Origin of the sequence: Sinorhizobium sp. NG07B (assembly GCF_002532005.1) — a bacterium.
Lineage (GTDB): Bacteria > Pseudomonadota > Alphaproteobacteria > Rhizobiales > Rhizobiaceae > Sinorhizobium > Sinorhizobium fredii_C.
Window position 1 is genome coordinate 223377 of record NZ_NWTD01000004.1, and the last position, 223377, is coordinate 446753.

Here is a 223377-nt window from a genome sequence, read left to right on the forward strand (position 1 = left end):
CTTGGCGGCGGGAAGCGGCGTCTCGATCGCATAGAGGCGGGAAATCACCCGCTCGACATTGCCGTCGAGCACGGCGCTCCTGCGGTTGAAGGCGATCGCCGCAACCGCGGCCGCTGTATAGTCGCCGATGCCGGGAAGGGCTTTCAGTCCTTCCTCCGTCTCCGGGAAGCGGCCGCCATGGTCGCGCGCCACCGCCTCGGCGCATTTCTTCAGATTGCGCGCCCTGGCATAGTAGCCGAGGCCGGCCCAGGCCTTCATCACCTCTTCGGTTTCGGCGGCGGCCAGGTCTTCAACCGTCGGCCAGTGCCTTAGAAACTTGTCGAAATAGGCCTTGACCGCCTGCACGGTGGTCTGTTGCAGCATGACTTCGGACAGCCAGACATGGTAGGGATCGGCGACGGCGCCGCGCGCTGCCATCGGCGGCGAGACACGCCACGGCAGATCGCGATGGTGGCGATCGTACCAGTTGAGCAGCACGGTGGCGGCTTCGGCCGCCTTTAGCGTGTCGAGCGTCATTTGCCGGAGAGTCCCTTTCCGGCCTATACTTGGCCGACGCCCGCTTGGGCTTCAAGGCTCGATCGAAGTTGCGAACAGAAAGTCGTTCCGGTGAGTGAAGCGAAGTCCCGGAAGGGGGTTGTGCAGATCAGCGAGGTTGCGAACGGGCTGATCGATCCGGTGCTGGCCAAGCGCGCCGGCATCAACACGATGCTGCTCGGCTCCTGGGACGAGATCGCCGGCGCGGAGTTCGCCGACTGCACGCGGCCGGAAAAGATCGCCTGGCCGCGGCGCGCCTCGGAGATCGGCAGCGATGGCGGCTACCAGCCCGGCATGCTGACGGTTGCCTGTGAAGGCGCAAGGGCGCTTTTCCTGACCCACGCCCAGGGCGAACTGATCCAGCGCATCAACGGCTTTTTCGGCTTCCATGCGATCGGTCAGCTTCGAATCGTCCAGAAGCCTGTCGCACCGCCGCCCAAGCCCTACCGGCGGCCGCGGCCGCTGACCGGCGAACCGGCACGCCGGCTCGACACCATGGTTGAAGGCATCGAGAGCGAGGCGCTGAAGGCCGCACTGAAGCGGCTCGGCACGGCGGTCCTGTCTCAGCGCCGCAAGTAGTTCACCATCAAGGGGTCACAATTCTTTGAATTCAGTTGAAACAGTGCCCCTTGTCGCCTTGCACTGAGCAAGTTATCGAAATCACAACTCAATTTTCCCCTCCTAGAACACGGGTCCTTCCATGTCCGCTTCCGAAACGAGCCTTCCGAAACGCCTGCTGAGCGGTGTCGCCGTCGCGGCGATTGCCCTGGTGCTTGCAGCCTGCAGCGAAGAAAAGAAGGAGGCGGCTTCCAAGGCGCCGGCTGAAACAACGGCCAGCGCGGACGCGACGACCACCGGCTCCACCGCCGCGACGCCGGCCGCTTCCGGCCAGGCGAAGCCCGCCGCCACCGAGGTCGCGCAGTCTTCCGCCCCGACCGCCAAGGCCGAGTTGCCGCAGTCGGAAGGCAGCGTCGACGTGCAGAAGCTGATGGAGCCCGGCGCGCTTCCGGAAATGGCGCTCGGCGAGGCCAATGCGCCGGTAACGATCGTCGAATACATGTCGATGACCTGCCCGCACTGCGCCAACTTTCACAACAAGACCTTCGACGCCATCAAGACGAAATATGTCGACAGCGGCAAGGTGCGCTTTGTCATCCGCGAATTCCCCTTCGACCCGCGCGCCGCGGCCGCCTTCATGCTGGCGCGCTGCGCTCCGGAGGGACAGTATTTCCCGATGATCTCCATGCTGTTCAAGCAGCAGGAACAATGGGCCGCCGCGGAAAACGGCCGCGATGCACTGCTGCAGATGTCGAAACTCGCCGGTTTTACACAGGAGAGCTTCGAGGCCTGCTTGACGAACCAAAAACTTCTGGATGATGTGAACGCAGTCATGCAGCGCGGCGCCAAGGAGTTCGGAGTGAAATCGACGCCGACCTTTTTCGTGAATGGCGAGCACTATTCGGGGGACATGTCGGTTGACGTTATGTCGGCCCTCATCGACAGCAAGCTCTGATCCTTCGCTCTTCCTGACAACGGGCGACGGCTGCGGCCGTGCGCCCGTTTCTTATGTTCGGGAACCCGTGAGGTTTGGCCGTGCCTCACACTGACGTTCCGCCGAAAACTCGCTCCAATGCGCGCCGCATGCGGAGTGTGATGACCGACGCCGAGGTCAAGCTGTGGAACGAGTTGCGCGCACATCGACTGATGGGCCTCGGCTTTCGCCGACAGGTTCCGGTCGCGGGTTATATCGTCGATTTCGCTTGCCCCGCACATCGACTGATCATCGAAGTCGATGGTGCGCAGCATGCGAAACCGGGTGATGCCGACTACGATCGGCAGCGTACGCTCCGACTGGAGACCGCTGGCTGGACTGTCTTGCGTTTCTGGAATGACGACGTGCTGCGCGACATTGACAAATGTGTGCGAGCATATCGTTCGGGTTATCGGGAAGGGGACATTCGAGTGATGCGCTCGTGGCTCACCCCCCTCTGCCCTGCCGGGCATCTCCCCCACAAGGGGGGCGATCGGCAAGTGGCGATGTCCCGCTCGACCAAATACCTCTCGCTTGGGTCATTTTTAGTGGGGCTTTCGGCACATTCGGCTTTGATGTCGCGGAAGCCCATGCGTCTAGCCGACCTCCCCCCTTGCGGGGGAGATGCCCGGCAGGGCAGAGGGGGGTGCAGCGCGGTCGCCGCACATCGCAAAGGGGGGTATCGCGCCCCATGAAATTCAACAAGCTGCGCCTGCTCGGCTTCAAATCCTTCGTCGAACCGACCGAATTCATCATCGAACGGGGCTTGACCGGCGTCGTCGGGCCGAATGGCTGCGGCAAGTCCAACCTCGTCGAGGCGCTGCGCTGGGTGATGGGAGAGAACTCCTACAAGAACATGCGCGCCTCCGGCATGGACGACGTGATCTTTTCCGGTTCGGGCAACCGGCCGGCGCGCAATACCGCCGAGGTCGGTCTTTACCTCGACAATGGCGACCGCACGGCGCCCGCCGCGTTCAACGACAGCGACGAGATCCAGGTGACGCGCCGGATCGAGCGCGAGCAGGGATCGGTCTACCGGATCAACGGCAAGGAGGCGCGGGCAAAGGACGTCCAGCTGCTCTTCGCCGACGCCTCGACTGGCGCCCGCTCGCCGTCGATGGTCGGGCAGGGCAGGATCGGCGAGCTGATCGCCGCAAAGCCGCAAGCCCGCCGGCAATTGCTCGAAGAGGCAGCCGGCATTTCCGGCCTGCACTCGCGCCGTCACGAGGCCGAGCTGCGGCTGAAGGCGGCGGAGACCAATCTCGAACGGCTCGATGACGTCACCTCGCAGCTCGAAAGCCAGATCGAGAGCCTGAAGCGCCAGTCGCGTCAAGCCAACCGCTTCAAGATGCTGTCGGCGGAAGTCCGCCGTCACGAGGCGATCCTGCTCCACATCCGCTGGGTACAGGCGAAGGAGGCCGAAGCCGAGGCGACCAGCCAGTTGAACCAGATCACCGCGCTCGTCGCCGAAAAGGCACAGGCGCAGATGGAAGCGGCCAAGCATCAGGCGATCTCGAGCCTCAAGCTGCCGGAGCTGCGCGAGAACGAGGCGAAGCTTGCAGCAGCGCTGCAGCGCCTGCAGATCGCCCGCGCGCAGCTCGAAGAAGATGCCGGGCGCATTCTGCGCCGGCGCGACGAATTGCAGCGGCGGCTCTCGCAGCTTGCCGAGGATATCGCCCGCGAGGATCGGCTCATCGCCGACAATGCCGGCATCCTTGCCCGCCTCGACCTGGAGGAGGAAGAGCTGCGCGACGCGCTCGCCGAGGCGGACGAGCGTGCCGCGGAGGCGCGAGAAAGGCTGGAGGACGCCAACGAAAGGCTTTCCGGCAGCGAAGCCGATCTCGCCGGGCTTACCGCCGAGCGCGCCGAAGCGCAAGCGGCGCGCAACCAGCTCGACAGGACGCTGCGCGACCTCGCCGAGCGGCAGGCGCGCCTTGCCCGTCAGCTCGCCGATCAGGGGCGCGACCTCGAAAGCCTCGACCGGCAGATGGCGGCCCTCCCGGACCCGCACGAGAAGCAGGGGCAGGTGGAGGCCGCGGAAGCGGCGCTGGAAGAGGCCGAGGCGGTGGTCGTCGCCGTGGAGGAAAACCTTGCCGAAGCGCGGGCGGAAGAAGCGGCGGCCCGCCAGCCCGTCGACCAGGCGCGGGCGCGGCTGAACGGCATTGAAACCGAGGCGCGCACGATCCGCCGGATGCTGGAAGCGGCCGGCGCCAGCGCCTATCCGGCGGTCGTCGAGGATATGAAGGTGGAGCGCGGCTTCGAGACGGCGCTCGGCGCAGCATTGGGCGACGACCTCGATTCGCCGCTGGAGCAGGCGGCTGCCGCCCATTGGCGCATGCCCGGCGACCACGCCGACGACCCCGCCTTGCCCGGCGGTGCCTTGCCGCTCAGCGACTATGTCAGCGCCCCGGAGGCGCTGGGCCGCACGCTCCGCCAGATCGGCATCGTCGGAAACGAATCCGAGGCTGAGCGCCTGTTGCCGCTCCTGAAGTCCGGCCAGCGGCTGGTGACGAAGGAAGGCGCTGTCTGGCGTTGGGATGGGCACGTCACCGGCTCGGAAGCGCCGAGTGCTGCCGCCTTGAGGCTCGCGCAGAAGAACCGCCTTTCCGAGCTCGAGGCGGAGGCCGAGGATGCGGCTGAGGTGCTGCGCCGGGCGGAGGCGGATCTCGCCGCCGCCGGCGCGCGCATTCGTGCCGAGGACGAGCGGCTGCGGCTGTCGCGCGATGCCCAGCGGATGATCTCCAGGCAGCTCGCCGAGGCGCGCGACGCTCTAGCTGCGGCCGAACGTGCCTCCGGTGATCTCGTTCGCCGCCGGGCGGTGCTTGCCGAGACGAAGCTTCAGCTCGAGGCTCAGGTCGAAGAGGCGGCCGAGCAGATCGAGGCGGCGAACGACGCACTGGCCGAGGCGTCCGACCCCTCGGAACTCGAGCTGCGGCTGCGCACCCGGACGGCGGAGGTTGCGACGGACCGCGCCGCGGTCGCCGAAGCGCGCGCCGCGCATGACGGACTTGCCCGCGAAAACGAGGCGCGCCTGCGCCGGCTGACGGCGATCGCTGCGGAACGCGAGACCTGGCGGGCGAGGGCGGCGAGCGCCGAGGAGCACATCGCGACACTGCGCGACCGCGAGGCGGAAGCGCGCGAGGAGGTCGAGGAGCTCGTCGACGCACCCGACGAGTTCGACGACAAGCGCCGCGCCCTGGCAAACGAGTTGCAGAAGGCGGAGACGGCGCGCCGCCAGTCGGCCGACATCCTCGCCGAGGCGGAGACCCGCCAGCGTGAAGCCGATCGCCTTGCCGCGGCGGCGCTCTCGGAACTCGCGGAAGCGCGCGAAAAGCGCGGCCGAGCCGAGGAACGGCTCGTCTCGGCCCGCGAGCGGCGCGTCGAGGTCGAGGCGCGCATACTGGAGGCGCTTTCCTGCGCACCGCACGAGGCGATGCGCCTCACGGGACTGGCCGCCGATGCGGCGTTGCCCGACATGCGAGCCGTCGAGCGTGAGCTTGAGCGGCTGAAGATCGAGCGGGAGCGCCTCGGCGCCGTCAACCTGCGTGCCGACGAGGAGCAGAAGGAGCTTTCTGAACGGTTGGCGGCACTTCTTAAGGAGCGCGATGACGTCATCGAGGCGATCCGCAAGCTCCGGAGCGCCATCCAGAACCTCAATCGCGAGGGACGCGAACGGCTGATTGCCGCCTTCGACGTGGTCAATGTCCAGTTCCAGCGGCTCTTCACCCATCTCTTCGGCGGCGGCACCGCGGAACTGCAACTGATCGAGAGCGACGATCCGCTGGAGGCCGGCCTCGAAATCCTCGCCCGGCCGCCGGGCAAGAAACCGCAGACCATGACCTTGCTTTCCGGCGGCGAGCAGGCGCTGACGGCGATGGCGCTGATCTTCGCCGTCTTCCTCACCAATCCCGCGCCGATCTGCGTGCTCGACGAAGTCGACGCACCGCTCGACGACCACAATGTCGAGCGCTACTGTAACCTGATGGATGAAATGGCCGCCTCGACCGAGACGCGCTTCATCATCATCACCCATAACCCGATCACCATGGCCCGCATGAACCGCCTGTTCGGCGTCACCATGGCCGAGCAGGGTGTTTCGCAGCTTGTCTCCGTCGACCTGCAGACGGCCGAGCGCATGCGCGAAGCGGTCTGAACCGGCGGGCCATCCGCAGACGAGAGAGGCGACAGGCGCTGCTGCATTTTTGATGCACTGCAGCAAAAATCTTCGCCGGGTGCATTTTCAGGCCGAACCATATACTGTAGATCGTCCATCGAACTGTTTCTGGGTGGAGAACAGGCATGACGAAATGGGTCTACACCTTCGGCGGAGGCAAGGCCGAAGGGAGTGCGGGGGATCGCAACAGGCTGGGCGGCAAGGGCGCGAACCTTGCCGAAATGTGCAATCTCGGCCTGCCGGTGCCCCCCGGCCTGACCATCGTCACGGATGCCTGCAACAGCTATTTCGACAACGGCCGGGAAATGCCCGAAGGCCTGCGCGAGCAGGTCCGCGAGGGCATTGCCCGGATGGAAGAGATCACCGGGCGCGTTTTCGGCGATACGGACCATCCGCTGCTTCTCTCGGTCCGTTCCGGCGCCCGCGCCTCGATGCCCGGCATGATGGATACAGTCCTCAATCTCGGTCTCAACGATCAGTCGGTGCACGCGCTCGGACACGATGCCGGCGACGCGCGCTTCGCCTGGGACAGCTACCGCCGCTTCATCCAGATGTATGGCGACGTCGTGATGGGCGTGGATCACGAGATCTTCGAAGAAATCCTCGAGGAAGAGAAGGCGCGGCTCGGCCACGAGCAGGATCCGGAGCTTTCGGCCGTCGAGTGGCAGCATGTCATCTCCCGCTACAAGGAAGCGATCGAGGAGGTGCTCGGCGAGCCCTTTCCGCAGGATCCGGAAGTCCAGCTCTGGGGTGCGATCGGCGCGGTCTTCTCGAGCTGGATGAACCCGCGTGCCATCACCTACCGGCATCTGCACGCCATTCCGGCCGCCTGGGGCACCGCCGTCAACGTTCAGGCGATGGTGTTCGGCAATCTCGGCAATTCGTCGGCAACCGGCGTCGCCTTCACCCGCAACCCGTCGACCGGCGCAAAGGAACTCTACGGCGAATTCCTGGTCAATGCGCAAGGGGAGGACGTGGTCGCCGGCATCCGCACGCCCCAGAACATCACCGAGGCCGCCCGGATCGCGTCCGGCTCCGATAAGCCGTCGCTGGAAAAGCTGATGCCGGAGGGCTTCGCCGAGTTCGAGGCGATCTGTCAGACGCTTGAGCGCCACTACCGCGACATGCAGGACCTCGAATTCACCATCGAGCGCGGCAAGCTCTGGATGCTGCAGACCCGCTCCGGCAAGCGCACCGCCAAGGCGGCGCTGAAGATCGCCGTCGACATGGCCGAGGAGGGCCTGATTTCCAAGGAAGAGGCCGTGGCGCGCATCGATCCGGCTTCGCTCGACCAGCTCCTGCATCCGACCATCGATCCGCATGCCCGCCGCGACATCATCGGCTCGGGGCTGCCGGCCTCGCCGGGGGCGGCGACGGGCGAGATCGTCTTCACCTCCGAGGAGGCGGTGCAGGCCGTCAAGGAAGGCCGCAAGGTCATCCTGGTCCGAGTCGAGACGAGCCCGGAGGACATCCACGGCATGCATGCGGCTCAGGGCATCCTGACGACACGCGGCGGCATGACGAGCCACGCCGCCGTCGTCGCCCGCGGCATGGGCACGCCTTGCGTCTCCGGCGCCGGCAGCATCCGCGTCGATCAGCGGGGCGAGCTGCTGATCACCGCGAGCGTCACCCTGAAGAAGGGTGAGGTGATCACTATCGACGGATCGTCGGGCCAAGTGCTGAAGGGCGAGATCGCCATGCTGCAGCCGGAGCTTTCGGGTGATTTCGGCAAGATCATGCAATGGGCCGACCAGAGCCGCCGGATGACGGTGCGCACCAATGCCGAGACGCCCGCCGATGCGCGTGCCGCCCGCTCCTTCGGCGCCGAAGGCATTGGCCTCTGCCGCACAGAGCACATGTTCTTCGAGGACGACCGCATCAATGTGATGCGCGAGATGATCCTCGCCGAGGACGAGGAGGGCCGGCGTGCGGCACTTGCGAAGCTCTTGCCGATGCAGCGCTCCGACTTCGTCGAGCTCTTCTCGATCATGCACGGCCTGCCGGTGACGATCCGCCTTCTCGATCCGCCGCTGCACGAATTCCTGCCGAAGACCGATGAGGAAATTGCCGAAGTCGCCGGCGTTCTGGCGCTCGACCCGGCGCATCTGCGTCAGCGGGTCGATGCGCTGCACGAGTTCAATCCGATGCTCGGCCATCGCGGCTGCCGGCTCGCGATCTCCCATCCGGAAATCGCCGAAATGCAGGCCCGCGCCATTTTTGAGGCGGCGGTCGAGGCGGCGCGCAGCACAGGTGCGCCGGTGGTTCCCGAGATCATGGTCCCGCTCGTCGGGCTGCGCGCGGAACTCGACTATGTCAAGGAACGGATCGATGCGGTCGCCAAGGAAGTGATCGGCGAGGCAGGCATCGGCATCGATTATCTGGTCGGCACGATGATCGAACTGCCGCGCGCCGCCTTGCGCGCCGACGTGATTGCCGAAGCGGCCGATTTCTTCTCCTTCGGCACCAATGACCTGACGCAGACGACCTTCGGTATTTCGCGCGACGATGCGGCCCAGTTTCTGGCCACCTATCAGCAGAAGGGCATCATCGAGCAGGATCCGTTCGTCTCGCTCGACTTCGACGGCGTAGGCGAACTGATCCAGCTTGCCGCCGAGCGCGGCCGCCGCACCAAGAACGGCCTGAAGCTCGGCATTTGCGGCGAGCATGGCGGCGATCCGGCGTCAATCCGCTTCTGCGAGGAGGCCGGGCTCGACTATGTTTCCTGCTCGCCCTTCCGCGTGCCGATCGCCCGGCTGGCGGCCGCACAGGCGGCGATCAAGGGCAACGGCAAGACCGAGGCGCTGGCGGCAAGTTGACGGCTGGCCTGCGTCCGCCTTAATACCAATACGGTCTTCGCAACAGTATGTCGCTTTCGTAGCGGAAGGCGCGCGCTTCGGCGCGGCGGTCGAGTTCTATGCGTTGCAGGCAGGTGGCGAACGCATCCGTGCCGCGGCGAAAGCCATAGGAGGCGCAGGTCGTTTCGTCCCTTGCGCGCCGCTCCTGCGGGGACACCGTCTGGCAGCCGGCAAGCACTATTCCTGTTGCAGCGAGTGTCAGCAGTCTGATTGTCGTCGTATTCATTCCTGCCTCCTGATCGGCGCTCGCTCGCGCAACTGAGATCGGCGGCATGTCGGCTCGTCCTCCGCGCGATGAAATTGCTAGTGCATGTCTTTCTCCTTAAATCGTCCTCGATTTAAGGACAAAGGCATGCAGCAATTCAAAGTGCTACAGCGGCCTTTGCGCGTCTGACAAGACGCCCGACGCTGTAGGCAGGAAGGACGCATGGTTGCGGGTCTGCGGGCGCGATTCAACGGCAACAAGAATATCATGCGCCGCTGGATAGTGGCGATTAATCTCGGCTGCTTCAGATCCGCTCGAGCACGCCGACGAAAGCCTCGGCGAAACTGGTGAGACCGGCGGTGCGCTCGCTCGGCTGCTCGACGCGGATCGAACTTCCATCCTCATTCAGGCAGACGAAGAGGATCGTTTCCGCCTGATCGCCGGCCGTGCCGTGGCGGAGGACGGCAATGGTCAGGCAATTGTCGACAAGGCCGGAGGCAGGCAGGACGAAGAGGAACTCGCCGCCGATCTCGGCGGCAACCGTGCGGACAAAGGACGAGAAATCATCCTTGTTGCCGGAGAAGCGGTCGAGGGAGAGCTCGAGTTCGAGCAGCGCCATTGGAAGGGCAGCGTCTCCGCCGGGCGGCGGAGGGGCGGCAACGGCGATTTCCGAACGTGTCTCCGATGCGGTCATGATCTCTCTCCGTTGTCACGGCGCCTCTATGCCGCCGTGTGTCTTTTCAGGCAGGCGGAGGCCGTTGGCCTACTTTGATCTGCTGCCAGTTTCCCTGGGCGCTGGTCGGCGCGGCAACCGGCAAGGCTGCCGAATGTTCAACTGAAATAACTGGTTAACGAGAATGGCGAATTTGCGGCAGAAATACAACCGATGCGCTCATACTCTTTTCGGGCGAATTCAAGGCGTGCAAAAGCGCGTGGTTCCCACGGAAAGCGCCATGGTCTACAGCGCCGCGCGCCTAATGAGACGCGCAAACGTAGCACTTTGAATTGCTGCATGATTCTGTCCCTAAATCGATTCCGATTTGGGGGATCTTGCATTAAGAAGGGCAAAGACTTTTCCGCGGGGATTGATTCCGTTTCATGATGGTCCGCTACGAGCGTCCCTATTCCCATGCCGCCCACTGGGCGCGACGGTTCGCCCGCATAGGCTTCGTCATTTTCGTGCTGTCGCTTGCCGCGCACCGCTTCGGCCCCTTGACCACCCCGCATTTTCTGGCGCTGGCAGGCTTTGCCGTGGCTTTCGCCCTAGTGGCCGTCCTGCTTGCGGCAATCGGTCTGACGCGCCTTTGGCGGGTTGCGGCAATCGGCGGGACCGCTTCGGTCTCGGCGCTCTTCTATGCGGCGCTCCCGCTCGGCTTTTTCTTCTATGGGGCGGCGCAATATCTGACGCGCCCGGCGATCTACGATGTGAGTACCGATACGGCGACGCCGCCGCCCTGGATCAAGGCGCCCGTCGTCGAGGAGAGCTGGATCAAACGCCGGCCGATCGTGACGCCCGGGGATCGCGAAGCGCAGATCGCGGCCTATCCGGGGCTCACGGGACGGCGTTACGACGGCGCGCTTGACCGCGTTTTCCAGGGCGTCCGCAAGGTCGTCGAGGCAGCGCGGGTCGGCATCACCGCGGAACTCGGCGTCGAAAACGCACGTGCCGATCTCGAGGATCTTGCCGTTGGCCCCAGCGAGGGGGCGGACACGAGCCGGGGACCGGAGGCCATTCCGGTTCCGGCTACGCGCCCGGCGCCCGATATCGATGTCGGCATACCGGGGCGCCAAGCCAGCGATATCGTTCTACAGGGGGAATGGCGCACGCTGATCGTCGGCTTCCGTTTCGACGTGCTGATCCGGCTGCGTGAAGAGGCGGAAACCACGCTCGTCGACCTGCGCGTCGCCTCGCGCTACGGCCAGCACGATCTCGGCATGGGCGCCAGTTTCGCGGAAGAGTTCTTGCGCGCGCTCGATGCCGAGCTTCTTGGGATTGCTGGCGATTAATCTCGCTCAGGCGACCAGCCGGTATTCGCCAAGAAGCGATGGCGGGCCGTTGGTCTCGATGCGGCCCTGTTCGATCAGGTCCTCGATATGGGCGAGCACCGAAAGCGCCGCTGCGCCGTGCAGACGCGGATCGGTCGAGGCGTAGATCACCTTCACCATGTCGGGAATATTCCGGTCGCCGGCGCGCAGCCGCTCCAGCACGGCGCGTTCGCGCATCTTACGGTGCGCCTTGAGGGCCCGCAGGAAGGAGGCGGGCTCGCTCACCGGGCCGCCATGGCCGGGCAAATAGAGCCGGTCGTCGCGCAAGAGCAGCTTGTCGAGCGAGGCCATATAGTCGGCCATGGCGCCGTCCGGCGGTGCGACGATGGTCGTTGCCCAGGCCATCACGTGATCGGCGGAAAACAGAATGCCGGTGCCGTCGAGCCCGAAGGCCATGTGGTTGGCGGTGTGTCCCGGCGTGGCGATCGCCGTCAGGCTCCAGCCGTCGCCCTCGATCCGTACGCCGTCTTGAAGTGCAATGTCGGGGGCGAAATCCATGTCCGAGCTTTCGGCGAAGGGGTTGGTCTCGCCGGCGTGCAAGGGGCGGGCGGCCCGGTGCGGCCCCTCGCCGACGACAATGGCCCCGGTCGCTTGGCTGAGCCGGCGGACGAGGGGCGAGTGGTCGCGATGCGTATGGCTGACGGCGATATGCGTTACCTCGCGCCCTTCGAGTGCCGCCATCAGCGCCTGAAAATGCGCCTCATCTTCCGGGCCCGGATCGATCACCGCGACCGAGAGGCGGCCGACGATGTAGGTGTTGGTGCCATGAAAGGTAAAGGGCCCGGGATTGTTGACGGTGATGCGCTGAACGCCGTCTGCCACCGTCACTGCCTCGCCATGGGCTGGCTTGAAATCGAGGTCGAATTCCGGTCCCTGCATGCGTCTGTTCCTGCGCTCCATCTTCGACCAACGACCTCATGCCCTCTCCTCGGCCCCGAGGGCTAGCCCCCGCTCACGGGAAGAGGAGACTGAGGGCGCGCCGCGGTCGCCTTCGCCCCGCTCGCGGGGAGAAGGTGCCGGCAGGTGGATGAGGGGCGAGTCGATCGCGATGAGCAACATTGGTTCGAGTTTCACTCGCGAGTGACAATAGGCCAAAGCGTGGAAGGAAGAAACGGTACACCGGTTCGGATTGTCGCGAGCAGCGACCGCTGGATTGAACGGTCGGGGTTAGCGGAAATGGGCCAACAAAATGCAGGCAAAGCGAAGTTAAGCATTGTGAGCACGCACGAGCTTTGCTAATCAGGCGCTCGATTTGGCGAGCGCACTGCCGCCAATCCGTTGGGGCGTAGCCAAGCGGTAAGGCAGCGGTTTTTGGTACCGCCATTCCCTGGTTCGAATCCAGGCGCCCCAGCCACCGCCGAACCCTCTCCAGATGTCACAAACAAAACCCGCCGACTTTCGTCAGCGGGTCACGCGGATGAACGGTGTGCGCGTCTTCACTCCGCCTTGGCGCCGCCCAAAAACTCCTCGCACCAGCTCGGGCCGTTCGCGCGCTTGCGGTCGCCGGCGATGCGGATCGAGCGGATGACGTAGTCGGAGGAGACGGTGAGCTGGACGGCGCAGCTCAGATATTCGGTGCGGGCGGCCGCGATGCGCTTGCCGCGCTTGCCGTCGGCGGTCTTTTCGTATTCGGCCGGGATCCTGCGGGTCTTGTAGCCGCCCTTCCAGCTATAGACGGTGTCGCTACCGGCTTCGACATCGGAAATTGGCGGGCCGAACTGGGCGAAGAAGGCGCCGGCCGGCTGGCCGAGCCAGCGTTTCTCGACCTCGTTGCGCGCCACTCCGGTCGTCGTCGTGCAGCCGGCGAGCACCAGCGCAAGGCCGGCCGCCGTCATCATGCGGAAATTCATGTCTCTGTCCCTTTGTCTGTGCTTAAATTCTGCGGCGCGGAAAGGCCGGACGCCCGGATTTCCTTGCGTTCCGGCGAGGCTCTAGCGCCAAACGCGACGAAAGAAAATCGGTGCGCGACCCTGCGCTCGAGGAAAATCCGAAGCGTTGCAGAAACGCCCTATTGCCACGCATGGGTGAGGACTTGACGGGCATATCGTCGCCCGGAATTTTTTGGAGAAGCCCACGTTCTTTTTTGAGTTTGGCGCTTGTGAAAACGAAAATGCTGTTCTATAGAGGCGCCGCTGGTCACGGAGTGTAGCGCAGTCTGGTAGCGCACCACGTTCGGGACGTGGGGGTCGTGTGTTCGAATCACACCACTCCGACCAGCCAAATCAATCACTTAGCGCGTAGTGTTTTTTCGATCCCGGCATATCGGGGCGCGATGGCGTTTGACGCGTTCACTCTTCCGAAGGCCTATGCGCCTCGCGGCCCGCAGCATCCGGTTCGGGCGCGCTTCCGGCGAACACCTCTATTTGCACCAGACGGCCTGGAAGACCATAAGGCAAGGGCCATCAAAATTCTGCCGGCAGGAACGCCGCATGAAAAAAGGGGCCACGCAGGCCCCTTTTCACGTCTTGGGATATTCCGCTCACTCGTCGATTACGTCGATGATCTCGATCGCTCTGGCGGCGGTGACGCGGCGGATTTCGGCGTCCTCGCGGCGGCCAGCGAAGATTTCGGTGGCTATCAGCTGGTCGGCAAGGTCCGCCGGCAGCGACAGGATCACGCGGCTGTCCTCGGTGTGGATGCCGCCGATGGCCGCCCGCTTGGCGGAGATCATCCCGCCGGCAACCGTGTTGTTGGTGTCCGGATCGATCAGGATGAAGGCGCCGGTCGTGCGGTTCTGCTCATAGGCGTCGAAGATCGCCTGCTCGTCGAAGGCGAGGTGCACCTTGCCGATGGCGTTCATCGGCAGCTCGTCGGCATGGTTCCATTTGCCGGACTTCAGGTCAAGCTGGCTGATCGGCTGCACCTGCACGCGCTGACGGCGGCTGCCGGACTTCAGCCAGTAACGCTTGCCCGGCTGGATGCCTTCGGCTTGAAGCGCCACGAGCTGGGCGTCGAAGGCGAGCCCGGTCATCGGCTGGCTGTCGATCGTCGCGATCACGTCGCCGCGCGAGACGTCCACCTGGCGGTCGAGCACCAGCGTGATCGCGTCGCCGGCAACGGCGGCGTTGCGCACCAGGTCGAAGGTAACGATCTTGGTGACGTTGGCGACCATGCCGGAGGGCAGGATGACGACGGAATCGCCGGGCTTCACCGAACCGCCGGCCACCGTGCCCTGATAACCCCGGAAACTTTCGCCCGGGCGCGAGACGCGCTGCACCGGCAGGCGGAAGCCGACGGTCTGTGCCGAGCGGGTGGTTGCGAGTTCCAGCACCTCGATCAGCGTCGGCCCCTCGTACCAGGGCATCGAGGCGCGGCCGTCATAGACGACGTTCTCGCCCTTCAGCGCCGAGACCGGGATAGCGGTCACCTGGCGGACGCCGAGCGACAGCGCCAGTTCCTTGAACTCGTGCGAGATCTGCTCGAAGCGGCTGCGGTCGTAGTTGGTCAGGTCGATCTTGTTGACGGCCAGCACGAACTGCTTGATGCCCATCAGCGTCGCGATCGTCGCGTGCCGGCGGGTCTGCTCCAGAAGGCCGACGCGCGCATCGACCAGCAGCACGGCAAGATCGGCGGTCGAGGCGCCGGTCGCCATGTTGCGGGTATACTGCTCGTGGCCGGGCGTGTCGGCGACGATGAAGGAGCGCTTGTCGGTCGAGAAGTAGCGATAGGCGACATCGATGGTGATGCCCTGTTCGCGCTCAGCCTGCAGCCCATCGAGCAGCAGCGCGAAATCGGGCAGGCCGAGATCGTTTTGCTTGCCCTTGGAATCGCGCTGAAGGCTCGCGGCCTGGTCTTCCTTGACCGCCTTGGTGTCCCAGAGCAGCCGGCCGATCAGTGTCGACTTGCCGTCATCGACGCTGCCGCAGGTGATGAGGCGAAGCGGGCGGGAATCGCGCGCGACCCGCGCCGGTTCCTGCGAGGGAAGGGCGACGGCCGTTTCGTCCAGGGCTGCGTTCGCTAGTGCCGGTGCGGTCATCAGAAGTATCCTTCGCGTTTTTTCTTTTCCATCGAGCCGGCCTGGTCGCGGTCGATGGCGCGGCCCTGGCGTTCGGAGACGGTCGCGGTTTCAAGTTCGGAAATGATGTCGTCGAGCGTCGTCGCATTGGAGCGGATCGCGCCTGTCAGCGGGAAGCAGCCGAGCGTGCGGAAGCGGATGACTTCCTCGCGCTTCGTCTCGCCCGGAAGCAGTTCGAGGCGCGGGTCCTCCGCAAGGATCATCATGCCGTCGCGCTCGACGATCGGACGCTTCTTGGCGAAATAGAGCGGCACGATCGGGATCTCTTCCGCCTGGATGTAGCGCCAGATGTCGACCTCGGTCCAGTTGGAGAGCGGGAAGGCGCGCACGCTCTCGCCCTTGCGGATCATGCCGTTATAGACATTCCAGAGTTCGGGCCGCTGGTTGCGCGGGTCCCAGCGATGGTCCGGCGTGCGGAAGGAATAGATGCGCTCCTTGGCGCGGCTCGCTTCCTCGTCGCGACGCGCGCCGCCGAAGGCGGCATCGTATTGGCCGGCGTCGAGCGCCTGGCGCAGCGCTTCCGTCTTCATGATGTCGGTATAGAGCGCCGAGCCGTGCGTGAACGGCGTGACGTTCTCGGCTGCACCGCGCGGATTGGTATGGGCGACGAGATCAAGATCGTATTTTTCGACCATCTCGTCGCGGAAGGCGATCATCTCGCGGAACTTCCAGCCGGTATCGACGTGCAGGAGCGGGAAGGGGATGCGGCCGGGATAGAAGGCCTTGCGCGCCAGGTGCAGCAGGACAGACGAATCCTTGCCGATCGAATAGAGCATCACCGGGCGCTCGAATTCGGCAGCGACCTCACGGAAGATGTGGATCGCTTCGTTTTCGAGGGCCTTCAGATGCGGATCAAGCGGCGGTTTCGTGCTCTGCGGGTTATGCAATTCCGTTTCCGGATGGGTGTGGGGCATTTCGAACTCCGGGGAGGATACTTGTCTCTTGGCGGCGGCGCTGCCCTCAGGCGGCGCTGCTGGCATTGGGGATGATGGAGGAGGCCGCTTCCGCAACGTGCAGGCCGCACTCGCGCTTCTCGTCGTTCTCCCACCACCAGCGGCCGGCCCGCTCGGGCTCGCCCGGCTTGATGGCGCGCGTGCAGGGCTCGCAGCCGATCGACGGATAGCCGCGGCCGTGCAGCGGGTTGACGGGGATGGCCTCTGCGGCGACATGCGCACGGATCGCCTCGATATCCCAATCCGCCAGCGCATTGATCTTGATGAGGCCGCGCTCGAGGTCGGCTTCGGCAAAGGGCGTGGTGGCACGGTTGCCCGACTGGCCGCGGCGCAGCCCGGTGATCCAGTAGCTTGCCCCTTCGAGCGCGCGCGCAAGCGGCTTCAGCTTGCGCACGCCGCAACAGGCATGCCTTGCTTCGACGCTCTCGTAGAAGCCATTCATGCCGTATTGTGTCACATAGGCTTCGATATCGGCCTTTTCGGGATGGTAGCGCTTGATCAGAATGTCGTAGGTTTCCTCGGTCTCTTCGATCAGGGCGACGGTTTCGTTGAAAAGCCGGCCGGTCTTCAGCGTGGCGACCTCGATGTCGAGCCGGTTGGTGCCGATCGCGGCGGTGATGACCTGATCCTCGATGCCGAGCGACGTGGTGAAGACCGCCCGGCCTTCAAGGCCGGCGACGAGCGCCAGGCGCCCGGCAAGATCGAGGCTTTCGAGCTTGTCGTTCAGGGCCTTGGCTTCGGCTTCGAGGGATTGCGTCGTCATGGCTGCATCCTGTTGCAATTTGGACGGAATATCGCAGCCGTTTGTGACAAAGGACAGAAAAACGGATTTCTATTGCTTAAGGATCAGAGCAAATATCTCTCTGATCTAGAAAGTTCTAAGAAAACCTAGTAATTTAGTAGATTATCTTTGGCTGGAGGGAAGGGGCGAAGATGAATTCCTCTGCCAGCGCCGAGGGAGCGGCTGTTCAAGAATTGTTGAAGGCCCTATCCTTTCGCGTTGTCTGCGCCAGCTTGTGCATTGATCAATGCGGAGAATGAAGGGAGATGGAGATGATCCAGTCCTTATCCAGTCGCGTCGTCCTTGGAAGCGTCCTCGGTTTGCTTCTGGTTACGGGCGCCTTTGCTCATCACGGCTGGTCCTGGGCGGAGGCAGACCAGATCGAGCTCACCGGGACGATCCGCGAGATTTCGATGGCGCCGCCGCATCCGACGCTGAACGTCGAAACGAAGAATGACGGCATCTGGCTGGTCGAACTCGGCAATCCCCGGCTGACCGAGCGCTCCGGCTTCGTCGAGGGCGTTGCGAAAGTCGGCGACCCCATCGTCGCACTCGGCAATCGCTCGCTCGATCGCAGCGAGAAGAGGATGAAGGCGGTTCGGATCACCGTAGCCGGAAAGGTCTATGACATCTATCCAGAGCGCATACAGACGAATTGATTGATGGATGAGGTGTTGGCCTGGATCGGAACCCTGCCCTTCGCCCTGGCGATACGGCGCTCCGCGACCCTATATATCTTCGTCAACGCCGCCCATATCCTGTCGTTCGGGATCATCATCGGCGCGATCCTGCCGCTGGACCTGCGGCTTCTCGGCCTCGCCCGGGCGGTCCCGGTCGCGGTGGTCGGGCCGTACCTCTCGCACGCGGCTGCCGTCGGCGTTGCGCTGACGATCGCCACCGGCTTCTGTCTCTTCAGCGTCAACCCGCTCGAATACGCAAGTAATCCCGCGTTTCTCACCAAGATGACGCTGCTCGCCGTCGGCGTCTTCAACGCGGGCCTGTTGCATCTCACGCCGCAATGGCGCGCCGCCGTCAAGGGCGGCCCGCTTACCTTGAGGGTCCGCCTTTCGGCAGTGCTTTCGCTGATGATCTGGACCGGCGCCGTCGTCGCCGGCCGGTGGATCGGATTTCTCCTGGAGTAGGGTTACCGATCGCTGATCGCCCAACGCGGGTTGAGCCAAGGCTCCTGGTTGGAGCGGGCGAGCGGCTGCTTGCCGAGGATATGGTCGGCGGCCTTCTCTCCGGTCATGATCGAGGGACCGTTGAGGTTGCCATAGGTGACATGCGGGAAGATCGAGGAGTCGGCAACCCGCAGGCCGTCGACGCCGATCACCCGCGTCTCCGGGTCAACCACGGCCATAGGATCGTCCTTCGAACCCATCTTGCAGGTGCCGCAGGGGTGGTAGGCGCTCTCCAAGTGCTCGCGCAGGAAGGCGTCGATCTCCTCGTCCGTCTGGACCTTTTCGCCGGGTTGTATTTCCGGCCCGCGATATTGGTCGAAGGCCTTCTGGCCGAAGATCTCGCGCGTCAGGCGCACGCAGTGGCGGAACTTCTCCCAATCCTCGGGATGGCTCATATAGTTGAAGCGGATCACCGGATCGGCTTTTGGGTCGGAGGCGCGCAGCGTGACGCTGCCGCGCGACTTCGACAGGTTGTAGCCGACATGCACCTGGAAGCCGTGCGTGTTCGCCGCCGCCTTGCCGTCATAGCGGATCGCGACCGGCAGGAAGTGGTACTGGATGTCGGGCTGCTTGACGCCGGCCGCCGAACGCAGGAAGGCGCAGGCCTCGAACTGGTTGGAAATGCCGAGGCCGGACTTGAAGAACAGCCATTGGGCCCCGGCGACGCCCTGCCAGAACCAGGGCAGCCAGGAATAGAGCGAGACGGGCTTGGTGCTGACCTGCTGGAAATAGAACTCCATGTGGTCCTGCAGGTTCTGGCCGACGCCGGGGCGGTCGACCTTGACCTCGACGCCCATGTCCTTCAGATGCGCGGCCGGGCCGATGCCGGAGAGCATCAGGAGTTTCGGCGAGTTGAACGAGGAGGCCGAGACGATCACTTCGCGGTTGGCCTTGACCATCTCGATGCGGCCGCCGCGTTCGATCTCGACGCCGGTGGCACGGCCGTTCTCGATGACGACCTTGCGGGCGAAGCAGCGGATCAGCTCGACATTTGGGCGCTTCAGCGCCGGCTTCAGATAGGCGGAAGCGGCCGACCAGCGCCGGCCGCGCCAGGTCGTCTGCTCCATCAGCCCGAAGCCTTCCTGCTTGGAGCCGTTGTAGTCGTCGGTCATCTCGAAACCGGCCTGTTTCCCGGCTTCGACGAAAGCGTGGAACAGCGGGTTCCTGACCGGGCCGCGCTGTACGTGCAGGGGTCCATCGGTGCCGCGCCAGCCGTCCTCGCCGCCGTGCGAATGCTCCATCCGCTTGAAATAGGGAAGCACGTCGGCATAGGCCCAGCCCTGCGCGCCGAGTTCTTCCCAGCGGTTGAAGTCCTCCGCGTGGCCGCGCACATAGACCATGCCGTTGATCGAGGAGGAGCCGCCGATCACCTTGCCTCGCGGCGCGGTGATGCGCCGGTTGTTGAGGTGCGGCTCCGGTTCGGAGAGATAGCCCCAATTGTAGCGGTTCATGCTCATCGGCCAGGCGAGCGCGGCCGGCATCTGGATGAACGGACCGAAGTCCGATCCGCCGAATTCCAGCACGATGACCGAATTCTTGCCGTCCTCCGACAGGCGATAGGCGAGCGCCGAGCCTGCCGAACCGGAACCGATGATGACGAAATCTGCCTGCATTCTAGTGTCTTTCTTGTGTGTCGAGGACGCCCCTCATCCGGCTGCCGCCACCTTCTCCCCGCTTGCGGGGAGAAGGGACTTGCGGTTGCCGACTTCGCTCCCCCTCTGACCCCGCCCAAAACCCTGTCTCCTCCACGAGGCGAGCGTATGCGGCGCGGTATTCCCTCTCCCCGCGAGCGGGGAGAGGGCTAGGGTGAGGGGCTATTGCAAACTCTCAGTACGGCGCCTCTACCTTCCCCATGCCGACATAGACGGTCTTGAGCTCGGTATAGTGATCGAGCGCCGCGATCGAGTTCTCCCGCCCAAAGCCGGACTGCTTCGAGCCGCCGAAGGGTATTTCCACCGGTGCGAGATTGTAGGCGTTGATCCACAGCGTGCCGGCTTCGAGCTGGTCGATCACCCGGTGGGCGCGGGTGAGGTCGGCGGTGAAGATGCCGGCGGAGAGACCAAACTCGGTCGCGTTCGCCCGGGCGACGACCTCGGCCTCGTCGTCGAAGTCGAGCACGCACATCACCGGCCCGAAGATTTCTTCGCGGGCGATCGTCATCTCATCGGTGACGTCGGCAAAGACGGTCGGCTGGATATAGGTGCCTTCGCTGTTCACATCGTTCGGGATGCCGCCGCCGGTGAGGAGCCGCGCACCTTCCTCCTTGCCTTTGTCGATATAGGAGAGCACCTTGTCGCGCTGCGCCCTCGACACCATCGGCCCGAGTTGCGTCCCCTCGTCCATGGGGTCGCCGATGACGATCGCCTCGGTGCGCTCCTTGAGTCGCGTCAGGAACGCTTCCTTGATCTTCCGCTGCACGAAGACGCGGGTGCCGTTGGAGCAGACCTGGCCGGTCGAATAGAAATTGCCGAGCATGGCGCCGCCGATGGCGCTTTCGAGGTCGGCGTCGTCGAAGACGATCAGCGGCGACTTGCCGCCGAGCTCCATGGTGACGCGCTTCAGTTCGGCCGCTGCCGCCGCTGCCACCTTCTTTCCGGTCGGCACCGAGCCGGTCAGCGACACCTTGGCGACGTCGGGATGGTTGACGAGCAGCGGGCCGGTCGAGCGGTCGCCCTGGATGACATTGTAGAGCCCTTTCGGCAGCCCCGCCTCTGTGAGGATCTCGGCGATCTTCAGCGCCCCGAGCGGCGTGTTCTCCGACGGCTTGAACACCATCGCATTGCCGGCAGCGAGCGCCGGCGCACCCTTCCAGCAGGCGATCTGCTGTGGGTAATTCCAGGCGCCGATGCCGACGCAGACGCCGAGCGGCACCCGCTTGGTATAGGCGAAGTCCTGCCCAAGCGGGATATAGTCGCCGTTGAGCGCGGCGGCCGCGACGCCGCCGAAGAACTCGAAGCTGTCGGCGCCCGAGGTCGGGTCGGCGACAATCGTCTCCTGGATCGGCTTGCCGGTGTCGAGCGTCTCAAGCTCGGAGAGCTCGCGATTGCGCTCGCGCATGATCTCGGCGGCGCGCTTGAGGATGCGGCCGCGCGCCGTCGGGCTCATCGCCGCCCATTCCGGCTGGGCCCGCTTCGCCGCCGCTATTGCCTTCTCGACGATTGCCGGCGTTGCCGCATGCAGCCGGGCGATCACCTCGCCGGTCGCCGGATAGATGCTCTCGATCGTCGTGCCGGCCGCATCCTCGACATATTCGCCATCGATGAAGTGCGAGGCTTTCGGTTGGGCTTTCATCTCATTCTCCCCGCGGATAGCGTTTGGATTCCTCGAGATTGTCGAGGTTCATGTGGTTGCGCATGTAGCGCTCGGATGCCTTCTGCAGCGGCTGGTGATCCCAGGGGTAATAGGCGCCGTTGCGGAGCGCCTCGTAGACCACCCAGCGACGCGCCTGGCTTTCGCGCACGGCGGCGTCGAAAGCCTCCATGTCCCAATGGGCGGCGCGCATGTCGCGAAATGCGGCGAGCGTCGCCTGATCGACGGGGCCGCGCGGCTTTTCCGCAAGATTGGTGAGTTCCAGCGGGTCGGCATCGACGTCGTAGAGCTGGTCCGGATCGAGCGTGCAGTGGACGTATTTCCACTTGCCCTCGCGAATCGCGACGAGCGGCGCGTGGGAAGCCTCTGCCGCATATTCCATAAGCACCGGCTCGGTGCGCTCCGCGCCGTTGATCATCGGCACGAGGCTGACCCCATCGGTCCAGGGCTGTATTTCATCCATCGAAATGCCGGCCAGATCGGCCAGCGTCGGCGTCACGTCGAGATTCGATGTCGGCGTCAGATGCAGACCCGGCGTGACGCCCGGTCCGGTCACCATCAGCGGCACGCGCGCCGAGCCTTCGAAGAAGTTCATCTTGAACCACAGGCCGCGCTCGCCGAGCATGTCGCCGTGATCGGAGCAGAAGAGGATCAGCGTGTTGTCGAGCATCCTCGTCCGCGCCAGCGTATCGACGAGCTCCCCGACTTTCTCGTCGAGATAGGAGATATTGGCGAAATAGGCACGGCGCGACTGGCGGATGTTTTCCTCGGTCAGCTCAAAGTTCTCGTAGTCGCAGGACAGCATGATGCGCTGCGAATGAGGATCCTGCTCCTCGAAGGGGATGGCGTCCACTTTCGGCCGAAGGTGCTCGCAATCTTCGTAGCGGTCCCAGAATTTTCGGCGCGCGACATAGGGGTCGTGCGGGTGGGTGAAGGAGACGGTGAGGCACCAGGGTCGGCGGTCCTTGTCGTCGTTCTCCCGCGAAAGCTGGTAGAGCTTCTGGTTCGCCAGAAACGCCACCTCGTCGTCGTACTCCATCTGGTTGGTGATCTCGGCGACGCCGGCGCCGGTGACCGAGCCGAGATTGTGATACCACCAGTCGATGCGCTCGCCGGGCTTGCGATAGTCCGGCGTCCAGCCGAAATCGGCCGGATAGATATCGGTCGTCAGCCGTTCCTCGAAGCCGTGCAGCTGGTCCGGACCGACGAAGTGCATTTTGCCGGAAAGCGCGGTGTAGTATCCCGCCCGCCGCAGATGGTGCGCATAGGTCGGGATCGACGACTGATACTCCGCGGCATTATCGTAGACGCGCGTGCGGCTCGGCAACTGCCCGGCCATGAAAGACGCACGCGCCGGGGCACAGAGCGGCGAGGACGTGTAGTTGTTGCGGAAGCGCGCCGAGCGGTCGGCGAGCGCCTTCAGATTGGGCGCATGCAGGAAGTCGGCGGGACCGTCCGGGAAGAACGTCCCATTCAGCTGGTCCACCATGATGATCAGGATATTCGGCTTCCTGGCGGTCACGTTGTCGGTTCCTTGATGGTTCAGTTCCACATCTTGCTCTGAGTTTTGCCCCTCTGCTCGGGTTAAACCCGAGGACTAGCCCTCTCCCCGCAGGCGGGGAGAGGGGACAGGGCGGTGCGGCATATCCCTTCTCCCTGCGAGCGGGGAGAAGGTGGCGGCAGCCGGATGAGGGGCGACCAATTCGCGAGAACGGAGTTGAGGGGCCACAAGCTCACCCACCACGCGCCCGCAAATGCGCATTCACATAATCTTCCGTCAGCGCGATCGAAGCCTCGATGCTGATCGGCGCCGATTTCAGACTTTGCCGAATGTAAAGTCCGTCGATCATCGCAGCCGCGCCCTCGGCAATACGCTCCGCGTCATCAGCCGGGCAGAGCGCCTTGAGGCTGGCGAGCAGATTGGAGCGCAGCCGCCGCGCATAGATGACGAGAAGGCGCCGCACGTCCTCGGAGCGCTGCGCCTCGGAATAGAAGGCGAGCCAGGCGGCGACCGTCTCGGGGGCGAACTGGTCGGCCCGGAAGCTGACACGGATCAGCGCGCTCAGCTTTTCCCGCGGTGTCCGTGCTGCCCGGATCGCGGCTACGGCGTCGCGGCGCAACTGCCCGAGCAGGCTGCGAATGGTGGCGATCAGCAACTGATCCTTGCTGCCGAAATAGTGATGCGCCAGCGCCGGCGAGACGCCGGCCGTGCGGGCGATGTCGGACATGGTGACGGCAAGCGTTCCCTGATCGCCGATCACGCGCAGCGCCGCGTCCACCAGCGCCTTGCGGCGCACCGGCTCCATTCCGATTTTCGGCATCTCCCGAGCTCCTTCGTGAGGCAGTCTATTTTTGATTGATGCATCAATCAATAAAAATCCACATGCTTTTTCCCTTTCTTTTTGCTTGGAAATCCGGCTCAATCACGAGGTAGCGCTCGTGCTCGTCGCCTGGACTGAGGTTGAAAATGACCAACACGTTCGATCCCAGCGGAAGACAGACCGTGGCGGGAAAGTGGGGATGGTTCGTCGCGCTCGGCGTGCTGCTGATCATGGCCGGCGGCATTGCCTTCGGCAATCTGCTGATGGCGACCGTCGCCTCCGTCTATTACGTCGGTCTCATCATGCTGATCGGCGGTCTGCTCAACCTCGCTCAGGCCTATCAGGTCAAGGATTGGGGAGGCTTTCTCTTCTGGGTGCTGAGCGGTGGTCTCTATGCGGCAGCGGGCCTTTTCGCTTTCGTCAATCCGCTGCTCGCTTCGTCGATCCTGACCATCCTCATGGCGATGGCCCTGATCGTCGCCGGCGCCTTCCGGATCTGGGTCGGCTTCAGGCTCAGTCCGCTAGGCGGCTGGGGCTGGATCGTCATTGGCGGCCTTGTGACGCTGATTGCCGGTCTCGTCATCGCTGCCGGCTGGCCGGTCGACAGCCTCTGGATCCTCGGCCTGTTTCTGGCGGTAGACCTCGTCATGCAGGGTTTGGCGCTGATCGCCTTCGGTGTTCTCGTGAAGAGTTAGTCGGCTGCGCGCGTGAAGGAAGACCCGTCCGCAAGCGGCCTTCACAAAACTTTCACATTGGCGAAAGCTTTCATTGACGCTTGCCGCCGATGCTGGCGGCCGGTCCGTCCGTCATATCCTGGAGTCCGGCATGCCCGCCGCCGCAGAACTTCTGTCGTTTCGCCGCTTCGGCGACGATCAGATCGTAACGCTCGCCAAGCTCGTGATTGAAAACGCCTTCCAGCCGATCGTCGAAGCGACCACCGGCGCCGTATTCGGCTACGAGTCGCTCCTACGCGGTTTCGATCGGCTGGGCTTCGCCTCGCCGCTCGAACTGCTCGACAGGGCGGAGGGCGCCGGGCAATTGCTGGCCCTCGAACATCTGATCAACAGCCGCGCCGTCGCCGCCTTCGCGACGCTGCCGGATTTTGCGTCGCGTACGCTCTTCCTGAATTTCGACTCGCGGCTGGTCGGCGGCGAGGGCGACATCATCGAGCGCCTCGTTAATCACCTGAAGCGCGCCAATATCGCCCCGTCGTCGCTCTGCTTCGAGATCTCGGAGCGCTTCGACAGCGGCAAGATCCCGGACTTCTCGGCCCTCGTCCGGCAATTGCGGCTTGGCGGCTTCAAGCTGGCGATCGACGATTTCGGTGCCGGCTTCAACGGGCTGAAACTGCTCTGCGACCAGCCCGTCGACTATGTGAAGATCGACCGGCACTTCGTCTCCGGCATAGAAAGGGGCCCGCGCAAGCGGCACCTCCTGCGCCACACCGTCAACATGGCGCATGTGCTCGGTACCCGGGTGGTTGCCGAAGGGGTCGAGACGGAAGACGAGTTTCTGGTCTGCCGCGATCTCGGCTGCGACCTGATACAGGGCTATTTCGTCGCGCGCCCGACGACACACTTGAATGAGCTTCAGCCCGTCTATCCGCATCTCGAGCCGGGCGTCCGCCGGCTTTCGTCGACGCTGGACAGCATCCTGATCCGCAAGGAGATCGAGCAACTGCCGACCGTCAGGGAAAGCGATGACCTCGATTCCGTCTTCGATCTTTTCCGGCGCAACCCGCGCCAGGCGTTCTTCCCGGTGCTGAACGCCAACGGCGAGCCGCGCGGCATCCTGCACGAGTACCACGTGAAGGAGATGATTTATCATCCCTTCGGCCGCGATCTTCTGAAAAACCGCATCTATCAGCGGCGCATTTCGCACTTCGTCACGCCGGCGCCAATCGCCGATCTCGATACGCCGGCCGACGAGATGCTGAAGATCTTTGCCGGCATGGACGGCAGCGACTGCGTCATCCTGACGGAGAACATGCGGTATGCCGGCATTCTGTCAGCCTCGTCACTCCTGAAGATCATCAACGAGAAACAGTTGAAACTGGCGCAGGAGCAGAACCCGCTGACCGGCCTGCCCGGCAACCGTGCAATCCGCGACCACGTCCAGCAGGCCATTCTCGACGGCGATGAGACGCGCTATTTCTGCTATTGCGATTTCGACGACTTCAAGCCCTTCAACGACAGCTACGGCTTCCAGAAGGGTGACCTGGCGATTACCCTGTTTGCCGCGCTTTTGCGGCGCCATTTCATCGGCGAGGAAAAGTTCCTCGGCCATGTCGGCGGCGACGACTTCTTCGTCGGTGTGAGCGGGCTCGCCGAAGCGGAGCTTCGCGCCCAGCTGATGCGCCTCATCGACGATTTTCGTTCGGATGTCCGCCAGCTCTATTCGCCGGAGCATCAGGCGGCGGGTTGCATCAGTGGATATGGCCGTGACGGCGGAGCGAAGGACTTCCCGCTGATGCGCTGTTCGATCGCGGTGCTCGTCCTGCCGGCCGGTTTCATACTCTCCGACAGCCAGACGGTGAGCACGAGGATCGCCGAGATCAAGGCGCGGGCCAAGGCAAGTGAGACAGGCCTGGTGCTGGAACTGATCACCCGCGAATGAACCTTGGCGAGGCATGGCCTTTCCTGAGCCGCGGGCCGGCTATAGGTATAGGCGCTTCGAGCGCTTCGCGAGGATACTGCCATGACTATCCCGACCGAAATGACCTATGTCGATTTGCCGAGCCCGGGTGGCGCGGAAAACATGGTTCTTACGCGCGGACCGCTGCCGGAGCTTAGGTCCGGCGAGATTTTGATCCGCGTCGAGGCCTTCGGCGTCAACCGGCCGGACGTGCTGCAGCGCAAGGGCGACTATCCGCCGCCGCCCGGCGCGAGCCCCGTTCTCGGCCTCGAGATCGCCGGCGAGGTCGTCGAGCTTGGCGAGGGGGCGGCCGGTTTTTCGGTCGGCGACAAGGTCTGCGCGCTCGCCAATGGCGGCGGCTATGCCGAATTTTGCGCGGTGCCGGCGACGCAGGCGCTTGCCTGGCCGAAGGACTTTGATGCGGTCAAGGCCGCGGCCCTGCCGGAGACCTTCTTCACGGTCTGGGCCAATGTCTTCGACATGGCGGGCCTGAAGCCTGGCGAGACCATCCTCGTGCACGGCGGTTCGAGCGGCATCGGCACGACGGCGATCCAGCTTGCCAACGCCTTGGGCGCCCAGGTCTTCGCGACGGCCGGCAGTGCGGCGAAGTGTACCGCCTGCGAGACGCTCGGCGCGAAGCGGGCGATCAACTACCGCGAGGAGGATTTCAAGGCCGCCGTGCTCGAGGGGACGGGCGGCCGCGGCGTCGATGTCATCCTCGATATGGTCGGCGGCCGCTATTTCGGCCGCAACCTCGCCTCGCTGGCCAAGGACGGACGCCTGTCGATCATCGGCTTTCTCGGCGGGGCGCGCGTCGAGGACGCCAATATCGCCGCGATCCTGACCAAACGGCTGCATGTGATGGGGTCCGCATTGAGACCGCGTACGGCGGAGGAGAAACGAGCGATCCGCGACGGACTTGCGGGCCGGGTCTGGCCGCTCTTGGAAGCAGGCGACGTCGCGCCGGTCATACACGCGGTCTTGCCCTTTGAAGAGATTGCGGACGCCCACCGCCTGATGGAAGAGGGCGACCATATCGGCAAGATCATGATGACGATTACCAGGGATTAGACGATGGTTGCCCTTGTATTGCCGCGGACATGAACTACCTTGGCTATATCGGCAACAACAGAAAGGAAGGTGATCCAATGTCTAATGAGATTTCGGACCTCGTGACAGGCATCGGAGAGGTGAAGGAGTCGAGGCAGCCCTCGGCTTGATCCCCGCCTTCCTCGGGCCCGCCAGGCCCAGCCATTCACAAGGCCAAAACTCATGGAAGGGTCGCTAGCGCGGCCCTTTTCCATTTTCAGGTCAAATCCCGACCCGGCCGATCGCCGGTATCTTGATGCCTGGCCGGGCAAGATCGATGCCGGCCACCAGCCCCATGAAATGCAGTTCCAGGCCGCTGCGCCAGCCGGCCGAAATCCCGGCGATGCCATAGAGCGTCGCATGCAGGTCGCGGCCGTCCGCGTCGATGTGGAACAGTTTGCCTTCCGGCAGATAGTCGCGGCCGACCGCATCGGGCGGCAGCACGGTGTCGAGTTCGGGCACCGAGCGCAGCACATGGGCGACGAAGGTGTTGGAGTTCGGCCCCGGCCAGAGGCGGTAGGTGCCGGGCGAGGAGTAGGGATAGGCGGCAATCGCCTGTTCGACCTTCGGGATCAGCCGCTTCGCTTCCTCGCCGGTCACGGCGGCAACGATGCGCGGCTCGTTCGAATACCAGCGGCCGTCGGCCCGATAGGCGTTCTTGCGGATCGGCCGCCCCCAGCCGACCTTTTCATAGCGGTTGTATGTGGAAGCGCCTTCGTCCTTCGTGACGATCCAGGCGTGGCTGGCCACGGCGCCCTTCATGCCTCCGGTCGTTGCCGAGAAGACATAGATCGCTGCCTGCGGACTGATGGATGCCTCGGGGAGGATGCCTGCCGATGACCAGTCCGCGTCACGCCAGCTCTGCGGCCTTTCCTTGAAGTACCACAGCCCTGCCGACGCCAGCGCCGGCAGCAGGTAGATGATGGCGAAGACGATCAGCAGCCGGCGGAGGATTTTCATCGACGATGTCTTTTCTGCGGATGGATTCCTGATAGATGCATAGCCCAAACTTGGAAAATTGAGGGCAAGACATGTCGAATCCGGTCCTGGTCGAAGTGACGCGCGGAAATCTGGTCGAAAGCCGCCACCGCGGGGCGGTCATCGCCGTCGACGGCGACGGCAAGACGCTGTTCGCGCTCGGCGACACGGAAGCGGCCGTGTTCCCCCGTTCGGCCTGCAAGGCGATGCAGGCCCTCCCGCTCATAGAAAGCGGCGCCGCGGATGCCTACGGCTTCGACGACAAGGCACTGGCGCTTGCCTGCTCATCGCATTCCGGCGAGCCGGAACATGTGGCGCTGGCCGCCAAGATGCTTTCCGCCGCCGGCCGCGATGTCGGCGCGCTTGAATGCGGCGCCCATTGGTCCTTCTACCAGAAGAACCTGATTGCGCAGGCGCGCACCCTCGAAAGGCCGAGCGCACTGCACAACAATTGCTCCGGCAAGCACGCCGGCTTTATCTGCGCCTGCTGCCACTCCGGCACCGAGGTCGAGGGCTATGCCGGCTACGGCCATCCGATCCAGCAGGAAATCCGCGGGATCATGGAAAGCCTGACAGGCGCGCTTCTCACCCAGGATAACTGCGGCGTCGATGGCTGCTCGATTCCGACCTATGCGGTGCCGATGAAGGGCCTCGCCCATGGCTTCGCCCGCATGGCGACGGGCGCGGGCTTGGACGCGGTGCGGGCACGCGCCTCCAAGCGCCTGATCGGGGCCTGCATGGCCGAGCCCTTCTATGTTGCCGGCACCGATCGCACCTGCACGCGGCTGATGAAGGCGGCACCCGGGCGCATCTTCGCCAAGACCGGTGCCGAAGGGGTGTTCTGCGCCGCGATCCCGGAAAAAGGCATCGGCATCGCAGTCAAGTGCGAGGACGGCACGACGCGCGCCGCCGAGTCTATGGTCGCGGCGACGCTCGCACGCTTCTTCGCGGACGAGCCGCAGGTTCACGCAGCGCTGATGGCTCAGGCCAACCACTCGATGCACAATTGGAATCGTATCCATGTCGGCAACGTGCGCGTGACCGAGGCCTTTATCGCGTGACCTACTACGCCGCGCGTCTTAAGGAAGCCTGCGGCAGCGTTCGGAAGTCTCTCTATGCCGTGATCAGCGCGGTGGTGCCGTGCTGATAGGGCGATAGAAGGTCGGCTTCCATGTCCGCGGGCACGACGAGGCCGGCAAGGTCGCTGACGCTCATGATGCTGTGCGGAGAGGCGGAGCCGAATTTCTCCGGCGTGGCGAGCACGTAGGTTTCAGCCGCGCGCCGGGCGATCGCCCGCTTTATCGCCGCCTCCTCGTAGTCTCCGGTCGAGAGCCCATGGGCCGGATGAATGGCGGTGACCCCGAGAAAGAAAATGTCGGCCCGGATTTGCTCGATCGCCGCGAGCGTGGCGGAGCCGGTTGTCACCATCGAGTGCTTGTAGAGCCTGCCGCCGACCAGGACCACTTCCGCGTCGTGACGCTCGAGCTCTGCGGCGATCGTCGGGCTATGCGTGACGATGGTCACGCGGAGGTCGTACGGCAGAGCTCGGGCGATCTCTGCATTGGTTGTGCCGCCGTCGAGAAAGACGACCTGGCCGGCCTTAACGAGGCCTGTCGCGCGGCGGCCGAGTCGGCGCTTGACGTTGCTGGCGATAGCCCCGCGGGCGGCAAAATCCGGAAGCGGTGGCGTCAGCGGCAGGGCTCCTCCATGAACCCGCTTCAACAGGCCCTCGGCCGCCATTTCCCTGAGGTCGCGGCGGATCGTGTCTTCCGAAAGCCCGAGCTCGTCGGCAATCGCCTTTGCAACAATCTGCCCGTCGCGCGCAAGTCTTGCCGAGATCATCGCTCGTCTCTGTGTCGTCAGCATCGATTCCTCCTTGACTATCCACGAAATTGCATGAAGTCTCCTGAAATTTCCAGAAATATCTGGAATTTTCGTGCAAAAACCGTGGAGAAAGTTGATGCTTATTCTGATTGCTGGACCCTATCGCTCGGGTACGGGCGACGATGCGGCCAAAATGGCGGCCAACTTGAAGCGTCTGGAGGAGCCGTCCTACGCGATCTTCAAGGCTGGGCACGTACCGATGATCGGCGAATGGGTGGCCTTGCCGGTATGGCATGCAGCGGACGGTCGCCACGTGGGCGATGATCTCTATGAGGAGATCTTTCACCCGGTGGCCGGCCGCTTGCTAGCCCTTTGCGACGCCGTACTGCGGTTGCCCGGCGACTCGAAGGGAGCGGACAATGACGTGCGCATAGCGCGCGAGCGCGGCATTCCGGTCTACTATCGTCTTGAAGACGTGCCGGGCTGCGCCGGTACGCTGGTCGCCTGAGCACCGGGTCCGGCGGATCGCCGCCGGACCTTCCGCCCTTGTCAATCGCCGCGTTTTCATCTCTTCTGCAAAGGCAATTCGCGCTTCCGCGCCGCCACCTTGAGAGGCAGAACGATGCTGAAACTGTTTTATACGCCCGGGACCTGTTCGCTTGCCTCGCATATCGCGCTCGAGGAGACCGGAGCTGCCTATGAAGCGCATCGTATCAATTTTTCCAAGGCCGAGCAGACGAAGCCCGAATATCTCGTCATCAATCCGAAGGGAAGGGTACCTGCGCTCGTGACCGATCGTGGCATCTTGACCGAGACGCCAGCCATCCTCGCCTATATAGCCCAGAGCTTTCCCGCGGCGCGGCTTGCACCGATCGAGGACGCATTCGAGTTTGCGCGGCTGCAGTCGTTCCTGAGCTATCTCTGCTCGACGGTGCATGTCGCTCACGCTCATGCGCGGCGAGCGGCACGCTGGGCCGACGACCCGGCTGCGCACGAGGCGATGATGGCGAAGGTGCCGCAGAATATGGCCAATTGCTTCGCCTTGATAGAAAGCTCCATGTTCGCCGGCCCCTTCGTGATGGGCCGGAACTACACGATCGCCGATCCCTATCTCTTCACAATTGCCAGTTGGCTTGAAGCGGACGGCGTCGATCCGGCGCGCTTCCCGAAGGTTCTCGATCATCGCAACCGAATGGCCGCACGGCCCGCCGTCGCCAAGGTGCAGGCAGTCGTGCAGTCATGATACCGCGGGTCACGTCGGGTTGCAGGTGGCGAAGCGATCTGCCAGCCGTTTCGGCGCTTTTTCGCGCCAGGCGGCGATCAGCCGTTGCGTCAGCACATCGTCGTCGATGACCGAGAGCCTTACCAACATCGCCGGCCATCCCTTGTAGTGGTCGGTCTCGAAAAAAAGCGACGGATCGAGTTCCATCAGCATCTCCTTTTCTTCGAGCGCACACATCACCACCAGCGTTTCGGCGTCCTTCATCCGTACGAAGCTCTTGCCTTTGACGAGTAGCGCCGGCGTCCCATAGGACGTGCCGACGGTCATTTCCGGCAACGCCGCGGCTTCTGCCAGCCGCCACACGCGCTCGAAGGAACGCTTCATCTCGTCCGTCATGGATTTCCTCGGCAAACGGAAGGACGTTGCGGATCATAGCTCAGCCGCCGTCGCCGATCACTGTGGTCGCAAGCCCCGCTCGCCGCAGCGCGCGGCCATGGCCATCCGGGAAACGGCAGGTCCGCCAGCGCGCGTTCATCCATGCGGGCGAGATCGGGATGCTGGAGAGGATCTCGCGACCAGGCGGGAGCCGCTTCGGTAAGATCGTCAGAGGCGATCCCGATACGTTTCAGTATAGAGAAAACCTTCAGCATGGCGCTATCCTTCTTCGAGGCCGCCGTAGTCCCGCATCTGCGGTCGAATGCGGTTAAAACCTTTGCAGCCATTCGCTCTCCTTCCGGGGAGCCTTGCAGCAGAATCGGCCGGTTCGGCGAAATTTACAATTGAGATTGCCAGATCTTATGTTTAGAAAAACTATATGAAGGAACTGAACACGATCCATTTGAATGGGCTACGTGCGGCGGAGGCAGTGGGTCGCCTGGGTTCGCTCGCCGCCGCGGCCGACGAACTCGGCGTGACCCCCGGCGCCGTCAGTCAGCAGATTGCCAAGATTGAGGCGCAGCTTGGGCGTACGCTCTTCGAGCGCTCGCCGCGCGGACTTGTGGTAACGGATAGCGCCCGCCCGCTCATGATGCGGCTCTCGAATGCTTTTGCGGAACTCGCCGAAGCCGTGGCGCAGGTGCGTCGTCGCGACGAGTCGGTATTGACGGTGTCTGTGGCGCCGGTCTTTGCGGCCCGCTGGCTGGTCTATCGGCTGAACCGCTTCGCCGAGCGCCATCCGGAGATCCGGCTGAGAATCGACGCGACCACGAGACTCGCCAATCTAGAAACGTCCGACGTCGATCTCGCCATCCGCGTCGGTGCGGGCGGCTGGCCGGGTGTGCGGGCCGAGCTGCTGTTGGAGCAGGAGGTCTTTCCCGTCTGCTCGCCGGCCCTGGCCGCGGGACTGCGCGAACCCGTGGATATCCTGAATCTGCCGGCCGTCATCGACGAGCACGCCATGTTCTCCTGGGAGGTGTGGCTGAAGGCGGCCTGTCTTTCCGGCGCCCAGATGACCGTGCGCCACACCTTCAACGATGCGTCGCTGGCGCTCGACGCGGCCATTGCCGGCCAGGGCGTGATGATTGCCTGGCAGACGCTCGCCGGCTATGCGGTGATGAAGGGCAGTCTGGTGGCGCCGTTCGGCATCCGCGCCAAGACCGGCTTCGGGCACTATTTCGTCACCTCGGCCTCGAGGCGTGAAAGCAAGGCCGTCACTGCATTCAAGCGCTGGGTGCGCGAGGAAGTGGAGGAGGGGATGCGGCAGCTCTCCGCTATTCCTTCTCCTTCAGCCGTTCTTCCATCATCGCCTTGAAGGCCGGGCGCGACTGGCAGCGCGCCAGCCATGCCTTGACGCCCGGGTGCTGCTCGAAAAGCGCCGCCTGGCTCATCGTATAACGGAACACCTCGGCGAGGTTGAGATCGGCGACCGTAAAGCGGCCCCCGACCAGGTAATCGCCGCCGTCGAGATGCGCCTCGAGCCTGGCGAAGGATTTCTCGAGCGACCGCACGCAGGCGGCGATCACGGCCTGCCCGTCCGGTGTGTTCTCGATGCCGGCGTCATAGGCGAGGACGATCTTGACCGCGTGCGGCTCGACTTCGGTCGCCGCCCACATGGTCCAATTGCCGATCTGTCCTTCCTCGGCAAGGTCGGCCGGCGCCAGCGGCCCGCCATGCTTGCGGGCGAGATAGAGATTGTTGGCAAGCGATTCCGTCAGCACCAGCCCGTCGTCGTCGATCGCCGGAATAAGCCCCGTCGGGTTGACGGCGAGAAAGCTCGGCGAGCGCGTGTTGATCGGCGCGTCCGCTGCCAGCGGATCGGCAAGGCGACGCGCCTGGATAACCGGCACCGATTGGAACGGAACGCCGAGTTCGCGGGCCATCCAGTAGTTGCGCGATGCGCGCGAGCGGTAAACACCATAAATCGTCAGCATCTCGGCCTCCTTGGTTGGCAATGCCGCGATTGCATACGCAATTGCCGATGCCTGGCGAAGCCGTCCATGTTGATGTGCGCATGAAATCTTTTGATGCGAACCGCTCTGCGGCCCGGTCGCACCGAGGCAGCGCCTGTTAACGGTTGCAAAGTGCGGTACCACAATCGTGATCGGGTATTTACTGGCGCAAGTTCGGCTCCAGCCGTAAATGCAAGCTTGGAGTGAGGGGGCAAGAATGTTTTTGGCTTGCGTCCTCCTCCGACTTGTCGATATCGATCACCCGGATGGCTTTCGTCGACAAGGCCATCGCGATTTCGCTGCAGGAGCGGGACGATGCACGTTGCGCGTCGCGCCGCTCTCCTTTCTCGCCGCACTCAAACCCGTCAGAGTTCGATGTCATCACTGCCTGTCTTTTCCCGCCGCCAGTTTCTTCGCACGTCCGCGGTTGCGATCGCCTCTGCCGGTCTTGCGGGCTGTACATCGTCGATGAACACCGACCGCTTTCGCCAGGAAACGATGCCGGTCTATCGCAATCCGGCGCTCGAAAACCGTTGGGTCGATCCGGCTATGCTCGAAGAGCCGCTGACCGGCCTGCCGCCGCAGGACGCCTACTACGCCGATATTTACGCGCAGCGGGAGGATGGCGGCTTTCTCATTCCGGCGGTGCCCTACCACCAGATCGACCCGCGCTTCTATCGTCAGGAGGTCAGTGACCCGTTCGGCGAGGCGCCGGGGACGATCGTTGTCGATACGGCGGACCGCTATCTCTACCTGATCGGATCCGGCGGCAGCGCCACGCGCTATGGCGTTGGCCTCGGCCGCGAAGGCTTCGCCTGGTCGGGCCGCGGCGTCATTCAGTGGAAGCAGAAATGGCCGAAATGGACGCCGCCGGATTCGATGATCGTCCGCCAGCCGGTGCTCGCCAAATATTCGGCGGACAATGGCGGCATGCCGCCGGGCCTCGACAATCCGCTCGGCTCGCGCGCCCTCTATATTTTCCAGAACGGCCAGGACACGCTCTATCGCGTCCACGGAACGCCGGAATGGCAGTCGATCGGCAAGGCCGTTTCTTCTGGTTGCGTCCGCATGATCAACCAGGACGTGATCGACCTCTATGATCGCGTGCGCGGAAAGGCGCCGATTCTCGTCGTCTGACGACGGCGAGCCGCGCGTCTGCACGGATCAAGCGGTCTGCGTTCCCTCGTCCTGGCTGTCGGCCAGGCGTTGCGTCAGCCGATGCAGCGCCTCGCGCAGTTCGCCGACCTCCTCAAGGCTGCAACCCGTCGCCTTGCCGATCTCCGCAAGAATCTTGAAGGCCTCGGTCTTCAGGCGCCGGCCGCTTTCCGTGAGGCTGACGATGACCTGCCTTTCGTCGGCCGGGTCGCGCATTCGCCCGACATAGCCGGCTGCCTCCAGCCGCTTGAGCAGGGGCGAGAGAGTGCCGGAATCGAGACCCAGTTCCTCGCCGATCCGTTTCACCGTCATGCCGTCCCGTTGCCACAACGCCAGCAGCACGAGATACTGCGGATAGGTGAGCCCGAAGCGGTCGAGGAGCGGCTTGTAGGCCCGGTTGAAGGCGTGCGTCGCGGAATAGACGGCAAAGCAAAGTTGCTGGCCGAGCGCCAGCGCCTCGTCGGGGAATGGGTTTCCAGTCTTCACCGCTTTGGTCGTCATTCCCGGATTGTCGCAAATTCACGCCCCAAATGCAATTTGCAAAATTAATTTGCGTCCAATTTAATATTGCGCTATTGAAAGGCGATCCACAACGAAGCCAGCAAGGAGAACTGCCATGCCCATTCTTTATCGCACCACCGCATCTGCCTCCGGGGGCCGCGCCGGCGAGGCCAAGAGCGCCGACGGCGTTCTCGACGTCACCCTCACCGTGCCGAAGGAACTGGGCGGCGATGGGGCACGCGGCACGAATCCGGAGCAGCTTTTTGCCGCCGGTTATTCCGCCTGCTTCCTCGGCGCGCTCAAGTTCGTGGCCGGCAAGGAGAAGGTAAAGCTTGCCGAAGACACGAAAGTGACAGGAACGGTCGGCATCGGTCCGCGCGACGACGGCACCGGCTTCTACATCGATGCGGCGCTTGAGATCTCTTCACCCGGCGTCGACAAGGCCGTGCTCGAGGACCTGGTCCAGAAGGCGCATATCGTTTGCCCCTACAGCCATGCGACGCGGGGCAATGTCGACGTGAAACTGTCGGTGGCCCGATAGGAAACGTCATTGTGAACTGAAGTCCGCGGCTGCGGGCTTCAGTTCAGGCTACGGCCTTTTGCCGCTCACCTATCGCTTCAGGCTGCCGAGAATGCCGCGGACCAGTGCCCGTCCCACCTGGGTTGCGACCGTACGGGCGACAGACTTCATCGCCGCCTCCATGATCGTTTCGCGCTGATAGCCTGTGGAGCGCGGCCGGGCCTGGCGGCCGGACGCTGCCTCCTTCTCGTCGTCCCCGAAGCCGGGGAGGGTCCAGCGGCTGCGGCCGGCCTCGTCTTCGGCGGCCTGCGCTTCGGCCCGTTCGGCGGCCTCAGCGGCCTTTTCAGCCCGTTTGGCGAGGAGCTCATAGGCGGATTCCCGATCGAAGTCCTCGTCATAGAGCCCACGCACCGGGCTGACATTCATGACATTCTGGCGCTCGGCCTCCGTCAGCGGACCGAGCCGCGAGGCCGGCGGCCGGATCAAGGTCCGCTCGACCATGGACGGCGACCCCTTGCCCTCGAGCGTCGAGACCAGCGCCTCGCCGGTGCCGAGATTGGTGATCACCTCGGCGCAGTCGAAATTCGGATTGGGGCGGAACGTGTCGGCCGCGGTCTTCACCGCCTTCTGCTCGCGCGGCGAATAGGCGCGCAGCGCATGCTGGACGCGATTGCCGAGCTGAGCGAGCACGGTTTCGGGCACGTCGAGCGGGTTCTGGGTGACGAAATAGACGCCGACGCCCTTCGAACGGATCAGCCGGACCACCTGTTCGACGCGCTCGACGAGGACCTTCGGCGCGTCGTTGAAGAGCAGGTGCGCCTCGTCGAAAAAGAACACCAGTTTCGGCTTGTCCGGATCGCCGACCTCAGGCAGCTCCTCGAAAAGCTCCGACAGAAGCCAGAGCAGGAAGGTGGCATAGAGCCGCGGGTTCATCATCAGCTTGTCGGCGGCAAGCACCGAGATTGCGCCGCGCCCGTCATTCGTCGTGCGCATGATGTCGGTGATCTTCAGCGCCGGCTCGCCGAAGAAGTGCTCGGCACCCTGTTGTTCGAGGATCAGGAGTTCGCGCTGGATGGAGCCGACGGAGGATTTCGAGATGAAGCCGAACTGATTGGAGAGTTCGCTCGCATTCTCGCCCATGTAATTCAGCAGCGACTGCAGGTCCTTGAGGTCGAGGAGCGGCAGGCCGCCCTCGTCGGCGATCTTGAAGGCGATGTTCAAGACTCCTTCCTGGGCATCGCTGGCGTTCATCAGCCGCGACAGGAGAAGCGGCCCCATTTCCGACAGCGTCGTGCGGACGCGATGGCCCTTCTCTCCGTAGAGATCCCAGAAGATCACCGGAAATTCCTGGAAGTCATAGGGCGAGAGGCCGATCTGCTCGGCGCGCTTGAGGAGGAAGTCCTTGGCCTCACCGATGGCGCCGATGCCGGAAAGATCGCCCTTGACGTCGGCGCAGAAGACCGGAACGCCGGCGTTCGAGAAACCCTCCGCCAGGATTTGCAGCGTTACGGTCTTGCCGGTACCGGTGGCGCCGGTGATCAGGCCATGGCGGTTGCCGAACTTCAGTTCGAGATATTCGGGCTTGTTGATCGCATCGTCCGGCTTGCGGCTGGTCCCGATATAGAGCTTGCCTTCCTGTTGCATGGCATTCTTCTCCGAATCGATTTTGTCAATGGAACCGGGCATTTGCCGGATGTCGTACGAAGTCCGTCATCGAAATATTGCTCGGTTCTGTTATAGGCTGTGCACTGCGGCCCGGCAACACGGGTTGTAGGCGAGGCAAGGCCTCGCCGGGCTGCAACGCCGCATATGTTGACGCAGGACGGATATGTGTTCCGGTGCTATTGTCATTTCGGAAGCGATATTTTACCTTGACGTCAACGTCAAAATTGCACGAGGAGATTTCCATGAGTGAACTGGTTACGCGGGTGGCGGAAAATGTCGGTCTCGAGCCCGCGACGGCCGAGAAGGCAGTGGGCATGATCCTCGGCTTTCTCCAGCGCGAAGCGGCCGAAGGCCCGGTCGCCCGGATGATCGAGGCTATCCCCGGTGCGCCGGAATTGGTCGCTCAGTACAATGGCGAGGGCGGCAATGGCGGCGGCCTGCTCGGCGGCCTCCTGTCGGCCATCGGCGGCGGCGGCGTCATGGCGCTCGGCCAGCAGCTGATGAGCCAGGGATTGGGCATGGGCGAAATCACCGCGCTCGCCAGGGAAACCATTGCCTATGCCAAGGAAAAGGCCGGCGACGAGGTCGTGGACGAGGTCGTCGCCTCCGTTCCGGGTCTCAGCCAGTTCGTCTGATTCTGCGATCAATCCCCTCTGACCGGCAGGCCAGAGGGGCAGCAATCCCTCTCATCCGTCCCACTCGGGCGCAAGGTCCGCCGGGTTGACGATTCGCCCGTCCGGGCGGGCGAGGCCGCGGATCGCCGCCATTTCTTCTCGTGTCAGCGCAAAATCGAAGATCGCGAAATTTTCTTCAAGCCGCGCCTCCGTGGCGGTTTTCGACAGTGCGATCACATCCTGCTGCTGCACCAGCCATCTGAGCACCACTTGCGCGGCTGTCTTGCCGTGGCGATCGCCGATGTCGTTCAGCAGTTGGTCGGAAGGCACCTTGCCATTCGCCATGGCATAATAGGCGGTGAGCGACATGCCGTGTTGCCGCGCCGCCTGCAGCACCTTCGTCTGGTCGAGATAGGGGTGGTACTCGACCTGGTTGGTCGCAATCGGCGCGTCGCTGAGGCGGACCGTCTCCTCCATCTGCGCCGTGTTGAAATTGCTGACGCCGATATGGCGGACCTTGCCCGCCTTCCGGACCTCGTTCAACGCCCCAATGCGCTCGGCCATCGGCACCTCGCTGCCGCCCGGCCAGTGCAGGAGCAGCAGATCGACGTGGTCCGTCTTCAGCTTTCTGAGGCTCTCGTCGACTGAGGCGAGGAAGTCGTCATGGCGGTACCGATCGACCCAGACCTTGGTCGTCAGGAAGATGTCGGCGCGCGGAATGCCTGAACGGTGGATCGCTTCCCCCACCTCCGCCTCGTTGCCATAGGCCTGCGCGGTGTCCACGTGGCGGAAGCCGATCTTCAGGGCTTTCGGCAAGATCCGAAACACCTCGGCGCCCGACATGCGGAAAGTGCCGAAGCCGAGGGCGGGGATGTTGGCGCCGTTCGAAATGACTGCATGCATGGGTGGCTCCTTGGTCGCGGCGGAGAAATAACGGACATGCCCCTATACTTGTCGCTGCCGGTCGCGGCTTCAAGCCGGCCAGCACGTCCTTCGCCGTCGATTCAGGGCGCCTTTACGGCGACGAGGAACAGGCGGGGAAAGCGCAGGAGCACCCGCCCGTCGGCCATGGCCGGATATTCCCTGCGGATCTTCTCAGCATAGGCGGCGAGGTAGTCCTTACGCCGGTTGGCAGGCAGTGCATCGAGATAGGGGCGCAAGCCCGTGCCCTTCACCCACTCGACGATGGCATTCGCGTTGGCCAGCGGGTGATAATAGACCGTGTGCCAGACCTCGACCCGCGCCGCCTTCGGGGCCAGCCTTTCGACATAGGTCCTCGGGGAGGGAAGCGGCATTCGCCGGATCGTCCGGCCGGCAAAAGCCGCTGCGAAAGTCCGTTCCTCGGCCGTCTCCTGCATCAGGAGATGCGAAGGCTCGTCGAGGTTGTCGGGCATCTGCACCGCAAGCGTTCCGCCCGGCAGCAGCGCCTCGACGAGACGCTCGAGGATATCGATGTGCTTCGGCAGCCATTGGAAGACGGCGTTGGCGAAGAAAAGCGCGGCCCCTTGCGGCGGCGTCCAGCCGGCAAGATCGACCCTCTCGAAGCGCAGGCCGAGCAGCCGTTTGCGAGCGGCCTCCAGCATGTCCTCGTCGCTGTCGATGCCGACGAGCGGATTGTTGGGGAAGCGTTCGAGGATAAGTTGCGTCGAATTGCCCGGTCCGCAGCCGAGGTCGAAGGCGGGGCCGGGCGGCAGATCGGGGACCTGCGCCAGGAGATCGCGCGCCGGCCGGGTTCGCTCATCCTCGAACTTTACATATTGTGCTGCCGACCAGGCCATCGGGCCGCTCCTTCATATGCCGACTTGCAGGCTTTCCAGCGAAGGGAGAATGAGTGCCGGGCCATAGTCCTGGTATTCGTCCGGCATGTCGGCGCGGTTGATCCACACCGTGCGGAAGCCGAACTTGGTGGCGCCGGCAATGTCGAAGCGGTTGGACGACTGGAACGAAACCGCATGCGGATAGAGCCGGTATTGCGTCGTCACCAGGTCGTAGACGGCTGGTACCGTCTTGAAGGCCTTGACCGCATCGACCGAGAAGACGTCATCGATGATGATGTCGAGCGCGGCATTCTTGACGGCCGATGCAAGCATCGCCGGCGAGCCGTTCGAGAGAATGGCGATACGAGCGCCGCGCTCCTTCAGCCCCTTGAGCACGGCCGGAACCTCGGGGTAGCAATCGAGCGCCCAATAGGCGTCGAGCAACTGCTTCCTGAGCTTGGGATCGGCGGAGGGAAAGCGGGCAAAGGCGTAGTCCAGCGATTGCTCGGTCAGTTGCCAGAAATCGACATAGGCGCCCATCAGCGAGCGCACCCAGGAATATTCGAGCTGCTTGGCGCGCCAGAGTTCGGAGAAGGCCTGGCCGTCCGGACCGATCGCCTCGGCATGCCGGCGCACGGCCGCATGGACATCGAAAAGAGTGCCATAGGCATCGAAGACATAGGCCGCATGAGACATCGAACTCTCCCGTCTTTACCTCGTCTGCGGCGCTTTCCGATTGGTGCCCGCAGCGAAGGCTTCTTGCGACGAAGAACGCGCCGCTTCTCCATTTGTTTTTAGGGGATCATGTCAAATTTTTGTGCGCCGCACAATGCGTCTCATCCTCGCCGTGATTGTTCAGCCTTTCCAGAGCTTTGCAGGAAACCGCAGTGCCTGCTTGGCAAGCTTCCCCTTGAGCCCCAGCGTCGCGTCGCAGAGGCCGACCACATGACGGTTCGGCTTGGCCTCGGGGCGAAGCGCGTGCAGGGCTGCCGCCGCCCTTTCTGGTTCCATGTAGCGCGCCAATATGCCGAGCGTCAGCGCCGTCGAGCGGCCGATGCCCCTCAGACAGTGGACCAGCAGATGCGCGTCCTTTGGCAGCCCGTCGATGAAGGCGAAGGTCGCCTGGATCGCCTCGGCGCGCGCCGCATCCGGCGCATCCGGGTCGGTCGTATCGCCGAAATAGAGCTCCAGATGCCGCTCCGGCGGCAGCTCGATCATCGAAAGCAGGCGGGTTGCGGGCGCCCGGATCGAGACGAGATGCGTCGGCGCCCAGTGCTGGCGGTTGTGCCGCGCCTCCGTCTGCGAGCTCACGATCACCCGCACCGGCCAGCCGCTCGGATGGGCCGGGTTCGTGTTAAGAACCGGCCGATAGAGTTCGTCTTCCGTAGCCCGAGCCGCAAGCGCCATGACGACACCTCCCTGATTCGTCTTGCTAGGCTGAGAATAACAGCGCGCCGTAACGATCGGAATCCCCGATCAGAACCCCGTGATCACGCTGATGCCGAGGTCCGTCGCCCGGTCCATCGTCGTAAGCGCCGGCACCGCCTCCTCCAGCGATATCTCGCGGCCGATCAGCCGCTTTGGAACGAGCTTGCCGCTGGTGATGATCGACAGCATTGCGTCGTAGCGCCAGGCCTGCATGCCGTGGCTGCCGTAGATTTCGAGCTCGTGGCCGATCACCTGCGCCATCGGGATCTGCGGTGTTGCCTGTTCCGCCAGCATCAGCCCGACCTGGACATGGCGGCCGCGGCGGCGGAGGTTCCTGATCGAGTTGAAGCAGGTGACGGGCGAGCCGAGCGCGTCGATCGAGACATGCGCGCCGCCTCCGGTGATCTCCTTGACCGCGTCGGCGACATTCTCCGTCCCCCGCGCATTGATCGCGGCGACGGCGCCGAGCGTCCGCGCGAATGCGAGCTTCTCCTCGGAAATGTCGATGGCGATGGGATTGGCGCCGAGCGCCGCGGCGATCATGATCGCCGAAAGACCGACGCCGCCGCAGCCGTGCACCGCCACCCATTCACCGCCTCGGACGCGGGCCTGGTCGGCGATCGCCCGGAAGGATGTGGCGAAGCGGCAGCCGAGGCTGGCGGCGGTCGCAAAATCCATGCTCTCCGGCAGGTGCACGAGGTTCTGGTCGGCGAAGTCGAGTGCGACATATTCGGCGAAGGAACCCCAATGGGTGAAGCCCGGCTGGAACTGCGCCTCGCAGACCTGCTGGTTGCCGGAGCGGCATTCGCCGCAGCGGCCGCAGCCGGAAACGAAGGGCACGGTCACCCGGTCGCCGATCTTGTAGTTGAGGACGCCGCGCCCGGCGGCGGCGATCGTTCCGGCCAGTTCGTGGCCGGGCACATGCGGCAGGCGGATGTCCGGGTCGTGCCCCATCCAGCCGTGCCAGTCGCTGCGGCAGAGCCCGGTCGCCTCGACCTTGACGACGACGCCGTATTCGCTGGGCGTCGGATCGGGCAGCGTCCGGATTTCCGGCGTCTTCTCGAAGGCATCGTAATACATCGCTTTCATCGGCGATCGGTCTCCATTTTTGTTCCGCTATTCTCGCACGCGGTGCGGGGAGGCTCCACAATGGACGCCATGACATTTTTTGATGTACCCATTCACCCTGATGCTGCTTTTTCGGGCTAGATGGGACAGCAGCGAAGGACAAGAGGAGAGTCCGATGGCCGTCGATACATCCCCCCGATCCACCGCCTGGACCTATGTCGACGGCGAATGGCTGTCCGGTAACCCGCCGCTGATCGGCCCGACGTCGCACGCCATGTGGCTTGGCTCGACGGTGTTCGACGGCGCCCGCTGGTTCGACGGCATCGCCCCGGACCTCGACCTCCATTGCCAGCGCGTCAATCGTTCCGCGGAAGCGCTCGGCCTGAAGCCCACCATGGCCGCCGAGGAGATCGAGGCTTTGACCTTCGAGGGCGTGAAGAAATTCGACGGCAAGACGGCTATCTACGTGAAGCCGATGTATTGGGGCGAGCATGGGTCCTGGAGCGTCGTGGCGGTCGATCCGGAATCGACCCGCTTTGCGCTGTGCCTGTTCGAGGCGCCGATGGGCAACGCCCATGCCGGTTCGGCGCTGACGCTCTCGCCCTTCCGCCGCCCGACGCTCGAATGCATGCCGACGGACGCCAAGGCCGGCTGTCTCTATCCCAACAACGCCCGCATCCTCCAGGAAGCGCGCTCGCGCGGTTTCGACAATGCGCTGGTGCGCGACATGCTCGGCAACATCGCCGAGACCGGCTCTTCCAATATCTTCATGGTCCGGGACGGCGTCGTCTTCACCCCGGCCGCCAACCGCACCTTCCTCGCCGGCATCACCCGCTCGCGCGTCATAAGCCTGTTGCGCGAAGCTGGCTTCGAGGTGATCGAAACGACGCTGACGATGACCGATTTCGAGGCTGCCGACGAGATTTTCACCACCGGCAACTATTCGAAGGTGCTGCCGGTGACCCGCCTTGACGACCGCGATCTGCAGGCCGGCCCGATCACCGCCAAGGCGCGCGATCTCTATATGGATTGGGCGCATTCGAGCGGCGACGTCTAGGAGGGTTCAAGACGGGATATTCCGGCTGACAAAGGCGGTGTGAACCGGATAGGTTGATGCTCGGCCGGAGGCGGCCGGCAGCCCGCGTCCGACAAGGGCATGGCGAACGCCTCCACTGATCCTTGCTCACCCGTTCGACAGTCGGGCGAAGGCGTTGGTAATGCGGGCGCTGACGAAGGCTTCGCCGTGACGAGGAACGGAAATGCGCGACTATCGCGATGCCAAGGCCATGGCGAAGGCCCTGCGTGAGGCCCTTGCCGACCATCAAATGACGATCGCCCACAGCGAGGCGCTTGAGGTCGTCGCCCGCCAGTTCGGGCTTGCCACCTGGAACATCCTGTCGGCGAAACTCGAAGCCGCGGCAGCCGCTCGAGAGAGCGCCGAGATCGCGTTCGAGCAGGCCGTGCCGATCGTTCGGATCTTCGACGTGGCAAAGGCCCACGAATTCTATCTTGGCTTCCTGGGCTTCACGGTCGACTGGGAACACCGCTATGGCGACGATTTCCCGCTTTACACGCAGATTTCGCGAGGCGGACTGAAGCTGCATCTATCCGAGCATGCGGGAGACGCGACGCCCGGCGGCAACATGTGCGTCTACATGACGGGCATCCGCGCGTTCCACAAGGAACTCATCGCCAAGAACTACCGCTACATGTGGCCGGGTCTCGAGGATGAAGGAACGCGGCTCGAGGTGACAGTCATCGACCCGTTCAACAACCGCATCCGCTTCATGGAGCTGAAGGAGGGATAGGTCGGCCGCCTATCTGATCGGGAGGCCGCAGCGATGCCCGGCGCTAGCCGGATCGAACGGTCTCCCGACTATGAACCGCACTCCGACCTCAAGTCTCGACCGGCCGGACGACGACATCGGCGGCCGATCGTGTCGTCGGCCCATGATGAACCGCCTCGATATTGTTGCCGTCGGGATCCAGCAGAAAGGCGGCGAAGTAGCCCGGGTGATAGGGACGCTCGCCGGGTGCGCCATTGTCCGTGCCGCCATTGGCGAGACCGACATCGTAAAAGCGCTGCACCGCGTCCGGCCCGGAGGCCTGGAAGGCGATATGGACGCGGGTACGATAGTCGTCCGCCTGGTCGACGAAGAACTCGTCGAAGGCGAAAAACGCGTCGGTCTCGTGGGTTGGTCGATGGCCGAGGGCGCCAAGCACTGCCTGATAGAAGCGCTTGCTGACGGCGAGATCCTCGACGCGCAGATGTACGTGGTCAATGAGACGGCCCTGATGGAACTCCATTCTTTCCTCCTGTGCCGAGGGCGAAGTCAGTTGGCTCGTCTCCGTAAGGTAGGACAGGAATCCTCAGCGTCGACATTCGCGTCAAACGCGCACCCAGCGCCGAATGAAAGTATTTTGCGCGGCTCAGGGAATTTTTGGCACCGCATCGGTTGCCTCCCGCCAAGGCGGTGCCTATGTTCCCGCTCACTGATTTCCGTCACGAAATCTAATGCCAAGAGGAGATGCCACAATGGCTTTCGAATTGCCGAACCTTCCCTATGACTACGATGCGCTCGCGCCCTACATGTCGCGCGAGACGCTCGAATACCACCACGACAAGCATCACCTCGCCTATGTGACGAACGGCAACAAGCTCGCCGAGGAAGCCGGTCTGTCGAACCTTTCGGTGGAGGAAATCGTCAAGAAGTCCTACGGCACCAACCAGCCGCTGTTCAACAATGCCGGCCAGCACTACAACCACGTCCACTTCTGGAAGTGGATGAAGAAGGGCGGCGGCGGCACCAGCCTGCCGGGCAAGCTCGACGCGGCCATCAAGTCCGATCTCGGCGGCTACGACAAGTTCCGCGCCGACTTCATCGCCGCCGGCACCGCCCAATTCGGTTCCGGTTGGGCCTGGCTCTCGGTCAAGAACGGCAAGCTCGAAATCTCCAAGACCCCGAACGGCGAAAACCCGCTCGTGCACGGCGCCTCGCCAATCCTCGGCGTCGACGTCTGGGAGCATTCCTATTACATCGATTACCGCAATGCCCGTCCGAAATACCTCGAGGCTTTCGTCGACAATCTCATCAACTGGGATTACGTCCTCGAAATGTACGAGGCAGCGGCGAAGTAACCATTTGGTTCTTATGCACGAAATTAGGCCCGGCGCTTGCGTCGGGCCTTTTCGTTGTCGGTCCGCCGGCGAGACTGATATTTGCTTCGCGATCATTTACACTGTGCCCGAAGCGAAAGATCGAACGGCATTTATCTTCCAGCCGGCGATCCACGCTTGCCGAAGCTTCTCGCCTTCACCGCGGAAGAAGGCGCCGATCGGCTCGCAATGCTCCACCCGGTCGGCGCGGAAGTTGCGGATGTCCTGGCGCAATTCGCACCAGGCGACCATCATCGCATGCTCCGAATAGTAGATCAGCGCCAGCGGCCGCACCGTGCGTTCCGTTGTCCGCCCGAGTTCGTCGCGGTAGTCGAGCGCGAGTTTTTGCTCGTCGCGGATCGCGCGGCGGATCATGGCGAGGTCGACCGCAGGCGGCGGGGCGGCGATCGTGCCCCAGGCATGTAGCGCTTGCGAGTGGAACGCCTGGCGCAGCGGTTGGGGCACGGCGCCGGTGATCTTGCGGTTGACGCGCTGGGCTGCGGTCTTCAATTCCTCGTCGCCGGTACGCGCCAGCAGCGCCAGCGCCAGGACGATCGCTTCCGTCTCCTCGATCGAAAACATCAGCGGCGGCAGATCGAAGCCGGGCCTCAAGATATAGCCGAGACCGCGCTCCCCTTCGATCGGCACGCGCATCGCCTGCAGGGCGACGATATCGCGATAGATCGAGCGCGGCGTGACCTCGAGTTTCTCGGCAATCTCGGCGGCCGTGATCGGCTTACGGGCAAGCCGCAATATCTGGATGATCTCGAAAAGACGCGCCGCCTTGCGCATGGCGAAAACTCCGGAAGTCCGAACGCTCCTGACAGAACCCTGTCAGTTACGCGGCGCTATAGCAAGCGTCAACGGATTGATAAATCGGCAATTCGGACCTGAACTCCCATACAACGACAATGAGCAACTGACATGACCTACGCTGAAAATCTCTGGCTTTTCTTCACCCTTCTGTTCGGCATCATCATCGTCCCGGGCATGGACATGGTCTTCGTGCTGGCCAATGCGATAACCGGCGGGCGGACGTCCGGGCTGGCCGCGACGGCGGGCATCATGGCGGGCGGCGTGCTGCATACGCTCTATGCCGCGCTCGGCGTCAGCGTCGTGCTGCATCTCGTCCCGGAGCTCTTCAATGTGCTCCTTGTCGCCGGCGCCGCCTATATCGCCTGGATCGGCGTCGCGCTGTTGCGCAGTTCGATCACCATCGGCGGTGTCGAGGAGGGCAGGCGGCTGTCGCGCTGGGCAAGCTTCCGGCAGGGGGCACTGACGAGCCTGATGAATCCCAAGGCCTATCTCTTCATGCTCGCCGTCTATCCGCAGTTCCTGAAGCCGCAATTCGGTCCAGTCTGGTCGCAGGCCGCGGTCATGGCGCTGATGATCGCCGTGACGCAGCTTGCCGTCTATGGCGGGCTGGCGCTCGCCGCCGGCCGCGGCCGCGACCTGCTGGTCGGCAGTCCGGTAGCGACAGTTGCCATCGGCCGCGGTGCCGGCCTGCTGCTTGTCGCAATCGCCGTCTTCACCGTATGGCAGGGTTGGAGCGCCGCCCGGTGATTTGCTGTGCTCCCTTCAAGTATTAAACATGAACAAGGAATTCATGTTATTGTTCGCACAAGTTCTGCCGCGCCTTCAGGTATAGCGCGGCGAATTGTGCTGAAATGACAAGCACATCAAGAAAATGTTACTTCCGTCGAAAAGCCAAGATGCCATCATGCCGGCGCCTTCAACAGGAAGCCGCGCGAGCGGGTTCGAACGACCGGAGAACATGATGAAGATACGAGCTCTTATGCTTGCAGCCGTCCTCGCAGGCTTGGGTGTGACCGCCGTCACCGCCGCCGGTGAACCTCAGGCGGTCCGCCAGCAACTGATGAAGAAGGTGGGCCAGGCTGCCGGCGCGCTGAGCGGGATCGCCAAGGGCGAAAAGCCTTATGATGCCGAAATCGTCAAAGCGTCGCTGTCGACGATCAGCGAGACGGTGAAAGTCTTCCCGAATCATTTCCCGGCCGGCTCCGAGACCGGTATGGAAACGGAGGCGAGCCCGAAGATCTGGCAGAACATGGATGACTTCAAGGCGAAGGCCGCCAAGCTCGGTGGCGATGCGGAGAAGATTCTTGCCGAGCTGCCCGCCGACCAGGCCGGCGTCGGCGCCGCACTCGGCGTCCTCGGCAAGGATTGCGCCAGCTGTCATGAGAGCTATCGTCTGAAGAAAGAGTAGCGGACGCCACTACTTGGTCAGTTCAATGCGCCGGTCTACCCGGCGCATTTATTTCTGTGTTGAAGACGAAGGAGAGATGATGAGGGGGCGCGCGGGGCGGCTTTTGTCCGGTCTGGTTCTACTTGCAGCGGTCGGCGCCGGCGCCTTCTGGTGGCTGACGAAGCCCGCCCCCTGGGATGCCGCCCATTGGGAGGGCCTGGGCGAGCCGGATCTCGCCAATGGCGAGCGGGTCTTCTGGGCGGGCGGCTGCACCAGCTGCCATGCAGCACCCCGTGCCGAGGATGATGCCCGACTGGTGCTGTCGGGTGGCCGGCCGCTGAAGAGCCCCTTCGGCACCTTCTTCCCCCCGAATATCTCGCCGGACGAGACAGCCGGCATCGGGGGCTGGACGCTCGCCGAGTTCGGCAACGCCATGACGCGCGGGGTGGGGAGGAATGGCGAGCATCTCTACCCGTCCTTTCCCTTCGGTTCCTATGCGCGGATGACCGCCAAGGACATCAACGACCTTTATGGCTATATGCGGACCTTGCCGAAGAGCGCCAATGTGGTGCCGCCGCATGATCTGCCTTTTCCCTATAATGTCCGTCTGGCGCTCGGCGGTTGGAAATTGATGTATCTCACTGACGAGCCGCGGGTTCAGGTCGACAGCGCCGACCCGAAGCTCGCCCGCGGACAGTATCTCGTGGAAGGCCCGGGCCATTGCGGCGAGTGTCACACGCCGCGCGACGCACTCGGCGGCTTCGAAGCGGGCCGCTGGCTAGCCGGCGCCCCGAACCCGGAAGGCGAGGGTCGGATTCCCGACATCACCCCGGGCTCCAGGAGCATCGGCAGCTGGAGCGCATCGGACATCGCCTCCTATCTGGAGACGGGTTTCACGCCCGAATTCGATTCAGTCGGCGGTTCTATGGTCGAGGTGCAGAAGAACATGGCAAAGCTTCCGGCCTCCGAGCGCGAGGCGATTGCCGCCTACCTGAAGGCGCTGCCCCCGTCATAGGCTATCGCCTCCTTCGCTCAGCCTAGCTTCTGCATATAGCGCATGCCGGTCACCGGCCGCGGCACGAAGCGCTCCGACTCGTAGAAACGATGCGCCTGGAAATTGCCGGTTGCAGCGCTGACGGCAAGGTAATCGCAGCCGGCCATCTTCGCCTGTTCCCGCGCCTTGGCGACGAGATGGCGGCCGATGCCGGTGCCGCGATGGCCGGGGCGCACGAAGAGGTGATGCAGCTCCATGCCACGCGCGCCTTCGGCTGCCCGGTATTGGGGAACGAGAATTGCGTAGCCGATCAGCTGGCCGCCGGCCTCGGCGACAAGGGCGGTGATCCAGGGGGTGCGGCCGAAGAGGTCGCGTTCGAGCTGCTCCGAGGTAAGCGGGGCGGCATCGCCGTGATGGGCGGAAAGCTCCGCGATCATCTCACGCAGTTCGGCGAGGTCGCGCAACTTGGCGCAGCGGATCGTCACCATCGGAGCGCGGACCGACGGAATAGGATGAAGGGAGGGGGTGGCAGTCTGCAGCATTCTCGGCTCCTATGGGTTTCCCGCCATCAGGTGCCGTGAAAAACAAAAGCCGCCTGATGGCGGCCTTGTTGAAAATGATCAGCAGGCCGCTCCTATCGGAACAGCCAAAAATACGCGCGGCAGATGGGTGCGTTCTTGATCATGCGCGTAGATTGTTCATTTCCGCGAATTTGTCAACGGGGATACTTGGTACAAACATGCCTCAGTGCTCGCTGTCGCACAGCGAATGGTCGGCAAGGGCCCGGATGACATAGCAGTCGCCGATCGTGTGATCGCCGTGGCAGGCGACGATCCGCTCCAGTTCCTGCTCGAGCTTAGTGAGGCGGGCGATCTTCTCCCGCACCGAAGCGAGATGTTCGCGGGCAATGCGGTCCGCCTCGCCGCAGGGCCGTTCCGGATGTTCGCTGAGCGCCAGCAATTCCCGGATCGCTTCGATCGAAAGCCCGAGATCGCGCGCGTGACGGATGAAGGCAAGCCGCTCGAGCTGGCGCCGCTCGTAGCGCCGCTGGTTGCCCTCCGAACGTTCCGGCGCCGCGATGAGACCCATTTGCTCGTAATAGCGGATCGTCGGAATTTTCACGCCGGTCCGCCGGGAGAGGTCTCCGATCGAGTACATAGGCGCGCTCCATAGCTATAGTCTCTGGAGCTATATAGATACCGCTCCCTCAGGGCACAAGGCCGCCACATTCCCTGCCTAGCGAGTCAGAGCGTCGCATGGACGAAGTTAATATTCGAGATCAGTAATTTAACCTCAGCGGCTGCTCGCTCGCCAAAAGGAGGAAAGACATGTCCCTGCTCATCAATCGCCGCAACATGCTGATCGGCACCGCAATGCTTTATCCGGCACTGGCGCTTGCCGGTGCGGCGCGTGCCGCCACTGCGACCGGTGACGATGTGACGAAACTGCTCGCCGAGCTCGAAAAGCGGACCGGCGGGCGCCTCGGCGTGGCCGTGCTCGATACCGAAACCAACATCTCCTTCGGTCACCGTGAGACCGAGCGCTTCGCCATGTGCTCGACCTTCAAGGCGCTCGCCGCCGCATGCGTGCTCGCGCGCGTCGATCGGGGCGAAGAAAAACTCGACCGGCGGATCACCTTCGGCAAGGATGTCCTGCTGCCCCATTCGCCGGTCGCCGAAAAGCATGTCGGCGGCAATGGCATGACGGTCGCCGAACTCTGCGACGCCGCGGTCACCATCAGCGATAATGCGGCCGCCAACCTGATGCTCGAAAGCTTCGGCGGCCCGGCCGGGCTGACCTCCTGGCTGCGGTCGATCGGCGACGGGACGACGCGCCTCGACCGAACCGAGCCGGATCTCAACGAAGCCAAATTCGGCGATCCGTGCGATACAACGACGCCGGTCGCGATGCTCGAGACCATCGGAAAGCTTGCCTTCGGATCGGTCCTGGCGGAGAGCTCGCGTCGACAACTCGTCGAATGGATGGTCGCCAACACGACCGGCGACGCGCGGCTTCGTGCCGGACTGCCGAAGGATTGGCGGATCGGTGACAAGACCGGCACGAGTTCGACCGGCGCAGTCTCCGATATCGGCTTTGCGGTGCCCAAGGGGCGCGGCCCGATCCTCATCACCGTCTATACCGGCGAAGCGAAGGTGGAGCCGGCAGAGCTCAATCCGTTGTTCGCCGAAGTCGGCAAAATTGTCGCCGGCATGGTCTGAGCGCTTCAGCAGGCGGGCCGCCGATGACCATCAGGGCAGCGTATAGGCGATCACATAGTCGCCCGGCTTGGTCCCGACCGAGCCGTGCCCGCCTGCGACCATCAGCAGATACTGCTTGTCGCCGACCATATAGGTCATCGGCGTCGCCTGGCCGCCGGCCGGCAGCCGCGCCTCCCAGAGCTGGTCGCCGGTGGTGACGTCATAGGCTCTCAGGAAATTGTCGACCGTGGCGCCGAGAAAGGCGACGCCGCCCTTGGTGATGATCGGTCCGCCGATGCCCGGCACGCCGAGCCTGAAGGGAAGCGGCAGCGGCGTCATGTCGTAGACCGTGCCGTTCTTGTGCTTGTAGGCGATCTTGCCGGTCCGGAGGTCGGCACCCGCGACATAGCCCCAGGGCGGCGCCTGGCAGGGAATCCGCAAGGGACCGAGGAACGGACCCATATAGACGCCGTAGGGTGCTCCCTCGTTGCGGTTCAGCCCTTGCTCGCTGCCCTTTTCGCCTTCGCCCTTCGGCGGGATTTCCTCGCGCGGCACGAGCCGCGAGGTGAAGGCGAGATAGGTTGGCATTCCGAACATCACCTGGCGCTCCGGGTCGACGGCGACCGAGCCCCAGTTGAAGGTGCCGAAATTGCCCGGATAGACGAGCGTTCCTTCGAGCGAGGGGGGCGTGTAGCGGCCCTCGTATTTCAACGAGAGGAACTCGATCCGGCAGGCGAGCTGGTCGAACATGGTAATTCCCCACATGTCGCGCTCCTGAAGCGGCGGCGGCATAAAGGTGAGTCCGGAGACCGGCTGGGTTGGCGCGGTGAAATCCTCCGCGATCGCGCCGCCGGGGGCGGGCACCTCCTCCACCGGAATGATCGGTTCTCCGCTGCGCCGGTCGAGCACATAGATGTCGCCCTGCTTGGTCGGCCCGACAAGCGCCGGCACGACGCCCCCGTCTTCCCTGGTGATGTCGAGGAGGGCCGGTTGCGCCGGCACGTCCATGTCCCAGAGGTCGTGACGCACCGTCTGCCTGACCCAGCGCACCGCGCCCGTGTTGATGTCCAGCGCGACGATCGAGGAGGAGTATTTCTCCACATGCTCGCTCCGCCCCATGCCGAGTTGATCGGGAACCTGATTGCCGAGCGGGACATAGATCAGCCCGAGAGCCTCGTCGACGGAGGAGACCGACCAGCTGTTCGGCGAATTGGTCGTGTAGAACTGGCCGGGCGGCAGCGGCGCCGTCTGATCGGGGTTGCCGCTGTCCCAGTTCCAGATAAGCGCCCCGGTCTTGATGTCGAAGGCGCGGATGACGCCGGACTGTTCCTGGGTCGAGTAATTGTCGTTGACGGCGCCGCCGACGATAAGCTTGCCGGCGACGGCGACCGGGGGCGATGTCGAATAGTAATAGCCGGCGGGATTGTAGCGCATGCCCTGTTCGAGGTGCAGAACGCCCTGGTCGGCAAAACCGGTGCAGACCGTGCCGTTCGCGGCATCGAGCGCGATCAGGCGGGCGTCCGATGTCGGCAGATAGACGCGTTCGGCACAGGCGCTGCCGGCGGCCGCCGCCGGATCGGCCCAATAGGTGACGCCGCGGCAGGTCTGGTGCTGGCGGTCCGGGTTCAGACCCGAGTTCGAATCATATTTCCATTTCTGCCGGCCGGTCGCAGCATCGACCGCGATCGCCCAATTATGCGGCGTGCAGAGATAGAGCGTGTCCTTCACCTTCAGCGGCGTCACCTGATAGGTGGTCTCGCCGATATCCTCCGGCAGCTTGACGTCTCCTGTCTGGTACTGCCACGCGACCTTCAGAGTCGCGACGTTCTCCCGGTGGATCTGGGCGAGCGGCGAATAGCGCTGGCCGAACAGCGTGCGGCCGTAGTGATGCCACTCGCCGGCCGGCACATTGCCGCCGAGGTTGGGGTTGCCCGCCGCGACGTCAGCCGGCAGGTCGCCGCGAATGTCATGGACGTCCTGCGTCATCGAATAGAGCGCGACGCCGATCGCGACGAGGCTGGCGAGCGCAAGTGGCCAGGCGGCTGCGCTGTAGTGTTCGCCCGACGGGCTGATGAAACCGAGCGGCCGCCGGATCCATGGCGTAAGCAGCCAGAGGCCCAGCAGGATGATCACACCGCCGCGCGGACCAAGCTGCCACCAGTCAAGCCCGACCTCCCAGACGGCCCAGGTAAGCGAGCCGAGGACCATCAGCGTATAGACCCAGATCGCCGCCGCGCTCTTGCGGTAGAGCAGCAATGCGGTGAGCAGGAACGCCAAGCCGGTGATGATGTAGTATGGACTGCCGCCGAGCAGGACGAGCCTTGTCCCTCCCGCACCGAGCACGAGACCTATCAGTGCGAAGAAAAGGGCGGTCAGGACAATCGGCATGAATTCGAACTCCCAAATTGAAGAACGATACGGCGGCACCTTCGGCCCGCCGAGCCGCACGGAACGGCAGACGAAGAACGAGCGCGGATTTCGCGACAATTCTCCCTCGCAAATTGTGCGCCTCATCCACAGCATCATTTGCGAAGGTAACGCGACGCAGGTGCCTTTCAATGTTGCCGCCTCGGCGCAAGCGCCTTTTGCATACGCCAGGCGTCGCGGCAGGACTTTGATTCCCCGGGATTATTTCAAATTGGCGGCCCATTGGGCCGCGGAGGCCGAGGCGGGGCTGCGGCTTGTCAGGTGCCGCAGAAGGTTTGCAGCACTTCTTCGCCAGGTTGCGGCGGCTCGGCAAAGGCGGCATGTGCCGGCTGATCATCGTAAGGTTTGGAGGTCACCTCGAGAATCGCTTCGAAAAGCGAGAAATCCGCATGTTCGGTCGCCGCTTCGATCGCCTGCTCGATGCGGTGGTTGCGCGGAATGAAGGCCGGATTGACGGCGCGCATCGCTGCCGCTCTTTCGACCGGCCCGGGAGCTTCGCGCTCGAGACGGCGGCGCCAGTCCCCAAGCCATGGCGACAGTGCCTCGGGCGCCTGGAAGAGCTGGGCAAGCTCGGCATCGGCGCCTGCGTCTTCCGCCGACGCAGCGAGCCTTCTAAAGGTGAGGGTGAAATCCGCGCCCCCTTTGTGCATCAGCGCCAGCAAAGCCCGCACCAGCTCCAGGTCACCCTCTTCCGCCGTCGAGAGCCCGATCTTGCGGCGCATGCCGTCGAGCCATTGGTTCTGGAAGATAGCGCCATACTCGCCGAGGGCGTCATTGGCGAGGTTCACCGCCACGTCTGCCGTCGGATCGAAGAGCGTCACGAGTGTTTCGGCGAGCCGGGCGAGATTCCACTGGCCGATGGCCGGCTGGTTGGCATAGGCGTAGCGGCCGAACTGGTCGATTGAACTGAAGACCTTTTTCGGATCGTAGGCATCCATGAAGGCGCAGGGACCGAAGTCGATCGTTTCGCCGGAAATCGTCATGTTGTCGGTGTTCATCACGCCGTGAATGAAGCCGATGTGCAGCCAGCGCGCGATCAACGCTGCCTGCCGCTCCGAGACTGCCCTGAGAAGGCCCAGATAAGGGTTCTCGTCTGCCTTCAGTTCGGGGTAGTGGCGGTCGATCACGTAGTCGGCCAGTGCCTTGACCGAGTCCATGTCGCCGCGTGCGGCGAAGAACTGGAACGTACCGACCCGGATATGGCTCGCCGCCACCCGGGTAAAGACGGCGCCGGGGAGGATCTGCTCGCGATAGACCGGCTGGCCGGTCACCGTCGCGGCAAGCGCGCGGGTGGTCGGCACGCCGAGCGCATGCATCGCCTCGCTGACGATATATTCGCGCAGCACAGGCCCGAGCGCTGCCCGGCCGTCGCCGCGGCGCGAATATGGGGTCTGGCCGGGTCCCTTGAGCTGGATGTCGCGGCGTTTTCCATCACGGTCGACGACTTCGCCCAGCAGGATGGCGCGGCCGTCGCCGAGTTGCGGGACGAAGGTGCCGAACTGGTGCCCGGCATAGGCCATGGCGAGCGGCTCCGCGCCCGCCGGGACCATGCTGCCGGAGAAGATCGCGGCGCCGTCGCGCTCGAGCGCTTCGAGATCGAGACACAGCTCTTCCGCGAGCGGCCGATTGAACTTGATCAGCCAGGGCTCGGCAACAGGTGTCGGCTCGACCCGGGCGTAGAAATTCCCAGGCAGTCGCGCATAGCTGTTGTCGAAGGGAAACGGGGCTGTCGCCGAGCCCGGTTGCGGCGGTATGGAATTCATCACACTCCAGCGGCCCTGCCTAGAAAATACCGGCCGCCCTTTCCCGACAAGTCTACACGAGCGATCCGGTTTTCGCGAGCGTCGGGAATACTGGGAGCTCCTGCTGCCACTACGGCGGAAGGAGCTCTTCCGGTGGTCAAGCGCTCAGTGCGGTCGCGGGCAGGCAGACCTCGCAGATCGCCGCGATGTGGCGATGGTCGGTGCCGCAGCAGCCGCCCAGCACACGCAAATGCGGCATGCGGCCTGTGAGCGAACGATAGCGCCGGGCGAGATCGCCGATGTCTCCTATGTCCAAGGTCTCGCTTTCGTCGAGTTCGGCATGGCTCTTGGTCGAGGCGTTGGCGCGAATGCCGCCGATCCGCCGCACCCATGGCTGGCGCTGATCGAGGCTGCTTTCGAAATGGCTCGGATGGGCGCAATTGACCATGTAGTAATGCGGATAGCCTTCCGTCTCTGCGTCCACCGTTTCGACGGCTTCCTGGAGAGAGCCGCCCGTTACCAGCCGACCGTCGGTCTCGACGGTGAAGGAGATGGCGCAGGGCATGCCGTGTTTCCTGGCCGCTCTTGCGACGCCGATCGCCTCGTCGACATTCGTCATGGTCACCGCCGATACTATGTCGGCTTCGCTGCCGGCAAAGGCCGCGACCTGGGCGCTGTGATATTCCTCAGCTTCCTTCGCATTCATCAGGCCGGCCTTGTAGCCGTCGCCGCGCGGACCGATAACGCCGTTGAACACGATCGGGACCTGCGGCCGCTCGTACTGCGCCCGCAGTTCGGCAAGCAGGTGGGCGGCGTCCTGGTTGACCTGCCTGAGCGCCTCGGCGTCGTAGCCAAGTTTCGCGCCCCAGTCGGCATTGGCGCGCCACGTAGCCGTGTCGAGCACGAAACCGGTGTCGTGGAGCCGCGCGATCTCGAGATAGCGCGTGTAATAGCGCAACAGCTGCCGGCGGCCCTCCGGGGTCGACAGCAGGACGAAAGAGGCGAAGTGCGGCAGCTCGGCTCCTTCATGAAAGATCAGCGCCGTCTCCATGCCGCCGTCGCTGAGGAATGTGCCACCCCGTAAAAGCGGCAGGTCATGTCGATACTTGGCGATTTCGTATTGCATCGTTCCCTCCCTTTTGCGGACGCTCCGGCGCGAGGTCTGAGGAATTTCTGCCGTTTTATCATCTGCTAAACTAGCCGGCTTGCGGTACACTATGACCCAATAAGCCGCATAGCGATGTTACATCAGGAACTTGCCGTAAGACTCGAAGCGACAGGCGAATGGCTCGCCGTCCTTTCCAGAGAGAAAACTTTACCGGCGGTACAGGAGTGCACCATGCGAAAGGGCGAGGAAACGCGTGCCAAGATCCTGGATGCTGCCGAAGCCGCAGTGCTGGCAAAGGGTTTCGGTGGCACCTCGATCGACGAACTGATCGTCGAGACAGGAATCACCAAGAGCGGGTTCTTCTATCATTTTCGCGACAAGAACGAGCTCGCCAAGGCGCTGCTCGAGCGCTACATCGACAATGACGAGCGCATCTACGACGAGATTTTCGGCCGGGCGCGCGAACTTGCCGACGACCCGCTGCAGGCGTTCCTGATCGGATTGAAGCTGCTTGCAGAATTGCTCTCCGACTTGCCGAACGGCCATCCGGGCTGCCTGGTCGCCACGATGTGCACCCAGGAGCGCGCCTTCGACCGCGAAATCCAGGAGATGAACCGCCTGGCGGCGCTGATGTGGCGCCGGCGCTTCGCCGCCATGTTCCGGGACATCATGCAGGTCTATCGGCCGCGGGAAGCGCTGGATGCGGATCAGCTCGCCGACATGGTCTCGACCGTCCTCGAAGGCGGTATCGTACTCTCAAAAGCCTTGAAGGAGCCGAAAAGCCTGCCCGACCAGCTCCTTGTCTTCCGCAGTTTCGTGCGCTTGCTGTTCCAGCCCGCCGCGTAAGGCCGCGGGGCGGGTCACGCGCCTTCATCCTCGAGAACCGCGGCGAGTTCCGCCAGCTTGCATACGGTGTTGAGGTTGCGTGCCGTACCCGATTTTAGCGCCGGCAGTTTGAGCTTCGACCGACCCGATCCATTCGGATAGTGGATATAGATCTCCCGCCCGTCGATCTTCACTTCTTCTCCGTCCGGTGCGACGAGCTTGTCGAACGCGTCCGCGGCGGGTGCTTCCGGCAGGAATGTGACGAGCAGGAAATTCGGCTTCGCGTCTGGAAACGGCGCCTTTGCGACAATCGCCTCCAGGTCACGGCGGCTGCGCAGAATGACGCCCGGCGTCTTGCCCATCTTTACCGTCAGCGCTTCCTCGAGTCTCGTTTGAACCTCGCCTTCGGCAAGCTCGGAGCGGAAGAGCACGTTGCCGCTCTGGATGTAGGTCTTGACATCGGCAAAGCCGAGGCCCTCGCAGAGGGCCTTCAGCTCCGCCATGGGAAGCGTAGCGGTGCCGCCGACATTGACCGCCCTCAGCAGTGCGACATAGACCGGCACAGGCGGTCCTCCTACATCCTGCCGGCGACCTTGATGGCGAAAGCGTATTCGAACGCGATTTCCTCCAGCCGCTGAAAACGGCCCGAGGCGCCGCCATGCCCGGCATCCATGTTGGTCTTCAACAGGATCGGCTCGCTGCCGGTCGTCTTCTCGCGGAGCCTGGCGACCCATTTCGCCGGCTCCCAATAGGTGACGCGCGGATCGGTCAGGCCGCCGAGCGCCAGGATTGCCGGGTAAGGCTTAGCTTCCACATTGTCGTAGGGCGAGTAGCCGGCAATGATGTTGTAGAACTCGGCGCTCTCGATCGGATTGCCCCATTCCGGCCATTCCGGCGGCGTCAGCGGCAGCGTGTCGTCCAGCATGGTATTCAGGACGTCGACGAAGGGGACTGCCGCGATGATGCCCCGGAATTTCACCGGTGCCATATTGGCGATTGCGCCCATCAGCATGCCGCCCGCCGAGCCGCCCTCGGCGACGATGTTTGCGTAGGATGTGAACTTCTGCTGATTCAGATGGTCAGCCGCGGCGATGAAGTCCTTGAAAGTGTTGGACTTCTTCGCCATTTTTCCGTCTTCGTACCATTGAAAGCCCTTGTCCTTGCCGCCGCGGATATGGGCAATGGCATAGACGAAGCCGCGGTCGACGAGCGACAGGCAATTGGTGTTGAAGCCGGCCGGGATGGTGATGCCGTAAGCACCATAACCGTAGAGCAGGCACGGCGCCGAACCGTCGAGCGGTGTGTCCTTGCGATAGAGGAGCGTCACCGGAACCGACGCACCATCCTCAGCCGGGGCGAAGACGCGGCGCGTGACGTAATCGTCCGGATCGTGGCCGGAGGGCACTTCCTGGGTCTTCAGGAGCGTGCGCTCGCGCGTCGCCATGTTGTAGTCGAAGAGCTGCGAGGGCGTCGTCATCGACGAATAGGAGAAGCGGATGACGTCGGTGTCGTATTCGGCCGCCCCCGAGAGCCCCAATGAATAGGCTTCCTCGGCAAAGGCGATCGCATGTTCTTCACCTGTCTTCCGGTCGCGGATGACGATCTCCGGCAGCCCCTCGCGGCGCTGCAGCCAAACGAGGTGACGGGCATAGGCCATGTGGCTGAGGATCAGCGTACCCGGGCGGTGCGCCACCACCTCACGCCAGTTTTCCTTCTGCGGCGCTTCCACCGGCGCTTCCATGATCTTGAAATCCTTGGCGCCGTCGGCATTGGTGAGGATGTAGAAGACCTCGCCGCCCTCGGTCATGGAATATTCGAGACCGATGACGCGTTTCGCCACGATCTGCGGCTCGGCCGTCAGGTTCTTGGTCGAAAGCAGCCGGTATTCGCTCGTCTCATGATCATGGATGTCGATATAGATGAAGTCGTCGAGCAGCGATCCTCCGACAGACATGAAGAAGCCGGGGTCCGTTTCCTCGTAGACGAGCCGATCCTCGGACTGCGGCGTGCCGACGACGTGGTGGTAGATTCGCGACGGCCGGTGGTTCTCGTCAAGCACGGTGTAGAAGAAGCTCTGGCCGTCCGGTGCCCAGGCACCGCCGCCGCCGGTATTCTCGACTACGTCGGCCAGGTCCTCGCCGCTCGAAAGATCGCGCACCTTCAGCGTGAAATATTCCGATCCCTTGTCGTCGTAACCCCAGATGCCGCGGGCATGATCGCTCGAATGGTCGAGGCCGGCGATGCGGAAGTAAGCCTTGCCCTCAGCTTCCTTGTCGCCGTCGAGCAGCACCTGGCGGATCGTCTCGTCGCCCGCCGCTCCGTCGCGCGGGATGCGAAAATAGCGCGGATGCTCGCCGCCCTTCACATAGAACGTGCCATAGGCAAAGGCGCCGTCCTTCATCGGTACGGAGGAATCGTCCTCCTTGATGCGGCCGCGCATTTCGGCAAACAGCGCCTTCTGCAGATCCTTGGTGTCCGCCATCGCGGCGTTCATGTAGTCATTTTCCGCCTCGAGGTGCCGGCGAATTTCCGGATCGAGGGTCGACGGGTTCTTGAACATAGCCTGCCAGTTGTCGGCCCTCAGCCAGGCGTAGTCATCGGTCCGGCTGATGCCGTGGCGCGTATCCGTGAGCGGCTTCTTACGAGCGACGGGCGCGGCGGGCAGGTTTCTGAAAACGGACAAGGGTCTCTCCGGGATCTCTTCGGTGGGAGATCATGAGATAGAGAGCGTCCGGGCGGCGATCAAGCGGAAAGCGCCACCGGGCGCCGGCGGACAGAGCGACGGATTGCCAGCTAAGCTCAGGCTGCCGAAGCCGCGAGATTGAGGCCGATGCCCCACGGATCGGTGAGATGATGGATGCCGCCTTCCTCGCGCACGGGGATCTGGAGCTCGTCGAGCTTGCGAATTGCCGTCGCGAGCCTGTCGGTGTCCCGAAAGCGGATCGTGTAGTCTGAGAGACCGGTCATCTTGGCCTGGCGTTTCGCCGCTCCTCGCGAATTCCAGATATTCGCGGCCACGTGATGATGATATTTGCCAGTAGCGAAAAAGCTTGCTCCCGGATAGCGCGCCATCAGATCGAGGCCGAGGACGTCGCGGAAGAAGGCATCCGCCTGCGGAATGTCGGAGACCTGCAGATGAATGTGGCCGATCACGGTGCCGTCGGCAAGGCCGCTCCAAGCTTCCTCCGGCGTCTCGTCATAGAGCGACTGCAGGTCGAGCGGCAAGGTGTTCATCGCCACCGTACCGTCCACCTCGTAGCGCCATTCGCTGCGCGCCCGATCGCGATAAACCTCGATGCCGTTGCCCTCCGGGTCGGCGAGATAGATCGCTTCGCTGACGAGGTGGTCGGAGGCGCCCTGGAGGCGAACGCCGTTGTTCGCCGCGTGGGCAAGCCAGCGTCCCAGCTCCCGGCGATCGGGCACCAGGAACGCCGTGTGGAACAGACCGGGCGCGCTGCGCGGTGCCCTTGTCGCTTGCGCATCGGTTGTCAGCGTCAACAGAGGCCTTCCGGCGACCCCGAGCGTCTCGCCGCTGGCGCTCGCTTCGATCGAAGCGAGACCGAGCACTTTTTGATACCAGCTCGACACCATTGGCAGGTCCTGAACGACGAGATGCGCCCGGTCGACATAGGCGGGCATCGCCACCGCGTGGTCGGCGGGAAGGTTGGTCACGAGCTGCGATTTCATCGTCTTTTCCTTGAGCTACGCCTTTCGGGAGCGCTCCGGGCTGCCGGGGCGCCGGAACCGTAGCCCAATATGAGCACGTGAAGGCGTTCGGGAAAGCCATTATATTACTTGATGTTGTGTTCGACGAACGTTGACGGTCGCGGCTGTCGCGCTACCTGATCATAGATGGTGCGAGCGCGGGAGCGGTGGCCGATTGATCTCGATCATGGTCGGAGTCGCCGCCTCCGCTCAATTTCGATCTGCAGGGCGGGAAAAGGCGGAAGAAAGTTACGCCGGAGTGCCGCCCTCGGATCCGAAGAATCGCCCGATTTCCAGCCGGCGACCGGAACGCAACAGAAGGAGCGTATCTGTATGTACAGGAAGATTATCGTCCCGATCGCGATGGATCAGCTCGAACACGGTGAATCCGTTCTCGGCATCGCCGAAAAGCTGATCGATGAGGGTGGAGAGATCATCCTCCTCAACGTCGTCGAGGACCTCAACGCCTACGCTCAAGGCTACATGATCGTCGATTTCCCGCTCGAGATGATCGAGGAATCGCGCAAGCATGCGGTCAAGACGCTTGAGGCGCTGAAGACCAAGCATGGCATCAAGGGACGGATCGAGATCCGCACCGGCGGGGCGGCCGGCACCATCAATGCGCTCGCCAAGGAAGAGAACGCGGACCTGGTGATCATTGCATCGCACCGCCCGGGGCTGATCGACTATTTCATCGGATCGACCGCCAGCCGCGTCGTCAGCCACTGCCCCTGCGCCGTTCTCGTCGACCGCTAATCAACAAGAAGAATGCGGTGCGGCCATGCCGCGCCGCGACCCAAGGGAGCCCCATGATGGACAAATACGCGCTTGATGATTTCCGCGACAAGCTTCTGCGCCGCAAGGACGAGCTCTACGGCCGTCTGGTGAAGATCGAGGAAGATCTGGACCAGCCGATGAATGCCGACGTGCCGGATCGCGTCACAGAACGGGAAAACGATGAAGTGCTCGAAGGGCTGGGGCTCGCCGGCCAGGGCGAGATCCGCGCCATCGATGCGGCGCTCGACCGGATCGCGGCCGGAACCTACGGAATCTGCACCCGCTGCGGAGACCCGATTTCTCAGGAGAGATTGCATGCGGTGCCCCACGCTCCGCTCTGCCAGACTTGCGCCGCCGAAGTCGCCTCGCGCACGCGATGAGGGCGGCGCATTGCCGCCGCCCGAGCGGGCTTTGATACTCCCGCGCCCCCGGACCTACCCGACGAACAGGGCGCGCCGTGGCCTCGGCGCGGATCCAATCCACCATGCAGTGTCGCGATCAGCCTTGCCACGCGACGCGGTCGCGGGGCGCCTTTCGACTGTTGTAATGCGTTGCGGAATTTGATCCTTTCGCCCCAAACAGGCGCTTTGCCGTCAAAGAACTCTGTGGCACGATAAATCGATCCGTCGGAAGGGGCCACGGTGTTGGGGCGAGTCTGTTCGACCAGATCACTGCGGTTCGGGGACACGGTGCCGATGTCGGAATCGATGCGGGATCTGGAGGGGCCGCGTGGATATCAGCGAGTTTAAATGGACCTATGACCGGTCGGAGCTGATTGCCGACGGAATTGTTCACGGCATCGGCCTTTGTGCCGCGCTCGTCGGCGTCACAGCCCTCATATTCTATGCGACGGTTTGGAGCACCTCAGGACAGCTTGCCGCTGCGTGGATCTACGGTGCGGGCCTGATCCTCACCCTGTCGGTGTCGTTTCTTTACAATCTCTATCCCATTTGCCGGACGAAGTGGTTGCTGCGCCGCCTGGACCATTCGGCCATTTTCGTGCTGATCGCCGCAACCTATACGCCCTTTCTCCAGCGCGGTTGGGATGATCCGTTCCTGTTTTGGATGCTCATCGGCATATGGGCCGTCGCACTTCTCGGCATCTCGATCAAATGCCTGCTGCCGGGACGGTTCGATCGGCTGGCGATCTTTCTCTATCTCGCCATGGGCTGGGGCGGCGTTCTTGCCGCCAAGTCGCTTTTCGCAGCCCTCACTGCGACGACGCTGGTTCTGGTCCTAATTGGCGGCATCATCTATTCGATCGGTATCATCTTCCATGTCTGGGAGCGGCTTCGCTTTCAAAACGCCATCTGGCACGGCTTCGTGGTCGCCGGATCGGCCGTTCACTATTCCGCCGTCCTCAACTGCATCAGCGCTTCAGCCGTCGCCTGACGCGGCAGGACTCACTCCGGAGGCCGGCAATCGTCCGAGGGACGCAATGCCGACGCCATCCGCGAGATGACGCCATCGAAGCTTGTCAGCTTCGATTTGCGATATTGCAGCCGGAAATAGGCGGCGCTGCCGTCGCAGAGCGCGATCGCCCGTGTGTAAAAGACCTCTCGGCCTCGAGCGCCGGAGAAGCTCGCCCAGGCGGGCGTGACGCGCGAGTAGAGGATTCTCCAATCGTCGTCTTTCTCGTAGCCGATCCGGTCGGTGACGTCGGTCTCGAAATCGCCGGCCGGCGGGTGCGTGCCGAACACGATCAGCGTCGCGCCATTGTCGTCGGCATGAAAACTCGCGCCGTCGTTGTTGTCGGCCTGCTGGTGCATCTCGAAACCCGGCGGAATCTCCACCGTGTAGCCAAAACGGGGGTTGGAATAGGGATGCCAATCGTCCTGCGCGGCAGCGGGCAGGGCGGGCCCAAAGAGGAGAGCGAATGCATATATGACGCGGCGCATGCGCAGAGCATTCCTTCGGTTATTTACCTGCCGCTTTGCCTTCTGCACGTGTCGTTAAACCGTAGCCGATTTAGGACAAAACATGCGGCATTTCAAAATCCTATAGCGACATTGCGCGTCTGATAAGACGCGCGGCGCTGTAGGAGAGTGGCGCTTTTCGCTGGACGCGTAAAGGGCTCTTGCGGGTCGGAGGCAGCCGCATTGGCCTTCCCCGGCCGCTCCGGATTACCACGTATTCGATAGTCCCGCCGCCACTCCTTATCTGTTCCCCGCGGAACATGACCACGCAGCCCCTGTGGGAACAGTGAACCGCAGCCGCGTGCTGTCGGGCGGCGTAGATGCGCGGTGCTTGGCAGAGGCTTTGCTGCCTTTGCACAGTATAACCGTCCACTTGACTGAGCTTCCAACCGATTTCTCTTGAGACGAGCCAGCCCTTCTTCTATGTCCGGTATCAATTGACCAGATGATCAACGGCGAAGGAGCACGCCAAGCGATGGAAGTCACGGCACTGACATTTCTGGCGCTCGGCCTTCCCTTCGCTGCGGCCCTTGTCGCACCCGGCCTGACCAGGCTCCTCGGGCACAATGCCGCCTGGGTCCTGGCCCTTGCTCCCGCGGCAATCTTTTTGCATTTCCTGCGCTTCCTTCCGGACGTCGCGAGCGGCGAAATCGTGACAGGCGGCTATGCGTGGATACCGTCTTTCAATGTCAGCTTTTCCTGGCTGATCGACGGTTTGTCGCTGACCTTCATGCTGCTGATTTCCGGTATCGGAGCGCTCATCGTTCTTTATTCGGGCGGCTATTTGAAAGGGCACCCGCAACAGGGCCGTTTCTTCGCCTTCATCCTCCTGTTCATGGGATCGATGCAGGGACTCGTCGTCTCCGACAGTTTCCTGATGCTGTTCGTCTTCTGGGAATTGACGTCGATTACCTCCTTCCTGCTGATCGGCTTCGACCACGCCCGCGAGGCCACGCGCCGCGCCGCGCTGCAGGCGCTGGTCGTCACCGGCGGAGGCGGTCTTCTGCTGCTCGCCGGGCTGCTGATCCTTTGGAACGTCAGCGGCGTTACGCAGCTTTCGCTGCTGCTTTCCTTCGGCTCCGAGGTGAAGGAGAGCCCCTTTTATCTCGCTGCACTGCTGTTGGTCCTCGGCGGTGCCTTCACCAAATCGGCCCAGTTTCCATTTCACTTCTGGCTGCCGAATGCGATGGAGGCGCCGACACCGGTTTCCGCCTATTTGCATTCGGCGACGATGGTGAAGGCAGGCGTCTATCTGTTGATGCGTCTCAATCCAGTCCTCGGCGGAACACCGGAATGGCAGCTCCTTCTGCCGCTCTTCGGTGTGACGACGCTGGTGATCGGCGCGGCGCTCGCGGTGCGCCAGACCGATATGAAGCTGATGCTGGCCTATACCACGGTGGCCTCGCTCGGTCTGCTGGTGATGTCGATCGGGCTCGGCTCGCCCCGCGCGATCGAGGCGGCCGCGCTCTATCTCGTGGCACACGCGCTCTTCAAGGGCGCCCTGTTCATGGTGGCCGGCATCCTCGATCACGAAACCGGATTGCGCGACTTCACGAAGCTCGGCGGCCTGCGTTCGGTCATGCCGCTCACCTTTGCCATTGCCCTTGCCGCTGCGCTCTCCATGGGTGGCCTGCCGCCCTTTTTCGGATTCCTCGCCAAGGAGGAGCTCTATTCCGCCTTCTCCGCGCCGAATTTGCGCTCCGCGCTCTTTGCGATACTGGCTGTCCTCGGCAACGCCCTGATGTTTGCCGTCGCCTTCGCTGTCGTCCTGAAGCCTTTCCTGGGACCGCGCGTGAACACGCCGAAGCATGCCCATGAGGCGCCGCCGCTACTATGGATAGGCCCGGCCGTTCTCGCACTCAAGGGGCTCTCCATCGCGCTCCTGTCGGGTCTCGCCCATCGGTTCGTCTCATCGCCCACCGCCTCGGCGATCGCCGGCGAGCCAAGGACGGTCGACATATCGCTCGTGCCGCATCTTGGTCTGCCGCTCGTGCTTTCGGCCTTGACGGTGGCGCTCGGCGTCGCCTTCTACCTCAATCTCGCCCGCTTGCGCGCCGCGATGGCGGCGATCCTCGTCGACATCGGCTGGGGGCCCGATCGGGGCTTCGACCAATTCATGCGTGGTCTCGTGCGCCTTGCCGTCGCCGTCACTCGGCGCCTGCAGGGCGGCCGCCTCGACGTCTATATGACCGCCACCTTCTCGCTGGTTGCGGTCATTCTCTTGGCAATGCCGCTGCGATACGGTGAGTTCCCGCGCGCCCCGTTCTTCTCCGCGGACGTTCCGCTGCACGAGCTTGCGATCATCGCGATCGCCGTCGGCGGTCTCTTCGCCGTCGTGGTTGCTTCCGACCGCCTCACCGCGATCGTCTCGCTGGGCATTCAAGGCTTCGCAGTCGCCGTCATCTACCTGCTCTATGGGGCGCCGGACCTGTCTTTCACCCAATTCATGGTCGAAACGCTGTCGGTCGTCGTGTTGGCGCTGGTGATGACCCGGCTGCGGCTCTCGCCCGCCGACCATCGGCCACTCCCCGAGAAAGCGCGCGACGCGACGATCGCGCTTGCCTGCGGCCTCGGCTTCGCCCTGTTTCTGCTGCGGGCCACGGCCGTACCCTTCGACCGGTCGCTCACGGACTTCTTCAACCTCTATTCGAAGTCGGTTGCGCACGGGGCGAATGTCGTCAACGTCATTATCGTCGATTTCCGCGGCACCGACACACTCGGGGAAATTGCCGTGGTGATGATTACCGGCCTTGCGATCCTGGCGCTCGTGCGGCTGAGGGCCGGTTCGCTGAAGCGCGCCGTCGTCGCGGAGGCCGATGAGACGGCGGTGGAGGAACGGGCATGAAGTCGGTGATCTTCCGCACGCTCGGCCCGGTCCTGACGAGCTTGATGATGCTCTTTTCCATCTTCGTGCTGCTGCGCGGCCACAACGAGCCGGGCGGCGGTTTCATCGGCGGTTTAATCGCCGTTTCGGCCTTGGCGATCTATGGCATGGCGCACGGTGTCGAGACGGTCAGGCGGGCCATCTTCTTCCACCCGATGGCAATCGCCGGGGCCGGGCTCCTCGCTGCCACCTCTGCCGGCCTGATCGCGATCTTCGCAGGCGTCCCGTTCATGACCGGACTTTGGATCTATCCGGCCGTTTTCGGCCTCGAGGTCCCGCTTTCGACCGTGCTGCTCTTCGACAGCGGCGTTTACCTGGTCGTCGTGGGCGCCATCAGTTCGATCGCGCTGTCGCTCGAAGAGCGGGGAGGGGAGTGATGGAGGCTTGGTTTGCCTTACTGGTCGGCGTCTTCTTCACTGTTGCCGTCTACCTGATGCTCTCGAAATTCATCATCCGCGTGCTCTTGGGTGTCGCAGTGCTCGGCAATGCGGTGAATTTGCTGATCTTCACCGGAGGTCGGCTGACGCGGGAGGTGCCGCCGATCATACCCGAAGGGGCCAAGTCGCTGGCTGCTCCGGCGGCCAACGCGCTTCCCCAGGCGTTGATCCTGACGGCGATCGTCATTTCCTTTTCCTTCTTCGCCTTCCTGCTCGTCCTCTCCTGGCGCGCCTATAGCGACCTTGCGACCGACAACACGGACGAAATGCGCGTTGCCGAACCGGCGGACGAGCCGCTCCCTCCGCTTGGATACTGACCCGCATGGCCGCTACGATCTCCCCTTCCGTCGATCTTTCCGCTGCGCTCGTTGCCGCGCCGCCCACGCTTGCCGAATGGTTGGTGATCCTGCCGGTCGCCTGGTGCCTCGCGATCGGTGCGCTGCTGGTCATGCTGCGCCGCCCGATCGGCCTCCATCCGACCATTGCCATGAGCGGTCTCGCCGGGCTCGTGCTGATCGATGGGCTGCTGCTCAGGGAGATCGCCGAGAACGGTCCGCTGACCATGGTTATGGGGCGCTGGCTGCCTCCCTTCGGCATCGCCTTCACTGCTGACCTGACCGGGGCCTTGTTCGCCTTTGCCGCGGCGCTTGTAGCGCTGGTCGCCGGCGTCTTCTCGCTTGCCGATATCAACGACAGCGGCCGCCGCTACGGCTTTTATCCGTTTCTGATGTTGCTGATGGCCGGCGTCTCGGGCGCCTTTCTGACCGGCGACATCTTCAATCTTTACGTCTGGTTCGAGGTGCTGCTGATCTCGTCCTTCGGCCTTCTCGTCCTGGGCTCCGAGCCTGAGCAGATAGACGGCACGGTGAAATACGGCTTCCTCAATCTCGTCGCCACGACGCTGTTCCTGATAGCGACCGGCTATCTCTACGCCGTTTTCGGCACGCTCAACATGGCTGACGTCGCTACGAAGGCCGAGGCATTGCGCGACCGCGCGCCGCTGATGACGCTCACCGGCCTGTTCATGCTCGCCTTTGCCATGAAAGCGGCCGCCTTCCCGGTGAATTTCTGGCTGCCGGCTTCCTACCATACCCCCCGCGTCGCCGTCTCCGCGCTCTTTGCAGGCCTGCTGACGAAGGTCGGGATCTATGCGCTGGTGCGGGTGATGGTCATGCTTTTCCCGGTCGAAAGGGAGGAGCTGAGCTTCATCCTCGCGGTCGCCGGGGCGCTGACGATGATCGTCGGCGTGCTCGGCGCTTTGGCGCAGACGGATTTCCGCCGCATTCTCGGCTACCTCATTGTCTCCGGCATCGGCTCGATGCTCGCCGGTATCGCCGTCGGCGGACCGGGCGGCATTGGGGGTGCCATCTTTTATGCGCTGCATTCCATGCTCGTGATGACCGGCCTTTACTTCGCCTCGGGGATCGCCATGCGCCTCGGCGCGAGTTCCTCGATTGCGGCGCTCGCCGGCCTCTACCGCCGGCATGTCGGATTTGCCGCTCTTACCCTAATGCTGTGTTTCGCCGTCTCTGGCCTGCCTCCCTTTTCCGGTTTTTGGCCGAAGGTCATGCTCGTAAAGGCAGCTCTCGATATCGGCGCCTGGTGGCTCGCCGCCGCGCTTCTCCTTGCCGGGTTCCTGACAATGATCGTCACCGGCCGCCTTTTCCTTCTGGCGTTTTGGCGCGAGGCTCCACCTGCGGACGGCGAGGCGGTATCGCTGTCGCCCGCGGCGTTCGGCCCGCTAGCCGTGCTCACCGGGCTCACTTTGTTGATCGGCCTTTATCCCGAGCCGCTGCTGGCGGTAATCCAGGACGCGGCGGCGGGGCTCGCAGAGCCGTCGGCCTATGTGAACTCGGTCTTCCCGGAAGGTGGGCCGCAATGAAATTCCTGCAGATCAACCTGATTTTCACCGTTATTTGGGGTGCCATCAGCGCCAGTTTCACGCCAGCGAACCTCGCGCTCGGCTTTGCTGTCGGCGCTGTGTCCCTGTGGCTGATCCGCCGCGAGCTGCAGCCCGTCACCTATCCGCTGAGACCATTGCGGCTGACGCTGTTGGCGGCTCTGTTCTTCAAGGAGCTGGCCGTATCGGCGGTCAAGGTCGCCATTCTCGTCCTGCGCTCCCGGATGGGCCTGAAGCCCGGGATCTTCGCCTATCCGCTGACCGCCAAGAGCGATTTCGAGATTACTCTGCTTGCCAATCTCATCACGCTGACGCCCGGCACGCTTTCCGTCGACATATCCGAGGACCGCAAGACCCTTTATGTGCACGCGCTCGATTGTGCCGATCCGGGTGCGTTGCGCCAGGATATTGCACGCGGCTTCGAGCGGCGCATTCGGGAGGCTTTCGAACGATGATTTCCGCGATCCTGGCGGGGGCGACCAGCCTTGCGCTTCTGCTCCTCTCGCTCGCGCTGCTGATGACCATGCTGCGCATCATCCGCGGTCCGACATTGCCGGATCGGGTGCTCGGCCTCGACATGCTGGTCGCGATCGCGATCGGGTTCATTGCGGTCCTAGCAATCAAGACCCGCTTCAATCTCTATATCGACATAGGGATCGCCCTCGGCCTGGTCGGCTTCCTGGCAACCGTCGCCTTCGCGCGCTTCATCCTGACACGTGGCCTCGCGCCGGAAGCGGAACAAGGCGCCGCCTTCGCGAAACCAGTCTTGAAGAGGGGCCGGGCTCCCGAGACGGCCCGTCGCAAACGCCGGGGAGGGCGCTGATGGACACGTTTTTCGTCGCTGGGATCACAATTCTGGTCGCCATCCTCATCGTCGCAGGCGCAGGCTTTTCGCTGCTCGCGGCGCTTGGCCTCCTGCGCTTCCCGGATCTCTACACGCGCATGCACGCAGCTTCCAAAGCGGGTACCGTCGGTTCCGGCCTGCTGCTCGTCGCCGCCGGGTTGCACTCGCTCGATCCCGCCATTTTCGTTCGCGCGCTTGCCGGTTTCGTATTCCTGGTGCTGACGGCGCCGATCTCGGCCCATTTGCTGGCGAAAGCCGCTCATCAGGCGGGTTACAGGATGACGAAACAATCGGTTATAGATCAGCTCCCACAAAAGGAAGAGCCACGGCGGCATTGATGGCGTCATTTCTGACTCTCTATTTCGGGACAATTCCGCCACTCCGGACAGTTTTAGTGACCTGAAATAGATATGCTGCTCTTTGCCAAAAATTATGTTTTGACATTTTGCGGATCAGTGTTAAGCCAGTATCCGCAAAGTGTCGTTGTGATCAATACTTTGAACTGGAATTCCAGCTTGAGTTGTGATTCTTATCCGTTGCTTTGAGGTGCCAAACGGTGCGGCACCTTGGTGACGGATTTCGCTGTCGCGAATCGAGCCTTGATGTTGCGGCGGGGCGATGCCCCCGTTGCGCGGTTATCGCTCAGTTCCAAGGCGGAAAGCGCTGTTCGGCGGCATTTTGGCATTTCCTCCCTCCTGAAACACCGTTTCAGGACTTGTTGCTGGATTCCCATAGGAGAAAAAAATGAGTGAAAATACGCTCGGTGCGAGCAACGAACTCCTGGTTGAACTGACGGCGGAAATCGTTGCCGCCTATGTGAGCAACCACGTCGTTCCGGTTGCCGAGCTGCCGACGCTGATAGCCGACGTTCATTCGGCGCTCAACAATACGACCGCTCCCGCGCCGGTCATCGTGCCGGTCGAGAAGCCGAAGCCGGCGGTCTCCGTGCGCAAGTCCGTGCAGGATGACCAGATCACCTGCCTCGAATGCGGCGGCACGTTCAAGTCGCTGAAGCGCCATTTGATGACCCACCACAATCTCTCTCCGGAAGAGTATCGCGAGAAGTGGGATTTGCCTGCGGATTATCCGATGGTGGCGCCGGCTTATGCGGAAGCCCGATCGCGTCTTGCCAAGGAGATGGGGCTGGGTCAGCGTCGCAAGCGCCGCGGCAAATAAGCGGGTTCGCCCGGCAACCGTCCGGGCAAGTCTCAGGTACGGAAGTCCGATGCCTGAACGGCAGCAGAATATCTGGTGTTTGGTGGAAGCCGGGCTGTCTCAGTCCGGCTTTTTGGTGCCGCCGCCTCTCCGACCGACGGGCGCCGCTGCAGAGCGGTCTTACGCGGGCAGGCGCGTCTCGGCCTCGCCCTTGATTCTCCGGATCATCGACCGCAGACCGTTGGCACGCTGCGACGAGAGGTGCTCGATAAGGCCGATCTTGCCGAAGATATCGAGAGCATCGGTTCTGGCGATCTCCGAGGCGCGCTTGCCCGAAAAGATAGCAAGCGCGATTGCCACCAAGCCGCGGACGATGTGCGCGTCCGACTCGCCATCGAAGGTCAGGACCGGATCATCGGGATCGCCGGACGTATGCGTTACCAGCCACACCTGACTGGCACAGCCCTGAACCTTGTTCTCGCTGGTCCTCCAGGCTTCCGGCATCTCCGGCAGGCTCTTGCCCAATTCGATGACATAGCGGTAGCGATCTTCCCACTCGTCGAGAAAGGCGAAGTCGTCGATGATCTGGTCAAGTGAAACCATGGCTGATCCGAATGTGGCGCCTTGCGATCGACTGCCGCTCGCCTGCGCTCTGCTTCCGTCCCGTGCCCAAGGGCGGGGTCCCGTACACCCATTCATATAGGGGACGGGCTGCAAAGAGAACAGCCCTATGGCTTCCGGGACGATTTCGTTCCTTGGGACCGACTTTACTTGGCGGACGTCGCCTTGGGGTCGAGGCGCTTTTCCGGGACGGGCGTGCGCTTGAAAACCGGCATGGCTTCGTTCGCCGGCTCCACGGCCAAGAGGCTTTCGGCAGGCGCCACAGTGCCGGTCATGACCTTGGCGTCGGGCGCCTCGGCCTCCGCGAACTGGCTGTCGAGGAATTCATAGGCGATGCGCGCACCCTCACGGGCGCGATGGCCGAGAGCGACAAAGGTTTCGGCACCTTTCGTGCAGACGTCCGGCTTCTGGATGCAGATCGCACTGATGTACTGGAAGGCCTCATTGGCGGCGGAGAAGGTGTCGCCGATCTCCACCTTCGGTCCGTTTTCCAGCTTGGCGCCGCTCGACGGATCAAGGAAGGGCAGCAGCACGAGCACGAGCGAGAACCAGAACGCCGCCTTTACGAGAAACCACATGGTCTGCCATCCTCTGTCAGGCCGCCGCCCCGGTTTTCGCCGGATGGATCTTCGGCCCTCTACTGCCTACGCCTTTAGTTACGCTTTGCCCAGTGGCCGAATTGTTGCGCCTCGGGGCATTTGACGTGAGCAACGCTAGAGCGGGAATCACAAGACTGCTTTTCCAGAAATGCGGGGATTTGCTTCAAATCTTAGCGAACTGGCCGATTGTGGCATTGCCGGAGGGCGACTATCCGGCATTTTAACGATCGGCGTTAAGGATCGTGGCAGCCCTGCCGCCGCCACGCCCGAGCGGCTCGACACCGCCGCCGGCGGGCGCTGCCCAAATCGTTAATGGAAAGCAGAAAATCCACAAAAATCCGTTGCTTACGCCCCGTTAACCACAAGAGACGAAGCCCGCCGGATTTGCTTCGAAATGGGAATTTTCGCCCGTTTCGCCAGCCCGCGGAGGGACCGCGCTTATTCTTTCATTAAGTCGGGAATGCGAGATTCGAACCACTACGAGGTGGCTCGGTTTACGCCGGCAGGAGGGCTGCGCCCGCCTCGCAAAAACAATAATGGTGGCAGGGCAAGGCGTGAGTGTATTGCGTAACATGGCTGGCAAATGGGCATCCCGTGTGGATGAAGCCGCCGCAGCATGGTTGCCGCGCCGTCCGGATGGGCCCGTTGCAGGACGCCATGATTTCAAACGACTGCGCGCCGTGGCTGCCGTTTCGCTGGCGGTGCTGCCGATCGTGCCGCTCGCCCTGTCGACGGTCCTGCCCATTTCCGTGGCCCTGCCGGCGGGGACGGCGCTCTGGGCGTCGGCCTCTTTGCTGGCCGCCGCCGCATGTCTCGCAGCGCGCCGCCTAGTGCCGGCGGTGCAGCCGCCCGGCGTGACCGACCTGCCCGATCTCGCTGCCGCCTACGATCTCTTTGCCGGTCTCGTCACCGTTCACGATCCGCGTGGGCAGGTGCTGTCCGTTCACGGCCGCGATGCCGCCGACTATTTGAAGTCGATGCGCGATCCGCACGGACGCGGCTTCATCGAGCAGATCCACGTATCCGACCGCATCAGCTTCCTGAAGGCGGTCGATGCTCTGCGCCAGGACGGCGAATGCTCGGCGGTCGATATCCGCCTCGAGCGTCCGTCGGCCCCTGCCGATGGAGCGCAATTCGTGCATATGCGCTGCGAGTTGACGCCCCTTCGCGATGCCGAAGGGCATCTGATGGCGATCATCGCGCAATCCCGAGACGTTTCGAACGAGGCCCGCCTGCGGGCGGAAGTTGCCGCCAAGGCGGCGCATGCCGAATCGGCCAACGATGCCAAGACGCGTTTCCTTGCGGCCGTCAGTCATGAATTGCGCACCCCGCTCAATGCCATTCTCGGCTTTTCGGACGTTCTTTCCGGGGAATATTTCGGCAGGCTGGAGAACGACCGTCAGCGCGAATATGTTTCCCTGATTCACCGGTCCGGCACGCATCTGCTTTCCGTCGTCAATACCATGCTCGACGTGAGCAAGATCGAGGCCGGCCGCTACGAACTGGTGCCGGAGCCTTTCCGGGTCGCCGACGCGATTGACGCCTGTGAAGCGATGCTGTCGCATCAGGCGCGCGAAAAGGGTGTGAGGCTGACAAGCCGCGTGATGCGGTCGGTGGGCGAAATCAACGCGGATCAGCGCGCCGTCCAGCAGATCCTCATCAATCTCGTCGGCAACGCCGTGAAGTTCACGGAGAAGGGCGGGCTCGTCACCGTCGATGCGGAGGTCGAAGGCGTGATGCTGAAGCTGACTGTCAGCGATACCGGCATCGGTATTGCTGAAGATAAGCTGGACATGCTCGGCCAACCTTTCGTCCAGATTCAGAATGACTATACCCGCCGCTACGAGGGCACCGGTCTCGGCCTGTCGCTGGTCAGGGGGCTCGTCGAATTGCATGGCGGCAGGATTTCGATCCGCAGTTCGGAAGGCGAGGGGACAGTGGTCGTGGTCACCATACCGCGGGACGGTACCGGAATTTGCGAGCGTCAGCAGGTGAGCATAGGCGGGACTGTGGAGTTTCCGCCGCGACTGAAACTGCGCGACGAAAAGGCGAGCGAGTTGCGATTGCAGGCAGAGGCTTCCGAAGGAACAGTCAAGGAAAGGCGACATGGCGCCGCGCAAGCGAAAACAGCCTGAGCGGAAACGTGGCGGACGGCCGCGGCAGGGCATCGCGTTGCGCGGACTGGCGCTGGCGGGCCTGGGCGTCGGACGCTGTGCCGTCCTTGCCGGGCGAGTGATCGCGCACCATCCGGTGGGAGCCGGCGGGTTGGCGACCTTCGCCGTTGTATTCAGCTTCGTGGCGGCGAACGCCATGTGGTATCAGCACGGCAGCCATCCTTCGCCGCTGTTGCGCACCCGAGTTCCGCTGGTCGGGTCCGAGGTTGCCGAGCGTTTGGCGGCCGCCAACGGCGAGCCCGTCGAGGCGCGCAAGGTAACGACCTTCGTCATCGAGCGCGAAGGTGAAGCGGCTCCGGTAAAGGCCGACGACGACGCGGTCGCCGCGCAAGACGATTCCTCCACGCAACGCTTGCCGCGGCCGGCGGAATCCGTGCTGGAACCGGACAACGCCTTGCCGTCGGCCCTTGTCGCCGATGTCCAGAAGGAACTTGCCCGGCTCGGCCTTTACGACGGCACGCCGGACGGCCGCAGCGGTCCAAAGACCGTATCGGCCATCCTTCGCTTCGAAAAAGGAGCCGGGCGCGCGGAATCGGGTGTGGCGAGCCCCGATCTCCTTCAGGCGCTCCTGGCAACCCAGCGTTCCGAAGTGGCCGTTGCAGCGCCTGGCAACCGCCCCTACGCCGATTCCAAATCGACTGCCGCCGAAGTCGATCCCGTCGCCGCTGCGATCCGCACCGCGGAAGGGGACGCGACGCTTATGCCGCCCGCCGAAATACCGGTATCGAACGAACTGGTCATGAATATCCAGAAGGGGCTGAGCAATCTCGCTTACGCCGATATCGTCGTCGACGGCGTCGCCGGCGATCAGACGCGGGCGGCGATCCGCCATTTCGAGAAGCACTACCGGCTCCCGCAGACCGGCGAACCGAACGGCAAGGTTCTTGAGAAGCTCAAGGAAATCGGCGCGCTCTGAACTGCGGACCGAAAAGCGGCGCCGCGGAAGGTCATTGCATATACACCATCACGCGTGTATCTGCCGCAAATGCGCGTGAAAACCCATATCTTCGTCACGTCGCTCCTGCGCCGCGTGTTCGCGAGCGGCGGCTATGCGGCGGTGCTACGCAAGGGAGCGGAAGAGGCCGGCGCGATTTTCATCCGCCACCGCACCCGCCTCGGCACCGAAACGCTCTATGCGCCGGCGCCGCAGAGCTTTTTCGAAGACGAAGGCGATGATCTCCGCAAGTTCGAAGTCCGCCTGCGGGACATGGATGGGGAAAATATCGACGGCGCGCTGTCGTCTGAAGTCCGCTTCGACCCAGATTGCTGGATCGTCGAGATCGAACTCGACGACGTTGGCGATCTTTTACAGGTTGTCGAGGCCGGCCGCTGAGCCCGCGAAGATTAGGCGGTGCCCTATTTTCGCCCGACGGTGCGCTTCGGCTGTGCCGCGGCCGGCGGGGCGGACGCCGTCCGGCTCTCCTGCCGACGCGGATCGGCGGCGCGATTCTCGGCGAGGTGGCTTTCGTGGCGCGCCGGCTTGGCAGCTCCATCGCGGTCGGCGCGCAGCCAAGATTCGACCCGTTCGAGGCCGGCCTTCCGGTCGATGCTCCTGATCAGAGCCTCCGCACGGTTGCATGAGCCGAGCCTTTCGGAGAGATGTGGATAGAGCGCCAGAAGCAGGGGGGGCAGTTCCCCGTCCGGGAAGTCGAGCGCCATGAGCGTGACGGCAAGCTGTTGACCGGAAACATCCAGCAGGATTCTCTCGGCGAGCGCGCGGCTCGCGGAAAGGGTGGCGGCAAGCGCCGTCGCGAAAAGGACTGCCTCGCCGCTGCGGGCAAACCGCATGAGCAGCGCCTGATGCAGCTCGTCGATGGGCTGAAGACGGCCTACTTCTTGGAGAGACCTGGATCCGGCGCGCGCCAGCGCCCGGATTTCGTCGCGCAGCTCTTCTTCGCGGGTTACGCGGTCGGAGGAAAGGCGATCCTCTCCTGCAGCTGCAGGCGGCGCAGCCGTTGCGGCTGGAGGCATATCGGCGGCGCGGGGTGCGGCGGCGCTGAACTGATGGTGTTCGACCAGCGCGTCGACGATCGACGGCGAGATATCCTCCCGGTGCGCGATCGCGTTCGCATGGGCTGGGCCCTGCTGGCGGATGATCGAGATCAGCGTCCGGTCGGGGATCGCTTTCGAGCGGGTGAGAAAGATCGCGGCGATCGAGATCGGCATGCTGCCGATGAGCAGTGCGACCGATTCGGGCACGTGCGGGCACTGCGACAACGCCGCTGCCGCCTGCCGGCGCGCTTCGTTGCTGGAACCGAGGAAGAGCGGTTCGAAGAGTTCGGCAAACTGCTTCAGGTCGGACTTGCGCGGGATGCGAAGGCTTTCGAAGCCGGTGACGGTCGCCATCAGCACGACGTCCTTCAGCCGGCCCGTCTGCGGCCTTTCCAACTCACGAAACCGGTTCGTCACGACAAATCCCAGATGCAAAAGCATGACACCATTGCCGATGGCTCGGAACGGCACACGTCTCAAAAAATAGATCGAAATCGTTAGCGTAGAATTAACTATGGACCTTGAGGCTTTATTCAGGCTTGCGGCATCCGCGTGTCGGGCGGCCGCCGGGGGCGGCCACCGCCGAAGCGTCGAGCTCAGCCATAAAAACTCCACATGCAGGCCTATTTCCTTGCCTGGACGGTGAAGGGCGGTTTTCGCCCGCTGAAGCAGAAGGCCATATGGCCTCCTTATGGGAGTAGTATCTGTGAAGAGTACGTTCTTGGGGGCGGCGGCACTCTGTGCGCTTTCGCTCATGCCGGTCCTAGCCGAGGCCGCAGAAGGCTTTGCCACCGCCAATGTCAACATGCGATCGGGTCCGAGTACCCGCTATCCCGCCGTCACCGTTATTCCCTCGGGCGAATCCGTGGAAATCCATGGCTGTCTGGCCGATCGCCCCTGGTGCGACGTTTCCTTCTATGGCGGCCGCGGATGGGTGGCCGGCCTATACGTCCAGGCGCTCTATCGCAGCAATCGGGTCTATGTGGAGCCGGAATACTATCGGCCGCTCGGGATCCCAACGGTCGTCTTCGAATTCGATCGCTACTGGGATCGCAACTATCGAGGACGCGATTTCTATCGCGACCGGGATCGCTGGCGCCGCGGGCCCGACTGGGTCGAAGAAGGCGACTGGCAGTGGCGGCGCGAAGAGGAGCGCCGGGATCGGCAGCGCCGGCAGCAGGCGGAAAGGCGCGAATGGGAGCGCCAACGGACCTGGGAGCGTGAGCAGGCGAGAGATCGGCAGGAGGCGAGAGAGCGCCAACAGTGGCAGCGCGAGCGGGAACGCGAGCGTCGCGAGTGGCGGGACCGTGGCCGCGACGAAGAGCGACGGGAAAACGGTTCCGCCGAAAACTACCAAGGAGCTCGCAAGGAAGAGCGGGCGCGTCAGCTCCGCGAACTGCGCCGGGATGGCGAAGTCAGAACGGTTCCGAAGTGCGTGTTCAACGATTTCGCCTGTGAGAACGACTGACGGAGCCGCACGTTCCGCTCCGATCATGGTGGCGAAGGCGGGCGGCGACCATCCGCTCGCTTTTTTCTTGTCCGCATTTGGCGGCGCTTTGCGGGAACCAATCCCTATTCGACGCGTTGATTTCGCGCGAAAGGTAAGGAGCGGAGACAATGGCGGAAAAGAAGCTGGCAGCGGTGGGCGCCGATATGGAAACGGAAAAGACCGCGGCCGACACACAGCTGGAATTGCAGGCCCAGGTCGCTGAGTTGAGAGCGGAGATCGTGCGCCTGACGGAAACGGTTTCGGCCATCGGCAGCGGTGCCAAGGCGGTCGTGCAGGGGGAAGCGGAACTGATGACGGAACGGCTCAGGGAGCGTGTCCGCGACGATCCGATCTCGACGCTGCTGACCGTTGCGGGAGTAGCCTTCCTGGTCGGCCTCTTCGCGAGACGCTGAAGGCATTTCGGCGCGAACTAAAATACCACCAGAAATGGCAATTGCACTTGGTTAAGGCGACGTGGTCTGGATTAAGATATGGTTAACCGGGCTATGGCTCAATCCGAGGAGGCGGGCTATTATTGGTTCGCATCTGATTTGCATTGAAACGGACGAGATCCGGGTGACCGGAAGAAGGAGTGAGTTGAGAACGGCGCGTCTGCCCGGGGATGTCGGGAATGCGCCAGCCCGCCATCGGGCAGGGTGAAATCTGTGTTCATCCGTCTCATGCAAGTATGGAGACGAGCATGGCAGACGTAATCAGATTGCAGGACCGCAAGGTAAAGATGCCGCGGAGGCGTCCCGTCACCGCGGGCAGTGCCAAAGTGCTGTTCTTCACGGGCATCCGTTACGAGCGGCTCGACGGGCGCGGCCCGCAGCCAAGCGCTCCGACAGGACGGCAGGTCAAGAAGCAGTAGCCGGTCCGGCGTGATCGGCTCTGATGCCGCGGGTCCGCTGACATCGCTGCGTGGCTCGTTCGCCTCTCTAATTCCCCCTATACACTCGTCACTGGCGTCGGAACGGCGCGCAACTCGAATCGGTGAGGAATTCGCGGACCTGCTCCTCGAAACTGTCGAGCGGCGCCAGGGCGCGCAGGACCGCGTAGCCCTCCTCATCCTTCATCTCGATCATGATCGACTGGGCGAGCGCCTCCGGGGGCGTCTTGCGAAGCTCCACCAGCTGGATCGGTGTGGCGACGACGAGATCGAGATCCCCATTGACGGCGGTCTGGTCGTTCATGCTGAAGACTTCGTTCGAGCCGCTGTCGAAGATCGACAGCGACCAGAACGGCACGGCACCGCGCGCAATGAAACGCGCCGGCGCGTCCGCGATCGAGAAGCTGCAGACGGCGGTGCGCAGAAACGGGTCGCTATTGTCCAGTCCGGTCGGGCCCGGCTCGGCGGTGAGCGGAAAGAAACTGTCCATCTCGAGAAGACCGAGGACGCGCGTATAGGCGTCGCGGCCGGTGAACCGCGGCAGGGCGAGGACGAGGACGATATGCAGGAGCGCGGCACCGACCAGCCCGACGAGAAACGCGAACAGGGCCCTACGCATTTCCGCACCCCGTCTTGACGATCTTCGGCATTGCGAGGTCGATCAGTCCGGAGGAGCCGGCCGTCGGTGTATCGAGCAACGTCAGCACGAGCTGAAAATTTCCCGTGTGGCGGATGGCGAGCCAATTGTCCGGCTGGGCGACCGGCGAGACGTGAATGACGAAACTGCTGTCCTTGGCGCGCCGCACCGTCCACGAATTGATCGCCGAAGGTAGATCGGAGCCCGGTCGCAGCGTCGCACCGTCGGTGTTCGCCGTGTGGAGCGTCCAGAACCGGGCGGGCGGTGTGATCCCGGAAATGTCATAGGAGCACGCGGCCGATAGGCGCGCACCGCTATCGTCGGTGGCAGCCGTGAACTTCAAGCCTTCCGCACCGCCATAGAGCAGTTCCCCGACCCGGGCGCGGTGCGCCTTTGCATAAGGGTCGGCCGCGACGGTCTGCGCCTCGGGGAAGGCCACCCAAGGGCCGATTGCGATCGATCCGAAGCCGACGGTCGCCTTCAGCGCCCATATGGCTGAGGTAATGCCGCCGCCGAAGGCGACGAGCAGTGCAAGGGCGACGAGGAGGGGAACGCGGAACAAGGGGGGCTCTATCGAATGATGTCTTGTTTATCCTGCCGGCAGTGAGTCGATTGTGCGGCGCTGCAGGCCGTCAGAAAACGGACTTGTCGTGGCGAAGTCAATTCTTCGCGGCATTTGTCACCCGAGGCGTGGCTGGCGTTCCCTCAGGCCCCTCGAGCGCTGCAACCCGGCCGCCGTCTTTTTCCTTGGGCTTAAGCGGTGGCGCCTGCTCGAACGTATTGCCGATCGACTTCAAGAGCCGGGTCACGTCGGCAGACAGGGAGCGCGGCCGGACAAGCGGCGGCAAGGCGTTCTCATCCGGCTCAGCGGCGGCCTCCGGCTCCTTCGGCGTTTCGGCCGGCGGAGCATCGATGCCCGGGATTGCGCGATGTTCGATGCCCTGTTCGGCGTAATCCATCAGCCGCTTGAAGGTCATCGCCGGCAGGGAGCCGCCGGTCATTTCCTCGGTGGAGGTGTAGTCGTCATTGCCGAACCAGACCGCCGTCGTGTAATCGCCGGTGAAGCCTACGAACCAGGCATCGCGATAGGCTTGCGTCGTTCCCGTCTTGCCGCCTGTCACGAGCCCGTTGCTCAACGCGGCCCTTCGGCCGGTGCCGATGACCGGGATCTGGGTGAGTATTCTGTTCATCGACAAGGTGGCCTGCTCGCTCAGGACCCGTCGAGCCGGCGGCGCGTCGCGGCCGAAGTCGTAGAGGATATCGCCGTCGTAATTCAGAATCTGGCTGATGCCGTGGCGGCGGGATTCCAATCCGCCGGCGGGAAACACGGCATAGGCGGTTGCCTGGTCGAGCACGGTCACCTCCGACGTCCCAAGCGGCATGGTCTTGTCTGTGCGGATCGGCGTTTCGACGCCCATTCTCTTGGCTGTTTGGGCGATGATCTCCGTGCCGAGCTTGTCCTTGGCGAGGCGCACCGGAACGGTATTGATCGATCTCGCCAGCGCATTCATCAGCGTGACCCGGCCCGCATATTTTCGGGCGTAGTTCTGCGGCGACCAGCCGCGCCAGGTGATCGGCGCGTCGACGACCACCGTCTCGGGCGTCATGCCCTTCTCCATCGCTGCCGCATAGGTATAGACCTTGAAGGACGAGCCGGGCTGGCGAAGCGCCCGGGTGGCGCGATTGAACTGGCTCTCGCCGTAGTCGCGGCCGCCGACCATGGCGCGCAACGCACCGCCGTTTTCGATCATGACCAGGGCGCCCTGCTTCACCTTGTAGCTCTCGCCATATTGCCGGAGGCTCGATTCGACCGAATCTTCGGCCGCCTGCTGCAGCCCCATGTCGATCGTCGTCCTGACGATCAGCGAATGCTGTGCGAAGGGGGCGGCGATGCGCTGGACCTCCTCGAAGGCCCAGTCGAGGAAGAAGTCCGGTGCCTTGACCTGGGCGCGATCGATGACGGTCGCCGGATTGAGGCGGGCGGCGAGCACCTGGCCCTCCGTCATCAGCCCGCCCTGGACGAGGTTGGACAGCACCTCGTTGGCGCGGGCGCGTGCCGCCGGCAGGTTGACATGCGGCGCGTATCGCGCCGGCGCCTTGAACAGCCCGGCCAGCATGGCGGACTCGGCGAGATCGATGTCGGTGATCGACTTGCCGAAATAGAACTGAGCCGCCGCCGCAGCGCCGAAGGTGCCGCCGCCCATATAGGCGCGGTCGAGGTAGAGGCGGAGGATTTCCTTCTTCGACAGATTGGACTCGAGCCAGACGGCGAGGAATGCTTCCTTGATCTTGCGCTCGATCGTCCGCTCGTTGGTGAGGAACAGGTTCTTGGCAAGCTGCTGCGTCAGCGTCGAGCCGCCCTGGACCACGCCGCCGGCGCGGGCGTTCTCCGTCATGGCCCGCGAGAGGCCGAGGAAGTCGATCCCCCAGTGGTCGAAGAAACGACGGTCCTCCGTCGCCAGGACCGCCTTGATCAGGTGATCCGGCAGCTCGTCGATCGGAACCGAATCCTCATGGATGATGCCGCGATGGCCGATTTCGTTGCCATAGCGGTCGAGAAAGGTCACGGCGAAATCGCTTTGCGCCCGCCAGTTGCCCTTGGTCTCCTCGAAGGCCGGGAGCGCCAGCGCAAGCATCAGCACGGAGCCGGCCGTGCCCCAGGTCATCCCTTCGCCGAGGACTTCGAAAACCGCTCTTTTCCAGCCGCGCATACGAAAGCGGCGAAAGAAGATGGTGGTGTCCTCCCACCACTCCGCCAGGCGAAACCCGGCATTCCACACGGTGGAATCGATCCAGGAATCGATCCGCAGAAAGATGTGTCGCTTCTTCGGCCGGTTTTCGTCTTTTAGCGGGTCCTGCACGGTTTTCCTATCCCGAAGCTTTCTGCCACCTTATGATATTTGCACGGCGCGACGTTCCAATCTACTTGCATATCGCGCCGTCGGCCTTAAAAAACCGGCAATTTTCTGCAAACTTCCGATGTTGGCGTGGAAGTGACGAAAGTGTCACGCAATGGGCGAAATGCCTTTCTGGACAACGAAAACCCTGGACGAGATGACCAACGCCGAATGGGAAAGCCTCTGCGACGGCTGCGGACTCTGTTGTCTCAACAAGCTGGAGGATTGGGACACGGGCGAGATCGCCTGGACCTCGATCCGCTGCACGCTGCTCGATGGCGAGAACTGCCGCTGCAAGGACTACGACAATCGGCAGGCGACGGTTCCCGACTGTGTCCAACTGACGCCGAAGGCGGTGCGGGAGATCAGCTGGCTGCCGCCGACCTGCGGCTATCGGCTGGTTGCCGAGGGAAGGGATTTGTACTGGTGGCACCCGCTCGTCTCGGGCGATCCGGAAACGGTCCACGCGGCCGGCATCTCGGTGCGCGGGCGCACCATCGCCGAGGACGGCATCGACATCGAAGATTACGAAGACTATCTGGTTACTTGGCCCCTGGAAGTCGGACTGGAACCGGCCGAGTAGTTGTCGTCAGTGGCCGCCGTTTCTCCGGACAAGGCTCTTCGGGGCGGCATTTCTCCAGGCGGTCTCCAGCGATTGGCGAATGAGCTCCTCGTCGGCCTCGACGAAATAGAGCGACGTCCAGCCGCGGGCGCCCCATCCGCCGGGCACGGCGGCACAGACGCCGGGTTCCATTTCGAGCAGCATGCGCTGTTGATCGGGGGTCAGCTTGAAGACGGCACGCCCCGCTTCCGGCAGGGTCATGAATATGCGCTTGCCCACGCGGAAGTCGCGCGTGCCGAAATGGGCGTTTTCCTGCGTCCCGGGGAGGCTGAGCGCCAGCTTTTCGATCTCTTCGGTTAGCATCCGAAAAGAGTAGCACGAAATCGCCAATTGACAAAAACCCGCGCCCGCCGTTGGGGCGGGCGCGAGACGATGCTGTGATGGGGTGGGGACTGCTATATCGAGGCGAATGATCGCCGAGCGCGAGCGCTATTCTGCAGGCGGAACGGGCTTCTGAGCAGTTTCGCTGGCCACACGCATTTCGCGCCATTCGCTTTCGAAACGATCGAGCAGCGATTGCGGAATCCTGGATTGCGGCGCTACGAGCGGCTTCTTCGCGAGTGTCTGCATCCGGTCCTCCTGTGCAAGACGGTTGGGTCAGGCGGACCATTTCATATGGCAAATACTTTGTAAATCAGGGCCTTAAACTATTTAAACGATTGAAAAATCTTTAAATCGATTAACTTCGCGCTCGTCCACAGCCGCTCGTGTCCTCCCGGCGCGGATGCCTTCACAATCGCGTTGGCTTTTGAAACTATCGGCCGAAGAACCATTTGAGAGCCAAAAAGGCAGGCTGCTCCAAAGATTTGCGAGCTTGTCCGCATTCGCCTTCCGAGCTCTCTCACGAGGCGTCCGAAGAACCGGAATCGAATTCTGAAGAAAACGCCGCAAGGGATTCGGGCCGACTCGCGAAACGGCGCTGCCGAGCCGGAGTTCGGCGCACGTCTTCAGTACGGCCTGCCGTCCTCCCAAGAGTGTGACGCAAAGGTCTTAACGGATCGCTGATGGGGGCGCCGCGGCTGCGCGGGCATTGCAATTTCCGGTGGATTTTAGGGTCTGTAGTGCCGATGCCTGCTGCGCGATGCCGCGGGACCCGGCGGCCGACATTCATTTGCCATTCAGCCTCCATCGGCTAATGATTTTGCCATGATCTTCCCAAGTCGCCATGATCTTCCCAAGTCGAAAGTGCGTTCATGTCTTCATCAGTGACCATAGTCGCGCTCGCCGCAGGCCTCGCAGGTTTTTCGCTGCCTGCCGTTGACGTGCCTAGGGTTGTTGTTCGCGTGGCGGGTGACTGCAGCGCCGCGGCGGCGCAAGTCGTGGCGGAGACAGGCGGCGAATTGCTCTCCGCCCAGCCGACAGCCGATGGCAAGTGCGTCGTGACCGTGCTAATCCCGGGCAATGGCGGGCGGCCGAAGAAGGTGACGGTCAAGGTGCCGATGTAGGCATCGGCAGCGCCCGTCAGCGAAGGGAAGTAAGAGCAAGATGCGCATCCTGATAGTCGAGGACGACGTCAATCTGAACAGGCAGCTCGCCGAAGCGCTGAAGGAAGCCGGTTACGTCGTCGACCAGGCCTATGACGGCGAGGAGGGCCACTATCTCGGCGATGCGGAGCCCTATGACGCGATCATTCTGGACATCGGCCTTCCGGAAATGGACGGCATCACGGTGCTGGAAAAGTGGCGGGCGGACGGCAAGACGATGCCGGTGCTGATCTTGACCGCTCGCGATCGCTGGAGCGACAAGGTGGCGGGGATCGATGCCGGCGCCGACGATTATGTTGCGAAGCCCTTCCACGTCCAGGAGGTGCTCGCCCGCATCCGGGCGCTGATCCGCCGCGCCGCCGGGCATGCGAGTTCCGAAATCGTCTGCGGCCCGGTCCGCCTCGACACGAAAGGCTCGAAGGCGACGGTCGGCGGTGTTGCGCTGAAGCTGACCTCGCACGAATTCCGGCTGCTCTCCTACCTCATGCATCACATGGGGCAGGTAGTTTCTCGCACGGAACTTGTCGAGCACATGTATGATCAGGACTTCGACCGCGATTCCAATACGATCGAGGTCTTCATCGGCCGGCTCCGCAAGAAGATCGGCAACGACCTGATCGAGACGGTGCGTGGTCTCGGATATCGGATGCAAGCACCCGGCAATGGCCATTAGATCCCTTACGGCGCGCGTTCTGGCGGTTTCGACCGTCTGGGCCGTCGTCGCCCTCGTCGTGATCGGAGTGGTGATCTCGGCGCTCTACCGGCAGGGCTCCGAACGCGGCTTCCAGGACCTCTTACGCGCCCAGCTTTATAACGTCATCAACTCCATCTCGGTCGACGAGAAGGCAGCCCTGACCGGCAGCCCGCAACTCGGCGACCTCCGCTTTTCCCAGCCGCAGACCGGTTGGTACTGGATCGTCGAGCCGATCGGCGAATTCGACACGCCGCCCTTGCTGTCGACGTCTCTCGGATCCGCCAAATTGCCGATCGTCAGCGTCGACGAGGTTCCCTTCGACATCCGCTACGAGCGCTTCTACACCACCGAGGATCCGTTCGGAAACGAGGTCGAGGTGGCCGAGACGGAAGTCGTGCTCGACATCCAGGGGCATACGGCGCGTTTCCGGGTTGCCGGAAACCGCGACGTCCTGGAGGCGGACATCGACCGCTTCACCCGCAACCTGACGATCGCGCTCTCCATATTCGGTCTCGGCGGGCTCGGGGTGAACGCCTTGACCATTCTCTTCGGCCTCAGGCCGCTGGACCAGGTGCGCCGCTCGCTCGAAAAAATCCGTACGGGCCAGAGCGAGCGCCTGGACGGTGCCTTTCCGCGCGAGATTCAGCCGCTTGCCAACGAGGTGAATGCGTTGATCGACAGCAACCGCCGCATCATCGAACGCGCGCGCATGCAGGTCGGCAATCTCGCCCACTCTCTGAAGACCCCCATCGCCGTGCTGCTCAACGAAGCGCGGGTTCTCGAGGTCCCCCACGGCGAACTGATCAGGACCCAGGCCGACGCGATGCAGACGCAGGTCCAGTCCTATCTCAGCCGTGCCCGCATAGCGGCGCAGCGCGGTTCCATTCTGGCGAGGACCGAGGCTCAGCCGGCTCTGGAAAGGATCGTCCGGGTGATGCGGCGGCTCAATCCGGAAAAACAGTTCAGCCTGTCGATCATTCCGCCGGGGCTGGTGCTGGCCATGGAACAGCAGGATGTCGAGGAAACCGTCGGCAACCTGCTCGAAAATGCCGCGCGCTACGCACGGGATCACGTCGTCCTCAGCGTCGAGCCCGCCACCGACCAGGAGCGCAGCAAGGAGTCCGGCCGCGAATGGATCGTGCTCAAGATCGACGATGACGGCCCCGGGCTTGATCCGGATCAGATCGCTTTGGCGATGAAGCGCGGCAAGCGGCTCGACGAAAGCAAGCCCGGCACCGGCCTGGGACTGTCGATCGTCAGCGAAATCGTCGGCGAATATCAGGGCAGCGTCGAACTCAGCCGACGCGAGGAGGGAGGCTTGAGGGCCAAACTCGTTCTGCCGGCGGCCGTCTAGCGGGAGTGGGGTGCCTCCGTTCAAGCCGTGATCCGACGGTCACACCGGCAGTCGAAAATACCCCGTCGTCCACGGCGCCCGGTTGCCTAGCGAGGCTGGGGGTGCAAAAAGAAAATCGAAAGCGCCGCCGCTTTGACGCGATCGATCGGATCGCGGGGCGGCAACCGGTCAACGAGGGTTAAGTTGTCGCGTATCATGAGGATTAACGCAGATATGGGGCGAGCCGTCGCCTTGAGCGGCAGAATCGTGGTCGTCGCGTCGACCGTCGCTCTTGCCGGCTGCGGGACTTCGGGCGGTCAGCGCGGGGGCGTGGCCGTTGCGAGTCTGGGTGCGGGTGGAGCGTCATCGGCCGCCTATATCGAGGCCCTGCAAGGCGGCGTCATCGCGCGCCTCGGCACGATCGACCTCGGCAAATCCGACCGGCAGCGCGCACTCGAGGCGGAGTATCGTGCGCTCGAGGCGGCTCCCGGCGGCCAGCCCGTGGCATGGGAAGGCCGCGGCGTCAGCGGCTCGGTTGTTGCTGCCGCCCCCTATCAGGTCGGCTCACAGAATTGCCGTCAGTACAGCCACACGGTGGTCGTGAAGGGTCAGTCCTCGACGGCCCGTGGTGCTGCATGCCGCAACAGCAATGGCACCTGGTCGCCGCTGACCTGAGCCGGACGCGGCGCGTTGCCCGTAGGCGGACTGCCTTGCAGGACCGGCACGGCTTGCGGCGAAACGCCTCAAATCTCCGTCATTCTCGGTTTTCGAGTTGGAAAGCCGGGAGCCCCATAGTATTTCGCATCCATGTTGTTCTGGATCCTCGTCGCCATCTTGACGGCGGCTGTCGCTGTCGCACTTGTCCTCCCGCTGATGCGGGCGGCGCCGCCCCTCCCGTCTCCTCACAGCCATGACATCGAGGTCTACCGCGACCAGCTCGAGGAACTGACGCGGGACCGTGAGGCCGGGCTGATCAGCGACGAAGACGCGGAACTCGCCAAGGCCGAAATCGGCCGCCGCCTGATCGCCGCCCACGCCGCCGACACCTCCACTGCGGCGTCCAGGCGGCTTGGCTCGAAACGCCTGGCGCAGGTGTTCATCCTCCTCTGTCTGCCGACCGTCGGGCTCTGTCTTTACTTAACGACGGGCAATCCCGGCGTGCCGGCGCAGCCGCTTGCGGCGCGGCTCGCCAATCCCGGTGAAGACGTCAACATCCTGATCGCCAAGGCGGAAAATCACCTGGCCCTCAACCCGGACGACGGGGCAGGGTGGGACCTGCTTGCGCCGATCTACATGCGCAACGGCCGCGTCGACGACGCGGTTGCCGCCTATGACCGCGCCCTCCGCCTGCTCGGGCCGACGGCAGCCAGGTTTGGCGGCTATGCAGAGGCCCTCATCGTGCAGTCCGGCGGCCTTGTGACGGCAGCGGCGCAGGATGCCCTGAAGAAGGCGCTGGCTCTCGATGCCAATGATCCGCGCTCGGAGTTCTATCTCGCCCTCGGCCTCAAGCAGGAGGGAAGGCGCGGCGACGCGCTCGCGGCCTTCCGCAAGCTTGCCGACACGTCGCCCGCGGGGGCGCCGTGGTTGCCGCTCGTCAACCAGCATATCGCCGAGCTCTCCGCCGACACGCCCGTTGCCGGCGGTGCAGCGCCGGGAAACCCGACCTCCGAGGATATCGCCGCCGCCGAGGGAATGAGCGCCGGCGATCGTCAGGAGATGATCCGCGGCATGGTCGACGGTCTCGCCGGCCGGCTGAAGGAAGACCCCGACAACTTCGAGGGCTGGATGCGGCTGATCCGGGCCTATGTTGTCCTCGATCAAAGAGATAAGGCCGAGAATGCTCTACGCGACGGCTTGCAGGCCTTTCCGGCCAGCGGCGATGAGGGCCAGCAATTGCTGGCTCTCGGGCGCGAACTCGGCATCGATGGCGGCGGAGCGAAAGAATGACGCGTAAGCAGAAACGCCTGGCGATCATCGGCGGCGGGGTCGGCTTCCTGACGGCCGCCGTCCTTCTGGTCATGTTCGCCTTCAGCCAGGCCGTGGCTTATTTCTATGTCCCCGGCGACCTTGCCAAGGCGGATCTCGAGCCGGGCACGCGCATCCGCCTCGGCGGGCTGGTGGAAGCGGGCTCGGTCAAGCGCGGCGACGGCAAGACCGTCACCTTCAGCGTCACCGACACGCTCGCGACGGTGCCGGTGACCTACACAGGCATACTTCCGGACCTCTTTCGCGAGGGCCAGGGTGTCGTGGCGGAGGGGAGCTTCGCCGCTGGAAGTTCAGTTTTCGTTGCCGATACGGTGCTTGCCAAGCATGACGAGACCTACATGCCGAAGGACGTGGCCGACCGCCTGAAGGCTCAGGGCGTCACGCTCGGCGGGAAGGAAAACATTCAATGATCATCGAGCTCGGACATTATGCGCTGGTGCTGGCGCTCGCGACCGCGCTCATCCAGTCGGTGCTGCCGCTCCTCGCCGTGAGGCGCGGCGATCGGGCCCTGGTCGACCTCGCGGGCAGTGCCGCGATCGTCTCCTTCCTGCTCGTCGCCTTCTCCTTTGCGGTGCTGACCTTCGCCTATGTGACCTCCGACTTCTCCGTCAGGAACGTCTGGGAAAACTCGCATTCGATGAAGCCCCTGATCTACAAGATCTCCGGCGTCTGGGGCAATCACGAGGGCTCCATGCTCCTCTGGCTGCTGATCCTCGTCTTCTTTTCCGCCCTGGTGGCAAGCTTCGGCCGCAACCTGCCCGAAAGTCTGAAGGCGAACGTGTTGGCGGTCCAGGCCTGGATCGCCGCCGCCTTCACGCTCTTCATCCTGCTGACGTCCAATCCCTTCGCCCGCCTCGTCCCGGCTCTGGGGGAAGGCCGGGACTTGAATCCGGTGCTGCAGGACATCGGCCTCGCCATTCATCCGCCCTTGCTCTATCTCGGCTATGTCGGCTTTTCCGTCTGCTTTTCCTTCGCGATCGCAGCGCTGATCGAGGGGAGGATCGATGCCGCCTGGGCGCGCTGGGTCAGGCCTTGGGCGCTGACCGCCTGGACGTTCCTGACCGCGGGCATCGCCATGGGCTCCTACTGGGCCTATTACGAACTCGGCTGGGGCGGCTGGTGGTTCTGGGATCCGGTCGAGAACGCTTCCTTCATGCCTTGGCTGGCCGGAACGGCGCTCCTGCACTCGGCGCTGGTCATGGAAAAGCGTGAGGCGCTGAAGATCTGGACCGTGCTCCTAGCGATCCTCACCTTCTCGCTGTCGCTGCTCGGCACGTTCCTGGTGCGCTCGGGCGTGCTGACCTCGGTTCACGCCTTCGCTACCGATCCGACGCGCGGCGTCTTCATCCTGGTGATCCTCATCGTCTTCATCGGTGGCGCCCTGTCGCTCTTCGCCTTCCGGGCCTCCCACCTCAAGTCCGGCGGACTGTTTGCGCCGATCTCGCGCGAAGGCGCGCTCGTCCTCAACAATCTGATCTTGACGACGGCGACGGCAACGGTTCTCACCGGCACGCTCTATCCGCTGGTGCTCGAGGCGCTCACCGGCGACAAGATTTCGGTCGGCGCGCCGTTCTTTAACATGACCTTCGGCCTGTTGATGCTCCCCTTGCTGTTTGCGGTTCCCTTCGGGCCGCTGCTTGCCTGGAAACGCGGCGACCTCTTGGCCGCCGCCCAGCGGCTCTTCGCCGCCGTCGGCGCCGGCCTGCTCTTCGCCGCCGCGGTCTACTATGCCAGGAATGGCGGTCCCGTTCTCGCCGTCCTCGGCATCGGGCTTGGGGTCTACCTGATTGTCGGTTCGATCACCGATGTCGCGCTTCGCTCGGGCCTGGGCAAGGTGGCGGGCCGCGTGGCCTTGCGGCGGTTCCTTGGCCTGCCGCGCTCGGCCTATGGCACGGCGCTTGCCCATATCGGCCTCGGCGTCACGCTGATCGGCATCGTCGCCGTGACGGCCTATGAGACGGAGACCGTCATCGAGATGAAGCCCGGAATGCTCGTCGATGCCGGCGGCTATAGCATACGCTTCGATGGCATGCGCGAGGGTCGCGGGCCGAACTATACCGAGGACACCGGCCACTTCACCGTCAGCCGCGGCGGTGTGAAGGTAACCGAGATCTGGTCGTCCAAGCGCCTCTATTCGGCGCGCCGCATGCCGACGACGGAGGCCGGCATCAGGACCTTCGGCCTCAGCCAGCTCTATGTTTCTCTGGGCGACGAGATGACCGGCGGCGGCATCGTCGTGCGCATCTGGTGGAAGCCGCTGATCCTCTGCATCTGGGGCGGCGCTCTCGTCATGATGGCGGGCGGAATCGTTTCCTTGAGCGACCGTCGCCTGAGGGTGGGTGCTCCGTCGCGCGCCAGGACGGCGAGGCTTGCCGCAGGAGCCGTCGAATGATCCGCGTCCTCGCCGCGCTCTTCCTCTGTATTGTTTCGGTTGCGCCGGCCTTCGCCGTCAATCCGGACGAGGTGCTTGCCGATCCGGCGCTCGAAGCGCGCGCCCGGGAAATCTCCGCCAAGCTTCGCTGCATGGTCTGCCAGAACCAGTCGATCGACGATTCCAATGCCGAACTCGCCAAGGATCTGCGAGTGCTCGTGCGCGAGCGGCTCGAGAACGGGGACAGTGACGAGGCGGTGATCGCCTATGTGGTCTCGCGCTACGGGGAGTTCGTGTTGCTGAAACCCCGCTTCGAGGCGAAGACACTGGTCCTCTGGGGCATGCCGGTCGTGCTGCTCGTCCTTGGTGCGGTCACGCTGGTCGTCGCCGCGCACCGGCGCGGCACGCGCCCAGCTGGTGCGCCGCTTTCCAAGGATGAAAAGGAAGAGCTCGACAAGCTGCTTGGCCCGTAGGGAGCCGCCGACTGCCGGTGGCAGTTCCAACGGCAATATCATACGCGTTAAGGGCATGCTTCGCCGTTCCTTGAGAGGACCCGCGGATCGGGTACCGGCCTCTCATTTCTGCTCTGTCGCAACATTACCAAAAATTCATCTTCCGGACAGAACCCAGTAAGGTCCCATCCGTTACACCTTGCGTCATCGGCTGTTCCTCCAGTCACAGCCATACGAGCGGGTTCCGGGCGGTTGGTCCGGATACCTTGCTCGTGATCAAAGTTTCGAAGCCGTCCGTCGGTCGGCGGCGGCTTCACGCAAGAGAGAAGGCAAAACGAATGTCCACGTTCAAAACTCCGCGTCCCTCGCTGAAGACCGCACTGAAGACCTCCACGGTTGCAGGTCTTGCCGCAGTCATGCTGACGACCGGTCTGCCGGCGCAGATCACCCAGTCCTTCGCCGAGGCGGTCAGGGTGCAGGCTCCGTCGGTTCCGAGCTTCGCCAATGTTGTCGACGCCGTTTCCCCGGCCGTCGTTTCCGTCCGCGTCCAGGCCCGTGAACAGGCATCCAACGACGAGAGCAACTTCACCTTCGACTTCGGCGGCCGCGGTTTCGAAGACTTGCCCGACGACCACCCGCTGAAGCGCTTCTTCCGCGAATTCGGCAGTCCCGATTCCCGCGATGGCGATCGGGCCGATCGCTGGCGTGATCGCCACGGTCCGCGTGGCGAAGGTCGCCTGCGCCCGCGAGCCCAGGGCTCCGGCTTCTTCATCACCGAGGATGGTTATCTCGTCACCAACAACCACGTCGTCTCCGATGGCTCCGCCTTCACTGTCATTTTGAACGACGGGACGGAACTCGACGCCAAGCTCGTCGGCAAGGACAGCCGCACCGATCTCGCCGTGCTCAAGGTCGACGCAGCCAACCGCAAGTTCACCTATGTAAGCTTCGCCGATGACAACCGGGTGCGGGTCGGCGACTGGGTGGTCGCGGTCGGCAACCCCTTCGGCCTCGGCGGCACCGTGACGGCCGGTATCATCTCGGCACGCGGCCGCGACATCGGCTCCGGCCCCTATGACGACTATCTGCAGGTCGATGCGGCGGTGAACCGCGGCAATTCCGGCGGCCCGACGTTCAATCTCTCCGGCGAAGTCGTCGGTATCAACACGGCGATCTTCTCGCCGTCGGGCGGCAATGTCGGCATCGCCTTCGCGATTCCCGCTTCCGTCGCCAAGGACGTCGTCGATGCCTTGATCAAGGACGGCTCCGTTTCGCGCGGCTGGCTCGGCGTTCAAATCCAGCCGGTGACGAAGGATATCGCCGAATCGCTCGGCCTCTCTGAGGCGAGCGGTGCGTTGGTGGTCGAGCCGCAGGCGGGTTCGCCGGGCGAGAAGGCGGGCATCAAGAAGGGTGATATCGTGACCGCCCTCAACGGTGAGCCGGTCAAGGATCCACGCGACCTGGCCCGCCGGGTGGCAACGCTGCGCCCCGGTTCGACCGCCGAGGTCACACTCTGGCGTAACGGCAAGTCTGAGAGCGTCAAATTCGAGATCGGCACGCTGCCGGAGGAGGCCAAGGCTACGCCGCCGGATACCCGCGACGAACAGACGGACCAGGGTCAGGCTGGCGAAGAGGCACTGGCCGACCTCGGTCTGGCGGTCACCCCTTCGGAAGACGGCACGGGCGTCACCATCGCCTCCGTCGATCCGGACTCGGATGCTGCCGATCGTGGCCTGAAGGAAGGCGAGAAGATCGTCTCCGTCAACAATCAGCAAGTGAAGACGGCGGACGACATCCTGAAGGTGATCAACAACGCCAAGAAGGATGGCCGCAGCAAGGCGCTCTTCCAGATCGAGGCCGACGAGGGAAGCCGCTTCGTGGCGTTGCCGATCGCGCAGAGCTGAGGCGCGGCAAGAGCAAGCCACCATCCTGGCTGATGATGAGGCGCCGCGACATCTGCCGATATCGCGGCGTCTTCTGTTTCGGCCGAACGCTGTATTCGGCCAAGGCAAACCCCGAAACCGGTTGAGACGAACAGAGGTCCGGGACTATGGTCACCCGTATGAAGATTCTGATAGTTGAAGATGACCTCGAGGCGGCCGCCTATCTGGCGAAGGCGTTCCGCGAAGCGGGCATCGTTTCCGACCACGCCAGCGACGGCGAAAGCGGCCTGTTCATGGCGAGCGAGAACGCCTACGACGTGCTCGTCGTCGACCGCATGCTGCCGCGTCGGGACGGCCTGTCGTTGATCACCGAGTTGAGGCGCCGGGGCATCCATACGCCGGTGCTCATTCTCTCCGCCCTCGGCCAGGTGGACGACCGGGTGACGGGACTACGCGCCGGTGGCGACGATTACCTCCCCAAACCCTATGCCTTCAGCGAGCTCCTGGCGCGTGTCGAGGTGCTCGGCCGGCGCAAGGGAGCGCCGGACCAGGACATGGTCTACCGCGTCGGCGACCTGGAACTGGACCGGCTCTCCCATTCGGTCCGCCGCCAGGGCAAGGAAATCCCGCTGCAGCCGCGCGAGTTCCGGCTGCTTGAATATCTGATGAAGAATGCCGGGCAGGTGGTGACGCGAACCATGCTGCTCGAGAATGTCTGGGACTATCACTTCGATCCGCAGACCAATGTGATCGATGTGCACGTCTCCCGCTTGCGCTCCAAGATCGAGAAGGATTTCGATCCACCGTTGCTTAGAACCGTTCGCGGCGCCGGCTACATGATCAAGGACGATCGGACCGCTGACGCATGAGCAAAGTCGGCGTTCTGTTCAGGACGACCGCGGTCCGGCTCTCCGCGCTCTATCTCGTCCTCTTCTCCCTTTGCGCCGTCTTCCTCGTCTTCTACGTCACCGGCATGTCCGAGCGTCTCCTGCAGCAGCAGACGCGTGAAGGGATTGCCGTCGAGGCGGCCCAGATCGAAGACATCTACGAGCGTGCCGGCGTCAACGGCCTGCTCCGCTCGCTGGAGCGTCGGGCCCGTCAACCGGGCGCCAACCTCTATGTCATTGCGGGGCCGAGCGGGGAGATCCTTGCCGGCAATGTCGCCGGCCTCGAGCCGGGCCTGCTCGACAACGAGGGCTGGACATCGGAGCCCTTTCACTACCGGCGTTTCACCGACGAAAGCCGCACCGGCAACCACGTCGCGCTCGCCCATGTCCTCATGCTCGACAACGGCCTGCGCATCCTCGTCGGCCGCGATTTGCAGGAACCGGAAAAGTTTCGCGTTCTCGTCCGCCAGGCCCTGGTGGTGGCGCTCGGCATCATGGGGCTCGGCGCACTGATCATCTGGTTCGGCATTGGTCGCAACGCCTTGAGGCGCATCGACCGGATGTCGGAGGCAAGCACCAAGATCATGGCCGGAGACCTTTCACAACGGCTGCCGACGAGCGGATCGGGCGATGAATTCGACCGTCTGTCGGAATCGCTGAACGCGATGCTGGGGCGGATCGAGAAGCTCAACGAGGGCCTGAAACAGGTTTCCGACAATATCGCCCACGACCTCAAGACGCCTCTGACGCGGCTGCGCAACAAGGCCGAAGCGGCGCTTGCCAGCAAGGAAGGTGGCAACCAGAACGGCGCGCTCGAGGAAATCATCGGCGAATCCGACCAACTGATCCGAACCTTCAATGCATTGCTGATGATTTCGCGCGTGGAGGCGGGCTCCGCCATCGCTGAGATGAGCGATGTCGCCTTGTCCGGCATCGTCGAGGATTGCGTAGAGCTTTACGAGCCGGTCGCCGAGGAAGCTGCCCTGCGCCTGGAAGCGGACATCGAGCCGGGCGTCGTTGTTACAGGCAACCGCGAACTGATCGGCCAGGCGCTCGGGAACCTGATCGACAACGCGATCAAATATGCGGAAGGGGCGGAAAATCCGCTCATCCGGGTCGAGATGAAGAAGAGCGGCGCCAATGTCGCCCTGACGGTCGCCGATCAGGGTCCCGGCGTTCCGGAAAATATGCGCGGCGAAGTGGTCAAGCGCTTCGTGCGGCTGGACGAGAGCCGCACCAAACCCGGCACCGGTCTCGGCCTTTCGCTTGTCGAGGCGGTGATGGAGATGCACCATGGCGCATTGGATCTCTCGGCGACGGAGCCAGATGGAAGGGGCCTGACGGTTCGCATGGTTTTCCCCGCCGGCACGACCTGATACACCGGTCACGGCAATTGCCGGTTGGAGCGATGGACTTCCGACGATCCGAAGGGGAGGAGAAGACCGATGGTGGACGCGACCGAAAAGCGGTTGTCCGATATCGAGGTGGTGCCGATCCGCCCGGCGAGCCAGGCCGACGCGAAGGTCGCTCTTTCGGTGCTGAAGGACATAGCGAAGGGAAGCGAGGCCATCGCCAAGCTGGTGGCGTCCGATACGCCGCTCAAGCACTTGATCCTCGCCGCTTTCGCACTCTCGCCTTTCCTTCGCGATACCGGCGCAAGCAGCCCTGCCATTGTCGAGGCGCTGCTGAGCGAGAGCTTGCCTGGATTTCTGCGAAGCCGCATCGATGCGGCGCGGCTGGCATGGCAAAGCGGGGCGGCAGGCAAGGCCCTGCCGGACGCGGAAATCATGGCGCGGCTGCGGCGGGCAAGGCGGGAGGTTGCCTTCGCCGTCGCACTTGCCGATCTCTCGCGGCTGTTTGATGGCCGCGAAACGACGCGCTGGCTGAGCGAGTTCGCCGGCGCCGCGGTATCGGCGACGATCGATCACCTGCTGCTCGGCGCGCATGAGAGCGGCAAGTTCGTCCTCCCGGATGCCTCGGCGCCGAGCGTCGGCTCGGGCGTCGTCGTGCTCGGCATGGGCAAGCTCGGGGCGTGCGAGCTCAACTATTCCTCCGACATCGACCTCGTGGTCTTCTATGATCCGCAGTCCGGCATCCTCGTCAGCCGCGATGAGGCGACGGAGGTCTTCGCGCGGCTCTTGCGAAGGCTGATCCGCATCCTGCAGGAGCGGACCGGCGACGGCTACGTGTTCCGCACGGACCTCCGGCTTCGGCCCGATCCCGGCTCGACGCCGCTCGCAATCCCCGTCGAGGCGGCGATGCTTTACTATGAGAGCAGGGGGCAGAACTGGGAGCGGGCTGCTTTTATCAAGGCGCGCCCGATCGCCGGCGACCTTCCGGCCGGCGAGCGTTTCCTCAAGGAACTGACGCCCTTCGTCTTCCGGAAGTACCTGGATTATGCGGCGATCGCCGACATTCACTCGATCAAGCGTCAGATCCACGCGCACAAGGGCCACGGCGAGATCGCCGTGAAGGGCCACAACGTCAAGCTTGGCCGCGGCGGCATCCGCGAGATCGAGTTTTTCGTGCAGACCCAGCAACTGATTGCCGGCGGCCGGACGCCTGCGCTGCGGCTGCGCGAAACCGAGGCGATGCTGCATGTGCTGGCCGAGGCCGGCTGGATCGATCGCGCCACGGCGCATGAACTGATCGATGCCTATTGGTTCCTTCGTGACGTCGAGCACCGGATCCAGATGGTGCATGACGAGCAGACCCATCTGGTGCCCGAGAGCGAGGCGGAACTGAGGCGCATCGCGTCGATGCTCGGCTTCGAAGATACGGCGTCCTTCTCCAGGGAGTTTTCCCGGGTGCTGCGGACGGTCGAGCGACGCTACGCCCAGCTTTTCGAACAGGAAGCGAGACTCTCTGCAGAGACCGGCAATCTGGTCTTCACCGGTCAGCAGGATGACCCAGACACGCTCAAAACGCTGAAACGGCTGGGTTTCCAGCGTCCTTCCGACATCGCCCGTATTATTCGCACCTGGCACTACGGGCGCTATCGGGCGACCCAATCGGTCGAGGCACGCGAACGCCTGACGGAATTGACGCCGGAGCTTCTGCGCGTCTTCGGCGAGAGCCGGCGCGCCGATGAGGCATTGCTGCGCTTCGACCAGTTCCTCTCCGGCCTCCCTGCCGGCATCCAGCTTTTCTCGCTGCTGGGCAGTAATCCGGGCCTGTTGTCGCTGATCGTCAATATCATGTCCTCGGCGCCGCGCCTGGCGGATATCATCGCCGCCAGGCCCCATGTCTTCGACGGCATGCTGGACCCGGGCCTGCTCGCCGAACTGCCGACGCGAGATTATCTGGCACCGCGGATCGCCAGCTTCGTCGCCGGCGCCCACCACTACGAAGAGGTGCTGGACCGCCTGCGCATCATCGCCGCCGAGCAGCGCTTTCTGATCGGCATCCGGTTGCTGACCGGCACGATCTCCGGCCTGCAGGCGGGCAGGGCCTTCACCGATCTTGCCGACCTGATCATCGCCGCTGCGCTGGAGGCGGTTCTGGCAGAGGTTCGCTCCGCCCACGGCGATTTCCCGGGTGGCCGGGTCGCCGTCGTCGGCATGGGAAAGCTCGGCAGCCACGAGTTGACTGCCGGTTCCGACGTCGACCTCATCCTGCTCTATGACTATGACGCCAACGCCCACCAATCCGAGGGCGCCAAGCCGCTCGACCCGGCACGCTATTTCACGCGCCTGACGCAGCGGCTGATCGCGGCTCTTTCAGCCCCGACCGCCGAGGGCGTCCTCTACAATGTCGACATGCGGCTGAGGCCCTCGGGCAACAAGGGCCCGGTTGCGACCCGCATTACCGCCTTTGCCAAATATCAGCGTGAGGAGGCCTGGACCTGGGAACATCTGGCGCTGACCCGCGCCCGATGCATCTGCGGCGACAAAAGCCTGATCGGCGAAGCGGAGGCGATCTTCGCCGAGGTCCTGTCGCAGAAGCGAGATATCGCCAAGATCCGCAAGGACGTCGAGGAGATGCGCGATCTCATCGACAAGGAAAAGCCGCCGAACGACATCTGGGACTTCAAGCTCATCCCCGGCGGCCTCGTCGATATCGAATTCATTGCGCAATATTTGGCGCTTGTGGCGCCGGCAAAGGGCGAGCTACCGCCGCTTGCCGGAACGCAGACGATGGAGGCGCTGAAGGGGCTCGGCGCCGCCCTGATGGATGCAAACGATCTCGACATGGCCGTCGAGGCGCTGGCGCTCTTTACCGAGGTCTCGCAGATCGTGCGGCTCTGTATCGACGGCGATTTCGACCCCAAGGACGCCCCCGCCGGCCTTGTCGATCTCGTTTGCCGGGCAGGCGATTACCCGGACCTCAAGCATCTCGAGGCTGACATACGCCGCTTTTCCAAGGCGGTGCGCGGCATCTTCCAGTCGGTCCTTGCGGGCTGAGCCGGCGGCCCCGGCTGGGTTCAGGCGAGGTCCGGGATCCGCACGGATATGATCGTGCCGACGTTTTCGGCGGAATGGATCTTCATCCGTCCCCCGTGCAGGCGCGTGAGCGACCGGGAGATGGCCAGCCCCAAGCCGGAGCCGCCCTTGCTCTTGGCATACTGGCTCTGCACCTGTTCGAAGGGATGGCCGATCTTTTCCAGCGCGTGCCTCGGAATGCCGATGCCGGAATCGGCGATCGTCAGCGTCACCGCGCCGCGAACCTTGCGGGCCCTGAGTGAAATGCGGCCACCCTCATTGGTGAACTTGACCGCATTTGATAAAAGGTTGAGGAGCACCTGTTTCATCGCGCGACGATCGGCGAACATCGTCAGGCCCGAGGACACCTCCTGGACGACGCGGATGTTCTTCTGCTGCGCCGGTATGGTGGTGAAGCGAAGCGTTTCCTCGATCAGCGGCGCAAGATCGATCCTTTCGCGCGTGATACGCATGTGACCCGCCTCGATCTTCGACATGTCGAGTATGTCGTTGATGACGTTGAGCAGATGTCTGCCGCTTTCATAGATATCGCGGGAATATTCGTGGTACTTCTCCGAGCCGAGCGGCCCGAACATCTGGTTCTGCAGGATCTCGGAAAAGCCGAGAATGGCGTTGAGCGGCGTGCGCAGCTCATGCGACATGTTGGCGAGGAACTCGGATTTTGCCCGGTTTGCCGCCTCGGCCCGTTCCTTTTCCGCCTGGTAATTGGCGTTGGCGACGGAAAGCTCCTCCTTCTGCCGTTCGAGCGTGATGCGCGAGGCCGAAAGATCGCCGATCGTCGCCATCAGCCGCCGCTCGGATTCGCGCAGCCGCACCTGATGCCGCTTGAGCAGCGTGATATCGGTGCCGACCGAGACGAGGCCGCCGTCGCGCGTGCGTCGATCGTTGATCTGCAGCCAGCGCTCGTCGGCGAGCTGCACTTCGCTCGTCTGCGAATGATTGCTGCGGTCCGGATCGGCGACGCGCCGCTCGATCACCGGTCTCGCCGCGGCCGCGTGCACCACTGCCCGTTCGGTGCCGGGCACGAGGACATGATCCGGCAGCTGATAGGCCTGCTGATAGTGGGTGTTGCACATGACCAGCCGGTCGTGCTTGTCCCACAGCACGAAGGCTTCCGACGTGCACTCGATGGCATCCGTCAGGCGCTGGTCGGCTTCCGCATAGCGCTGGGCGAGCCGGTGCTGCTCGGTCACGTCCATGGCGATGCCGATGAGGTGGGTGCGCCCGGAAACCGTGCGGATGATTTGGGCGCGCGCCCGAAGCCAAACGTAATGGCCATCCGCGTGGCGCATGCGGAACACCTGGTCGATCTGGCGCTCGCTGCCCTTGGCGATCGCCCGCGCCACCCGGTAGACGCCGCGATCCTCCGGGTGCATCAGCCGGGCCGCGTCGCCGAACGACAAGACGCTGCTGTCGCCGGGCATGCCGAGCATCTCGTACATGGAGCGAGACCAGAACAGGCGACGGTTGGCGAGGTCGAAATCCCAAAGTCCGCAGCGGCCGCGCGACAGTGCGGTTTCGACGCGCAGGTTCGATTCGGCGAATACGGAATCGGCGTCGCGGGCGCGCTTGGCCTGAATATAGTAGGCGTAAAGCACGACGAGCAGGATTGCCGAAATGCCGGCAAACAGCGTGACGTTCAGCGAGACATCGTCGCGCCAGGCCGCTTCGAACTGGGCGACCGGCGTTGCCGCCAGCACGACACCCGCGGAAGCCGGCACCTGCATCAGGGCGACCAGATGTTCGACGCCGTCGATGGTCGCCTTCACAGCGCCTTCGCCTTCGCCGAAATATTGCAGCGACGCCACGTCCGGGGCGATCGAGGTAAGCGTGCGGCCGATGAAATGTGCCCCCGCCTGCGTGCTCGCGAAGATGCGGCCGTCCCGGCGAACCGTCAGTAGGAACATGCCGCTGTCGAGGAGTTCGGCGGGCAGATATTCGGCGAGCCGCCGTTCGGCCTCCCATCGCTGCCCCTCGCCGAAGAGCTCCGATCCATCCGCCTGGAACGCCGCCGTCGCCGCGGTCGCCGCCAGGCTGACGCTCCGGCGCGAACTGGCCTCCATCCGGGCATGCTCATCCATGATGCCCGACATGCGCGAAATGGCCACAATCAGCAGGAAAGCGATAATGAGGACGGGAATTGACCGCTTCAGAATGGGCTCGGCCCGGGCGAGCCGACGTGACGCCGGTTCGACAAAGAGCCTCGCCTTGTCGATGAGCTCCCGTTCCAGGCCGAAAAAGCCCGGAAACTTGAGTCGCAACCGCCCGTCGGCTGCGCCTCCCCGTCGCGCGTCCGCAATCTTTCCCAATTTCTGCCGTCCTCGAGAGCGTCCCGCATGTGGATGCGAAGGGACGCTGTGATCCTCTTAAACCGAAGCGTCATCGGAAATCGCGACGCTTTGGTGATTCGGTACGCCGCCCGCCCGAATCTGACTCAATGAATCACAGGGCGATTCGCCTTGTCTAGAGGCGCAGGTAAAGATTTGTTAACCAATTTTCATCGTTGGAAAGTCATAGCGCCTGCGACGCCGAATGTCTTATCCGACGCTCAGAAGTCGCCGTAGCCCTTTGAATTGAGGCTCTTTCCTCGAATCGGCCCCGCTTAGGAGAGGTGCAGTAGGCCCGAGGCCGCGGCGATATCACGCCGCGCTGCCGTCGCTCAGCATCCGGTCGACGATGTCGCTGACATCGACGGAAAGATTGGAGGCGCCGGCGATTTCCTTGAGCGCCTCCTCGGCATGCTTGGCGCGCACCTGCTCCAGCGACCGCCAGGAGCGCATCGATGTCAGGATCCGTGCCGCAAGTTGCGGATTGCGGGGATCGATGTCGAGGATCTGGCGTGCGAGGAAGCGGTAGCCTTCGCCATCCGCACGGTTGAAGCCCGTCGGGTTGGAGAAGGCGAAGGTGCCTATGAGCGAGCGTACGCGGTTCGGGTTGCTCGGGGTGAAGTGCGGATCGGACATCAGCGCCTTGACCCGCTCGAGCGTCGAGGCGCCGGGGATCGTCGCCTGGATGGCGAACCATTTGTCGATCACCAGCGCATTGTCCGCGAAGCGGTTCTTGAACGTGGTGAGCGCATCGAGCGTTTCTTGCGCATCCGGAAAACGGTGGGCGAGCAGCGTCAGCGCCTGGCTGAGATCGGTCATGTTGTTGGCGGAACGGAACGCGCTCACGGCCTTCTCCGGCTGATCGTCCCCATAGACGAGATAGGAGAGGGCGGCGTTGCGCAGCGCCCGCCGGCCGGCGCTCGCTGCGTCGGGCCGGAACGGGCCGGAAAGTGCCATCTCGCCGAGCAATCGCGTGAAAATCTCCTTGCCGGATGCGGCGACGGCGGAAAGGATCGCCTGGCGACCCTCCTGGATAGCGTCCGGATCGTTGTCGCGGCCGATCTCCCGGGCGATGTCGGCTTCGCTCGGCAGCGACAGGACCTGTGCGCGGAATGCCGGCTCCAGCCCTTCGTCACCCGCCGCGGCCAGCAGCCCGCCGATGAGGGCGGTATCGGAGGCGATCGGCTGGCCGTTTCGCGCCTGTGCCGCTGCTTTGGCCAGATTGTCGAGCGCCATGGCATTCAGCGCCTGCCACCGGGCGAAGAGGTCGACCTCGTGGCGTGCGATGAGGGCGCGGTCCTTCGCGCTCTGCTCGATGTGCAGGTTTACCGGTGCAGAGAAGCCGCGATTGAAGGACGGCACGGGCCGGGTCGGAATGCCGGCGAAGACGACGGTCTGCTTGCGCTCCGTCAGATGCAAGACGTCGCCAGTGACATCGGCGCCGGAGACGGCTGCAGGCTTAGCCTCGCTGCCGTCTTCAAGCAGGAGCCCAACGCGAAGTGGGATATGCATCGGCTTCTTGGCGCTTTGACCCGGTGTCGCAGGCACCGCCTGTTCGAGCGACAGGGTGTAGATCTGCTTCGCCGCGTCATAGGAACCGGAGGCGGTGATCAGCGGCGTTCCCGCCTGATGATACCAGAGCGAAAACTGGGTGAGATCGCGCCCGCCCGCGGCCTCGAAGCAGGCGATGAAGTCCTCGATCGTCACCGCCTGGCCGTCATGGCGGTCGAAATAGAGGTCCATGCCCTTCGTGAAGAGGTCGCGTCCGAGAAGGGTCGCAATCATGCGCGTGACCTCGGAGCCCTTCTCATAGACGGTCGTCGTGTAGAAATTGTTGATCTCGCGATATTGCGTCGGGCGCACCGGATGGGCGAGCGGGCCGGCATCCTCGGGAAACTGTTCGGACTTCAGGTGCCGCACCTCGGCGATGCGCTTGACGGCGCGCGAGCGCATGTCGGCCGAAAACTCGTGATCGCGATAGACCGTCAACCCTTCCTTCAGGCAGAGCTGGAACCAGTCGCGGCAGGTAATGCGGTTGCCGGTCCAGTTGTGGAAATATTCGTGGGCGATGATCGCCTCGATATTGGCGTAGTCCGTGTCTGTCGCCGTTTCCGGATCGGCGAGGACGTATTTGTCGTTGAAGACGTTGAGCCCCTTGTTCTCCATGGCGCCCATGTTGAAGTCGGAGACGGCGACGATCATGAAGATGTCGAGGTCGTATTCGCGGCCGAAGACCTCCTCGTCCCATTTCATCGAGCGCTTGAGGGCGTCCATCGCGTAAGCCGCGCGCGGCTCCTTGCCGTGCTCGACATAGATCCTCAAGGCCACTTCGCGGCCGGATGCGGTCGTGAACGTGTCCTCGACCACGCCGAGATCGCCGGCAACCAGCGCGAAGAGATAGCTCGGCTTCGGATGCGGGTCGAACCAGGCGGCGAAGTGACGTCCGTCGCCCAGGTCGGCGCCGCCGAGATAGTTGCCGTTCGAAAGGAGAAGGGGGGCGGTCGCCTTGTCGGCAATGATGTTGACCGTATAGACGGCGAGCACGTCGGGCCGGTCGGGGAAATAGGTGATGCGGCGGAAGCCTTCCGCCTCGCACTGCGTGCAGTAGACGTTGTTGGTGCGGTAGAGGCCCATCAGCTTCGTGTTCGTCTCCGGCGACAGGAGCGTCGTCACGGTGATTTCGAAGGGGGCGGTCTCGGGCAGGCCGCGGATCGTCAGCGTGTCGCCGGCCACATCGTAGAGCGTCGCCGGGACTTCTTCCTGGTCGAGCAACAGGGCGGTCATGGCCAGCTCGTCGCCGTCGAGGACCAGCGGGGCGGAAGCGTCCACGCCTTCGCGTCGGTGGAAGATGAGCCGCGCCTCTACCTTCGTCTCCTTGGGGTCGAGTTCGAAGGTCAGATCCACTCTTTCGAGAACGAAATCGGTCGGCCGGTAGTCTTCCAGATGAATGATCTGGCCAGTATTTGTCCGCATGGTCAGTCCCGCTTGCGCCTACCGTTCCTAAGTTAGAGGGCGCCTGTGATGGTGAAAAGGCCAAGAGGCGAGATTTTGTGCTTGCAATGCCGTCGACCGCACTTCGGAAGCAAACACGTTTGATTTCCCCGCCCCGATCGAAGGTTTAACGAAACGGCACTAACAAGAACTAAATCCCACAGGATTTTTTCGCGTTCGCTAAAGCATAGGACGAAGCAGTGCGGGAGCGCGAAAGCCATCACGAAAATGCCGCGCCCATCAAGAAAATTGATCCAACATGCCGCGCCGTGCAGCTAGAGTGGTGCCATCCCCCGCGGTCTGCGCCGTGTCCGTCCTTCCCGCCCGGTCCGCCGGATGACATCTCGAACGCCCTCATGGATGCCGATATTCACAACCCCATGAAGGGGATTCTGCTCAAGGTCCTGTCCGTCATCGTCTTCGTTTGCATGGCGACCTGCATCAAGGCGGCCGGCAGCGGGATCGCCACCGGCCAGATCACCTTCTATAGATCCGCCTTCGCCATGGTGCCGATTCTCGGCTTTCTGGCCTGCCGCGGCCAGTTGCGCGACGCCTTCCGGACCAACAATGTCGCGGGGCATGTGGTGCGCGGCTTCGTCGGCATTCTGTCGATGAGTTGCGGTTTCTACGGCCTCGTGCACCTGCCGCTCCCCGAGGCGATCGCGATCGGCTACGCGATGCCGCTCTTGGCGGTTGCCTTCGCCGCTCTCTTTCTCGGCGAAATCGTCCGGCTCTATCGCTGGTCCGCGGTGGTTATCGGCCTCGTCGGCGTGCTGATCATCACTTGGCCGAGCGTGACTTTGTTCGACGAAGGAGGATTCGGTTCGTCCAAGGCGCTGGGCGCCGTCGCCGTGCTGCTTTCGGCGACACTCGGCGCGGTCGCGATGGTGCTTGTGCGCCGGCTCGTGCAGACGGAGCGCACCCATACGATCGTGCTCTACTTCTCGCTTTCCGCCGCGGTGTTTTCCCTGGCAACGCTTCCCTTCGGCTGGTCGGCGATATCCTGGACATCCTTCCTGCTCCTGATGCTCGCCGGTTTCTGCGGCGGCGTCGCCCAGATTCTGTTGACGGAGAGCTACCGCCACGCCGACATGTCGACGATCGCCCCCTTCGAATATACCTCGATCGTGCTCGGCATCGTCATCGGCTATTTCCTCTTCGGCGACGTACCGACGGCAACCATGCTGCTCGGCACCGCGATCGTCGTCGGCGCCGGCATCTTCATCATCTTCCGCGAGCACCGGCTGGGGCTCGAGCGAAAGGGGGCGCGCAAACACGTTACGCCGCAGGGCTGAACGGGGCCATTGCTCCTGCCGCTACGATAGGAGGCGCCGACGGTCGTCGCTGGAAGGCGATCTTGGAAAGGTTTGGAGGTCACCGCTCTGTCGATTGTTACCGAGACGGCGCGGTCTCAGTTGGGCAGCAACGGGCTCACCGCCACACGGTGCGCGCGGCGGCTGTCCCTGATCGTGCTCATCCTGCTGAACTCGCGCGAGGTGCGCACGGCGGTGCCGATGTCGGAAATCGTATCGAGCAGGCTGCTGATAGACATGGTAGTGATCTTCGTTCGGGCGAGCGCCGGACGCGATGGTCGGCGCTGCAGCGATTGGTCAGCGCTGAATGAAATCGGCGTAGATCTGGGCCGGGTGGCGCGTCGTGCGCGCGAGGCCGATTGCCGTCATCTGTTCGTTGGCAACCTTGCCGAAGCTGTTATACGGCGACCGCACAGCGACGCGGGCCTGACGGAGCGTCTCAAAGCTGCTGTGGATCGGGCGAAAACGGGCACTCATGGTTCAGTTCCTTAATCCATACCTCCCGTGCTTTCATATTGCGATGCAACATCGATTTTGCAACGCATTAAAACGCGGCGCTGACATGCGCAAATTGCATGGCTTTGTTCATATTTCCTTCACCTGTCGGGCGCGGCCGGTCAGCCCATGATCCGCGCCTTGAAGGAGAGCAGGTCAAGCCAAGCGAAACGCTTGTTGACGGGCGCGGTGATAAGATCCTGCGGATGCAGTGTAGCCAGCGCCGGAACGAGGTGGCCGCCGGCGGAAAGCTCGCGCCATTGCCCCCTCGTCTGATGGATCGTCTCGTTGGTGCCGAAGAAGAAGCGGGCCGTGAAATTGCCGAGGAGAAGCAAGTGCCTCGGCTCGGCGAGCGCAATCTGCCGTTCGATGAAGGGGCGGCAGATGTCGGCCTCCCGACCGCTTGGCACGCGGTTTCCGGGCGGCCGCCAGGGAACCACGTTGCTGAGCAGAACGCCGGTCCGTGAAAGACCGATGCCGGAAAGCATCCGCTCGAGCATATCACCGTGCTTGCCGGAAAACGGCTGGGCGTCCCGGTCGTCTTCCGCATAGGGCATCGGCCCGATCACCATGATGCCCGAGGCGGGGTCACCGTCCGCGAAAACGAGGTTTCGGGCGCTGTTCTTGAGGTTGCAGCCGGTGAAGGACTCCATCGCCGTGCGAAGTTCGGCAAGCGATCGCGCGCTCTCGGCGGCGAATCGCGCCTCGCTGACCGCCTGCTCGTCAGGGATCGCGACCGTCGGCGGAACGCTTGCCGGGCCGCTCGGAAGAGTACTCAGGGCGCTGCCGGGCGTCGCCGGCTGTCCCCGGCCCCTCTGCGCTTCTGACGCTTCCGGCTGCCGGCTTTGCGGCGCAGCTCGCGCGCCGGCGCGCTTGGCTTTCAGCGCCTCGAACTCCGCCAGCCGGTCGACGGGCGCGTCTTCAAGCAGCCACTCGACACCCGCCTCCGCATGGAAAGCAAGAAGCGCGGCGAGTTCCGAAGGGGAAAGGTCGTTGGCCGAAATCATCGGCGGAACTTATCAGATCGGCGACTGTGGTCCAGCATCCGGAGGATATTTACGCGGCGATCGTCCAAGCTGTGATGTCCTCCCGCTCGCCGATCAGCGCAAGCCCGTGGGCGATCGACAGGAGCTCGCCGCCGCTTTCGATTCGCTCGGGGCCGAAGCGATCGTCGAAAAGCCGCCGGACGGCCGGCACGAAGGAGGTGCCACCGGTCAGAAAAATCCTGTCGATGTCGGCCGGCGCAGTCGCCGTCGTTGCCAGTACCTCGTCGAGGGCCGCATCGATGCGGGCGAGGTCGGGGGCAATCCAGGCCTCGAAATCCTTGCGCCGAACGATTCTTCGCGAGCGCTCGCCCAGCGGCGCGAAGAAGAACTCGGTTTCCTCTTCTTGCGACAGTCGCATTTTGGTTGCCGAGACCGCCTGATAGAGCGGGTAGCCTTCGTCATGCTCGATCAGATCGACGAATGCCGCCAGTTTCTCCGGCTCGAGGCTCGTGCGGACGAGCTTCTTCAGCTCCGCAAAGTCCCTGAGCGTCTTGAAGATCGACAACTGGTTCCAGCGGCCGAAATTGGCGTAATAGCTCGACGGGACTTCAAGCAGCTTGTCGAAGCTCTTGAACAGACTCCCCTTTCCGATCAGCGGCGCGACGATGTTGTCAATGATGCGGAAATCGAAGTGATCGCCGGCAACGCCGACGCCGGAATGTCCGACCGGCGTGGCGCTCAGCCGTCCGCCGCGGCTTGCGAAACGGATGATCGAATAGTCCGTCGTGCCGCCGCCGAAGTCGGCGACGAGCACCGTCGCATCGCGCTCCAGCTTGCGAGCGAAGTAGAAGGCGGCCGCCACCGGTTCATAGACGTAGTGGATTTCCGGAAAATCGAAGCGCGCGAGGGCGCGGCCATACCGTTCGATCGCCAGCTTTTCGTCCGGACTTGCGCCGGCAAACTGCACCGGACGCCCGACGACGAGGCGCTGCAACGCCCCATTCCAGTCGTCGCCGGCATAGTCCCTGAGCCGGGCCAGGAAGCTGTACATCAGGTCCTCGAACTCCTGGCGCTTGGCGAAGACGAGTGTGCCTTGAAAGAGTGCGCTGGCGGCAAAGGTCTTGATCGACTGCAGAAAACGGCATTCGCCGGGATTGTCGATGAATTCGCGGATCGCCGCCTGGCCCGCTTCGACCTTCAAGGATGCATGGCCCTGCTTCAGAAAGGAGAGAGCCGTTCGCGTGGTGTCGAACCGTCCGGCGGGGCTGTCGACGAAAAGAGAGCGCGTCGAGGCACCCTGCGCCAGGGCCAGGACGGAGTTGGTCGTTCCGAAATCGAGGCCGAGCGCCGTGGCCATGGCTGTCTCCTTGCGACGTAAAGGGGCGCGCCTCGTTGCACGCGGGAGCTACAAAATCAAGCTGACGGCGGTTATTCATCGGTGGTTGATTTACGTTTACGTCAAAGTAATATAAGGGACTGTGCTAAACTCATGAACTCATGCGCAAATGCAGAGACAGTCTGTCGCATCCCGGCTCGACAAGGTTTGCGGCATTTGTCATGACGGGATGATTTGACTGGGACGGAGCCGGCGGAGAACGGCAAGACTGGAGAACGCGACAATGAACGAGCCACAAGACCTCCCCGAGCGCGAGAGCATGGAATTCGACGTGGTGGTCGTCGGCGCCGGTCCGGCCGGGCTTGCCGCGGCGATCCGGCTGAAGCAGGTCGATCCGGAGCTGTCGGTCGTGGTGCTCGAAAAGGGCGCGGAAGTCGGCGCCCATATCCTTTCCGGCGCCGTCGTCGACCCGATCGGCATCGACCGGCTGTTGCCCGGCTGGCGCGACGAGCCGGACCATCCGTTCAAGACGGAGGTCACGGACGACCAGTTCCTCTTCCTGGGCCCGGCCGGGTCGATCCGCCTGCCCAATTTCCTGATGCCGCCGCTGATGAACAATCACGGCAACTATGTCGTCTCGCTGGGCAATGTCTGTCGCTGGCTGGCGGCGCATGCCGAGGCGCTCGGCGTCGAGATCTATCCGGGCTTTGCCGCAACCGAAGTGCTCTACAACGAAGAGGGCGCGGTGATCGGAGTTGCCACTGGCGACATGGGCATCGGACGCTCCGGCGAGCCGGGGCCGAACTTTGCTCGCGGCATGGCGCTTCTCGGCAAATACACGCTGATCGGCGAGGGGGTGCGGGGCTCGCTCGCCAAGCAGCTGATCGCCAAGTACCGGCTCGACGAGGGCCGCGACGTGCCGAAATTCGGCATTGGCCTGAAGGAGCTCTGGGAGGTGAAGCCGGAGAACCATAAGCCGGGCCTCGTGCAGCACTCCTTCGGCTGGCCGCTCGGCATGAAGACCGGCGGCGGCTCCTTCCTCTATCACCTCGAGGACAACCTCGTCGCCGTCGGCTTCGTCGTGCACCTCAACTACAAGAACCCGTATCTCTACCCCTTCGAGGAGTTCCAGCGCTTCAAGACGCATCCGGCGATCCGCGGCACTTTCGAGGGCGGCAAACGTCTGTCCTACGGCGCCCGTGCGATCACCGAGGGCGGCTACCAGTCGGTGCCGAAGCTCTCCTTCCCCGGCGGCGCGCTGATCGGCTGTTCGGCCGGCTTCGTCAACGTGCCGCGCATCAAGGGCAGCCACAATGCCGTCTTGTCGGGTATCCTCGCGGCCGAGAAGCTGGCGGCGGCGATCGCCGCCGGCCGCGCCAATGACGAGCCGATCGAGATCGAGCGCGGCTGGCGCGACAGCGCCATCGGCCAGGACCTGAAGAAGGTGCGGAACGTCAAGCCGCTGTGGTCGAAATTCGGCACGGCGATCGGCGTCGCGCTCGGCGGTCTCGATATGTGGACGAACACGCTGTTCGGCGTCTCCTTCTTCGGCACCCTGAAGCACGGCAAGACGGACGCACAGAGCCTCGAGCCGGCCGCCAAGCATCAGAAGATCGACTATCCGAAGCCGGATGGGGTCTTGACCTTCGACCGGCTCTCCTCGGTGTTCCTGTCGAACACCAATCACGAGGAGGACCAGCCGATCCACCTGCAGGTCAAGGACCTGGAGCTGCAGAAGCGTTCCGAATACGACGTCTATGCCGGCCCGTCGAGCCGCTACTGTCCGGCCGGCGTCTACGAATGGGTGGAAAAGGACGGCAACCCGACCTTCGTCATCAACGCCCAGAACTGCGTGCACTGCAAGACCTGCGACATCAAGGACCCGAACCAGAACATCAACTGGGTGCCGCCGCAAGGGGGCGAAGGCCCCGTCTACCCCAACATGTAAATGTTGGGAGCCGGGGCCGCACGGAGCCCCGCCCAGTAAAGAGCGGCGAAGGCCCCGTCTACCCCAACATGTAAATGTTGGGAGCCGGGGCCGCACGGGCCTCCGCCTGAAAAATAGCGGCCAAGCCGCATCCGAGAAGCGTTTCTTGGCGTGCCTGGCCGCGCCTTGTGCCTCGGCTCACAGTTGAAATGTCGCCGCTAAGGCCTTCAATTGTATAACTTCATGAAAAAATACCATGAGCGTGATTGCTGACGCAAATGGGCAAGCGTTTCCCCTAGAGACTCGATAGCAATGACATGTACCGTCGATCGGGAGTATTGGATTGATGGCAACGAGACTGGACTGGACGAAGGTCCGATCCACATGCTGTCCGCTGCCGCGGTGAGGCTGGCAGTTCGTCACGGGTGCACCGTCAGAACAGAGGGAAACGAGATGAAGAAACTACTTGCAACGACGTGTCTGGCCGTTGGCCTCCTCGGACTTGGCAGCGCCGCATCGGCGCAGGAATGCGGCGATGTGACGATCGCCAACATGAACTGGCAGAGCGCCGAAGTACTGGCGAACGTGGACAAGTTCATTCTGACGGAAGGTTATGGCTGCAACGCCGAACTGGTTGTTGGCGATACCGTGCCGACGATCACGTCGATGATCGAGAAGGGCGAGCCGGACATCGCTCCGGAAGGCTGGGTCGACCTGCTGCCGGACGTGGTCAACCGCGGTCTGCAGGAAGGCAAGCTCGTCGGTGCGGCGCTCGCGCTTTCTGACGGCGGCGTACAGGGCTGGTGGGTTCCGAAATACATCGTCGACGCCAATCCGGACATCAAGACGATCGATGACGTGCTGAAGCACAAGGAGCTTTTCCCGGATCCGGAAGATCCGAGCAAGGGCGCCGTCTTCAACGGCCCGCAGGGCTGGGGCGGCACTGTCGTGACGACGCAACTCTACAAGGCCTATGGTGCGGAGGCCGCCGGCTTCACGCTCGTCGATCCCGGCTCTGCCGCCGGCCTCGACGGCTCGATCGCCAAGGCCTACGAGCGCAAGCAGGGCTGGGTCGGCTACTACTGGGCCCCGACGGCGCTGCTCGGCAAATACGAGATGGTCAAGCTCGACCATGGCGTGCCGGCTGATCCGGCCGAATGGAAGCGCTGCAACACGGTTGCCGACTGCCCGGACCCGAAGAAGAACGACTGGCCGAAGGACAAGGTCCAGACGCTCGTCACCAAATCCTTCGCTGACCGTGCCGGTCCGGTGATGGATTATCTCAAGACCCGCGCCTGGCAGAACGACACCGTCAACAAGCTGATGGCCTGGATGACGGACAATCAGGCGAGCGGCGAGGAGGGCGCCAAGCATTTCCTCGAAGAAAATCCGGATGTCTGGACCAAGTGGGTCTCGCCGGAAGTCGCCGAGAAGGTCAAGGCGGCCCTCTGATCGACACTCTGGCCAACGAACGGCGCGCATAAAAGGCGCGCCGTTTTTCTTTCCCGCATGCAGGAATTCGTTCACGGCATGTCGGTTTGAGAATAAGATTGCGCAGCGTCAGTGGTTACAGCGCAGTGTGGTTTGAAGGTCGGCGGCTGCCAAGAAAAATAACGACATGCCGCCTGAACGATTGCAAAGGGGAATCGCCATGGAATGGCTGACCAAATTTCCGCATATGAATGACGATAGCCTTCGAGAACTCAAGAAGGTGATCGACGAAGGCTTCCGCACGTTTACGCGTACCTATGGCGAGGCCATCGAGACGTTCTTCGAGCCGTTGCAGTTCTTCCTGATCCAGTCCGAGCGCTTCATGACGCGCACACCCTGGCCGATCATCCTGCTGCTGATTGCGGTGATCGCCTGGTTCGCCAGCCGCAACTGGAAGGTCGTTGCCGGCTGCGTCGGCACCCTGCTGCTGATCGGCTACTTCGACATGTGGGACGACACAATGAAGACGATCTCGATGATCTTCGTCTGTACGGTGCTGTCCATCGCAATCGGCATTCCGCTCGGCATTCTCATGTCGCGCTCCGATCGGGTGCAGAACGTCGTCAATCCGGTGCTCGACGTGATGCAGACGATGCCGAGTTTCGTTTACCTGATCCCCGTGGTGATGCTGCTGGGGATCGGCAAGGTCCCCGGCCTGATCGCCGTCGTCATCTACGCCATTCCGCCGATGATCCGGTTGACCAATCTCGGCATCCGGCTGGTCGACAAGGACGTCCTGGAAGCGGCCGACGCCTTCGGCTCGTCGAGCTGGCAGAAGCTCAAGAACGTGCAGATGCCTCTGGCGCTGCCGACCATCATGGCCGGCATCAACCAGACGATCATGATGGCGCTCGCCATGGTCGTCATCGCGTCCATGATCGGCGTCCAAGGCCTCGGCCAGCCGGTGCTGAAGGCGATCGCGAATCAGTACTTCACCCTCGGCATCTTCAATGGCCTTGCCATCGTCGGCATCGCCATCATCTTCGACCGCGTCAGCCAGGCCTATGGCCGCCGCCTGCAGCGGCACCGTGAAATCGTCCACGGCTGACACTGGACTGTTATTGCGGAAAAGAACAGCGGCCCGGGACTCATCGTCCCGGGCCGCTTGCTTGTTCCGGCTATTCGTGCCTGGCGGAGAGGATACCGGTCGAGAGCGCGACGCCCGTGGCGGTGACGACCGCGGCGGCAATCTCGAAGGGACCGATCGCCTCCTGAAGCAGCAAGCCGCCGCCGATCATTGCGAGCACCGGCGTCAGGGCCGTGAAGGCCGCCGCCTGCGTGCCGCCGAGGCGCCGCACGGCGAGGCCGTAGGCAAGCGTGGCGATGAGACCTGAAAGAACCCCTTGGCTGATCACCTGCAGGCCGATCTCCTGCGCCGGCACGGTCGCGAGCGTGCTGCCAAAGACGAGCGCCAGAGCGAGATGGATGAGGAACGACCAGACGGCGATCAGCGCGCCGCCTTGGAGGGGACTCAGACCCGACCGCCGGAAGGCGTGCGTATAGGTCGCCCAGAGCGCCGCGGCGGCAGGCAGCAGCAGGCACCCGGTCCAGCTGTCTGAGGCGCCGAGGCTGCGGGTTAGCAGGATCGCCATGCCGAGGATGATCGCCGCAAAGCCGAGGATGCGCATGCGATCCGGCCGCTCCCGAAACAGCGTCACGCCGATGATTGCCGTCGCGAGCGGCATCGAACCGCCGAGCAGCACGCCGACCGAGGCCGCCGGCGTCGCGTGGATGGCGAAGGCCGCCACTTGGAAGAACAGGGCCCCCGATCCGGCGACCATCAGCGCCAGAAGCGCCGGCGACAGGCCTTTCGGCACGAGACCCGTCTTCAGCCAGACCGGTGCCAGGACGAGCGCCGGTATCCCATAACGGATGAGGCCGAGGTCGATGGTACCGAGGCTGGTTGCGGCGGTGTGCCGCGTGGCGAGGATCCAGCCCGCCCAGATCAACACCGTGACGAAGGCACCGGCATAGCCGGATACGGGCGAGTCGGAACCGCGATCGAGTGTCAGCGCAACCATGGTCTTGTTCCTCCAGGGGCGAGGTGTTTTGGATGTGTGAACCCTAGCGCCGACACGTGGGGCATGTCCTTGCTATCTCTGCCTGTTTGGTGGTAAGTTCAGCAATATTCTGCCAATATGATGATTGAAACAGTCTTGCTATGCCAAAAATCGATAAATTCGACATCGCCATCCTCAAGGTCCTGCAGGAGGATGCTCGTGCCACCAATGTCGAGATCGCCGAGCGCATCAACCTTTCGCCGTCCCCCTGCCTGCGGCGCATCCGCAATCTGGAGAAATCGGGCGTGCTGCGCGGCTATCGTGCCGATATCGACCGCAAGGAGGTGGGCCTGGGGCTGACGGTCTTTGTCGAGATCAAAGTCGGCCAGCACAGCCAGGAAAATGCGCGGCGGCAGCAGGAGGCGCTGCTCGCCATACCGGAGGTGGTTTCCTGCTTCCTGATCTCGGGCAACGCGGATTTCCTCGCCGAGGTGGTGGTGGAGGACCTGTCGGCCTATGAGAGGCTTCTCACCGAAACCTTGCTGACCCTGCCTGGGGTGACGGACATCCGTTCGAACTTCGCCATCCGGACGATCAAGACCGGCGGTCCCCTGAAGCTGCCGGCCTTGTGAGGGCGGCCGCACCGAACGCTGTCGCTCGCGGCGACCTTCCGCGAAACTCTTTGTCGGCCGGCTCTGGAATCCCCCGCTGCCGCCCTTATCTCAGAAGCAGAAGGGCGCGCATGGATGAAAGAGAGGCCAGTCGTTGAAAGTTAAAGCCATCTTCAATCGAGATGGGGGGACTTTCCGCACCACGGATATGGAGAGCTATGGCAAGCGCGTCGAGGAGATCTTTCGCGCCGCCGGGCATGACATGGAAATTGCCGTGGTGGCCGCAAGCGGTATCCTGCAGGCGTTGGAGACGGCCTGCCGCCGCGATGACTTGGACGCGATCGTCGCGGGCGGCGGCGACGGCACGATTTCGGCTGCAGCCGGGGTGGCCTGGCGCTCCGGCATGCCGCTCGGTGTCATCCCGGCGGGAACGATGAACCTGTTTGCCCGCTCCCTGAAGCTGCCGCTCGATATCTGGAAGGTTCCCGAGGTCCTCGCCAATGGAAGGATCATCGATGGCGACATCGGTAGCGCCGACGGCCGGGCTTTCGTGCATCAATTTTCGATGGGACTGCACGCCCGCATGGTGCGCTATCGGGAGTCCTACAAGTTTGCCTCGCGCCTCGGCAAGATCGGCGCCAGCGTGCGCGCTGCCATAGGCGTGATCTTCAATCCGCCGGATTTCGAGATCGAATTCGATGCCGACGGCCACCGCGAGCTTCGGCACGTGTCGGCCATTTCGGTCTCGAACAACCATTTCGGACACGCGACGCTGATGTATGCGGACGATGTGACGGCAGGGCACCTCGGCTTCTACACGGCTCCGCCGCTGAGTCCTGCGGGCGTCGCAAAGCTCGCCTTCGACATCCTGCGCGGGCGATTCCGGGCAAGTCCGTTGATCACCGAAATGAGCGCATTGGCGGTCGATCTGCATTTTCCGAAGGTTGATCGCAAGATCAACTGCGTCATCGACGGCGAGCTCCTGCCGATCCGGCGGCGCGATGTCGCCCTGCGCGTCCACCCCGGCGAATTGAAGCTCCTCGTGGGCGCGTAAAAGGGCACCGGTGACCTACTCGCCCACCCAGATATAGCTAAACCGATAGCGATCCGGTCCGGTGGCGTAGATGTAAGGCAATTCGAGTTTGCGCGGCGTTTGAGCCGATACGGCCACTTCCGATGCCTCGAGAGCCGCGCTCAGCGTGGCGGGAAGCGGCGCCTGATTCTTCTCGTCGCGCCACACCACCAGCAGCGGTCGCCTCGTCCCGTCCGGCGGCGGGAAGTCCGAAAGATGGGGGATCGCCACCGTCACGTCGGTAAGCCGCGTGCGGATATTGCCGGCCACCTGCTTGTCGTTGGTCAGCACCAGCGCTGGCGGCCGCCCTTCTGCCTCGACGACCCCGTCCACCAAAGCGGCATAGGGGATGTTCAATTTCGAGTAGTCGCCGAACCATGGGCGTACCACGGCCCGCGCCGACACAATCAAGAGTGTCACCAGCGCGATGCAGGCAACCAACGGCACGAAGCGCCGGAAGCCCGGCGCCGGATCGATCTCTGCCGCCTCGATCTTGAGGCAGAGATAGAGCGGCAGCAGGACCAGAAAGAGCACTAGCCATTTTTCGCGGACATGGGTCGCAGCGACACCGAGAACGACAAGCAGGACGGCAAGGAGACAGAGCGCGATCATGCGCCCGACGAGGCGGGTCCATTGGCTTTCCGCCTGCCAGATGGCCCGGATTTTTCGCCGGAAGGCGAGGCCAAAGACCAGCAAGGGCACCAGGCCGCCGCCAATTATTGCCGAGGCAAGGGCAAAGACGCCATGGAACGCCTGCATAAGGCGGCCCTCCGCCTCGCGCTCCTTCATTTCATTCAACGTGCCCGACGAGGCGGCATCGAGATTTTGCAGCACCCACACGCCGTGGGGCAGCGCGATGACGCCGGCAATGGCGATCGCCCCGAGGATACGCCAATCGAAAATGCGCTTGCGCAATTCCGGTTCGGGCAGCGCGGCAAGGATTGCCGCGACCGGCACGATGACGAAGTTGTACTTGGAAATCACGCCGATGCCGACGGCAATGCCGGTCAGCAGATAGGAAAAAAGGCTCGGACGCGTCAGCGTCCGCAGGAAGCCGTAGAGGAACAGCGATACGGCAAAAAGCGCGGCGACCGTATGGGAGAGGTCCCGCTGTGCGAGCAGGAAGACCGGCGGCAGGCTCAGGACGCCGAGCATGGCGATCGCCGAGAGGCGCCGGTCCTTGAGGACAAGCTGCGCCGCGAGGCCGTAGAAAAGGCAGCAGAGGAACAGAAGCCCGTTCTTGAGAATGGTCATCGTCGCGAGCGACGTGCCGATCAGTTGCGCCAGCCCGTATTGCAGCCAGTTGTAGAAGGGTGGTTGCGGCCCATATCCGAGCTGCAGGAATTGCGACAAAAAGGCCTGTTCGGCCTCATCGATCTCGAGCGAGGGCGAGGCGGCAAGGCGCAGCACGACGCACAGCAGGAAATAGCCGGCCAGTGTAATTAAGACCAGGTTCGGCCGCCGGTCGAGGATGTCATGCATGCGGCTGTTCCTGCCCGAAGACCTGACGGACGATATAGCTCGCCGTATCGTCGTCGCGGAAATAGGCGCGCGCCATCATTTCCGCGAGAATGCCGGTGGTGATCAGCTGCACCGAGGACAGGAACAGCATGACGCCGACGATCAGCATCGGGCGTGTGCCGATATCGTTGCCGAAGATGAACTTGTCAATCGCGAGATAGAGCAGGATGAGGGCGCTCAGGCTGCCGGTCGCAAGTCCGATCGAGCCGAAGAAGTGGCCGGGACGCGCCTTGTAGCGCATGAAGAACAGCACCGCGAGCAGGTCGAGGATCACACGGAAGGTGCGCGAGATACCGTATTTCGACGAACCGAAGTGACGGGCGTGGTGCGTCACTGGCATCTCGCCGATCCGGCTGCTCGGCACGACGCCCGCGACCCAGGCCGGAATGAAGCGGTGCATTTCGCCCATGAGCTTCACCTGCTTGATGATCGCGCTGCGATAGACCTTGAGGCTGCAGCCGTAATCGTGAAGCTTCACGCCGGTGATCTTGCCGATCAGGAAGTTGGCGCACCAGGAGGGGATCTTTCTGAGCAGGAGGCCGTCCCGACGGTTTTGCCGCCATCCGACCAGGAGATCGAGTTCGCGCTCCTCGATGGCGGCGACCATCTGAGGAATATCCTTCGGGTCGTTCTGAAGGTCGCCGTCGAGCGTCGCGATCAGCCGCCCGGCCGCGGCATCGATCCCGGCCTGCATGGCGGCCGTCTGGCCGAAATTCCTCTGGAGCTCGATGATCTTCAGTTTCAGGTCCGGACGCAGCAGCTCCTTGCGGGCATTCGGCAGGGTCCGGTCCGTGCTGCCGTCGTCGACCAGGATCAATTCCCAGGATCGGTCGAAACCGGCCATGACCTCGTGGATACGGTTGACGAGCGGCGCGACGCTGTCCTCCTCATTGAACACCGGCACCACTATGGAAAGCTCGATCGGCTCCATCGCGCCCGTCATTGCCGTCAGCGGTTCTTGCATGTGGGTCAAGGCAGGTCTCTCCGGTGTGCCGTCGCAGGTTTTCTTGCACAGTTAACGATGATAACCAACGCTGAATTGCGTGGCTTTCTACAGGAAAACGGTACCTCATGAATTCGGACTGGCAGTTGAGCCGGCGCTCGTGGCTCGCGCGCAACCGCATGGCACTGATTTCCGTGGCGGCCATAGCGGCTTATGCCGTCTTCGTCGAGTGGGTCTGGGGGTGGTTGGTCCTGCTGCGGCAATGGGCCGAGATCGGTTTGTCGTCCGTGCTCGCCGCGCTCGGTCTTCTCATCGCGACCTATTTCGTTCGCTGCTACCGCATCTACGACTATTTTCCGGAGCAGACCGCCGGCCGTTTCCTGCTGCTCTTTCGCGTGACGCAGGTCCACAATCTGCTCAATATCATGCTGCCCTTCAGAGCCGGCGAGACGAGCTTTCCGCTACTCATGCGCGCCGAATTCGGCGTTCCGCTGCTGCGCGGAACATCGGCGCTGGTCGTCATGCGCCTCTTGGATCTGCACGCGCTGCTCACAGTCGCTGCGGTGGGCCTGGTCATCGGCCGCAGCAATCAGATGGTCGCATGGCTGCTTTGGACGATGGCCTTGCTCTCGCCGCTCGCGGTCTTCCTGCTCAAGGCCCGGATTTTTCGCTGGGTGCGCCGCGTGTCGCCGGCGCGGTTCTTGCACCATGTCGATGAGATAGAGGCGGGGCTGCCGGGGCATTTCCCGGCATTTCTCCGCGCCTCGGCAATGACCATGCTGAACTGGGGGATAAAAGTCGCGGTGCTCGCCTGGGTGCTGGCGATCATGGGCGTGGCACCGCTTGCCGCCTCTTTCGGCGGGGCGCTTGGGGGAGAACTCTCTTCCGTTCTTCCCGTGCACGCGCCCGCCGGCGTCGGCACCTATGCGGCGGCGATCGTGGCCGGCGCCGTCTCCTTCGGCGCGGCCGGCGGCAAGGCCGCGCTCGAGCTTTTAGGGCGCGCCAGCATCAATGCGCACCTGCTCATCATCGTCTCGGCCGTCGCCGGCACGCTGCTGTCGCTCGTGCTGCGGCCGAAAAGTTGACGCCTTCTACTGGAAGGACGTCTCGTAGAAGCTTCTGAGCTTGCGCGAATGGAGTTTCTCCGGCGGCATGGCGGCGAGCTTCTGCAGCGCCAGGATGCCGATCTTCAGGTGCTGGCTCACCTGCGTGCGGTAGAAGGCCGTCGCCATGCCGGGCAGCTTCAATTCGCCGTGCAGCGGCTTGTCGGAGACGCAGAGCAGCGTTCCATAGGGCACGCGGAAGCGGAAGCCGTTGGCGGCGATCGTCGCCGATTCCATGTCGAGGGCGATGGCGCGGGCCTGCGACAGGCGTTTGACCGGGCCGCGCTGGTCGCGCAGTTCCCAGTTGCGGTTGTCGATCGTCGCGACCGTACCGGTACGCATGATCCGCTTGAGATCGTAGCCCTGGTAACCGGTGACTTCCGCCACCGCGTCCTGCAAGGCGACCTGCACCTCGGCCAGTGCCGGGAGCGGGATCCACACCGGCAGATCGTCGTCGAGCACGTGATCCTCGCGCATATAGGCATGCGCCAGAACGTAGTCGCCGAGCCGCTGACTGTTGCGAAGCCCGGCGCAATGGCCGAGCATCAGCCAGACATGCGGCCGCAAGACCGCGATGTGGTCGGTGATCGTCTTGGCATTCGAGGGGCCGACGCCGATATTGACCATGGTGATGCCGCCATGGCCCTTTTTCTTCAGGTGATAGGCCGGCATCTGCGGCAGCCGGGCGAGCGTGTAGTCGGTCTCAGGTTTGTCGGCGCCCGCGGGCGTGATGATGTTGCCTGGCTCTACGAAGGCCGTGTAGCCGTTGCCGCCTTCGGCCATCTGCTGGCGTGCCCAGGCACAGAACTCGTCGACATAGAACTGGTAGTTGGTGAAGAGCACGAAGTTCTGGAAGTGCGTGGCGCTGGTTGCCGTGTAGTGGCTGAGGCGGGCGAGCGAATAATCGATGCGCTGCGCCGTGAATGGCGCAAGCGGCGAGGGTTCTCCTGGCCCGGGCTCATAAGAGCCGTTGGCGATCTCGTCGTCCGTCGTCGTCAGGTCGGGCGCATCGAAGAGGTCGCGCAACGGAATGTCGATCGTGTCGGCCGCCGACGCCTCGACATGGGCATTCTCGCCGAAGGCGAAGTGGAGGGGAATCGGTGTCGACGACTCCGACACGGTGACGCCGACACCGTGATTGCGCATGAGGTGACCGAACTGCTCCTTCAGATAGTGGCGGAAGAGCCGCGGCCGCGTAATCGTCGTGGTGTAGACGCCGGGCGCGCTGACATAGCCGAAGGAGAGCCGGGAATCGACGTGGCCGAAGCTGCTCGTCTCGATGCTCACCTGTGGATAGCAGGCGCGGAAGCGCGTAAGCGGCCGGCCGTTCTTGCCCAGCCCCTCGAAGGCTTCGCACAGGAACCGGGTATTGCGCTCGTAGAGGGCCTGCAGGCAATCGACGGCCGCGGCCGGATCATCGAAGGTCTGCGGCTCGAAGGCTTCTGGGGTGGCGACGGAGAGAATGGGGGTTGAAGAGATTCGTGTATCCATGGCGCATTATAGGCTGGGGTATCTAACAAGCAAACGACAAGATACGCGGGCCGGCGCGTGGCCGTCTCGTTCAAACGTATTCACGCGGCGCGTTTTAGGTCTTTGTTTTTGTGCATGTCGCCATCGCAAAAGCGCTGCACACTTTTGGGCCACATGCATTAGCGCGGGCCGACGAGAGTGATCGTCGCCCCGACAAGCGCCACGGCCATGCCGGTCAAGTCCCAGCGGTCGGGCCGCACGCCCTCCGCGAGCCAGAGCCAGACCAGCGAAGCGGCAATGTAGACGCCGCCATAGGCGGCATAGGCGCGCCCGGCCGCCGGCACGTCGATCATCGTCAGGAGCCAGGCAAAGAGCGCCAGAGACCCCATCCCTGGAACGAGCCACCAAAAGGACTTGTCAAGCCGGAGCCATGCCCAGAAGGCAAAGCAGCCGGCGATTTCGGCGAGCGCGGCGAGCGAATAGAGGGCGAATGCGGGCATCGGATCTGGCCTTTCAGCCGCGAAAGGAGCGAAAAGTCAGAGCATGTGCAAGAGGGAAATTCGTTCCGCGCCACTACCTTGGGAGCAGGGTAGATTGCGCCACCTCCGCGATGGAGGATCAGCTCATTGCCTGGCGTTGCAGCGTAACGAAGAGGACGAGACCGGCGCCGTGCTTGCCGATGCCGGCGCCGGTGGCCTTGCTGTAGGCGACCGCTCCGATCGGCGCCATCAGCAGGCCCGTGAGCAGCAGGAGCCGGAGCGAGAGGATGGCGGAGGAGACGAGGGCGGCCATTTGAGCATTCCTCTACAGCTTGGCTTGGCAATACTGCGCCGTATGCGCGGTGCAATCGGTCAGCGAGCCGATATAGGTGTTTTGGCGGCGACGCTCCGTGTCGGCGCCGACAGCGGCGGCGAGCGACATGGCGAAGACGACCATCAGCAGGCTGATGATGGTGAGGCGGCGAGCGAGAATATCCATTGTTCCGTCCGTGGGCTGGAGCGCGTTCAAATCGATTGAGCGTTTTTTCGCACAACCAAACTGAATTCTTGCTGAGGTAGCCGTTCATCTGCCGTTCATCTTGGACGGTGCGCCTCTTGCCAGCGCCGGAGTGCGTTCCTACGTCTGTGTGCCCACAACCTGAGGAGACCGCCTATGACCGCTCCCATCGAGCTCTATTACTGGCCGACGCCGAACGGCTGGAAAATCACCATCATGCTGGAGGAGCTCGGCGTTCCCTACGTGGTCAAGTACATCAATATCGGGCAGGGTGATCAGTTCGCGCCGGATTTCCTGAGGATCTCGCCAAACAACCGCATGCCGGCCATCATCGACCCGGACGGACCGGGCGGCGAGCCCATCTCCCTCTTTGAATCGGGTGCGATCCTGCAATATCTCGGCCGAAAATTCGGGAAGTTCTACCCGACAGACGAGCGCGCCCGTGCCGAGGTCGAGCAATGGCTCTTCTGGCAGGTCGGCGGCCTGGGCCCCATGGCAGGCCAGGCGCATCATTTCCGGCAATATGCGCCGGAAAGAATCCAATACGGCATCGATCGCTACACCAATGAGGTGAACCGCCTCTATGGCGTCATGAACAAGCGGCTGGCCGATCGGCCGTTCCTCGCCGGCGACTATTCGATCGCCGACATGGCCGCGGCCGGCTGGGTGATCCCGCACGAGAACCAGGGCCAGGATCTCAACGATTTTCCGCATCTGAAGCGTTGGTTCGACGCGCTGCTGGCACGGCCCGCTGTTCGCAAAGCGATCGAGGTCGGCAAGGAGGAGCGGGCCCGTCAGAAGAGCCTTGCCGAGGACAAGGAAGCGCAGAAGATCCTGTTCGGGCAGCGCGCCCGCTGATTCGAGGCGAGGGCGGCCATAGTGGGTCGCCCTCGCGGAATTCGGAAAGAGCTAAAGCCGCGTCCAGGTCTGCGACTTGCACAGCACCTTCAGCACGCAGCCCTTCATCTTCAGCGAATTGCCGTCGACCGAGCCCGAGCCGCTATAGGTCTTGTCGCTTTCCGGATCGGTGATCTCGCCGCTGTAGCTGCCGCCCGTCCCGGCGAGATTGCCGATGCGCTTGCCGGCGTGCTTGCCCGTCTTCAGCGTGACGCAGAAGGCGCCGCCGCAGGGGGCTATCTCCGCCGTGGCTCCGCTCGCCGTCTTCCAGTTGCCGACGATCGGCTCGGCGGCATGAGCCGCTCCCATCGCTCCGAAGACGAGTGCCGCGCTGACGAGCAAAGTACGAATCATTCAATGTCCTCCCTTGGAGACGGTCGGTTGCCGGCCGCGATCTGGATGCCTCGCATCGGCGGCCTCCTCGCCGTCCGAGCGCTGCACGATAGCTTACGCGTACGTAAAGGTAAATACGGGCCGCGACGCGAAAAAGTAGGCGCGGCAGGACCCTCACGTGAGTCGCGGAATTTCGGCCCCCGATGGTCCGGCAGGTGCTTTGTTGGTTAGCGATCGGTTGAAATCGGAGTTTGAATTTTCCGTTAGTTTTGAACCGGATTGCCGGCGCTGCAGGCGCTGCGATGTTTAACGAAAAGCCAAGTTTACCAAGTATTTGAACTTTGTTTCCGTCAAATTAAGCATGCATTTTAAGCGCCCATTGAAGGCTGCGGGGCATACTCCAGCCCATAGGACGAGCGGTGAAGACGCACCGCCAAATCAGCCGGAGCCGACGCCGCACAAGACGGCGCGACATCGGAAAGCCCGCCAAGAGGCAAGACTGAAACAGGGACAAAAAGAACAGCAACTGAAGCCCGGCGCGCCCGAAGGGGCGTGCCGCTTCGGCTGAACCAACAAGAACGACAGGGACAAGCAAATGGCACGCTTTGACTTCGAGATCACGTCGGATGCGGCAATGGGCGGCGAAAACCGGGCCGACATTCTTTGCGAAATGGGTCTTGCCTACGCGACCGGCCGCGGCCGGCCGGTGGACCTCGTGGCCGCCCATAAGTGGCTGAACATCGCCGCCATCAAGGGCTCGGACCGCGCCGCCGACCTTCGCGCCGATCTCGCCGCGACGATGAGCAAGACCGATCTTGCCGCGGCCCTGCGCGCCGCCCGCGAATGGATGACGGTGCATTGACAGCTCCAGTCTAGCCCTCGGCCAGGCTCTTGAGCACGAGCGGCAGGGCGGCCTCGAGAAAGTCCATCTCGGCATCGGGGCCGGTGCTGATCCGGACGCAGCGATTGAGCGGCGCGACGCCCGGCATGCGGATGAAAATGCCGTGATCGCCCATCAGCCGGTCGACGATCGCCCGGGCATAGGTTGCATCCCGTCCGCAATCGATGGCGACGAAATTCGTCGCCGACGCCAACGGCCGCAGCCCGTTGTCACACGCAATGCCGGCGATCCGGTCGCGCGATGCTGCGATCCGCTGCGTCACTTCATTGAGATATTGCTGGTCGGCGAGGGCGGCGAGCGCCGCAGCCACGCCGATTCGATTCATCCCGAAATGGTTGCGGATCTTGTCGAAGGCCTGAGCGCTGCCCGGCGTCGTCAGCGAATAGCCGACCCGCGCGCCGGCGAGGCCATAGGCCTTGGAGAAGGTGCGGGTGCGGATGACGTTCGGCCGCTCGATCAGGCTCTCGATCGACGGCAGAGCTTCGGCCGGCGCCGTTTCGCAATAGGCTTCGTCTAGGATCAGCAGCGTCGTTTCGGGCAGGGCGGTCGCAAACTCGACGACGCGCTCGGCCGGCCACCAACTCCCCATCGGATTGTCGGGATTGGCAAGATAGACGAGCGGTGCCGCCTCGCGCTTGACCGCGGAGAGCAGGCCGCCGAGGTCTTCGCGATTATCGACGTAAGGCACGGTGACGAGCCGGCCGCCATGCCCTGCCACATGGTAGTTGAAGGTCGGATAGCCGCCGAACGAAGTGACCACCGGCGTTCCCTGCTCGACGACGAGGCGGACGATCTGCCCGAGCAGGCCGTCGATCCCCTCTCCGACGGCGATATGGGCAGGCGAGATGCCGAGATGCGCCGCGAGTGCGTGCCTCAGCTCGTAATTTTCGGGGTCTGCGTATTTCCAGGTTTCGCCGGCGGCCCGCTGGATCGCGAGCAAGACGGAATCGGCCGGCCCGAAGCCGCTCTCGTTTGCGCCGATGCGGGCGGCAATCCCGCGGCCGCGCTGCCGCTCGATCGCTTCCGGACCGACGAAGGGAACCGTGGCCGGCAGGGATTGGATGAGCGGCGTGAAACGCGAGAATGCAGACATCTTGACAACTGAGCTCCGTTCGAAAAGCGCCGCGGAACTTATCGCATTGGAACGGCAAGCGGAATGCGCAAAAGAGAAGGCGTCAGGTTTCGTTATTTCCCCGGCACCGCCATCTATCGTCCCCCAACCGCGAAATATCCGACTGCGGGCGCGGGAGGTGCGGATTTAACCTTGCCGGTCTGGCCGGTGAAAAATTCGTGGCGCACGATTTGGTGGAGGAATGCTTCGTCGATGGGCTTGATGAACTGCACCCCGATGCGGTTGTCCCGCCGGTGAACCTCGGCGCAGCCGATCCGGACATTCGTTCCCACGATGTGGAGATAGTAGTGCGCAGGCAGGCCGATGGTCGTGCTGACGGAGAAACTCGCTCCACCGCGCGAGATGTCGGTCATCTTGCAGGCGCGGATCGACACGCCGCCAAGCGCCGGCCGCACCGACATCAGCGTTGCGGCATGTCCGATCGCGAAGCGTTCGTAACGCCGCTCGTAAAGCAGCGATGGAACAAGCGAATACATGGTCGACTGCAGCATGCGTCGTGCTCCGATGATCGCGCCGCTCGCGATGCCGTCGTGCGGGTGTTCGCCGATCGGTCAACGGAGCTTTGCCAGATCCCGGCAAGTCATTTGCCGGCGCCCTTGAGGCGGCGGACGCCTGCAGGGTCGACGGTCATTTTCCGCCAGCAATCTTGCAATCGATTGAAGATATTCAATAGAAATCTAATGATAGCACGGGGACAAGCGGGGGGAGTGCCGCCCGCACTCACAATCCGCTTGAGAACTGGAGACGAATCAGCGTGCTCAGGAACTCCTGTGCGAGCAGCATGTTGAAGCGTACGCCGAGTTCCGTCCCGCTGCGATGCACCTCGGCACAGCCGATCTCCTCCTTGAAGCCGTCGATCTCCAGAAAGAAGTGTTTTGGTAGTGGAATAGCGGCGTTGAAGTCGAGCATGGCGCCGCCGATCGAAATGTGCCGCAGCAGCGCCTGATATTTGGTCTTCGCCTTCAACTGACTGCCGATGACGAGAATGCGGCAGGGGCGCTCGATATGATAATGCGGATAGGCAACGGCCGATTGGCCGGGCTTTCCGTGAGCGAGATGGATGATCATCGACATGGCGTGATCCGGGGAATAGCTGTCTTGTCCGGTGCAGAACCCGATAGCACGGACCATTCTGTCGCGGCGACGTCACACTCACTGATCCGACTTGCTTCAGCCTTGCCGCCACGCGATCAACAGCGCCCGCTCGACCACGACGAAAATGGCGGGAATTCCTGAAATTCGACAAAAAAATCTTGCATTGAAGCCGCGCTGCCACTAGTCAGGCGCTAACGGAGAGGTGGCCGAGTGGTCGAAGGCGCTCCCCTGCTAAGGGAGTATACCGGAAACGGTATCGAGGGTTCGAATCCCTTCTTCTCCGCCATAATCCAACAAAGCCCTTCACTTAGCTGCTGATCGTGTCCCGGCAGAGCTCACATCAACACTTCGGTCGGCGCCCGTCGAAGCGCCACTTCATGGTGCCATTGCCGGACGACTTCTCGCGTAAGGGTGGGCCAGCCTAACTTCCCCTGGGGTCTCTGTGCGAGTCGTCGGACATGCGCGAATCTCCAGCCGCTGATTCTCCGGGAATCGCTCGAAAAAGGCCTCGGCTCCAGCTCCCCGGATGCCCGTCCTGGCGAGTCGAGACTTGTGCGAAGGCGGCGCGCCGTAGCTTCGCTGCCCGGTTTTGCCCCTGTTTTCGGCCTCATTCTGCCTCTTTCTGAAACAAAATCGGTCCCGTGGGTCTCCGCTAACTCCCCATGGCTAAAGGATTTTCTTAAGGCTTTGTTAACAACCCCGGGCCGTCTTGGGCGATTTTGTGTCGTTTCAGCAACAGGGATCAGGGAAGGGCGGCGCAAAGGAGTTGATCTGACAAGTTGGACATTGCGCGCCCCTCTCCGTTTTGTATTTTCAACTCCGGAAGCAAGGGCGGTTGATCGTCCGACTTCTTGAACGTTGGGGATGGGGCAGGGAACGCTGTCCTTCAGCAAAGAAACCCAGACCCGTTTGAAACTTTTGACTGGAGGTCAGAAATGAACATCAAGAGCCTTCTTCTCGGCTCCGCTGCTGCTCTCGCAGCAGTATCCGGCGCCCAGGCTGCCGACGCTATCGTCGCTGCCGAGCCGGAGCCCATGGAATATGTCCGCGTCTGCGACGCTTTCGGCACGGGCTACTTCTACATCCCGGGCACGGAAACCTGCCTCAAGATCGGCGGCTTCATCCGCGTACAGGGCGACTTCGGCCGTGACGCTGCTGACAACCGTTGGAATGCTGAAGATTTCGGTCTGCAGTCCACGTCGGACTGGGATGTCTTCTCCCGCGCTTACATCTCGTTCGACGCCAAGAGCGACACCGAGTACGGCACGCTCACCGGCTTCTTCGCTGCTGAGTTCAATGCCGACAACGACACCGACGAAGGCGACAGCCTGATCGACGTCGATGAAGCCTACATCCAGCTCGGCGGCCTCAAGGCCGGCTTCTTCTACAGCTGGTGGGATAAGGGTCTGAACGGTGAAACCGACTCGATCGGCGAAAACACTGAGTTCAACTCGATCGCTTACCTCTATGATGGCGGCACCTTCCAGGCCGGTATCGCTGTAGACGAACTCGAAGGCGCTACCACCAAGGCTAACGGCGTTGGCGTCGAAGGTATCGTTTCCGCGACGCTCGGCGGCGTAGCCTTCGACCTGCTCGGCGCCTTCGACACCGAACAGGAAGAAGGCGCGATCCGCGCTCTGCTCTCTGCAGACGTTGGTCCGGGCACCTTCCAGGCCGCTGCGATCTGGGCATCCGACCCGAACGCTTACTGGTCTGACTCCGAGTGGAGCGTTGCTGCTTCGTACCGCTTCAATGCAACGGAAAAGTTCGCAATCACCCCCGGCGCTCAGTACTGGGGTGACCTGAACGACGGCGCCGGCGGCTTCGACTCCGGTGACGATCAGTGGCGCGTTGGTATCACGGCTGATTACCAGATCACCGAAGGCCTCGCTTCGCGCTTCACGATCAACTACACGGATCCGGATGACGCTGAAGAGCAGGTCAGCGGCTTCCTCCGCCTGCAGCGTGACTTCTAATCTGACTTGACCTCGGTCAGTAGAGAGAAGCCCGGCTCTTGAGCCGGGCTTTTTCTTTGCGGGGTTGGGGATGCCGCGACACTGAATAGGACCCCTGCCATGCCTCACCAGCCTGGGGATCCGGGGGGCACAGGAATATTCGTCAGCTTCGAATGAAAGCGGCGATTTCGTCTTTGAGCCCGTCGAGATGCAACAGCGGAGCGTGGCCCTGGCCTCCCGCGGTGACAGCAACCAGCCCGGGATGCCGCCTGGCCATTTCCTCAACGGTTGCCGCACTCAGCAATTGTGAATGCTCGCCGCGAACGACCATTGCCGGGATGCGTGCAAAAGCTTCGAATTGCGGCCACAGCGACGGCAGCACGGCTTCGCCGGTCAGGCCCTTCAGTTGCGCAGCGATCGCCGGATCGAAGTCGGCAACCGGAATGCCGCCGACATCCCGATAGATCGCATTCGCCATCTCTTGCCAGTCCTGCGGTTCGGGGCGGGGGAAGTCTGGTCCGTGGATGCGCTGCAGGAAGCCTGGGGCCTCCGCCCAGCTACGCGGGCTCGCCGGAGCATTGAGGTAATCCCTGATCCTCAGCAGCCCTTCGAGCTCGATCACCGGACCGATGTCGTTGAGCACGACCCGGCCGATGAGGGCAGGGGCGGACATGATGAGGTGATGCAGGATGAGCCCGCCTCGCGACGTGCCGATGAAGGTTGCCTTGCTTATGCCGAAATGGGCGCAGGCGGCGACGACATCCCCGGCTTCGACGGCGATCGTGTAACGGGACTTGTCGCTGTCACGCTCCGACTGTCCCCGGCCGCGATAGTCCAGCGTGACAACGGGAAAAGCACCGCCGTCGGGCGAGGCAAGGAAAGCTGCCAGAGGATGAAAATCGCGGCTGTTGCGCGTCAGCCCGGGCAAGCAGACGATGGGCGTCTTCGCGTCACGGCCTATGACTTCGCTGCCGTAGCGTCTGCCATAGAGCCTGAGGCCGTCCCTCGCGCGAAAATAGTGCTCCCGAAACAGTTGTTTCTCACGCACCGGATGCTCTCGCATGGCTCCATCCTTCGGTTTTTCGGAGATTGTCCCTGCCTGCGGCGCTGCGGCTCAGGAAGGATTGCGGCCCATCCTCAGGTCGGCGACGATGTCCGCCTTCTGCCCGAGACGGGATTTGTAGACCTGGTAGTTCTCCATCACCCGCTGAACATAGTTGCGGGTTTCCTCGAAGGGAATCCGTTCGATCCAGTCGACCACCTCGTCGATCGGCTTGCCGCGCGGGTCGCCGTAGCGCGCCAGCCATTCCGGCACCCGGCCGGGTCCGGCATTGTAGGCGATGAACGTCAGGATGTAGGAGCCGCCGAAACGATCGATCTGCTCGCCGAGATAGTGCGAGCCGAGCGTCGCGTTGTAGCCGGCGTCGCTCGTCAGCCGGTCCTTGGAATAGGCAAGGCCGTAGCGGCTGGCGACACCCTTCGCCGTCGCCGGCAGGAGCTGCAGCAGGCCGCGGGCATTGGCGGCCGACACCGCGGCCGGATTGAAGGCGCTTTCCTGGCGGGCGATAGCGTAGGCAAGTGCCTTGCCGGCGCCGCTGATATTGGCGTCCGTCGGGATGACGCCGAGGGGAAAGGCGAGGGCGGCCACATCGATGCCGCGGCCGAAGGCGATCTTGCCGATCTGCAGGGACAGTTGATGATTACCCGCCTTTTCCGCCCTTGCCGAGAGAATGGCGAGTTCGCCCGGATCGGTCAGGTCCTCGGCAAGCGCGCGGTAGAGGCTTTCCGCGCGCCAGCCGTGGCCGGCGGCTTCCAGGCGTTCGATTGCTCGAACGGCTTCGCGATCTTCGAGCCGGGCGCGATCCTCTGGGGTTGGCGAGGGATAGGCGACGTTGAGGGCTGAGCGGCCGAGCCGAGCCGCGGCGAGCTGGCCGTAGAAGGTGCCGGGATAGCGGGCGGCGTTGGCGAAATACTCGTCCGATTTCCCAGGGCCGCCGGCCTCGGCGGCGCGTCCCAGCCAATACCAGGCCCGCGACGCTGAAATCGGCCGGTTCGACGTCGCCAGGATCTTACGAAAGTGTCGCGCCGCCGTCGTTGGATCTTCAAGCCCGCGCAGCGCGTACCATCCAGCATGGAACTCAGCGTCCACGATGTCGGTCGCGTCGATCGCAGCATGATGGGCAGCAACCCGGTAGGCTCCGCGAAAATCGCCCTTGTCGAGCAGGCCGCGGCCGACGATCCTTTGTTCGGTCCACCATTCGCCCGCATCGACGAGGGCGTTGCTGTCCTTCGGCGCCAAGGCAAGGAGCTCCGCCGCTTCCTCGAATTTCTCCTGCTTACGCAGATATTCGACGCGCAGGAAGAGATAGGCCGGGTTGTCGCGCCAGGATGCATCGACCGCTTCGATCAGCGCCGCCGCCTTGCCGTTGCCGCGGACCACCGCAGCCCAGGCTCTATAGAGCGATTGTGCCTTGCCCAGGTCGCTGAACCTCTGCGCCTGTTCGACACGGCTGCGATAGAGAAGCATCTCCATGCGGCGCCGATGGTCGGCAGGCGTCAGCAGGGATGAGAATTCCGAAAGGATCTTGCTTTCGGTCTCCTTGTCCAGCGCCTCCTTCAGCCAGAAAGCACGAAGGTGGTGTGCCGCCGCGTCAGCCTTTCCTTCGGCCACGAGTGCCCGCGCGAGAATGATCGCGCCCTCTGCCGTTTCAGGCCCGCTCGAACCGAAGGCGGCGACCACGTCTGCCGGACTCGGATTTTCGCGGTAGAGCGCCCGCTCGGAATGGAAGCGCAAGGCCCTTAGGCCGGGCCAGCCGTGAAGCTCGCGCTGCGCTTCGGCGATCTCGTAGGACGGGATGTCCTTCTGCCCGGAAACGGCGATTGCCCAGGTGAGGACATGGCGGTCGAGCGTTCCCGCACGCATGCGATTGCGGACAACCATCGCCTCGGACGGCTGGCGATCGGAGAGCGCATCGAGGCCCGTCTTCAGATCGGAAGCGACGGGTGTGATTGCGGCCCGTATGGCGCCGGTGACCTCATTGGCGACGACCGATGCGGGTGCGGGCGAACCGGGCCTTTTTGTCGGCACGGGGAGCCGGGTCTCGGTCGCAAGGGCGGAGGACGCCAGCATCGCAGCGCCGGAAATGGCGGCGACAGGCAGAAAGAGTGGTCTGCGCATCAAGCCCCGTGCTTCCCCGTTTCTCTCAATTTATTAGCTGCTGGATTCACTAACGAAAAGTTAGCGGACATCCGTCATCGCTGCAATTGCCGGCAAAGGCCGGATCCTCCCGCATTCCTGGCTGCCCCTGCCGAGCGACGCGCGGTCGAAATTGCAGGAAAACTGCTAGGAAATGCGCCTGTCCGACGCTTGCCGCAGCCATGTCACATGATTATGGTGCGGCAGTTTCTAACCGTCGAATGCGGCCAAAGCGTGGGCGCATGCTTGCCCCCCCAGCCGTCAGGAGTTGTGCATGTTCAAGGGTTCCATTCCCGCACTCGTAACCCCGTTCACGTCCACCGGCGCGGTGGACGCGGCAAGTTTCGTCGCGCATGTGGAATGGCAGATAAAAGAGGGGAGCCACGGCCTTGTGCCGGTCGGCACCACCGGTGAATCGCCGACCCTTTCGCATGACGAACACAAGCAGGTGGTGGAGCTCTGCGTCGAGGCGGCCGCGCGGCGCGTGCCGGTTATCGCCGGCGCCGGCTCCAACAACACGACCGAGGCGGTCGAGCTGGCGCAGCACGCCGAAAAGGCGGGCGCGGATGCCATCCTGGTCGTGACGCCGTATTACAACAAGCCGACGCAGAAGGGCCTCTTCGCTCACTATGCGGCGATTGCCGAAAGCGTGAAGCTGCCGATCGTCATCTACAACATTCCGGGCCGTTCGGTCGTCGACATGAGCGTCGAGACCATGGCAGCGCTGGCGAAGGCCTATCCGACGATCGTCGGCGTCAAGGATGCGACCGGCAAGATCGAGCGCGTCTCCGAGCAGCGCATGGCCTGCGGGAAGAATTTCGTCCAGCTTTCCGGCGAGGATGCGACGGCGCTCGGCTTCAACGCGCATGGCGGTGTGGGCTGCATCTCGGTAACGGCGAATGTCGCGCCGCGCCTCTGCGCCGAGTTCCAGCAGGCGACGCTTACCGGCGATTACGCCAAGGCGCTGGAATATCAGGACCAGTTGATGCCGCTTCACAAGGCCATCTTCCTGGAGCCCGGCCTCTGCGGCGCAAAATATGCGCTTCATCGCCTCGGGCGGATGAGCCGCGCCGTGCGCTCGCCGCTGCTGCCGACGCTCGAGCCGGCGACCGAAGCGGCGATCGACGCGGCGCTCAGGCATGCGGGATTGATGAACTGATGGCACCCAAGGGCAGCGAGCGTACGGTCAGGAAAGTGGTGGCGGAAAACCGCAAGGCCCGCTTCAACTACGAGATCGTCGATACCTACGAGGCCGGTCTTGTGCTGACCGGCACGGAGGTCAAGTCGTTGCGCGAGGGAAAGGCCAATATCTCGGAATCCTATGCCACCGACGAGGGCGGCGAGATCTGGCTGATCAATTCCTACCTGCCGGAATATCTCCAGGCCAATCGGTTCAATCACGAGACCCGGCGCCGCCGCAAATTGCTGTTGTCGAAGCGCGAGGTGAACCGGCTGCAGGGCGCGGTCAATCGCGAGGGCATGTCGCTCATCCCGCTCAAGATCTACTTCAACGATCGGGGCCGGGCGAAACTGGAACTGGCGCTCGGCAAGGGCAAGAAGCTGCACGACAAGCGCGAGACGTCCAAGGAGCGCGACTGGAACCGGCAGAAGAACCGTCTGCTGAAGGAGCGCGGCTGAACTGGCCGCGCAACTTTCCGCGGCCGCGCGAGATGCGATCAAGCAGTAGGCGCGATGCATCGTCCCGCCCGCGCCGGAAGGCCGGGCGGAACGAACGGGCTTGAACGCTGTTTCTATCAAGCCTCGGCGTCGTTGGAAACGGGCTCGGGCGGGCGTGCCATGCGTTCGGACGGCTCGCGGCCAATCTCGCCCCTCAGCGTCGCCAGATCGATGAAGTGGTCGGCCTGGCGGCGCAGGTCGTCGGCGATCATCGGCGGCTGCGTCGACATCGTCGAGACGACCGAGACCTTGCGTCCCTTGCGCTGCAGCGCCTCGACAAGCGTGGTGAAATCGCCGTCACCCGAGAAGATCACCAGATGATCGACCGTTTCGGACTGCTCCATCGCGTCGATCGCCAGCTCGATATCCATGTTTCCCTTGATCTTACGCCGACCGAGCGAGTCGGTGAATTCCTTCGCCGGTTTGGTGACGACCTTGTAGCCGTTGTAATCAAGCCAGTCGATCAATGGGCGAATAGAGGAATATTCCTGGTCTTCGATAAGTGCGGTGTAATAGTAAGCGCGCAGCAGGTAACCGCGTTTCTGGAATGCCTTCAGCAGCTTTCTGTAATCGATGTCGAAGCCCAGGCTCTTCGAGGCGGCGTAGAGATTGGCGCCGTCGATGAAAAGAGCGATTTTTTCGCGAGGATCGAACATCGTAATTTCCTTTTCCATGCCCTGCGCATTATAGCCGTCTGCCCCCGCAGAAGGCGCGCAGAAAATAGGCGCATTACATTAATAATTGCTGATATTGCAAATAATGTAAGTTATGCCACGCATTAATCCAAGCGGCGTACGGTGCATATAGCAAGTTTTAGCAGTTGCTCCAGTTCATCCACACTTCAATTTACGATTGCTGGTGGAGATTTCGGCTGGCGCCTCCCAAAATACAATCCATATATGTGGACCTCGGCCGCATCGCGGATATGTCGTATTCTATCATGGGGTCGGGAATGATGTGAGCGGCGGGTGCAGGAAAAACTTGAACTTGTGCTGTTTTGATTGTATCCGGGCGACTAATTCCAGAAATCGGAGCTGCAAGTGCCGTCCTGTTGCGGCGTTCCGGTTTCGTGTCGTTAATCCCGCCGCGGCAGCCGCCGCGCTCTCGCAAAGGACAAGGCCATGGCCCGCGTCACCGTCGAAGACTGCATCGACAAGGTCGAAAACCGTTTCGAACTCGTCCTGCTCGCCAGCCACCGCGCACGCCTGATCTCTCAGGGCGCCCCGATCACGGTCGACCGCGACAACGACAAGAATCCGGTCGTCGCCCTGCGCGAGATCGCCGACGAGACCCTTTCGCCGGGCGATCTCAAGGAAGATCTGATCCATTCCCTGCAGAAGCATGTGGAAGTGGACGAGCCCGAGCCCGACGCGGCCGCGATCGCCCAGTCGGAACCCGCCGCTTTTGCGGAGGCTGCGGAAGACGAGGACCAGCCGGAGGCTTTGACCTTCGACCGCATGTCGGAAGAGGAGCTACTGGCCGGCATCGAAGGCCTGGTACCGCCGGAAAAGAGCGACGACTACTGAGATCCGTTCGCGAACAGCCGTTCCAAACGTGTTTTCGAAGCAGTGCGCCACTCATATGATTGGCGCACTTTTTGTTTGTCTGACTGCCATGGAGCCGCCTGCGAATGATGCGCCAATACGAGCTCGTTGAGCGCGTGCAGAAATACAAGCCTGACGTGAACGAGGCCTTGCTGAACAAGGCCTATGTCTATGCCATGCAAAAACACGGGCAGCAGAAGCGGGCAAGCGGCGATCCTTACATTTCGCACCCCTTGGAAGTGGCGGCGATCCTCACCGAGATGCATCTCGACGAATCGACGATCGCCGTTGCGCTGCTGCATGACACGATCGAGGACACGACGGCGACGCGGCAGGAGATCGACGAACTCTTCGGCGAGGATATCGGCGCGCTTGTCGAAGGCCTGACGAAGATCAAGAAGCTCGACCTCGTCACCAAGAAGGCCAAGCAGGCGGAGAACCTGCGCAAGCTGCTGTTGGCGATATCGGACGATGTCCGTGTGCTTTTGGTGAAGCTCGCCGACCGGCTGCACAATATGCGCACGCTCGACCACATGTCGGCGGAAAAACGCGCCCGGATCTCCGAGGAGACGATGGACATCTATGCGCCGCTGGCCGGGCGCATGGGCATGCAGGACATGCGCGAGGAGCTCGAGAACCTCGCCTTCCGCCATATCAATCCGGAGGCCTATGAAACCGTCACGAGGAGGCTGGAGGAGCTCTCCCAGCGCAACGAAGGCTTGATCAAGAAGATCGAGGAGGAACTGAGCGAACTGCTCCAGGCCGAGGGCTTGCGGAATGCTCAGGTGAAGGGGCGTCAGAAGAAGCCCTATTCCGTCTTCCGCAAGATGCAGTCGAAATCGCTTTCCTTCGAGCAGCTGTCGGATGTCTGGGGCTTCCGCATCATGGTCGACGATATCCCCTCCTGCTATCGGGCGCTCGGCATTGTGCATACCCGCTGGCGCGTCGTTCCCGGCCGCTTCAAAGACTATGTTTCGACGCCGAAGCAAAACGATTACCAGTCGATCCACACGACGATCATCGGGCCTTCGCGCCAGCGCATCGAGCTGCAGATCCGCACTAGGCGCATGCATGAGATCGCCGAGTACGGCATTGCCGCCCATGCGCTCTACAAGGATCGCGACGCCCTCACAGGCGATCCGACACGGTCTCCGACGTCGAACGCCTATGCCTGGCTGCGGCGCACGATCGAATCGCTTGCCGAGGGTGACAATCCCGAGGAATTTCTCGAGCACACAAAGCTCGAGCTCTTCCAGGACCAGGTCTTCTGCTTCACGCCCAAGGGGCAGTTGATCGCGCTGCCGCGCGGCGCGACCCCGATCGATTTCGCCTATGCCGTGCACACCAATATCGGCGACACCTGCGTGGGTGCCAAGATCAACGGCCGCATCATGCCGCTCGTCACCCGCCTCAACAATGGCGACGAGGTGGAGATCATCCGTTCCGGCATCCAGGTGCCGCCACCCGCCTGGGAGGAGATCGTCGTCACCGGCAAGGCACGCGCGGCGATCCGGCGCGCCACTCGTGCCGCCATCCGCAAGCAATATGCGGGTCTCGGCTACCGCATCCTGGAGCGCACATTCGAACGGGCCGGCAAGACCTTCTCGCGCGAAGGGCTGAAGCCGGTGCTGCACCGGCTCGGCCAGAAGGAAGTCGAGGATGCGATCGCCGCCGTCGGCCGAGGCGAGCTCTCCTCGCTCGACGTGCTGCGCGCCGTCTTCCCCGATCACCAGGACGAACGGGTGACCGTCAAGCCGAGTGCCGATGACGGCTGGTTCAACATGCGCAGCGCCGCCGGCATGGTTTTCAAGCTGCCGGAGCGGTCGAAGGAGGCAGCCGCGGCGGGGCAGGTGGAGGGCCCGGAAGCGCTGCCGATCCGCGGCCTTTCCGGCAATGCCGAGGTGCATTTCAGTCCCGCCGGGGCCGTCCCCGGCGATCGCATCGTTGGCATCATGGATCGGGACAGGGGCATCACCATCTATCCCATCCAGTCACCGATTCTGCAGAAATTCGACGAGGAGCCGGAGCGCTGGATCGACGTTCGCTGGGACCTCGACGAGGCCAACAATAACCGTTTCATGGCGCGGATCGCCGTAAGCGCCCTCAACGAACCTGGCACGCTGGCAGAGATCGCCCAGGCGATCGCCACCAGCGACGTCAATATCCGCTCGCTTTCCATGGGGCGGGTTGCCGCCGATTTCAGCGAGTTGCAGTTCGATCTGGAGGTCTGGGACCTGCGTCAACTCAATCACCTGATGACGCAGCTCAAGGAATTGCCGAGCATTTCTCTGGTCAAGCGGCTTTTCGATTAGGCCTCCGCTTCTTGCCTCCTTGGCGAGCAATGCGAGGCATAAAATCGGCAGGTCATGCGCTGGGTGCATGGCTGCCGGTTGATCATGGCGCTGGTAGAACACCGATCGCTAAACTACTTATTCGATCGGGAGGTAAACGAAGAGGTTTGCCATGTTCAAGCAGTTGAAGAAAATCACCCGTGCCCTGCACATCCCCACCATCGAAGAGCGCGAAATTGCCTATCTGAACGGCTCGATCGACCGCATCGACCTCGAATATCGTCAGCGTCAGATCGACCGCGGTCTGTTCCGCAAGGATTTCTGATCAGCAGGTAACCCCATGCTGACGCGTTTTCCGGATCCCATCGATCCGGGTGGCGGAGCGGCTTGGACCACCGTCTGTCGATTCGGGAAGCCTGTTTTCGAGCTATGCATATGCTGAATGGCTCTAAGGGGCAACTCCACCCATCGCCCGTCAACCTTGCGCCTTGCGGGTCTGACGCCTATCTTGCGCCCATCACAGGGGCGCCGATCGGCGGTTACAAGATGCGACGACAGAATGCTATTTAGGCGCAGAGAACCGGTCACGATTTCGGAACGCCTTCGCGCTTTCTTCTGGCCGCGCAAGGGGCTCTCGCGCGGTCCGCGTTATATCGCCCTCCGCATACTCCGCCTGAATTCTTCTCCCCATTCGATTGCCGTCGGCGTAGCCGCTGGCGCAGCCGCCGCATGCACGCCTTTGTTCGGCCTGCATATAGTTCTGGCAGTCATTCTCGCCTGGATCTTCTCCGGCAATCTCGTCGCAGCGGTCATCACCACTGCACTCGCCAATCCGATCACCATTCCGATGATCCTGACCGTTTCCTACGAGATCGGCGTTGCGCTCACGGGACCGCAGGCCGGTCCGGGCGTCGGCTCGGCGGAGATCGCCCGATTGATCGAGCAAATGCAGCTTGCCGAACTGTGGGGGCCCGTGCTCAAGCCCGTGCTCGTCGGCTCGCTGGCCCTCGCGCTCGCCGGGGCTTTGATCTTTTACCCGCTTGCCTTCCAGACCGCCCGGGTATTCCAGGTCCGGCGGCGGGAGCGGCTGCAGAAAGCCGGATACCCGTCATGATCATCGGCATCGGCAGCGATCTCATCGATATTCGCCGCATCGAAAGCTCGCTCGAACGATTTGGCGAGCGCTTCGTCAACCGTTGCTTCACCGACATCGAGATCGCCAAATCGGATGCGCGCAAGAACCGCGCGGCCTCCTATGCCAAGCGCTTCGCCGCCAAGGAGGCCTGTTCGAAGGCGTTGGGCACCGGCCTCGCGCAAGGGGTTTTCTGGAAGGACATGGGTGTGGTCAATATGCCGGGCGGCAAGCCGACGATGCAACTGACCGGCGGTGCGGCGGCCCGCCTTCAGGAGATGCTGCCCATTGGGCACCGCGCCGCCATTCATCTGACGATCACCGATGACTTCCCGCTTGCACAAGCTTTCGTGATTATCGAGGCGCTGCCGGTTGCCCCCGCCGAGGGAACGGTTTAGAGCACTGCCGGGATAGCGCCGCTCCGGCAGTCGCTTGAAGCGACCTGGCCCGGTGAACACATGAATGTGCGGTTGCGCGGCAGGACGACAAGGAAGAACTGAGCGTGGAAGAAAAGACAGAAACGCACCAGAGCGCCCTCTGGGAGAATGTGAAGGTCATTGTTCAGGCGCTGCTCTTGGCTTTGGTCATTCGCACCGTTTTCTTCCAGCCCTTCACGATTCCGTCCGGCTCGATGATGCCGACTTTGCTCGTCGGCGACTATATCTTCGTCAACAAGTTCGCCTACGGCTATTCGAAATACTCGCTGCCCTTTTCGCCGGATCTTTTCAGCGGCCGGATCTTTGCAAGCGAGCCGAAGCGCGGCGATATCGTCGTGTTCCGCTTTCCGCCCAATCCGGACATCGACTATATCAAGCGTGTCGTGGGCCTGCCGGGGGACCGCATTCAGGTCAGGAACGGTGTCCTCCATGTCAACGGCAAGCCGGTCGATCGGGTCCCGGACGGAACCTTCCGGGCAGACGACAACTATGACACCGGCGGCGACGTGCCCGTCTACCGCGAGACGATGGACACGGGTGTGACCTATGACACGCTCGACCAGTTCCCGGATTCCAGCGGAGACAACACCCGCGAATTCCTGGTGCCGGAAGGCCATTACTTCATGATGGGCGACAACAGGGACAATTCCTCCGACAGCCGCTTCGACGTCGGTTTCGTGCCGGCGGAAAACCTGGTCGGTCGTGCCAGCATGATCTTCTTCTCTCTCGGCAACGACACGTCCTTCCTGAAAATCTGGAATTGGCCGGCGAATCTGCGTTACGACCGGCTGTTCAAGGTCGTCGAATGATGAAGGGACGGTCGCTGAGCGCGGAGGATCGGGCAAGGCTCGAGACCGCGATCGGTTATCAGTTCGCCGAGAAGGAACGCCTCGACCGCGCGCTGACGCATTCCAGCGCCCGCAATGCGCGCGCGAGCAACTATCAGCGGCTTGAATTCCTCGGCGACCGCGTCCTCGGACTTTGCGTCGCCGAACTCCTGTTCCAGACGTTCCTCGACGCCAATGAGGGCGAGCTGTCGGTTCGCTTGAACCAACTCGTCAGCGCCGAGAGCTGCGCCCGGGTTGCCGACGAGCTGTCGCTGCACGAATTCATTCGCACCGGCTCCGACGTGAAGAAGATCACCGGCAAGCACATGATGAATGTGCGGGCCGATGTGGTAGAGTCGCTGATCGCCGCGATCTATCTCGATGGCGGGTTGGAGGCGGCGCGTCGCTTCGTGCTGCGGCACTGGACCGATCGCGCAGCAAGCGCTGACGGTGCCCGCCGGGACGCCAAGACGGAATTGCAGGAATGGGCGCACGCCAAGTTCGGGGTGGCGCCGAGATACAGGACGGATGATCGCTCCGGTCCCGACCACGATCCGCGCTTCACCGTGACCGTAGAGGTCGACGGGATCGGGCCGGAAACGGGGACCGATCGCTCGAAGCGCGGGGCCGAGCAGATCGCTGCCATGCGATTGTTGGAACGCGAAGGTGTTTGGCAGAAACGGTCTGCCGGAAATTGACGGAAGCTATGACGGACAAGCAACAGGACACGGGCGCCGGCAGCACGGCGACCCGCTCGGGCTTCGTGGCGCTGATCGGCGCGACGAATGCAGGAAAGTCGACCTTGGTGAACCATCTGGTCGGCGCGAAGGTATCGATCGTCAGCCACAAGGTGCAGACGACGCGAGCGATCATCCGCGGCATTGCCATCCATGACAGGACTCAGATCGTCTTCATGGACACACCCGGCATCTTCAAACCGCGCCGCCGGCTGGATCGGGCCATGGTGACGACGGCCTGGGGCGGCGCCAAGGATGCCGACCTGATCATGCTGCTGATCGACAGCGAGCGCGGGCTGAAGGGCGACGCCGAAACGATCCTCGAGGGCCTGAAGGACGTTCCCCAAGCGAAGATCCTGGTCCTTAACAAGATCGACCGGGTTCGCCCGGAGGACCTCTTGAAGCTTGCGGCCGCCGCTAACGAAGTCGTTCCCTTCGAGCGTACCTTCATGATTTCCGCGCTGACCGGCTCCGGCTGCGGCGACCTTATGGACTACCTTGCGGTCGCATTGCCGGAGGGGCCATGGTACTATCCGGAGGACCAGATCTCCGATCTGCCGATGCGCCAGCTCGCGGCCGAGATCACCCGCGAGAAGCTGTTCCTCCGCCTCCATCAGGAACTCCCTTACGCGTCCCACGTCGAGACGGAGAAATGGGAAGAGCGCAAGGACGGCTCGGTGCGCATCGAACAGGTGATCTATGTCGAGCGCGACAGTCAGAAGAAGATCGCGCTCGGCAAGGGCGGGGAGGCGATCAAGGCGATCTCGACCGCGGCCCGCAAGGAAATTTCCGAGATCCTGGAACAGCCCGTGCACCTCTTTCTGTTCGTCAAGGTGCGCGAGAACTGGGGCGACGATCCGGAGCGTTTCCGCGAGATGGGACTCGATTTTCCGCGATAAGCGCTCAACGTAGTGGCTATTTTTGGTCATTCGAGGCGGCGAGCCTCTTGTTCAGAAGCGGTCCGATCGTCTCGGCCCGATTGGTCCAGACGTAGCCGGAAAAATTCTCCGGAACGAGGGCGAGCTGTTCGGCGCTGTCGATTCCGGATGTGAAGTCGCCGCGGTGATGGGGCCCGAGCAGGATGATCTCGCTTCCGGCGGCCTGCATTCGGGCAGCAAACCGGTAAGGCCAGCCCCACAGAAAAGGCGCGTAGTTGGCGGGTACGACGATCAGCGTATCGCGGCAGGCCTCCGGCACGATCCCGGTCCAGCCATAGGCGGCATAGCGGCCAAGGCAGGCCATGGTGGATTGCCGGTCGTAGCCCCTCAGCCCGCCGACCAGCCGCAGGGTCTCCTGCGTCGGCGCTCTGCCTCCGTAAACCCCGAAAATCAATTTGCGCCACTCCGGGTGAAACCGCAGCATGACGGCAAGGGTCGCACCTTCCTCGCGCCGCTCGCTCTTGAAGTTGATCAGGAACCGGCCGTGGGGCAGGGCGGTGAAAACTTCCCCCAGCGTCGGCATCTGGCCTTCTCCCTGGCCGCGGAAGGGAAAGGTCTTCCCGCCGTCCGCCGTGTAGCCGTAACCGATATCGAGCGTCTTCAGCTTGGACATCGGCGTCTCTTCCGTAACGCCCGCTCCATTTGTGCGGCAGTCGAGCGTCCAATCGTGGAAGACGGCGAACTGGCGGTCGGGAGTCAGGTGGACATCCAGTTCGATCACCTCGGCGCCGCTGTCGAGTGCTGCGCGCATGGAGGCGATCGTGTTCTCGAGATAGGCATGGCGCGGCGGTTCGATACGCTCAGCCGTGCAGGTGTCGTTGCCCACCTCGTCCAGACTGAAGACCTGATGAATGCCGCGATGGGCGAGGACCTTCGCGGCTCCGGCCGGCGGTGCCACCAGATAGGATGTGTTGAGGAGCCAGATGATGGCGACGATGATGACCGCGACGACGGCGATGACGGCGAGTTTCCTCATCGTGAATCCTCCTCTCGTACCGCGCTCTGCTCGGCACAGCGGCGCTCCTGCACTTGCGCTGCCACGCTCCCCGTTATGCGGATTGCGAACAAACCGTCACCTCCGCGCGTGATTGACCGGCAGCAGGCCCTATGGGAGGTAGGCTCCCGAACCGCCCAATGCAATGCCGCAGGAGAACTTAGGTGCCGCAGCTCGTCCAGGGAAAATGGGTCAAGAATGATGTCGCCGCAAGCGAGATGAAGGACGGCGCGTTCCATCGCGAGCCGACCCGCTTCCGCTATTGGATCACCACTGACGGACGATCCGGGCCGGACGGCCAGCCGTCATTCGCCGCGGAAGCGGGGCGCTACCGGCTGTTTGTCTCCTATCTCTGTCCATGGGCATCCCGGACGATCGCGATGCGCAACCTCAAGGGACTTCAGGAGATCGTCGGGCTTACGGCCGCAAATCCCGTGCTCGGCGAGGACGGGTGGATCTATGACGAACCTGTGGATGCGGGCACCCGCGTGGGGCGCGTCCGCTATCATCACCAGCTTTATACGGCGAGCGACCCGGGCTATTCCGGGAAGGTCTCCGTCCCCGTGCTCTGGGACATGCAGGAAGGCCGGATCGTCAACAACGAGTCGGCCGATATCCTTCGCATTCTGAACTCGGCCTTCGACCGCTTGACCGGCAACCGCCTCGATCTCTACCCCGCGGCGCTCCGCACCGCCATCGATCGCTGGAACGAGCCGATCTACGCGTGTGTCAACAACGGCGTCTACCGGGCCGGATTTGCCAAGACTCAGGCCGCCTATGACGAGGCCGTCGTAAGCCTATTCGGCATGCTCAATGAACTCGAGCGACATCTCGACGTGAACCGATATCTCGCCGGTGAATATCTGACCGAGGCGGACATTCGCCTCTTCGTAACCCTCGTCCGTTTCGACGTCGCCTATCACGGCGCCTTCAAATGCAATATCCGCCGGATCGAGGATTATCCCTGCCTCTCCAACTACCTGCGCGAGCTCTATCAGTGGCCGGGAATCCGTGAAACGGTCCGGATCGACGATATAAAGCGCGGATATTACGGTATCCAGCACATCAATCCCGCCGGGATCGTGCCGGCGGGCCCGGCGATCGACTTCGATCGCCCGCATGATCGATCCCGTCTTGCCGGCCTCGGGGTTTTCGGCACGTAGCGGGTTGCTCGCCGGCGATGCGCTCCGGCAGGCGTTATATTTTTCTCCCGATGTACTAAGGAAGCAAAGCCTTGAGGGGCCACAGCACAACCCCATTGATTAACCGCCGAACGCCGCTAAGTTAATGTAAGTTCTGATGGATAGGAGCCTCAAGAGGCTGGCCTGACGACATCCCGGTTGCAGCCCCGTGCTTTTGCACGGCGCCAGCCCGCCGGAGGCCGTGAGGCTTGCCCGAGCCGGTTCTCGCTGCTTCCGGACTCAATCGGCGCCGTCCCGGCGCGCACACCTTCCGGAGGCCAACCGAACCGCCCGCTCCATGCGGAAGAACGGATATGCCCGTATAGGTCTGGCGCTGAGGTTGGAAATGAATGCAGCATTGTTGAAGTTGCTTCGCCGTCTTGTCCAGAAGGGAACTCTGACGGTCATTTTTTCATCGGGAAAGAAAGTTGTTCTTGGGGATGGCACGGGGAAGCCCGCGGCCATGCATATAACGGACGCTGAGGCGGAAAAGGCCATATTGTACGACCCCGGCCTAAAATTCGGCGAAATGTACATGGACGGCCGTGTTGTCATCGAAGAGGGCGATATCTTCGACGTCCTGTCGATCATCAAGAGCAACGGTGTGGAAAAAGCGGCGACCTTCCTCAATTCCATCGTCGCCCTCGGGCACGTATTTCGTCAGCAGCTAAAAAGCCGGCTGCCGGTCAACCGCAACCGCTACAATGTCGCCCATCACTACGATCTCGACGGCAAGCTATTCAACCTCTTCCTCGACGAGGACTGGCAATATTCCTGCGCCTATTTCCATCCGCCGGGCATTTCGCTCGACGAGGCGCAGCGCGCGAAGAAGCGCCATATAGCCGCGAAGCTGCTGCTCGAACCGGGCCAGCGGGTGCTGGAGGTCGGTTCCGGCTGGGGCGGCTTGGCTATGTACCTCGCCGAAGCGACGGGCGTCGAAGTCACCGGCATCACGCTCAGCGAGGAGCAACTGAAGGTCTCGCGCGAACGCGCCGCCAGACGCGGGCTGTCCGATCGCGTGCGGTTCGAATTGCAGGACTACCGTACCCTGCAGGGGCGGCAATTCGACCGGATCGTCTCCGTCGGCATGTTCGAACATGTGGGCATCGGCAACTACGGCAATTTCTTCCGCAAGATGAAGGAATTGCTGAAATCCGACGGCGTCATGCTGCTTCATTCGATCGGCCAGGTCTACAAGCCCTGGGCGACCAATCCCTGGATCGAAAAGTATATCTTCCCCGGCGGCTACATCCCGGCGCTTTCCGAGGTCCTGCCGCCGGTCGAGAGCACGCGCCTGCTTGTCAAGGACATCGAGATCCTGCCGATGCACTATGCCTGGACGCTCCGCGCCTGGCGCGAGCGCTTCGTTGCGCGGCGCGAGGAAGCGGTGAAGCTCTATGACGAGCGCTTCTTCCGGATGTGGGAGTTCTATCTCGCCGCCTCCGAAACCGCCTTCCTCTACGACAAGCACTTCATCTTCCAGCTTCAGCTCTCGCCGTCGCTGGGGGCCGTGCCGGTCTCGCGCGATTACATCGAAGCGAAGGAGCGCGAATTGCTGGAGTTCGAGAAAACCCGCTCGCGGCTGGAGCTCGTCGCGGTGTAGCGGGGCGCGCGGTGTTTTTCTGCCCCTCATCCGGCCTGCCGGCCACCTTCTCCCCGCAGGCGGGGAGAAGGGACGCGCGGCGCCGTCTTAGACTTCCCTGTCCCCGCGGGCGGGGAGAGGGGTAGTCCTCGGGTTAAACACGAGGAGGGGGCATTCCGCTTCGCCTGCTGGATGTTCGGCGCTGCCATCTTCTGTGGAGTGCGAACGAGCGCTCAACCGCCCTCACTTGGCCTTCATGGTCTGCGTCAGTATGGTCCGGCTTGGAAACAGCAGACGGAACGCAGACATGACCGCAAAACCCATCGCCGCCATCATCGCAAGCGAGATCAAGGCGACTGCCGCCCAGGTTGGCGCCGCCGTCGAACTCCTCGATGCCGGGGCGACGGTGCCCTTCATCGCCCGCTACCGCAAGGAGGTTACCGGCGGTCTCGACGACACCCAATTGCGCACGCTCGCGGAACGGCTCACCTATCTGCGGGAGCTCGAAGCGCGCCGGTCGTCCATTCTCGAGTCGATCCGTGGCCAGGGCAAGCTCACCGACGAGCTGGAAGGCAAGATCGCCGCCGCCGTAACCAAAGCGGAACTCGAAGACATCTACCTGCCCTACAAGCCGAAACGGCGGACCAAGGCGGAGATTGCCCGGGAGCGCGGCCTCGGGCCGCTCGCCGAGGCGATCCTTGCCGATCGCTCGATCGCGCCGGCCGACCGGGCGGGGGCCTTCCTTTCCGCCGAAGTGCCGGACGTGAAGGCGGCGCTCGACGGGGCCCGCGACATTATCGCCGAAGGCATGACCGAGAACGCCGACCTGCTGGGCCGCTTGCGCAATCACATGCGCGAGGCGGCGTTCCTGCGGGCGAAGGTCGTCGAGGGCAAGCAGGAGGCGGGGGCGAAGTTCTCCGATTATTTCGATCACTCGGAACGCTGGGCAACGGCACCCGGCCACCGCGCGCTGGCGATGCTGCGCGGCTGGAACGAAGAAGTCCTTTCGGTCGACATCGTCGTCGACCAGGAGGCCGCATCTCCGCAAAAGCCGGTCGAGCGCATGATCGCTGCCGCCTATGAGGTCGGCGGGCACCTGCCCGGGGACAAATGGCTGCTGGAGGTGATCGGCTGGACCTGGCGCGTCAAGCTGTCTCTTTCTCTGTCGCTGGACCTCATGCGCGAACTGCGCGAACGCGCCGAGGAGGAAGCGATCCGCGTCTTCGCGCGCAATCTCAAGGACCTGTTGCTTGCGGCACCGGCCGGCTCGCGGCCGACCATGGGTCTCGATCCCGGCATCCGGACCGGCGTCAAGGTCGCGGTCGTCGATGGCACCGGCAAGCTGCTCGATACGACGACAGTCTACCCGTTCCCTCCGAAGAACGACATTCGCGGCACGCAGGCCGAACTCGCGGCGCTCGTCCGCAAACACAAGGTCGAACTGATTGCCATCGGCAACGGCACCGGCAGCCGCGAAACGGAGAAGCTCGTCGCCGATATGCTCGCCCAGATGCCGGCGCCGAAGCCCACCAAGGTGATCGTTTCCGAGGCGGGCGCCTCCGTCTATTCCGCTTCGGAGACGGCGGCGGCGGAATTTCCCAACCTTGACGTTTCGCTGCGCGGGGCCGTGTCGATCGCCCGCCGGCTGCAGGACCCGCTCGCCGAACTGGTCAAGATCGAACCGAAATCGATCGGCGTTGGCCAGTATCAGCACGACGTCGACCAGTCGCACCTCAGCCGTTCTTTGGACGCCGTCGTCGAGGATGCGGTGAACGCCGTCGGTGTCGATCTCAACACCGCATCGGCACCCTTGCTGGCGCGCGTTTCCGGCCTGGGCAAGTCGTCGGCCGAAGCGATCGTGGCGCATCGCGATGCGATGGGCGCCTTCGCAAATCGGCAGCAACTCCTCGAGGTGCCGCGTCTCGGTGCCCGCACCTTCGAGCAATGCGCCGGCTTCCTGCGGATTACCAACGGTTCCGAGCCGCTCGACGCCTCGGCCGTGCACCCGGAGGCCTATGGCGTGGCCAAGAAGATCGTCGCAGCCTGCGGCCGGGACGTGCGCTCGCTGATGGGTGACAGTGCGGCGCTGAAGAAACTCGATCCGCGCAGCTTCGTCGACGAACGATTCGGTCTGCCGACGGTGAAGGACATTCTGTCCGAACTGGAGAAGCCGGGCCGCGATCCGCGCCCGAGCTTCAAGACGGCGACCTTCGCCGAGGGGGTCGACGACATCAAGGATTTGAAGGTCGGCATGCAGCTCGAAGGGACGGTGACCAATGTCGCGGCCTTCGGCGCCTTCGTCGACATCGGCGTGCACCAGGACGGGCTCGTCCACGTCTCGCAGCTTGCCGATCGCTTCGTCAAGGACCCGCATGAGGTGGTGAAGGCCGGCGACGTGGTGCGGGTTCGCGTCACTGAAATCGATGTGGCGCGCAAACGCATCGGGCTCAGCATGCGCAAGGACGGCGGCGCCGAAACCGGACGGGAGGCGAAGGGGCCGTCATCGAGCGCCATCAACCGCAATTCGGCTGCGCGGCCGCAGAAATCGCAGGTACCTGCTCAGGGCGCCTTCGGCGCGGCGCTGATGGAGGCGATGAAGAAAAAATAGCCCTGCGTGGAACGGCGCGGCATCAAGGATCGTTACGTGCTCATCGGCGGTGACGCGATGTTCTTCGTGGCTGATGCCGACCATAGGAATGCCGGACTTCGGCGGAACAGGTCAGCGGAAAAACCCTCTTCCGCCGGGAATCCCGGCGAAGGAGGTGCATCGTGGCATGCAATGCAATCCGCGTCTTTCCGCAAGCCGTCCTCTTGGCGGCGGCGTTAACCGTATATCCCCAGATAGCAGGCGCGCAGGGCGTCGTGAATTGCGCCGAACGCGCGCAGGTGATTGAGTTCCTCGCCAAGCAATATTCCGAGAAGCAGGCCGCATTCGGAATGGTCAATCAGCAGGCAGTAATGGAACTCTACGCCGCCGACAACGGCACGTGGACCCTGGTCATAACCGACGTGTCAGGCCGAAGCTGCGTGATCTTGGCCGGCAAGAGCTGGGAGACGATTATTCCCGTTGGTCCGAAGGCCTAGGAGCCAGATAACTTTCAGCGGCCGACCTTGTTTCCGCCATCCGTGATGGCGCGCGCGCCAACACGCGAAATCCCAATCCCGAACCACCTTTTCAGAACCGGACCGCAAGAGCGGGAGCAGGAGATGCATATCTTTCTCCCGCCCCCGTTTCAGTCTCTTCGCCGATCAGTCCGGCCGGCCGACGCTGGCATAGGTGAAGCCGTGCCGGGCGATCTCGTCCTTGCGGTAGATGTTGCGCAGATCGACGAGCAGCGGCGTGCTCATCGTCCGTTTCAGCCGCTTGAAGTCAAGCGCCCGGAACTCGTTCCACTCGGTGACGATCACTAGGGCATCCGCTTCCGCCGCCGCATCATAGGGGTCGCTCGCATAGTCCAGACCCTCGATGACCTTGCGCGCGTTGTCCATACCCTCCGGATCGTAGCCCGTGACCTGGGCGCCCGCATCCTGCAGCGTCTGGACGATGGCGATCGCCGGGCTGTCGCGCATGTCGTCGGTGTTCGGCTTGAAGGTCAGGCCGAGCACGGCGATCTTGCGGCCGCGCACGTCGCCGCCGACCGCAGTGATCACCTTGCGTCCCATGGCCCGCTTGCGGTTGTCGTTGATCGCGACGGTGGTTTCGACCAGCCGTACCGGACTGTCGTGGTCCTGTGCGGTCTTGACGAGCGCCAGGGTGTCCTTGGGGAAGCACGAGCCGCCGTAGCCGGGGCCGGCGTGCAGGAACTTGGCGCCGATCCGTCCGTCGAGCCCGATGCCGCGGGCGACGTCCTGGACATTGGCGCCCACCTTTTCGCAAAGGTCGGCCATCTCGTTGATGAAGGTGATCTTCATCGCCAGGAAGGCGTTGCCGGCATATTTGATCAGTTCCGAGGTGCGGCGCGAGGTGAAGACCAGCGGTGCCTGGTTCAGATACAGCGGGCGATAGACTTCGGTCATCACGTCGCGGGCGCGCTGGTCGTCATCCGCAAGGCCGATGACGATTCGGTCGGGCCGCTTGAAATCATCGATCGCCGCGCCCTCACGCAGGAACTCCGGATTGGACACGACGGCAAAGTCCGCCTCCGGATTGGTTTCGCGGATAATGCGTTCGACTTCGTCGCCGGTGCCGACGGGGACGGTCGACTTGGTGACGACGACGGTAAAGCCATTGAGATTGGCAGCGATCTCGCGTGCGGCGGCATGGACATAGGAGAGGTCCGCGTGGCCGTCGCCGCGGCGCGACGGCGTGCCGACGGCGATGAAGATGACGTCGCTGCCGGAAACGGCGGGCGCGAGGTCGGTGGTGAAGTGCAGGCGCCCTGCAGCGACGTTGCTGGCGACCAGATGGTCGAGCCCCGGCTCGAAGATCGGGATCTCGCCCTTCTTAAGCGCCGCGATCTTGCTCTCGTCCTTGTCGAGGCAGACGACGTCGTGGCCGAAATCCGCGAAACAAACGCCGGAAACGAGGCCGACATAGCCGGCGCCAATCATCGTAATCTTCATCCGCTCTTCCTTTGTTGTTGAGTCCTTATCGAGCCTTGGGAGCTACGCATCCATTGATAGGCAAATAGGACCGTTTTTCGACCTGAAAATGACAGGGGCGTTTTCCAAGGCGACGAATCGCTCGGTTGTCCTCAGGCGTGGGCCGCTGCAGGGCGATAATATTGCTCATACCACTCGACGAAACGAGCGACGCCTTCCTCGACGTCGATGGTCGGCTTGAAGCCGGTCAGCGCCTCGAGCAGATCCGGTGAGGCGTAGGTCCGCGGCACGTCGCCCATCTGCATCGGCAGCATGTTGCGCATAGCCGGCCTGCCGACGGCCTTCTCGACAGTCTCGACGAAGGTCAACAGCTCCACCGGCTGGCCGCCGCCGACATTGACGACGCGAAACGGCGCCTGTCGGGAAAGCGTATCCTGCGCCAGTTCCGGGCCGACGCGATTGGCTTCGCAGGGCGCCACGTGGGAAAGCCGCAGGATGCCTTCGACCAGGTCGTCGATATAGGTGAAGTCACGGCTCATCCGGCCCTCTCCATAGATATCGATCGGCCGGCCGTTAAGGATGGCATCGACGAATTTGAAGAGCGCCATATCGGGCCTGCCCCAGGGACCATAGACGGTGAAGAACCGGAAGGCGGTGGTCGGCACCTTATAGAGATGGGCGTAGCTGTGAGCCATCACCTCCATCGATTTCTTCGTCGCCGCATAGAGCGTCATCGGCTCGTCGGTCCGATCGGCCTCGGCAAAGGGTATCTTCTCATTGGCGCCGTAGATCGACGAGGTCGATGCCAGCATCAAATGCTTCGGGCCGATCGCCCTGGCAAGCTCGAGCACGTTCCAGGACCCGAGAAGGTTGGCGTCCACATAGGCCTTCGGATTTTCAAGGCTGTAGCGAACGCCCGCCTGCGCGGCGAGATGGATGATGACCTCCGGTTCCGCAAGCTCTGCGGCGCGGTCGAGCGCGGAGCGGTCCTCGAGCATCGCGGTCACGGCCTTGAAGCCGTTGGAGCGCTCCAGGATGGCGTGACGGCGCTCCTTGAGCGTCACGTCGTAATAGGGCGTCATGCCGTCGAAGCCGACAACGAAATGCCCATCGTCGATCAGCCGCTTGGCGACATGAAAGCCGATGAAGCCCGCGGTGCCGGTAATGAGGTAACGCACGGAAATGCCCCCGGTCTTCTTGAACTCGATCGTTCATACGAAGAAAGCCGGGCAATGGAAAGACGAAACCGTCACTCCGGCTCACCGTCGAGTTGCTGCTGCAGGGCCGTGAGCACGGACATCGCATGGCCGGAATACTGGCTGATCCAGCGGTCGTGAATGGCTCGGATTGGCAGGGCATTCAAATGGTTCCATCGTTCCCGCCCTTCGCGCCTGGTCAGAACGAGATTTGCCTCCTCCAGCACTTTCAGGTGCTGCATCACGGTGCAGCGGTCGAGATCGGAAAATCGCTCGCACAGCATGCCTGTCGTGCGGGGCGCCTCCTTCAGCGCATCGAGAATCTGACGGCGCCGGCCATTGGCCAGGGCCTTGAAAACCGCGTCGTCCTTCGAATCAATTGACATGTTATATTTTTATAACATATTATGCCCGAAGACAATCGAGAGGAGGTCGTCATGGCTTTCGAATTTCGTGTGAACGGGCGCATTGCCCGTCCCGTCGAGGAGGTCTTCGACGCGGTCGTCAATCCCGACAAGCTCAGCCGCTATTTCGTGACGCTCGGCGGCGTCAGCGGTCCGCTGGTCGCCGGCGCCACGGTGACCTGGTGGGGCGAAGTCCCGGTCGAGGTGGAGGTGGTCGAGCCCCATGAACGGATCGTCTTCCGCTGGGGCGCAATGGTTGCGAAGGAAGAGTCCCCATACCAGACGCGAGTCGAAATGCGATTCCAGCCGCTCGAGGACGGAGCCACCATGGTGACCATTGCCGAAAGCGGCTGGCGCGAAAACCAGCAGGGGCAGAAGAGCTCGTATCTTAACTGCGAGGGATGGTCGCAGATGCTCGCCTGCATGAAGGCCTGGGTCGAGTACGGCATCAACCTCCGAGAGGGCTATTATGTCAGCGAGCTCTCCGGCAAGCCGGCGCTCGAGCCGCAGGTGTAGGGGATCGCGTGATGTCAGTGGAGATGAAGGGCGGCATCAACATCGCTATGAAGGTGCCGAGCCATGAATACGAGGCCGTGCTGGCCTTCTACCGGGACGTCGTCGGTCTGCCGCCATTCGACGAGAAACTGCCGGCCAAGGGCTTCATACTCGGGCCGAATCGGCTTTGGATCGACGAGATGCCGCATTTGAGCCAGGCTGAAGTCTGGCTGGAACTGTTCACCGACGATCACGTAGCGGCCTTGAGCCATCTCGTCGCGAACGGCGCGGTGCGCTGCGATGCGGTCGAGGATCTGGGCGAGGCCTTTCGCGGCGGCTGGGTGATGAACCCGGCCAATATCGTCCATCTCGTGCGCGAGCCGGACGCCTGGTAGCGTCTCAGAATGCCAGCGGTGCCTCTTCGGCGGGCGTCTGCATGGGAGGAGCATCGACCGGCGGCATGGCCGGTTCCATCGGCGACTGCGCCTGGATCACCACCACTCGGGTGCCTTCCTGCACGCGGTTATAGAGATCGATGATGTCCGGGTTGAACATCCGGATACAGCCGCTCGAAACGGCGTTGCCGATCGACCAGGCCTCGGTCGTGCCATGAATCCGGAACAGCGTGTCCTTGCCATCCTGATAGAGATAGAGCGCTCGTGGCCCAAGCGGATTGGTCGGGCCCGGATCCATGCCGTCGGCAAGCGGGCCATAGCGTTCCGGCTCGCGGGCGACCATGTCCGAGGTCGGTATCCAGCGGGGCCATTGGGCCTTGCGGCCGATGCGCGCCTCGCCGGCAAATTCCAGCCCCGCCTTGCCGACGCCGATCCCGTAGCGCAGCGCCATGCCGCCGCCCTGCACGAGATAGAGGTATCGGTCCGGCGTGTCGATGACGATCGTGCCCGGCGGCTCGTGGGTGACGTAGGGCACCTGCTGCCGCAGGAAGCGCGGATCGACCTTGCTTATGTCGGTGGCAGGCAAGGGGAACGCCTCGTCCGGCTGCGGTCCGTACATCGCCGTGAAATAGGGATCCGGTCCCCGCGGCCGGGGCGGCTGCGCGGTACTCGTCGCACAGCCCGCCAGCGCGGCCAGAACAAGGAGGAGCGTGAGAGGCTGGACGAGGCGGGAAACACACATACTCCAAACACTCCTGGTGGTTGTCCGTGGGGACGGCAGCCGCTTCGTACAGGAAGGCTGGCCGCGATTCGGCTGGACAATGATAGAATTGTAGTGCGGCGAACAGGTCCCGGAAAGGGCGACGGTCGCTGGTCTGGGTGGCCCAGGGGCGCGGCCCGATTTACGCGCTATCTTCGCTTGATCCGCTTTCCGCAGCGGGTGTATGCCTTTTCCATGCAATGGAGCGATCAGGCCATCATTCTCGGCATCCGGCGGCACGGCGAAAGCTCTGTTATCGCCGAGGTCATGACGTCCGCGCATGGGCGGCATCTTGGGCTCGTGCGCTCCGGCCGCTCGCGAACGATGCAGCCGGTGCTGCAGCCGGGCAATTCGGTGGAAGTCACCTGGCGAGCCAGGCTCGACGAACATCTCGGCGAGTTCCGCATCGAGCCGTTCGAACTGCGCGCCGCCAGACTGATGGAGGCGGCGACCTCGGTCTACGGCATCCAGGCGCTTGGCGCCCTGCTGCGGCTGCTGCCGGAGCGCGATCCGCATCCCCATCTTTACGAGGCGCTCGCCGTGATCGTCGACCACCTCGAGGACCCGGCCGACGCCGGCGAATTGTTCGTGCGCTTTGAACTGGCGGTCCTGAACGATCTCGGCTTCGGCCTCGATCTTTCCGAATGTGCTGCGACCGGCGCCCGGGCCGAACTTGTCTACGTGTCGCCGAAAACGGGTCGCGCCGTCAGCCGTGCGGCCGGCGCACCCTATGCGGAGCGCATGCTTGCGCTTCCGGATTTCCTCTCGGGAGGGGACAGCGCGGCCGATTACGACAGCCTCGCCGCGGCCTTTCGCCTGACGGCCTATTTCCTCAATCGCCACGTCTATGAACCGCGCGGCGTCGACGTTTCCTCGGCGCGAGACGGTTTCGTCCATGCGACACTGAAGGCGCTGAAGCCGGTCCCGCCCCCGGCAGCATGAGATGCGAAACAGGTGCCGCACCTTCAATGCGGCACCCGAACCGGCAATTCGGCCTTAGAGCGCGTCGCTTTGGACGGAGCCGTGCAACGCGCTTCAGGTCTTTGCTCTATGCATGTCGTTGTCCCGAAGCCGCTGAGGACTTTCGGGCGGCATGCATCAGGCGATCTTGCCGCCGCCCTGCTTGGTCACGGCGACCACTGCCGGGCGCACCGGCATGTCGTCGCGGAAGTCGGGCCAGCGCGTTGCCGGCTTCTCGTAAGTGGCAAGGCCGGCATCGCCCGGGTGCTGAACGGCGAGGAAGAAGGTGTCGCTCGTCGGGTTGAAGCTTGGGCCGCACATTTCCGCGCCGACCGGAACCCGGAAGAACAGCTTCGATGTGCCGCGTCCTTCGCCTTCGGTTTCGATCGCCCAGACGCCATCGGTGCGGCCCGTCTCTTTCTCGTTATTGCCGTCGGTCGATACCCACAGGCGGCCATCCGAGTCGATCGCGCAATTGTCCGGCATGCCGAACCAGCCGTTCTTCGTCGTCGCCGTCGAGAAGGAAGCACCGACTTCCGCAACGCTCGGGTCGCCGCATTTCAGCAGGATGTCCCATTTGGATTTCGTCGAAGCGAAATCGCCATCCGTTTCGGAGATCTCGACAATGTGGCCGAAGGCGTTCTTGGCGCGCGGATTGGCAGCGTCCGCCTCTTCCTCCTTGCGCTTGGTGTTGTTAGTCAGCATGACATAGACCTTGCCGGTCTTCGCGTTGGGCTGGATGTCTTCCGGCCGGTCCATCTTGGTGGCGCCGAGCGCATCGGCGGCAAGCCGGGTGTTGATCAGGACGTCGGCCTGCGAGGCAAAGCCGTTCTCGGTCGTCAGCGGGCCCTCGCCATGGATGATCGGCACCCAGGTGACCGTGCCGTCCTCGTCGAATTTCGCCACGTAGAGCGTGCCTTCGTCGAAGAGGTCCATGTTGGCGGCGCGGTCGTTCGGATTGTATGTGCCCTTCGTCACGAACTTGTAGACATAGTCGTAACGCTCGTCGTCGCCGCTATAGAGTACGACGCGGCCATCCTTGTTGACGATCGATTCGCAGCCCTCATGCTTGAAACGGCCGACGGCGGTGCGCTTCTTCGGCACCGAGGTCGGGTCGAGCGGATCGACCTCGACGACCCAGCCGAAGCGGTTGGCCTCGTTCGGATCCTTCGATACGTCGAAGCGCTCGTAGAACTTCGACCACTCATATTGGCTGCCGGGCGCGCCGAGACGCTTCAGCTGCTTGAATTCCGGATGATCCTCGGCGAGCTCGCCGCCGAAATAGCCGTTGAAGTTTTCCTCGGCCATCATATAGGTGCCCCAGGCGGTGACGCCGCCGGCGCAATTGTTGATGGTGCCGAAGACTTTCCTGCCGGTCGGGTCGGCTACGGTCTTGACGCGGTCATGGCCGGCCACCGGACCGGAGAGCTGCATTTCGGTATTTGCCGTGATGCGGCGGTTGTACTTGCCGTCGAGAACCGGCTGCCACTTGCCGTCAACCTTGCGGATCTCGACGACCGTGCCGCCATGGGCGGCCATTTCGATGTCGACCAGTTCCTTGGTGTATTCGCCGAGAACGACCTTGTCCTCTTCCTTGCCGTCCTCCGTCACCTTTTCGACGCGGGCGAAGTTCGGGAACATGATCTCGGCGTTGGTGTATTCATGGTTGACGACCAGCAGGCCATGGTCTGGGCTCCCGTCCAGCGGGATGAAGCCGACATAGTCGTTGTTGTAGCCGAACTGGCGGCCCTGCGCTTCGGCGGTCTGCTTGAGCGGATCGAATTCGGGGCTGTCAGCGAAGATCTTGTCGCCCCAACGCAACAGGATGTCGGCGTCGTAGCCTTCAGCGACGTGATGCTTCTCGTCGACGCCGGCCTCGATCTCCTTGAAGTCGAAGCGGGACGCGCTCTCGGCGCGAGCTTCATCGGCCGAAAGCAGCGCAAGCGGGCTGACCGTCGTCGAAATGGCGGCAACCGCAAGGGATCCGCCAAGGAACGACCGACGCGAGAAGCGACGGTTGATGATGTCGCCCATGGTCGGGTTAGTGGAACAGTTCTGGCCGATATCTTCCAGCTCCTCCCTCTGTTCCGTCAGCGTCTTGAATTCGGTTTCTTCCGTCGAGCCGAGATGCTTGTCCATGGTCACTCCCCATTTGAACGATCGAAGCGCCGCCTGTGGTCGGCGTCCATCCTCGCTCTATCAGCTAGCCCATGACAGTTCTGCGACAGTTCGATGAAGAGCTTGCTGCTCTTCTCCCCCGAAAGACATTTACCGCAAAGAACCTCCGGTTGCGAGGAAGGGCAAGTTCAAGCGGGATGTCTCCGCTGGCATTCCGCGATAACTTGTGCGAATCGTTCACGAGTCGTCGTGGTGTCGGGGGACCCATGCTTGAGCTTATCGCCTTGGTTGCCTTTGTCCTGGCGCTTGCCGCCTTTCTCGGCGGCCGCAGGACCGCAGACCGACTGGACGCCGAAATCGAGAGCCTGAAGGCGGAGATCGCCCGACTCGCGACGCAGGCCCCTGAAGAGGTCGTGTCCGATCCTGCGGCATCTGCGCCAACAGAGGGCGAGGCAGCGACTGTGCCAGAGGTCGGCGTAGAGGCGGTGCAGGGGCCGTGGTCGCAGGCGCGCGAGGGGGCGCAGATTTTCGGCAGTGCCCCGGCGGGCGCCGAGATAGGCAGCGAGTCTCCCGTTGTAGCGACTGCCGAACCCGCAGCCGCGCGGTCTGCGGAGAGCCTCGAGAGCCGTATCGGCGGACGCTGGCCTGTCTGGGTCGGCGGACTTGCGCTGGCGCTCGGCGGCTTTTTCCTGGTGCAGTACTCGATCGAGGCCGGGCTTTTGAGCCCGACGGTCCGGCTCACGCTCGCTGCGGTCTTCGGCCTTGTGCTCGGGGCCGCCGGTGAAGTGATCCGGCGCCGGGCGGTGCCGACGATTTCCGACCGGTTCCGCAATGCGATGATTCCCGGCGTGCTGACCGCAGCCGGCGCCGTTACGCTGTTCGGCGTCGTCTATGCGGCGCATGGCATCTACGGCTACATTGGGACGGCGCCGGCCTTCGCGCTGCTGGCGCTGATTTCGCTGGCGACAGTCGGTCTCTCGCTGCTGCATGGCCAGGCGCTTGCCGGTCTTGGTCTGCTTGCGTCGTTGCTGACCCCTCTCTTCGTCTCCAGCGGCGAGCCGCGGCCGTGGGTGCTGTTCGCGTTTCTCTCGGTCGCCTGGCTCGCGACGCTTGCCGCCTCGCGCCTGCGCCGCTGGACGATCGTGCCGACGCTCGCAAATGCCGGCCTCGGCCTTTGGGGACTGGCCTATATCGCGTTGGCCGCGCCTTTCGAGGCCCCGCCGGTCGCCGCCGCGCTCTTGGTGATGGTCGTCGGCGTCGGTTTGATCTGGCCCGGCGGCGTCGAGCGCGCGAGCGGTGCAACGGCGGAAACAATCGCATCGCCAGCCGCGGCTCGGGGCCCTTGGGAGACGCTCTTCACGCCGCCCCATGCGGCGATCTCGCTGTCGGCGGCAATCGTGGCGGCACTCCTTGCGCTTCTCTTTATCAGCCCGGCGGTCGAGGCGGCGCGATTCCCGATCGCCGAATTCGTCGTCGTCACCGCGGGTCTCGCCGGCGTCGGCGCCCTGCGGGCCACTGCGGCCTATCCGGCGTTGCTCGCGTCTCTTGCTGCCGTCGTCGGGACGTGGACGCTGACCGCACTCAGCGGCGTCCTTGCCTATCTCGACCCGACATTGGCGTCGCCGGAGATCGTCGTTCCGGGGCGGGCTGCCATGCTGACGGCGATGGTGCTCGCGGCGCTCTTCCTGCTGCTCGCCTCGGCGGTGCTTTCGCGCCTCGCGGAGCATCGGCAATTTGCCATTCTTTGGGCCGGCATCGCTGCCGTCGTGCCCGGCACTCTCATCGGAATGTCGTTCCTTATGACCGGCAATTTCGCATTCGACCTGCCGCATGGGCTTTCCGCCTTTGCGGGCGGCCTGTTCCTCCTCGGCCTCGTCGAATGGCTCTCCCGCCGCAACGCCGAGGGACGCGAACTCGATCTCGCAATCGGGCTGCTCGCCTTGGGTTCCCTCGGACTCTTCGTCATCGGCCTGCATGCGTGGACGGACGGGCTGGTGACGACGCTTGCAATCGCGTTCCTCGGCGCCGGCTACACCTTTGCGACGCGTCTCCGCACCTGGCCGGTCCTGCCCTGGGTGACCGTTGCCGCCGCCATCGTCGTACTGGCGCGGATCGCCTGGGAGCCGACCATCGTCGGCCCCGGCAGCCTTGGAACGACGCCGGTCTTCAATGCACTCCTGCCGGGCTACGGCATTCCGGCACTGCTGCTCGTCGGCTGCGCCTATTTCCTGCGCGCTTCCGCGGATTTGCGCCTGCGCAACCTTTTGCAGGCGCTCGCGAGTCTCTTCGTGCTGCTGACGCTCGCGATCCTGGTGCGCCATGCGATGAATGGCGGCGTTCTCGACAGCTCCGTTCCGAGCCTTGGCGAGCAGGCGATCTACACGCTGCTTGCGATCGGCGCTTCCGGCATCTTCATGACGCTCGACGGCAGATCGCCAAGCCCGGTGTTCCGCTACGGCGGGATGGTACTCGGCGTGCTCTCGATGCTGTCGGTGCTCTCGGCGCATCTCGTCGGGCTTAACCCCTATTTCAGCGGCGAGCTGCTCGGCAGAATCCCGTTCTTCGACCTCCTCTTCATCGGCTATCTGCTGCCCGCCATCGGCTATGCCGGCCTTGCCTGGTATGCCCGCGACCGGCGTCCGCAGCCCTATGTGGTGGCGCTTGCCGTCAGCGGCGCCGTGCTTGCCTTCGCCTGGGCCACCTTGAGCGTGCGCCGCTTCTGGCAGGGCGAAAGCGTGGCCGACTGGAAAGGCTTCCTGCAGGGAGAGACCTACACCTATTCGGTGGTCTGGCTGGTGCTTGGCGTTCTGCTGCTCGTTGTCGGCTCACGCTTCAACACGAAGAGCATCCGCATCGCCTCGGCCGTGCTGGTCTTCATTGCCGTGCTCAAGGTCTTTCTCGTCGACATGTCGAATCTCGAGGGCTTCCTGCGGGCACTCTCCTTCATCGGCCTCGGCGGCGTGCTGATCGGCATCGGGCTCTTCTACCAAAGGATACTTTCCAGCAGCGGCAACGGTGCGGCTGATCCCCCGGCCGCAGTTTCGACTGCGACCGACAATATGGGCGAGGGGGCAAGCAGGGCATGACGCGCCTCGCCGCCTTGGCTGCCGCCTTCGCGCCGCACGAGGAGCTTGCCGGCGAGCTCCTGCCGCATGCCTTCTCCAGCGACGATGGGTCCCACGACGCCGCGCACCTCATCCGCGTCTGGAAGAATGCGGCCCGCATACAGGCGGAGGAGGGCGGCGACAGCCGGCAACTCGCGGCCGCCGTCCTGCTGCACGATTGCGTCGCCGTCGAGAAGAACTCACCTTTGCGGGCTGGCGCATCGCGGCTCGCCGCCGAAAAGGCATGGCAAATTCTCGACGGCCTCGGCTGGCGCACGCTGGAAATCTCGGCCGTTGCCCATGCCATTCTGACCCACAGCTTCTCGGCCGATATCGCGCCCGAGACGCTCGAGGCGAAAATCCTGCAGGATGCCGATCGGCTTGACGCGATCGGCATGGTCGGCGCCGCCCGCTGCTTCTACATCGCCGGCCGCATGGGAAGCGGCCTCTACGATCCACTCGATCCCCTCGCAGAGGACAGACCGCTCGACGATAAGGCCTTTGCAATCGACCATTTCGAGACGAAACTCTTCCGCCTCGCAGACGGTTTCCAGACTTCGGCGGGGCGTCGCTATGCCCTGGAGCGGCAAAGCCGGCTTCGCAGCGTGCTTGCCATGCTGCTCGATGAAATTTAGACCGATTTTCAGTAAGTTGCGGCCGCGCGATGAATCAGCTCGCGAACCGCCTGAATCGATCTCTGAACTTGGAAAGACGCGATGAAAGTCACCGGTCTCAATATCCATCCCCTGAAAAGCGGTCGCGCCGTGCCGCAGACGGCGGTAACGGTCAATCTCGACGGGCTGGCGGGCGACCGACGGTTCATGCTGGTCGAGCCCGATGGCCATTTCATCACCCAACGCGAATTGCAGGTGCTTGCCCAGGTCGACGCGACGCATATCGAAGGCGGCTTGCACATGAAGATGAACGGCAACCAACTGTCCGTGCGCTTCGATCCGGATAGCCGGCTCGATGTCCGCGTCTGGTCGAGCGACGTGAATGCAGCCGTTGCCGGTGATGACGTGAACGAAACGCTGTCGGCCTGGTTCGGCCGACCGGTGAAGCTCGTGCATATGGACGAAGAGGCCGAACGCTTCGTCGGCGCCGAATGGGCCGGCACTGCCGCGCCGGTCGGCTTTGCCGACGGCTTTCCGGTGCTGATCACCACGACCGGGTCGCTCGCAGACCTCAATCGCACGCTCGTCGAGAAGGGGCAGGAGCCGGTCGGCATGGAGCGCTTTCGCACGAACATCCTCATCGATTGCGACGATCCCTGGGCCGAGGACCTGTGGGAGACCCTGGAGATAGCCGGCATTGCTTTCGATCTCGTCAAGCCTTGCGCTCGATGCATCGTGACCACCCAGGACCAGACGACCGGCGAACGCATCGGCGGCAACCCGATTCAAGGGCTGGCGGAAAAGCGCATGTCCGCTGACCGCCGGGTGCCGGGGGTGCTCTTCGGCTGGAATGCCGTGCCAAGGGGCGAGGGAACTATCAGGATCGGCGACGAGGCGAGCATCGTGCGACGGCGTACGGAGCGCTGGCCGATGAAACTTCGCGGCACCGGTTGAGCTGAAGCCAGGCGGTCCGCTATCAATTCCTGTGATTGTCCCGTCAATTAATTTGGCTTTGCGCGGATTGGGGAGCGACATAGGATGGCCCCTCAAAAAATCGGAGCTTTCCATGTCTGCTGCCACCCCAGCCGCTACGCGTTCAACCGACCACCTGCCTTGGCTGATCATTGCCGCCGGCTCCATCATCGCGATGCTGACCTTCGGTCCGCGCTCGGCCATGGGCTTCTTCCAATTGCCGATGCTCGCCGACACCGGCTGGGACCGGACGACCTTCGGTCTCGCCATGGCGATCCAGAACCTCTGCTGGGGTCTCGGCCAGCCGTTTTTCGGGGCGCTGGCCGACAAGTTCGGCACCTGGCGCATGCTGGCGCTCTCGGGACTGCTCTATTCCAGCGGCCTTTTCATCATGGCCTTCGCCAGCGCGCCGATCTGGCTGCATGTCGGCGGCGGCGTGCTGGTCGGTCTCGGCGTCGCTTCCGGTTCCTTCGGTATCGTGCTGTCGGCCTTTGCGCGCAACGTCGCGCCCCATCATCGTTCCTTCGTCTTCGGCATCGGCACGGCGGCGGGTTCGGCCGGCATGTTTCTCTTCGCGCCGCTGAGCCAGGGGCTGATCTCCGCCTATGGCTGGTCCGACAGTCTCGTCTATCTCGGCTTCCTGATGCTGCTGGTACCGCTCTTCGCCATTCCGTTGCGCGGCAATGCCTCGTCCGGGCGACACGCCGAAGCGCTTTCCAAACAGACCGTCGGCGAGGCCTTGAAGGAAGCCTTCGGGCACAGGAGCTACCTGCTGCTCGTCTCCGGCTTCTTCGTCTGCGGATATCAGGTCGCCTTCATCACCGCGCATTTCCCGGCCTATCTCGGCGACATCGGCATCGATGCGCGCTATGCGGTGATCGCCCTCGCTTTGATCGGTTTCTTCAATATCATCGGTTCGCTGTCGGCCGGTTTCATCAGCCAGCGCTATTCGAAGCCCTACTTCCTGGTGTGGATCTACCTTGGGCGCTCCGTCGCCGTTGCTGCCTTCCTGCTTTTGCCTCAGTCACCGACATCGGTCGTCATCTTCTCGGTAGTCATGGGCCTGCTGTGGCTGTCGACGGTCCCGCCGACCAACGCGCTCGTGGCGATCATGTTCGGCACGCGCCACCTTGGCCTGTTGGGCGGCGTGGTCTTCCTCTCGCACCAGATCGGCTCATTCCTCGGCGTCTGGATGGGCGGCTATCTCTACGACCGCTTCGGGTCCTATGATCCGGTCTGGTGGCTTGGTGTCGCACTCGGCGTCTTCGCGGCCATCGTTCATTGGCCGATCGAGGAGAGGGGCGTCGCCCGTCCAGCCATGGCTTGAATATGAATGTCGCGCCCGAGATGTCTCGGGCGCGACATTCATGCCTTGAAATCTGTCACAAAACTTTCTAAATCAGTCGCCGCGGCTCAGCCGCTTTTGTTTTGACCCAATTATGCTCAGATTGAGCATAATTGGCAGGCCGGAAAACGGCGAGAGAGGAGAGCCCGATGACCAGTCTTGACCTTCGCACGAATGCGTCTGCTGCGCCGGCGTTCGTGAGCGCTGCGGCACGCTTCGGCGTCATCGACAAGCCGGACCTCGCCTTCACGTCGGCGATCGCCCGCGAGACCGAGCATCTCTACGCGAAGGTCAAGGATTTCATCCCTGCATTCGAGTGGGCCGCCTATGCGCCCTACGTGCATGCGATCAACCGGCTAAAGAACGAGCGCAACGCCGTCATCCTGGCGCACAACTACCAGACGCCGGACATCTTCCACTGCGTTGCCGACATTGTCGGCGATTCGCTGCAGCTCGCCCGCGACGCCACCAAGGTCGATGCAGAAATCATCGTCCAGTGCGGCGTCCACTTCATGGCCGAGACGTCGAAGCTGCTCAATCCGGAAAAGACCGTGCTGATTCCCGACGCCAAAGCCGGCTGCTCCTTGTCCGAATCGATCACCGGCGCCGATGTGCGCCTGCTTAAGCAGCGCTATCCCGGCGTACCGGTCGTCACCTATGTCAACACGTCCGCCGACGTGAAGGCGGAGACCGATATCTGCTGCACCTCGTCCAACGTGCTCGCCGTTGTCGAAAGCCTCGAGTCCGACACGGTGCTCTGCATTCCGGACGAATATCTGGCGATGAACGTCGCCCGCCAGACCAACAAGAAGATCCTGACCTGGAAGGGCCATTGCGAGGTCCACGAGCGCTTCACGGCGGCCGAGCTACTCGCCTACAAGGAGGCCAATCCGGGCATCGAGATCATCGGCCATCCGGAGTGCCATCCGGACGTGATCGAAGTCTGCGACTTCTCCGGCTCCACCTCCGGCATGATCAACTATGTCAAGGACAAGCGGCCGCAGCGCGTGCTGCTCGTCACCGAATGCTCGATGGCGTCCAACATCCAGGCGGAAGTCGAAGGCGTCGATTTCGTCAAGCCGTGCAACCTTTGTCCGCACATGAAGCGTATCACGCTGCCGAAGATCCTCGACAGCCTGCTCAACATGACGGAAGAGGTTCTGGTCGATCCGGCGATCGCCGGTCGCGCGCGCCTTGCAGTCGAGCGCATGGTGAACCTCAAGCAGTAATCGCGCCCGGGCACCCGTGCAGGCCGTTGGAGGAGTTACCGAGCCATGCTGACCGATCATTTCCGCCCGCAGTCCTTTAACGGGATCGATGACATCGTCATCGTCGGCGGCGGCCTTGCCGGGCTTTTCTGCGCGCTGAAGCTGGCGCCGCGGCCCGTTACCATTCTTGCCGCCGCGCCGATCGGCCACGGCGCCTCCTCCGCCTGGGCACAAGGCGGCATTGCCGCGGCAATGAGCACGGGCGACACCGTCGAGAAACACGTCGCCGACACGGTCGCCGCCGGCGCCGGCATCGTCGACGAGAAGATGACACGGATGATGGTCGCCGAAGGCCCGGCGCGCATCCACGACCTGCTTGAATACGGCGTGCCCTTCGACCGGGATCTCGAGGGCAAGCTGATCCTGTCGCGCGAGGCTGCGCATTCCGAGCGGCGCATCGTGCGCGTCAAGGGCGACATGGCCGGCAAGGCGATCATGGAGGCATTGATCGCCGCGGTGCGCAACACCCCGTCGATCCGCGTGATCGAAGGCTATGTGGTCGAGGAGCTGGTGCGCGAGGGCCGCTTCATCTCCGGCGTCGTGGCGCGGCCGGATGCCGGCCAGTCGAAGACACGCGTATCCTTTCCGGCGCGCGCCGTGGTGCTTTGCTCCGGCGGCGTCGGTCACCTTTACGCCGTCACCACCAATCCCTGGGAAGCCTGCGGCCAGGGCGTCGGCATGGCGGCACGGGCAGGCGCCATCATCGCCGATCCGGAATTCGTGCAGTTCCACCCCACCGCTATCAATATCGGCAAGGATCCGGCGCCGCTCGCGACCGAGGCTCTGCGCGGCGACGGTGCGATCCTCGTCAATTCGAAGGGCCGCCGCTTCATGCTCGATATCCATCCGGATGGCGAGCTCGCGCCGCGTGACGTGGTATCCCGCGGCGTCTTTGACGAAGTGAAGGCCGGGCGCGGCGCCTTTCTCGACTGCACCAAGGCGGTCGGCAGGGACTTCCCGGACCTGTTCCCGACCGTCTACGCTTCCTGCATGGCGGCCGGCATCGATCCGGTGACGCAACCGATCCCAGTCGCGCCGGCGGTCCATTACCACATGGGCGGCGTGCTGACGGATGGGGAGGGCCGCACCTCGATCGATGGCCTCTGGGCGGCCGGCGAGGTGACCTCGACCGGCGTCCATGGCGCCAATCGGCTTGCCTCCAACTCCCTGCTCGAGGCGGTCGTCTTCGCGGCCCGGATTGCCGAAAACATCAAGGGCACGCTCCCCGCACCGAAGCTCACGGAATGGGGCGACAATGCCGGCGAGAATGACGATCCGGTGACCGTTGAGGACAGCCCACCCTTCAGGCGGCTGCGCGGTCTGATGAGCGAGTGCGTCGGCGTGGTGCGCACGCGCGAAAGCCTGCTGCACGCGATCCGCGAGATCGCCGAACTGGAGCGGGTCAATACGCGGCTGCGCTTCGCCAATATCATCACCACGGCCAAGCTCATCGCGGTCGCCGCCCTGCAGCGGGCCGAAAGCCGCGGCGGCCATTTCCGCGCCGATTGCCCGGCCGAACGCCCGGAATGGCAGCGGCGCACCTATCTGACGCTCGCACAGGCGGAGCGCCTCGCCGCCGAGGCAGCCGAGACGGAGCCGGCTTGAGGCCGGCTGTCATTGCCGCAGAGACAACGACGAAATCGGAAAGAAGATCATGACCGTCGCCCTACGTCCGGAACTGCCCGCCCTTCTGGTCGAGGAGCAGGTGAAATCGGCGCTTCTCGAAGACCTCGGCCGAGCCGGCGACATTACCACTTTGGCGACAATCGGCCTCGATCTGACGGCGACGGCGAATATGAGCGTGCGCGAGGCGGGCGTCGTCGCCGGGCTGGAACTGGCGCGCACGGCCTTCCGCCTCGTCGATTCTTCGATCCGCTTCGAAGCGTTGGTTGAGGACGGCGATCGCGTCGCGCCGGGCACCACGTTCGCCCGGATCTCGGGCCGCGCCCGAGGCGTGCTTTCGGCGGAGCGGGTCGCGCTCAATTTCCTCATGCACCTCTCGGGGATTGCCAGCTACACGGCGAAGTTCGCCGACGAGATCGCTCACACGGCGGCCAAGGTCTGCTGCACCCGCAAGACCATTCCCGGCCTTCGCGCGTTGGAGAAATACGCCGTTCGCCTGGGCGGCGGCTCCAATCATCGCTACGGCCTCGATGACGCGGTGCTGATCAAGGACAACCATATCGCCGTCTCCGGCGGCGTCGCGGGCGCCATCCGCGCGGCCCGCGCCTATTGCGGCCACCTGGTCAAGGTCGAGGTCGAGGTGGACGGGCTGGCACAGATGCGCGAGGCACTGACGGCCGCGCCCGACGTCATCCTGCTCGACAACATGGGTCCGGACCTCCTGCGCGAGGCGGTGGCTCTCAATGCCGGACATTGGCGGCTGGATGCCGCCGCCTATCCCGGCGATCCGAGCCGGACGCGGCTGGAGGCATCTGGCAATGTCAGGATCGAGACGATCCGGGCAATCGCCGAGACCGGCGTCGATTACATCTCGACGTCGAAGGTCACCATGGCGGCGCCGACGCTCGACATCGGGCTGGACATTTCGATCTGACGTTGACGGCCAACGGGCTTCCCGGAATTGCCGCGGAACGAGATGGGCAACCGCGCGTTGCCCCTCAAACCGACAGCGAGGAAGGATCGATGATGACCAGGGTGATATTCGCGCTCGCCGCTACGGTGGGGCTGGCGGCCGCTGCCTCGGCGCAACAATCGTCGCAGACAGCGACGGCGGAATTCGTCGGCAAGGATGGCACGGATACCGGACGGGCCACGTTGACGTCCGGCGGCAAGGGTGTGCTGATCGAGATGGAAGTCAGCGGCCTTCCCAAGGATACATGGGTGGCGTTCCACGTTCACGAAATGGGACGATGTGACGTGGCGGACGGTTTCGAATCCGCCGGCAAGCATTTCGTCGACGGAAACGAGGGCGCCGAGCACGGCTTTCTTGCCGCACACGGGCCGCATGCCGGTGACATGCCCAACCAATATGTGAGTGCGGACGGTGTGCTGCGTGCGCAGATTTTCAACAGCTTCGTCTCCCTCGACGACAAGGGGACGGCGATTCGCGGCCGCGCTCTGGTTGTCCATGCGCGCTCGGACGACAATCGCAGCCAGCCCGCCGGAGATGCCGGCGACCGGCTCGCCTGCGCCGTCATTAAATAGGAATTACCTTCCGCCGACCTTTAGACCGGGCGCTGGGCGCTCGTCGAGAATCTGCCGGCGGAAGCGAAAGAGCGCGGCCGGCCGGCCGCCGGTGGAGGCAAGGGTGCCTCCCGTCGGCTCGACGAGTTCCGCCCCCTCGACCAGCCGGCGGAAATTCTGCTTGTGCAGGTGCCGGCCGGAGATCGCCTCGACCGTCGCCTGAAGGTCGGTAAGGGTGAATTCCGGCGGCATCAACTCGAAGACCACCGGACGGTATTTGATCTTGCCCCGCAGCCGGGCGACAGCGGTCGCGACGATGCGGCGATGGTCGTGCTGCATCGCCAGCCCGGCGGCTGGTTTCTCCGACACACGGCAATGGCCGTCGATCTCCGCCTCACGCACCAGGCCGGCTTCGTAGAGCAGTTCGTAGCGCTCCAGCACGCGCTCCTCGTCCCATGGGAAATCGTCGAGGCCGAAGGCCAGCCGCACCCGCGACCGGCGCTGCGCAGCCGCGGCCGATCTCTCGTCGCCGTCAGGTCCGGCCTCCCAGCGGGCGAGTGCAGGCAGGATCGTCTGGTCGAGTAGCTGAGGTCGTCCCTGTCGCCAGTCTTCCCAGGGCAGGTATCCGTACCAGTCCCGCCAATGGGCGCCGGCCTCCGCCAGTCTCTCGTTGTTTTCAGCATCGGTGCGTGTCAGCGCCAGATAGCCGACGGAGACCATGTGCTTGCCTTCTTCACCCGGCAGGCGCTGGCGACCGCGGTCGCCGAAGGTGTAGAGCTGCTCGATATAGCCGAGCTTGAGCGCCGTTCGCTTTTCGACGCGGTCGCGCAGGCTCGCCTCGAAGGTGCGGTGGCGGGCTGGATCGAAGGGACCGAAGGGCAGGCTGTCGCGTGCGTCGCCGTCCGTTTCGCTCACCGCGAGAATGCGCGGACTGCGATGGACGACGGCGACGATCACCGCGTTGAGGCCGATCTCGACGGTGTCCGGCACCCCCTCAGCCCGCATGACGGCGATTTTCCGGGAGGAGAGATAGCAGGAAGGGAGCATTGCCGTCGGCATCCGCACCGCGGCCGATCGCCCGCACCGCGGCGACGAGCCTTCCTTTTCGCGACAGCGCATCATCTCCGATCTCGATGATGCGTGCATTCGGCGTGGCGAAGGGCGAGGCGAGCCGCAGGCGTCGGGCCAGCGCGTCGTCGTCCTGGTCCGGCTCGACGGCGAGCGCCGCGATCAGCGCCGCGGCGGGCGACCGCGAGACGCCCATCCAGCAATGGACGAGCAGCGGCCGCGAGCGGTCCCACTTGCGGGCGAAATCGATAATCTGTGCGACATGCATTTCCTGGGGCGCGATCAGTTCGCCCGTTCCCGCAAAGCTGATGTCGTTGACGCCGATCGTCAGATGCTTGTCTCGATCGATAATGCCGGGGCGGTGAAAATCCTGTCCCTTGGCCACCAGGCTCAGCATTTCGCGGCATCCGTGGCGGACAGCCATTTCGGCGATACGGCCGAGCGGAGAGACGATGATGCCTGCCATCTCAGGCCTCCTGGCTCAACTTGGCGCGCTCCGCCTCGAGAAACGTAAAGCGCTCGGCGAAAAGCCGTTGCGCATCGACCGCTGGCAGGGGGGTGATCAGCAGCGTCTCACGCGTGACCCCGCGCGGCTGGCCGAAGAACTTGCGCGCCTCCTCGGGCGAGAAGCCGGCAAGTTCGGTCGCCTCGAAATAGGCGGCGACGCGATCGGCCTTCTTGATCCGCTCCTTGAGCTCCTTGGGCGTATGCGGAGGCAGGCCGAAGCGCAGATGGACGGCGCTTTCGAGCCGTTTCTCCACCGCCTTGTATCCGCCGCCGACCACCGCCTTGAAGGGCGAGATCATGTCGCCGATCACATATTCGGGCGCATCATGAAGAAGCGCCATCAGGCAGTCGGCCGCGTTGCAACGGTTGGTGCGGCGAAAAATGTCTTCGACCATCAGGCTGTGCTGGGCGACGGAAAAGGCGTGGTCGCCAGTCGTTTGCCCATTCCAGCGAGCCACCCGCGCAAGGCCGTGGGCAATGTCGGAAAGCTCGACGTCGAGTGGCGAGGGATCGAGCAGATCGAGCCTCCGGCCGGAAAGCATCCGCTGCCACGCGCGTGCATTCATCATGCGCTCGCCTCGTCCGCCTCGGCGGGAAAGGCAAGGCCGGTCCAGCCGGGCAATGTCAAGCTAACCGGCACGTCACCGGCGAGAATGGTGTCGCCCTTGGCGATGGCTTCGCCGGCCTTGTCGATGCGGACGATCGCCAGCCCCGCCTTGTCCTGGACGGTCCCAAGCAAGCCGATCGGGCGGCCGCCGATCGAAAGGCTGGTGCCCCTCGGCGGGAGGTCGGCTTGGCCGGAAACGATGACCACACGACGCCGCGCCGTGCCGCGATGCTGCATCCTCGAGACGACCTCCTGGCCGACATAGCAGCCCTTGCGGAAGGAGAGACCGCCGTTCAGATCCATCAGCACGTCATGCGGAAAGGCATCCTGCAGCGCGTAGTCCCGCTCCGAAACGGCGATACCAGCTTCGATCCGCAGCCGGTCGTATTCGGCGACGCTCGCCTCTGCTCCGGCGAGTTCGCGATAGAGGCGGAACACGGACATGCCCGCCTTCTCGAACCGGTGGTCCCGATAGCTGCCCTCGGGCCGTGCCTCCCCGAAGACGACAGTCACCGGGGAGGGTGAGAGGAGAGAGAGTTCCACTGCCGACCTCAGCTTGTACAGGGTCAGCCGCTTCAACAGCGCGTCAGCTTGGTCGCGGGACGTTTCCAACCGTAACGTCCCTTCATCGCGCGAGATCAGGAAGTCGAAAAAGATCTTGCCCTGCGGCGTCAGCAGCGCCCCCGGTCTCACTTCGTCTGCGGCCAGTGCGCCGATGTCGGTCGTCACCAGCCCCTGCAGCAACGCTTCAGCGTCCTTGCCGGAAACGCTGATCAGCGCGCGATCCTCGAGGCGAAGTTTGGGCATGGTTTCGAATCCCGTTCTCTTTGACGAAGAGGTAGGATTTCCGCTGCTGAAGGGCAAGCGCGCAAAGCGGGATGAGGAAAAGTGCGAAGCGGTTTTCCGCCCGCATACCGCGTCCGAATTTAAAAGCGGGATGAGGAAAAGTGCGAAGCGGTTTTCCGCCCGCATCCCGCCTGAAGCCATTGAGAAACGGTCAATCGCCGGCGACGAAGAACTTCCACTGGCCGTCGGGAGCAATCCCGACGCGGTAAAAGTTGTAGTTGCCCAATTCTTCCATGCCGGCGAAATCGCCGGCGGTCACCAGCCGGAAGAGGTCGACCTTCTCCGGAGGGGTCAAGGAAGACAAGGGTTTTTCGGCGAAATAGGGCCAGACATAAGCTTCCTCCGGCGTGCCCTTGTCGGCAAGGACGAAGCCGGTCGACAGAACATCGAGCAGGATCGCAAGAATTTCGACACCGTCCTGGTCGCCGGACAAACCCTTCAAAATTGCGATCGGATCTTCATCGCCGCCGCTGCCGCTGACCTGGGTTTGGGTCGGCCCTTTCCCGAGCAGCGGGCGCAGCCGCTCGATGTCGCCGGAGGCGGCTGCCTCGACGATCAGTTCGCGCATGCGGGCGACCGGTTCAGGAATTTTCGAAACATCGGACAAAACCTCGACCGGCTGGACCACTTCCGGCGCGGCGTCCTTGGTCTCGGTCGCGGCCTTGTCGACCAGCGGATCCGGCATCGGAATTTCAAGCGGCTCTTCCGGTTCGGCTTCGGGCGTCTCGGCCGGTGCCGCGTTCTCCGCGCTGTCGCTCGGAGCGGTGGGGGGAGCGCCATTCAGCTCGCTTAAGGCGAATGCAGCCGGAGCCGCCATCGGGACGTAAGGAACAGCCCCCGCCAGCAACAGCATGACGAGGCGCACCGCTCTGGCACGGCCTGCAAGGATCCGGGTCATGGGCAGTCCTGATGCTATTGGATTGACCGCTGTGGCGAGAACTCTCCGGCGAGCATGCGCTCGCGAAGCGAATTCAGCATGGCCTCGGCGCCGTCTTCGCCATGCAGCCGAATGGTTTCCCGCATGGCCAGCGCTATCGCCGCGTCGGCAATGATTTCCGGCTCGATCCCATCCGCCATGCCGTCCGCCCAGGCTTCGTTCTGGTGTTCCAGAGCCGCCTGCATTTTCTCGTGAACGATCATGTCGTCGATGTCGGTCAGGCTTGGTTCCATCATTCGTTCCATGCGGCTTCCATCACGTGCAGTTGGTCAACCTAGCGCCTCTCCGCTGAACCGCAACTGAACGGGCAGACAGGCCGGCTACTTCTTACCACTCTCTTAACGGACTTTAGCAGCCTTTTCCCGAAACGACACGGGCCGGCGGAAAAAGAGGTTAATATCTCCCTAATTTCCAAAGCGCGCGACGATTTCGGAAGCGAGTGTTGCACCTTCGGCACGGTATCGCTCTTCGGCGAGCGTCGCGGGCTCCGTGCATGCCGTATAGACCGAGGCGAAGGTTCTGTACCCGCGGTTGAAAGCGGCGGTCATGCGCTCGCGCCGCTTCGGCTCGTCGGCAGTCTCCTTGTCGATCAATTCCTGCATAGAGCGTCGCCAGCTGTCTTCCGGCTGGTTGAGGCAGAGATTGCGCAGATAATGGACCGACCCGAGGATCTCCGCCAGACGGACGAGGCGCTGCTCATAGGGCGGCGGCTTGTCTTCGACCGGGGGCGGAGCAGCGGTTTGCGCGTCCTGAGGAGCAGGGGCTGCCTCCTGTGCGGCCGCCCCTGCCGCGATCGCGAGCGCGGTGCCGGCCAGGACAAGTCGGAAGATGAAGGACGCAATGATCATGGGTCCATCAAATCCGAATCGGCGCCGCTTGCAAGGGCGTCGCGGCCCGGGCGGATCGTCGGCCGAATGCCGGCTTTTTCCACACCCAGTTTTTCCACACAATGACGGACGCTCTCCGGAATGGGCAGGGCGAAGATCTCTTCCGGCGTGAACCAGCCGACGTCTGCCGCATCGTCGGCGGCAACGGCGTCGCAATCCGGATCGGCCTCGACCGTAAAGACGGAGAGCAGGAAATGCCGGCTCTCCGGGTGGCTCGGAACGAGGTCATAGGTCTCGAAAAGCACCGGCTCACGGCCGCAGATGCCGGTTTCCTCGGCGAGTTCGCGCAGGGCGGTTTCGGCAGGAGTCTCTCCGGGTTCTGCCCGGCCGCCCGGAAAGGCGTACATGTCGGCGGATGGCGGATTGGCTCGGCGGACGAGCAGATAGCGTCCGTTCCGTTCGATGATGGCGGAGGAGGCGAGCTGGGGCTGGCGTGTCATCGTCAGAGCTGTCTTCATATGTCGTTGACCCATCCTAGTTGAAATGCCACACCCATGTCATGTGCGGACGTTTTGCGCTGACGGCGAGCCCGGAAGAATTGCTGGAACTGTTTGGCCTGCTGAAGGTGGAAGACTTTCCGGCGAGGTTCAACATCGCGCCGACCCAGCCGATTCTCATCGTCGTTGCGTCCGAGCAGCCGGAGCCAGGCAGCAACCTGCCCGACCGCAAGGCCATGCTCGTCCGCTGGGGCTTCACGCCAGGCTGGGTGAAGGATCCGCGCAGCTTTCCCCTGCTCATCAATGCCCGTGCCGAAACCGCGACGGAAAAGGCCGCCTTCCGCGCCGCGATGCGCCACCGCCGCATTCTGGTGCCAGCCTCCGGTTTCTATGAGTGGCATCGTCCACCGAAAGGGAGCCGTGAAGCCCCGCAGGCCTATTGGGTCCGGCCGAAGAAAGGCGGCATCGTCGCCTTCGCCGGTCTCATGGAGACCTGGTCGTCGGCCGATGGATCGGAGGTCGACACGGCCGCCATCCTCACCACCGGCGCGAACAAAACGATCCGGCACATCCACGATCGCATGCCCGTGGTGGTCCCGCCGGAGGAATTTTCCCGCTGGCTGGACTGCAGGACGCAGGAACCGCGCGACATGACCGACCTCATGAGTCCGGCGCCTGAGGATTTCTTCGAAGCGATTCCTATTTCCGACCGCGTCAACAAAGTCGCGAATGCCGGACCCGATCTCCAGGAAGAAGTTAGGCCCGTCGTATCGCGCTCGGCGGTAAGAAATCCTGCCGACGATCGCGATGGAGACAATGGACAGCTGACGCTCTTTTAAAGCGCGCTCCGCCCTGGTAGGGAACGCTTGGCGGGTTTCTTACCGGCAGGTTTGGCTTTGGCCTGTAGCGCGGCGGCGAGTACGGCCTTGAGGCCGACCGGCCGGTATTTCGCCACGAGATCGGCTGCCGCTCGTTTGGAGCCGGGTGTCTTGGCGGGTTTCATTTTCAGGTTCTCCTTGATGCTTCCCTAGATCGGAAACGCTTCGTCTTCGGTTTTGTGCCCGAAAACGACGTTTCTCCTTGTTCCGCGGGAAACAAGCATCCGATGCCGCACGCAGGTGCAGCGCGAATCACGGTTCCCGCCCGATGATCCGGTCGAGCCAAATCGTGACAAATCCATGGCCGCGGTGTTGCGTTGATGCCCACCTTTGCTTGCATGTGGGCTGCCCCTTGACCGGCGCGATGCGACGCGCGATAAGGATCGCCATGAAAACGGTTATCTGCATTATTTGCCGGAAGATTATTCGCTAGCGATCCGCTGGCCTGGCCGTTTTCGTCTCCCGAAATCCAAGATGACAAACGTGCGGGCCGGCCCGGGCGTATAGTGTTACGGTTGCATGCAGTCTTGGAGAATTGGGATGGGCGGAGTGCCGACTTTGAAGCTGTACAACACGCTGACGCGGGAAAAGGCCGATTTCCGGCCGATCGATCCTCAGAACGTCCGCATGTATGTCTGCGGCCCGACCGTCTATGACTATGCCCATATCGGCAATGCGCGGCCGATCATCGTCTTCGACGTGCTGTTCCGATTGCTTCGCCATGTCTACGGCGAAAGCCATATCACCTATGCGCGCAATATCACGGACGTCGACGATAAGATCAATGCTCGCGCCCTGCGCGACTATCCCGGCCTGCCGCTGAACGAAGCGATCCGCCGCGTCACCGAGAAGACCGAGACGCAGTTCCTCGATGATGCCGCTGTGCTCGGCTGCCTCGATCCGACGGTTCAGCCGCGCGCCACCGAGAGCATTCCGCAGATGGTTGAGATCATCGAGAAGCTCCTCGCCAAGGGTCATGCCTATCTGGCGGAGGGCGAGGTGCTCTTCGACACGAAATCGATGCCGGATTATGGCCAGCTTTCCAGGCGCAATCTCGACGAGCAGCAGGCCGGTGCGCGCGTCGCAGTCGAGGCCCATAAGAAAAATCCTGGCGACTTCGTGCTCTGGAAGCTTTCGCAAGAGCATGAGCCTGGCTGGGACAGTCCCTGGGGGCGGGGCCGGCCCGGCTGGCACATCGAATGCTCGGCGATGAGCGGCCGCTATCTTGGCGACGTGTTCGACATTCACGGAGGCGGGCTCGACCTGATCTTTCCGCATCATGAGAACGAGATCGCCCAGTCGCGCTGCGCCCACGGCACGGACGTCATGGCCAATGTGTGGATGCACAACGGCTTCCTGCAGGTCGAAGGCCGCAAGATGTCGAAGTCCGAGGGCAATTTCGTCACCATCTACGAGCTCCTCCACACGGAGACGTTCGGCGGCCGCAAATGGCCGGGCGAAGTGCTGAGGCTCGCAATGCTGATGACGCACTACCGCGAGCCGATCGACTTCTCCATCAAGCGGCTGGAGGAAGCCGAGCACCTGCTCTCCAGATGGCCCGCGCCTGGTGAGGCGACGGGCGAGGCGGATCCCTCGGTCGTGGCTGCCTTGGCGGACGACCTCAACACCGTCGCGGCGATCCAGGCTCTGCATGCCCTGGCGCAGAAGGCGTCAGCGGATGCGCAATATCTCGGCGTCTTCGCCGCAAGCGCGGCGCTGATCGGCCTCCTACCGAAGGAGATCGAGCTCGATGAGGCGGTCGTGCAGGAGATCGACGGCCGTGTGCGAGCTCGGCTCGAACTCCTGAAGGCGAAGAACTATGCCGAAGCGGATGCGATCCGCGCCGATCTCCTGGCCCGCGGCGTCCAGCTCAAGGACGGGAAGGATCCGGAAACCGGGGAACGGGTGACCACCTGGGAAGTGAAACGATCGCAGGTCTGACCGTTGCCCGGCACCTGCGGACGAGGAGGAAGACATGGCTGACGATATCCATACCGGCGGATGCCAATGTGGTGCGGTCCGCTTCCGCGTCGAGGGCAAGCTCGGCGATGCCTCGGTTTGCCACTGCCGCATGTGCCAGAAGGCGAGCGGCAACTTCTATCTGCCGCTCGTTTCGGTGCGCGGGACGAAAGTCGCCTGGACACGCGGGCAGCGCAGGCGCTTCCAATCGTCCAACGCGGTATGGCGCGGCTTCTGCGGCGATTGCGGCACGCCGCTCACCTTCGAGGCGCCGGACGGCATGGCGCTGGCGATTGCCGCATTTGACAGGCCCGAAGGCATCACGCCGACCATTCAGTGGGGTACAGAGGCGAAATTGCCCTATGTCGATCACGTGCCGACCCTTCCCGGCGAGGAGACGATGGCCGACCTCGACCAGGCTTCTTATCTGGCCGATCTTGTTTCCTATCAGCATCCCGATCACGACACCGAAATCTGGGCCCCGGAGGAGAGACGATGAGTGACGCCACGCGAAGTGGAGGCTGCCAGTGCGGTTCGGTCCGTTTCCGCATCCGCGGCGAACTCGGACGCCCGTCGATTTGTCATTGCCGGATGTGCCAGAAGCAGTTCGGTTCGTTCTTTTCAGCCTTGGTGACGGCGCCCAAGGACGGCGTCGAATGGACGCGCGACGAGCCGAGCTATTTTCAATCCTCCGTCAACATCGACCGCGGCTTCTGCCCGAAATGCGGGACGCCTCTCACCTATCGCCATCCCGGCGGCCTGGAAATCGCGATCGGCGCCTTTGACGACCGCTCCGATCTCGCGCCGAGGATCCAGGTCAACTACCAGGCCCGCCTGCCTTGGGTCGAAACCATCTTCGACCAGCCGGTCCATGATGATCAGGACTATTATTCGCGGCAGGAACAGATCATTTCCTTCCAGCATCCCGATCATGAGACGGACCAGTGGCCGCGGGCAGGGCACTGGGCATGATGATCCGGCGCATCTTCACCGGTGGCTGCCAATGCGGCCAGGTTCGTTACCGTGCCGAGGGCACGCTCGACGACCCGCATATCTGTCACTGCCGCATGTGCCAGAAGGCGGCTGGCAACTATTTCCTGCCGCTTGCCAATATCGCGCGCCAGGATTTCAGCATCACGCGCGGCCAGCCTTCCTGGTTCCGCTCCTCCGACCTGGTGCGGCGCGGTTTCTGCCGCAATTGCGGGACGCCGCTGTTCTACGACATGCCGGACGCGGGCTTCCTGAACATCGCGCTGGGCTCGCTCGACGATCCCGACGACGTCCAGCCCATTTATCAGTCCGGCGTCGAGTCGCGCATGATGTGGTTTGCGCACCTGCCAAAACTTCCCGAAAGGGACACGGACGACGGCAGCGCAGAGGCCGTCGCGCGCCATCTGCGCGTGCTCGGATCGAACCGCCAGCACCCCGACTTCGACACCGTCCACTGGCCACCCGAGGAAGACCTGCTGTGAGTGCTGCGCTCAGAACTCTCTATCCGGAAATCGAGCCCTATGCCTCGGGTCATATCGAGGTCGGCGACGGCCATGTGATCTACTGGGAAAGGGTGGGCACGCCCGGCGCGAAGCCGGCCGTCTTCCTGCATGGCGGTCCCGGCGGTACGATTTCGCCGAACCATCGCCGCCTCTTCGATCCGGCGCTCTACGATGTCACGCTGTTCGACCAGCGCGGCTGCGGCAAGTCGACCCCGCATGCCGAGATCGAGGCCAATACCACCTGGCATCTCGTCGCCGATATCGAGCGGCTGCGGGAAATGGCCGGTGCCGAAAAATGGCTGGTCTTCGGCGGCTCCTGGGGTTCGACGCTGGCCCTCGCCTATGCCGAAAAGTTTCCCGAGCGCGTCTCCGAGCTGGTCGTCCGGGGCGTCTATATGCTCACTCGGGCCGAACTCGACTGGTACTATCAATTCGGCGTTTCGGAGATGTTTCCGGACAAGTGGGAACGCTTCATCGCCCCGATCCCGCCGGAAGAGCGGCACGAGATGATGCGCGCCTATCATCGCCGCCTGACGAGCGACGATCGCGCGACGCGGCTCGCCGCGGCCAAGGCCTGGAGCATCTGGGAAGGCGAGACGATCACGCTTCTGCCGGAGCCGGCGACCAGCAACCGCTTCGAGGAAGAGGAGTTTGCCGATGCCTTTGCGCGGATTGAGAACCATTTCTTCGTCAATGCCGGCTGGCTCGAGGAAGGCCAATTGCTGCGCCACGCCTATAGGCTCCACGGCATTCCCGGGGTGATCGTCCACGGCCGTTACGACATGCCGTGTCCGGCCAGATACGCCTGGCTGCTTCACAAGGCCTGGCCGGAGGCAGAATTCCATCTGATCGAGGGCGCGGGCCATGCCTATTCCGAGCCGGGCATTCTCGATCGCCTGATCCGCGCGACCGACAAATTCGCCGGGAAGACCGAATAGCGGGATGACCACGACCCGCAATGATTTCCAGACTCGCATTTTGGACCGAGCCATGACCAAGGAACGCATCTATCTCTTCGACACGACGCTTCGCGACGGGCAGCAGACGCCCGGCATCGACTTTTCCGTCGAGGACAAGATCGCCATTGCCGCCATGCTCGACGGATTCGGCATGGACTATGTCGAGGGCGGATATCCAGGGGCAAATCCGACCGACACGGAGTTCTTCACGAGAAAGCGCACGCAGCAGGCCGCCTTCGTCGCCTTCGGCATGACCAAGCGTGCGGGCGTCTCCGCCTCCAACGACCCGGGCCTCAATGCGCTGCTGGCGGCGAAAAGCGATGCCATCTGTCTCGTCGCCAAGAGCTGGGACTACCATGTCGAGGTGGCGCTCGGCTGTTCCAACGAGGAGAACATCGAGAATATCCGCGCCTCCGTCGATGCTGTGGTCGCCTCCGGCCGCGAGGCGATGGTCGACTGCGAGCATTTCTTCGACGGCTACAAAGCGAATCCGGCCTATGCGATCGCCTGTGCGAGAACGGCGCTGGAGGCCGGGGCGCGCTGGGTGGTGCTCTGCGACACCAATGGCGGGACGCAGCCGCCGGAAATCCGTGAGATCGTTTCGGCCGTGATCGCCGCGGGGGTGCCGGGCGCCAATCTCGGCATCCACGCCCACAACGATACCGGCCAGGCGGTGGCCAACTCGCTCGCCGCGGTCGAAACCGGCGTGCGGCAGATACAGGGCACGCTGAACGGCATCGGCGAGCGCTGCGGCAACGCCAATCTGGTGACGCTGATTGCGACGCTTGCGCTGAAGGAAACCTACTCGGATCGCTTCGAGACCGGCATCGATGCCGACAAGCTGCAGGAACTGACGACGCTTGCGCATGCCTTCGACGAGCTCCTCAACCGTTCGCCCGACCCGCAGGCGCCCTATGTCGGCGCTTCGGCCTTCGCCACCAAGGCGGGGATCCACGCTTCGGCGCTCCTGAAGGACCCACGCACCTACGAGCATGTCGCGCCCGAGTCGGTCGGCAACCTGCGCAAGGTCATGGTCTCCGACCAGGGCGGCAAGGCGAACTTCATCAATGCGCTGAAGCGGCGCGGCATCACTGTCGCCAAGGACGATCCGCGGCTCGACAAGCTGATAGAAATCGTCAAGGAGCGCGAGGCGACGGGCTATGCCTATGAGGGCGCCGATGCGAGCTTTACGCTGCTCGCCAGCCGCATTCTCGGCACCGTGCCGGATTTCTTCCACGTCGAGAGCTTCCGGGTGATGGTCGAGCGCCGCTTCGATGCGAACGGCAATCTGAAGACCGTGTCGGAGGCCGTGGTCAAGGTCATCGTCGACGGGGAAGTGATGATGTCGGTCGCCGAGGGACACGGCCCTGTCAATGCACTCGACCTTGCTCTTCGCAAGGACCTCGGCAAATTCCAGTCCGAGATCGCCGATCTCGAACTCGCCGACTACAAGGTGCGAATCCTGAACGGCGGCACCGGGGCGGTCACCCGAGTGCTGATCGAATCGACGGACCGCACCGGTGCGCGCTGGTGGACCGTCGGCGTTTCCGACAACATCATCGACGCCTCCTTCCAGGCGCTGATGGACAGTATCGTCTACAAGCTGCTGAAGAACCGCGACCGGGTCGGGCTGATCGCGGCGGAATAGCGTCGCCCCACCTTCAATCGCGTTCACGCATCGGTTCACGGAAATGAATTGGTGCATCACCGTTCGTTGGAGTAGGACGCAGGAAGGAGAGACGGCCGATCTCCGCTGTTGCTTGGTCGTCGATTGGCACCGGAGTCGCATTGCTCCGGTCGAGTTTTCAGGATCAGGATCATGGCAGAGCCGAATGCGAAGCAGCCCGCCGAGAATACCGATTCCGCGAGAGGCTTCGCCTTCGCGCTGACGGCCTATCTGCTCTGGGGTTTTCTTCCCTTCTTCATGAAGGCGGTAGCGCACATCCCTGCGCCCGAAGTCGTCGCCCACCGCATCGTCTGGTCGGTGCCGCTCGCCGGCCTCGTGCTTCTGTGGCTTGGCCGCACGCAGGAGATCAAAACTGCGCTACGCTCGCCGCGCATGCTCAAAATGGCGACGCTGACGGCCGCCCTCATCACCGTCAACTGGGGCATCTATGTCTGGGCGATCGGTGCCGGCCGGGCGATCGAGACGGCACTCGGCTATTACATCAACCCGCTGTTTTCGATTTTCCTTGGTGCGCTGCTGCTCAAGGAACGTCCGAATCCGGCGCAGATGGTGGCGATCGGGCTCGCCGCGCTTGCGGTCGCCGTGCTCGCCTTCGACGCCGGCGGCCTGCCCTGGGTGTCGATCGGACTCTGCATCTCCTGGGGCTTCTACGCCTTCTTCCGCAAGACGCTGCCAATCGGACCGAACCAGGGCTTCTTCCTCGAAGTGCTGCTGCTCAGCATCCCGGCGGTCGGCTACATCATCTGGCTCGAGGCGACAGGGCAGGGGCATTTCGGCGATACGACCATGGCCGACGTCGTCCTCTTGCTGTCCTGCGGTCTGGTCACCGCCGTGCCCCTGATGATCTATGCCAATGGTGCCAAGCTCCTCAGGCTCTCGACCATCGGCATCATGCAATATATCGCCCCGACGATGATCTTCGTGATCGCCGTCTTCGTGTTCCACGAACCCTTCGGCGTTGCGAAGATCATCGCCTTTGCGCTGATCTGGGCGGCCCTCTTCATCTATTCGGGAGCGATGCTGGCCGAAAGCAGGGCGCGTCGCGCCGCACAGCCGACCCCGGCGGAATAGCTCAGAGTCTGGAGATGATCTCGCTTTCGCCCTCGCGACCGTTCGCGGCGGCGGTGGCCAGGATGCCGGGCACGATGTCTGCGACCCGATCGATCACCAGCGGCTGAACCAGGTGGGCCGTGTGGACGAAGCCCTGCTCGCGCATGTGCGTCAGCAGTTCGAGCATCGGCGCCCAGAAGCCGTTGATATTGCCGAACACCATCGGCTTGCGGTGGCGGCCGAGCTGTGCCCAGGTCATGATCTCGACGATCTCCTCGAGCGTGCCGATGCCGCCGGGCAGCGCTATGAAGGCGTCGGCGCGCTCGAACATCGTGTGCTTGCGCTCGTGCATGTCCCCGGTGACGATCAGCTCGTTGAGCTGGCCGAGCGAGTGGCGAGTCGCCTCCTTGTCCATCAGGAACTCGGGAATGATGCCGGTGACGTGACCCCCGGCCGAAAGTACGCCGCTCGCCACGGCACCCATGATGCCGCGCGTGCCGCCGCCATAGACGAGCTGCAGGCCGTGATCGGCAATCGATTTGCCAAGAAGGCGCCCCGCCTCGATATGTGCGGGATCGCGTCCAGGCTGCGAACCGCAATAGACGCAGACGGATCGAATCGGGGTAGGCTGGTTGCTCATGGGGGCAAAAAGACATTGCAGCGCAGCACCGGTCAAGAAAAATGCGCGAAAACTTTTCGCGCAGTTTCTCGCGGGCGCAGTCGAAGCTTGTGCTTAACTACAGGAAACGTTAGCAATTTCAGCATTACATTGAAGAATTCGGACGTGCGCCCGCCGTTGCGCTATAATATGTCAATGGCTTGCGCTTCGTAAGTCGACGAAGGGGCATGTGCGGAGCAGCGCTCCGCTCCCGTGGAGAGTGGCATGATCAAGAACAAGGCCAGCTGGGTGGCCCTCGGTGTGCTGGCGATTGCGACCGCCTTGATGGTTTTCGTGGTCCAACCGAACCTCGATTTGAATGACGATGACAAGGATCAGGCCGCGCTACCGGCGGCTACCGGGACGGAGATCGCAGGGGTTGCGCCCGCCGCCAAGATTGACGGCGCCCCGGGCGCGGCACGAGACGCGGCCAAGGAACAGGTGGCCGCCACCGCCGGCGGCACTGCTCCCGGTGCTGCCGATTTGACCGTTCCGGGCTTCGATCTTCTCCGTGTTGAGCCCGACGGGTCGACCGTCGTCGCGGGCCGCGCCCAGCCGGGCACGAAGCTCGAAATTCTGAGCGGCAACACCGTTGTCGGTACGGCCGATGTCAATGCCGCCGGGGATTTCGCCGCAGTCTTCGATAAGCCGCTCGCTGCAGGTGACCACCAGTTGACGCTTCGAAGCGTCGGCACAGGCGGCGCCAGCAAGATCTCGGAAGAGGTTGCAACCGTTTCCGTGCCGAAGGAGCCGGGCGGACAGTTGCTGGCGATGGTATCGAAACCGGGTGAGGCGAGCCGGCTGATCACCACGCCGACGGCCGAAGCCAAGCCGACCGAGACTGCCGCCGCGCCCGCCACGCAGAACGGCGCGACGGAGGCGGTGCCGGCGACGCCGGCCCCTTCCAATACCGTGCCGGGGCTGCAGGTGACGGCCGTGGAGATCGAGGGCGGGAAGATGTTCGTTGCCGGCAACGCGAAGCCCGGAGCGCTGGTACGCATCTACGCCGACGACACGCTCGTCGGCGAGATGAAGGCAGATGACAAGGGGCATTTCGTCGTCGACGGTTTGGTCGATCTCGCCGTCGGCAGTCACATCATCCGTGCGGATATGATGAGCGAGGACGCCACCAAGGTGGCGATGCGCGCCTCGGTCCCCTTCGACAGGCCGTCCGGCACGCAGGTTGCCGCGATCGCCGGTTCCTCCTCGGAACACGCCGCCCCAGGTCTCGATGGCCTGAGGACGGAGGCAGGCAAGGCGCTCACCCTGCTGAAGGGGCTCTTCGCCGATGGCAAGCAGCCCTCCGCCGAGCAACTCGCCGCTGCTCGTTCGGCCACCGAATTTGCGCTGAAGTCGCTCTCCGAATTCAAGCCGGCCGACAGTGCGGACGCGGCCCAGACAGCGGCGGCGGCCGAGGCTTCGAAGGCAGCCGCCGAGGCCCTGAAGCTTCTGCGCAACTCGCCGCAGGACCCGGCAGGCATCGTCGCGACGCTTGGCAAGGTCGAGGGCGTCATCGGACCTGCCCTGCCGCAACGGGCGGCTGGGACCGGACTCGTGGCTGCCGCCAAGCCCCAGGCGGCGGCGAGTGACACGGTGGAGCCGGCGAAGCCCGAGAGCGCGGCGAAGGCCGCAACTCCGCCGGCCAGCGAGCAGGTCGCCGCGTCCTCACCGGCTGAGGCGCAGCCCGCGACGATCGAGCAGCCGCCGCTCAAGGAAAGCAAGGAATCGGTGATCATCCGCCGCGGCGATACGCTCTGGCAGATTTCGCGCCGCGTCTATGGCGCGGGGGTTCGCTACACGACGATCTATCTCGCCAACCGCGAACAGATCGACAATCCCGATCTGATCCGCCCCGGACAGGTGTTCGGGGTGCCCAATGAGGCGCTCTCCGACGACGAGTCGCGCGAGATGCATCGCAAGCGCGTGAGGCGCGAATAATAATCCGTCTTCCAACCGCAGTTCCATTGCGATCGTGCCGGGGTGGACCTATCTGTAGAGAAGGCGGCGTCTTCAAGGACGCCGCTTTTCATTGATCGGTCAGGGTCGCGGATGAGCTCGCGCGGTATCCTGACCCTTCGGTTCACGTCGGGGGTCGCGCGCATTCGGCATCGCCGCGATCCGGAAGCATCGGAAGCAGATACATTTGACACCTACGCGCCAGAAGAAGACGGTTTCCGCCGATGCCGCCAATCCATTGGCTACGATCGCCAATCTCTGGCCTTATATGTGGCCGGCCGACCGTCCCGATCTCAAGTTGCGCGTTGTCTGGGCGACGATCATTCTCGTCGCCGCCAAGATTGTCCTCGTCCTCGTTCCCTATTTCTTCAAGTGGGCGACCGATGCGCTGAACAACAAGCCTGATGCGCTCGGCTTCCTGCCGCAATTCCTGACCGGCGCCGTCATGCTGGTGCTCGCCTACAATCTGGCGCGCCTGCTGCAATCCGGCCTCAACCAATTGCGTGATGCCCTTTTTGCAAGTGTCGGCCAGCACGCCGTTCGGCAGCTGGCTTACAGAACCTTCGTTCATATGCATCAGCTGTCGCTGCGCTTCCATCTGGAGCGGCGCACCGGCGGGCTGTCGCGCATCATCGAGCGCGGCACCAAGGGCATCGAGACGATCGTTCGCTTCACGATCCTGAACAGCGTTCCGACATTGATCGAATTTCTGCTGACCGCAGTGATCTTCTGGTGGGGCTACGGCTTCAGCTATCTCGTCGTCACCGCCGTCACCGTCTGGTTGTATATCTGGTTCACCGTGCGCGCCAGCGACTGGCGTATCGCCATTCGCCGGTCGATGAACGACAGCGACACCGAGGCCAACACCAAGGCGATCGATTCGCTGCTCAATTTCGAAACGGTCAAATATTTCGGCAATGAAGACATGGAGGCGAAGCGTTTCGACAAGTCGATGGAGCGCTACGAACGCGCCGCCACCCAGGTCTGGACCTCCCTCGGCTGGCTGAACTTCGGCCAGGCCGTTATTTTCGGGGCCGGCACGGCCGTGATGATGACGATCTCGGCGCTTGCCGTGAGAAACGGCGAGCAGACCATCGGCGACTTCGTCTTCATCAATGCGATGCTGATCCAGCTTGCCATTCCGCTGAACTTCATCGGCTTCGTCTATCGCGAAATCCGCCAGGGACTGACGGACATCGAACACATGTTCGATCTCCTCGACGTTGAAGCGGAAGTGGTCGATCGGCCGGATGCGAAGGAGCTCGCGATCGGGCGCGGCGCAATCGCCTTCAAGGACGTGCATTTCGCCTATGATCCGGCCCGTCCCATTCTCAAGGGAATTTCCTTCGAGGTGCCCGCCGGCAAGACGGTGGCGGTCGTCGGTCCGTCCGGGGCCGGCAAGTCCACTTTGTCGCGGCTGCTCTATCGCTTCTACGACGTTCAGCGGGGGTCGATCACCGTCGACGGCCAGGATGTGCGAAAGGTCACCCAGAAAAGCCTGCGCACGGCGATCGGCATGGTTCCGCAGGATACGGTGCTCTTCAACGACACGATCGCCTACAACATTCGCTACGGCCGAGTGGCGGCCTCGGATGCCGAAGTCGAGGCGGCGGCCGAAGCGGCGCAGATCGCCGGTTTCATCCGCGGCTTGCCGGAAGGCTACCGGGCGATGGTCGGCGAGCGCGGGCTGAAGCTTTCGGGCGGCGAGAAGCAGCGCGTCGCGATCGCGCGGACGATCCTCAAGGCGCCGCCGATCCTGATCCTCGACGAGGCGACCTCCGCCCTCGACACCAAGACGGAGCAGGAAATCCAGGCGGCCCTCGATATCGTGTCGCGCAATCGCACCACGCTGGTGATCGCCCATCGCCTGTCGACAGTCATCAACGCCGACGAGATCATCGTGCTCAAGGACGGCGTCATCGCCGAACGGGGCACGCACGGCGAATTGATCGACCGTGACGGCCTCTATGCCTCGATGTGGAGCCGTCAGCGCGAGGCTACGCAGGCGGAGGAGCAGTTGAAGCGAGTGCGCGAGCGAGACGATCTCGGCATCGTCGACCGCGGCGCGCCGGCGGCTTGAGCAGGGTCGCTTCGGTGGCGGTGAAGCAACCGCGGTTTGCCGTTCGCCGTTGCCGGGTGTGCGAAATCGCGCTAGTTCACGTTCCGCGTCATAGCTGGAGTAAGTTGATGAGCTTGGTTGAAACGGTCCGCAACACGCTGGTCCCGGTGCACAAGGAAGGTTATCGCTTCATCGCGATCTTCTTCGTCGTTTCCCTGATCCTTGGTTTCCTGTGGGAGCCGCTGATGTGGATCGGCTTTCTGTTGACCGCCTGGTGCGCCTATTTCTTCCGCGATCCGGAGCGCATGACGCCGATCGACGAGGATCTCGTCATCAGCCCGGCCGACGGGCGCGTATCGTCGATCGCCACCGTCGTCCCGCCGGAAGAACTCGGTCTCGGCGCTGAGCCGATGCTGCGCATTACCGTGTTCATGAACGTCTTCGACTGCCACGTGAACCGCGCGCCGATGAGCGGTACGGTGAGGAGAATTGCCTATCGGGCCGGAAGTTTCCTGAATGCCGAGCTCGACAAGGCGAGCCTGGACAACGAACGCAACGGCCTTGTCGTCGAAACGAGCCACGGCGCCATCGGCGTCGTCCAGATCGCCGGCCTGGTGGCGCGGCGCATCCTGTGCTGGACCACGGAGAATGCCTCGCTGGAAAGCGGCGAACGCTTTGGCCTCATCCGGTTTGGCTCGCGCCTCGACGTCTTCCTGCCGGAAGGCGCGCAGCCGCGCGTCAGTCTCGGTCAGAAAACTATCGGCGGAGAGACCGTGATCGCCGAATTCGGCTCGTCGAAGGGGCCGGTCATCAGCCGACGCGCGTGAGGAACCGACATGGAAAATCCCCGGCAGGAAGAAACGGCCGAGATCCCCGAAGTGGCGGTCGACACGAACGACGGGCATGACAAGGCCCGTGGCCCGCGGCTGCGGGAAATCCCGCTGCGCCTGATGGTGCCGAATACGATCACCGTCCTGGCGATTTGTGCGGGCCTCTCCGGCATCCGCCTGGCCTTCGAAAATCGCTTCGAGCTCGCCGTCGCGATGGTCCTGCTTGCAGCGTTCCTGGATGGCATCGACGGGCGCGTGGCGCGGCTGCTGAAGGCGACGTCGAGCTTCGGAGTGCAGATGGATTCGCTCGCCGATATCATTAATTTCGGCGTCGCCCCGGCTCTTGTGCTTTACGTCTTCCTGCTGGACCAGGCGCGCTCGGTCGGCTGGATCGCGGCGCTGATCTATGCGATTGCGGTCGGCTTGAGACTTGCCCGCTTCAACGTCATGGCCGAGCGCCCCGTCAAGGCGGCCTGGCAGTCGGAATATTTCGTCGGCGTGCCGGCTCCGGCCGGCGCCATGCTGGTGCTGCTGCCGGTCTATATCGGTCTCCTGGGGCTGGCGCCCGGCAGGATCTTCGCCTTGATCGCGGCGTTCTATACCGTCCTGATCGCCTTCCTGCTGGTCAGCCGCCTGCCGGTCTGGTCCGGCAAGTCCGAAAACCGCGTTCGCCGTGATCTGGTGCTTCCGGCCATTCTGGTCGTCGTCCTCTACGTCGCGACGCTGATGACCTACACCTGGGAGACCATGGTCGTGACGGCAGTCGGCTATTTGCTGACCCTGCCGTTCGGCGCCCGCTCCTGGCAGAGGAAATATGGCGACTGGCCTGCCGGCCAGGGAAATGATGGCCTGCCAGGGGACACCGACTGACCACAAACGCGTTGCTAAGAAAAAGCCACCGCGAGACATCGCGGTGGCTTTTTTGTGGGACATGCGCAGAAACCGATCCGATTACTCCGGCAGGCGGTAGTCGACGATCTTCTTTTCTCGGACGATGAAGAGCTTGCCGGTTTCGGTCTGATCCCGTCCGAAGAGGGGCATCAGCGCGGCGGCGACCTCGGAGGGGTGCGGCACTGTCGCGGGATCCTCGCCGGGCACGGCCTGGGCCCGCATCGCGGTGCGTGTCGCACCCGGATCGACGCTGAGGATGCGGAGCGGCAGGCGCTGCGTCTCATAGGCCCAGGTGCGCGCCAGCGCCTCGACTGCTGCCTTGGAGGCGGAGTAGGGGCCCCAAAAGGGCTTGCACTTGTGCGCAGCACTTGAGGACAGGATGAGCGCGCGACCGGCATCCGATTTGACGAGCAGGGGCTCGAGTGAGCGGATCAGCCGCCAGGTGGCGGTGACGTTGATCGTCATCACCTTTTCGAAGACCTTGGCCTCGACATGGCCGATCGGCGAGATCGTGCCGAGCACGCCGGCATTGGCAACCAGGATGTCGAGCTTGCCCCAGCGTTCGTTGATGGCGCCGCCGAGCTTGTCGATCGCGGCCATGTCGGCAAGGTCGAAGGGGACCAGCGTCGCCGATCCGCCCACCGCCTTGATGGCGTCGTCCAGCTCCTCCAGGCCGCCGACCGTGCGGGCGCAGGCGATGACATGGGCGCCGGCCTTGGCGAGTTCGAGGGCGGTGAAATAGCCGATGCCGCGCGATGCGCCGGTGACGACGGCGATCCGGTCTTTCAGATTGAGCGTCATGTTGTTGTCTGGTTATCCGTTGCTGGCAAGAACCGAAAGTTTGCGGACGTTACTCGCGCCTTCCTGATCGAGCAGGCGGGTCGGATAGTCGCCGGTAAAGTAATGGTCGGTGAACTGCGGCGCCTGCGGATCGCGCGGGGCGCCGCCGACGGCCTGATAGAGACCGTCGATGGACAAGAACTCGAGCGAATCCGCGCCGATGAAGCGGCACATGGAAGCGAGGTCGGCATGCTGGTTGGCCAGCAGCTTGTCGCGGTCGGGCGTGTCGATGCCGTAGAAATCCGGATGGAAGATCATCGGGCTGGCGACGCGGATATGCACTTCGCGTGCGCCGGCCTCGCGGATCATCTGGACGATCTTGACCGACGTCGTCCCACGCACGATGGAATCGTCGACAAGCACGACACGCTTGCCCTTGATCATGGCGCGATTGGCCGAATGCTTCAGCTTGACGCCGAAGGCCCGGATCTGCTGCGTCGGTTCGATGAAGGTCCGTCCGACATAGTGGTTGCGGATGATGCCATATTCGAAGGGAATGCCGCTCTGCTGCGCATAGCCGAGCGCGGCCGGAGTGCCGCCATCCGGCACAGGGACGACGACATCCGCGTCGACGGGCGATTCCTTGGCGAGATTGACGCCCATGTTCTTGCGCGCCACATAGACGCTGCGACCGCCGACAACGGAGTCCGGACGAGCGAAATAGACATATTCGAAGAGGCAGAGACGTTCGGGCCGTGGGGCCTCGGGCTTGCGCGCGTCGATCGAGATCGAACCGTCCGGCTGGATCTCGCAGATGACGACTTCGCCGTTTTCGATGTCGCGGATGTATTTGGCGCCGATGATGTCGAGCGCACAGGTTTCCGAACAGAAGATCGGCTTGCCGTCGAGTTCGCCCATGACGAGCGGCCGGATGCCGATTGGGTCGCGCGCCGCGATCAGCTTGGTGCGCGTCATCGCCAGCATCGAGTAGCCGCCCTCCATCTGGCGAATGGCGTCGATGAAACGATCGGAGGAAGAGCTCTGCTTCGAGCGGGCGATCAAGTGAAGGACGACTTCGGTGTCCGAGGTCGACTGACAGATGGCGCCGTCGGCAATCAGCTGGCGCCGCAGCGTCAGGCCATTGGTGAAGTTGCCGTTATGGGCGATGGCGATGCCGCCGACTTCGAGTTCGGCAAAGAGCGGCTGGACGTTGCGCAGCGCCACTTCGCCGGTTGTCGAGTAGCGCGTATGGCCGATGGAGATATAGCCCGGCAGCTTCGCCAGCGTGGCCGGGTCGGTATAGTGGTCTCCGACGAGGCCCATGCGCTTTTCGGTATAGAACTGCTTGCCGTCGAAGGTGACGATACCGGCGGCTTCCTGGCCGCGATGCTGGAGCGCATGCAGACCAAGTGCCGTCAGGGTGGCTGCATCCGGATGTCCGAGAATGCCGAATACGCCGCATTCCTCATGCAGCGTATCGCCATCGAGTTCGTCGTGGATTTCACTGGATCTGAGATCGGTCATCGCAGTCGCCTTTGCTCCGTGCCGGTGCGCATATCGTGATCAGGCTGCCAGACGTCAAGCGATCTTAGCCGAAATGCCTGGCAAGCGTTATTCCAAATGGACAAAGCCCGCACAGCGGGCTTTGTTGCAAATTTTCTCGTTTCCCCTTAGCCGTTCGTCGCCGGCGCTTCCTCGGCGGGCGACTGTTCGGTGGCGGCCGGCGGCGCATCGCTTTCGCCTTCGCCCGTCGTGTCCTTGCCACGCAGGCGGTCGAGAATCGTGGCATCCGCCTCTTCCGGCAGCAGCGCGACCAGCTTATTGCCGAGATTGTCGAGCAGCGGCTTCGACTTCGCCTGGGTGACCCAGATCGGCTGCTGCGGCGGCGCAACCAGCCAATTGAAGAACAGCATGGCGACGACGACGAGCAGGATGCCGCGCGCCGCACCGAAGAGAAAGCCGAGGGTCCGGTCGAGCGCGCCAATGCGGCTGTCGATGATGAAGTCGGCGATCCGCATGGTGATGAAGGAAATGATGATCAGCGCCACCAGGAAGATCACCGCGGCCGAGCCGATCATCGCGACCGTGTCATTGGTGGTGTATTGCTTGGCATAGGGCAGGAGGTACGGATAGAGGAAATAGGCCGCCGCCGCCGCACCGACCCAGCTCGCGACCGAAAGGACCTCGCGCGAGAAGCCGCGCACCATGGCGAGGATCGCCGAAAACAGTGCGACGCCGAGAACGATACCGTCGAGAATTGTAATGGGCATGTTGTCCTTACTCCGACCCCGTCATCACTCGGGTCCTACCAAGCTTATCCGCCGCAGGCCCCGTCCGCCCGCGCCCGGATCATCTTTCCACCGCTTGTCGACGGCGCCGCCCCAGAAGCGCGTTTCGTCGGCGCCGATCCTTCACTCCGCCTCGTCCGCCTGTTGCAGGGCGCGCCGCGATCCGGCGATGCGCGCAACCAGGTCCGGCAGGCTTTCCATCTCGCTCCAGCGGCCATTGCCGCTCCTCGGCAGGTCGGCTGTTGCAGACGGCAATACGGCCAGCGAGAAACCGAGCTTCTCGGCTTCCTTGAGACGTTGAGCGGTATGCGAAACCGGCCGGACTGCGCCCGACAAGCTGACTTCGCCGAAATAGACGCAATCGGCTGGAAGAGCAAGCCCGGCGAGTGACGAAACCAGTGCGGAAGCGACGGCAAGATCGGCTGCCGGCTCGGAAATCCGGTATCCTCCGGCGACGTTCAAGTAGACGTCGTGCTGCCCGAGGCGGACGCCGCAATGGGCCTCCAGGACCGCGAGGATCATGGAGAGCCGCGCCGAGTCCCAGCCGACGACCGCCCGTCGCGGCGTGCCGAGCGAGGTCGGTGCTACCAGCGCCTGCACCTCGACGAGGAGCGGCCGGGTTCCTTCCATACCGGCAAAAACCGCGGCACCGGGCGATTTCTCGTTGCGTTCGCCGAGGAAGAGCTCGGACGGGTTGGCGACTTCCCGCAGGCCTTGGTCGGACATTTCGAAGACGCCGATCTCGTCGGTCGGACCGAAACGGTTCTTCACCGTCCGGAGGATACGATAGTGGTGGCCGCGGTCGCCCTCGAAATAGAGCACGGCATCGACCATGTGCTCGACGACCCGCGGTCCGGCGATCTGCCCTTCCTTGGTGACATGGCCGACGAGCACGACCGCCGTCCCCGTCTGCTTGGCGAAGCGGATCATCGCCTGAACGCCGGTGCGCACCTGCGTCACCGTTCCGGGGGCGGAATCGACGGTATCGCTCCAAAGCGTCTGGATCGAATCGATGATGACGAGATCCGGGCGCTTGCCCTCGGCAAGCGTCGCTAGGATGTCTTCGACATTGGTCTCGGCGGCGAGCAGCACGTCGCTGTCTGCGGCACCGAGCCGCTGGGCCCGCAGACGTACCTGGGCGACCGCCTCCTCGCCCGAGACATAGATCACCCGATGCTTGCGGCGCGAAAGCGCTGCCGCCGCCTGCATCAGCACGGTCGATTTGCCGATGCCCGGGTCGCCCCCGACGAGCAGCGCCGATCCGCGCACGAAGCCGCCGCCGGTGACGCGGTCGAGCTCGGATATGCCGGTCTCGATGCGCGGCGCGTCCTCGATGTCGCCGGAAAGCGTCGTCAACGCCACCGGCCGTCCCTTCTTGGGGGCGCGCATCGGACCGCCGCCGATGCCTCCCATCGGGTCTTCCTCGACGATGGTATTCCACTCGCCGCATCCGTCGCACTTGCCGACCCATCGGGAGTGCACGGTGCCGCAATTCTGGCAGACGAACTGGGTGCGGGTTTTCGCCATCGGGATCAGCTTTCGGAAAGTTGCAAGAGGAAGGGGCGGTCCGTCTCCGCCTCGGGAGAATCACTTCGAGCGGTCACATAATGACGCGAAATGCCGATTGAAAGGGTGATTTTCGACGCCGCCTGAAACGACGATCAGGCACCGCCGACATAGGTTCGGCAATAGCGGTGTCCGAGGCTCGTCAGCAACTCGTAGCCGATCGTACCGCCGGCCCGCGCAACGTCGTCAATGGCGACGTTCCGGCCGAAAAGCTCGATATAGTCGCCGGCACGCACCGCCCGTTCCGGCAGGTCGGTGACATCGAACAGGCTGAGATCCATCGTGACACGTCCGACATGCGGAACCTTCCTGCCATGCAGGAACCCGCAGGCACCCGACGGCATCGCCTGCCTCATCGTGACCCCGCCTCCGGAAACGGAGCGGTGGTAGCCATCCGCATAGCCGATCGCGACGGTCGCGATCCGGCTGTCACGCATAAAGCGCGCCGAGGCGCCGTAGCTTGCCGTTCCGCCCGAGGGGACGGTGCGCAGTTGCAGGATGCGCGCTTCCGCGGTGACGACTGGCTTCATCGGGTTGACGGCATCGTTGACCGCTTCGCCGCCATAGACCGCGATGCCCGGACGCGTGAGGTCGAAATGGTAGTCTTCGCCGAGGAAAACGCCGCCGGAATTTGCAAGGCTGGCGGGCACGCCTTCAAAGGCCGCCGTCACCTCTCGAAAACGCTGCAGCTGATAGAGGTTCATCGGATGCCTCGGATCATCGCCGCAGGCAAGATGGCTCATCACCAGCACGGGCGAGAAACTCGCCGGGCGCGCTGGATCATGGGCGAGCGCTACGGCCTCCTCGACCGATAGGCCGAGCCGGTTCATGCCGGTATCGACATGGAGGACGCAAGGATGGTCGCCCCGATCGGAAAGCGCCGCCATGAACACGGCAAGCTGCTCCTCCGAGTTGATGATCGGCACGAGGTCATTGGCGAAGAACAGCTCCTCGTTGCCGGGCCACATGCCGGCGAGAATATAGATGCGGGCGTCCGGCAGGAGCGGGCGGAGTTCGGCACCTTCCTCGGCATCCGCGACGAAGAAATCGCGGGCGCCGGCAGCGTAGAGCGTCGGGGCCGCATGCGCGACGCCGATACCATAGGCATTGGCCTTGAGCACGGCGGCGGCACGGGCCTTGCCCGACCGCTCGTTCATCGCCCGCCAATTGTCGGCGAGCGCCGTCAGATCGATGGTGAGCCGGTTCGAGGCAGCGAGGAATTCGGAGCTGTGCATGGGAGAACTCTTGCATGGGCGATATGTGAGCAATACATCCAAGCGCCCGGTGCCGCAAACCTCTTCGGCCTGACTGCCGACCTCGCGAAAGCTGAGCACTTTTGTGCAAGACGAAAAATCTCGGCACCGTTAGGATCGGCCGATGCATACGATTTCCCAGGAAGAGGCCATCGAGGCCATGCCGCTCAAGGGAGCCGAGCACACCCGTTTCTGGCGGGATGCGCGGTTCAAGGGCATGGAATGCCTGAGCGCGACATTCATCACCCACGAGTTCGCGCCGCATGCGCATGACACGTTCAGCATTGGTGCCATCGAAGCGGGTTCGCAGATCAGCACCATCAAAGGCGAGCGTTCGCAGACAGGGCCGGGAGACCTCTACCTGATCAATCCCGACGAAACCCATGACGGGCATCCGGGCAATGACGGCTATCGCTACAGGATGATATACCCGTCCGTGGAGCTGTTCGTCGAAATTCTCGAAGATATCACCGGCCGTCCGTTCCGTGGCACGCCGTGCTTTTCGCGGCAGTGGCTGACGGACCTCGAGCTTGCAGCCGCCTTCCGCCGTGCGCATCAGGTGCTGGAGGGAAAGACGGGGGCGCTCGAGGCGGACGAGGGCATGTTCGGATTTCTGGCGACGCTGTTCGAGCGGCACGGCAGCGCGATCATCGTTCCGGTCCGCACGCGCGAGAGTTCCGCGGTACACCGCGCCCGCGACTATCTTCTCGAGAATTATGCGAGCGACATCGGCCTCGACGAGCTTGCGAACGTCGCCGGCCTCAGCCGCGCCCATCTGATCCGGGCCTTTCGCAAGGAGTTCCACATCACACCGCATGCCTTCCTGACCGACAAGCGGGTGCGCGAGGCAAGGACGCTTCTGCGTCGGGGTTGGTCGCCGGCCGATACGGCCTATCATTGCGGCTTTGCGGACCAGGCGCATTTTACCCGCCACTTCAAGGCGCGCACCGGCGTGACGCCGGGGGCCTTCCGCGCCGGCTGATCACTTTCGTTCAAGACCGGCCGTCGCTGTCCGTTCTATGAACTCTCCGCAAAACAAGGTGGAGATAACGGACGTGAGAAGGGCAGGGATGTCTCAGTTTCTAGGCGGCATGAGGGCGATGGCGCCGCTGACGGTAGCGGTGATGCCGATCGGCCTGGTGTTTGGCGCCGTTGCCGCAAGCAAGGGCCTGAGCAGCCTTGAAGCGACGCTGATGAGCGCCTTCGTCTTTGCCGGCGGGTCGCAATTCGTCGCCATGGACATCTGGACGCATCCGGCCTCCTGGGGCGCGCTCGCCTTTTCGGCGCTGCTCGTCAATATCCGTCACATGCTGATGAGCGCTTCGATCGGCACGAAGATGCCGGCGTTTTCCGGCCCGGCAAAATATGCCGCGATGTTGCTGCTCGCCGATGAAATCTGGGCCATGGCCGAGGTCCGCGCCGGCCAGACGCGGCTGACGCCCACCTGGTATGCGGGCCTTGCCGTGCCGTTCTATTGCGTCTGGGTTCTAACGAGCCTCGCTGGCGCCGCCGCTGGCGCCTTCCTCGGCGACCCGAAGGCGATCGGCCTGGATTTCGCGTTCCCGGCCGTATTTACGGTTCTGGTGATTGGCTTCTGGAAGGGGCGGGACACCGGCGCGGTGCTCTTCGCCAGTGCGGCGGCGGCGGTCCTTGCCCACCAATTCCTGCCCGGCGTCTGGTACATCGCGGCCGGTGCCGCCGCAGGCGTTGCCGCAACGCTCCTCACCGCCAGACACCGGGAGGCCTGCGCATGACGCTCGATCCCAATACGCTCCTCGCCATCGTGGCGATGGCTGCAGCTACGGTGCTGACACGCATTGCCGGTCTTCTCGTCATTCGCTTCGTCGCGATCGGCCCGCAGCAGAAGCGCGCCCTGGAGGCGATTCCTCCCGCCGTGCTCATGGCGGTCATCGCCCCGACGGCGCTCGTGACCGGGCCGGCCGAGACGCTGGCAACGCTTGCGACGGCACTCGCCGCCACGCGACTGCCGCTGCTTGCGGCCGTCGCGATTGGCGTCTTCGTCGTAGCGGTCGCAAGAGCGCTGATCGGGGCGTGAGAGCGAACGTTTTCGGGATTTTCCCCTCATCCGGCCTGCCGGCCACCTTCTCCCCGCAGGCGGGGCGAAGGAGACTCGCGGCGCCCTCTCAGACTTTGCTCCGCCTTGCAGGAGGGGGAGGCTAAGCGGTGCCTCTTGCCCCTTCTCCCCGCGTGCGGGGAGAAGGTCGCGGCAGCGGGATGAGGGGCCAATACGTTCAATGCTCGTATTGCGTGAACGATGAGTCGGCGAGGTCCGAGAAGCGGGTGAATTCCGACTGGAAGGCGAGCTTGACGGTGCCGGTCGGCCCGTGGCGCTGCTTGGCGATGATCACGTCGGCCGTGCCCTTCACCCGCTCCATCTGCATTTTCCACTCTTCGTATTTCGGGTCGAGTTCGTCGCGCGGCTCCATGTTCTTCACATAGTATTCCTCGCGAAACACGAAGAGCACGACGTCGGCGTCCTGCTCGATCGAGCCGGATTCACGCAGGTCGGAGAGTTGCGGGCGCTTGTCCTCGCGGCTTTCCACCGCACGCGACAGCTGTGACAGAGCGATGATCGGTACGTTGAGTTCCTTGCCGAGCGCCTTGAGGCCGGTGGTGATTTCGGTGATCTCCTGCACCCGATTTTCGCCAGACTTCTTCGAGCCGGTCATCAGCTGGACGTAGTCGACCACGAGCACGTCGAGGCCGCGCTGGCGCTTCAGGCGGCGTGCGCGGGCCGCCAGCTGGGCGATCGAGATGCCGCCGGTCTGGTCGATATAGAGCGGCACCTTCTGCATCATCTGCGAGCAGGCGACGAGTTTTTCGAAATCGGCTTCGGAGATATCGCCGCGGCGGATCTTCGAGGACGACACTTCGGTCTGTTCCGAGATGATGCGGGTCGCAAGCTGTTCGGACGACATTTCAAGCGAGTAGAAGCCGACGACGCCGCCGTTTTTCGCCCTGAAGGAGCCGTCCGGCTGCACTTCCGGTTCATAAGACGCGGCAATGTTATAGGCGATGTTGGTGGCAAGCGACGTCTTGCCCATGCCAGGGCGACCGGCGAGGATGATCAGGTCCGAGCGCTGCAGACCGCCCATCTTGCCGTCGAGCGAATGGATGCCAGTGGAGATGCCGGAGAGGTGCCCGTCGCGTTCGAAGGCCTGGCCGGCCATGTCGATGGCGAGCGCCACGGCGTCGTTGAAGGATTGGAAGCCGCCGTCGTAGCGGCCGGTCTCCGCGAGTTCGAAGAGGCGCCGTTCGGCGTCCTCGATCTGGCTCTGCGGCGGCATGTCGAGCGGCGCATCATAGGCGATGTTGACCATGTCCTCGCCGATGGTGATCAGCGAGCGGCGGAGCGCCAGGTCGTAGATTGCCCGGCCGTAATCCTCGGCGTTGATGATCGACACGGCTTCGGCCGCGAGGCGAGCAAGATATTGCGCGACAGTCAGGTCGCCGACCTTCTCGTCGGCCTTGAGGAAGGTCTTGACCGTCACCGGGTTAGCGGTCTTGCCCATGCGGATGATCTCGCCGGCGACCTCGAAGATCTTGCGATGCAGGGGCTCGTAGAGATGCACGGGCTTGAGAAAGTCCGACACGCGATAGAAGGCGTCGTTGTTGACCAGGATCGCGCCAAGCAGCGCCTGCTCGGCTTCCAGATTGTTCGGCGCTTCGCGGTAATGCTGGTCCGCCTGATCCTTGGGCAAGGGAGCGAGCTTTCGCGCTGCGTCGTTCATGGGAGATCCGTATCCGCCTCTATTATCCCGTGTGCCAATCGATTTGCTTCCTCCCTTCCGCCACGTCTAGTGTAGCTGTGCAACAGTGCTGGAGCTTGCGTGTCCGCCTTTGGTTTTTGGCGGTTGTTCACACTGATTCACAGGGGGGCGCGGTGGACCCGAAACATGCCACGCCGGGCATTTGCACAATGGCGGAGGTCGGCCGCAAATCTATCTGATTCGCCTTCCCCCGTCGTCCGCAATCGCCTTCGCGCGCTGTTCGTGACGGCAAAAGAAAGGCCCGGATCGGGAGATCCGGGCCTGTCGTTGAGCTCTGAAGCTGATGCTTATTCTTCTTCGCCCGCGAATTCGGCTTCCGGGTTGAAGAAGTCTTCCGGCTTCAGGGCGTCTTCGTCGACGCCGTAGATGGCGTCGACGGAGGTCAGGCTCTCGCCCTTGGCCTGACGCTCGGCTTCTTCGGCCGAACGGGCAACGTTGACTTCGACGACGACGTCGACTTCCGCGTGCAGGTGCAGCGTTACCTTGTGAACGCCGATCGACTTGATCGGCTGGTTGAGGTTAACCTGGTTGCGGTTGATGTTGAAGCCTTCGGCGGCCAGCACATCGACGATGTCGCGAGCGGCGACTGAGCCGTAGAGCTGGCCGGTTTCGCCGGCGGAGCGCACGATCACGAAAGACTTGCCGTCAAGCTTGTCGGCGACCTTCTGGGCTTCCGACTTGCGCTCGAGGTTGCGGGCTTCGAGCGTTGCGCGCTCGGATTCGAAGCGGGCCTTGTTGGCGGCGTTGGCGCGCAGGGCCTTGCCAAGCGGCAGCAGGTAGTTGCGTGCAAAGCCGTCGCGAACCTTCACGGTTTCGCCCATCTGGCCGAGCTTGGCGATGCGTTCGAGGAGAATCACTTCCATGTTGAGTTCCTTTTCAGTTTGGCATTGTTCGTTGGTTAGCTTTTCCCCGTCGGCGTGACCGCGATGGTGCGTCGCGTGTCGGTCAATCCGGACAGGAGGAAGAAGACCGCCGGGATCGTGAAGACGAGAACCGACAGATAGGCGATCCACAGCACGGGAAGCCGCCAGGACCTGCCGCGCGTGCGGAAATGGAAGGAGGCGAAGCCCGAGAGCAGAAAGCCCGCCCCGAACGTGCCGCAGACGAGGGCGCCGATCGCCGCCGGCGCGCCGCCGAGAAAGGTAAGGATCAGGCCGCCGAGGAAGACGAAGATGGCGTTGCGGTGCATCCTGAGCGAAGAGGGAATGTCTTCGCGCGGCCGCAGGGACTTTCCCGACATCTGGACGATCCGGGTGGCGACGTAATAGGCGGCAAACAGCATGACCACCCAGAGCGCCCCCTGCACCAACGGCAGCGCCAGCGTGAACATCGACTTGAGCTGGGCAATCGTGGCCGCGTCGGGATTGTAGAGCGGTTCCTGGGCCTTGACCGCCTCGACGAGCATGTCGACCATCAGTTCCGAGACGCTGGAATCATATCCGATGATCGTGGCGACGATGATCATGCCGAGGGTGACGAGCCCGGCGAGGTGGCCGAGGATGTCGGAAAGCGGATACCAGGCAAGAGCGCCCTCGGGGCCGCCGAGTTCGGAGGCAGGCCGCGCCAGACTGGCAAGATGGCTGAGCCAGCCGGCCGGAACGAGCGTGACGACGAGGATGAGCAGCGCGAAATAGGGCGAGACCAGACTTGCCGCCGTTGCTCCGGCCACGCCGATCGCGGTGAGCGCTGCGGCATTGCCCCAGCCGAGGCCGGCAATCAGAATCGGCAGTGCGGAAGCGGCATAGAGAACGATCGCCAGGGACGACTGCGTGTTCGCGCCCATCGACAGAAGGGCGGCGGTAACGCCGGCAAGCGCGCCGGTGATCAGCGATGTCCTGTTCCAGTTCTTCAACGTTCGCTGTCCTGCTTCAAACGCAGTTAGGGGCGCCTTTGGCTGCCCCAACATGGGATTTGGCGCATTCCGCGCCGGTTCCGATCCGCGCCCACCGCGGAAGGGAGGCGTCGAGGCGCTCACCCGAAGGAAGCGCCTCGACGCAGAGTCGGTTACCGTTGAGTCAGGCGACCAACGGAGAGAGATCCTTACGACACGACGTAGGGCAGCAGGCCGAGGAAGCGTGCGCGCTTGATCGCCTGGGCGAGTTCGCGCTGCTTCTTCTGGGAAACGGCCGTGATGCGGGAAGGAACGATCTTGCCGCGCTCGGAAATGTAGCGCTGCAGGAGGCGAACGTCCTTGTAGTCGATCCGCGGAGCGTTTGCGCCCGAGAAGGGGCAGGTCTTGCGGCGACGGTGGAACGGGCGGCGTACCGGAGCGGAAGAAACTTCAGCCATTGTCTTTATCTCCTAGGCTTCGGGTTACGCGCGGTCTTCGCGCGGGCGGCGCGGACGGTCTTCGCGATCGCCACGGTCCGGACGCGGACCACGGTCACCGAATCCACCACGGTCCGGACGGTCGCCGTCGCGGCGCGGACGATCGTCGCGGTCGCGCTTCTGCATCATCGCGGACGGGCCTTCCTCGTGCTTCTCGACGGCGATCGTCATGTAGCGCAGGACGTCTTCATTGATGCGCATCTGGCGCTCGACTTCGTGGACTGCCGGTGCCGGAGCATCGATGTCCATGAGGACGTAGTGAGCCTTGCGGTTCTTCTTGATGCGGTAGGTGAGGGACTTCAGGCCCCAGTTCTCGACTCGGCCGACCTTGCCGCCGTTCGATTCGATGACGCCCTTGTACTGCTCAACGAGGGCGTCGACCTGCTGCGGCGTGATGTCCTGCCGAGCGAGGAATACGTGTTCATAAAGAGCCATTGTGGCTTGCCTTTCTTGCGTTAATCAGCCCGGACCTCGGCGGCTAAGCCTCAACGACTGTTCTTATGGGCTCGAACGAGCCGGCAAGAAAGTGTTGTATCGAGACGGTCGAGAGCGGAGACACGGGAGGCCGGAACAGCTTGTCGTTCCTGGCGGCCTCCGGGATGGAAGCCGGCCCTCCGTTCAGCCACCAGCCAGAAGACCGGGCGTTTCGAACAGCGCGCTTATACGGATTTTCAGCCGAAATGCAAGGCGCGATCGGAAGATCCTGCGTCGCGTCGAAATGGTAAGGGATCCCCGCAGCGCCAAGTTGCGGAACATTCGGCCTACTTCCCTGTTGGCCCGGCAGTCGTAAACTGCAGGAGACGACAATGCACCATATCGATCCGAAGATGCAGGAGTGCATCGAAAATTGCCTGGCCTGCTACCGTGCCTGTCTTTCGACGGCAATGAGCCATTGTCTCGAGGCGGGCGGCAAGCACACGGAGCCCGATCATTTCCGGCTGATGATGGCCTGCGCCGAGATATGCCGGACCTCGGCACATTTCATGCTGATCGGAACGCCCCATCACCGGCATGTCTGCGGCGAATGTGCGGAGATCTGCAGCGAATGCGCGGCCGACTGCGAGCGCATCGGCGACATGGCCGAATGCGTCGATGCCTGCCAGCGCTGCGCCGAAAGCTGCCGTCAGATGGCCGCCTGACGTCCCGGTCGCCTGGAATGGAGGAGACGGCGTCGCTCAAATCGGCGCCGGATAGAGCCGGTGGAGACGGCGAATTCCATTCAGCACATCCTGCGACAGCGTCACGTCGGCGGCGCCGATGTCGGTCTTGAGCTGCGGGATCGATGTTGCGCCGATGATGACGGATGCCATGAAGGGGCGCGTCAGGCAAAAGGCAAGCGCCATCTGCGCCGGATCGAGGCCATGCTCGCGCGCCAGCGCCACATAGGCGGCGACCGCCGGCTCCTGGTGCGGCGTGAAGCGGCCCCCGAGGTCGCCGTTGATCGACAGGCGCGAGCCGGCGGGTCTTGCCCCGTCGAGATATTTGCCCGTCAGCAAACCGGCTGCGAGCGGCGAATAGGCAAGCAGCCCTACGTCTTCATGATGCGAGAGTTCGGCGAGGTCGAGGTCGAAGGGGCGGTAAAGCAGGTTGTACTCGTTCTGGATGCTGGCGACTCGCGGCAGACCGTGTTTCTCGGAGAGGTCGAGCATCTTCATCGTGCCCCAGGCGGTGTCGTTGGAAAGCCCGATGGCGCGGATCTTGCCGGCCTTCACCAGATCGCCGAGCTTGTCGAGAATGGCCTTCAGATCGGCGGCTACATGCTCCTTGTCCTGCCGCGACGGGTCGTAGGACCAGGCATTGCGGAAGTGGTAGTGGCCGCGATTGGGCCAGTGCAGCTGGTAGAGATCGACATAGTCGGTCTTCAGCCGCTTGAGGCTGGCGTCGAGTGCTTCGTCGATGCCCTCCGGCGTCATCGGGCCGCCGTTGCGGATATAAGGACGGCCGGAGCCGGCGACCTTCGTGGCAAGCACCACGTCGTCGCGCCGGCGCCGGGCTGCCAGCCAGTCGCCGATGATGCGCTCGGTATTGCCGTAGGTTTCCGCCGAAAGCGGCGTTGTCGGATAAAGTTCGGCGGTGTCGATGAAGTTGACGCCCCGTTCGACGGCATAGTCGAGCTGCCCGTGGGCTTCGATCGGCTTGTTCTGCGAGCCCCAGGTCATGGTGCCGAGGCAGACTTCGGAAACCTTGATGCCGGTGCGGCCAAGCGTATTGTAGCGCATGTAATCACGTTCCTTGTGCTGGCGGATGCGCGCCGGCGGGAGGAGAAAGGCGCGCTGCCCTCGAATAGGGTGATGCCGCAACCTGGAGGATATCGAGCCGGTGCGGCGATGCGGGCAAACTTAAGCCTTGCTTGACGAAGATCAAGGGCAAAAGCCGGCAACGAGAGGGCGGCGCGCTTGACTCGCCGTTCAGGAATGTGAATGGAGAGGAAAACGGTGGGGTGAGGCTACTGTGGCGCCGGCGCCCGCGTTCCACTCACACCGAGAAAGCAGATTGCGACGGGCCCGACACGATCGCCCGTCGAAATCCAGGGAAGGGCACTCCTGATGAGCATTGCATTCACGTTCCCCGGTCAGGGCAGCCAGGCCGTAGGCATGGGCAAGGAATTGGCCGAAGCCTTTCCGGAGGCCGCAGCCGTCTTCGCCGAGGTCGACGACGCGCTCGGTGAAAAGCTTTCCGACACCATGTGGAACGGTCCCGAGGAAACCCTGACGCTGACGGCGAATGCGCAGCCGGCGCTGATGGCCGTCTCCATGGCAGTCATTCGGGTGCTCGAGTCGAAAGGCCTCGATCTCAGAAACAAGGTTTCCTTCGTTGCAGGTCATTCGCTCGGCGAATATTCGGCGCTCTGTGCCGTCGGAACCTTTTCGCTTGCCGATACGGCGCGCCTCCTGCGCATCCGCGGCAATGCGATGCAGGCGGCCGTCCCGGTCGGCAGGGGCGCGATGGCTGCGATCATCGGCCTGGAAAACGAGGATGTCGAAGCGGTCTGTCGCGAGGCGTTGTCACTCGGTGCTTGCCAGATCGCCAATGACAATGGCGGCGGGCAGCTGGTGATCTCGGGCGAGAAGCAGGCGGTGGAAAAGGCGGCCGCGCTCGCCTCTGAAAAAGGCGCAAAGCGCGCCCTGATGCTGCCGGTCTCCGCACCCTTCCATTCCGCCCTGATGGCGCCGGCCGCCGACGCGATGCGCGATGCCCTTTCCACTGTCGAGAAGCGCGATCCGCTCGTGCCGGTCGTCACCAATGTGCTGGCCGCTCCAGTCAGCGATGCGGGCGAGATTGCCCGGCTCCTGGTCGAGCAGGTGACCGGTCAGGTGCGCTGGCGCGAGACGGTGCAATGGTTCGCCGCCAATGATGTGACGACACTCTACGAGATCGGCTCGGGCAAGGTGCTGACCGGCCTTGCCCGGCGGATCGACAAGACCGTCAACGGCCTTGCCGTCAATACGCCCGCCGATATCGACGCGGCGCTTGCCGCTCTTCTGGCCTGAGCGCCCCAATCAAGCGCCCATTGTAAAAGGGAGAAATCCATGTTCGATCTTTCCGGCCGCAAGGCTCTCGTCACCGGTGCATCCGGCGGCATCGGCGAGGAAATCGCCCGCGTGCTGCACGCCCAAGGCGCAATTGTCGGCCTTCACGGCACGCGCGTCGAAAAGCTCGAGGCGCTCGCCAACACTCTTGGCGAGCGGGTCCGGATCTTTCCGGCAAATCTCTCTGATCGCGTGGAAGTCAAGGCGCTCGGCGAGAAGGCGGACACCGAGCTCGGCGGCGTGGACATTCTCGTCAACAATGCCGGCATCACCAAGGACGGTCTTTTCGTCCGCATGAGCGACGAGGACTGGGATAATGTCCTGGAGGTCAACCTGACGGCCGTCTTCCGGCTGACCCGCGAGCTGACGCATCCGATGATGCGCCGGCGGTTCGGCCGCATCGTCAACATCACTTCCGTCGTCGGCGTGACCGGCAATCCGGGTCAGGCCAACTACTGCGCGTCGAAGGCCGGCATGATCGGCTTCTCCAAGTCGCTCGCCCAGGAGATCGCCACCCGCAACGTCACGGTCAATTGCGTGGCGCCGGGCTTCATCGAGAGCGCGATGACCGGCAAGCTGAACGACAAGCAGAAGGAAGGCATCATGGCGGCGATCCCGATGCGCCGGATGGGAAGCGGTGCCGAAGTCGCTTCCGCCGTTGCCTATCTCGCCTCCAACGAAGCGGGCTACGTCACCGGTCAGACCATCCACGTCAACGGCGGCATGGCGATGATCTGACCTGCTTTTTCGGCGGCCGGGTGATGCAGCCTGCTGCCTGCCGCCGGGCGCCCGGTCAGTGCGATCGCCCATCGATGTCAAATGCCTGAAATTCAATGTTGAGCAAGCGAATGTCGGGCATTTTCGGACTTTGCGGCAGACTTAAACCGTGTTAATCGGGCCATGACTGTGCGCAGTCGACCGGTCCGGCCAGGTTGTCCGGCAGCCCCTGCTGCCACGGGTTTTCCGCGGTTTTCGGTTGAATGGATTGCCCGGTGGGCCATCTTGGTCTATCAGGCGTGAACGAGTACCGGCGCCAACAATGGCGCCGCAGAGAAAACGAAGGTCGAGGAACTCCGACATGAGCGATATCGCAGAACGCGTGAAGAAAATTGTTATTGATCATCTTGGCGTCGATGCCGAAAAAGTAAGCGAAGGCGCAAGCTTCATCGACGACCTCGGCGCGGACTCGCTCGACACCGTCGAACTGGTCATGGCCTTCGAAGAAGAATTCGGCGTCGAGATTCCGGACGACGCGGCGGATTCGATCCTGACCGTCGGCGACGCCGTCAAGTTCATCGAAAAGGCCCAGGCCTAATCGTCGCTGCGGCCGCAAGGCCGCCCGGCGGGCCGCTGGACCGCGGCCCGTACAGCCCTGGGGATGTGGGCTGGCCCGCCGCGATTGCGGGTCGCGATCAGCAAAGCGCTCCCGCCTTTCCCTCTGATCGTCGAAGCTGCAAGGGATGCAGGGATCGGGCTCGTCGCACGCGTACCGGTCGGGCTCCGGAATGGAACGTTCAGGGTGGATCATGGGCATGAGACGTGTCGTTATCACCGGTACCGGCATGGTATCTCCTTTAGGTTGCGGAACCGAGGTTAGCTGGTCGCGTCTTCTTGCCGGCGGCAACGCAGCGCGCAAGGTGACCGAATTCGAGGTCGAGGACCTCCCCGCCAAGATCGCCTGCCGCATTCCGTTCGGCGACGGATTCGACGGCACCTTCAATGCCGACGACTGGATGGAGCCCAAGGAGCAGCGCAAGGTCGACCCCTTCATCGTCTACGCGATGGCCGCCGCCGACATGGCGCTGGCGGACGCCGGCTGGAAGCCGGAAAGCGACGAGGATCAGATTGCCACCGGCGTGCTGATCGGCTCCGGCATCGGCGGCCTCGAAGGCATCGTCGAAGGCGGCTACACGCTGCGCGACAAGGGGCCGCGCCGGCTTTCGCCCTTCTTCATCCCCGGCCGCCTGATCAATCTCGCCTCCGGCCAGGTCTCCATCCGCCACAAGCTGCGCGGCCCGAACCATTCGGTTGTCACGGCGTGTTCGACCGGCGCGCACGCGATCGGCGATGCGAGCCGCCTGATCGCGCTCGGCGACGCCGACGTGATGGTGGCGGGCGGCACAGAATCGCCGATCTGCCGCATTTCGCTCGCCGGCTTTGCCGCCTGCAAGGCGCTCTCGACACAGCACAACGACAATCCGGAAAAGGCATCCCGTCCCTATGATGCCGATCGCGACGGCTTCGTCATGGGCGAGGGCGCCGGCATCGTCATTCTCGAGGAGCTTGAGCACGCCAAGGCGCGCGGCGCCAAGATCTACGCGGAGGTGGTCGGCTACGGCCTTTCCGGTGACGCATTCCACATCACCGCTCCGTCGGAAGACGGCGACGGCGCCTACCGTTGCATGCAGATGGCGCTGAAGCGCGCCGGCGTGACAGCCGCCGACGTCGACTACATCAACGCGCACGGCACATCCACCATGGCCGACACGATCGAACTCGGCGCGGTCGAGCGGCTGGTCGGCGACAGCGCTTCGAAGATCTCGATGTCTTCGACGAAATCGGCGATCGGTCATCTGCTCGGGGCTGCGGGCGCGGTCGAGGCGATTTTCTCGGCGCTCGCGATTCGCGACAATATCGCACCGCCGACCCTCAATCTCGACAATCCGTCGGTCGAGACGAAGATCGACCTGGTGCCGCACGTTGCCCGCAAGCGGGAAATCAACGTCGCCCTGTCGAATTCCTTCGGATTCGGCGGCACCAATGCTTCGCTGGTGCTGCGCCGCTACCGGGGTCACTGATCCCGTCGGACCGGCTGCGGCAGCGCGAGCGAGAAACCGCTCGCGCTTTCCTGGCCCGTGCGTTGCCTTATCCCGCTTTTTGCCGCAATGCTCGCTACAAGCTGTCGGCGGGAAATGCCGTGTCGGCGTCGCCCCGCTTGGCTATGTTCGCGCAAGGCACAACCGGCATTGTAGACTATCCATTGCTCTGACACATTCGTGCACGTTACGCTTGCCGCCGGTCTAAGCCGAAATTCGCGCCGGCGACAGCTCAATTGAATTTGCGGGTTTCGGATTCGGGAAAATCGTGAGCGACTCAAACGATAACAGCGCGGCGCAGTTCGGCCGCAATGAGACCGGGAGCAACGGGCCGATCATTCCGAAGTCGGCGAACGAGGCGCTACGACCCGAACGCGTGCCGGAGCCGCCGAAGCGTTCCAGGAAAGCACGCAGCCAGGTCGTCATCTTCCTCAATTTCCTGATGACCGTGGTGGTTTTCGTCGTGTTGGCGGCGGCGGGCGCCGTCTACTACGCCATGCATGAATACGAGAAAGCTGGGCCCCTGGAAGCGAACAGGAACTTCATCGTGCGCAGCGGGGCCGGCATTATTCAGATTGCCGAGGACCTGGAACGCAACAGCATCATCAGCGACGCCCGTGTGTTCCGCTTCGTCTCCGAAGCCTATCTCCACAACGAAACGCTGAAGGCCGGCGAATACGAGATCAAGGCGCATGCGTCGATGCAGGAGATCATGGAACTGCTGAAATCCGGCAAGTCGATCCTTTATGCCGTGTCTCTGCCGGAAGGGCTGACGGTGAAGCAGATGTTCCGCAAGCTTGCGGACGACCCGGTGCTCGTGGGCGACCTGCCAACGGAACTGCCGGCCGAAGGCTCGCTGAAGCCGGACACCTACAAATTCACCCGCGGCACCAAGCGGGCCGAGATCGTCCAGCAGATGGTTGCGGCACAAAAGTCGCTGGTCGAGCAGATCTGGGAAAAGCGTGACCCGAAGCTGCCGGTTTCGTCGGTCGACGAGTTCGTCACGCTCGCGTCCATCGTCGAGAAGGAAACGGGCCGCGCAGACGAACGGCCGCGTGTAGCCTCCGTGTTCATCAACCGGTTGGAAAAAGGCATGCGCCTGCAGTCGGATCCGACGATCATCTACGGCATCTTCGGCGGCGAGGGCAAACCAGCCGACCGGGCGATCCTGAAGTCGGACCTGGAAAAGCAAACGCCCTACAACACCTATATCATCAAGGGCCTGCCGCCGACGCCGATCGCAAATCCGGGCCGGGCGGCGCTGGAAGCGGTGGCTAATCCGTCGCGTACGCCCGAGCTTTATTTTGTCGCCGATGGGACCGGCGGTCACGTCTTCGCCGCAACCCTCGAAGAGCACAATGCGAATGTGCGGCGGTGGCGAAAGCTCGAGGCCGAAAAGGCGGCCGAGGCGGCGAAGGCGGCTGCGGATGCCGCCACGGTGCCCGAGGCGCAATAGACAGGCTCATTGTGGACGATTGGCGGACGGCGCGGATATCCCTTGCGGTATGCCGCGCCGTCGCCCTATTGCTGTCTGCACGACAGCGCCTTGCGTTCTTGCGGACGCACAAAGCCGCTGTAGCTTAGCAACGCTGCGTGTTTGGCCCTCGTCTGCAATCGGCTAGAGGAAGCACTCAGCAGCGAAATGGAGGAAACCATGCCGCTCCAATCGATGACCGGCTTCGCCAGGAGAGAGGGGAGCAGCGGCCGCTATCGCTGGGCCTGGGAGTTGCGCTCGGTCAACGGCAAGGGGCTCGATGTGCGGCTCCGCCTGCCGCAGGGGCTGGAGCGTTTCGAGCCCGACTGTCGGCGTCTTGCTCCGCAGTATTTCTCTCGCGGCAACCTGCAGATCGCCCTGTCGGTCAGCGGCGGCGAGACGGCCGTCGACGCCGTGATCAATCGGGGTGCCCTGGACGCTGTCCTGAGGCTCCGCGAGCAGCTCGGGGATCTCGTCGATCCGGCGCCGCTGAGGTTCGATACGCTTCTGTCGCTCCGCGGCATCATCGATCTTCGCGAGCCGGAGGAAAGCGAGAGCGAGCGCGCCGCCCGCGACGCCGACATTGTCAAGGGGCTGGAGCTGGCGCTTGGCGACCTCATGGCGATGCGCGAAGACGAGGGAGCGGCGCTTGAAAAAGTTCTGCTGGCGCAGGTGGACCGCATCGAAGCGCTGACGACGACGGTGGAGAACGATCCCTCACGCAGCCCTTCGGCCATTGCCGCGCGACTGGTGCAGCAGGTCGCGCTGATCATGGACAATGCCTCGTCGATCGACCGCGAGAGATTGCATGCCGAGGTCGCACTTCTTGCCACCAAGGCCGACCTCCGGGAAGAGATCGACCGGCTCCGCTCGCATATCGCTGCCGCCCGCGAGCTTCTGACGAAAGGCGGTCCGGTCGGACGCAAGCTGGATTTCCTTGCACAGGAATTTAACCGGGAATCGAATACGATCTGTTCGAAGTCGAATGCCGCTGTCGTCTCGGCCGCGGGCATCGAACTGAAGGTTGTGATCGACCAGTTCCGCGAACAGGTTCAGAATCTGGAGTAACACATGAAATCGGCGACCGCATCGCCCATCAGGATACCCCGTCGCGGATTGATGCTCGTGATCTCGTCGCCCTCGGGTGCGGGCAAGTCGACCATCGCGCGCAACCTGCTTGAAGCCGATCCGGAACTGAGCATTTCCGTGAGTGTGACGACGCGCGCGAAGAGACTGAGCGAGATCGAGGGCCGGCACTACCACTTCAAGACGATCCGCGAATTCGAAGCCCTGAGGGCGACGGATTCGCTGCTCGAATGGGCCGAGGTACACGGCAATTTTTACGGCACGCCGCGCGACGCGGTGGAGGCGGCGATGGCCGAAGGGCGTGACATGCTCTTCGACATCGACTGGCAAGGTGCGCAGCAATTGCAGGAAAAGATGGCGGGCGACGTGGTCTCGATCTTCATCCTGCCGCCGTCCATGGCCGAGCTGCAGTCGCGACTGCACCGTCGCGCCGAAGACACCGAGGAGGTGATCGCCACTCGACTCGCCAACTCGCGCGCGGAGATCGAGCATTGGCGGGAATACGACTATATCGTCGTCAACGACGATCTGGACCGCGCCTTCTCCTCGGTCCGTTCTATCATCGAAGCGGAGCGCCTGCGCCGCGACCGTCGCCCCGGTCTGTTCGAATTCGTCAACGGGCTTCTGACGGAAAACCCGTTCTAAGTCCTTCGTGTCGGCTCACAGGCAATTCGCAAGGCGGCAGAATTCTTCGACCGTCAGCGTCTCGGCTCGGCGTTGCGGGTCGATGCCGGCCTTGCCGAGCAGTGCTTCGCCACCGAGCGGCTTGAGGCTCTGGCGCAGCATCTTGCGGCGCTGGCCGAAGGCTGCCTGCGTGACTTTCTCGAGAGAGGATACCACACAGGGAATGGGCGTTTCGATCGGCTCGAGATGCACAACCGTGGACGTGACCTTCGGAGGAGGGGTGAAGGCCTGCGGCGGCACGTCGAAGGCGAGGCGCGCCTTGGTTCTCCAGCCGCAGAGGACGCCAAGGCGGCCATAGTGATCGTCGTCGGCGCCTGCGACGATGCGCAATCCGACTTCCCGCTGGAACATCAGCGTCATCGACTCCCAGAAGGGCGGCCAGCGCTCCGGCAGCAGCCAGTTGACGAGAAGCTGCGTGCCGACATTGTAGGGCAGGTTGGCGATGATACGCACCGGACCCTCGGCAAGGCTCTCGAAATCGACCTTCAGGGCGTCGCCTTCGACGATGTCGAGCCGACCGGGATAGTGGGCGCCGACTTCGGCAAGTGCCGGCAGGCAACGCGAGTCTCGTTCGATTGCCACGACCCTCTTTGCGCCGAGCGCCAGGATGGCGCGCGTCAGCCCGCCGGGGCCCGGCCCCACTTCGATGACGGTGACGTCGTCAAGGGGGCCGGCCGTGCGGGCGATCTTCTGGGTGAGGTTGAGATCGAGCAGGAAGTTCTGCCCAAGCGCCTTCTTTGCATCCAGCCCGTGGCGCTGGATGACGTCGCGAAGCGGCGGCAGACCATCGAGAGCTGCCATCAGCGCTGAGCCTTCCCGGCATTTGCCGAAAGTTCCGCGGCAAGCCGCAAGGCCGCCTGCAAGCTGTCTTCGCGAGCCATTCCCTTTCCGGCAATCGCAAAGGCGGTGCCGTGGTCCGGCGATGTTCTGATGAAGGGTAAGCCAAGCGTCACATTGACGCTCTCGTCGAAGCCGAGCGCCTTGGCTGGGATCAGCGCTTGATCGTGATACATGCAGATCGCGACGTCGTAGGTCTCTCTTGCCCGGTCGTGGAACATGGTGTCCGCCGGAAGCGGGCCGACGACGTTCAGACCTTCGCCGCGAAGCCGGTCGACGACCGGGCGGATGACAGCATCGTCCTCGAGACCGAGCGCGCCGCCTTCTCCGGCATGCGGGTTCAGTCCGGCGATCGCCAGGCGCGGCGTCTCCAGCCCGAAGCGGCTCTTGAGATCGGCGGCGGTAATCGTAGAGGTCCGGTAGATCAGATCCGGCGTCAGTGCGGCGGGAACATCCTTGAGCGGGATATGGATCGTCACGGGAACGGCGCGCAGTTTCGGCCCCGCCAGCATCATCACCGGCAGGACGGCGGTTCCGGTCGCCTTCTCCGCCAGATCGGCGAGGTATTCCGTATGGCCGGGGAAGCGGAAGCCCGCCTCGTAGAGCACGGCTTTGGCGATGGGATTTGTCGTCACGGCCGACGCCTCACCGGCAATGACGAGTCGAACGGCTGTATCGATCGCTTCGGTCACGGCAGCGGCATTCTCCGCGCTCGGTTCACCGGCGCTAACGGTAGCGCGACATGGGATCGGCAATACCGGCAGGGCATTCGGGAAAACGGCGGCGGAGTTGAGACAATCGGTTTCCTCGATCCGCACGGTGATCCCGAGCGTCTTGGCGCGTGCCGAAAGCACCGCGGGGTCGCCGATGAAGAGGAAAGGCGCAGTTGCCTGCGCCTCCCGCTTTGCCCAAACGGCAAGAGTGATGTCCGGGCCGATACCGGCCGGGTCGCCCATCGTCAGGGCAACCGGCCTGCCGCGCGTGTCGCTCATGTTAGCCCGTATTACTTGTTGACGATCTGCGCCTTGGAGCGCAGTTCCTCGAGATATTTTTCGCTGTTCGGATCTTCGCCGCCGGCCTTCTTCTTGCCGATATCCTCGGCGCGGAAGACGACTTCGGCGGCGGCGTCGTCATTGACCTGGCGCTTCTTGCAGATTGCCAGATATTCGACGCCCTTTTCGGTGACGCGCGTACCTGTCGTCATGCCGTCGCCCGCCTTTTCGACGAGCGGCTTCCAATCTTCCGGCAGCTGCTGGGCAAGCACGCGGCCGAGGCTGCGGATCGATACGTCACGGTAGTTCGCGGCAAACACCTTCGACGTCTCGCAGCCGGGGAACTTCGAGCGCGAGGCATTGGCTTCGGCCTGCCGCTTGGCGGTGATTGCGCCGCGCTTCTTTTCCGGTATGACGAAGATGACCTGCTGCAGGAAGTACTCGGTGGTGACCGGCTTGTCGCCGCCGCCTTCCATCATGCGTTTGACGAGATCGCCACCGGAGAGGCGCGTGGCGCTGCCATAGCGGAAATTGACGACCCGCGGCCAGCTCATCTGGACAGCGATATACTGCTTGAAATGCTCGACGCCGACGCCGGATTGGTCGAGAATCTTGCCGAGCTGTTCAGGCGACAGCTTGTTGCCGGCGGCAAACCGCGCATAGGCGGCGTCGACCTCCTGGGTGCTCACCGACTGCTGGACGCGCGCGATCTCGGCGCGCTTCAGCACCTCGTCGATCAGCTGGTTCTTGGCTTCGGCCGCGCCGCCGCCCTGGCGCTGCAGGCGAAGGAACGCCACGCGCTTGGCGATATCACCTGAGGTGATCACCGTATTGTTGACGATTACACTCACTCCGCTCGCAGCCTGAACGGCCGTACCCGAAGCAAAGCTCAGCACCCCGGCGACCGCCAGGGCGGAGAGCGCCTTCACGATCGAGAATTTCCCGCCCATTATCGTTCCCTGCTCATCCCGCGTCGATTGCTCGCAGCCGTTGCCACAGCCTCAACCGTCCGCCTGCCCACTGTCAATTTGTGGGAAATGCATAATACATGCGGCTAAACGATGACAAGAGCGCGTGATCAAACGATCGCGCCGCATTTATGCGGCGCGATCACGGCGCTCGAGATTAGAAGAGGAGCGAGGGACGTCTCAGAAATAGTCCAGCTCTTCGAAGGTGGTCTCGCCCACATTGATGTCGCCGAGCGTGCGGAAACTGATGCGGGCACCGATCGACCAGTCGTTGGCGACCGTGCTGTCCGTATCCCGCTCCGACTTGTAGACGATCGAGAACAGCGTGTCCTGATCGTCATAGGTCAGTCCCAAGCCATGCCGGGTTACGACGCCCTCATTGATGTCGTAAGTCACGCCGCCGAACACCGACCAGTAGTCGTGGAACCGATAGGCGGCAGCCGATTGGATCTCGTCCTGGTCGAAGGCCGAGCCGTAGAGCGGCTGTGCCTCGATCCGCGTATAGGTGAAGGCGGCCTGCCATGTCAGCCCGAGATAGCCGACCGTCGCATCGGCACGCCGCAGGCTGAAGTCCTCTTCGTCCAGACGGCCGGAGAGACTTGCCATCAAACCGGAAGGCGCGTCGACGCCGAACATCGCCACGTAATCGGATCGGTCGCTTTCCAGGCCCGAATCCGCCCCAGCCTTGACGAGATCGTCAGTTGCGAAGGAGTTGAGGCCGCCGAGGTGGAACGATTGCCCGGCAATGGCGCGCAGGCCGTAGCCGTTGTCGAAGCTTCCGGTGTAACGGAAGCCGACATTGGCACGTGTTCCGCCCTCGATCCGGTCGAAACCGGAAAACTTGTCGCGATCGAAGAGATTGGTGGCGTCGAACACGAAGCTCTGGGCATCTTCGTTCGGCAGCGCCCCGGCATACTGTTCGTTCGGCCGCGCATAGAGCTGTGCGATCGGCTCCAGCACGTGGCTGCTCGTTTCACCGGCAAAAAGGATCGGATAGCGCGCCTCGAGACCCGCGGTGAGCATGCTCCGCGTCACGGCATCGCTGCTGGTGAAATCGCCGGTGTAGCCGACGGGGTCGTCGACATTGACGCCGATCGCGTCGCCGCGCGCCGCAAGCAATGGCGTCAGCGCCAGACCGCCTGGGGCGATGAAGGTCCGCTTCCATTCGAGTTCGCCGGTCAGGCGATGCGACGTTCCCTCAAGCCCGCGGAAGCGATCCACGCCGAAAACCGTCGTGTCGCGGTCGAGCCGGTTGCGCTTGACGTTCGTGAAGTTGAAGTCGGCATTGAGCTCGCCGCCCAGCACCGGTTCGGGCGCCGTGTAGGAATAGTCGAGGACCTGCGCGATCGGCTGCTGGTTTTCGGCGATGCTGTCCGGATCGGCATCCTGGATGTCGAAATAGAAGGCGCGCAGGTCGAAATAGTTGCGCTTGCCGAGACCGGACAAGTAGGCCTGGTTGACATAGGTCGTGCCATCGAACGACGAAAGGTCGTAGGTCTTGGCGAAGTTGTTGTCCGATTGGACGAGAACGTTCCAGCCGAAGGTCCAGCGCGGATTGATCTCGAATCGGCCCTTGGACGCCACCATGCCGCGTGCGGTCTCCTGCGCATCGACGGTTCCGGGCGTGAACTGGTCCCGGTCCATCTGGCTGATGCCGGCCACGTTCAGCGTATGCATGCCGTTGTGGAACCGCTGGCGGAACTCGCCTTCGAGCAGGAAGCCCTGGCGCGTCAATCCGGTCGCGGTGACGGTTGCGTCCATATAGGGCGAGATCGCCCAATAATAGGGGATGCCGACGCCGGCGCCGAGTTTCTGCGCGTAGCGGAAAGTCGGAAACAGGAAGCCGCTCTTGCGTTTGACGGTGTGGTCGGGAATTTCCATCACCGGTATGTAGGCGATCGGCTTTCCGAAGAGCTCGAAATAGGCGTGTTCAAGGCGAATCGTGCGGGTGCGGCCGTTCTGAATGACACGCTGCGCCTTGATGTGCCACAGCGAGCGGTGCTCCGGTTTGGTCGAGCAGGGCGTACAGGCGGTATAGACGGCCTTGTTGAGGATGAATTCTTCGCCGCCGCGCCGTTCGCCGCTTTCGGCCGCAAGCCGGGTCAGGTCGGTGGTTTCAATCCGCAACGCCGTGACGAAACCATCGCCGAAATCGTCGGTGACGTCCATCTTGTCGGCATAGACGACATTGCCGCCGGGCTCGATCAGCTGCACTTCCCCGGTCGCAAGAATACGGCCGCTTTGCTGATTGTACTCGACCTGGCGGGCCACCATCTTGTAGCCGCCATATTCGATCTGGACGTTGCCGCGCACGATGACGATTTCCGTGTCGCGGTTGTAGACCAGCTCATTGGCGGTCAGCAGGAGCTTCGCGTCGGCCGGGATGTTCGGCTGCAGCTGGTCGATTCGGGTAGATGTGTCCTGCGCCATGGCCGGCGCATGCATTCCGATGGCAAGCGCATGCAGCGCCACGCCTGCGAGGAGGGCGGCGTTGATAAGCTTCATAGGTCCGCGGTTGCCTGCCGCCACTAGCCATCCTCCTGATGCAATAGAATCGTCGAGCCCAGCGCCATCGCTACAACAACTGGCAACCAGGCTGCAACGAACGGAGGCACGATACCGCTGCTCCCGAATGCTTTGACAAGCACGGTGACGACATAAAGCACGAAGCCTGACAGGATTCCACCGAGAATTACGGAGCGCGATTGGTTGAACCGGCTAAACTTTAGAGACACGCAGGCGGCGATCAAAGTCATCGCAACGAGAAGCAGTGGCAGCGACAGGAGCGAGTGTAGCTGGGTCTCCATGGCGTCGGTCGAGAAGCCGAAGGATCGGGCCACTTCGATTTTGTGCGGCAGGTCGAAAAACTGAATGGAATCAGCCTTTGCCAAGCGTTCCTGGACGAAATCGGCTTTCAGATTGGTACGAAGACGTACCGTTTCCAGACGTCGGGGCAGCCGTCCGTTGCCGCTTTCGGTGACCCCGTTAAGGAGCCAGTAACCATCTTCGAGTTTCGCCGACTTAGCATCCTGACGCAGGATGATGGTTCCCTGTGGATCAAAGTGGATGACGGTGACGTTGATGAGCTCCGTGCCGCCGTTCTGGACGGACCGGGCGCCGATGATCGTGTCGGTGCCGTCATAGATCTGTCGAAGCCACGGAATCGAATTGGATTGCGCCGAGCGGGAGGAACCCCATTCCGCCTCCAGCGCTTCCGCCCGTTTCGTTCCCCAGGCGGCAAGCGGGTTGAGGGCTGCGACGGCGAGAACGCCGAAGAGGAACGCACCCAGCACGAAGGGTCTCAGGAACTGCCAGACGGAAATGCCGGCGGCCCGCGTGACGACCAGCTCGTAGCGGCGGTTGAGCGAGATCAGTGCAGCCATGGCGGAAAACAGGGCCACGAAGGGTACCGTCTGCTGCAGGATGGTCGGGATGCGGAACGTCGTCATCAACAGGGCGCCGCTGACCGTGTAGTGCGGCAGGGCCGACATGCGGCTGGAGAGCTCGCTGAAATCGATGATGAAGATCAGCGCGAAGATGCCGACCAGGAACCAGAACGTGGTGACGATGTAACGTTTGAAGAAATAGAGTCCGAGGGTGTTGAGGATCATGACGCCTGTTCCCCGTCGGCGCCGGCCGGCCGCACTAGCCGAAGCCGCAACATGAGATCGGTGAATTTTTCCTTCCACGTCATGGGTATGTCGAGGCGGCGGTTGCTGGCGAGCTGGCGAATCGCCAGGGCGCCGGTCACCAGCGGCACCAGATACATGAGCGGTATGAACCAGATCGAATCTTCGGCGCTGTTGCCGGCGTAGAAGGTCATCCAGCGGATGACGAGGGCCGCGCCCACGGCACTGATCGTCGGATGAACGCGCGCCTCCCGGTGCGAGCGGGCATCGCTGCTGACGACGAGGGCGATCAAACCGAAGAGGAGCGGGTAGATCCACTCGGTGAGGCGCCGGTGCAGTTCCGCCGTAAAGGTCAGCGGCGAGCGCTTGTAGGAAGGATCTTCCGGATCGGGATCGATGAGATAGAAGAGGTCGCGATCCTTGGCCCGAATGGTGGCTTCGCCCGCCGCCCTGGTCATGTCGGTAAGATCAAAGGCGTAGGAATCGAACTTGATGACCGAGACGCCGCCGTCCGGCAGTTTGCGATGGACTTCGCCGTCCTTCATCACCAGCGCCGAACGCTCCTCGTCGACCGCGCCCTCGCGGGCATAGTAGACGAGCTCGAAGTTCGGATTGCGCGAATCGGCGACGAAGATTCCGTGCAGGACGCCGCCGCTGCGCCGCGCCGCGACCTGCACGTAAAGTCCGTCGGTGATCTTCCGGAAGGCGTTTTCCTGCACCACTGAGGAAAGCAGGTCGGCATGGGCCGTAGCAATCATCTTGCGCACCGCAACGCGCGAGTAGGGCTCGACGAAATTGTCGATGACGAAGGAAAGGACGCTGAGCCCCACGGCAAGATAGATCACCGGCCGGATGACCGACATGCGCGAACTGCCGGCGGCGTTGAGCACCGTCAGTTCCGAATCGGTGTTCATCACGCTCAGCGTCTGGGTGACGCCGATCAAAAGCGCGAAGGGCAGGATGATTGGGACGACCGAAGGCAGGATCAAGGTCGCGAGCTTGAGGAAGGCGAAGATCGACTGGCCGCTGTCGGTGACCAGGTTGACGTTGGTCAGCGCCTGCGTGGTCCAGACGATGCCGAGCAGCGGCAGGAGCGTTGCCAGGAACATGATCGTGGCGCGCCGGAAGATGTAGCGTTCGATCAGCTTCATACCCGTTTCCGACCCAAATCCTGCTCTTCATTCGAGCCGTTCATGCTCTTACGAGCCTCGTATTCGCGTTCCGGCCGAACCGGTTTCCCGTCTCCTTCGTCGAAACCCAGAGTCTCGAACAACAGGGATAATATAAGGCGAAGAACTGCGGTTAACCGCATGTAAACATGTGCGGGCATCTTGCCAAGCGCTTCAAAAGCGAGAAGGGTGCCCGCCACGGTTTTGAACATGGTCGACGTCGCGAATGTCCGCCACTGTAGCCGTCCGGTAACAGCCGGACGGAAGCCCACCAGAAATGCCGGAGTCCCCTGTATGCCGATGAAGTTCGAGTTCACGTTCAGCAAATCCCACCGCCCGGCCGGGGGCTCCGCAGTCCTCCTGCAGGTCGCCGGCGCGAAGGAACCGGCAGGTGCCGCTGTCGTGGATCCCGAGGGAGTGCTGCCGAAGGCGGCGAAGATCGGCAAGTTCACCGGCAAGGCGCTCTCCACGCTCGACGTCGTCGCCCCGCACGGCTCGCCGGCGGATCGGATCATTCTGCTCGGCCTTGGAGATGCGGCAGCGCTCACGAGCCACGACTGGCTGAAAGCCGGCGGTGCCGCGGCCGCGAAGCTGCGCAACGCCGAGAAGGCCACCATCTTCATCGATGCGCCGGATGCCGAGGTAACCGGCAAGGCGGCGGCCGACTTCGCCCTCGGCATGGAAATGAACGCCTATGCCTTCGACAGCTACAAGACACGCAAGTCCGACGACGACTCCAAGTCTGCTCAGAAAGTGGTGAAGGTCACCATCGTCACCGGTATGGTCATCGCCGCGAAGAAGGCATTCGCCACCGCCCAGGCGGTCGGCGAGGGCGTTTTCCTGGCGCGCGACCTCGTCAACGAGCCCGCCAATGTGCTCGGCCCCGTGGAGTTCGCGGCGCGTGCGAAGGAACTTGAGAGGCTCGGCATCGAGGTCGAGATCCTGACCGAGCGGGAAATGAAGAAGCTCGGAATGGGCGCGCTCCTCGGCGTCGCGCAAGGATCGTCCCGCCCGCCGCGGCTGGTCGTGATGCAGTGGAAGGGCGGCAAGGCAAAGGACAAGCCGATTGCCTTCATCGGCAAGGGCGTCGTGTTCGACACGGGCGGCATCTCGATCAAGCCCGCCTCCGGCATGGAGGAGATGAAGGGAGATATGGGCGGTGCCGCCGCCGTGACCGGTCTCATGCATGTGCTGGCGGCCCGCAAGGCGAGCGTCAATGCCGTCGGCATCATCGGGCTCGTGGAGAACATGCCGGACGGCAGTGCGCAGCGCCCTGGCGATATCGTCACGTCCATGTCCGGCCAGACGATAGAGGTGATCAACACCGATGCCGAAGGCAGGCTCGTCCTCTGCGACGCGCTCTGGTATTGCAACGATCGCTTCAAGCCGAAGGCGATGATCGACCTCGCCACGCTGACCGGCGCGATCATGGTGGCGCTCAGCAATCATTATGCCGGGCTGTTCTCGAACGATGATCGCCTCGCCGAACAGCTGCTGAAGGCCGGCACGACGACGCGGGAGCGCCTGTGGCGGATGCCGCTCGGCAAGGAATACGACAAGATGATCGACAGCAAATTTGCAGACATGAAAAATACCGGCGGCCGCCACGGCGGTTCGGTGACGGCGGCGCAGTTCCTGAAGCGGTTCGTCAAGGATACGCCCTGGGCGCATCTCGACATCGCCGGCACCGCGATGGGTTCGCCGACCGATGAGATCAACCAGTCCTGGGGTTCCGGCTTCGGCGTGCGTCTCCTCGACGAACTGGTCCGGGCAAACTACGAATCCTGATTGCCTACTGCATGTATCCTTAAATCGCCGATTTAAGGATAAAGACATGCAGCAATCCAAAGTGCTACAGCGTCCTTTGCGCGTCTGATAAGACGCGCGGCGCTGTAGTGGGCTGCGGGAATGACCGAAATCCTTTTCTACCACCTGACCGAATCGAAACTCGAGGACGCCCTGCCGCCGCTCCTGGACAGAAGCCTCGAGCGCGGCTGGCGGGTGGCCGTGCAAACGGTCGATGCGGAGAGGCGCGACGCGCTCGACACGCATCTCTGGGTCTACCGCGACGACAGCTTTCTGCCGCACGGCACGGATGCGGGTGAGTTTGCCGCCGAGCAACCGATCCTGATCGTCGCCGACAGTGGCAACCGGAATAGCGCGACCGTGCGCTTCCTCGTCGACGGCGCCGAGCCGCCGCCGCTTTCCGAATACGAGCGCGTCGTCTTCATGTTCGACGGGTACGACCAGGGGCAACTCGAGGCGGCGCGCGGCCAATGGAAGCGGCTGAAGGGCGAGGGGCATAACCTCACCTATTGGCAGCAAAACCGCGACGGAAGGTGGGAGAAGAAGGCCGAATCACAGCAGGGATGATCGCCCGTTTCCCTCATCCGGCCTGCCGGCCTCCTTCTCCCCGCAGCCGGGGCGAAGGAGACTCGCGGCCCCTCTAAGTCCCCTCTCCCCGCGTGCGGGGAGAGGGTTAGGGGGAGGGGCAAATCTGCAAACAGCGGCGAGAGGCAAACGATACCCGCCGGCACTTCATCTCAGTCGTGGAATGCTTCCACGAATTTTCGTCGGCCGAGCATGAAGGCGTCGGCGACGTGCCGGAGCGGCGACAGGTCGACGTCCGACCGGCCCTCCTTGATGATCTCGGCGAAACGGCGATAGAGCATCGGATATTCCTGCTCCGGCTCGTCGTGGACGATCTTGCCGTCGATGGCGAGCTTGGCACCGCCTTCGGAAAGAACCATCTCGCCGGCTTCGGTCTCGGCAATGATGTCCCAGCTCTGCTTGCCCGTCTGGCGCCAGTCGAATTCGGCCGAAACGTCGAGCTTTTGGGCATCGCTGAAGGCGATCGAGGCGGCGATCGGTGCGTCGCGGTTCTCGGGGAATTCAAGCGTCGCCGAGGCTATGAAGATCGGCCGCGGCAGGATGTGGGTGATGATTGACAGGGCATTGATGCCCGGATCGAACACGCCGAGCCCGCCGGCTGCCCAGATCCATTCCTGGTTCGGATGCCAGTGGCGGACATCCTCCTTCCAGATGATCCTGACGGTGCGGATCGTCGTCGACGCCAGAAAGGCCTTGGCGGCTTCGACCGCCGGTGCATAGCGCGAATGCCAGCTGGCGAAGAGCGAACGGCCCTTGGCCGCCGCCAGCGCCTCAAGGTCCGCGACCTCGCTCAAGGTCGCGCCCGGCGGCTTCTCGAGGAAGACGTGCTTGCCGGCCTCGAGGGCAGTGCGGGCCGCTTCGTAGCGGTATTGCGGCGGCATGCAGAGCGACACCGCGTCGATCGCCGGTACCGCCTCGAGCATCGCCTCGATCGACTTGAAATTGTCGATGCCGTCGACCGTTCCATGGCGGCTCGCTGCCGCGATCAGTTGATAGTCGGCATCCTTGGCAAGCGCCGGCAGATGCTGATCGCGCACGATCTTGCCGACGCCGACAATGGCAATTCGAATGGGGGACATGGGTGCTTCGCTCTTAATTAGTATTACTTATTGCCGCCTCTTGTAGCAGATTGAGGGCGGCGGGCAAGCGGGGTTCGGTCTTGAAACAAGCTGGCACCTCGGGGCACAAGATGCAAACAAATCTGTTATGCCTCGGATGACGATGGTCTTGCGCCCTCATCATTCGGAGCACAGTCGAGGATTTGCCATGCCGAACATCCGCTATGCGACGCGCGCCGAGCTTGACACAATCATCGACTGGGCGGCGAGGGAGGGCTGGAATCCCGGCCTGGAGGACGGCAACGCCTTCTGGGCGGCCGATCCGGAGGGCTATTGGGTCGCAACGGAAGAGGAAGCCCTGGCGGCTGACCTATCGCTGGTGCGCTACGGCAGCCAGTATGCCTTTCTTGGCCTTTACATCGCCGATCCGGTGTTTCGGGGCAGGGGCATCGGCTTCGCCCTCTGGGATCGGGCGATTGCCAGCAGCGAAGGCCGCGTCATCGGCCTTGACGGGGTGGTGGCGCAGCAGGGCAACTATCGAAAATCGGGCTTCGCCTGGGCGCATGCGAACGTCCGTTATGGCGGTTCCGTCGATGTCACCGAGCCTCCGGGCACCCATCTTGTCGACGCGGCCCCGGTGCATGTCGCCGCTCTCATTGACTATGACCGCCGCTTCAATCCGGCCCGACGCGACGCCTTTCTCTACGAATGGACGAAACAGTTGCCGACCCGTCGGAGCGTGCTTCTCCTGCGCGACGGCACCATCGCCGGATACGGGACGATCCGCGCCTGCCGCGAAGGGTTGAAGATCGGCCCGCTCTTTGCCGACAACGAGACCGGCGCCGACCTCGTGTTCCGCAAGCTGGCTGCGGGAGCAAAGGGGCAGCGGATCTTCCTCGACATTCCCGAGCCGAACGCCTCGGCGAGGGCACTTTGCGAGCGCTACAACATGAAGCCGGTTTTCGAGACCGCGCGCATGTATCGTGGACCGGCGCCGGACCTGCCGCTTCCACGGATTTACGGGATTACGACCTTCGAACTCGGCTGAGCGTGGCCTGCTCTAACTGGCCATCGCCTCCTCGTATTCGGCCGAAAGCTCGAGCCATTGCTCTTCGGCCTGGGCGAGCTTTGCTACCGCCTCCGCCCGTTCCCTTGCGCGCTGAGCCGCCTTTGCGGGCGCTTTCTCGTAGAGCGTCGGGTCGGCCAACTCGGCATCGAGGGCCTGAATCAGTTTCTCGAGTTTTGCCGTCAAGGACTCGATCTCGTTGATCCTTTTCTTGAGCGGCGCCAGCGAAGCACGCTTGCCGGCATTGGCCTTGCGCTGGTCGGCCTTCGACAGGCTTTCGTCCGAGCCGTTGGCCCTCGGCTTTTCGTCCTTCGCCTTGGGGCCGCCGACAATGACGCTTCGATAGTCTTCGAGATCGCCGTCATAGCTCGTCACCGTTCCGTCCCGCACCAGCCAAAGCCGGTCGGCGGTTGCTTCGATCAGGTGGCGGTCATGCGAGATCAGGATGACGGCGCCGGAATAGTCGTTGAGGGCGGTGATCAGCGCGTTGCGGCTGTCGATGTCCAGATGGTTGGTCGGCTCGTCTAGGATCAGAAGGTTCGGCTGATCAAAAGCGGCGAGCCCCATGAGCAGCCGCGCCTTCTCGCCGCCGGAAAGGTCCTTGGCTGGCGTATCCATCTTCTCGGTCGACAGCCCCATCTGTGCGACGCGCGAGCGGACCTTTGCTTCCGGCGCATCCGGCATGCGGCGGCGCACATGTTCCACGGCGCTTTGCGTCGGGATCAAATCGTCGAGCTGATGCTGGGCGAAGAAGCCGGTCTTCAGGCCCGGCGCGATCCGCACCTCGCCGGCCTCTGCCGCAAGGCGGCCGGAGATGAATTTCGCAAAGGTCGACTTGCCGTTGCCGTTGGAGCCGAGCAGCGCAATGCGGTCGTCCGCGTCGATGCGCAGGCTGAGCCTCTTCAGGATCGGCTTGCCCGGCTCGTATCCGACCGCACCGCCCTGGATGGCGACGATCGGCGAGGCGACCTGCTTCTCCGGATCTGGGAAGGAGAAGCCCTGGACATGCTCCTCGATGACGGCGGCGACCGTGCCCATGCGTTCGAGCGCCTTGATGCGGCTTTGCGCCTGCCGGGCCTTGGATGCCTTCGCCTTGAATCGATCGATGAAACTCTGCAGATGCTTGCGGGCGGCTTCGTTCTTGGCCTTCGCCTTCATCTGCAGTTCGTCGGCTTCCGCCTTCTGCCGCTCGAACTGGTCATAGGAGCCGCGATAGAAGTTGAGCTTCTTCTGGTCGAGGTGGACGATCGCGTTGACGGCCGTGTTCAACAGGTCCCGATCATGGCTGATGATGATCACGGTATGTGGATAGCGGCGGATGTAATCCTCGAGCCACAAGGTACCTTCGAGATCGAGATAGTTGGTCGGCTCGTCGAGCAGCAGCAAGTCCGGCTCGGAAAAGAGCACCGCCGCAAGCGCCACGCGCATGCGCCAGCCGCCGGAGAAGGAGGAGGCGGGGCGCTGCTGCGCCTCATGGTCGAAGCCGAGGCCGGCGAGGATGCTTGCCGCCCGTGCTTCCGCCGAATGGGCGCTGATATCGGCTAGCCGCATCTGGATGTCGGCGATCCGGTGGGGGTCGGTGGCGATTTCGGCCTCTGCCAGAAGGGCGGCGCGTTCCTTGTCAGCCTTCAGCACGATTTCGATCAGCGGCTCGTCCGTCCCCGGCGCTTCCTGGGCCACCTGGCCGATCCGCGCGTTCTTCGGCACGGAGACACTGCCGGTCTCGGCGGCAAGTTCGCCGGTGATGATCCGGAAGAGCGTCGACTTCCCGGCGCCGTTGCGGCCGACAAGGCCGGCCTTCGTGCCGGCCGGAAGCGTCACGGAAGCGTTTTCGATAAGAAGACGGCCCGCGACGCGGGCGGAGAGGCCGGTAATCTGGATCATTGCGGCCTTTTGCCCCGAGTTTTATCCGAAGGCAAGGGTCACAGGACGAGCATCGCGGCTTCCCGATAAGTCCGAAGTCGGCATTTTCAAGAGCCTATTGTTATCGATTCCTGGACGACGTGTTCCGATAATAAATACTTCCGCTCCTCATCATGAGGCCCCACATCTATCCCCGAAGAGCCGAGCAACTGCTCTTCAGACCATCCGGCTCGGATCGAACGCCATCGGCAAGGCCGCCGCGTTCGAAAAGACTGATCCGTTCACAGGTGGTCGCGACCAACCCATCGTTCAAGAGAACGACTGATCAGGAGTGTTCAACATGAGAAATGCAGTCCACACCGCTCTCGCCGCCGCCCTTGTCGCCACTGCCGTTCTTGGCGGCGCTTCTGCTGCCTTTGCCGGCGGCAGCTATTACGAAGGCATCAGCGACAAGCCGCTCTTTACTGAACGCGCTCCAAAGGCAGGCGATGAGGCCTCTGTTCGCCGCACGAACGGGTCCATCGACCGTACCTCTACTGGGTCTGTCTCGGACTACGCCGTGCAGCCGAAGCTGGTCCGTGGCGGAGAGGGTGAATATTATCAGGGCATTAGCCGATAACGCGGAATCGATCGCGTAGCATTCGTCCTCCCAGGCAGACTGCTCTTCCCATGGCCCGGTCCCCTTTACGGGGCCGGGCCATCCTCGTCTCCATTGAGATGACTTTGCCCGGCGCCGGATCTGCGTGCCGCGTTTTGTCGCAGACCTTCCTGCGCAAGCCCCGATATTAGTTCAGCGCTTATACTTGACGACGAGAGTCAGCAATAATATGCCGCCTTGCTAAAATGGAGGTGGCTTTGGGCGCTGGCGATTTGTCGATATTCCCATTCTGTGTTGCGCACCTGGCCGCCCACGGCGACAAGCCGGCGCTCATGTTTCCCGGCCAGCGGGTCGTCAGCTATCGCGAACTCGCCGCCCGCGTCGATCGCCAGGCATCGAAGTGGCGCAACGGGCGCGGACTGGTGATGCTCGAGGCCGACCTCTCGGAGCATGCGATCATTGCTTATCTTGCCGCGCTCGATGCCGGACACGCCGTTGCGCTGCAGGGTACGGCAGCCATGAATGCGGATCGTGAGATCTTCAAGCCGGATTTCTGCCATCGCAGGATCGACGGACGCTGGCGTACGGAGCGGCTGGAGGGAGGCCGGGTCGTTCCCCATCCCGATCTCGCCGTCCTGCTATCGACCTCGGGCAGCACCGGCCAGGGGAAATATGTCCGGCTGTCCAGGACGAATATCGAGGCCAATGCACGTTCCATCGCCGAATATCTCGGCCTCACGGCGACGGACCGGACCTGTCTCGTTCTGCCGCTTCACTATTCCTATGGCCTGTCGGTCCTGAACGCTCACATCACGGTCGGCGCGAGCATCTACATCCCCGGCGGATCCATTCTCGATGAGGGCTTCCTCGACGGACTTGCCGGAAGCGGCTGCACCAATCTGTCCGGGGTTCCCTATTCCTACGAGCTTCTGGAAAAGGTGGGCTTTCGCGAGCGGGCATTTCCGCGACTGCGGTTCATGACCGTGGCCGGCGGACGCCTGCCGACCGAGAAGGTTCGCCTCTACAACGAACATCTCTCTGCGCGTGGCGCAGCCTTTTTCGTGATGTACGGCCAGACGGAGGCGACCGCCCGCATCGCCTATGTGCCTCCGGATCGGCTAGTGGGCAGGGAGGACCGGATCGGTGTCGCGATACCCGGCGGCAGCCTGACCATCGAGGATGAGAGCGGGCGACTGATCACCGATGCGCAGGAAGCCGGCGAACTCGTCTACCGCGGCGCCAATGTGATGATGGGCTATGCCGGTGCGCGGGCCGATCTCGCCCGAGGCGCCGAGCTTTCCGAATTGCGAACCGGCGATCTGGCCGTGCGGGACACCGACGGGTTCTTCCGCATCGTCGGACGGACGAAGCGCATATCGAAGATCGCCGGGCTGAGGATCGGCCATGACGCTCTCGAAGCGGCTCTGGAGCGGCACGATATCGCCGTCGCAGTCATTGGCAACGATGTCGAAATCCACGCCTTTTTCGCCGGCGAACGCGCTCCCGACAACGTCCGCCAGCTGCTCGTCGCCGCCAGCGGCTTGACCCTGCTGCAGGTGGGGGCGACGCGCATCGACGCGCTGCCGCGCCTGGCGTCCGGAAAGGTCGATTACGAAGCTCTCCGTCAGCGGAGCCGGCGCGGCAGCGGGTCTTCACGCGAAGAAGGTGTCGAAGCCCTGTTCGAGCAGGTCTTCTATCCGCGAAAGGTCCGACCCGAGGACAGCTTCCTGTCGCTCGGCGGGGATTCGCTCCGATTCGTGCAGCTATCGATGGGTCTTGAGAAGATCCTCGGTGACGTGCCCGAGGCGTGGGAAAGCATACCGGTCAACACATTGGCGGTCATGGTCCGCCAGGAGCGCAAGGCTCCGCAGATCGGCACCGACTTCTTGATTCGGGCGCTGGCCATCCTGCTGGTCGTGCTCCACCACGAGACGCTGTGGCCGATCCCGGGAGGGTCGGCGACAATGGTCATTCTCGCCGGATTCGGCCTGGCACGGTTTCAAAGTGGCGCGCTCCTGTCGGGCGCGCTCGGGCAGCTGTTGCGGCCGCTCGCGCAGATTCTTGTTCCCTATTATCTGATCGTCGCCGCTTACGCTCTTGCCTGGGGAAACGTGCCCTGGGCCTCGGTCTTCCTCGTCGGCAATTTCGGCTTCGCCGATCCCGAGCGGCACAGCATGGTGCCCTATCTCTACTGGTTCATCGAGGCCTATTGCCAAATGGTGCTGGTGTTTGCCGCTCTGTTTGCAGTGCCGTCCGTCAGGCGGTTCGCCGCGGTGCGG

The 223377-nt window shown here is 63.4% G+C and carries 217 protein-coding genes, 3 tRNA genes and 1 pseudogene (2 of these 221 running past the window's edge); 122 read left to right on the forward strand and 99 right to left on the reverse strand.

All coding sequences use genetic code 11. The features are described 5' to 3' along the window. Positions 1-516, reverse strand: the start of a protein-coding gene (gene mutY / locus CO664_RS15740) for an A/G-specific adenine glycosylase (protein WP_037413435.1). 573 nt of this gene lie to the left of the window's left edge; 516 of the gene's 1089 nt are visible here — the first part of the coding sequence; the start codon lies at positions 514-516; the stop codon falls past the left edge of the window. 90 nt (positions 517-606) lie between these two features. Between mutY and CO664_RS15745 the strand changes: the two genes are divergently transcribed. From CO664_RS15745 to ppdK, 5 genes and pseudogenes are all read left to right on the forward strand, one after another. Next, the gene (locus CO664_RS15745) at positions 607-1113 is read left to right on the forward strand and encodes a DUF721 domain-containing protein (protein WP_097539482.1); all 507 of its coding nucleotides are present in this window, start codon (positions 607-609) and stop codon (positions 1111-1113) included. 121 nt (positions 1114-1234) lie between these two features. Beyond that, on the forward strand, positions 1235-2047 hold the full coding sequence (locus tag CO664_RS15750) for a DsbA family protein (RefSeq protein WP_097539301.1): 813 nt from the start codon (positions 1235-1237) through the stop codon (positions 2045-2047). Between the two features lie 80 nt (positions 2048-2127). Further along, positions 2128-2500: pseudogene (locus CO664_RS15755) on the forward strand (DUF559 domain-containing protein). Positions 2501-2756: 256 nt separating this feature from the next. Continuing rightward, positions 2757-6218, forward strand: coding sequence for a chromosome segregation protein SMC (gene smc, locus CO664_RS15760; protein ID WP_097539302.1), 3462 nt, complete (start codon positions 2757-2759; stop codon positions 6216-6218). 146 nt (positions 6219-6364) lie between these two features. Then, positions 6365-9055, forward strand: a complete 2691-nt coding sequence (gene ppdK / locus CO664_RS15765; RefSeq protein WP_037413442.1) for a pyruvate, phosphate dikinase — start codon at positions 6365-6367, stop codon at positions 9053-9055. A 19-nt stretch (positions 9056-9074) separates the two neighbouring features. On the opposite strand, the gene CO664_RS15770 is transcribed toward ppdK, so the two are convergent. Continuing rightward, positions 9075-9320 (reverse strand): hypothetical protein, encoded by a 246-nt coding sequence (locus tag CO664_RS15770; RefSeq protein WP_037413751.1) that lies wholly within the window; start codon positions 9318-9320, stop codon positions 9075-9077. A gap of 283 nt (positions 9321-9603) precedes the next feature. Further along, complete coding sequence (locus tag CO664_RS15775) at positions 9604-9993, reverse strand: hypothetical protein (RefSeq protein WP_037413446.1); 390 nt, start codon at positions 9991-9993, stop codon at positions 9604-9606. A gap of 404 nt (positions 9994-10397) precedes the next feature. Here CO664_RS15775 and CO664_RS15780 point away from each other — a divergent pair, with 404 nt between their 5' ends. Beyond that, positions 10398-11306, forward strand: a complete 909-nt coding sequence (locus tag CO664_RS15780; RefSeq protein ID WP_097539303.1) for a DUF1499 domain-containing protein — start codon at positions 10398-10400, stop codon at positions 11304-11306. A gap of 6 nt (positions 11307-11312) precedes the next feature. Here CO664_RS15780 and CO664_RS15785 read toward each other — a convergent pair whose 3' ends face one another. Then, complete coding sequence (locus CO664_RS15785) at positions 11313-12224, reverse strand: MBL fold metallo-hydrolase (RefSeq protein WP_097526270.1); 912 nt, start codon at positions 12222-12224, stop codon at positions 11313-11315. A gap of 400 nt (positions 12225-12624) precedes the next feature. On the opposite strand from CO664_RS15785, the gene CO664_RS15790 reads away from it, so the two are divergent. Continuing rightward, positions 12625-12699, forward strand: a tRNA-Gln gene (locus CO664_RS15790). A gap of 82 nt (positions 12700-12781) precedes the next feature. On the opposite strand, the gene CO664_RS15795 is transcribed toward CO664_RS15790, so the two are convergent. After that, positions 12782-13195 (reverse strand): hypothetical protein, encoded by a 414-nt coding sequence (locus CO664_RS15795; RefSeq protein WP_037413453.1) that lies wholly within the window; start codon positions 13193-13195, stop codon positions 12782-12784. A gap of 289 nt (positions 13196-13484) precedes the next feature. Between CO664_RS15795 and CO664_RS15800 the strand changes: the two genes are divergently transcribed. Continuing rightward, a tRNA-Pro gene (locus CO664_RS15800) sits at positions 13485-13561 on the forward strand. A gap of 263 nt (positions 13562-13824) precedes the next feature. On the opposite strand, the gene cysN is transcribed toward CO664_RS15800, so the two are convergent. From cysN to CO664_RS15815, 3 genes are read right to left on the reverse strand one after another with little or no spacing between them, the layout of a single operon-like run. After that, positions 13825-15321 (reverse strand): sulfate adenylyltransferase subunit CysN, encoded by a 1497-nt coding sequence (cysN, locus tag CO664_RS15805; protein WP_097539304.1) that lies wholly within the window; start codon positions 15319-15321, stop codon positions 13825-13827. Next, a complete protein-coding gene (gene cysD / locus CO664_RS15810) occupies positions 15321-16274 on the reverse strand; it encodes a sulfate adenylyltransferase subunit CysD (RefSeq protein WP_037379407.1) in 954 nt (317 codons plus the stop codon). The genes cysN and cysD overlap by 1 nt, the downstream gene beginning before the upstream one ends. A 46-nt stretch (positions 16275-16320) precedes the next feature. Continuing rightward, positions 16321-17076, reverse strand: coding sequence for a phosphoadenylyl-sulfate reductase (locus CO664_RS15815; RefSeq protein ID WP_064251738.1), 756 nt, complete (start codon positions 17074-17076; stop codon positions 16321-16323). A gap of 290 nt (positions 17077-17366) precedes the next feature. Between CO664_RS15815 and CO664_RS15820 the strand changes: the two genes are divergently transcribed. After that, positions 17367-17753 (forward strand): DUF6152 family protein, encoded by a 387-nt coding sequence (locus CO664_RS15820; RefSeq protein WP_037379977.1) that lies wholly within the window; start codon positions 17367-17369, stop codon positions 17751-17753. Between the two features lie 3 nt (positions 17754-17756). Beyond that, positions 17757-18236 carry a DUF6644 family protein gene (locus CO664_RS15825; RefSeq protein WP_037379409.1) on the forward strand — a complete coding sequence of 160 codons (480 nt, stop codon included), beginning with the start codon at positions 17757-17759 and terminating at the stop codon, positions 18234-18236. Between the two features lie 2 nt (positions 18237-18238). Here the strand turns inward: CO664_RS15825 and betA are convergent, their stop codons facing one another. The 4 genes from betA to betI form a co-directional block, all read right to left on the reverse strand. Continuing rightward, entirely contained in the window at positions 18239-19888 is a 1650-nt protein-coding gene (betA, locus tag CO664_RS15830) for a choline dehydrogenase (RefSeq protein ID WP_097539305.1), read from the reverse strand. Positions 19889-20102: 214 nt separating this feature from the next. After that, positions 20103-21566 (reverse strand): betaine-aldehyde dehydrogenase, encoded by a 1464-nt coding sequence (betB, locus tag CO664_RS15835; RefSeq protein WP_097539306.1) that lies wholly within the window; start codon positions 21564-21566, stop codon positions 20103-20105. Between the two features lies 1 nt (position 21567). After that, positions 21568-23106 (reverse strand): choline-sulfatase, encoded by a 1539-nt coding sequence (betC, locus tag CO664_RS15840; RefSeq protein ID WP_097539483.1) that lies wholly within the window; start codon positions 23104-23106, stop codon positions 21568-21570. 211 nt (positions 23107-23317) lie between these two features. Further along, positions 23318-23905, reverse strand: a complete 588-nt coding sequence (betI, locus tag CO664_RS15845; protein WP_037413471.1) for a transcriptional regulator BetI — start codon at positions 23903-23905, stop codon at positions 23318-23320. Positions 23906-24051: 146 nt separating this feature from the next. Between betI and CO664_RS15850 the strand changes: the two genes are divergently transcribed. From CO664_RS15850 to CO664_RS15860, 3 genes are all read left to right on the forward strand, one after another. Continuing rightward, positions 24052-24600 (forward strand): HdeD family acid-resistance protein, encoded by a 549-nt coding sequence (locus CO664_RS15850; RefSeq protein ID WP_037413474.1) that lies wholly within the window; start codon positions 24052-24054, stop codon positions 24598-24600. A 130-nt stretch (positions 24601-24730) separates the two neighbouring features. Continuing rightward, the gene (locus CO664_RS15855) at positions 24731-26521 is read left to right on the forward strand and encodes a GGDEF domain-containing protein (RefSeq protein WP_097539484.1); all 1791 of its coding nucleotides are present in this window, start codon (positions 24731-24733) and stop codon (positions 26519-26521) included. A gap of 81 nt (positions 26522-26602) precedes the next feature. After that, positions 26603-27610 carry an NAD(P)H-quinone oxidoreductase gene (locus tag CO664_RS15860; RefSeq protein WP_097539307.1) on the forward strand — a complete coding sequence of 336 codons (1008 nt, stop codon included), beginning with the start codon at positions 26603-26605 and terminating at the stop codon, positions 27608-27610. Between the two features lie 240 nt (positions 27611-27850). On the opposite strand, the gene CO664_RS15865 is transcribed toward CO664_RS15860, so the two are convergent. Continuing rightward, on the reverse strand, positions 27851-28588 hold the full coding sequence (locus tag CO664_RS15865; protein ID WP_097539308.1) for a DUF3750 domain-containing protein: 738 nt from the start codon (positions 28586-28588) through the stop codon (positions 27851-27853). Between the two features lie 71 nt (positions 28589-28659). Here CO664_RS15865 and CO664_RS15870 point away from each other — a divergent pair, with 71 nt between their 5' ends. Beyond that, positions 28660-29667, forward strand: a complete 1008-nt coding sequence (locus CO664_RS15870; RefSeq protein WP_037413481.1) for an asparaginase — start codon at positions 28660-28662, stop codon at positions 29665-29667. A 52-nt stretch (positions 29668-29719) separates the two neighbouring features. Here the strand turns inward: CO664_RS15870 and CO664_RS15875 are convergent, their stop codons facing one another. Continuing rightward, positions 29720-30472, reverse strand: a complete 753-nt coding sequence (locus tag CO664_RS15875; RefSeq protein ID WP_097539309.1) for a DeoR/GlpR family DNA-binding transcription regulator — start codon at positions 30470-30472, stop codon at positions 29720-29722. A gap of 94 nt (positions 30473-30566) precedes the next feature. On the opposite strand from CO664_RS15875, the gene CO664_RS15880 reads away from it, so the two are divergent. Continuing rightward, positions 30567-30938, forward strand: a complete 372-nt coding sequence (locus CO664_RS15880; RefSeq protein WP_097539310.1) for a DUF4406 domain-containing protein — start codon at positions 30567-30569, stop codon at positions 30936-30938. Between the two features lie 114 nt (positions 30939-31052). Next, positions 31053-31673: a glutathione S-transferase gene (locus tag CO664_RS15885; protein WP_037413488.1), complete on the forward strand. Its 621-nt coding sequence runs from the start codon at positions 31053-31055 to the stop codon at positions 31671-31673. A 9-nt stretch (positions 31674-31682) separates the two neighbouring features. Here the strand turns inward: CO664_RS15885 and CO664_RS15890 are convergent, their stop codons facing one another. Further along, positions 31683-32048 (reverse strand): MmcQ/YjbR family DNA-binding protein, encoded by a 366-nt coding sequence (locus tag CO664_RS15890; protein WP_097526265.1) that lies wholly within the window; start codon positions 32046-32048, stop codon positions 31683-31685. Continuing rightward, a complete protein-coding gene (locus CO664_RS15895; protein ID WP_141471730.1) occupies positions 32045-32302 on the reverse strand; it encodes a hypothetical protein in 258 nt (85 codons plus the stop codon). The genes CO664_RS15890 and CO664_RS15895 overlap by 4 nt, the downstream gene beginning before the upstream one ends. Before the next feature lie 164 nt (positions 32303-32466). Between CO664_RS15895 and CO664_RS15900 the strand changes: the two genes are divergently transcribed. After that, positions 32467-33402: a LysR substrate-binding domain-containing protein gene (locus tag CO664_RS15900; protein WP_037413492.1), complete on the forward strand. Its 936-nt coding sequence runs from the start codon at positions 32467-32469 to the stop codon at positions 33400-33402. Here CO664_RS15900 and CO664_RS15905 read toward each other — a convergent pair. After that, on the reverse strand, positions 33362-34021 hold the full coding sequence (locus tag CO664_RS15905; protein WP_097526264.1) for a glutathione S-transferase family protein: 660 nt from the start codon (positions 34019-34021) through the stop codon (positions 33362-33364). The two genes, CO664_RS15900 and CO664_RS15905, sit on opposite strands and share 41 nt — an antisense overlap. A gap of 393 nt (positions 34022-34414) precedes the next feature. On the opposite strand from CO664_RS15905, the gene CO664_RS15910 reads away from it, so the two are divergent. After that, on the forward strand, positions 34415-35176 hold the full coding sequence (locus CO664_RS15910; protein WP_037413496.1) for a L,D-transpeptidase family protein: 762 nt from the start codon (positions 34415-34417) through the stop codon (positions 35174-35176). 27 nt (positions 35177-35203) lie between these two features. On the opposite strand, the gene CO664_RS15915 is transcribed toward CO664_RS15910, so the two are convergent. Then, positions 35204-35695 carry a MarR family transcriptional regulator gene (locus CO664_RS15915; RefSeq protein ID WP_097526263.1) on the reverse strand — a complete coding sequence of 164 codons (492 nt, stop codon included), beginning with the start codon at positions 35693-35695 and terminating at the stop codon, positions 35204-35206. 115 nt (positions 35696-35810) lie between these two features. Here CO664_RS15915 and CO664_RS15920 point away from each other — a divergent pair, with 115 nt between their 5' ends. After that, a complete protein-coding gene (locus CO664_RS15920; protein ID WP_097526262.1) occupies positions 35811-36236 on the forward strand; it encodes an organic hydroperoxide resistance protein in 426 nt (141 codons plus the stop codon). Positions 36237-36305: 69 nt separating this feature from the next. On the opposite strand, the gene CO664_RS15925 is transcribed toward CO664_RS15920, so the two are convergent. Next, complete coding sequence (locus tag CO664_RS15925) at positions 36306-37859, reverse strand: helicase HerA-like C-terminal domain-containing protein (protein WP_097526380.1); 1554 nt, start codon at positions 37857-37859, stop codon at positions 36306-36308. A 263-nt stretch (positions 37860-38122) separates the two neighbouring features. Between CO664_RS15925 and CO664_RS15930 the strand changes: the two genes are divergently transcribed. Beyond that, complete coding sequence (locus tag CO664_RS15930; RefSeq protein WP_037379449.1) at positions 38123-38515, forward strand: hypothetical protein; 393 nt, start codon at positions 38123-38125, stop codon at positions 38513-38515. 51 nt (positions 38516-38566) lie between these two features. On the opposite strand, the gene CO664_RS15935 is transcribed toward CO664_RS15930, so the two are convergent. From CO664_RS15935 to CO664_RS15955, 5 genes are all read right to left on the reverse strand, one after another. Continuing rightward, on the reverse strand, positions 38567-39397 hold the full coding sequence (locus tag CO664_RS15935) for an aldo/keto reductase (RefSeq protein WP_097539311.1): 831 nt from the start codon (positions 39395-39397) through the stop codon (positions 38567-38569). Between the two features lie 101 nt (positions 39398-39498). Continuing rightward, positions 39499-40272, reverse strand: a complete 774-nt coding sequence (gene tam / locus CO664_RS15940; RefSeq protein WP_097539312.1) for a trans-aconitate 2-methyltransferase — start codon at positions 40270-40272, stop codon at positions 39499-39501. Positions 40273-40284: 12 nt separating this feature from the next. After that, entirely contained in the window at positions 40285-40947 is a 663-nt protein-coding gene (locus tag CO664_RS15945) for a haloacid dehalogenase type II (protein ID WP_097539313.1), read from the reverse strand. 159 nt (positions 40948-41106) lie between these two features. Beyond that, the gene (locus CO664_RS15950) at positions 41107-41658 is read right to left on the reverse strand and encodes a phosphatase (protein WP_097539314.1); all 552 of its coding nucleotides are present in this window, start codon (positions 41656-41658) and stop codon (positions 41107-41109) included. Positions 41659-41727: 69 nt separating this feature from the next. Beyond that, positions 41728-42768 (reverse strand): zinc-dependent alcohol dehydrogenase family protein, encoded by a 1041-nt coding sequence (locus CO664_RS15955; protein ID WP_097539315.1) that lies wholly within the window; start codon positions 42766-42768, stop codon positions 41728-41730. Positions 42769-42922: 154 nt separating this feature from the next. Here CO664_RS15955 and CO664_RS15960 point away from each other — a divergent pair, with 154 nt between their 5' ends. Together CO664_RS15960 and CO664_RS15965 are read left to right on the forward strand one after the other, a co-directional pair. Then, positions 42923-43804, forward strand: a complete 882-nt coding sequence (locus tag CO664_RS15960) for a branched-chain amino acid aminotransferase (RefSeq protein ID WP_097539316.1) — start codon at positions 42923-42925, stop codon at positions 43802-43804. Positions 43805-44006: 202 nt separating this feature from the next. Further along, complete coding sequence (locus CO664_RS15965; protein WP_097539317.1) at positions 44007-44555, forward strand: glyoxalase superfamily protein; 549 nt, start codon at positions 44007-44009, stop codon at positions 44553-44555. A gap of 88 nt (positions 44556-44643) precedes the next feature. On the opposite strand, the gene CO664_RS15970 is transcribed toward CO664_RS15965, so the two are convergent. After that, a complete protein-coding gene (locus CO664_RS15970; RefSeq protein ID WP_037413516.1) occupies positions 44644-45054 on the reverse strand; it encodes a VOC family protein in 411 nt (136 codons plus the stop codon). Positions 45055-45283: 229 nt separating this feature from the next. Between CO664_RS15970 and CO664_RS15975 the strand changes: the two genes are divergently transcribed. Continuing rightward, complete coding sequence (locus CO664_RS15975) at positions 45284-45886, forward strand: superoxide dismutase (protein ID WP_037413517.1); 603 nt, start codon at positions 45284-45286, stop codon at positions 45884-45886. Positions 45887-45982: 96 nt separating this feature from the next. Here CO664_RS15975 and CO664_RS15980 read toward each other — a convergent pair whose 3' ends face one another. Next, positions 45983-46696 (reverse strand): YafY family protein, encoded by a 714-nt coding sequence (locus tag CO664_RS15980; protein ID WP_097539318.1) that lies wholly within the window; start codon positions 46694-46696, stop codon positions 45983-45985. Between the two features lie 132 nt (positions 46697-46828). Here CO664_RS15980 and CO664_RS15985 point away from each other — a divergent pair, with 132 nt between their 5' ends. The 3 genes from CO664_RS15985 (at position 46829) to CO664_RS15995 (ending at position 49122) form a co-directional block, all read left to right on the forward strand. After that, entirely contained in the window at positions 46829-47467 is a 639-nt protein-coding gene (locus CO664_RS15985; RefSeq protein WP_097539319.1) for a LysE family translocator, read from the forward strand. A gap of 214 nt (positions 47468-47681) precedes the next feature. After that, positions 47682-48128 carry a cytochrome c gene (locus CO664_RS15990; RefSeq protein WP_037379476.1) on the forward strand — a complete coding sequence of 149 codons (447 nt, stop codon included), beginning with the start codon at positions 47682-47684 and terminating at the stop codon, positions 48126-48128. Between the two features lie 79 nt (positions 48129-48207). Then, positions 48208-49122 carry a cytochrome c gene (locus tag CO664_RS15995; RefSeq protein ID WP_097539485.1) on the forward strand — a complete coding sequence of 305 codons (915 nt, stop codon included), beginning with the start codon at positions 48208-48210 and terminating at the stop codon, positions 49120-49122. Between the two features lie 17 nt (positions 49123-49139). On the opposite strand, the gene CO664_RS16000 is transcribed toward CO664_RS15995, so the two are convergent. Together CO664_RS16000 and CO664_RS16005 are read right to left on the reverse strand one after the other, a co-directional pair. Then, positions 49140-49643 carry a GNAT family N-acetyltransferase gene (locus tag CO664_RS16000; RefSeq protein WP_037379478.1) on the reverse strand — a complete coding sequence of 168 codons (504 nt, stop codon included), beginning with the start codon at positions 49641-49643 and terminating at the stop codon, positions 49140-49142. A 202-nt stretch (positions 49644-49845) separates the two neighbouring features. Continuing rightward, positions 49846-50259 carry a helix-turn-helix domain-containing protein gene (locus tag CO664_RS16005; protein ID WP_097539320.1) on the reverse strand — a complete coding sequence of 138 codons (414 nt, stop codon included), beginning with the start codon at positions 50257-50259 and terminating at the stop codon, positions 49846-49848. Between the two features lie 170 nt (positions 50260-50429). On the opposite strand from CO664_RS16005, the gene bla reads away from it, so the two are divergent. Continuing rightward, a complete protein-coding gene (bla, locus tag CO664_RS16010; protein ID WP_097539321.1) occupies positions 50430-51320 on the forward strand; it encodes a class A beta-lactamase in 891 nt (296 codons plus the stop codon). A 30-nt stretch (positions 51321-51350) separates the two neighbouring features. Here the strand turns inward: bla and CO664_RS16015 are convergent, their stop codons facing one another. The 3 genes from CO664_RS16015 to CO664_RS16025 form a co-directional block, all read right to left on the reverse strand. Beyond that, positions 51351-53687, reverse strand: coding sequence for a glucose/quinate/shikimate family membrane-bound PQQ-dependent dehydrogenase (locus CO664_RS16015; RefSeq protein WP_097539486.1), 2337 nt, complete (start codon positions 53685-53687; stop codon positions 51351-51353). Between the two features lie 296 nt (positions 53688-53983). After that, the gene (locus CO664_RS16020; protein WP_097539322.1) at positions 53984-55489 is read right to left on the reverse strand and encodes a protein adenylyltransferase SelO; all 1506 of its coding nucleotides are present in this window, start codon (positions 55487-55489) and stop codon (positions 53984-53986) included. A gap of 136 nt (positions 55490-55625) precedes the next feature. Next, positions 55626-56582, reverse strand: coding sequence for a homocysteine S-methyltransferase family protein (locus CO664_RS16025; RefSeq protein ID WP_037413773.1), 957 nt, complete (start codon positions 56580-56582; stop codon positions 55626-55628). A 225-nt stretch (positions 56583-56807) separates the two neighbouring features. Between CO664_RS16025 and CO664_RS16030 the strand changes: the two genes are divergently transcribed. Continuing rightward, complete coding sequence (locus tag CO664_RS16030; protein ID WP_097539323.1) at positions 56808-57422, forward strand: TetR/AcrR family transcriptional regulator; 615 nt, start codon at positions 56808-56810, stop codon at positions 57420-57422. Positions 57423-57436: 14 nt separating this feature from the next. On the opposite strand, the gene CO664_RS16035 is transcribed toward CO664_RS16030, so the two are convergent. From CO664_RS16035 to CO664_RS16045, 3 genes are all read right to left on the reverse strand, one after another. Then, the gene (locus CO664_RS16035) at positions 57437-57964 is read right to left on the reverse strand and encodes a DUF1697 domain-containing protein (RefSeq protein WP_097526251.1); all 528 of its coding nucleotides are present in this window, start codon (positions 57962-57964) and stop codon (positions 57437-57439) included. Between the two features lie 11 nt (positions 57965-57975). Then, positions 57976-60084, reverse strand: coding sequence for a S9 family peptidase (locus CO664_RS16040; protein ID WP_097539324.1), 2109 nt, complete (start codon positions 60082-60084; stop codon positions 57976-57978). Between the two features lie 116 nt (positions 60085-60200). Beyond that, positions 60201-61088 (reverse strand): VOC family protein, encoded by an 888-nt coding sequence (locus CO664_RS16045; protein ID WP_097539325.1) that lies wholly within the window; start codon positions 61086-61088, stop codon positions 60201-60203. A 351-nt stretch (positions 61089-61439) separates the two neighbouring features. Here CO664_RS16045 and CO664_RS16050 point away from each other — a divergent pair, with 351 nt between their 5' ends. The 3 genes from CO664_RS16050 to CO664_RS16060 all read left to right on the forward strand — a co-directional run bounded on the left by CO664_RS16050 (position 61440) and on the right by CO664_RS16060 (position 63275). Further along, positions 61440-61862 carry a universal stress protein gene (locus CO664_RS16050; protein WP_037413534.1) on the forward strand — a complete coding sequence of 141 codons (423 nt, stop codon included), beginning with the start codon at positions 61440-61442 and terminating at the stop codon, positions 61860-61862. A 56-nt stretch (positions 61863-61918) separates the two neighbouring features. Then, positions 61919-62263, forward strand: a complete 345-nt coding sequence (locus CO664_RS16055) for a TraR/DksA family transcriptional regulator (RefSeq protein WP_097526248.1) — start codon at positions 61919-61921, stop codon at positions 62261-62263. Positions 62264-62612: 349 nt separating this feature from the next. Beyond that, positions 62613-63275: a hemolysin III family protein gene (locus tag CO664_RS16060; protein WP_097526247.1), complete on the forward strand. Its 663-nt coding sequence runs from the start codon at positions 62613-62615 to the stop codon at positions 63273-63275. Positions 63276-63286: 11 nt separating this feature from the next. Here CO664_RS16060 and CO664_RS16065 read toward each other — a convergent pair whose 3' ends face one another. Then, positions 63287-63781: a hypothetical protein gene (locus tag CO664_RS16065; RefSeq protein ID WP_097526246.1), complete on the reverse strand. Its 495-nt coding sequence runs from the start codon at positions 63779-63781 to the stop codon at positions 63287-63289. Between the two features lie 493 nt (positions 63782-64274). On the opposite strand from CO664_RS16065, the gene CO664_RS16070 reads away from it, so the two are divergent. From CO664_RS16070 to mucR, 8 genes are all read left to right on the forward strand, one after another. Beyond that, positions 64275-66644: a putative monovalent cation/H+ antiporter subunit A gene (locus CO664_RS16070; protein WP_097539326.1), complete on the forward strand. Its 2370-nt coding sequence runs from the start codon at positions 64275-64277 to the stop codon at positions 66642-66644. After that, complete coding sequence (locus CO664_RS16075; RefSeq protein WP_097539327.1) at positions 66641-67060, forward strand: Na(+)/H(+) antiporter subunit B; 420 nt, start codon at positions 66641-66643, stop codon at positions 67058-67060. Before CO664_RS16070 ends, CO664_RS16075 begins: the two co-directional genes overlap by 4 nt. Beyond that, entirely contained in the window at positions 67060-67437 is a 378-nt protein-coding gene (locus CO664_RS16080; protein ID WP_097539328.1) for a Na+/H+ antiporter subunit C, read from the forward strand. Before CO664_RS16075 ends, CO664_RS16080 begins: the two co-directional genes overlap by 1 nt. A 5-nt stretch (positions 67438-67442) precedes the next feature. Continuing rightward, complete coding sequence (locus CO664_RS16085) at positions 67443-69002, forward strand: Na+/H+ antiporter subunit D (RefSeq protein ID WP_097539329.1); 1560 nt, start codon at positions 67443-67445, stop codon at positions 69000-69002. Continuing rightward, complete coding sequence (locus CO664_RS16090; protein WP_037413544.1) at positions 68999-69475, forward strand: Na+/H+ antiporter subunit E; 477 nt, start codon at positions 68999-69001, stop codon at positions 69473-69475. The genes CO664_RS16085 and CO664_RS16090 overlap by 4 nt, the downstream gene beginning before the upstream one ends. After that, the gene (locus CO664_RS16095) at positions 69472-69843 is read left to right on the forward strand and encodes a cation:proton antiporter (RefSeq protein ID WP_037413545.1); all 372 of its coding nucleotides are present in this window, start codon (positions 69472-69474) and stop codon (positions 69841-69843) included. Before CO664_RS16090 ends, CO664_RS16095 begins: the two co-directional genes overlap by 4 nt. Continuing rightward, a complete protein-coding gene (gene mnhG / locus CO664_RS16100) occupies positions 69843-70202 on the forward strand; it encodes a monovalent cation/H(+) antiporter subunit G (RefSeq protein WP_037413546.1) in 360 nt (119 codons plus the stop codon). Before CO664_RS16095 ends, mnhG begins: the two co-directional genes overlap by 1 nt. A 406-nt stretch (positions 70203-70608) precedes the next feature. Continuing rightward, positions 70609-71040, forward strand: a complete 432-nt coding sequence (mucR, locus tag CO664_RS16110; protein ID WP_037379521.1) for an exopolysaccharide biosynthesis transcriptional regulator MucR — start codon at positions 70609-70611, stop codon at positions 71038-71040. A gap of 159 nt (positions 71041-71199) precedes the next feature. On the opposite strand, the gene CO664_RS16115 is transcribed toward mucR, so the two are convergent. Continuing rightward, complete coding sequence (locus CO664_RS16115; RefSeq protein ID WP_097539330.1) at positions 71200-71622, reverse strand: SufE family protein; 423 nt, start codon at positions 71620-71622, stop codon at positions 71200-71202. 164 nt (positions 71623-71786) lie between these two features. Then, positions 71787-72218 carry a DUF5330 domain-containing protein gene (locus CO664_RS16120; RefSeq protein ID WP_097526242.1) on the reverse strand — a complete coding sequence of 144 codons (432 nt, stop codon included), beginning with the start codon at positions 72216-72218 and terminating at the stop codon, positions 71787-71789. Between the two features lie 593 nt (positions 72219-72811). Here CO664_RS16120 and CO664_RS16125 point away from each other — a divergent pair. From CO664_RS16125 to CO664_RS16135, 3 genes are all read left to right on the forward strand, one after another. Continuing rightward, the gene (locus CO664_RS16125; RefSeq protein ID WP_097539331.1) at positions 72812-74374 is read left to right on the forward strand and encodes a HAMP domain-containing sensor histidine kinase; all 1563 of its coding nucleotides are present in this window, start codon (positions 72812-72814) and stop codon (positions 74372-74374) included. Continuing rightward, the gene (locus CO664_RS16130) at positions 74346-75329 is read left to right on the forward strand and encodes a peptidoglycan-binding domain-containing protein (protein ID WP_097539332.1); all 984 of its coding nucleotides are present in this window, start codon (positions 74346-74348) and stop codon (positions 75327-75329) included. The genes CO664_RS16125 and CO664_RS16130 overlap by 29 nt, the downstream gene beginning before the upstream one ends. A gap of 69 nt (positions 75330-75398) precedes the next feature. Next, positions 75399-75746, forward strand: coding sequence for a DUF1491 family protein (locus CO664_RS16135; protein WP_097539487.1), 348 nt, complete (start codon positions 75399-75401; stop codon positions 75744-75746). A gap of 23 nt (positions 75747-75769) precedes the next feature. Here the strand turns inward: CO664_RS16135 and CO664_RS16140 are convergent, their stop codons facing one another. After that, positions 75770-76846 carry a DUF2336 domain-containing protein gene (locus CO664_RS16140; protein WP_176536607.1) on the reverse strand — a complete coding sequence of 359 codons (1077 nt, stop codon included), beginning with the start codon at positions 76844-76846 and terminating at the stop codon, positions 75770-75772. Positions 76847-77111: 265 nt separating this feature from the next. Here CO664_RS16140 and CO664_RS16145 point away from each other — a divergent pair, with 265 nt between their 5' ends. From CO664_RS16145 to CO664_RS16155, 3 genes are all read left to right on the forward strand, one after another. Then, positions 77112-77873: an SH3 domain-containing protein gene (locus tag CO664_RS16145; protein ID WP_097539333.1), complete on the forward strand. Its 762-nt coding sequence runs from the start codon at positions 77112-77114 to the stop codon at positions 77871-77873. A gap of 149 nt (positions 77874-78022) precedes the next feature. Then, on the forward strand, positions 78023-78307 hold the full coding sequence (locus CO664_RS16150; RefSeq protein ID WP_097539334.1) for a hypothetical protein: 285 nt from the start codon (positions 78023-78025) through the stop codon (positions 78305-78307). Positions 78308-78594: 287 nt separating this feature from the next. Next, positions 78595-78765, forward strand: a complete 171-nt coding sequence (locus CO664_RS16155; protein ID WP_172900164.1) for a hypothetical protein — start codon at positions 78595-78597, stop codon at positions 78763-78765. Between the two features lie 88 nt (positions 78766-78853). Here CO664_RS16155 and CO664_RS16160 read toward each other — a convergent pair whose 3' ends face one another. The 3 genes from CO664_RS16160 to CO664_RS16170 all read right to left on the reverse strand — a co-directional run bounded on the left by CO664_RS16160 (position 78854) and on the right by CO664_RS16170 (position 82281). Next, a complete protein-coding gene (locus CO664_RS16160; protein ID WP_097526240.1) occupies positions 78854-79402 on the reverse strand; it encodes a DUF1254 domain-containing protein in 549 nt (182 codons plus the stop codon). Then, positions 79395-79982 carry a DUF1214 domain-containing protein gene (locus CO664_RS16165; protein WP_097539335.1) on the reverse strand — a complete coding sequence of 196 codons (588 nt, stop codon included), beginning with the start codon at positions 79980-79982 and terminating at the stop codon, positions 79395-79397. Before CO664_RS16165 ends, CO664_RS16160 begins: the two co-directional genes overlap by 8 nt. A gap of 97 nt (positions 79983-80079) precedes the next feature. Then, the gene (locus tag CO664_RS16170; protein WP_097526239.1) at positions 80080-82281 is read right to left on the reverse strand and encodes a transglycosylase domain-containing protein; all 2202 of its coding nucleotides are present in this window, start codon (positions 82279-82281) and stop codon (positions 80080-80082) included. Between the two features lie 151 nt (positions 82282-82432). Here CO664_RS16170 and CO664_RS16175 point away from each other — a divergent pair, with 151 nt between their 5' ends. After that, positions 82433-82900 (forward strand): YcgN family cysteine cluster protein, encoded by a 468-nt coding sequence (locus CO664_RS16175; protein WP_037413573.1) that lies wholly within the window; start codon positions 82433-82435, stop codon positions 82898-82900. 6 nt (positions 82901-82906) lie between these two features. Here the strand turns inward: CO664_RS16175 and CO664_RS16180 are convergent, their stop codons facing one another. Further along, complete coding sequence (locus tag CO664_RS16180; RefSeq protein ID WP_037413576.1) at positions 82907-83242, reverse strand: MmcQ/YjbR family DNA-binding protein; 336 nt, start codon at positions 83240-83242, stop codon at positions 82907-82909. Between the two features lie 126 nt (positions 83243-83368). After that, positions 83369-83509, reverse strand: coding sequence for a hypothetical protein (locus CO664_RS30710; protein WP_162843174.1), 141 nt, complete (start codon positions 83507-83509; stop codon positions 83369-83371). A 623-nt stretch (positions 83510-84132) separates the two neighbouring features. On the opposite strand from CO664_RS30710, the gene feuN reads away from it, so the two are divergent. From feuN to CO664_RS16245, 12 genes are all read left to right on the forward strand, one after another. Then, positions 84133-84384 carry a two-component system FeuPQ modulator FeuN gene (gene feuN, locus CO664_RS16190; protein WP_037379546.1) on the forward strand — a complete coding sequence of 84 codons (252 nt, stop codon included), beginning with the start codon at positions 84133-84135 and terminating at the stop codon, positions 84382-84384. Between the two features lie 40 nt (positions 84385-84424). Further along, positions 84425-85096 (forward strand): two-component system response regulator FeuP, encoded by a 672-nt coding sequence (gene feuP / locus CO664_RS16195; RefSeq protein ID WP_064241031.1) that lies wholly within the window; start codon positions 84425-84427, stop codon positions 85094-85096. Continuing rightward, complete coding sequence (locus CO664_RS16200) at positions 85086-86471, forward strand: HAMP domain-containing sensor histidine kinase (RefSeq protein ID WP_037413579.1); 1386 nt, start codon at positions 85086-85088, stop codon at positions 86469-86471. The genes feuP and CO664_RS16200 overlap by 11 nt, the downstream gene beginning before the upstream one ends. Before the next feature lie 213 nt (positions 86472-86684). Then, complete coding sequence (locus CO664_RS16205; RefSeq protein ID WP_037413581.1) at positions 86685-87125, forward strand: membrane protein; 441 nt, start codon at positions 86685-86687, stop codon at positions 87123-87125. A gap of 132 nt (positions 87126-87257) precedes the next feature. Continuing rightward, positions 87258-88397 carry a c-type cytochrome biogenesis protein CcmI gene (gene ccmI, locus CO664_RS16210; protein WP_097539336.1) on the forward strand — a complete coding sequence of 380 codons (1140 nt, stop codon included), beginning with the start codon at positions 87258-87260 and terminating at the stop codon, positions 88395-88397. Further along, positions 88394-88846 (forward strand): cytochrome c maturation protein CcmE, encoded by a 453-nt coding sequence (ccmE, locus tag CO664_RS16215; protein WP_097539337.1) that lies wholly within the window; start codon positions 88394-88396, stop codon positions 88844-88846. Before ccmI ends, ccmE begins: the two co-directional genes overlap by 4 nt. Beyond that, entirely contained in the window at positions 88843-90828 is a 1986-nt protein-coding gene (locus CO664_RS16220; RefSeq protein ID WP_097539338.1) for a heme lyase CcmF/NrfE family subunit, read from the forward strand. The genes ccmE and CO664_RS16220 overlap by 4 nt, the downstream gene beginning before the upstream one ends. Beyond that, positions 90825-91280, forward strand: a complete 456-nt coding sequence (locus CO664_RS16225; RefSeq protein WP_037413599.1) for a cytochrome c-type biogenesis protein — start codon at positions 90825-90827, stop codon at positions 91278-91280. The genes CO664_RS16220 and CO664_RS16225 overlap by 4 nt, the downstream gene beginning before the upstream one ends. Before the next feature lie 317 nt (positions 91281-91597). After that, positions 91598-93163: a Do family serine endopeptidase gene (locus CO664_RS16230; protein WP_097526235.1), complete on the forward strand. Its 1566-nt coding sequence runs from the start codon at positions 91598-91600 to the stop codon at positions 93161-93163. Between the two features lie 146 nt (positions 93164-93309). Next, entirely contained in the window at positions 93310-94011 is a 702-nt protein-coding gene (locus CO664_RS16235) for a response regulator transcription factor (RefSeq protein ID WP_037413603.1), read from the forward strand. After that, positions 94008-95405, forward strand: coding sequence for a HAMP domain-containing sensor histidine kinase (locus CO664_RS16240; RefSeq protein ID WP_097539339.1), 1398 nt, complete (start codon positions 94008-94010; stop codon positions 95403-95405). Before CO664_RS16235 ends, CO664_RS16240 begins: the two co-directional genes overlap by 4 nt. Positions 95406-95474: 69 nt before the next feature. After that, positions 95475-98432, forward strand: a complete 2958-nt coding sequence (locus CO664_RS16245) for a bifunctional [glutamine synthetase] adenylyltransferase/[glutamine synthetase]-adenylyl-L-tyrosine phosphorylase (RefSeq protein ID WP_097539340.1) — start codon at positions 95475-95477, stop codon at positions 98430-98432. A gap of 20 nt (positions 98433-98452) precedes the next feature. Here CO664_RS16245 and CO664_RS16250 read toward each other — a convergent pair whose 3' ends face one another. Beyond that, positions 98453-100780 carry an ATP-binding protein gene (locus tag CO664_RS16250; protein WP_037413609.1) on the reverse strand — a complete coding sequence of 776 codons (2328 nt, stop codon included), beginning with the start codon at positions 100778-100780 and terminating at the stop codon, positions 98453-98455. 330 nt (positions 100781-101110) lie between these two features. After that, positions 101111-103771, reverse strand: coding sequence for an aminopeptidase N (gene pepN, locus CO664_RS16255; protein ID WP_097539341.1), 2661 nt, complete (start codon positions 103769-103771; stop codon positions 101111-101113). A gap of 374 nt (positions 103772-104145) precedes the next feature. Between pepN and CO664_RS16260 the strand changes: the two genes are divergently transcribed. Next, positions 104146-105084, forward strand: a complete 939-nt coding sequence (locus CO664_RS16260) for a DMT family transporter (RefSeq protein WP_037413612.1) — start codon at positions 104146-104148, stop codon at positions 105082-105084. 116 nt (positions 105085-105200) lie between these two features. Here CO664_RS16260 and CO664_RS16265 read toward each other — a convergent pair whose 3' ends face one another. From CO664_RS16265 to CO664_RS16280, 4 genes are all read right to left on the reverse strand, one after another. Continuing rightward, positions 105201-105341: a hypothetical protein gene (locus tag CO664_RS16265; protein WP_083853839.1), complete on the reverse strand. Its 141-nt coding sequence runs from the start codon at positions 105339-105341 to the stop codon at positions 105201-105203. 58 nt (positions 105342-105399) lie between these two features. Further along, positions 105400-105579 (reverse strand): hypothetical protein, encoded by a 180-nt coding sequence (locus CO664_RS16270; RefSeq protein ID WP_037413613.1) that lies wholly within the window; start codon positions 105577-105579, stop codon positions 105400-105402. Between the two features lie 140 nt (positions 105580-105719). Next, on the reverse strand, positions 105720-106604 hold the full coding sequence (locus tag CO664_RS16275; RefSeq protein WP_097539342.1) for a uracil-DNA glycosylase: 885 nt from the start codon (positions 106602-106604) through the stop codon (positions 105720-105722). A 49-nt stretch (positions 106605-106653) separates the two neighbouring features. Further along, a complete protein-coding gene (locus tag CO664_RS16280) occupies positions 106654-107940 on the reverse strand; it encodes an Hsp70 family protein (protein ID WP_037413618.1) in 1287 nt (428 codons plus the stop codon). Positions 107941-108202: 262 nt separating this feature from the next. Between CO664_RS16280 and CO664_RS16285 the strand changes: the two genes are divergently transcribed. From CO664_RS16285 to CO664_RS16295, 3 genes are all read left to right on the forward strand, one after another. Then, positions 108203-109867 carry an electron transfer flavoprotein-ubiquinone oxidoreductase gene (locus CO664_RS16285; RefSeq protein WP_037413621.1) on the forward strand — a complete coding sequence of 555 codons (1665 nt, stop codon included), beginning with the start codon at positions 108203-108205 and terminating at the stop codon, positions 109865-109867. A gap of 432 nt (positions 109868-110299) precedes the next feature. After that, positions 110300-111298 carry an ABC transporter substrate-binding protein gene (locus CO664_RS16290; RefSeq protein ID WP_037413624.1) on the forward strand — a complete coding sequence of 333 codons (999 nt, stop codon included), beginning with the start codon at positions 110300-110302 and terminating at the stop codon, positions 111296-111298. A gap of 199 nt (positions 111299-111497) precedes the next feature. Next, complete coding sequence (locus CO664_RS16295; RefSeq protein ID WP_037413626.1) at positions 111498-112385, forward strand: proline/glycine betaine ABC transporter permease; 888 nt, start codon at positions 111498-111500, stop codon at positions 112383-112385. 70 nt (positions 112386-112455) lie between these two features. On the opposite strand, the gene CO664_RS16300 is transcribed toward CO664_RS16295, so the two are convergent. Then, a complete protein-coding gene (locus CO664_RS16300; protein WP_097539343.1) occupies positions 112456-113358 on the reverse strand; it encodes a DMT family transporter in 903 nt (300 codons plus the stop codon). Between the two features lie 140 nt (positions 113359-113498). Here CO664_RS16300 and CO664_RS16305 point away from each other — a divergent pair, with 140 nt between their 5' ends. Next, on the forward strand, positions 113499-113969 hold the full coding sequence (locus CO664_RS16305; RefSeq protein ID WP_097539344.1) for an Lrp/AsnC family transcriptional regulator: 471 nt from the start codon (positions 113499-113501) through the stop codon (positions 113967-113969). Positions 113970-114102: 133 nt separating this feature from the next. After that, positions 114103-115002: a diacylglycerol kinase family protein gene (locus tag CO664_RS16310; RefSeq protein WP_097539345.1), complete on the forward strand. Its 900-nt coding sequence runs from the start codon at positions 114103-114105 to the stop codon at positions 115000-115002. A 15-nt stretch (positions 115003-115017) separates the two neighbouring features. Here the strand turns inward: CO664_RS16310 and CO664_RS16315 are convergent, their stop codons facing one another. Further along, a complete protein-coding gene (locus CO664_RS16315; RefSeq protein WP_097539346.1) occupies positions 115018-116502 on the reverse strand; it encodes a glycosyltransferase family 39 protein in 1485 nt (494 codons plus the stop codon). After that, the gene (locus tag CO664_RS16320) at positions 116495-117514 is read right to left on the reverse strand and encodes a glycosyltransferase family 2 protein (protein ID WP_097539347.1); all 1020 of its coding nucleotides are present in this window, start codon (positions 117512-117514) and stop codon (positions 116495-116497) included. The genes CO664_RS16315 and CO664_RS16320 overlap by 8 nt, the downstream gene beginning before the upstream one ends. A 98-nt stretch (positions 117515-117612) precedes the next feature. Here CO664_RS16320 and CO664_RS16325 point away from each other — a divergent pair, with 98 nt between their 5' ends. Continuing rightward, complete coding sequence (locus CO664_RS16325; RefSeq protein WP_097539348.1) at positions 117613-118569, forward strand: lysylphosphatidylglycerol synthase domain-containing protein; 957 nt, start codon at positions 117613-117615, stop codon at positions 118567-118569. A 6-nt stretch (positions 118570-118575) separates the two neighbouring features. On the opposite strand, the gene CO664_RS16330 is transcribed toward CO664_RS16325, so the two are convergent. The 4 genes from CO664_RS16330 to CO664_RS16345 form a co-directional block, all read right to left on the reverse strand. Next, positions 118576-120078, reverse strand: a complete 1503-nt coding sequence (locus CO664_RS16330) for an AMP nucleosidase (RefSeq protein ID WP_097527998.1) — start codon at positions 120076-120078, stop codon at positions 118576-118578. 158 nt (positions 120079-120236) lie between these two features. Next, positions 120237-120557 carry a YnfA family protein gene (locus tag CO664_RS16335; RefSeq protein WP_097539349.1) on the reverse strand — a complete coding sequence of 107 codons (321 nt, stop codon included), beginning with the start codon at positions 120555-120557 and terminating at the stop codon, positions 120237-120239. A 118-nt stretch (positions 120558-120675) separates the two neighbouring features. Continuing rightward, a complete protein-coding gene (locus CO664_RS16340; protein WP_037413653.1) occupies positions 120676-120849 on the reverse strand; it encodes a hypothetical protein in 174 nt (57 codons plus the stop codon). A 12-nt stretch (positions 120850-120861) separates the two neighbouring features. Further along, complete coding sequence (locus CO664_RS16345) at positions 120862-121035, reverse strand: hypothetical protein (RefSeq protein WP_012707384.1); 174 nt, start codon at positions 121033-121035, stop codon at positions 120862-120864. Positions 121036-121209: 174 nt separating this feature from the next. Between CO664_RS16345 and CO664_RS16350 the strand changes: the two genes are divergently transcribed. Beyond that, positions 121210-121911, forward strand: a complete 702-nt coding sequence (locus CO664_RS16350) for a glutathione S-transferase N-terminal domain-containing protein (RefSeq protein ID WP_097539350.1) — start codon at positions 121210-121212, stop codon at positions 121909-121911. A gap of 51 nt (positions 121912-121962) precedes the next feature. Here CO664_RS16350 and CO664_RS16355 read toward each other — a convergent pair whose 3' ends face one another. Further along, complete coding sequence (locus CO664_RS16355; RefSeq protein ID WP_097539351.1) at positions 121963-122304, reverse strand: DUF2147 domain-containing protein; 342 nt, start codon at positions 122302-122304, stop codon at positions 121963-121965. A gap of 574 nt (positions 122305-122878) precedes the next feature. On the opposite strand from CO664_RS16355, the gene CO664_RS16360 reads away from it, so the two are divergent. Continuing rightward, entirely contained in the window at positions 122879-123145 is a 267-nt protein-coding gene (locus CO664_RS16360) for a sel1 repeat family protein (protein ID WP_018239181.1), read from the forward strand. A 10-nt stretch (positions 123146-123155) separates the two neighbouring features. Here CO664_RS16360 and CO664_RS16365 read toward each other — a convergent pair whose 3' ends face one another. The 3 genes from CO664_RS16365 to CO664_RS16375 form a co-directional block, all read right to left on the reverse strand. Continuing rightward, positions 123156-124277, reverse strand: a complete 1122-nt coding sequence (locus CO664_RS16365) for a pyridoxal phosphate-dependent aminotransferase (RefSeq protein WP_097539352.1) — start codon at positions 124275-124277, stop codon at positions 123156-123158. Positions 124278-124390: 113 nt separating this feature from the next. Next, positions 124391-124807, reverse strand: coding sequence for a PilZ domain-containing protein (locus tag CO664_RS16370; RefSeq protein ID WP_037413660.1), 417 nt, complete (start codon positions 124805-124807; stop codon positions 124391-124393). Between the two features lie 229 nt (positions 124808-125036). Then, a complete protein-coding gene (locus CO664_RS16375) occupies positions 125037-125390 on the reverse strand; it encodes a hypothetical protein (protein WP_037413780.1) in 354 nt (117 codons plus the stop codon). A 217-nt stretch (positions 125391-125607) separates the two neighbouring features. On the opposite strand from CO664_RS16375, the gene CO664_RS16380 reads away from it, so the two are divergent. Continuing rightward, positions 125608-125697 (forward strand) — tRNA-Ser (locus tag CO664_RS16380). Between the two features lie 649 nt (positions 125698-126346). Beyond that, entirely contained in the window at positions 126347-127387 is a 1041-nt protein-coding gene (locus CO664_RS16385; RefSeq protein WP_097539353.1) for a porin, read from the forward strand. Between the two features lie 142 nt (positions 127388-127529). On the opposite strand, the gene CO664_RS16390 is transcribed toward CO664_RS16385, so the two are convergent. Together CO664_RS16390 and CO664_RS16395 are read right to left on the reverse strand one after the other, a co-directional pair. After that, positions 127530-128429 carry an alpha/beta hydrolase gene (locus tag CO664_RS16390; protein WP_097539354.1) on the reverse strand — a complete coding sequence of 300 codons (900 nt, stop codon included), beginning with the start codon at positions 128427-128429 and terminating at the stop codon, positions 127530-127532. Positions 128430-128480: 51 nt separating this feature from the next. Next, positions 128481-130544 (reverse strand): lytic transglycosylase domain-containing protein, encoded by a 2064-nt coding sequence (locus CO664_RS16395; RefSeq protein WP_097539355.1) that lies wholly within the window; start codon positions 130542-130544, stop codon positions 128481-128483. Positions 130545-130836: 292 nt separating this feature from the next. On the opposite strand from CO664_RS16395, the gene dapA reads away from it, so the two are divergent. After that, complete coding sequence (gene dapA, locus CO664_RS16400) at positions 130837-131721, forward strand: 4-hydroxy-tetrahydrodipicolinate synthase (RefSeq protein ID WP_037413668.1); 885 nt, start codon at positions 130837-130839, stop codon at positions 131719-131721. After that, positions 131721-132200 carry an SsrA-binding protein SmpB gene (smpB, locus tag CO664_RS16405; protein WP_037413670.1) on the forward strand — a complete coding sequence of 160 codons (480 nt, stop codon included), beginning with the start codon at positions 131721-131723 and terminating at the stop codon, positions 132198-132200. The genes dapA and smpB overlap by 1 nt, the downstream gene beginning before the upstream one ends. 116 nt (positions 132201-132316) lie before the next feature. Here the strand turns inward: smpB and CO664_RS16410 are convergent, their stop codons facing one another. After that, the gene (locus tag CO664_RS16410; protein ID WP_037413672.1) at positions 132317-132895 is read right to left on the reverse strand and encodes an NYN domain-containing protein; all 579 of its coding nucleotides are present in this window, start codon (positions 132893-132895) and stop codon (positions 132317-132319) included. Between the two features lie 465 nt (positions 132896-133360). Between CO664_RS16410 and rpoZ the strand changes: the two genes are divergently transcribed. The 8 genes from rpoZ (at position 133361) to era (ending at position 140106) form a co-directional block, all read left to right on the forward strand. Continuing rightward, positions 133361-133765 (forward strand): DNA-directed RNA polymerase subunit omega, encoded by a 405-nt coding sequence (rpoZ, locus tag CO664_RS16415; RefSeq protein ID WP_037413674.1) that lies wholly within the window; start codon positions 133361-133363, stop codon positions 133763-133765. A 104-nt stretch (positions 133766-133869) separates the two neighbouring features. Beyond that, positions 133870-136095 (forward strand): bifunctional (p)ppGpp synthetase/guanosine-3',5'-bis(diphosphate) 3'-pyrophosphohydrolase, encoded by a 2226-nt coding sequence (locus CO664_RS16420; RefSeq protein ID WP_037413676.1) that lies wholly within the window; start codon positions 133870-133872, stop codon positions 136093-136095. A gap of 151 nt (positions 136096-136246) precedes the next feature. Then, positions 136247-136399 (forward strand): DUF3563 family protein, encoded by a 153-nt coding sequence (locus CO664_RS16425; protein ID WP_064506643.1) that lies wholly within the window; start codon positions 136247-136249, stop codon positions 136397-136399. Between the two features lie 234 nt (positions 136400-136633). After that, positions 136634-137188 (forward strand): DUF2062 domain-containing protein, encoded by a 555-nt coding sequence (locus tag CO664_RS16430; RefSeq protein ID WP_176536608.1) that lies wholly within the window; start codon positions 136634-136636, stop codon positions 137186-137188. Then, on the forward strand, positions 137185-137604 hold the full coding sequence (gene acpS / locus CO664_RS16435) for a holo-ACP synthase (protein ID WP_037413683.1): 420 nt from the start codon (positions 137185-137187) through the stop codon (positions 137602-137604). Before CO664_RS16430 ends, acpS begins: the two co-directional genes overlap by 4 nt. 104 nt (positions 137605-137708) lie before the next feature. Next, positions 137709-138452 (forward strand): signal peptidase I, encoded by a 744-nt coding sequence (gene lepB / locus CO664_RS16440; RefSeq protein WP_037413684.1) that lies wholly within the window; start codon positions 137709-137711, stop codon positions 138450-138452. Then, on the forward strand, positions 138452-139168 hold the full coding sequence (gene rnc, locus CO664_RS16445) for a ribonuclease III (RefSeq protein WP_097526570.1): 717 nt from the start codon (positions 138452-138454) through the stop codon (positions 139166-139168). The genes lepB and rnc overlap by 1 nt, the downstream gene beginning before the upstream one ends. An 8-nt stretch (positions 139169-139176) precedes the next feature. After that, the gene (gene era / locus CO664_RS16450) at positions 139177-140106 is read left to right on the forward strand and encodes a GTPase Era (RefSeq protein ID WP_097539356.1); all 930 of its coding nucleotides are present in this window, start codon (positions 139177-139179) and stop codon (positions 140104-140106) included. 16 nt (positions 140107-140122) lie between these two features. On the opposite strand, the gene CO664_RS16455 is transcribed toward era, so the two are convergent. Beyond that, positions 140123-141121 (reverse strand): glycerophosphodiester phosphodiesterase family protein, encoded by a 999-nt coding sequence (locus CO664_RS16455; RefSeq protein ID WP_097539357.1) that lies wholly within the window; start codon positions 141119-141121, stop codon positions 140123-140125. Positions 141122-141303: 182 nt separating this feature from the next. Between CO664_RS16455 and CO664_RS16460 the strand changes: the two genes are divergently transcribed. The 4 genes from CO664_RS16460 (at position 141304) to CO664_RS16475 (ending at position 146986) form a co-directional block, all read left to right on the forward strand. Then, entirely contained in the window at positions 141304-142302 is a 999-nt protein-coding gene (locus CO664_RS16460) for a glutathione S-transferase family protein (protein ID WP_097539358.1), read from the forward strand. A 364-nt stretch (positions 142303-142666) separates the two neighbouring features. Next, a complete protein-coding gene (locus CO664_RS16465; protein ID WP_097526569.1) occupies positions 142667-143923 on the forward strand; it encodes a cyclopropane-fatty-acyl-phospholipid synthase family protein in 1257 nt (418 codons plus the stop codon). Between the two features lie 286 nt (positions 143924-144209). Further along, a complete protein-coding gene (locus tag CO664_RS16470; RefSeq protein WP_097539359.1) occupies positions 144210-146510 on the forward strand; it encodes a Tex family protein in 2301 nt (766 codons plus the stop codon). 161 nt (positions 146511-146671) lie between these two features. Next, on the forward strand, positions 146672-146986 hold the full coding sequence (locus tag CO664_RS16475) for a hypothetical protein (protein ID WP_097539360.1): 315 nt from the start codon (positions 146672-146674) through the stop codon (positions 146984-146986). 165 nt (positions 146987-147151) lie between these two features. On the opposite strand, the gene rkpK is transcribed toward CO664_RS16475, so the two are convergent. The 3 genes from rkpK to CO664_RS16490 form a co-directional block, all read right to left on the reverse strand. Further along, positions 147152-148465: a UDP-glucose 6-dehydrogenase gene (gene rkpK, locus CO664_RS16480; RefSeq protein ID WP_037413704.1), complete on the reverse strand. Its 1314-nt coding sequence runs from the start codon at positions 148463-148465 to the stop codon at positions 147152-147154. Positions 148466-148596: 131 nt separating this feature from the next. After that, positions 148597-149622, reverse strand: coding sequence for an NAD-dependent epimerase (locus tag CO664_RS16485; RefSeq protein WP_097539361.1), 1026 nt, complete (start codon positions 149620-149622; stop codon positions 148597-148599). A 71-nt stretch (positions 149623-149693) separates the two neighbouring features. Continuing rightward, complete coding sequence (locus tag CO664_RS16490) at positions 149694-150026, reverse strand: metalloregulator ArsR/SmtB family transcription factor (RefSeq protein ID WP_037413707.1); 333 nt, start codon at positions 150024-150026, stop codon at positions 149694-149696. Positions 150027-150077: 51 nt separating this feature from the next. Between CO664_RS16490 and CO664_RS16495 the strand changes: the two genes are divergently transcribed. Next, positions 150078-150560, forward strand: coding sequence for an SRPBCC domain-containing protein (locus CO664_RS16495; RefSeq protein WP_097526536.1), 483 nt, complete (start codon positions 150078-150080; stop codon positions 150558-150560). Positions 150561-150571: 11 nt separating this feature from the next. Further along, entirely contained in the window at positions 150572-150934 is a 363-nt protein-coding gene (locus tag CO664_RS16500) for a glyoxalase/bleomycin resistance/dioxygenase family protein (RefSeq protein ID WP_037413715.1), read from the forward strand. Between the two features lie 4 nt (positions 150935-150938). Here CO664_RS16500 and CO664_RS16505 read toward each other — a convergent pair whose 3' ends face one another. Continuing rightward, entirely contained in the window at positions 150939-151676 is a 738-nt protein-coding gene (locus tag CO664_RS16505; protein WP_037413720.1) for a L,D-transpeptidase, read from the reverse strand. Positions 151677-151889: 213 nt separating this feature from the next. Between CO664_RS16505 and recO the strand changes: the two genes are divergently transcribed. Continuing rightward, on the forward strand, positions 151890-152636 hold the full coding sequence (recO, locus tag CO664_RS16510) for a DNA repair protein RecO (RefSeq protein ID WP_176536609.1): 747 nt from the start codon (positions 151890-151892) through the stop codon (positions 152634-152636). A 156-nt stretch (positions 152637-152792) separates the two neighbouring features. Here the strand turns inward: recO and CO664_RS16515 are convergent, their stop codons facing one another. After that, a complete protein-coding gene (locus CO664_RS16515) occupies positions 152793-154793 on the reverse strand; it encodes a PhoX family phosphatase (protein WP_097539363.1) in 2001 nt (666 codons plus the stop codon). A gap of 245 nt (positions 154794-155038) precedes the next feature. Here CO664_RS16515 and CO664_RS16520 point away from each other — a divergent pair, with 245 nt between their 5' ends. The 8 genes from CO664_RS16520 (at position 155039) to CO664_RS16555 (ending at position 165243) form a co-directional block, all read left to right on the forward strand. Beyond that, positions 155039-157858, forward strand: a complete 2820-nt coding sequence (locus CO664_RS16520) for a DUF2339 domain-containing protein (protein WP_097539364.1) — start codon at positions 155039-155041, stop codon at positions 157856-157858. Next, positions 157855-158511: an HD domain-containing protein gene (locus CO664_RS16525; RefSeq protein WP_097539365.1), complete on the forward strand. Its 657-nt coding sequence runs from the start codon at positions 157855-157857 to the stop codon at positions 158509-158511. Before CO664_RS16520 ends, CO664_RS16525 begins: the two co-directional genes overlap by 4 nt. A gap of 81 nt (positions 158512-158592) precedes the next feature. Continuing rightward, the gene (locus CO664_RS16530; RefSeq protein WP_097539366.1) at positions 158593-159444 is read left to right on the forward strand and encodes an MOSC domain-containing protein; all 852 of its coding nucleotides are present in this window, start codon (positions 158593-158595) and stop codon (positions 159442-159444) included. A 112-nt stretch (positions 159445-159556) separates the two neighbouring features. Next, complete coding sequence (locus CO664_RS16535) at positions 159557-160789, forward strand: MFS transporter (protein ID WP_037413732.1); 1233 nt, start codon at positions 159557-159559, stop codon at positions 160787-160789. Positions 160790-160956: 167 nt separating this feature from the next. Beyond that, positions 160957-162036, forward strand: coding sequence for a quinolinate synthase NadA (nadA, locus tag CO664_RS16540; protein WP_097539367.1), 1080 nt, complete (start codon positions 160957-160959; stop codon positions 162034-162036). A 45-nt stretch (positions 162037-162081) separates the two neighbouring features. Further along, the gene (locus CO664_RS16545; protein ID WP_097526529.1) at positions 162082-163680 is read left to right on the forward strand and encodes an L-aspartate oxidase; all 1599 of its coding nucleotides are present in this window, start codon (positions 162082-162084) and stop codon (positions 163678-163680) included. 49 nt (positions 163681-163729) lie between these two features. Continuing rightward, a complete protein-coding gene (nadC, locus tag CO664_RS16550; protein WP_097539368.1) occupies positions 163730-164632 on the forward strand; it encodes a carboxylating nicotinate-nucleotide diphosphorylase in 903 nt (300 codons plus the stop codon). Positions 164633-164724: 92 nt separating this feature from the next. Continuing rightward, a complete protein-coding gene (locus CO664_RS16555) occupies positions 164725-165243 on the forward strand; it encodes a superoxide dismutase family protein (protein ID WP_176536610.1) in 519 nt (172 codons plus the stop codon). Between the two features lie 3 nt (positions 165244-165246). On the opposite strand, the gene CO664_RS16560 is transcribed toward CO664_RS16555, so the two are convergent. The 8 genes from CO664_RS16560 to CO664_RS16595 all read right to left on the reverse strand — a co-directional run bounded on the left by CO664_RS16560 (position 165247) and on the right by CO664_RS16595 (position 170514). After that, positions 165247-166227 (reverse strand): NAD regulator, encoded by a 981-nt coding sequence (locus tag CO664_RS16560; RefSeq protein ID WP_097539370.1) that lies wholly within the window; start codon positions 166225-166227, stop codon positions 165247-165249. Beyond that, complete coding sequence (locus CO664_RS16565; RefSeq protein ID WP_097539371.1) at positions 166217-166756, reverse strand: tyrosine phosphatase family protein; 540 nt, start codon at positions 166754-166756, stop codon at positions 166217-166219. The genes CO664_RS16560 and CO664_RS16565 overlap by 11 nt, the downstream gene beginning before the upstream one ends. Before the next feature lies 1 nt (position 166757). After that, positions 166758-167366 carry an HD family hydrolase gene (locus tag CO664_RS16570; protein ID WP_037413790.1) on the reverse strand — a complete coding sequence of 203 codons (609 nt, stop codon included), beginning with the start codon at positions 167364-167366 and terminating at the stop codon, positions 166758-166760. After that, positions 167363-168211, reverse strand: coding sequence for a folate-binding protein YgfZ (locus tag CO664_RS16575; protein WP_097539372.1), 849 nt, complete (start codon positions 168209-168211; stop codon positions 167363-167365). The genes CO664_RS16570 and CO664_RS16575 overlap by 4 nt, the downstream gene beginning before the upstream one ends. A 190-nt stretch (positions 168212-168401) precedes the next feature. Further along, complete coding sequence (locus CO664_RS16580) at positions 168402-169148, reverse strand: hypothetical protein (protein ID WP_037413795.1); 747 nt, start codon at positions 169146-169148, stop codon at positions 168402-168404. Between the two features lie 14 nt (positions 169149-169162). Continuing rightward, positions 169163-169432: a hypothetical protein gene (locus CO664_RS16585; RefSeq protein ID WP_018239227.1), complete on the reverse strand. Its 270-nt coding sequence runs from the start codon at positions 169430-169432 to the stop codon at positions 169163-169165. 159 nt (positions 169433-169591) lie between these two features. Then, a complete protein-coding gene (locus tag CO664_RS16590; RefSeq protein WP_037413797.1) occupies positions 169592-170035 on the reverse strand; it encodes a TIGR02301 family protein in 444 nt (147 codons plus the stop codon). Beyond that, positions 170032-170514 carry an NUDIX domain-containing protein gene (locus CO664_RS16595; protein WP_097526523.1) on the reverse strand — a complete coding sequence of 161 codons (483 nt, stop codon included), beginning with the start codon at positions 170512-170514 and terminating at the stop codon, positions 170032-170034. Before CO664_RS16595 ends, CO664_RS16590 begins: the two co-directional genes overlap by 4 nt. A 59-nt stretch (positions 170515-170573) precedes the next feature. Here CO664_RS16595 and CO664_RS16600 point away from each other — a divergent pair, with 59 nt between their 5' ends. Continuing rightward, positions 170574-171350 (forward strand): SOS response-associated peptidase, encoded by a 777-nt coding sequence (locus tag CO664_RS16600; RefSeq protein ID WP_097539373.1) that lies wholly within the window; start codon positions 170574-170576, stop codon positions 171348-171350. Here CO664_RS16600 and CO664_RS30715 read toward each other — a convergent pair. Further along, positions 171347-171514, reverse strand: a complete 168-nt coding sequence (locus tag CO664_RS30715) for a hypothetical protein (RefSeq protein WP_176536611.1) — start codon at positions 171512-171514, stop codon at positions 171347-171349. The two genes, CO664_RS16600 and CO664_RS30715, sit on opposite strands and share 4 nt — an antisense overlap. Positions 171515-171929: 415 nt before the next feature. On the opposite strand from CO664_RS30715, the gene cysS reads away from it, so the two are divergent. From cysS to rarD, 7 genes are all read left to right on the forward strand, one after another. Next, entirely contained in the window at positions 171930-173330 is a 1401-nt protein-coding gene (gene cysS, locus CO664_RS16605; protein ID WP_097539374.1) for a cysteine--tRNA ligase, read from the forward strand. A gap of 34 nt (positions 173331-173364) precedes the next feature. Then, positions 173365-173847: a GFA family protein gene (locus CO664_RS16610; RefSeq protein WP_097539375.1), complete on the forward strand. Its 483-nt coding sequence runs from the start codon at positions 173365-173367 to the stop codon at positions 173845-173847. Continuing rightward, positions 173844-174320: a GFA family protein gene (locus CO664_RS16615; protein ID WP_037413809.1), complete on the forward strand. Its 477-nt coding sequence runs from the start codon at positions 173844-173846 to the stop codon at positions 174318-174320. The genes CO664_RS16610 and CO664_RS16615 overlap by 4 nt, the downstream gene beginning before the upstream one ends. Then, complete coding sequence (locus CO664_RS16620; protein ID WP_097526568.1) at positions 174320-174820, forward strand: GFA family protein; 501 nt, start codon at positions 174320-174322, stop codon at positions 174818-174820. The genes CO664_RS16615 and CO664_RS16620 overlap by 1 nt, the downstream gene beginning before the upstream one ends. Further along, the gene (gene pip, locus CO664_RS16625) at positions 174817-175779 is read left to right on the forward strand and encodes a prolyl aminopeptidase (protein ID WP_037413810.1); all 963 of its coding nucleotides are present in this window, start codon (positions 174817-174819) and stop codon (positions 175777-175779) included. The genes CO664_RS16620 and pip overlap by 4 nt, the downstream gene beginning before the upstream one ends. 52 nt (positions 175780-175831) lie before the next feature. After that, on the forward strand, positions 175832-177448 hold the full coding sequence (gene cimA, locus CO664_RS16630; protein ID WP_037413819.1) for a citramalate synthase: 1617 nt from the start codon (positions 175832-175834) through the stop codon (positions 177446-177448). A gap of 171 nt (positions 177449-177619) precedes the next feature. Then, positions 177620-178558: an EamA family transporter RarD gene (gene rarD, locus CO664_RS16635; RefSeq protein WP_037413811.1), complete on the forward strand. Its 939-nt coding sequence runs from the start codon at positions 177620-177622 to the stop codon at positions 178556-178558. Position 178559: 1 nt separating this feature from the next. Here the strand turns inward: rarD and CO664_RS16640 are convergent, their stop codons facing one another. Beyond that, on the reverse strand, positions 178560-179177 hold the full coding sequence (locus CO664_RS16640) for a TIGR00730 family Rossman fold protein (protein ID WP_037413812.1): 618 nt from the start codon (positions 179175-179177) through the stop codon (positions 178560-178562). Positions 179178-179420: 243 nt separating this feature from the next. Here CO664_RS16640 and CO664_RS16645 point away from each other — a divergent pair, with 243 nt between their 5' ends. From CO664_RS16645 to CO664_RS16660, 4 genes are all read left to right on the forward strand, one after another. Further along, positions 179421-181133 carry a LysM peptidoglycan-binding domain-containing protein gene (locus CO664_RS16645; protein ID WP_097539376.1) on the forward strand — a complete coding sequence of 571 codons (1713 nt, stop codon included), beginning with the start codon at positions 179421-179423 and terminating at the stop codon, positions 181131-181133. Positions 181134-181338: 205 nt separating this feature from the next. Beyond that, positions 181339-183231 (forward strand): ABC transporter ATP-binding protein/permease, encoded by a 1893-nt coding sequence (locus tag CO664_RS16650; RefSeq protein ID WP_097539377.1) that lies wholly within the window; start codon positions 181339-181341, stop codon positions 183229-183231. A gap of 107 nt (positions 183232-183338) precedes the next feature. Then, entirely contained in the window at positions 183339-184037 is a 699-nt protein-coding gene (locus tag CO664_RS16655; RefSeq protein ID WP_097539378.1) for a phosphatidylserine decarboxylase, read from the forward strand. A 9-nt stretch (positions 184038-184046) separates the two neighbouring features. Then, positions 184047-184910 carry a phosphatidylcholine/phosphatidylserine synthase gene (locus CO664_RS16660; protein ID WP_037413825.1) on the forward strand — a complete coding sequence of 288 codons (864 nt, stop codon included), beginning with the start codon at positions 184047-184049 and terminating at the stop codon, positions 184908-184910. A gap of 81 nt (positions 184911-184991) precedes the next feature. On the opposite strand, the gene CO664_RS16665 is transcribed toward CO664_RS16660, so the two are convergent. The 5 genes from CO664_RS16665 to alr all read right to left on the reverse strand — a co-directional run bounded on the left by CO664_RS16665 (position 184992) and on the right by alr (position 190800). Further along, positions 184992-185732, reverse strand: a complete 741-nt coding sequence (locus CO664_RS16665; protein WP_037413827.1) for an SDR family NAD(P)-dependent oxidoreductase — start codon at positions 185730-185732, stop codon at positions 184992-184994. A gap of 12 nt (positions 185733-185744) precedes the next feature. After that, positions 185745-187235, reverse strand: a complete 1491-nt coding sequence (purF, locus tag CO664_RS16670; protein WP_097539379.1) for an amidophosphoribosyltransferase — start codon at positions 187233-187235, stop codon at positions 185745-185747. Positions 187236-187381: 146 nt separating this feature from the next. Beyond that, positions 187382-187981, reverse strand: coding sequence for a CvpA family protein (locus CO664_RS16675; RefSeq protein WP_037413830.1), 600 nt, complete (start codon positions 187979-187981; stop codon positions 187382-187384). Between the two features lie 141 nt (positions 187982-188122). Beyond that, a complete protein-coding gene (radA, locus tag CO664_RS16680) occupies positions 188123-189526 on the reverse strand; it encodes a DNA repair protein RadA (RefSeq protein ID WP_097539380.1) in 1404 nt (467 codons plus the stop codon). A gap of 134 nt (positions 189527-189660) precedes the next feature. Continuing rightward, the gene (alr, locus tag CO664_RS16685) at positions 189661-190800 is read right to left on the reverse strand and encodes an alanine racemase (RefSeq protein ID WP_097539381.1); all 1140 of its coding nucleotides are present in this window, start codon (positions 190798-190800) and stop codon (positions 189661-189663) included. A 142-nt stretch (positions 190801-190942) separates the two neighbouring features. Here alr and CO664_RS16690 point away from each other — a divergent pair, with 142 nt between their 5' ends. The 3 genes from CO664_RS16690 to CO664_RS16700 all read left to right on the forward strand — a co-directional run bounded on the left by CO664_RS16690 (position 190943) and on the right by CO664_RS16700 (position 192874). Further along, the gene (locus tag CO664_RS16690; RefSeq protein WP_037413835.1) at positions 190943-191800 is read left to right on the forward strand and encodes an AraC family transcriptional regulator; all 858 of its coding nucleotides are present in this window, start codon (positions 190943-190945) and stop codon (positions 191798-191800) included. Between the two features lie 118 nt (positions 191801-191918). Further along, a complete protein-coding gene (locus tag CO664_RS16695) occupies positions 191919-192572 on the forward strand; it encodes an AzlC family ABC transporter permease (protein ID WP_097539382.1) in 654 nt (217 codons plus the stop codon). After that, the gene (locus tag CO664_RS16700) at positions 192569-192874 is read left to right on the forward strand and encodes an AzlD domain-containing protein (protein WP_097539383.1); all 306 of its coding nucleotides are present in this window, start codon (positions 192569-192571) and stop codon (positions 192872-192874) included. The genes CO664_RS16695 and CO664_RS16700 overlap by 4 nt, the downstream gene beginning before the upstream one ends. 196 nt (positions 192875-193070) lie before the next feature. Here CO664_RS16700 and CO664_RS16705 read toward each other — a convergent pair whose 3' ends face one another. The 5 genes from CO664_RS16705 to rpsF all read right to left on the reverse strand — a co-directional run bounded on the left by CO664_RS16705 (position 193071) and on the right by rpsF (position 197372). Then, complete coding sequence (locus CO664_RS16705) at positions 193071-194570, reverse strand: replicative DNA helicase (protein ID WP_097539384.1); 1500 nt, start codon at positions 194568-194570, stop codon at positions 193071-193073. A 326-nt stretch (positions 194571-194896) separates the two neighbouring features. Beyond that, positions 194897-195472 carry a 50S ribosomal protein L9 gene (rplI, locus tag CO664_RS16710; protein WP_097526513.1) on the reverse strand — a complete coding sequence of 192 codons (576 nt, stop codon included), beginning with the start codon at positions 195470-195472 and terminating at the stop codon, positions 194897-194899. Between the two features lie 35 nt (positions 195473-195507). Further along, complete coding sequence (locus CO664_RS16715; protein WP_097526512.1) at positions 195508-196461, reverse strand: DUF2232 domain-containing protein; 954 nt, start codon at positions 196459-196461, stop codon at positions 195508-195510. A 188-nt stretch (positions 196462-196649) separates the two neighbouring features. Continuing rightward, the gene (gene rpsR, locus CO664_RS16720; RefSeq protein ID WP_012707461.1) at positions 196650-196898 is read right to left on the reverse strand and encodes a 30S ribosomal protein S18; all 249 of its coding nucleotides are present in this window, start codon (positions 196896-196898) and stop codon (positions 196650-196652) included. A 24-nt stretch (positions 196899-196922) separates the two neighbouring features. Next, on the reverse strand, positions 196923-197372 hold the full coding sequence (rpsF, locus tag CO664_RS16725) for a 30S ribosomal protein S6 (protein WP_037379737.1): 450 nt from the start codon (positions 197370-197372) through the stop codon (positions 196923-196925). A gap of 371 nt (positions 197373-197743) precedes the next feature. On the opposite strand from rpsF, the gene CO664_RS16730 reads away from it, so the two are divergent. Beyond that, positions 197744-198076, forward strand: a complete 333-nt coding sequence (locus tag CO664_RS16730) for a four-helix bundle copper-binding protein (protein ID WP_097526511.1) — start codon at positions 197744-197746, stop codon at positions 198074-198076. A 36-nt stretch (positions 198077-198112) separates the two neighbouring features. Here CO664_RS16730 and CO664_RS16735 read toward each other — a convergent pair whose 3' ends face one another. Next, positions 198113-199156 carry an aldo/keto reductase gene (locus CO664_RS16735; RefSeq protein WP_097539385.1) on the reverse strand — a complete coding sequence of 348 codons (1044 nt, stop codon included), beginning with the start codon at positions 199154-199156 and terminating at the stop codon, positions 198113-198115. A 327-nt stretch (positions 199157-199483) separates the two neighbouring features. Here CO664_RS16735 and fabD point away from each other — a divergent pair, with 327 nt between their 5' ends. The 7 genes from fabD to gmk all read left to right on the forward strand — a co-directional run bounded on the left by fabD (position 199484) and on the right by gmk (position 206488). Then, on the forward strand, positions 199484-200428 hold the full coding sequence (fabD, locus tag CO664_RS16740) for an ACP S-malonyltransferase (RefSeq protein ID WP_097539386.1): 945 nt from the start codon (positions 199484-199486) through the stop codon (positions 200426-200428). A gap of 39 nt (positions 200429-200467) precedes the next feature. Beyond that, positions 200468-201205, forward strand: coding sequence for a 3-oxoacyl-[acyl-carrier-protein] reductase (gene fabG / locus CO664_RS16745; RefSeq protein ID WP_097526508.1), 738 nt, complete (start codon positions 200468-200470; stop codon positions 201203-201205). 340 nt (positions 201206-201545) lie between these two features. Next, positions 201546-201782, forward strand: a complete 237-nt coding sequence (locus CO664_RS16750) for an acyl carrier protein (protein WP_003531676.1) — start codon at positions 201546-201548, stop codon at positions 201780-201782. Positions 201783-201999: 217 nt separating this feature from the next. Then, positions 202000-203265 (forward strand): beta-ketoacyl-ACP synthase II, encoded by a 1266-nt coding sequence (gene fabF / locus CO664_RS16755; RefSeq protein WP_097526566.1) that lies wholly within the window; start codon positions 202000-202002, stop codon positions 203263-203265. 286 nt (positions 203266-203551) lie between these two features. Further along, complete coding sequence (gene mltG / locus CO664_RS16760) at positions 203552-204739, forward strand: endolytic transglycosylase MltG (RefSeq protein ID WP_097539387.1); 1188 nt, start codon at positions 203552-203554, stop codon at positions 204737-204739. Between the two features lie 198 nt (positions 204740-204937). Next, a complete protein-coding gene (locus CO664_RS16765) occupies positions 204938-205825 on the forward strand; it encodes a YicC/YloC family endoribonuclease (protein WP_037413969.1) in 888 nt (295 codons plus the stop codon). Positions 205826-205828: 3 nt separating this feature from the next. Next, positions 205829-206488, forward strand: a complete 660-nt coding sequence (gene gmk, locus CO664_RS16770) for a guanylate kinase (protein ID WP_037379753.1) — start codon at positions 205829-205831, stop codon at positions 206486-206488. Positions 206489-206503: 15 nt separating this feature from the next. On the opposite strand, the gene rsmA is transcribed toward gmk, so the two are convergent. From rsmA to CO664_RS16805, 7 genes are all read right to left on the reverse strand, one after another. Continuing rightward, complete coding sequence (rsmA, locus tag CO664_RS16775; RefSeq protein ID WP_097526507.1) at positions 206504-207328, reverse strand: 16S rRNA (adenine(1518)-N(6)/adenine(1519)-N(6))-dimethyltransferase RsmA; 825 nt, start codon at positions 207326-207328, stop codon at positions 206504-206506. Then, complete coding sequence (pdxA, locus tag CO664_RS16780) at positions 207328-208356, reverse strand: 4-hydroxythreonine-4-phosphate dehydrogenase PdxA (RefSeq protein ID WP_097539388.1); 1029 nt, start codon at positions 208354-208356, stop codon at positions 207328-207330. Before pdxA ends, rsmA begins: the two co-directional genes overlap by 1 nt. Positions 208357-208367: 11 nt before the next feature. Then, entirely contained in the window at positions 208368-209306 is a 939-nt protein-coding gene (locus tag CO664_RS16785) for a peptidylprolyl isomerase (RefSeq protein WP_097539389.1), read from the reverse strand. A gap of 198 nt (positions 209307-209504) precedes the next feature. Then, positions 209505-211853, reverse strand: a complete 2349-nt coding sequence (locus tag CO664_RS16790) for an LPS-assembly protein LptD (protein ID WP_097526505.1) — start codon at positions 211851-211853, stop codon at positions 209505-209507. Then, positions 211853-212935, reverse strand: coding sequence for an LPS export ABC transporter permease LptG (gene lptG / locus CO664_RS16795; protein ID WP_037413863.1), 1083 nt, complete (start codon positions 212933-212935; stop codon positions 211853-211855). Before lptG ends, CO664_RS16790 begins: the two co-directional genes overlap by 1 nt. After that, positions 212932-214104 (reverse strand): LPS export ABC transporter permease LptF, encoded by a 1173-nt coding sequence (gene lptF, locus CO664_RS16800; RefSeq protein WP_097539390.1) that lies wholly within the window; start codon positions 214102-214104, stop codon positions 212932-212934. The genes lptG and lptF overlap by 4 nt, the downstream gene beginning before the upstream one ends. Then, on the reverse strand, positions 214101-214439 hold the full coding sequence (locus tag CO664_RS16805; protein WP_097539391.1) for a hypothetical protein: 339 nt from the start codon (positions 214437-214439) through the stop codon (positions 214101-214103). The genes lptF and CO664_RS16805 overlap by 4 nt, the downstream gene beginning before the upstream one ends. On the opposite strand from CO664_RS16805, the gene CO664_RS16810 reads away from it, so the two are divergent. Both CO664_RS16810 and CO664_RS16815 read left to right on the forward strand, forming a co-directional pair. Beyond that, positions 214417-215910 (forward strand): leucyl aminopeptidase, encoded by a 1494-nt coding sequence (locus CO664_RS16810; protein ID WP_097539392.1) that lies wholly within the window; start codon positions 214417-214419, stop codon positions 215908-215910. The genes CO664_RS16805 and CO664_RS16810 overlap by 23 nt on opposite strands. Positions 215911-216030: 120 nt before the next feature. Beyond that, positions 216031-216495: a DNA polymerase III subunit chi gene (locus CO664_RS16815; protein WP_097539393.1), complete on the forward strand. Its 465-nt coding sequence runs from the start codon at positions 216031-216033 to the stop codon at positions 216493-216495. Positions 216496-216665: 170 nt separating this feature from the next. Here CO664_RS16815 and CO664_RS16820 read toward each other — a convergent pair whose 3' ends face one another. Further along, the gene (locus tag CO664_RS16820; RefSeq protein ID WP_097539394.1) at positions 216666-217592 is read right to left on the reverse strand and encodes a Gfo/Idh/MocA family oxidoreductase; all 927 of its coding nucleotides are present in this window, start codon (positions 217590-217592) and stop codon (positions 216666-216668) included. A gap of 187 nt (positions 217593-217779) precedes the next feature. Here CO664_RS16820 and CO664_RS16825 point away from each other — a divergent pair, with 187 nt between their 5' ends. Continuing rightward, on the forward strand, positions 217780-218619 hold the full coding sequence (locus tag CO664_RS16825; RefSeq protein ID WP_097539395.1) for a GNAT family N-acetyltransferase: 840 nt from the start codon (positions 217780-217782) through the stop codon (positions 218617-218619). Positions 218620-218631: 12 nt separating this feature from the next. On the opposite strand, the gene CO664_RS16830 is transcribed toward CO664_RS16825, so the two are convergent. Then, complete coding sequence (locus CO664_RS16830; protein WP_037413879.1) at positions 218632-220521, reverse strand: ABC-F family ATP-binding cassette domain-containing protein; 1890 nt, start codon at positions 220519-220521, stop codon at positions 218632-218634. A gap of 319 nt (positions 220522-220840) precedes the next feature. Here CO664_RS16830 and CO664_RS16835 point away from each other — a divergent pair, with 319 nt between their 5' ends. Beyond that, positions 220841-221119: a hypothetical protein gene (locus tag CO664_RS16835; RefSeq protein ID WP_097526498.1), complete on the forward strand. Its 279-nt coding sequence runs from the start codon at positions 220841-220843 to the stop codon at positions 221117-221119. 224 nt (positions 221120-221343) lie between these two features. Next, positions 221344-223377, forward strand: partial view of an AMP-binding protein gene (locus CO664_RS16840; protein ID WP_097539396.1) — the 5' portion only. It continues 633 nt past the right edge of the window; 2034 of the gene's 2667 nt are visible here — the first part of the coding sequence; the start codon lies at positions 221344-221346; its stop codon lies beyond the right edge, outside the window.

Bases quoted from the DNA above. Each gene is read 5' to 3' on its own strand.
- CO664_RS16330 (WP_097527998.1), bottom strand. From the start codon at position 120,078: ATGGATACACGAATCTCTTCAACCCCCATTCTCTCCGTCGCCACCCCA.
- CO664_RS16315 (WP_097539346.1), bottom strand. From the start codon at position 116,502: ATGCATGACATCCTCGACCGGCGGCCGAACCTGGTCTTAATTACACTG.
- CO664_RS16300 (WP_097539343.1), bottom strand. From the start codon at position 113,358: ATGGTTGCGCTGACACTCGATCGCGGTTCCGACTCGCCCGTATCCGGC.
- CO664_RS16230 (WP_097526235.1), top strand. From the start codon at position 91,598: ATGTCCACGTTCAAAACTCCGCGTCCCTCGCTGAAGACCGCACTGAAG.
- CO664_RS15825 (WP_037379409.1), top strand. From the start codon at position 17,757: ATGGATGAGGTGTTGGCCTGGATCGGAACCCTGCCCTTCGCCCTGGCG.
- CO664_RS16365 (WP_097539352.1), bottom strand. From the start codon at position 124,277: ATGTCTGCATTCTCGCGTTTCACGCCGCTCATCCAATCCCTGCCGGCC.
- CO664_RS16465 (WP_097526569.1), top strand. From the start codon at position 142,667: ATGAATGCAGCATTGTTGAAGTTGCTTCGCCGTCTTGTCCAGAAGGGA.
- CO664_RS15780 (WP_097539303.1), top strand. From the start codon at position 10,398: ATGATGGTCCGCTACGAGCGTCCCTATTCCCATGCCGCCCACTGGGCG.
- CO664_RS16590 (WP_037413797.1), bottom strand. From the start codon at position 170,035: ATGATCATTGCGTCCTTCATCTTCCGACTTGTCCTGGCCGGCACCGCG.
- CO664_RS16385 (WP_097539353.1), top strand. From the start codon at position 126,347: ATGAACATCAAGAGCCTTCTTCTCGGCTCCGCTGCTGCTCTCGCAGCA.
- smpB (WP_037413670.1), top strand. From the start codon at position 131,721: ATGGCACCCAAGGGCAGCGAGCGTACGGTCAGGAAAGTGGTGGCGGAA.
- CO664_RS16200 (WP_037413579.1), top strand. From the start codon at position 85,086: ATGGCCATTAGATCCCTTACGGCGCGCGTTCTGGCGGTTTCGACCGTC.
- CO664_RS16030 (WP_097539323.1), top strand. From the start codon at position 56,808: ATGCGAAAGGGCGAGGAAACGCGTGCCAAGATCCTGGATGCTGCCGAA.
- CO664_RS16055 (WP_097526248.1), top strand. From the start codon at position 61,919: ATGGACAAATACGCGCTTGATGATTTCCGCGACAAGCTTCTGCGCCGC.
- CO664_RS15970 (WP_037413516.1), bottom strand. From the start codon at position 45,054: ATGGAGTTCCATCAGGGCCGTCTCATTGACCACGTACATCTGCGCGTC.
- CO664_RS16220 (WP_097539338.1), top strand. From the start codon at position 88,843: ATGATCATCGAGCTCGGACATTATGCGCTGGTGCTGGCGCTCGCGACC.
- CO664_RS15915 (WP_097526263.1), bottom strand. From the start codon at position 35,695: ATGACGACCAAAGCGGTGAAGACTGGAAACCCATTCCCCGACGAGGCG.
- CO664_RS16270 (WP_037413613.1), bottom strand. From the start codon at position 105,579: ATGAGTGCCCGTTTTCGCCCGATCCACAGCAGCTTTGAGACGCTCCGT.
- CO664_RS16275 (WP_097539342.1), bottom strand. From the start codon at position 106,604: ATGATTTCGGCCAACGACCTTTCCCCTTCGGAACTCGCCGCGCTTCTT.
- CO664_RS16575 (WP_097539372.1), bottom strand. From the start codon at position 168,211: ATGCCCAAACTTCGCCTCGAGGATCGCGCGCTGATCAGCGTTTCCGGC.
- CO664_RS16555 (WP_176536610.1), top strand. From the start codon at position 164,725: ATGACCAGGGTGATATTCGCGCTCGCCGCTACGGTGGGGCTGGCGGCC.
- CO664_RS15910 (WP_037413496.1), top strand. From the start codon at position 34,415: ATGTCATCACTGCCTGTCTTTTCCCGCCGCCAGTTTCTTCGCACGTCC.
- CO664_RS15885 (WP_037413488.1), top strand. From the start codon at position 31,053: ATGCTGAAACTGTTTTATACGCCCGGGACCTGTTCGCTTGCCTCGCAT.
- CO664_RS16345 (WP_012707384.1), bottom strand. From the start codon at position 121,035: ATGGATATTCTCGCTCGCCGCCTCACCATCATCAGCCTGCTGATGGTC.
- CO664_RS16135 (WP_097539487.1), top strand. From the start codon at position 75,399: ATGCGCGTGAAAACCCATATCTTCGTCACGTCGCTCCTGCGCCGCGTG.
- CO664_RS15990 (WP_037379476.1), top strand. From the start codon at position 47,682: ATGAAGATACGAGCTCTTATGCTTGCAGCCGTCCTCGCAGGCTTGGGT.
- feuP (WP_064241031.1), top strand. From the start codon at position 84,425: ATGCGCATCCTGATAGTCGAGGACGACGTCAATCTGAACAGGCAGCTC.
- CO664_RS16455 (WP_097539357.1), bottom strand. From the start codon at position 141,121: ATGAGGAAACTCGCCGTCATCGCCGTCGTCGCGGTCATCATCGTCGCC.
- dapA (WP_037413668.1), top strand. From the start codon at position 130,837: ATGTTCAAGGGTTCCATTCCCGCACTCGTAACCCCGTTCACGTCCACC.
- CO664_RS16545 (WP_097526529.1), top strand. From the start codon at position 162,082: ATGCTGACCGATCATTTCCGCCCGCAGTCCTTTAACGGGATCGATGAC.
- CO664_RS16675 (WP_037413830.1), bottom strand. From the start codon at position 187,981: ATGCCCATTACAATTCTCGACGGTATCGTTCTCGGCGTCGCACTGTTT.
- CO664_RS15875 (WP_097539309.1), bottom strand. From the start codon at position 30,472: ATGCTGACGACACAGAGACGAGCGATGATCTCGGCAAGACTTGCGCGC.
- CO664_RS16535 (WP_037413732.1), top strand. From the start codon at position 159,557: ATGTCTGCTGCCACCCCAGCCGCTACGCGTTCAACCGACCACCTGCCT.
- CO664_RS16810 (WP_097539392.1), top strand. From the start codon at position 214,417: ATGCCGATGAAGTTCGAGTTCACGTTCAGCAAATCCCACCGCCCGGCC.
- CO664_RS16140 (WP_176536607.1), bottom strand. From the start codon at position 76,846: ATGCTTTTGCATCTGGGATTTGTCGTGACGAACCGGTTTCGTGAGTTG.
- CO664_RS15930 (WP_037379449.1), top strand. From the start codon at position 38,123: ATGAGTGAACTGGTTACGCGGGTGGCGGAAAATGTCGGTCTCGAGCCC.
- CO664_RS16125 (WP_097539331.1), top strand. From the start codon at position 72,812: ATGGCTGGCAAATGGGCATCCCGTGTGGATGAAGCCGCCGCAGCATGG.
- CO664_RS16245 (WP_097539340.1), top strand. From the start codon at position 95,475: ATGGTGGACGCGACCGAAAAGCGGTTGTCCGATATCGAGGTGGTGCCG.
- CO664_RS16150 (WP_097539334.1), top strand. From the start codon at position 78,023: ATGGCGGAAAAGAAGCTGGCAGCGGTGGGCGCCGATATGGAAACGGAA.
- CO664_RS15945 (WP_097539313.1), bottom strand. From the start codon at position 40,947: ATGTCTCATGCGGCCTATGTCTTCGATGCCTATGGCACTCTTTTCGAT.
- CO664_RS16730 (WP_097526511.1), top strand. From the start codon at position 197,744: ATGCACCATATCGATCCGAAGATGCAGGAGTGCATCGAAAATTGCCTG.
- CO664_RS16505 (WP_037413720.1), bottom strand. From the start codon at position 151,676: ATGTGTGTTTCCCGCCTCGTCCAGCCTCTCACGCTCCTCCTTGTTCTG.
- CO664_RS16830 (WP_037413879.1), bottom strand. From the start codon at position 220,521: ATGATCCAGATTACCGGCCTCTCCGCCCGCGTCGCGGGCCGTCTTCTT.
- CO664_RS15815 (WP_064251738.1), bottom strand. From the start codon at position 17,076: ATGACGACGCAATCCCTCGAAGCCGAAGCCAAGGCCCTGAACGACAAG.
- CO664_RS16235 (WP_037413603.1), top strand. From the start codon at position 93,310: ATGGTCACCCGTATGAAGATTCTGATAGTTGAAGATGACCTCGAGGCG.
- CO664_RS15960 (WP_097539316.1), top strand. From the start codon at position 42,923: ATGGCCGTCGATACATCCCCCCGATCCACCGCCTGGACCTATGTCGAC.
- CO664_RS16180 (WP_037413576.1), bottom strand. From the start codon at position 83,242: ATGCTAACCGAAGAGATCGAAAAGCTGGCGCTCAGCCTCCCCGGGACG.
- CO664_RS16065 (WP_097526246.1), bottom strand. From the start codon at position 63,781: ATGCGCCGCGTCATATATGCATTCGCTCTCCTCTTTGGGCCCGCCCTG.
- CO664_RS16160 (WP_097526240.1), bottom strand. From the start codon at position 79,402: ATGCGTAGGGCCCTGTTCGCGTTTCTCGTCGGGCTGGTCGGTGCCGCG.
- CO664_RS16375 (WP_037413780.1), bottom strand. From the start codon at position 125,390: ATGTCGATGATCATCCATCTCGCTCACGGAAAGCCCGGCCAATCGGCC.
- ccmE (WP_097539337.1), top strand. From the start codon at position 88,394: ATGACGCGTAAGCAGAAACGCCTGGCGATCATCGGCGGCGGGGTCGGC.
- CO664_RS16695 (WP_097539382.1), top strand. From the start codon at position 191,919: ATGGCGCCGCTGACGGTAGCGGTGATGCCGATCGGCCTGGTGTTTGGC.
- CO664_RS16335 (WP_097539349.1), bottom strand. From the start codon at position 120,557: ATGCCCGCATTCGCCCTCTATTCGCTCGCCGCGCTCGCCGAAATCGCC.
- CO664_RS16425 (WP_064506643.1), top strand. From the start codon at position 136,247: ATGTTCAAGCAGTTGAAGAAAATCACCCGTGCCCTGCACATCCCCACC.
- CO664_RS30715 (WP_176536611.1), bottom strand. From the start codon at position 171,514: ATGAAACCCGCCAAGACACCCGGCTCCAAACGAGCGGCAGCCGATCTC.
- CO664_RS16570 (WP_037413790.1), bottom strand. From the start codon at position 167,366: ATGATGAATGCACGCGCGTGGCAGCGGATGCTTTCCGGCCGGAGGCTC.
- CO664_RS15850 (WP_037413474.1), top strand. From the start codon at position 24,052: ATGACCAACACGTTCGATCCCAGCGGAAGACAGACCGTGGCGGGAAAG.
- cysS (WP_097539374.1), top strand. From the start codon at position 171,930: ATGGGCGGAGTGCCGACTTTGAAGCTGTACAACACGCTGACGCGGGAA.
- betI (WP_037413471.1), bottom strand. From the start codon at position 23,905: ATGCCGAAAATCGGAATGGAGCCGGTGCGCCGCAAGGCGCTGGTGGAC.
- nadA (WP_097539367.1), top strand. From the start codon at position 160,957: ATGACCAGTCTTGACCTTCGCACGAATGCGTCTGCTGCGCCGGCGTTC.
- CO664_RS15860 (WP_097539307.1), top strand. From the start codon at position 26,603: ATGACTATCCCGACCGAAATGACCTATGTCGATTTGCCGAGCCCGGGT.
- CO664_RS16565 (WP_097539371.1), bottom strand. From the start codon at position 166,756: ATGGCAGGCATCATCGTCTCTCCGCTCGGCCGTATCGCCGAAATGGCT.
- cysD (WP_037379407.1), bottom strand. From the start codon at position 16,274: ATGCCCCACACCCATCCGGAAACGGAATTGCATAACCCGCAGAGCACG.
- CO664_RS16500 (WP_037413715.1), top strand. From the start codon at position 150,572: ATGTCAGTGGAGATGAAGGGCGGCATCAACATCGCTATGAAGGTGCCG.
- CO664_RS16600 (WP_097539373.1), top strand. From the start codon at position 170,574: ATGTGCGGACGTTTTGCGCTGACGGCGAGCCCGGAAGAATTGCTGGAA.
- CO664_RS16735 (WP_097539385.1), bottom strand. From the start codon at position 199,156: ATGCGCTACAATACGCTTGGCCGCACCGGCATCAAGGTTTCCGAAGTC.
- CO664_RS16370 (WP_037413660.1), bottom strand. From the start codon at position 124,807: ATGCTGCAGTCGACCATGTATTCGCTTGTTCCATCGCTGCTTTACGAG.
- CO664_RS16825 (WP_097539395.1), top strand. From the start codon at position 217,780: ATGCCGAACATCCGCTATGCGACGCGCGCCGAGCTTGACACAATCATC.
- CO664_RS15750 (WP_097539301.1), top strand. From the start codon at position 1,235: ATGTCCGCTTCCGAAACGAGCCTTCCGAAACGCCTGCTGAGCGGTGTC.
- gmk (WP_037379753.1), top strand. From the start codon at position 205,829: ATGAAATCGGCGACCGCATCGCCCATCAGGATACCCCGTCGCGGATTG.
- betB (WP_097539306.1), bottom strand. From the start codon at position 21,566: ATGAAAGCCCAACCGAAAGCCTCGCACTTCATCGATGGCGAATATGTC.
- CO664_RS15855 (WP_097539484.1), top strand. From the start codon at position 24,731: ATGCCCGCCGCCGCAGAACTTCTGTCGTTTCGCCGCTTCGGCGACGAT.
- alr (WP_097539381.1), bottom strand. From the start codon at position 190,800: ATGCACAGCTCCGAATTCCTCGCTGCCTCGAACCGGCTCACCATCGAT.
- CO664_RS15865 (WP_097539308.1), bottom strand. From the start codon at position 28,588: ATGAAAATCCTCCGCCGGCTGCTGATCGTCTTCGCCATCATCTACCTG.
- lptF (WP_097539390.1), bottom strand. From the start codon at position 214,104: ATGAAGCTGATCGAACGCTACATCTTCCGGCGCGCCACGATCATGTTC.
- CO664_RS16560 (WP_097539370.1), bottom strand. From the start codon at position 166,227: ATGCGGGCTGAGGGGGTGCCGGACACCGTCGAGATCGGCCTCAACGCG.
- CO664_RS15900 (WP_037413492.1), top strand. From the start codon at position 32,467: ATGAAGGAACTGAACACGATCCATTTGAATGGGCTACGTGCGGCGGAG.
- CO664_RS16265 (WP_083853839.1), bottom strand. From the start codon at position 105,341: ATGTCTATCAGCAGCCTGCTCGATACGATTTCCGACATCGGCACCGCC.
- CO664_RS15895 (WP_141471730.1), bottom strand. From the start codon at position 32,302: ATGCTGAAGGTTTTCTCTATACTGAAACGTATCGGGATCGCCTCTGAC.
- CO664_RS16420 (WP_037413676.1), top strand. From the start codon at position 133,870: ATGATGCGCCAATACGAGCTCGTTGAGCGCGTGCAGAAATACAAGCCT.
- CO664_RS15870 (WP_037413481.1), top strand. From the start codon at position 28,660: ATGTCGAATCCGGTCCTGGTCGAAGTGACGCGCGGAAATCTGGTCGAA.
- CO664_RS16095 (WP_037413545.1), top strand. From the start codon at position 69,472: ATGATTTCCGCGATCCTGGCGGGGGCGACCAGCCTTGCGCTTCTGCTC.
- CO664_RS16390 (WP_097539354.1), bottom strand. From the start codon at position 128,429: ATGCGAGAGCATCCGGTGCGTGAGAAACAACTGTTTCGGGAGCACTAT.
- purF (WP_097539379.1), bottom strand. From the start codon at position 187,235: ATGACCGATCTCAGATCCAGTGAAATCCACGACGAACTCGATGGCGAT.
- CO664_RS15785 (WP_097526270.1), bottom strand. From the start codon at position 12,224: ATGCAGGGACCGGAATTCGACCTCGATTTCAAGCCAGCCCATGGCGAG.
- tam (WP_097539312.1), bottom strand. From the start codon at position 40,272: ATGGCCTGGTCGGCAGCACAATATGTAAAGTTCGAGGATGAGCGAACC.
- CO664_RS16645 (WP_097539376.1), top strand. From the start codon at position 179,421: ATGATCAAGAACAAGGCCAGCTGGGTGGCCCTCGGTGTGCTGGCGATT.
- fabG (WP_097526508.1), top strand. From the start codon at position 200,468: ATGTTCGATCTTTCCGGCCGCAAGGCTCTCGTCACCGGTGCATCCGGC.
- CO664_RS16580 (WP_037413795.1), bottom strand. From the start codon at position 169,148: ATGACCCGGATCCTTGCAGGCCGTGCCAGAGCGGTGCGCCTCGTCATG.
- CO664_RS16005 (WP_097539320.1), bottom strand. From the start codon at position 50,259: ATGTACTCGATCGGAGACCTCTCCCGGCGGACCGGCGTGAAAATTCCG.
- rarD (WP_037413811.1), top strand. From the start codon at position 177,620: ATGGCAGAGCCGAATGCGAAGCAGCCCGCCGAGAATACCGATTCCGCG.
- CO664_RS16050 (WP_037413534.1), top strand. From the start codon at position 61,440: ATGTACAGGAAGATTATCGTCCCGATCGCGATGGATCAGCTCGAACAC.
- CO664_RS16015 (WP_097539486.1), bottom strand. From the start codon at position 53,687: ATGCCGATTGTCCTGACCGCCCTTTTCTTCGCACTGATAGGTCTCGTG.
- CO664_RS16520 (WP_097539364.1), top strand. From the start codon at position 155,039: ATGCTTGAGCTTATCGCCTTGGTTGCCTTTGTCCTGGCGCTTGCCGCC.
- CO664_RS15920 (WP_097526262.1), top strand. From the start codon at position 35,811: ATGCCCATTCTTTATCGCACCACCGCATCTGCCTCCGGGGGCCGCGCC.
- cysN (WP_097539304.1), bottom strand. From the start codon at position 15,321: ATGACCGCACCGGCACTAGCGAACGCAGCCCTGGACGAAACGGCCGTC.
- CO664_RS16090 (WP_037413544.1), top strand. From the start codon at position 68,999: ATGAAATTCCTGCAGATCAACCTGATTTTCACCGTTATTTGGGGTGCC.
- recO (WP_176536609.1), top strand. From the start codon at position 151,890: ATGCAATGGAGCGATCAGGCCATCATTCTCGGCATCCGGCGGCACGGC.
- mnhG (WP_037413546.1), top strand. From the start codon at position 69,843: ATGGACACGTTTTTCGTCGCTGGGATCACAATTCTGGTCGCCATCCTC.
- CO664_RS16815 (WP_097539393.1), top strand. From the start codon at position 216,031: ATGACCGAAATCCTTTTCTACCACCTGACCGAATCGAAACTCGAGGAC.
- CO664_RS15890 (WP_097526265.1), bottom strand. From the start codon at position 32,048: ATGACGGACGAGATGAAGCGTTCCTTCGAGCGCGTGTGGCGGCTGGCA.
- CO664_RS16470 (WP_097539359.1), top strand. From the start codon at position 144,210: ATGACCGCAAAACCCATCGCCGCCATCATCGCAAGCGAGATCAAGGCG.
- CO664_RS15775 (WP_037413446.1), bottom strand. From the start codon at position 9,993: ATGACCGCATCGGAGACACGTTCGGAAATCGCCGTTGCCGCCCCTCCG.
- mucR (WP_037379521.1), top strand. From the start codon at position 70,609: ATGAGTGAAAATACGCTCGGTGCGAGCAACGAACTCCTGGTTGAACTG.
- CO664_RS16495 (WP_097526536.1), top strand. From the start codon at position 150,078: ATGGCTTTCGAATTTCGTGTGAACGGGCGCATTGCCCGTCCCGTCGAG.
- CO664_RS16120 (WP_097526242.1), bottom strand. From the start codon at position 72,218: ATGTGGTTTCTCGTAAAGGCGGCGTTCTGGTTCTCGCTCGTGCTCGTG.
- fabD (WP_097539386.1), top strand. From the start codon at position 199,484: ATGAGCATTGCATTCACGTTCCCCGGTCAGGGCAGCCAGGCCGTAGGC.
- CO664_RS16660 (WP_037413825.1), top strand. From the start codon at position 184,047: ATGGAAAATCCCCGGCAGGAAGAAACGGCCGAGATCCCCGAAGTGGCG.
- ppdK (WP_037413442.1), top strand. From the start codon at position 6,365: ATGACGAAATGGGTCTACACCTTCGGCGGAGGCAAGGCCGAAGGGAGT.
- CO664_RS15975 (WP_037413517.1), top strand. From the start codon at position 45,284: ATGGCTTTCGAATTGCCGAACCTTCCCTATGACTACGATGCGCTCGCG.
- CO664_RS16835 (WP_097526498.1), top strand. From the start codon at position 220,841: ATGAGAAATGCAGTCCACACCGCTCTCGCCGCCGCCCTTGTCGCCACT.
- CO664_RS16765 (WP_037413969.1), top strand. From the start codon at position 204,938: ATGCCGCTCCAATCGATGACCGGCTTCGCCAGGAGAGAGGGGAGCAGC.
- rsmA (WP_097526507.1), bottom strand. From the start codon at position 207,328: ATGGCAGCTCTCGATGGTCTGCCGCCGCTTCGCGACGTCATCCAGCGC.
- radA (WP_097539380.1), bottom strand. From the start codon at position 189,526: ATGGCGAAAACCCGCACCCAGTTCGTCTGCCAGAATTGCGGCACCGTG.
- CO664_RS16410 (WP_037413672.1), bottom strand. From the start codon at position 132,895: ATGTTCGATCCTCGCGAAAAAATCGCTCTTTTCATCGACGGCGCCAAT.
- CO664_RS16325 (WP_097539348.1), top strand. From the start codon at position 117,613: ATGAATTCGGACTGGCAGTTGAGCCGGCGCTCGTGGCTCGCGCGCAAC.
- rnc (WP_097526570.1), top strand. From the start codon at position 138,452: ATGAAGGGACGGTCGCTGAGCGCGGAGGATCGGGCAAGGCTCGAGACC.
- CO664_RS16665 (WP_037413827.1), bottom strand. From the start codon at position 185,732: ATGACGCTCAATCTGAAAGACCGGATCGCCGTCGTCACCGGCGCATCG.
- CO664_RS16240 (WP_097539339.1), top strand. From the start codon at position 94,008: ATGAGCAAAGTCGGCGTTCTGTTCAGGACGACCGCGGTCCGGCTCTCC.
- CO664_RS16130 (WP_097539332.1), top strand. From the start codon at position 74,346: ATGGCGCCGCGCAAGCGAAAACAGCCTGAGCGGAAACGTGGCGGACGG.
- CO664_RS16490 (WP_037413707.1), bottom strand. From the start codon at position 150,026: ATGTCAATTGATTCGAAGGACGACGCGGTTTTCAAGGCCCTGGCCAAT.
- feuN (WP_037379546.1), top strand. From the start codon at position 84,133: ATGTCTTCATCAGTGACCATAGTCGCGCTCGCCGCAGGCCTCGCAGGT.
- CO664_RS16080 (WP_097539328.1), top strand. From the start codon at position 67,060: ATGGAGGCTTGGTTTGCCTTACTGGTCGGCGTCTTCTTCACTGTTGCC.
- CO664_RS16045 (WP_097539325.1), bottom strand. From the start codon at position 61,088: ATGAAATCGCAGCTCGTGACCAACCTTCCCGCCGACCACGCGGTGGCG.
- CO664_RS16350 (WP_097539350.1), top strand. From the start codon at position 121,210: ATGACCGCTCCCATCGAGCTCTATTACTGGCCGACGCCGAACGGCTGG.
- CO664_RS16020 (WP_097539322.1), bottom strand. From the start codon at position 55,489: ATGAATTCCATACCGCCGCAACCGGGCTCGGCGACAGCCCCGTTTCCC.
- CO664_RS15985 (WP_097539319.1), top strand. From the start codon at position 46,829: ATGACCTACGCTGAAAATCTCTGGCTTTTCTTCACCCTTCTGTTCGGC.
- CO664_RS16640 (WP_037413812.1), bottom strand. From the start codon at position 179,177: ATGAGCAACCAGCCTACCCCGATTCGATCCGTCTGCGTCTATTGCGGT.
- CO664_RS30710 (WP_162843174.1), bottom strand. From the start codon at position 83,509: ATGCAGACACTCGCGAAGAAGCCGCTCGTAGCGCCGCAATCCAGGATT.
- CO664_RS15995 (WP_097539485.1), top strand. From the start codon at position 48,208: ATGAGGGGGCGCGCGGGGCGGCTTTTGTCCGGTCTGGTTCTACTTGCA.
- CO664_RS16070 (WP_097539326.1), top strand. From the start codon at position 64,275: ATGGAAGTCACGGCACTGACATTTCTGGCGCTCGGCCTTCCCTTCGCT.
- CO664_RS16820 (WP_097539394.1), bottom strand. From the start codon at position 217,592: ATGTCCCCCATTCGAATTGCCATTGTCGGCGTCGGCAAGATCGTGCGC.
- CO664_RS16615 (WP_037413809.1), top strand. From the start codon at position 173,844: ATGAGTGACGCCACGCGAAGTGGAGGCTGCCAGTGCGGTTCGGTCCGT.
- CO664_RS15880 (WP_097539310.1), top strand. From the start codon at position 30,567: ATGCTTATTCTGATTGCTGGACCCTATCGCTCGGGTACGGGCGACGAT.
- CO664_RS16690 (WP_037413835.1), top strand. From the start codon at position 190,943: ATGCATACGATTTCCCAGGAAGAGGCCATCGAGGCCATGCCGCTCAAG.
- CO664_RS16295 (WP_037413626.1), top strand. From the start codon at position 111,498: ATGGAATGGCTGACCAAATTTCCGCATATGAATGACGATAGCCTTCGA.
- CO664_RS16225 (WP_037413599.1), top strand. From the start codon at position 90,825: ATGATCCGCGTCCTCGCCGCGCTCTTCCTCTGTATTGTTTCGGTTGCG.
- era (WP_097539356.1), top strand. From the start codon at position 139,177: ATGACGGACAAGCAACAGGACACGGGCGCCGGCAGCACGGCGACCCGC.
- CO664_RS15980 (WP_097539318.1), bottom strand. From the start codon at position 46,696: ATGCGCAAGGCGGCGCGTCTTTTCGAGATCATCCAGATATTGCGGCTT.
- cimA (WP_037413819.1), top strand. From the start codon at position 175,832: ATGACCAAGGAACGCATCTATCTCTTCGACACGACGCTTCGCGACGGG.
- smc (WP_097539302.1), top strand. From the start codon at position 2,757: ATGAAATTCAACAAGCTGCGCCTGCTCGGCTTCAAATCCTTCGTCGAA.
- bla (WP_097539321.1), top strand. From the start codon at position 50,430: ATGTCCCTGCTCATCAATCGCCGCAACATGCTGATCGGCACCGCAATG.
- rkpK (WP_037413704.1), bottom strand. From the start codon at position 148,465: ATGAAGATTACGATGATTGGCGCCGGCTATGTCGGCCTCGTTTCCGGC.
- fabF (WP_097526566.1), top strand. From the start codon at position 202,000: ATGAGACGTGTCGTTATCACCGGTACCGGCATGGTATCTCCTTTAGGT.
- CO664_RS16085 (WP_097539329.1), top strand. From the start codon at position 67,443: ATGGCCGCTACGATCTCCCCTTCCGTCGATCTTTCCGCTGCGCTCGTT.
- CO664_RS16395 (WP_097539355.1), bottom strand. From the start codon at position 130,544: ATGCGCAGACCACTCTTTCTGCCTGTCGCCGCCATTTCCGGCGCTGCG.
- CO664_RS16305 (WP_097539344.1), top strand. From the start codon at position 113,499: ATGCCAAAAATCGATAAATTCGACATCGCCATCCTCAAGGTCCTGCAG.
- nadC (WP_097539368.1), top strand. From the start codon at position 163,730: ATGACCGTCGCCCTACGTCCGGAACTGCCCGCCCTTCTGGTCGAGGAG.
- CO664_RS16000 (WP_037379478.1), bottom strand. From the start codon at position 49,643: ATGCTGCAGACTGCCACCCCCTCCCTTCATCCTATTCCGTCGGTCCGC.
- CO664_RS16075 (WP_097539327.1), top strand. From the start codon at position 66,641: ATGAAGTCGGTGATCTTCCGCACGCTCGGCCCGGTCCTGACGAGCTTG.
- CO664_RS16260 (WP_037413612.1), top strand. From the start codon at position 104,146: ATGGATGCCGATATTCACAACCCCATGAAGGGGATTCTGCTCAAGGTC.
- CO664_RS16280 (WP_037413618.1), bottom strand. From the start codon at position 107,940: ATGGCCACGGCGCTCGGCCTCGATTTCGGAACGACCAACTCCGTCCTG.
- CO664_RS15935 (WP_097539311.1), bottom strand. From the start codon at position 39,397: ATGCATGCAGTCATTTCGAACGGCGCCAACATCCCCGCCCTCGGCTTC.
- CO664_RS16525 (WP_097539365.1), top strand. From the start codon at position 157,855: ATGACGCGCCTCGCCGCCTTGGCTGCCGCCTTCGCGCCGCACGAGGAG.
- ccmI (WP_097539336.1), top strand. From the start codon at position 87,258: ATGTTGTTCTGGATCCTCGTCGCCATCTTGACGGCGGCTGTCGCTGTC.
- CO664_RS15925 (WP_097526380.1), bottom strand. From the start codon at position 37,859: ATGCAACAGGAAGGCAAGCTCTATATCGGGACCAGCCGCAAGCCGGAC.
- CO664_RS16620 (WP_097526568.1), top strand. From the start codon at position 174,320: ATGATCCGGCGCATCTTCACCGGTGGCTGCCAATGCGGCCAGGTTCGT.
- rpoZ (WP_037413674.1), top strand. From the start codon at position 133,361: ATGGCCCGCGTCACCGTCGAAGACTGCATCGACAAGGTCGAAAACCGT.
- acpS (WP_037413683.1), top strand. From the start codon at position 137,185: ATGATCATCGGCATCGGCAGCGATCTCATCGATATTCGCCGCATCGAA.
- CO664_RS16515 (WP_097539363.1), bottom strand. From the start codon at position 154,793: ATGGACAAGCATCTCGGCTCGACGGAAGAAACCGAATTCAAGACGCTG.
- CO664_RS15955 (WP_097539315.1), bottom strand. From the start codon at position 42,768: ATGAAAGCGATGTATTACGATGCCTTCGAGAAGACGCCGGAAATCCGG.
- CO664_RS16355 (WP_097539351.1), bottom strand. From the start codon at position 122,304: ATGATTCGTACTTTGCTCGTCAGCGCGGCACTCGTCTTCGGAGCGATG.
- rpsR (WP_012707461.1), bottom strand. From the start codon at position 196,898: ATGGCTGAAGTTTCTTCCGCTCCGGTACGCCGCCCGTTCCACCGTCGC.
- CO664_RS15820 (WP_037379977.1), top strand. From the start codon at position 17,367: ATGATCCAGTCCTTATCCAGTCGCGTCGTCCTTGGAAGCGTCCTCGGT.
- CO664_RS16700 (WP_097539383.1), top strand. From the start codon at position 192,569: ATGACGCTCGATCCCAATACGCTCCTCGCCATCGTGGCGATGGCTGCA.
- CO664_RS16750 (WP_003531676.1), top strand. From the start codon at position 201,546: ATGAGCGATATCGCAGAACGCGTGAAGAAAATTGTTATTGATCATCTT.
- CO664_RS15965 (WP_097539317.1), top strand. From the start codon at position 44,007: ATGCGCGACTATCGCGATGCCAAGGCCATGGCGAAGGCCCTGCGTGAG.
- CO664_RS16705 (WP_097539384.1), bottom strand. From the start codon at position 194,570: ATGAACGACGCAGCGCGAAAGCTCGCTCCCTTGCCCAAGGATCAGGCG.
- rplI (WP_097526513.1), bottom strand. From the start codon at position 195,472: ATGGAAGTGATTCTCCTCGAACGCATCGCCAAGCTCGGCCAGATGGGC.
- CO664_RS15905 (WP_097526264.1), bottom strand. From the start codon at position 34,021: ATGCTGACGATTTATGGTGTTTACCGCTCGCGCGCATCGCGCAACTAC.
- CO664_RS15795 (WP_037413453.1), bottom strand. From the start codon at position 13,195: ATGAATTTCCGCATGATGACGGCGGCCGGCCTTGCGCTGGTGCTCGCC.
- CO664_RS16175 (WP_037413573.1), top strand. From the start codon at position 82,433: ATGGGCGAAATGCCTTTCTGGACAACGAAAACCCTGGACGAGATGACC.
- lptG (WP_037413863.1), bottom strand. From the start codon at position 212,935: ATGATCCTCAACACCCTCGGACTCTATTTCTTCAAACGTTACATCGTC.
- pdxA (WP_097539388.1), bottom strand. From the start codon at position 208,356: ATGAGCGACACGCGCGGCAGGCCGGTTGCCCTGACGATGGGCGACCCG.
- CO664_RS16285 (WP_037413621.1), top strand. From the start codon at position 108,203: ATGAACGAGCCACAAGACCTCCCCGAGCGCGAGAGCATGGAATTCGAC.
- CO664_RS15770 (WP_037413751.1), bottom strand. From the start codon at position 9,320: ATGAATACGACGACAATCAGACTGCTGACACTCGCTGCAACAGGAATA.
- CO664_RS16430 (WP_176536608.1), top strand. From the start codon at position 136,634: ATGCTATTTAGGCGCAGAGAACCGGTCACGATTTCGGAACGCCTTCGC.
- betA (WP_097539305.1), bottom strand. From the start codon at position 19,888: ATGCAGGCAGATTTCGTCATCATCGGTTCCGGTTCGGCAGGCTCGGCG.
- CO664_RS16155 (WP_172900164.1), top strand. From the start codon at position 78,595: ATGGCAGACGTAATCAGATTGCAGGACCGCAAGGTAAAGATGCCGCGG.
- CO664_RS16595 (WP_097526523.1), bottom strand. From the start codon at position 170,514: ATGACACGCCAGCCCCAGCTCGCCTCCTCCGCCATCATCGAACGGAAC.
- CO664_RS16610 (WP_097539375.1), top strand. From the start codon at position 173,365: ATGGCTGACGATATCCATACCGGCGGATGCCAATGTGGTGCGGTCCGC.
- CO664_RS16585 (WP_018239227.1), bottom strand. From the start codon at position 169,432: ATGGAACGAATGATGGAACCAAGCCTGACCGACATCGACGACATGATC.
- CO664_RS16655 (WP_097539378.1), top strand. From the start codon at position 183,339: ATGAGCTTGGTTGAAACGGTCCGCAACACGCTGGTCCCGGTGCACAAG.
- rpsF (WP_037379737.1), bottom strand. From the start codon at position 197,372: ATGGCTCTTTATGAACACGTATTCCTCGCTCGGCAGGACATCACGCCG.
- CO664_RS16360 (WP_018239181.1), top strand. From the start codon at position 122,879: ATGGCACGCTTTGACTTCGAGATCACGTCGGATGCGGCAATGGGCGGC.
- pepN (WP_097539341.1), bottom strand. From the start codon at position 103,771: ATGCGGACAAATACTGGCCAGATCATTCATCTGGAAGACTACCGGCCG.
- CO664_RS16115 (WP_097539330.1), bottom strand. From the start codon at position 71,622: ATGGTTTCACTTGACCAGATCATCGACGACTTCGCCTTTCTCGACGAG.
- CO664_RS16290 (WP_037413624.1), top strand. From the start codon at position 110,300: ATGAAGAAACTACTTGCAACGACGTGTCTGGCCGTTGGCCTCCTCGGA.
- CO664_RS16340 (WP_037413653.1), bottom strand. From the start codon at position 120,849: ATGGCCGCCCTCGTCTCCTCCGCCATCCTCTCGCTCCGGCTCCTGCTG.
- CO664_RS16785 (WP_097539389.1), bottom strand. From the start codon at position 209,306: ATGGGCGGGAAATTCTCGATCGTGAAGGCGCTCTCCGCCCTGGCGGTC.
- CO664_RS15950 (WP_097539314.1), bottom strand. From the start codon at position 41,658: ATGGCGCTTGCGGCTCGGGCTACGGAAGACGAACTCTATCGGCCGGTT.
- CO664_RS16530 (WP_097539366.1), top strand. From the start codon at position 158,593: ATGAAAGTCACCGGTCTCAATATCCATCCCCTGAAAAGCGGTCGCGCC.
- CO664_RS16205 (WP_037413581.1), top strand. From the start codon at position 86,685: ATGGGGCGAGCCGTCGCCTTGAGCGGCAGAATCGTGGTCGTCGCGTCG.